The 220,467-nt window shown below is 67.4% G+C and carries 216 protein-coding genes and 1 pseudogene (2 of these 217 cut by a window edge); 119 read left to right on the top strand and 98 right to left on the bottom strand.

The annotated features are described in order from the left end of the window. Nucleotides 1–417 carry the 5' portion of a creatininase family protein gene (locus AC3WLC_RS18870; RefSeq protein ID WP_493685459.1) on the bottom strand. The gene continues 384 nt to the left of window position 1, outside the view, so 417 of the gene's 801 nt are visible here — the first part of the coding sequence; it begins with the start codon at nt 415–417; its stop codon lies beyond the left edge, outside the window. Nucleotides 418–702: 285 nt separating this feature from the next. Between AC3WLC_RS18870 and AC3WLC_RS18875 the strand changes: the two genes are divergently transcribed. The 3 genes from AC3WLC_RS18875 (at nt 703) to AC3WLC_RS18885 (ending at nt 3,525) form a co-directional block, all read left to right on the top strand. Further along, nucleotides 703–1,731: an ABC transporter substrate-binding protein gene (locus AC3WLC_RS18875; protein ID WP_493685460.1), complete on the top strand. Its 1,029-nt coding sequence runs from the start codon at nt 703–705 to the stop codon at nt 1,729–1,731. A gap of 109 nt (nt 1,732–1,840) precedes the next feature. Continuing rightward, nucleotides 1,841–2,647: an ABC transporter ATP-binding protein gene (locus AC3WLC_RS18880; RefSeq protein ID WP_493685461.1), complete on the top strand. Its 807-nt coding sequence runs from the start codon at nt 1,841–1,843 to the stop codon at nt 2,645–2,647. After that, complete coding sequence (locus AC3WLC_RS18885) at nt 2,644–3,525, top strand: ABC transporter permease (protein ID WP_493685462.1); 882 nt, start codon at nt 2,644–2,646, stop codon at nt 3,523–3,525. Before AC3WLC_RS18880 ends, AC3WLC_RS18885 begins: the two co-directional genes overlap by 4 nt. A gap of 126 nt (nt 3,526–3,651) precedes the next feature. Here the strand turns inward: AC3WLC_RS18885 and AC3WLC_RS18890 are convergent, their stop codons facing one another. After that, nucleotides 3,652–4,527: a hypothetical protein gene (locus AC3WLC_RS18890; RefSeq protein ID WP_493685463.1), complete on the bottom strand. Its 876-nt coding sequence runs from the start codon at nt 4,525–4,527 to the stop codon at nt 3,652–3,654. 96 nt (nt 4,528–4,623) lie between these two features. Between AC3WLC_RS18890 and AC3WLC_RS18895 the strand changes: the two genes are divergently transcribed. From AC3WLC_RS18895 to AC3WLC_RS18920, 6 genes are all read left to right on the top strand, one after another. After that, nucleotides 4,624–5,817 carry an MFS transporter gene (locus tag AC3WLC_RS18895; RefSeq protein ID WP_493685464.1) on the top strand — a complete coding sequence of 398 codons (1,194 nt, stop codon included), beginning with the start codon at nt 4,624–4,626 and terminating at the stop codon, nt 5,815–5,817. Nucleotides 5,818–5,840: 23 nt separating this feature from the next. Continuing rightward, nucleotides 5,841–6,986, top strand: coding sequence for an MlaE family lipid ABC transporter permease subunit (locus AC3WLC_RS18900; RefSeq protein WP_493685465.1), 1,146 nt, complete (start codon nt 5,841–5,843; stop codon nt 6,984–6,986). Nucleotides 6,987–7,114: 128 nt separating this feature from the next. Then, nucleotides 7,115–7,828, top strand: coding sequence for an ABC transporter ATP-binding protein (locus AC3WLC_RS18905; protein WP_493686085.1), 714 nt, complete (start codon nt 7,115–7,117; stop codon nt 7,826–7,828). A gap of 12 nt (nt 7,829–7,840) precedes the next feature. After that, nucleotides 7,841–8,974: an MlaD family protein gene (locus tag AC3WLC_RS18910; protein ID WP_493685466.1), complete on the top strand. Its 1,134-nt coding sequence runs from the start codon at nt 7,841–7,843 to the stop codon at nt 8,972–8,974. Between the two features lie 6 nt (nt 8,975–8,980). Further along, nucleotides 8,981–9,580, top strand: a complete 600-nt coding sequence (locus AC3WLC_RS18915; protein ID WP_493685467.1) for an ABC-type transport auxiliary lipoprotein family protein — start codon at nt 8,981–8,983, stop codon at nt 9,578–9,580. Between the two features lie 166 nt (nt 9,581–9,746). Continuing rightward, complete coding sequence (locus tag AC3WLC_RS18920; protein ID WP_493685468.1) at nt 9,747–10,274, top strand: hypothetical protein; 528 nt, start codon at nt 9,747–9,749, stop codon at nt 10,272–10,274. Between the two features lie 68 nt (nt 10,275–10,342). Here AC3WLC_RS18920 and AC3WLC_RS18925 read toward each other — a convergent pair whose 3' ends face one another. After that, a complete protein-coding gene (locus AC3WLC_RS18925) occupies nt 10,343–17,035 on the bottom strand; it encodes an apolipoprotein A-IV repeat region-like domain-containing protein (protein WP_493685469.1) in 6,693 nt (2,230 codons plus the stop codon). A gap of 262 nt (nt 17,036–17,297) precedes the next feature. Here AC3WLC_RS18925 and AC3WLC_RS18930 point away from each other — a divergent pair, with 262 nt between their 5' ends. From AC3WLC_RS18930 to AC3WLC_RS18940, 3 genes are all read left to right on the top strand, one after another. Then, nucleotides 17,298–17,633, top strand: a complete 336-nt coding sequence (locus AC3WLC_RS18930) for an Hpt domain-containing protein (RefSeq protein WP_493685470.1) — start codon at nt 17,298–17,300, stop codon at nt 17,631–17,633. A gap of 201 nt (nt 17,634–17,834) precedes the next feature. Continuing rightward, nucleotides 17,835–18,155, top strand: coding sequence for a 2Fe-2S iron-sulfur cluster-binding protein (locus AC3WLC_RS18935; RefSeq protein ID WP_137883279.1), 321 nt, complete (start codon nt 17,835–17,837; stop codon nt 18,153–18,155). 280 nt (nt 18,156–18,435) lie between these two features. Then, nucleotides 18,436–18,858: a universal stress protein gene (locus AC3WLC_RS18940; RefSeq protein WP_493685471.1), complete on the top strand. Its 423-nt coding sequence runs from the start codon at nt 18,436–18,438 to the stop codon at nt 18,856–18,858. 6 nt (nt 18,859–18,864) lie between these two features. On the opposite strand, the gene AC3WLC_RS18945 is transcribed toward AC3WLC_RS18940, so the two are convergent. Both AC3WLC_RS18945 and AC3WLC_RS18950 read right to left on the bottom strand, forming a co-directional pair. After that, nucleotides 18,865–19,461: a hypothetical protein gene (locus AC3WLC_RS18945; protein ID WP_493685472.1), complete on the bottom strand. Its 597-nt coding sequence runs from the start codon at nt 19,459–19,461 to the stop codon at nt 18,865–18,867. A gap of 47 nt (nt 19,462–19,508) precedes the next feature. After that, nucleotides 19,509–20,729 (bottom strand): NAD(P)/FAD-dependent oxidoreductase, encoded by a 1,221-nt coding sequence (locus tag AC3WLC_RS18950; RefSeq protein ID WP_493685473.1) that lies wholly within the window; start codon nt 20,727–20,729, stop codon nt 19,509–19,511. Between the two features lie 116 nt (nt 20,730–20,845). Here AC3WLC_RS18950 and AC3WLC_RS18955 point away from each other — a divergent pair, with 116 nt between their 5' ends. Continuing rightward, nucleotides 20,846–21,517 (top strand): GntR family transcriptional regulator, encoded by a 672-nt coding sequence (locus AC3WLC_RS18955; RefSeq protein ID WP_493685474.1) that lies wholly within the window; start codon nt 20,846–20,848, stop codon nt 21,515–21,517. Between the two features lie 6 nt (nt 21,518–21,523). Here AC3WLC_RS18955 and AC3WLC_RS18960 read toward each other — a convergent pair whose 3' ends face one another. Both AC3WLC_RS18960 and AC3WLC_RS18965 read right to left on the bottom strand, forming a co-directional pair. Continuing rightward, entirely contained in the window at nt 21,524–22,699 is a 1,176-nt protein-coding gene (locus AC3WLC_RS18960; protein WP_493685475.1) for a vWA domain-containing protein, read from the bottom strand. Nucleotides 22,700–22,834: 135 nt separating this feature from the next. Further along, nucleotides 22,835–23,107: an HU family DNA-binding protein gene (locus tag AC3WLC_RS18965; protein ID WP_066468590.1), complete on the bottom strand. Its 273-nt coding sequence runs from the start codon at nt 23,105–23,107 to the stop codon at nt 22,835–22,837. Between the two features lie 283 nt (nt 23,108–23,390). On the opposite strand from AC3WLC_RS18965, the gene AC3WLC_RS18970 reads away from it, so the two are divergent. Next, nucleotides 23,391–24,632, top strand: coding sequence for a flavin-dependent oxidoreductase (locus AC3WLC_RS18970; protein WP_493685476.1), 1,242 nt, complete (start codon nt 23,391–23,393; stop codon nt 24,630–24,632). Between the two features lie 33 nt (nt 24,633–24,665). On the opposite strand, the gene AC3WLC_RS18975 is transcribed toward AC3WLC_RS18970, so the two are convergent. The 16 genes from AC3WLC_RS18975 to xdhA form a co-directional block, all read right to left on the bottom strand. Further along, nucleotides 24,666–25,694, bottom strand: a complete 1,029-nt coding sequence (locus tag AC3WLC_RS18975; RefSeq protein WP_493685477.1) for a helix-turn-helix domain-containing protein — start codon at nt 25,692–25,694, stop codon at nt 24,666–24,668. A gap of 90 nt (nt 25,695–25,784) precedes the next feature. Then, nucleotides 25,785–26,765 (bottom strand): glycerophosphodiester phosphodiesterase family protein, encoded by a 981-nt coding sequence (locus AC3WLC_RS18980; RefSeq protein WP_493685478.1) that lies wholly within the window; start codon nt 26,763–26,765, stop codon nt 25,785–25,787. 62 nt (nt 26,766–26,827) lie between these two features. Beyond that, nucleotides 26,828–27,208, bottom strand: coding sequence for a PilZ domain-containing protein (locus AC3WLC_RS18985; RefSeq protein ID WP_493685479.1), 381 nt, complete (start codon nt 27,206–27,208; stop codon nt 26,828–26,830). Between the two features lie 99 nt (nt 27,209–27,307). After that, on the bottom strand, nt 27,308–27,766 hold the full coding sequence (locus AC3WLC_RS18990; RefSeq protein WP_152017222.1) for a cupin domain-containing protein: 459 nt from the start codon (nt 27,764–27,766) through the stop codon (nt 27,308–27,310). A 15-nt stretch (nt 27,767–27,781) separates the two neighbouring features. Further along, nucleotides 27,782–28,480: an ABC transporter ATP-binding protein gene (locus tag AC3WLC_RS18995; RefSeq protein WP_493685480.1), complete on the bottom strand. Its 699-nt coding sequence runs from the start codon at nt 28,478–28,480 to the stop codon at nt 27,782–27,784. Nucleotides 28,481–28,642: 162 nt separating this feature from the next. Further along, nucleotides 28,643–29,392, bottom strand: coding sequence for an ABC transporter ATP-binding protein (locus tag AC3WLC_RS19000; protein ID WP_493685481.1), 750 nt, complete (start codon nt 29,390–29,392; stop codon nt 28,643–28,645). Further along, nucleotides 29,385–30,377 carry a branched-chain amino acid ABC transporter permease gene (locus AC3WLC_RS19005; RefSeq protein WP_493685482.1) on the bottom strand — a complete coding sequence of 331 codons (993 nt, stop codon included), beginning with the start codon at nt 30,375–30,377 and terminating at the stop codon, nt 29,385–29,387. Before AC3WLC_RS19005 ends, AC3WLC_RS19000 begins: the two co-directional genes overlap by 8 nt. Continuing rightward, a complete protein-coding gene (locus AC3WLC_RS19010) occupies nt 30,374–31,300 on the bottom strand; it encodes a branched-chain amino acid ABC transporter permease (protein ID WP_346358616.1) in 927 nt (308 codons plus the stop codon). The genes AC3WLC_RS19005 and AC3WLC_RS19010 overlap by 4 nt, the downstream gene beginning before the upstream one ends. Nucleotides 31,301–31,398: 98 nt before the next feature. Continuing rightward, nucleotides 31,399–32,568 carry an ABC transporter substrate-binding protein gene (locus AC3WLC_RS19015; protein WP_493685483.1) on the bottom strand — a complete coding sequence of 390 codons (1,170 nt, stop codon included), beginning with the start codon at nt 32,566–32,568 and terminating at the stop codon, nt 31,399–31,401. A gap of 269 nt (nt 32,569–32,837) precedes the next feature. After that, complete coding sequence (locus AC3WLC_RS19020; protein ID WP_493685484.1) at nt 32,838–33,911, bottom strand: BMP family ABC transporter substrate-binding protein; 1,074 nt, start codon at nt 33,909–33,911, stop codon at nt 32,838–32,840. 30 nt (nt 33,912–33,941) lie between these two features. Beyond that, a complete protein-coding gene (locus AC3WLC_RS19025) occupies nt 33,942–34,865 on the bottom strand; it encodes an ABC transporter permease (RefSeq protein WP_493685485.1) in 924 nt (307 codons plus the stop codon). After that, a complete protein-coding gene (locus AC3WLC_RS19030; protein WP_493685486.1) occupies nt 34,862–35,938 on the bottom strand; it encodes an ABC transporter permease in 1,077 nt (358 codons plus the stop codon). Before AC3WLC_RS19030 ends, AC3WLC_RS19025 begins: the two co-directional genes overlap by 4 nt. Continuing rightward, nucleotides 35,931–37,490, bottom strand: coding sequence for an ABC transporter ATP-binding protein (locus AC3WLC_RS19035; RefSeq protein WP_493685487.1), 1,560 nt, complete (start codon nt 37,488–37,490; stop codon nt 35,931–35,933). The genes AC3WLC_RS19030 and AC3WLC_RS19035 overlap by 8 nt, the downstream gene beginning before the upstream one ends. Then, nucleotides 37,474–38,319 (bottom strand): xanthine dehydrogenase accessory protein XdhC, encoded by an 846-nt coding sequence (xdhC, locus tag AC3WLC_RS19040; protein WP_493685488.1) that lies wholly within the window; start codon nt 38,317–38,319, stop codon nt 37,474–37,476. Before xdhC ends, AC3WLC_RS19035 begins: the two co-directional genes overlap by 17 nt. Continuing rightward, nucleotides 38,316–40,634: a xanthine dehydrogenase molybdopterin binding subunit gene (gene xdhB / locus AC3WLC_RS19045; protein WP_493686086.1), complete on the bottom strand. Its 2,319-nt coding sequence runs from the start codon at nt 40,632–40,634 to the stop codon at nt 38,316–38,318. The genes xdhC and xdhB overlap by 4 nt, the downstream gene beginning before the upstream one ends. 22 nt (nt 40,635–40,656) lie before the next feature. Then, complete coding sequence (xdhA, locus tag AC3WLC_RS19050; RefSeq protein ID WP_493685489.1) at nt 40,657–42,147, bottom strand: xanthine dehydrogenase small subunit; 1,491 nt, start codon at nt 42,145–42,147, stop codon at nt 40,657–40,659. Nucleotides 42,148–42,264: 117 nt separating this feature from the next. Between xdhA and guaD the strand changes: the two genes are divergently transcribed. Together guaD and AC3WLC_RS19060 are read left to right on the top strand one after the other, a co-directional pair. Next, entirely contained in the window at nt 42,265–43,581 is a 1,317-nt protein-coding gene (gene guaD / locus AC3WLC_RS19055; RefSeq protein WP_493685490.1) for a guanine deaminase, read from the top strand. A 54-nt stretch (nt 43,582–43,635) separates the two neighbouring features. After that, the gene (locus tag AC3WLC_RS19060; RefSeq protein ID WP_493685491.1) at nt 43,636–44,658 is read left to right on the top strand and encodes a nucleotidyltransferase family protein; all 1,023 of its coding nucleotides are present in this window, start codon (nt 43,636–43,638) and stop codon (nt 44,656–44,658) included. 19 nt (nt 44,659–44,677) lie between these two features. On the opposite strand, the gene AC3WLC_RS19065 is transcribed toward AC3WLC_RS19060, so the two are convergent. After that, the gene (locus tag AC3WLC_RS19065) at nt 44,678–45,535 is read right to left on the bottom strand and encodes a D-amino-acid transaminase (protein WP_493685492.1); all 858 of its coding nucleotides are present in this window, start codon (nt 45,533–45,535) and stop codon (nt 44,678–44,680) included. Between the two features lie 104 nt (nt 45,536–45,639). Further along, nucleotides 45,640–46,287, bottom strand: coding sequence for a CGNR zinc finger domain-containing protein (locus AC3WLC_RS19070; RefSeq protein ID WP_493685493.1), 648 nt, complete (start codon nt 46,285–46,287; stop codon nt 45,640–45,642). A gap of 81 nt (nt 46,288–46,368) precedes the next feature. Between AC3WLC_RS19070 and AC3WLC_RS19075 the strand changes: the two genes are divergently transcribed. Then, a complete protein-coding gene (locus tag AC3WLC_RS19075) occupies nt 46,369–47,484 on the top strand; it encodes a branched-chain amino acid ABC transporter substrate-binding protein (RefSeq protein WP_493685494.1) in 1,116 nt (371 codons plus the stop codon). A gap of 232 nt (nt 47,485–47,716) precedes the next feature. On the opposite strand, the gene AC3WLC_RS19080 is transcribed toward AC3WLC_RS19075, so the two are convergent. The 10 genes from AC3WLC_RS19080 to AC3WLC_RS19125 form a co-directional block, all read right to left on the bottom strand. Continuing rightward, nucleotides 47,717–49,312 (bottom strand): ABC transporter ATP-binding protein, encoded by a 1,596-nt coding sequence (locus AC3WLC_RS19080; protein WP_493685495.1) that lies wholly within the window; start codon nt 49,310–49,312, stop codon nt 47,717–47,719. 1 nt (nt 49,313) lies between these two features. Further along, the gene (locus AC3WLC_RS19085; protein WP_493685496.1) at nt 49,314–50,435 is read right to left on the bottom strand and encodes an ABC transporter permease subunit; all 1,122 of its coding nucleotides are present in this window, start codon (nt 50,433–50,435) and stop codon (nt 49,314–49,316) included. 3 nt (nt 50,436–50,438) lie between these two features. After that, nucleotides 50,439–51,359 carry an ABC transporter permease subunit gene (locus tag AC3WLC_RS19090; RefSeq protein ID WP_493685497.1) on the bottom strand — a complete coding sequence of 307 codons (921 nt, stop codon included), beginning with the start codon at nt 51,357–51,359 and terminating at the stop codon, nt 50,439–50,441. Nucleotides 51,360–51,471: 112 nt separating this feature from the next. After that, complete coding sequence (locus AC3WLC_RS19095) at nt 51,472–53,103, bottom strand: peptide ABC transporter substrate-binding protein (protein ID WP_493685498.1); 1,632 nt, start codon at nt 53,101–53,103, stop codon at nt 51,472–51,474. A gap of 173 nt (nt 53,104–53,276) precedes the next feature. Continuing rightward, a complete protein-coding gene (locus AC3WLC_RS19100) occupies nt 53,277–55,571 on the bottom strand; it encodes an NADP-dependent malic enzyme (RefSeq protein ID WP_493685499.1) in 2,295 nt (764 codons plus the stop codon). Nucleotides 55,572–55,675: 104 nt separating this feature from the next. Further along, the gene (locus AC3WLC_RS19105) at nt 55,676–56,692 is read right to left on the bottom strand and encodes an ABC transporter ATP-binding protein (RefSeq protein WP_493685500.1); all 1,017 of its coding nucleotides are present in this window, start codon (nt 56,690–56,692) and stop codon (nt 55,676–55,678) included. After that, complete coding sequence (locus AC3WLC_RS19110; protein ID WP_493685501.1) at nt 56,689–57,672, bottom strand: ABC transporter ATP-binding protein; 984 nt, start codon at nt 57,670–57,672, stop codon at nt 56,689–56,691. Before AC3WLC_RS19110 ends, AC3WLC_RS19105 begins: the two co-directional genes overlap by 4 nt. Nucleotides 57,673–57,674: 2 nt before the next feature. Beyond that, on the bottom strand, nt 57,675–58,604 hold the full coding sequence (locus tag AC3WLC_RS19115) for an ABC transporter permease (protein WP_493685502.1): 930 nt from the start codon (nt 58,602–58,604) through the stop codon (nt 57,675–57,677). Then, complete coding sequence (locus AC3WLC_RS19120) at nt 58,601–59,578, bottom strand: ABC transporter permease (RefSeq protein WP_493685503.1); 978 nt, start codon at nt 59,576–59,578, stop codon at nt 58,601–58,603. The genes AC3WLC_RS19115 and AC3WLC_RS19120 overlap by 4 nt, the downstream gene beginning before the upstream one ends. Before the next feature lie 147 nt (nt 59,579–59,725). Beyond that, nucleotides 59,726–61,327: an ABC transporter substrate-binding protein gene (locus AC3WLC_RS19125; RefSeq protein WP_493685504.1), complete on the bottom strand. Its 1,602-nt coding sequence runs from the start codon at nt 61,325–61,327 to the stop codon at nt 59,726–59,728. Between the two features lie 203 nt (nt 61,328–61,530). Here AC3WLC_RS19125 and AC3WLC_RS19130 point away from each other — a divergent pair, with 203 nt between their 5' ends. Further along, nucleotides 61,531–62,487, top strand: a complete 957-nt coding sequence (locus AC3WLC_RS19130; RefSeq protein WP_493685505.1) for a LysR substrate-binding domain-containing protein — start codon at nt 61,531–61,533, stop codon at nt 62,485–62,487. 3 nt (nt 62,488–62,490) lie between these two features. Here AC3WLC_RS19130 and AC3WLC_RS19135 read toward each other — a convergent pair whose 3' ends face one another. Further along, nucleotides 62,491–62,727: an Lrp/AsnC ligand binding domain-containing protein gene (locus AC3WLC_RS19135; protein ID WP_061964496.1), complete on the bottom strand. Its 237-nt coding sequence runs from the start codon at nt 62,725–62,727 to the stop codon at nt 62,491–62,493. 50 nt (nt 62,728–62,777) lie between these two features. After that, complete coding sequence (locus AC3WLC_RS19140; RefSeq protein ID WP_493685506.1) at nt 62,778–63,602, bottom strand: alpha/beta hydrolase; 825 nt, start codon at nt 63,600–63,602, stop codon at nt 62,778–62,780. Between the two features lie 147 nt (nt 63,603–63,749). Here AC3WLC_RS19140 and AC3WLC_RS19145 point away from each other — a divergent pair, with 147 nt between their 5' ends. The 3 genes from AC3WLC_RS19145 (at nt 63,750) to AC3WLC_RS19155 (ending at nt 67,248) form a co-directional block, all read left to right on the top strand. After that, nucleotides 63,750–64,763, top strand: a complete 1,014-nt coding sequence (locus AC3WLC_RS19145; RefSeq protein ID WP_493685507.1) for an asparaginase — start codon at nt 63,750–63,752, stop codon at nt 64,761–64,763. A 194-nt stretch (nt 64,764–64,957) separates the two neighbouring features. Beyond that, nucleotides 64,958–66,634 (top strand): SulP family inorganic anion transporter, encoded by a 1,677-nt coding sequence (locus tag AC3WLC_RS19150; RefSeq protein ID WP_493685508.1) that lies wholly within the window; start codon nt 64,958–64,960, stop codon nt 66,632–66,634. Further along, on the top strand, nt 66,631–67,248 hold the full coding sequence (locus AC3WLC_RS19155) for a ParB-like protein (protein WP_493685509.1): 618 nt from the start codon (nt 66,631–66,633) through the stop codon (nt 67,246–67,248). The genes AC3WLC_RS19150 and AC3WLC_RS19155 overlap by 4 nt, the downstream gene beginning before the upstream one ends. Nucleotides 67,249–67,251: 3 nt before the next feature. On the opposite strand, the gene AC3WLC_RS19160 is transcribed toward AC3WLC_RS19155, so the two are convergent. Further along, complete coding sequence (locus AC3WLC_RS19160; RefSeq protein WP_493685510.1) at nt 67,252–68,628, bottom strand: TIGR03808 family TAT-translocated repetitive protein; 1,377 nt, start codon at nt 68,626–68,628, stop codon at nt 67,252–67,254. Nucleotides 68,629–68,693: 65 nt separating this feature from the next. Beyond that, nucleotides 68,694–69,668: a methylmalonyl Co-A mutase-associated GTPase MeaB gene (meaB, locus tag AC3WLC_RS19165; protein ID WP_493685511.1), complete on the bottom strand. Its 975-nt coding sequence runs from the start codon at nt 69,666–69,668 to the stop codon at nt 68,694–68,696. Between the two features lie 126 nt (nt 69,669–69,794). Between meaB and AC3WLC_RS19170 the strand changes: the two genes are divergently transcribed. Continuing rightward, entirely contained in the window at nt 69,795–70,901 is a 1,107-nt protein-coding gene (locus AC3WLC_RS19170; protein ID WP_493685512.1) for an alpha/beta hydrolase, read from the top strand. 82 nt (nt 70,902–70,983) lie between these two features. After that, complete coding sequence (locus AC3WLC_RS19175) at nt 70,984–71,985, top strand: alpha/beta hydrolase (protein WP_493685513.1); 1,002 nt, start codon at nt 70,984–70,986, stop codon at nt 71,983–71,985. A gap of 39 nt (nt 71,986–72,024) precedes the next feature. On the opposite strand, the gene AC3WLC_RS19180 is transcribed toward AC3WLC_RS19175, so the two are convergent. The 3 genes from AC3WLC_RS19180 to AC3WLC_RS19190 form a co-directional block, all read right to left on the bottom strand. Continuing rightward, a complete protein-coding gene (locus AC3WLC_RS19180; RefSeq protein WP_493685514.1) occupies nt 72,025–74,457 on the bottom strand; it encodes a penicillin acylase family protein in 2,433 nt (810 codons plus the stop codon). A gap of 146 nt (nt 74,458–74,603) precedes the next feature. Further along, nucleotides 74,604–75,194, bottom strand: coding sequence for a GNAT family N-acetyltransferase (locus AC3WLC_RS19185; RefSeq protein ID WP_493685515.1), 591 nt, complete (start codon nt 75,192–75,194; stop codon nt 74,604–74,606). Continuing rightward, on the bottom strand, nt 75,195–75,653 hold the full coding sequence (locus AC3WLC_RS19190) for an Lrp/AsnC family transcriptional regulator (protein WP_152017261.1): 459 nt from the start codon (nt 75,651–75,653) through the stop codon (nt 75,195–75,197). It lies immediately after the preceding gene. Nucleotides 75,654–75,792: 139 nt separating this feature from the next. Between AC3WLC_RS19190 and AC3WLC_RS19195 the strand changes: the two genes are divergently transcribed. Together AC3WLC_RS19195 and AC3WLC_RS19200 are read left to right on the top strand one after the other, a co-directional pair. After that, complete coding sequence (locus AC3WLC_RS19195) at nt 75,793–77,076, top strand: cystathionine gamma-synthase family protein (protein WP_476815486.1); 1,284 nt, start codon at nt 75,793–75,795, stop codon at nt 77,074–77,076. Then, a complete protein-coding gene (locus AC3WLC_RS19200) occupies nt 77,073–77,915 on the top strand; it encodes a lytic transglycosylase domain-containing protein (protein ID WP_493685516.1) in 843 nt (280 codons plus the stop codon). Before AC3WLC_RS19195 ends, AC3WLC_RS19200 begins: the two co-directional genes overlap by 4 nt. A 111-nt stretch (nt 77,916–78,026) precedes the next feature. Here the strand turns inward: AC3WLC_RS19200 and AC3WLC_RS19205 are convergent, their stop codons facing one another. Continuing rightward, nucleotides 78,027–78,758: a DUF3750 domain-containing protein gene (locus AC3WLC_RS19205; protein ID WP_493685517.1), complete on the bottom strand. Its 732-nt coding sequence runs from the start codon at nt 78,756–78,758 to the stop codon at nt 78,027–78,029. 153 nt (nt 78,759–78,911) lie between these two features. Here AC3WLC_RS19205 and AC3WLC_RS19210 point away from each other — a divergent pair, with 153 nt between their 5' ends. From AC3WLC_RS19210 to AC3WLC_RS19230, 5 genes are all read left to right on the top strand, one after another. Next, entirely contained in the window at nt 78,912–80,006 is a 1,095-nt protein-coding gene (locus tag AC3WLC_RS19210) for a polyamine ABC transporter substrate-binding protein (RefSeq protein ID WP_493685518.1), read from the top strand. Continuing rightward, on the top strand, nt 80,003–81,178 hold the full coding sequence (locus tag AC3WLC_RS19215; RefSeq protein WP_493685519.1) for an ABC transporter ATP-binding protein: 1,176 nt from the start codon (nt 80,003–80,005) through the stop codon (nt 81,176–81,178). Before AC3WLC_RS19210 ends, AC3WLC_RS19215 begins: the two co-directional genes overlap by 4 nt. Then, entirely contained in the window at nt 81,175–82,089 is a 915-nt protein-coding gene (locus tag AC3WLC_RS19220; RefSeq protein WP_493685520.1) for an ABC transporter permease, read from the top strand. The genes AC3WLC_RS19215 and AC3WLC_RS19220 overlap by 4 nt, the downstream gene beginning before the upstream one ends. Beyond that, on the top strand, nt 82,086–82,874 hold the full coding sequence (locus AC3WLC_RS19225) for an ABC transporter permease (RefSeq protein WP_493685521.1): 789 nt from the start codon (nt 82,086–82,088) through the stop codon (nt 82,872–82,874). The genes AC3WLC_RS19220 and AC3WLC_RS19225 overlap by 4 nt, the downstream gene beginning before the upstream one ends. Nucleotides 82,875–82,980: 106 nt before the next feature. Next, entirely contained in the window at nt 82,981–83,235 is a 255-nt protein-coding gene (locus AC3WLC_RS19230; protein ID WP_493685522.1) for a hypothetical protein, read from the top strand. Between the two features lie 28 nt (nt 83,236–83,263). Here AC3WLC_RS19230 and scpA read toward each other — a convergent pair whose 3' ends face one another. The 4 genes from scpA to AC3WLC_RS19250 form a co-directional block, all read right to left on the bottom strand. Then, nucleotides 83,264–85,429 (bottom strand): methylmalonyl-CoA mutase, encoded by a 2,166-nt coding sequence (scpA, locus tag AC3WLC_RS19235; protein ID WP_493685523.1) that lies wholly within the window; start codon nt 85,427–85,429, stop codon nt 83,264–83,266. Further along, nucleotides 85,426–86,253: a bifunctional hydroxymethylpyrimidine kinase/phosphomethylpyrimidine kinase gene (gene thiD, locus AC3WLC_RS19240; RefSeq protein ID WP_493686087.1), complete on the bottom strand. Its 828-nt coding sequence runs from the start codon at nt 86,251–86,253 to the stop codon at nt 85,426–85,428. Before thiD ends, scpA begins: the two co-directional genes overlap by 4 nt. Beyond that, entirely contained in the window at nt 86,250–88,175 is a 1,926-nt protein-coding gene (locus AC3WLC_RS19245) for a methylmalonyl-CoA mutase family protein (RefSeq protein WP_493685524.1), read from the bottom strand. Before AC3WLC_RS19245 ends, thiD begins: the two co-directional genes overlap by 4 nt. 246 nt (nt 88,176–88,421) lie before the next feature. Beyond that, entirely contained in the window at nt 88,422–88,808 is a 387-nt protein-coding gene (locus tag AC3WLC_RS19250) for a DUF2267 domain-containing protein (protein ID WP_493685525.1), read from the bottom strand. Nucleotides 88,809–88,958: 150 nt separating this feature from the next. Here AC3WLC_RS19250 and AC3WLC_RS19255 point away from each other — a divergent pair, with 150 nt between their 5' ends. The 10 genes and pseudogenes from AC3WLC_RS19255 to AC3WLC_RS19300 all read left to right on the top strand — a co-directional run bounded on the left by AC3WLC_RS19255 (nt 88,959) and on the right by AC3WLC_RS19300 (nt 97,976). Continuing rightward, a complete protein-coding gene (locus AC3WLC_RS19255; protein WP_493685526.1) occupies nt 88,959–90,494 on the top strand; it encodes a helicase HerA-like domain-containing protein in 1,536 nt (511 codons plus the stop codon). Nucleotides 90,495–90,582: 88 nt separating this feature from the next. Then, nucleotides 90,583–91,965: a dipeptidase gene (locus tag AC3WLC_RS19260; RefSeq protein ID WP_493685527.1), complete on the top strand. Its 1,383-nt coding sequence runs from the start codon at nt 90,583–90,585 to the stop codon at nt 91,963–91,965. After that, complete coding sequence (locus tag AC3WLC_RS19265; protein WP_493685528.1) at nt 91,962–92,543, top strand: LOG family protein; 582 nt, start codon at nt 91,962–91,964, stop codon at nt 92,541–92,543. Before AC3WLC_RS19260 ends, AC3WLC_RS19265 begins: the two co-directional genes overlap by 4 nt. Nucleotides 92,544–92,874: 331 nt before the next feature. After that, nucleotides 92,875–93,285 carry a hypothetical protein gene (locus AC3WLC_RS19270; protein ID WP_493685529.1) on the top strand — a complete coding sequence of 137 codons (411 nt, stop codon included), beginning with the start codon at nt 92,875–92,877 and terminating at the stop codon, nt 93,283–93,285. Then, entirely contained in the window at nt 93,179–94,522 is a 1,344-nt protein-coding gene (locus tag AC3WLC_RS19275; RefSeq protein WP_493685530.1) for a DNA-packaging protein, read from the top strand. Before AC3WLC_RS19270 ends, AC3WLC_RS19275 begins: the two co-directional genes overlap by 107 nt. 118 nt (nt 94,523–94,640) lie before the next feature. Next, the gene (locus AC3WLC_RS19280; protein WP_493685531.1) at nt 94,641–95,813 is read left to right on the top strand and encodes a phage portal protein; all 1,173 of its coding nucleotides are present in this window, start codon (nt 94,641–94,643) and stop codon (nt 95,811–95,813) included. Next, a complete protein-coding gene (locus AC3WLC_RS19285) occupies nt 95,810–96,010 on the top strand; it encodes a hypothetical protein (protein WP_186418980.1) in 201 nt (66 codons plus the stop codon). Before AC3WLC_RS19280 ends, AC3WLC_RS19285 begins: the two co-directional genes overlap by 4 nt. Further along, on the top strand, nt 96,007–96,177 hold the full coding sequence (locus tag AC3WLC_RS19290; protein WP_493685532.1) for a hypothetical protein: 171 nt from the start codon (nt 96,007–96,009) through the stop codon (nt 96,175–96,177). Before AC3WLC_RS19285 ends, AC3WLC_RS19290 begins: the two co-directional genes overlap by 4 nt. A gap of 8 nt (nt 96,178–96,185) precedes the next feature. Further along, nucleotides 96,186–96,697, top strand: a pseudogene (locus tag AC3WLC_RS19295) (HK97 family phage prohead protease). A gap of 37 nt (nt 96,698–96,734) precedes the next feature. Next, nucleotides 96,735–97,976, top strand: a complete 1,242-nt coding sequence (locus AC3WLC_RS19300) for a phage major capsid protein (protein WP_493685533.1) — start codon at nt 96,735–96,737, stop codon at nt 97,974–97,976. An 18-nt stretch (nt 97,977–97,994) separates the two neighbouring features. Here the strand turns inward: AC3WLC_RS19300 and AC3WLC_RS19305 are convergent, their stop codons facing one another. Further along, a complete protein-coding gene (locus tag AC3WLC_RS19305; protein WP_493685534.1) occupies nt 97,995–98,849 on the bottom strand; it encodes a S1 family peptidase in 855 nt (284 codons plus the stop codon). A gap of 79 nt (nt 98,850–98,928) precedes the next feature. Then, on the bottom strand, nt 98,929–99,699 hold the full coding sequence (locus AC3WLC_RS19310) for a S1 family peptidase (RefSeq protein ID WP_493685535.1): 771 nt from the start codon (nt 99,697–99,699) through the stop codon (nt 98,929–98,931). 75 nt (nt 99,700–99,774) lie between these two features. Here AC3WLC_RS19310 and AC3WLC_RS19315 point away from each other — a divergent pair, with 75 nt between their 5' ends. The 22 genes from AC3WLC_RS19315 (at nt 99,775) to AC3WLC_RS19420 (ending at nt 122,031) form a co-directional block, all read left to right on the top strand. Then, on the top strand, nt 99,775–100,344 hold the full coding sequence (locus AC3WLC_RS19315) for a head-tail connector protein (RefSeq protein ID WP_493685536.1): 570 nt from the start codon (nt 99,775–99,777) through the stop codon (nt 100,342–100,344). Beyond that, nucleotides 100,344–100,688: a phage head closure protein gene (locus AC3WLC_RS19320; RefSeq protein WP_493685537.1), complete on the top strand. Its 345-nt coding sequence runs from the start codon at nt 100,344–100,346 to the stop codon at nt 100,686–100,688. The genes AC3WLC_RS19315 and AC3WLC_RS19320 overlap by 1 nt, the downstream gene beginning before the upstream one ends. Further along, nucleotides 100,685–101,095, top strand: a complete 411-nt coding sequence (locus tag AC3WLC_RS19325) for a DUF3168 domain-containing protein (RefSeq protein ID WP_493685538.1) — start codon at nt 100,685–100,687, stop codon at nt 101,093–101,095. Before AC3WLC_RS19320 ends, AC3WLC_RS19325 begins: the two co-directional genes overlap by 4 nt. A gap of 19 nt (nt 101,096–101,114) precedes the next feature. Then, on the top strand, nt 101,115–101,525 hold the full coding sequence (locus AC3WLC_RS19330; protein WP_091831012.1) for a phage major tail protein, TP901-1 family: 411 nt from the start codon (nt 101,115–101,117) through the stop codon (nt 101,523–101,525). Nucleotides 101,526–101,536: 11 nt separating this feature from the next. Continuing rightward, on the top strand, nt 101,537–101,890 hold the full coding sequence (locus AC3WLC_RS19335; RefSeq protein WP_493685539.1) for a gene transfer agent family protein: 354 nt from the start codon (nt 101,537–101,539) through the stop codon (nt 101,888–101,890). After that, the gene (locus AC3WLC_RS19340; RefSeq protein ID WP_493685540.1) at nt 101,887–102,132 is read left to right on the top strand and encodes a phage tail assembly chaperone; all 246 of its coding nucleotides are present in this window, start codon (nt 101,887–101,889) and stop codon (nt 102,130–102,132) included. The genes AC3WLC_RS19335 and AC3WLC_RS19340 overlap by 4 nt, the downstream gene beginning before the upstream one ends. Beyond that, on the top strand, nt 102,125–102,724 hold the full coding sequence (locus AC3WLC_RS19345; protein ID WP_493685541.1) for a phage tail tape measure protein: 600 nt from the start codon (nt 102,125–102,127) through the stop codon (nt 102,722–102,724). The genes AC3WLC_RS19340 and AC3WLC_RS19345 overlap by 8 nt, the downstream gene beginning before the upstream one ends. A 33-nt stretch (nt 102,725–102,757) precedes the next feature. Beyond that, a complete protein-coding gene (locus AC3WLC_RS19350) occupies nt 102,758–103,399 on the top strand; it encodes a phage distal tail protein, Rcc01695 family (RefSeq protein WP_493685542.1) in 642 nt (213 codons plus the stop codon). Between the two features lie 9 nt (nt 103,400–103,408). Further along, a complete protein-coding gene (locus tag AC3WLC_RS19355; protein ID WP_493685543.1) occupies nt 103,409–104,299 on the top strand; it encodes a phage/gene transfer agent baseplate hub protein in 891 nt (296 codons plus the stop codon). Beyond that, entirely contained in the window at nt 104,296–104,742 is a 447-nt protein-coding gene (locus AC3WLC_RS19360) for an NlpC/P60 family protein (protein WP_493685544.1), read from the top strand. Before AC3WLC_RS19355 ends, AC3WLC_RS19360 begins: the two co-directional genes overlap by 4 nt. Continuing rightward, complete coding sequence (locus tag AC3WLC_RS19365; RefSeq protein WP_493685545.1) at nt 104,742–108,674, top strand: baseplate multidomain protein megatron; 3,933 nt, start codon at nt 104,742–104,744, stop codon at nt 108,672–108,674. The genes AC3WLC_RS19360 and AC3WLC_RS19365 overlap by 1 nt, the downstream gene beginning before the upstream one ends. A 52-nt stretch (nt 108,675–108,726) precedes the next feature. Next, the gene (locus AC3WLC_RS19370; protein WP_493685546.1) at nt 108,727–109,053 is read left to right on the top strand and encodes a PepSY domain-containing protein; all 327 of its coding nucleotides are present in this window, start codon (nt 108,727–108,729) and stop codon (nt 109,051–109,053) included. Nucleotides 109,054–109,099: 46 nt separating this feature from the next. After that, nucleotides 109,100–109,762 carry a response regulator transcription factor gene (locus AC3WLC_RS19375; protein ID WP_291673549.1) on the top strand — a complete coding sequence of 221 codons (663 nt, stop codon included), beginning with the start codon at nt 109,100–109,102 and terminating at the stop codon, nt 109,760–109,762. Between the two features lie 7 nt (nt 109,763–109,769). Then, entirely contained in the window at nt 109,770–111,146 is a 1,377-nt protein-coding gene (locus tag AC3WLC_RS19380) for a sensor histidine kinase (protein WP_493685547.1), read from the top strand. Nucleotides 111,147–111,222: 76 nt separating this feature from the next. After that, a complete protein-coding gene (gene ccmI / locus AC3WLC_RS19385) occupies nt 111,223–112,326 on the top strand; it encodes a c-type cytochrome biogenesis protein CcmI (RefSeq protein WP_493685548.1) in 1,104 nt (367 codons plus the stop codon). A gap of 41 nt (nt 112,327–112,367) precedes the next feature. Continuing rightward, nucleotides 112,368–112,841, top strand: coding sequence for a cytochrome c maturation protein CcmE (gene ccmE / locus AC3WLC_RS19390; protein WP_493686088.1), 474 nt, complete (start codon nt 112,368–112,370; stop codon nt 112,839–112,841). Nucleotides 112,842–112,851: 10 nt separating this feature from the next. Further along, nucleotides 112,852–114,834 (top strand): heme lyase CcmF/NrfE family subunit, encoded by a 1,983-nt coding sequence (locus AC3WLC_RS19395; RefSeq protein WP_493685549.1) that lies wholly within the window; start codon nt 112,852–112,854, stop codon nt 114,832–114,834. Between the two features lie 5 nt (nt 114,835–114,839). Beyond that, the gene (locus tag AC3WLC_RS19400) at nt 114,840–115,301 is read left to right on the top strand and encodes a cytochrome c-type biogenesis protein (RefSeq protein ID WP_493685550.1); all 462 of its coding nucleotides are present in this window, start codon (nt 114,840–114,842) and stop codon (nt 115,299–115,301) included. A gap of 117 nt (nt 115,302–115,418) precedes the next feature. Continuing rightward, nucleotides 115,419–116,654: a S1C family serine protease gene (locus AC3WLC_RS19405; RefSeq protein WP_493685551.1), complete on the top strand. Its 1,236-nt coding sequence runs from the start codon at nt 115,419–115,421 to the stop codon at nt 116,652–116,654. Between the two features lie 191 nt (nt 116,655–116,845). Continuing rightward, on the top strand, nt 116,846–117,529 hold the full coding sequence (locus tag AC3WLC_RS19410; RefSeq protein WP_346357969.1) for a winged helix-turn-helix domain-containing protein: 684 nt from the start codon (nt 116,846–116,848) through the stop codon (nt 117,527–117,529). Further along, the gene (locus AC3WLC_RS19415) at nt 117,513–119,030 is read left to right on the top strand and encodes a HAMP domain-containing sensor histidine kinase (RefSeq protein WP_493685552.1); all 1,518 of its coding nucleotides are present in this window, start codon (nt 117,513–117,515) and stop codon (nt 119,028–119,030) included. Before AC3WLC_RS19410 ends, AC3WLC_RS19415 begins: the two co-directional genes overlap by 17 nt. Before the next feature lie 43 nt (nt 119,031–119,073). Continuing rightward, nucleotides 119,074–122,031, top strand: coding sequence for a bifunctional [glutamine synthetase] adenylyltransferase/[glutamine synthetase]-adenylyl-L-tyrosine phosphorylase (locus AC3WLC_RS19420; RefSeq protein WP_493685553.1), 2,958 nt, complete (start codon nt 119,074–119,076; stop codon nt 122,029–122,031). 13 nt (nt 122,032–122,044) lie between these two features. Here the strand turns inward: AC3WLC_RS19420 and AC3WLC_RS19425 are convergent, their stop codons facing one another. The 4 genes from AC3WLC_RS19425 to AC3WLC_RS19440 form a co-directional block, all read right to left on the bottom strand. Beyond that, nucleotides 122,045–123,763, bottom strand: coding sequence for a GGDEF domain-containing protein (locus tag AC3WLC_RS19425; protein ID WP_493685554.1), 1,719 nt, complete (start codon nt 123,761–123,763; stop codon nt 122,045–122,047). A 170-nt stretch (nt 123,764–123,933) separates the two neighbouring features. Beyond that, nucleotides 123,934–126,204: a PAS domain-containing sensor histidine kinase gene (locus AC3WLC_RS19430; protein WP_493685555.1), complete on the bottom strand. Its 2,271-nt coding sequence runs from the start codon at nt 126,202–126,204 to the stop codon at nt 123,934–123,936. Between the two features lie 305 nt (nt 126,205–126,509). Beyond that, entirely contained in the window at nt 126,510–129,149 is a 2,640-nt protein-coding gene (gene pepN / locus AC3WLC_RS19435) for an aminopeptidase N (RefSeq protein WP_493685556.1), read from the bottom strand. Between the two features lie 61 nt (nt 129,150–129,210). Continuing rightward, nucleotides 129,211–130,668, bottom strand: a complete 1,458-nt coding sequence (locus AC3WLC_RS19440; RefSeq protein ID WP_493685558.1) for a cation diffusion facilitator family transporter — start codon at nt 130,666–130,668, stop codon at nt 129,211–129,213. A 79-nt stretch (nt 130,669–130,747) separates the two neighbouring features. Between AC3WLC_RS19440 and AC3WLC_RS19445 the strand changes: the two genes are divergently transcribed. The 10 genes from AC3WLC_RS19445 to AC3WLC_RS19490 all read left to right on the top strand — a co-directional run bounded on the left by AC3WLC_RS19445 (nt 130,748) and on the right by AC3WLC_RS19490 (nt 138,259). Next, nucleotides 130,748–131,197 (top strand): VOC family protein, encoded by a 450-nt coding sequence (locus AC3WLC_RS19445; RefSeq protein WP_493685559.1) that lies wholly within the window; start codon nt 130,748–130,750, stop codon nt 131,195–131,197. Nucleotides 131,198–131,258: 61 nt separating this feature from the next. Next, the gene (locus AC3WLC_RS19450; protein ID WP_129158230.1) at nt 131,259–131,504 is read left to right on the top strand and encodes a type II toxin-antitoxin system VapB family antitoxin; all 246 of its coding nucleotides are present in this window, start codon (nt 131,259–131,261) and stop codon (nt 131,502–131,504) included. After that, on the top strand, nt 131,504–131,914 hold the full coding sequence (locus tag AC3WLC_RS19455; protein WP_493685560.1) for a type II toxin-antitoxin system VapC family toxin: 411 nt from the start codon (nt 131,504–131,506) through the stop codon (nt 131,912–131,914). The genes AC3WLC_RS19450 and AC3WLC_RS19455 overlap by 1 nt, the downstream gene beginning before the upstream one ends. Nucleotides 131,915–131,938: 24 nt before the next feature. Continuing rightward, nucleotides 131,939–132,985, top strand: coding sequence for an aldose epimerase family protein (locus tag AC3WLC_RS19460; protein WP_493685561.1), 1,047 nt, complete (start codon nt 131,939–131,941; stop codon nt 132,983–132,985). 271 nt (nt 132,986–133,256) lie between these two features. Then, entirely contained in the window at nt 133,257–134,150 is an 894-nt protein-coding gene (locus AC3WLC_RS19465; protein ID WP_493685562.1) for a sugar kinase, read from the top strand. A gap of 121 nt (nt 134,151–134,271) precedes the next feature. Further along, nucleotides 134,272–134,604, top strand: coding sequence for a hypothetical protein (locus AC3WLC_RS19470; protein WP_493685563.1), 333 nt, complete (start codon nt 134,272–134,274; stop codon nt 134,602–134,604). A 233-nt stretch (nt 134,605–134,837) separates the two neighbouring features. Continuing rightward, complete coding sequence (locus tag AC3WLC_RS19475) at nt 134,838–135,662, top strand: DUF1003 domain-containing protein (protein ID WP_493685564.1); 825 nt, start codon at nt 134,838–134,840, stop codon at nt 135,660–135,662. Nucleotides 135,663–135,764: 102 nt separating this feature from the next. Then, complete coding sequence (locus tag AC3WLC_RS19480) at nt 135,765–136,793, top strand: ABC transporter substrate-binding protein (protein WP_493686089.1); 1,029 nt, start codon at nt 135,765–135,767, stop codon at nt 136,791–136,793. Between the two features lie 399 nt (nt 136,794–137,192). Next, on the top strand, nt 137,193–137,501 hold the full coding sequence (locus tag AC3WLC_RS19485; RefSeq protein ID WP_493685565.1) for a putative quinol monooxygenase: 309 nt from the start codon (nt 137,193–137,195) through the stop codon (nt 137,499–137,501). A 23-nt stretch (nt 137,502–137,524) separates the two neighbouring features. Then, nucleotides 137,525–138,259 (top strand): urease accessory protein UreE, encoded by a 735-nt coding sequence (locus tag AC3WLC_RS19490; protein ID WP_493685567.1) that lies wholly within the window; start codon nt 137,525–137,527, stop codon nt 138,257–138,259. Between the two features lie 19 nt (nt 138,260–138,278). Here the strand turns inward: AC3WLC_RS19490 and AC3WLC_RS19495 are convergent, their stop codons facing one another. Then, nucleotides 138,279–139,130 carry a LysR family transcriptional regulator gene (locus AC3WLC_RS19495; protein WP_493685568.1) on the bottom strand — a complete coding sequence of 284 codons (852 nt, stop codon included), beginning with the start codon at nt 139,128–139,130 and terminating at the stop codon, nt 138,279–138,281. Between the two features lie 98 nt (nt 139,131–139,228). On the opposite strand from AC3WLC_RS19495, the gene AC3WLC_RS19500 reads away from it, so the two are divergent. Continuing rightward, entirely contained in the window at nt 139,229–140,476 is a 1,248-nt protein-coding gene (locus AC3WLC_RS19500) for an MFS transporter (RefSeq protein WP_493685569.1), read from the top strand. 46 nt (nt 140,477–140,522) lie between these two features. Here the strand turns inward: AC3WLC_RS19500 and uxuA are convergent, their stop codons facing one another. Both uxuA and AC3WLC_RS19510 read right to left on the bottom strand, forming a co-directional pair. Further along, nucleotides 140,523–141,719 carry a mannonate dehydratase gene (gene uxuA / locus AC3WLC_RS19505; protein WP_493685570.1) on the bottom strand — a complete coding sequence of 399 codons (1,197 nt, stop codon included), beginning with the start codon at nt 141,717–141,719 and terminating at the stop codon, nt 140,523–140,525. Between the two features lie 140 nt (nt 141,720–141,859). After that, nucleotides 141,860–142,543, bottom strand: coding sequence for a GntR family transcriptional regulator (locus AC3WLC_RS19510; protein ID WP_493685571.1), 684 nt, complete (start codon nt 142,541–142,543; stop codon nt 141,860–141,862). 163 nt (nt 142,544–142,706) lie between these two features. Between AC3WLC_RS19510 and AC3WLC_RS19515 the strand changes: the two genes are divergently transcribed. The 8 genes from AC3WLC_RS19515 to AC3WLC_RS19550 all read left to right on the top strand — a co-directional run bounded on the left by AC3WLC_RS19515 (nt 142,707) and on the right by AC3WLC_RS19550 (nt 150,827). Continuing rightward, nucleotides 142,707–143,897, top strand: coding sequence for an extracellular solute-binding protein (locus AC3WLC_RS19515; protein ID WP_493685572.1), 1,191 nt, complete (start codon nt 142,707–142,709; stop codon nt 143,895–143,897). 99 nt (nt 143,898–143,996) lie between these two features. Beyond that, nucleotides 143,997–145,070 (top strand): ABC transporter ATP-binding protein, encoded by a 1,074-nt coding sequence (locus tag AC3WLC_RS19520; RefSeq protein ID WP_493685573.1) that lies wholly within the window; start codon nt 143,997–143,999, stop codon nt 145,068–145,070. Beyond that, complete coding sequence (locus AC3WLC_RS19525) at nt 145,067–145,966, top strand: ABC transporter permease (RefSeq protein WP_493685574.1); 900 nt, start codon at nt 145,067–145,069, stop codon at nt 145,964–145,966. The genes AC3WLC_RS19520 and AC3WLC_RS19525 overlap by 4 nt, the downstream gene beginning before the upstream one ends. Before the next feature lie 5 nt (nt 145,967–145,971). Further along, nucleotides 145,972–146,802 (top strand): ABC transporter permease, encoded by an 831-nt coding sequence (locus tag AC3WLC_RS19530; RefSeq protein ID WP_493685575.1) that lies wholly within the window; start codon nt 145,972–145,974, stop codon nt 146,800–146,802. A 155-nt stretch (nt 146,803–146,957) separates the two neighbouring features. After that, on the top strand, nt 146,958–147,980 hold the full coding sequence (locus AC3WLC_RS19535) for a DNA topoisomerase IB (protein ID WP_493685576.1): 1,023 nt from the start codon (nt 146,958–146,960) through the stop codon (nt 147,978–147,980). 101 nt (nt 147,981–148,081) lie between these two features. Further along, on the top strand, nt 148,082–149,227 hold the full coding sequence (locus tag AC3WLC_RS19540; protein ID WP_493685577.1) for an amidohydrolase: 1,146 nt from the start codon (nt 148,082–148,084) through the stop codon (nt 149,225–149,227). Nucleotides 149,228–149,280: 53 nt separating this feature from the next. Then, entirely contained in the window at nt 149,281–150,042 is a 762-nt protein-coding gene (gene cobF, locus AC3WLC_RS19545) for a precorrin-6A synthase (deacetylating) (protein WP_493685578.1), read from the top strand. A gap of 68 nt (nt 150,043–150,110) precedes the next feature. Further along, entirely contained in the window at nt 150,111–150,827 is a 717-nt protein-coding gene (locus AC3WLC_RS19550; protein WP_493685579.1) for a GntR family transcriptional regulator, read from the top strand. A 229-nt stretch (nt 150,828–151,056) separates the two neighbouring features. Here the strand turns inward: AC3WLC_RS19550 and AC3WLC_RS19555 are convergent, their stop codons facing one another. Next, nucleotides 151,057–152,397, bottom strand: coding sequence for an aminotransferase-like domain-containing protein (locus AC3WLC_RS19555; protein ID WP_493685580.1), 1,341 nt, complete (start codon nt 152,395–152,397; stop codon nt 151,057–151,059). Between the two features lie 114 nt (nt 152,398–152,511). On the opposite strand from AC3WLC_RS19555, the gene AC3WLC_RS19560 reads away from it, so the two are divergent. Genes AC3WLC_RS19560 through AC3WLC_RS19580 form a run of 5 tightly spaced genes read left to right on the top strand, consistent with a single transcriptional unit; the run spans nt 152,512 to nt 156,919 of the window. Further along, entirely contained in the window at nt 152,512–153,474 is a 963-nt protein-coding gene (locus AC3WLC_RS19560; RefSeq protein WP_493686090.1) for a substrate-binding domain-containing protein, read from the top strand. Continuing rightward, on the top strand, nt 153,474–154,265 hold the full coding sequence (locus AC3WLC_RS19565; RefSeq protein ID WP_493685581.1) for a deaminated glutathione amidase: 792 nt from the start codon (nt 153,474–153,476) through the stop codon (nt 154,263–154,265). Before AC3WLC_RS19560 ends, AC3WLC_RS19565 begins: the two co-directional genes overlap by 1 nt. 43 nt (nt 154,266–154,308) lie before the next feature. Next, nucleotides 154,309–155,205, top strand: a complete 897-nt coding sequence (locus AC3WLC_RS19570; RefSeq protein ID WP_493685582.1) for an ABC transporter substrate-binding protein — start codon at nt 154,309–154,311, stop codon at nt 155,203–155,205. An 11-nt stretch (nt 155,206–155,216) separates the two neighbouring features. Then, nucleotides 155,217–156,128, top strand: coding sequence for an amino acid ABC transporter permease (locus tag AC3WLC_RS19575; RefSeq protein ID WP_493685583.1), 912 nt, complete (start codon nt 155,217–155,219; stop codon nt 156,126–156,128). Next, nucleotides 156,125–156,919: an amino acid ABC transporter ATP-binding protein gene (locus tag AC3WLC_RS19580; RefSeq protein ID WP_493685584.1), complete on the top strand. Its 795-nt coding sequence runs from the start codon at nt 156,125–156,127 to the stop codon at nt 156,917–156,919. Before AC3WLC_RS19575 ends, AC3WLC_RS19580 begins: the two co-directional genes overlap by 4 nt. A 111-nt stretch (nt 156,920–157,030) precedes the next feature. Here AC3WLC_RS19580 and AC3WLC_RS19585 read toward each other — a convergent pair whose 3' ends face one another. Beyond that, entirely contained in the window at nt 157,031–159,091 is a 2,061-nt protein-coding gene (locus tag AC3WLC_RS19585; protein ID WP_493685585.1) for an ATP-dependent helicase, read from the bottom strand. Between the two features lie 145 nt (nt 159,092–159,236). Next, nucleotides 159,237–159,626, bottom strand: coding sequence for an iron chaperone (locus tag AC3WLC_RS19590; protein ID WP_493685586.1), 390 nt, complete (start codon nt 159,624–159,626; stop codon nt 159,237–159,239). Between the two features lie 224 nt (nt 159,627–159,850). Between AC3WLC_RS19590 and AC3WLC_RS19595 the strand changes: the two genes are divergently transcribed. Continuing rightward, nucleotides 159,851–160,240 (top strand): DoxX family protein, encoded by a 390-nt coding sequence (locus AC3WLC_RS19595; protein ID WP_493685587.1) that lies wholly within the window; start codon nt 159,851–159,853, stop codon nt 160,238–160,240. Between the two features lie 32 nt (nt 160,241–160,272). On the opposite strand, the gene AC3WLC_RS19600 is transcribed toward AC3WLC_RS19595, so the two are convergent. Beyond that, nucleotides 160,273–160,737 carry a MarR family winged helix-turn-helix transcriptional regulator gene (locus AC3WLC_RS19600; RefSeq protein ID WP_493685588.1) on the bottom strand — a complete coding sequence of 155 codons (465 nt, stop codon included), beginning with the start codon at nt 160,735–160,737 and terminating at the stop codon, nt 160,273–160,275. 48 nt (nt 160,738–160,785) lie between these two features. Here AC3WLC_RS19600 and AC3WLC_RS19605 point away from each other — a divergent pair, with 48 nt between their 5' ends. From AC3WLC_RS19605 to AC3WLC_RS19625, 5 genes are all read left to right on the top strand, one after another. Continuing rightward, the gene (locus tag AC3WLC_RS19605) at nt 160,786–161,241 is read left to right on the top strand and encodes a hypothetical protein (RefSeq protein WP_493685589.1); all 456 of its coding nucleotides are present in this window, start codon (nt 160,786–160,788) and stop codon (nt 161,239–161,241) included. A 139-nt stretch (nt 161,242–161,380) separates the two neighbouring features. Further along, nucleotides 161,381–161,878, top strand: a complete 498-nt coding sequence (locus tag AC3WLC_RS19610; RefSeq protein WP_493685590.1) for a tripartite tricarboxylate transporter TctB family protein — start codon at nt 161,381–161,383, stop codon at nt 161,876–161,878. Beyond that, nucleotides 161,875–163,377 carry a tripartite tricarboxylate transporter permease gene (locus AC3WLC_RS19615; RefSeq protein WP_493685591.1) on the top strand — a complete coding sequence of 501 codons (1,503 nt, stop codon included), beginning with the start codon at nt 161,875–161,877 and terminating at the stop codon, nt 163,375–163,377. The genes AC3WLC_RS19610 and AC3WLC_RS19615 overlap by 4 nt, the downstream gene beginning before the upstream one ends. A gap of 26 nt (nt 163,378–163,403) precedes the next feature. After that, nucleotides 163,404–164,387 carry a Bug family tripartite tricarboxylate transporter substrate binding protein gene (locus tag AC3WLC_RS19620; protein ID WP_493685592.1) on the top strand — a complete coding sequence of 328 codons (984 nt, stop codon included), beginning with the start codon at nt 163,404–163,406 and terminating at the stop codon, nt 164,385–164,387. A 45-nt stretch (nt 164,388–164,432) separates the two neighbouring features. Continuing rightward, a complete protein-coding gene (locus AC3WLC_RS19625; RefSeq protein ID WP_493685593.1) occupies nt 164,433–165,416 on the top strand; it encodes a Bug family tripartite tricarboxylate transporter substrate binding protein in 984 nt (327 codons plus the stop codon). Nucleotides 165,417–165,701: 285 nt separating this feature from the next. On the opposite strand, the gene AC3WLC_RS19630 is transcribed toward AC3WLC_RS19625, so the two are convergent. The 7 genes from AC3WLC_RS19630 to AC3WLC_RS19660 all read right to left on the bottom strand — a co-directional run bounded on the left by AC3WLC_RS19630 (nt 165,702) and on the right by AC3WLC_RS19660 (nt 171,326). After that, the gene (locus AC3WLC_RS19630) at nt 165,702–165,911 is read right to left on the bottom strand and encodes a cold-shock protein (RefSeq protein WP_493685594.1); all 210 of its coding nucleotides are present in this window, start codon (nt 165,909–165,911) and stop codon (nt 165,702–165,704) included. Nucleotides 165,912–166,134: 223 nt separating this feature from the next. Then, entirely contained in the window at nt 166,135–166,917 is a 783-nt protein-coding gene (locus tag AC3WLC_RS19635; protein ID WP_493685595.1) for an amino acid ABC transporter ATP-binding protein, read from the bottom strand. 76 nt (nt 166,918–166,993) lie between these two features. Further along, complete coding sequence (locus tag AC3WLC_RS19640) at nt 166,994–167,659, bottom strand: amino acid ABC transporter permease (RefSeq protein WP_493685596.1); 666 nt, start codon at nt 167,657–167,659, stop codon at nt 166,994–166,996. Between the two features lie 22 nt (nt 167,660–167,681). After that, on the bottom strand, nt 167,682–168,347 hold the full coding sequence (locus AC3WLC_RS19645) for an amino acid ABC transporter permease (protein WP_493686091.1): 666 nt from the start codon (nt 168,345–168,347) through the stop codon (nt 167,682–167,684). A gap of 82 nt (nt 168,348–168,429) precedes the next feature. Further along, a complete protein-coding gene (locus tag AC3WLC_RS19650; protein WP_493685597.1) occupies nt 168,430–169,365 on the bottom strand; it encodes a transporter substrate-binding domain-containing protein in 936 nt (311 codons plus the stop codon). A gap of 126 nt (nt 169,366–169,491) precedes the next feature. Next, nucleotides 169,492–170,634, bottom strand: a complete 1,143-nt coding sequence (thrC, locus tag AC3WLC_RS19655) for a threonine synthase (RefSeq protein ID WP_493685598.1) — start codon at nt 170,632–170,634, stop codon at nt 169,492–169,494. A 230-nt stretch (nt 170,635–170,864) separates the two neighbouring features. Next, entirely contained in the window at nt 170,865–171,326 is a 462-nt protein-coding gene (locus AC3WLC_RS19660) for a hypothetical protein (protein ID WP_493685599.1), read from the bottom strand. 61 nt (nt 171,327–171,387) lie between these two features. Here AC3WLC_RS19660 and dusA point away from each other — a divergent pair, with 61 nt between their 5' ends. The 8 genes from dusA (at nt 171,388) to AC3WLC_RS19700 (ending at nt 178,837) form a co-directional block, all read left to right on the top strand. After that, nucleotides 171,388–172,386, top strand: coding sequence for a tRNA dihydrouridine(20/20a) synthase DusA (dusA, locus tag AC3WLC_RS19665; RefSeq protein WP_493685600.1), 999 nt, complete (start codon nt 171,388–171,390; stop codon nt 172,384–172,386). A gap of 3 nt (nt 172,387–172,389) precedes the next feature. Beyond that, a complete protein-coding gene (locus tag AC3WLC_RS19670) occupies nt 172,390–172,842 on the top strand; it encodes a PaaI family thioesterase (RefSeq protein WP_493685602.1) in 453 nt (150 codons plus the stop codon). Between the two features lie 220 nt (nt 172,843–173,062). Beyond that, entirely contained in the window at nt 173,063–174,967 is a 1,905-nt protein-coding gene (locus AC3WLC_RS19675) for a coiled-coil domain-containing protein (RefSeq protein ID WP_493685603.1), read from the top strand. 47 nt (nt 174,968–175,014) lie between these two features. Continuing rightward, nucleotides 175,015–176,043, top strand: a complete 1,029-nt coding sequence (locus tag AC3WLC_RS19680) for a TAXI family TRAP transporter solute-binding subunit (protein WP_493686092.1) — start codon at nt 175,015–175,017, stop codon at nt 176,041–176,043. Continuing rightward, a complete protein-coding gene (locus AC3WLC_RS19685) occupies nt 176,040–176,669 on the top strand; it encodes a hypothetical protein (protein ID WP_493685604.1) in 630 nt (209 codons plus the stop codon). Before AC3WLC_RS19680 ends, AC3WLC_RS19685 begins: the two co-directional genes overlap by 4 nt. A gap of 27 nt (nt 176,670–176,696) precedes the next feature. After that, complete coding sequence (locus AC3WLC_RS19690; RefSeq protein WP_493685605.1) at nt 176,697–177,200, top strand: DsrE family protein; 504 nt, start codon at nt 176,697–176,699, stop codon at nt 177,198–177,200. Between the two features lie 324 nt (nt 177,201–177,524). After that, nucleotides 177,525–178,358 (top strand): sulfite exporter TauE/SafE family protein, encoded by an 834-nt coding sequence (locus AC3WLC_RS19695; protein WP_493686093.1) that lies wholly within the window; start codon nt 177,525–177,527, stop codon nt 178,356–178,358. 11 nt (nt 178,359–178,369) lie between these two features. Further along, complete coding sequence (locus AC3WLC_RS19700) at nt 178,370–178,837, top strand: GNAT family N-acetyltransferase (RefSeq protein ID WP_493685606.1); 468 nt, start codon at nt 178,370–178,372, stop codon at nt 178,835–178,837. Here AC3WLC_RS19700 and AC3WLC_RS19705 read toward each other — a convergent pair. After that, nucleotides 178,794–178,994: a DUF1289 domain-containing protein gene (locus AC3WLC_RS19705; RefSeq protein WP_493685607.1), complete on the bottom strand. Its 201-nt coding sequence runs from the start codon at nt 178,992–178,994 to the stop codon at nt 178,794–178,796. The two genes, AC3WLC_RS19700 and AC3WLC_RS19705, sit on opposite strands and share 44 nt — an antisense overlap. After that, a complete protein-coding gene (locus AC3WLC_RS19710; protein ID WP_493685608.1) occupies nt 178,991–179,839 on the bottom strand; it encodes an adenosylcobinamide-GDP ribazoletransferase in 849 nt (282 codons plus the stop codon). Before AC3WLC_RS19710 ends, AC3WLC_RS19705 begins: the two co-directional genes overlap by 4 nt. Before the next feature lie 115 nt (nt 179,840–179,954). On the opposite strand from AC3WLC_RS19710, the gene cobT reads away from it, so the two are divergent. After that, the gene (cobT, locus tag AC3WLC_RS19715; protein WP_493686094.1) at nt 179,955–180,977 is read left to right on the top strand and encodes a nicotinate-nucleotide--dimethylbenzimidazole phosphoribosyltransferase; all 1,023 of its coding nucleotides are present in this window, start codon (nt 179,955–179,957) and stop codon (nt 180,975–180,977) included. Nucleotides 180,978–180,984: 7 nt separating this feature from the next. On the opposite strand, the gene AC3WLC_RS19720 is transcribed toward cobT, so the two are convergent. The 3 genes from AC3WLC_RS19720 to AC3WLC_RS19730 form a co-directional block, all read right to left on the bottom strand. Beyond that, nucleotides 180,985–181,389, bottom strand: a complete 405-nt coding sequence (locus tag AC3WLC_RS19720) for a PIN domain-containing protein (RefSeq protein ID WP_493685609.1) — start codon at nt 181,387–181,389, stop codon at nt 180,985–180,987. Beyond that, on the bottom strand, nt 181,386–181,622 hold the full coding sequence (locus AC3WLC_RS19725) for an AbrB/MazE/SpoVT family DNA-binding domain-containing protein (protein ID WP_493685610.1): 237 nt from the start codon (nt 181,620–181,622) through the stop codon (nt 181,386–181,388). The genes AC3WLC_RS19720 and AC3WLC_RS19725 overlap by 4 nt, the downstream gene beginning before the upstream one ends. Before the next feature lie 101 nt (nt 181,623–181,723). Further along, complete coding sequence (locus AC3WLC_RS19730; RefSeq protein ID WP_493685611.1) at nt 181,724–182,428, bottom strand: glutathione S-transferase family protein; 705 nt, start codon at nt 182,426–182,428, stop codon at nt 181,724–181,726. A gap of 109 nt (nt 182,429–182,537) precedes the next feature. Between AC3WLC_RS19730 and AC3WLC_RS19735 the strand changes: the two genes are divergently transcribed. Next, nucleotides 182,538–182,885 carry a winged helix-turn-helix transcriptional regulator gene (locus tag AC3WLC_RS19735; RefSeq protein WP_493685612.1) on the top strand — a complete coding sequence of 116 codons (348 nt, stop codon included), beginning with the start codon at nt 182,538–182,540 and terminating at the stop codon, nt 182,883–182,885. Between the two features lie 71 nt (nt 182,886–182,956). Next, nucleotides 182,957–183,400 (top strand): GNAT family N-acetyltransferase, encoded by a 444-nt coding sequence (locus tag AC3WLC_RS19740; RefSeq protein ID WP_493685613.1) that lies wholly within the window; start codon nt 182,957–182,959, stop codon nt 183,398–183,400. Nucleotides 183,401–183,453: 53 nt separating this feature from the next. Here the strand turns inward: AC3WLC_RS19740 and AC3WLC_RS19745 are convergent, their stop codons facing one another. Together AC3WLC_RS19745 and AC3WLC_RS19750 are read right to left on the bottom strand one after the other, a co-directional pair. Then, entirely contained in the window at nt 183,454–184,428 is a 975-nt protein-coding gene (locus tag AC3WLC_RS19745; protein WP_493685614.1) for a Bug family tripartite tricarboxylate transporter substrate binding protein, read from the bottom strand. 151 nt (nt 184,429–184,579) lie between these two features. Beyond that, entirely contained in the window at nt 184,580–186,100 is a 1,521-nt protein-coding gene (locus AC3WLC_RS19750) for a sensor histidine kinase (protein WP_493685615.1), read from the bottom strand. An 87-nt stretch (nt 186,101–186,187) separates the two neighbouring features. Between AC3WLC_RS19750 and AC3WLC_RS19755 the strand changes: the two genes are divergently transcribed. From AC3WLC_RS19755 to AC3WLC_RS19785, 7 genes are all read left to right on the top strand, one after another. After that, nucleotides 186,188–186,739 carry a thermonuclease family protein gene (locus tag AC3WLC_RS19755; protein ID WP_493685616.1) on the top strand — a complete coding sequence of 184 codons (552 nt, stop codon included), beginning with the start codon at nt 186,188–186,190 and terminating at the stop codon, nt 186,737–186,739. A 164-nt stretch (nt 186,740–186,903) separates the two neighbouring features. Further along, the gene (locus tag AC3WLC_RS19760) at nt 186,904–187,824 is read left to right on the top strand and encodes an AEC family transporter (RefSeq protein WP_493685617.1); all 921 of its coding nucleotides are present in this window, start codon (nt 186,904–186,906) and stop codon (nt 187,822–187,824) included. Between the two features lie 308 nt (nt 187,825–188,132). Next, nucleotides 188,133–188,744, top strand: a complete 612-nt coding sequence (locus AC3WLC_RS19765; protein WP_493685618.1) for a glutathione S-transferase family protein — start codon at nt 188,133–188,135, stop codon at nt 188,742–188,744. Between the two features lie 2 nt (nt 188,745–188,746). Beyond that, complete coding sequence (locus AC3WLC_RS19770; RefSeq protein ID WP_493685619.1) at nt 188,747–189,211, top strand: hypothetical protein; 465 nt, start codon at nt 188,747–188,749, stop codon at nt 189,209–189,211. Nucleotides 189,212–189,231: 20 nt separating this feature from the next. Then, nucleotides 189,232–189,681: a hypothetical protein gene (locus tag AC3WLC_RS19775; protein WP_493685620.1), complete on the top strand. Its 450-nt coding sequence runs from the start codon at nt 189,232–189,234 to the stop codon at nt 189,679–189,681. After that, nucleotides 189,678–190,145: a hypothetical protein gene (locus AC3WLC_RS19780; RefSeq protein ID WP_493685621.1), complete on the top strand. Its 468-nt coding sequence runs from the start codon at nt 189,678–189,680 to the stop codon at nt 190,143–190,145. The genes AC3WLC_RS19775 and AC3WLC_RS19780 overlap by 4 nt, the downstream gene beginning before the upstream one ends. Beyond that, on the top strand, nt 190,142–190,786 hold the full coding sequence (locus tag AC3WLC_RS19785) for a uracil-DNA glycosylase family protein (RefSeq protein ID WP_493685622.1): 645 nt from the start codon (nt 190,142–190,144) through the stop codon (nt 190,784–190,786). Before AC3WLC_RS19780 ends, AC3WLC_RS19785 begins: the two co-directional genes overlap by 4 nt. 107 nt (nt 190,787–190,893) lie before the next feature. Here the strand turns inward: AC3WLC_RS19785 and AC3WLC_RS19790 are convergent, their stop codons facing one another. Further along, nucleotides 190,894–191,760, bottom strand: a complete 867-nt coding sequence (locus tag AC3WLC_RS19790; RefSeq protein WP_493685623.1) for an NAD(P)-dependent oxidoreductase — start codon at nt 191,758–191,760, stop codon at nt 190,894–190,896. Nucleotides 191,761–191,912: 152 nt separating this feature from the next. Between AC3WLC_RS19790 and map the strand changes: the two genes are divergently transcribed. Continuing rightward, nucleotides 191,913–192,665, top strand: a complete 753-nt coding sequence (map, locus tag AC3WLC_RS19795; protein ID WP_493685624.1) for a type I methionyl aminopeptidase — start codon at nt 191,913–191,915, stop codon at nt 192,663–192,665. 4 nt (nt 192,666–192,669) lie between these two features. Here the strand turns inward: map and AC3WLC_RS19800 are convergent, their stop codons facing one another. The 8 genes from AC3WLC_RS19800 to AC3WLC_RS19835 form a co-directional block, all read right to left on the bottom strand. Then, nucleotides 192,670–192,957 (bottom strand): type II toxin-antitoxin system RelE/ParE family toxin, encoded by a 288-nt coding sequence (locus tag AC3WLC_RS19800; protein WP_493685625.1) that lies wholly within the window; start codon nt 192,955–192,957, stop codon nt 192,670–192,672. Continuing rightward, nucleotides 192,957–193,211: a type II toxin-antitoxin system ParD family antitoxin gene (locus tag AC3WLC_RS19805; protein ID WP_493685626.1), complete on the bottom strand. Its 255-nt coding sequence runs from the start codon at nt 193,209–193,211 to the stop codon at nt 192,957–192,959. The genes AC3WLC_RS19800 and AC3WLC_RS19805 overlap by 1 nt, the downstream gene beginning before the upstream one ends. Nucleotides 193,212–193,274: 63 nt before the next feature. Continuing rightward, a complete protein-coding gene (locus AC3WLC_RS19810; RefSeq protein ID WP_493685627.1) occupies nt 193,275–193,991 on the bottom strand; it encodes an ABC transporter permease in 717 nt (238 codons plus the stop codon). Next, on the bottom strand, nt 193,988–194,698 hold the full coding sequence (locus AC3WLC_RS19815; RefSeq protein WP_346363417.1) for an ABC transporter permease: 711 nt from the start codon (nt 194,696–194,698) through the stop codon (nt 193,988–193,990). The genes AC3WLC_RS19810 and AC3WLC_RS19815 overlap by 4 nt, the downstream gene beginning before the upstream one ends. 178 nt (nt 194,699–194,876) lie before the next feature. Next, on the bottom strand, nt 194,877–195,650 hold the full coding sequence (locus AC3WLC_RS19820) for a transporter substrate-binding domain-containing protein (RefSeq protein WP_493685628.1): 774 nt from the start codon (nt 195,648–195,650) through the stop codon (nt 194,877–194,879). A gap of 235 nt (nt 195,651–195,885) precedes the next feature. Next, nucleotides 195,886–197,085 (bottom strand): ornithine--oxo-acid transaminase, encoded by a 1,200-nt coding sequence (gene rocD / locus AC3WLC_RS19825; RefSeq protein WP_493685629.1) that lies wholly within the window; start codon nt 197,083–197,085, stop codon nt 195,886–195,888. A 140-nt stretch (nt 197,086–197,225) separates the two neighbouring features. After that, nucleotides 197,226–197,924, bottom strand: coding sequence for a hypothetical protein (locus AC3WLC_RS19830; RefSeq protein ID WP_493685630.1), 699 nt, complete (start codon nt 197,922–197,924; stop codon nt 197,226–197,228). Further along, on the bottom strand, nt 197,924–198,160 hold the full coding sequence (locus tag AC3WLC_RS19835; RefSeq protein ID WP_493685631.1) for a hypothetical protein: 237 nt from the start codon (nt 198,158–198,160) through the stop codon (nt 197,924–197,926). Before AC3WLC_RS19835 ends, AC3WLC_RS19830 begins: the two co-directional genes overlap by 1 nt. Nucleotides 198,161–198,317: 157 nt before the next feature. Here AC3WLC_RS19835 and AC3WLC_RS19840 point away from each other — a divergent pair, with 157 nt between their 5' ends. Then, the gene (locus AC3WLC_RS19840) at nt 198,318–198,920 is read left to right on the top strand and encodes a TetR/AcrR family transcriptional regulator (RefSeq protein WP_493685632.1); all 603 of its coding nucleotides are present in this window, start codon (nt 198,318–198,320) and stop codon (nt 198,918–198,920) included. Between the two features lie 2 nt (nt 198,921–198,922). Here the strand turns inward: AC3WLC_RS19840 and AC3WLC_RS19845 are convergent, their stop codons facing one another. Both AC3WLC_RS19845 and AC3WLC_RS19850 read right to left on the bottom strand, forming a co-directional pair. Then, the gene (locus AC3WLC_RS19845) at nt 198,923–200,152 is read right to left on the bottom strand and encodes an MFS transporter (protein ID WP_493685633.1); all 1,230 of its coding nucleotides are present in this window, start codon (nt 200,150–200,152) and stop codon (nt 198,923–198,925) included. 164 nt (nt 200,153–200,316) lie between these two features. Then, the gene (locus tag AC3WLC_RS19850) at nt 200,317–201,309 is read right to left on the bottom strand and encodes an ornithine cyclodeaminase family protein (RefSeq protein WP_493685634.1); all 993 of its coding nucleotides are present in this window, start codon (nt 201,307–201,309) and stop codon (nt 200,317–200,319) included. 139 nt (nt 201,310–201,448) lie between these two features. Between AC3WLC_RS19850 and AC3WLC_RS19855 the strand changes: the two genes are divergently transcribed. Further along, nucleotides 201,449–201,910, top strand: coding sequence for an Lrp/AsnC family transcriptional regulator (locus tag AC3WLC_RS19855; RefSeq protein ID WP_110490538.1), 462 nt, complete (start codon nt 201,449–201,451; stop codon nt 201,908–201,910). Between the two features lie 12 nt (nt 201,911–201,922). Here AC3WLC_RS19855 and AC3WLC_RS19860 read toward each other — a convergent pair whose 3' ends face one another. Next, complete coding sequence (locus AC3WLC_RS19860) at nt 201,923–202,510, bottom strand: isochorismatase family protein (protein WP_493685635.1); 588 nt, start codon at nt 202,508–202,510, stop codon at nt 201,923–201,925. Between the two features lie 74 nt (nt 202,511–202,584). Between AC3WLC_RS19860 and AC3WLC_RS19865 the strand changes: the two genes are divergently transcribed. Next, on the top strand, nt 202,585–203,208 hold the full coding sequence (locus AC3WLC_RS19865; RefSeq protein ID WP_493685636.1) for a TetR/AcrR family transcriptional regulator: 624 nt from the start codon (nt 202,585–202,587) through the stop codon (nt 203,206–203,208). A 15-nt stretch (nt 203,209–203,223) separates the two neighbouring features. On the opposite strand, the gene AC3WLC_RS19870 is transcribed toward AC3WLC_RS19865, so the two are convergent. Genes AC3WLC_RS19870 through AC3WLC_RS19885 form a run of 4 tightly spaced genes read right to left on the bottom strand, consistent with a single transcriptional unit; the run spans nt 203,224 to nt 206,843 of the window. Continuing rightward, nucleotides 203,224–203,709, bottom strand: coding sequence for an Lrp/AsnC family transcriptional regulator (locus AC3WLC_RS19870; RefSeq protein ID WP_493685637.1), 486 nt, complete (start codon nt 203,707–203,709; stop codon nt 203,224–203,226). Beyond that, nucleotides 203,706–204,758: an agmatinase gene (gene speB, locus AC3WLC_RS19875; RefSeq protein ID WP_493685638.1), complete on the bottom strand. Its 1,053-nt coding sequence runs from the start codon at nt 204,756–204,758 to the stop codon at nt 203,706–203,708. Before speB ends, AC3WLC_RS19870 begins: the two co-directional genes overlap by 4 nt. After that, nucleotides 204,745–206,427 (bottom strand): saccharopine dehydrogenase family protein, encoded by a 1,683-nt coding sequence (locus AC3WLC_RS19880; RefSeq protein ID WP_493685639.1) that lies wholly within the window; start codon nt 206,425–206,427, stop codon nt 204,745–204,747. The genes speB and AC3WLC_RS19880 overlap by 14 nt, the downstream gene beginning before the upstream one ends. Continuing rightward, nucleotides 206,424–206,843 (bottom strand): thiol-disulfide oxidoreductase DCC family protein, encoded by a 420-nt coding sequence (locus tag AC3WLC_RS19885; RefSeq protein WP_493685640.1) that lies wholly within the window; start codon nt 206,841–206,843, stop codon nt 206,424–206,426. Before AC3WLC_RS19885 ends, AC3WLC_RS19880 begins: the two co-directional genes overlap by 4 nt. A gap of 312 nt (nt 206,844–207,155) precedes the next feature. Here AC3WLC_RS19885 and AC3WLC_RS19890 point away from each other — a divergent pair, with 312 nt between their 5' ends. Beyond that, entirely contained in the window at nt 207,156–208,241 is a 1,086-nt protein-coding gene (locus tag AC3WLC_RS19890) for a TRAP transporter substrate-binding protein (RefSeq protein WP_493685641.1), read from the top strand. 256 nt (nt 208,242–208,497) lie between these two features. Further along, nucleotides 208,498–209,592 (top strand): TRAP transporter substrate-binding protein, encoded by a 1,095-nt coding sequence (locus tag AC3WLC_RS19895; RefSeq protein WP_346363402.1) that lies wholly within the window; start codon nt 208,498–208,500, stop codon nt 209,590–209,592. A gap of 74 nt (nt 209,593–209,666) precedes the next feature. Here AC3WLC_RS19895 and AC3WLC_RS19900 read toward each other — a convergent pair whose 3' ends face one another. Next, nucleotides 209,667–209,978, bottom strand: coding sequence for a cupin domain-containing protein (locus AC3WLC_RS19900; RefSeq protein ID WP_493685642.1), 312 nt, complete (start codon nt 209,976–209,978; stop codon nt 209,667–209,669). A 110-nt stretch (nt 209,979–210,088) separates the two neighbouring features. On the opposite strand from AC3WLC_RS19900, the gene AC3WLC_RS19905 reads away from it, so the two are divergent. Both AC3WLC_RS19905 and AC3WLC_RS19910 read left to right on the top strand, forming a co-directional pair. Then, nucleotides 210,089–210,535 carry an Lrp/AsnC family transcriptional regulator gene (locus AC3WLC_RS19905; RefSeq protein ID WP_493685643.1) on the top strand — a complete coding sequence of 149 codons (447 nt, stop codon included), beginning with the start codon at nt 210,089–210,091 and terminating at the stop codon, nt 210,533–210,535. Between the two features lie 65 nt (nt 210,536–210,600). Further along, complete coding sequence (locus AC3WLC_RS19910; protein ID WP_493685644.1) at nt 210,601–210,990, top strand: porin; 390 nt, start codon at nt 210,601–210,603, stop codon at nt 210,988–210,990. Between the two features lie 277 nt (nt 210,991–211,267). Here the strand turns inward: AC3WLC_RS19910 and AC3WLC_RS19915 are convergent, their stop codons facing one another. From AC3WLC_RS19915 to solA, 5 genes are all read right to left on the bottom strand, one after another. After that, on the bottom strand, nt 211,268–212,932 hold the full coding sequence (locus tag AC3WLC_RS19915) for a TRAP transporter large permease (protein WP_493686095.1): 1,665 nt from the start codon (nt 212,930–212,932) through the stop codon (nt 211,268–211,270). Between the two features lie 143 nt (nt 212,933–213,075). Next, nucleotides 213,076–213,675 carry a TRAP transporter small permease subunit gene (locus AC3WLC_RS19920; RefSeq protein WP_493685645.1) on the bottom strand — a complete coding sequence of 200 codons (600 nt, stop codon included), beginning with the start codon at nt 213,673–213,675 and terminating at the stop codon, nt 213,076–213,078. A gap of 110 nt (nt 213,676–213,785) precedes the next feature. Further along, nucleotides 213,786–214,961 (bottom strand): multidrug effflux MFS transporter, encoded by a 1,176-nt coding sequence (locus AC3WLC_RS19925; RefSeq protein ID WP_493685646.1) that lies wholly within the window; start codon nt 214,959–214,961, stop codon nt 213,786–213,788. Continuing rightward, nucleotides 214,958–215,860: a DMT family transporter gene (locus tag AC3WLC_RS19930; protein WP_493685647.1), complete on the bottom strand. Its 903-nt coding sequence runs from the start codon at nt 215,858–215,860 to the stop codon at nt 214,958–214,960. The genes AC3WLC_RS19925 and AC3WLC_RS19930 overlap by 4 nt, the downstream gene beginning before the upstream one ends. 82 nt (nt 215,861–215,942) lie before the next feature. After that, nucleotides 215,943–217,082: an N-methyl-L-tryptophan oxidase gene (solA, locus tag AC3WLC_RS19935; RefSeq protein ID WP_493685648.1), complete on the bottom strand. Its 1,140-nt coding sequence runs from the start codon at nt 217,080–217,082 to the stop codon at nt 215,943–215,945. Between the two features lie 216 nt (nt 217,083–217,298). On the opposite strand from solA, the gene AC3WLC_RS19940 reads away from it, so the two are divergent. Then, on the top strand, nt 217,299–219,059 hold the full coding sequence (locus AC3WLC_RS19940; protein ID WP_493685649.1) for a methyl-accepting chemotaxis protein: 1,761 nt from the start codon (nt 217,299–217,301) through the stop codon (nt 219,057–219,059). A 164-nt stretch (nt 219,060–219,223) separates the two neighbouring features. Here the strand turns inward: AC3WLC_RS19940 and AC3WLC_RS19945 are convergent, their stop codons facing one another. Further along, the gene (locus tag AC3WLC_RS19945) at nt 219,224–220,228 is read right to left on the bottom strand and encodes a Gfo/Idh/MocA family protein (RefSeq protein WP_493685650.1); all 1,005 of its coding nucleotides are present in this window, start codon (nt 220,226–220,228) and stop codon (nt 219,224–219,226) included. Then, nucleotides 220,225–220,467, bottom strand: partial view of a Gfo/Idh/MocA family protein gene (locus tag AC3WLC_RS19950; protein ID WP_493685651.1) — the final stretch only. The gene runs 780 nt beyond the window's last position; the window shows 243 of its 1,023 coding nt (coding positions 781–1,023); its start codon lies off the right edge, out of view; the stop codon is at nt 220,225–220,227. Before AC3WLC_RS19950 ends, AC3WLC_RS19945 begins: the two co-directional genes overlap by 4 nt.

Here is a 220,467-nt window from a genome sequence, read left to right on the forward strand (position 1 = left end):
CGCGAACATGCCGTGGCTAACGCGCAATTCGCGCGCCACGACCTTCATCGGGTCGACATTACCGCCATGCGAGGTGACGAGCACGAGCTTGCGCAGGCCGGCGCGCTTCACGCTCTCGCCGATCTCGATCCAGCTGCGGATTGCGCTCTCCCAGGAGATCGTCAGCGTGCCCGGCGAATGCAGGTGCTCGTTCGACTTGCAGATCGCCAGTGTCGGCAGCACCAGCACGTCGAGTCCGGCCGGAACCTGCGGCATCGCCAGCGCCAGCATTGCGTTCATCACAGTGGTGTCGACCGAGACCGGCAGATGCGGCCCGTGCTGCTCGATCGCGGCCAGCGGCAGCACGGCGATGGTCGCCTCGGGGGGGAGCCCGGCGAAGTCGGTGGTCTTCAGGTCGCCCCAGAAGCGTGCGGTCATGATCTTCAGGTCTCGTCGGTCAAGCTGCGGGCCGGTCCCGCGATTCGCGTCTGCTGCCTCATGGCGACAGGACTGCCCAGCATAGTAGCGGCGGATGGCGAGGGAAGGGCTGATGGCACGCGCATGCCATGCGGGTTGGAGCCTCGCCGGCAAAGCCTGTCTGTGCGAAAGCCGGCCACGACGCATTTCCAGCGGCCCTCAGGCCGTGGCATACAAGCTGCCTGCCGGCCGTAAGGCTTGCGCGGTCCGGTGCCGGGTTCGCGACATGATGGAGGGGGTTAGGCCATGACGATGAAGTATCGCCTCGACCGGCGCGCTGCGCTCGGCCTGCTCGGTGGCTCGGCCGCCTCGGTGCTGATCCCGGTGCCCGGTGCGCGCGTCAATGCGCAGACCCTCGACAAGGTCAGCTACCAGACCAACTGGCGCGCCCAGACCGAGCATGGCGGCTTCTATCTCGCCGCCGCCAACGGCATCTACAAGAAGTACGGGCTCGACGTCGACATCCGCCCCGGTGGCCCGCAGCAGAACCCGACCCAGCTCCTGCTCGGCGGCCGTGTCGACATGATCATGGGCAATTCACTGGAGGCGCTGAGCTTCGCGCAGGAGAACCTGCCCTTCCTCTGCATCGCCTCGATCTTCCAGAAGGACCCGCAGGTCCTGATCTCGCATCCCGGCCAGGGCAACGACTCGCTCGCCGCCCTCAAGGACAAGCCGATCCTGATCGCGGCGCAGGCCCGCGTCGGCTTCTGGCCGTTCCTGAAGCTGAAATTCGGTTTCCGCGACGAGCAGATCCGGCCCTACACCTTCAACATGGCGCCGTTCCTGGCCGACAAGAAGCTCACCCAGCAGGGCTTTTTGTCATCCGAGCCCTTCGTCATCCGCAAGGCAGGCGTCGAGCCGGTCGTCCATCTCCTCGCCGATGCCGGCTTCGAAAACTACAACACCACCATCACGATCTCCCGCAAGATGGTGCAGGAGAAGAAGGAGGTCGTGCAGCGCTTCGTCGATGCGACCGCCGAAGGCTGGGCTGAATACATGAAGGGCGGGCCAAACATCGCCGCCGCCAATGCCCGGATCCTCAAAGACAATCCCGACATGGATCAGGAGAAGATCGACTACGCCCTCAAGGTGATGAACGACAACGGCATCGTCGTCTCCGGCGACGCGAAGACGCTCGGCATCGGCGCCATGACCGATGCGCGCTGGGCGAGCTTTGCCAAGACCATGACCGAAGCCGGCGTCATTCCGGCCGGGGTTGACGTCAAGAAGGCCTACAGCCTGGAGTTCATCAACAAGGGCGTCGGCAAGCCCTGACGAGCGTCATGCTCGGGCCTGGTCCGAGCATCTCTTGCCGAAGATTCTCGGGTCCGCGCTGCGCTCCGCCCGAGAATGACGGCCTTTCGTAAACTGGATCATCAGGCCTTTGGACACAGCCTATCTGAGCACACATCCGGCGGCAGGACAGAAGAGTGGTTCTCCGCTCGTCTCGATCCGCCGGGTCTCCAAGCAGTTCGCCAACGGCACCATCGCCGTGCGCGACGTCGATCTCGATCTCGGCACCGGCGAGTTCGTCAGCCTGCTCGGTCCTTCCGGCTGCGGCAAGTCGACCCTGCTGCGCATGATCGCCGGGCTGGGCAGCCCGTCTTCCGGCACGATCGCCTGGCCTGGTGCCGGAGAGGACAAGGCCGAGCGCGATCTCGGCTTCGTCTTCCAGGACCCGACGCTGATGCCCTGGGCGAATGCCCTCGCCAACGTCATGCTTCCGCTGACACTGAAGCATGTGCCGAAGCGGGAGGCGCAGGAGCGCGCCGCCGAGATGCTGGCGCTGGTCGGTCTCAAGGGCTTCGAGACGTCCTATCCGCGCGAGCTCTCCGGCGGCATGAAGATGCGCGTCTCGATCGCCCGCGCTCTGGTGATGCGGCCAAAAATCCTCCTGATGGACGAGCCCTTCGCCGCGCTCGACGAGATCACCCGCCATCGCCTCAACGACGACCTGCTGAACCTGTGGTGGCGCGAGCGCTTCACCGCCGTCTTCGTCACTCATTCGGTGTTCGAGTCGGTCTATCTCTCGCAGCGCATCGTGGTGATGGCGGCGCGGCCCGGCCGCGTCATGGCCGATCTCGACGTCTCCGCGCCCTATCCGCGCGACGAACTGTTCCGGACCTCGGCCGAATACGCCCATCTCTGCCGGCTCGCCTCCGGCAAACTCAAGGAGGCGATCGGCGCATGAGCTCTCCTTCCTCCGTGACCTCCGTGCCGCATGACGGCACCGATGCCGAAGCCCGTCCGCTCGCGCTCGCCGAGCCGACCATCCTCGGCCTGCCGGTTAGCTTCTGGCCGCGTATCCTCGCACCGATCGCCGTCGGCATCCTGGTGCTTGGGCTCTGGGAATTCGCGGTGCGCTGGAACGAGGTGCCGTCCTATGTGCTGCCCGGGCCGCTCCTGGTCGGCCAGACCCTGATCGCGGACTGGGGCACGCTCTCGGCCTCGCTCTGGATCACCTTGCGCATCACCTTCATGGCGCTGGCGGCGGCGGTGATCGTCGGCGTCGCGCTTGCCGTGCTGTTCACCCAGTCGAAATGGCTGGAGATGGCGCTTTTGCCCTATGCGGTGATCCTGCAGGTCACGCCGATCGTCGCGATCGCGCCGCTGATCATCATCTGGGCCGGCGACATCAACCTGTCGCTCTTGATCTGCGCCTGGATCGTCGCCTTCTTCCCGATCCTGTCGAACACGATCCTCGGACTGAACTCGGCCGATCACAACCTGATCAACTTCTTCCAGCTGCACGGCGCGACGCGCTGGCAGACGCTGCGCTATCTCAAGCTGCCGGCGGCGCTGCCCTATTTCCTCGCGGGGCTGAAGATCTCGGGCGGCCTGGCCCTGATCGGCGCCGTCGTCGCCGAGTTCGTGGCGGGGACGGGCGGCTCGGAATCGGGGCTGGCCTATCGCATCCTCGAAGCCGGCTATCAGCTCAAGATCCCGCGCGTCTTCGCGGCGTTGCTGATGATCTCGCTCTCGGGAATCGCCATTTTCCTGGCGACCAGCCTGCTCTCGCATCTCCTGCTGCGGCGCTGGCACGAGAGCGCGCTGAAGCGGGAGAATTGAGCGCGGATCGCCGGGGGCGTCATTGCGAGGAGTGTAGCGGCGAAGCAATCCAGGAGCGGCAGAGCTCTACGTCCCCCTGGACTGCTTCGCTTGCGCTCGCAATGACGGAGCGTCCGACCGAAAGCCTCAGCCGAAGAAGTGCAGCCGGTCCTCGACCGGCAGCGAGGCGATTGCCCGCAGGTCGGCCTCGGAATAGCTGAGTTCGACCCGCGCCGAGCTCACCGTGTCCGGCAGCATGATCGCCTCGGCCGGTGCACCGACATCGGCGAAGGCGATGTCGTCCTCGGCCACCTGGGTGCTGCTGCGTCGGCGATAGGGCTGCGTCTGCAGGCGCAGGCCGGTCTCGTTCAGAGGTGCGCGCTGCTGCGTGCCGGCATCGACCACGTCGATGTCGCCGGGGTCGGTCGCCAGATCCACGATGCTCGATCGCGGAGGTTCGGCCGCTGCGGCGGGCGCCGGTAGCGGCGCATCGGCCATGGCGGTTCCGTCGGCCGCCGCACGCAGGCTGGCATCGAGCATGGCGACGGTGTCGGCGACCTTCTCGATCTGGTTGGCGCCGGCCTCGATCACCGTGGTCGCGCCGTAGATCTCGGTCGCGCGCCGGTCGAGCCGGTCGCAGAGCTCGGGCTCCGCGCCGCCCTCGCGCAGGGTCCAGGCGATCTCCTGGATCGATTCGGCCGCTTCGATGATGCCGGCGGCGGTCTCCTGGATGCGGGCCGACAGGCGGGCCGAGGCGCCGCCGCGGTCGAGATCGTCGCGCAGTTCGGCGATGGCGCGGGCGGTCTCCGAGAGTTCCGGCCCCAACTCCGGCACGGCGACCTGCACCGTGCAAAGCCGCTCGAGGCGCGCGATCGCGGACAGCACGATCTCGGTGTCGGCTTGCCGGTTGCGCCTGGAATATTCGGCCAGGAACCAGCGGCCGCGCGCCGTTTCCATCACGGCGGCGGCGATCGCGTCATAGTCGGCCGCGCTCAGCGGAGATAGCGAACGCGCGTCGCTCATGGCCAGGCTGCACTCCGTGGGCTGGCCGAAACGCATTTCGCCGGCCGAAGATGCCCATCCGCAAAATTGCTGCTGATTCTTTAAGAAATCGCTGCCATGGGCCTGCCGCCGCCGATCCGGACCGGATTTTCGCGCCTTCTTGCGGTGCGCCTCTCGGTCATGCACGCGCTGAACTTCCTCGGCGTCGGCTTCTATCTGCCTTTCTTCCCAGTCTGGCTCGCCTCGACGGGGCTAGGCGATGTCGACATCGGCTATGTGCTGGCGATCCCGATCCTGGTGCGCGTCTTCGTGGCCTCGTCCGTGACGGGGCTGGGTGACCGCCTGCGCCCGAACATCCTGCTGGCATTGCTCAATGCCTTGGCAGCATTGATCTATTTCGCCCTGGCGCAGCAGACGCAATTCCTGCCGATCGCCATCCTGACGGCGCTCAGCGCCATCGCCCTGTCGGGCGTGGTGCCGCTCGCCGATGTCCTGACCACAGAGCAGGTGAAGGCCGGGGCGCTCAGGGATTATGGCCGCGTCAGGCTCTGGGGCTCGGTGACCTTCGTGCTCTCGAACCTCGCCGGCGGCTATTTGATCGCGCGGCACGGCGCCTGGCTGATCCCCTTCGTCCTCGCCGGCAGCAGTTCGCTCGCGGCGCTCGCTGCATTGCAGGCGCCGTCGCCGCCAGGAGGAGTCCCGCCAGCGGTCTCACAAGGAGCGTCTGCCGCCGGCTTTGGACTGCCGTTCTGGCTCGCGGTCGGGGCGGCGGCTTGCGTCAACGCCACGCATGCGGCGGTCTATGCCTTCAGCTCGCTGCACTGGCGCAGCATCGGCTTCAGCGGCGAGACGGTCGGCTGGCTCTGGGCGGTTGCCGTCCTCGCCGAGATCGCGGTCTTCCTCGTCGGAGGCAGCATCGCCGCCAGCGGCCTTGTCGGCCTGCGCTGGATCGCGATCGCGGCGATCGCGGCGGCGCTGCGCTTCGGCGTGATGAGCGCCGATCCCGGCCTTCCCGTCACCGTCCTGCTGCAGCTCCTGCACGGGATCACCTTCGGTTGCATGCATCTCGGCACGCTTGCGGCGCTGTCGGCGCTGTCCCCCGGGGCGCGTCGTGCGGCGGCGCAGGGGCGGCTCGTCGCAGTGAGCGCGCTGGCGATGGGGCTGGCGACCATTCTCTCCGGCTATCTCTATCGCCTGTTCGGACCGGGCGTATTCCTCGCCATGGTGCCGATTGCGTTGCTCGGGCTCATCCTGGCGGCCCTTGCCATCCTCAAGGCGCGCGGCAATACAGGTCGCGGGGGCCGAATCTAAGCGTGGGGAGCAGGCGAGCCGTCATGGCTGTCGTCGACGCCGTTGAGCCGCAAGCGGTCTATCGCGACGATGGCGGCGTTCTCGTCGTGTCGCTGGCCGGCCGCTGGAGCGTCGGACGGGCGCCGCGCCTCGAAGCCCTGACCAGCGAATTGTCCGAGCGTATCGGCAGCGTCAGTCAGGCGCGCCTCGACCTGTCGGCGATCGAGCGCCTCGACACGCTCGGCGCCTATCTGCTCGACCAGGTGAAGCAGGCAGGCGAGGCGAAGGGCGTCGCGATCGAGCTGACCAGCCGCCGCCCCGAGCATGCGGTGCTCCTGCGCGAGGTCGAGCGCAACGTCACCGACTACCAGCCGCCGGTCCATCCGATCGGGCTCGTCACGGTCCTCGTCGACATCGGCCAGGGCGTCACCCGCTTCGGCCGTGACCTTGCCGGCGGTGCCGTCTTCCTCGGCGAGGTGATGGCGGGCTGCGTCGGCGCCCTGTTCGGACCGCGACGCTTCCGCGGGCCCTCGCTGGTCAACCAGATCGAGCTGATCGCCTTCAACGGCGCGCCGATCATCATCCTGATCTCGTTCCTGGTCGGCTGCATCGTCGCGCAGCAGGGTATCTTCCAGCTCCAGCGCTTCGGCGCCACCGCCTTCGTCGTCAACCTGACCGGCATCCTCGTCCTGCGCGAACTCTCGGTGCTGCTCACCTCGATCATGGTCGCCGGCCGCTCGGGCTCCGCCTTCACCGCCGAGATCGGCTCGATGAAGATGCGCGAGGAGATCGATGCGCTCCGGGTGATGGGGCTCGATCCGATCGAGGTACTGGTGGTGCCGCGCATCCTGGCGCTGATCATCGCGCTGCCGATCCTGACCTTCATCTCGGCCATGTCCGGCCTGGTCGGCGCCGGCCTGGTGAGCTGGCTCTATGGCGGCATCGGCCTCGACACCTATCTCGACCGCCTGAAATCGGTGATCACCTGGCAGCATTTCGCCGTCGGCCTCATCAAGGCCCCGTTCATGGCGTTCGTGATCGGCCTGATCGCCTCGATCGAGGGCCTGGCGGTGAAGGGTTCGGCCGAATCGCTCGGCCATCAGGTGACGGCGTCGGTGGTGAAGGCGATCTTCATGGTGATCGTGGTCGACGGGCTGTTCGCCATGTTCTTCGCCTCGATCCGGATGTGAGGGGCGGCGCGATGCTCGACAAGCCCTCACAGACCGGTCCCCTCGGGCCTCAGGACGAGGCTGAATCCGCTCCCGACGCGGTGATTCGCGTTCGTGATCTCAAGGTCGCCTTCGGCGACAAGGTGATCATGGACGGGCTCGACCTCGACGTGATGCGTGGTGAGATTCTCGGCTTCGTCGGCGGCTCGGGCCAGGGCAAGTCGGTGCTGACCCGCACCATCCTCGGCTTGGTGCGCAAGCAGCGCGGCACGATCGAGGTCTTCGGCGAGAACGTCGATAAGCTCGATCCGAACGGCCGGCGGCGGCTCGAGCGCCGTTTCGGCGTGATGTTCCAGCAGGGCGCGCTGTTCTCGGCGCTGACCGTCAAGCAGAACATCCAGGTGCCGATGCGGGAATATCTCAAGCTCTCGCCCAAGCTGCTCGAAGAGCTCGCCATGCTCAAGGTCGAGATGGTGGGATTGAAGCCCGATGCGGCCGACAAGGTGCCCTCGGAACTCTCGGGCGGCATGATCAAGCGCGCCGCGCTCGCCCGCGCCCTGGCGCTCGATCCCGAGATCGTCTTCCTCGACGAGCCGACCTCGGGCCTCGACCCGATCGGCGCCGCCGAGTTCGACGAGCTGATCATGACGCTCAAGCAGACTTTGGGCCTGACGGTGTTCATGGTAACCCATGACCTCGATAGTCTTTACGTAGCTTGCGACAGGATTGCCGCCTTGGCGGACAAGCGTGTCATCGCGGTCGGTCCGCTCGCCACCATGCTGGCTTCCGATCATCCCTGGCTCAAGGCGTATTTCGGCGGTGAGCGCGCCCGCGCCCGCATGCCCGATCAAACGAGGACGTGACGGACGCCCGCGATGGAATCCCGTGCGAACTACGCCCTGGTAGGCCTTTTCACCCTCGCCGTGATCGCGGCGATGTTCGGCTTCGCCTATTGGTTCGGCAGCGGCGGCGGTGGCCGCAAGCAGGATGTCCGGGTCATCTTCACCGGCACGGTGACAGGCTTGGGGCGCGGCTCCAGCGTGCTTTTCAACGGCCTGCGCGTCGGCGAGGTCAAGCAGATTGGCCTGCAGCCTGACGATCCGCGCCGCATCTTCGGCGTGATCGAGGTCGACAACACCACTCCGCTGCGGGTCGACACCCGTGCCCGAATCGAGGCGCAGGGGCTTGCCGGTGTCGTCGCGCTGCAGCTGATCGGCGGCGAGCCCGACGCGGCGGTCCTTCAGGCCAAGCCCGGCGAGACGCTGCCGACGATCATCGCCGAGCGTTCCGAGATCCAGGACATCATCGAATCGGTCCGCAACGTCGCCCAGAAGGCCGACGAGGTGCTCGGCAATCTCGACGGGCTGATCAAGCAGAATTCCGGCTCGATCACCAACACGGTCCGCAACGTCGAAAAATTCTCGCAGGCACTCGGCGACAATTCCGGCAACATCGACAAGCTGATGTCGAGCTTCGGCCAGATCGCCGACACGATCGCGCCGCTCTCGCAGAAACTCGGCACGCTGAGCGAGGAACTCACCGGGGTGGTGCGCTCGGTCGACCGCGCCAAGGTCACCGGCATCATCGACAATTTCGACAAGTTCACCGCGGCGCTGGGCGGCTCGAGCGGCGACGTCTCCAAGGCGGTCAAGGACGTCGCCTCGATCACCGACAAGCTCAACCGCGCCGCCGATCAGGTCGAGGGCGTGCTGAAGGCGGCGCAGGCCTTCCTGAACACGCAGGACGGGCAGGGTGCCTTCGCCGAAGTCGCCAATGCCGCGAAATCGATTCGCGTGCTGGCCGACAATCTCGACAAGCGCACCGCCGAGATTACCGTCGGCATCAACCGTTTCACCGGCCCTGGCCTGCGCGATCTCGAGACGCTTGCTTCGGACGGCAAGCGTACCTTGGGGGACATCAACCGCGTGCTGCGCAATGTCGAGCGCAATCCCCAGCAGTTCATCTTCGGCGGTCGTCCGCCGCTTCCCCAATACAGCGGATCGCGCTAGCTCCTTATGACCATGCCGATTCTGCCCTTGCTGCTTCGTGGTCGTCTGCGCGCCCTGTCCCTGGCGACGGCAGGCTCGCTGCTGCTGGCCGGCTGCGGCGGCGGATCGGCGCCGACCACCTATGATCTCTCCGCGCCGCGCGATTTCGGCCGCATCGGCGGGGGCGGCGGCGTGCTGATCGTCGCCCAGCCGACGGCGGTGCAGGCGCTCGATTCCGACCGGCTGATCGTCAAGGATTCGAGCGGTGCGCTCTCCTTCCTCGGCGGGGCGCAATGGGCCGACCGCGTGCCCAATCTGGTGCAGACACGCCTGATCCAGACCTTCGAGAACGGCAGCCGCATCGCCGCTGTCGGCCGGCCGGGCGAGCGCATCGTCCCCGATTTTCAGCTCAACACCGATATCCGCGCCTTCAATATCGACGCCGCCAGCGGCCAGGCCGTGGTCGAGATCACCGCCAAGCTGATCGGTGACCGCACCGGCAAGGTCCAACGCGCCAAGCTGTTCTCGGCCCGCGTGCCGGCGGGCGCCGAGGGGGCGGGGGCGGCGCAGGCGCTCGACCAGGCGCTGTCGCAGGTGCTGATCCAGATCGCTCGCTGGGCGCGCTGAGAAGGACGGGATTGGCCCCCTGACGGGCGGGGACGTCTGCGATCGGGCGGAGAAAATGCCCAGCAATCATGATTTGGACGCGCTCGCTGAAGTGGCCAAAGCGGCGAATGTCCTGGGTTTGTCGCGGTATTGCCGCTTTCGAGCGAAGGGCCTCCGGAAGGAGGCCATGCGCGCTCTCGCAGATTTTCTCAATGACGCGACGAAGCTGCCATTCATAGACCGGCAGGCTCTCATTCTGGGACTGACGGAACATCGCAAGGCATTCTCGGACCCACGCCTACTCTGTCCGGAGCCGATTGTGGTGCGGCTGATTCTGCCAACGCTCAAGGAGTGGCTTCAAGCTGACCCGGGTTCGGCGACCGCTCATTTCTTGCTTGGAACATATCATTTCGGCACGGCCACAGCCGCTGCCGGAGAGACACCGATTGAGTGCTTCCGGAAGGCCATTGCCCTCGATCCGAAGCATCAGGGCGCGCGCACGGCCTTTGTCGCCCTCGTGTCAAATGGGGTCCGGTACGCTCAACACGAGCTGCCAGTCGTCTATATCGGCCCCGCCGAAGAGGATGTGATGGCGCTGCAGGAAGCTCTGTTCGTTCTGCGAGGTACCGATAAGACACCGCAACGCCTGGAGTTTGAGGGCGAGCTTCTCAGCATGCTCGGCCAAGCAGAGAGATGGCTCGCGTCTCGGGCTTGAGCAGGCGCAAAAGCAAAGAGGCCGCCCTTCCGGGCGGCCTCTTCTGATTTGAGCGAAAGGTCCGGTGCTTACTCGAACCGCCCGCTGGCATGAGCCAGCATGGTGTAGACCTTACCGGTCTCCGAGGTCAGGTAGGTCTTCGCCACCATCGAGTCGCGGTCGTCCTTGGCGGCTTCGCCGAGCAAGCGCTCGAACTCCTCGATGTAGCGGTCGACCGTCTCCTTGAACTCGGTGTCGCGGCGGTATTTGCGCCGGATCTCGTCGAAGGTCTGCTGGCCCTGCAGGGTGTAGAGCCGGCGGGTGAAGACGTTGCGCTCGCCGCGCTTGTAGCGCTCCCAGAGCTCGACAGCCGCGTCATGGTCGATCATCCGGGCGATGTCGACCGAGAGCGAATCGAGCTTCTCGATGCTGTGCGCCGTCGGCTTGGCGGCTTCCGGCGCCCGGTCGTCGCGCGAGGCGCGGCTGAGCAGGTCCGAGAGCCAGCCCGACTTCGCCGGGGCAGCTTGCTCGGCCGCGGGCCGGCGCGCCGGCTCGGGGGCAGGGGTGGGACGCACCGGCGCCGCTTGCACCTCGGCCCGGGCTGGTTCCGGCGTCGGGTCGATCGAGGCGCGCAGCGGCTCGGTCAGCACCGGGGCGCTCTGCACCGCCACGGAGGACGAGGCGCTGACGACCGGAGTCGGCTGCTGATAGCTCGTCGTCGTCCGCCGCTCGCCCTGCGGGCGCGCGACGTCGCTGCTACGGCCCGAGCGCGAGACGATCTCGGTCAGCTCGTTGAGCGCCTTGATCTGGTCGGCGACGACGCGGCGCATGGCGGCGGTCGATTCCTGTGTCTCGCGCGGCAGGTCGAGCACGCCCTTCTTGAGCTCGGTCCGGGTCGTCTCGAGCTCGCGATGGATCTCGGCCGACATCGAGCGCATGTCCTCGGCGGCGCTCTGGAAGCGCGCCGTGACCTTGCCGAGCTCGCCCGAGACCTCGTTCACCACCTCCTCATAGGCCGCGCGCAGGGCCTGCGCGGTCGCCTCGCGCTCCCGGCCGCTGGCGGCGCGGATCGAGTCGAACTGCTGGGCGATGGCGCTGCTGGTCGATTCGGCGGCGTCGCTGAGCACGGTGCTGAGCTGGCGGGTGCGCGTCTCGGCATTGCTGAGCGATTCGTCGAGCAGCGACGAGAACGAGCGGGTGATCTGCTCGATGTCGTCGGTGCGCGTGGCGATCAGCCCGTGCAGGTGCTCCAGCGATTCCTTGCGATCGGCCAGCACGTTGCCGACGCGGGCCTCGACCTGCTCCAGCCGCTGCGCGACGGCGTTGAGCGCCGCGGCATTGGTCTGCGAGGTCTCGGTCATCGACGAGCCCTGCGCATCGATCCGCGAGATCAGAGCCGCGGTGTCGCGCAGCGTGCCTTCCGAATAGCCCTTCAGCGTCGCGATCTGGTTCGCGACCTGCTCGGAGGTCCGGTTGGTCTCCTGCACCACCGTCGAGAGCACGGTCTGCAGCTCCTCGACGCGGCCCGACAGGCTGCCTTCGACCGCCGCGAGGTTCTTGTTCGCGCCGGTGACGATCTGCTGCATCAGCTTGTTGGCCTCGCCGAGGCGGCCCAGCATGCTGCCGAGCTCGCTGCGCAGCTGCTCATTGGTCTTGAGCAGCGCCTCGACCGAGTGGTTGGTGCCGCTCTCGATCGTCTCGCGCAGCGCGCCGGAAGCGAGCTCGAGCGCCTGGCTGATCTCGGTGCTGCGCTCGTGCAGGCCGGCGACCATGCTGTTGCCGCGGTTCTCGATATTGGCGACCAGGGCTTCGCCGAGGCTGGCGAACTGGTTGGCGAGGGTCACGCCCTTGCGGCCGATCGCCTCGACCACGCCGTTGCCGCGCTCGTCGAACAGAGCGCGCAGCTCCTCGGTGCGCGTGCTCAGCGCCGAGCTCATCCCGTCCGATTGCTCCGCCAGGGTCCGCGAGAGGTTGCGGCTGTGCTGGTCGAGCGTGTTCAGCATGTCGCCGCCACGCTCGTCGAACAGGGCGCGCAGCTCTTCGGTGCGGCCGGAGAGGGCGGTGGCGATGCCGTCAGAGCGCTCCTGCAGGATCTGGGCGATCTGGCTGCCGCGCTGGCCGAGCGCGTTGAGGATGCCGCCGCCGCGCTCGTCGAACACGGCGCGCAGCTCGTTCGAGCGGTCGGACAGCGTCGCAGCGATGCCGTCGGACTTCTCCTGCAGCGTCTGCGCGATCTGGTTGCCGTGCTGGTCGAGCAGGGTGATCAGGCCGGCGCCCTTGTCCTCGAACAAAGCGCGCAGCGCGTCGGTACGGGCGCCGAGCGAGCCGGCGATCGCGTCCGAGGTGCCCTGCAGCGTCCGGACGATCTGGTTGCCTTGCTGGTCGATCAGGGTGACCAGGCCGGAGCCCTTGTCCTCGAACAAGGCGCGCAACTCGTCGGTGCGTGCGCTGAGCGAGCCGGCGGCCGAGGCAGCGGCGCCTTGCAGGGTCTGCACCATCTCGTTGCCCTGCTGGTAGAGCAGGGTGATCAGGCCGGTGCCCTTGTCGTCGAACAAAGCGCGCAACTCGTCGGTGCGGGCGCTGAGCGAGCCGGCGATCGATTCCGAGGTGCCTTGCAAGGTCCGGACGATCTGGTTGCCGCGCTCGTCGAGCAAGGTGATCAGGCCGGCGCCCTTGCCGTCGAACAGGGCGCGCAGTTCCTCGGTGCGGCTGTCGAGCGCGCCGGCGACCGAATCCGCCGTGCCCTGCAGGGTCTGCGCGATCTGGCTGCTGCGCGCGTCGAGCGTGCCGGAGACGGTGTCGAGCCGGTTGACGACGCGCTCCTCGAAGCGCGCCACGCTCTGGTCGAGCGTATCGGCGATCTGCAGGGCGCGCCCGCCGAGCGTCGCATTGATGCTGTCGGCCTTCTCGGCGAGCGTCTGGGTCAGCGCCTCGCTCTTGCTGGTGACGATCTCGCCGATCTCATCCGCCTTGGCGGTGAGGGCGCGGGTGACCTCACGCCCGCCCTCGGCCATGACGCGGGCGATGTCGACCGTGCGCTCGACCAGCGCCTCGTTGAGCGCGCTGGCGCGCGAACCGAGATTGCCGTCGATGCGCGCGATCAGCCCATCGAGCGAGGTCGCGATCTCGGCGCTCTTGGCGCTGGAGCGCTCCTCGAAGGTCTTGATCTGCGTCTCCATGGCGGCGGCCGCTTCCTGGGTGCGGGCCATCATGGTCTCGGCGGCGTGCTGCGAGCGCTCGCCGATGCGCTCGGCCAGCGCCTGGCCTTCCTCGCCGAGCAGCTTCTCGACCTGGCCGAGGCGCAGCGTCACCTGGTCGGTGAAGGAGCGAGCGTCGTGGCCCAGCTTGGAAGCCAGCGTGCCGCCGCGGGTGACGATGATCTCCTCGAAGGCGCCGAGGCGGGCGCCGATCGTGGCCTCGATCTCGCGGCCCTGGACGTCGAACAGGCGGTTCAGCGCGTCATGCTTGCCGGCGAGCGACTCGTTGAGCGCCTGCGAGCGAGCATCCACCGAGCGCAGCAGCGACTCGGCATTGGCGGCGAGCGCCTGGTTGACGCGCCCGCCCTGCTGGGTGAGGGCGACGACCACGTCCTTGCCGGTCGCGGCGAGCAGGCTGCTGGCGCGCTCGGCTTCGGTGGTGAAGGTGCCGCGCAGCGCCGTCGCCGCGTCGCTGACGCGGTCGGCGATCTCGCGCCCGTCGACATTGATCGCGTCGGCGAGGGCCTTGGTCGCCTCGCCGAGGCGGCTGGCCAGACTCTGGCTCTGCTCGCCGATCAGGCCATGGACCTCGCGGCCGGTGGCGGTGAGGCCGGCGATGATCGCGTCGCGCTGGGTGCCGAGCAGGGCGCCGACCTCGTCCCCGGCCTGGCCGAGGCGGGCGATGAAGCCGCTGTGCTGGTCGTCGATGACCGACTTCGCCGTCTCGCTGGCGGCCAGGATCTTGGCGGCGAGCGCTTCGCCGGTCTCGTCGAGCTGGCGATGGGCGGTGCCGCTGGCATCGGCCAGCCGGTCGATCAGGGCGTTGCCACGCTCCGCCAGCAGGCCATGCACCGAACGGCCGACATCGGCGACACGGGTGACGAGCGCCTGGCTCTGGCCGGAGAGCAGTTCCTGTATGTCCTGGCCGGTCGCGATCACGCGACCGCTGAGTGCCTCGCCCTCCGCGATGAGCAGATTGCGCACGCCGGCGCCGGCGTCGGTGAGCTGCGACACCAGCGTCTCGCGCTGGCTGCCGATCGCGCTTTGAACCTCGCTGCCGACATGCGACAGGCGCGCCACCAGGCTGTCGCCGCGCTCGCCGATGGCGGAGTGGACCTCGGCGCTGACATCCGACAGGCGGGCGACGAGGCTGTCGCCGCGTTCGCCGATGGCGGTGTGGACCTCGGTGCCGACATCCGACAGGCGGGTGACGAGGCTGTCGCCGCGCTCGCCGATGGTGGCGTGGACCTCGCGGGCGACCTCGGAGAGGCGGGCGATCAGCCCGTCGCCGCGTTCCCCGATCGCCGATTCGACGTCGCGGCCGGCATGGGCCACGCGCGAGACGATGCCCTCTGCGCGGTCGCCGAGCGTCCGGTGGATCTCCTCGGTGGTCTCGGACAGCTTGGCGACAAGGCCGTCGCCGCGCTCGCCGATCACGCTCTCGATGCCGCGGCTGGCGTCGGCGATGCGGGCGACGATGCCGTCGGCGCGGCCGCCCAGCGTCCGCTCGATCTCATGCGTGGTCTCGGACAGGCGCGAGACCAGGCCATCGCCGCGCTCGCCGATCATGACCTCAACGCTGCGGCCGGCATCGGCGACGCGGTTGACGATGCTGTCGGCGCGCTCGCCGATCGCATGCTCGACGCCCTGGCCGATTTCGGCCATGCGCAGCACCAGCCCGTCGCCGCGCTCGCTGATCGCCTCCTGCAGGCGCTGGCCGGTCTCGGACAGCCGGCCGACCAGATGGTCGCCCTGCTCGCCGATCGTGCTGCGGACCTCGTGGCCGAGGTCGGAGAGGCGGGTGACGAGGCTGCTGGCCTCTTCCGAGAACAGGCTGTGCACGGTCGCGCCGACGGCGGAGATGCGCGCGGTCAGTTCCTCGCCGCGCTCGCCGATCAGCGAGTGCAGACCGCGGCCGGCCTCGTCGAAGCGTACCACGATCGAATCGGTCTTTTCGCGCAGCAGGCTGTCGACGGTCTGGACGGTGCCTTCGAGCTTCTCGACCAGCGTCTCGCCCTGGCTGGCGATCAGGCCGTGGACGGTGTCGCCGGCCTGCTGGATGCGGTTGACGACGAGTTCGTTCTGCTTGCCGAGCAGCATGTGCACGCCGCGGCCGACCTCGGCGAGGCGGGTGGTGACGCTCTCGCCTTCGCTGCTGATCGAGGTCCGCAGCGTCTCGCCGGTCTCCGTCAGGCGCTGGGTCAGGCTGTTGCTCTGCGTGTCGAACAGGTCGACCAGCGTGCGTCCGCTCTGCTCGAAGCGCTCGGCGACTGTGGCGCCGCGCTGGGTGATCTCCTGGGCGAGGTTGTCACCGGTCGAGCGCAGCGTCTCGTTTACCGTCTCGGCGCGGCTCGCCAGCGACTCGACGACCTGCGCGCCGGTCTCGCTGATGGCGCGGGTGACGTCGCGGGCGCCGGCAGTCAGGCCCTCGGTGAGGACGGAGCCGGTGCGCTCGATCGAGCCCGCGATCTCCTGGGCGCGATTGTCGAGCACGGCCGTCATCGACTGGCTCGCATTCGTCATGCGCTCGCTGACGTCGTGCGAGGTCGACTGCAGGCGCTCGACCAGGTCGTTGCCGCGGCCGCTGATCTCGTCGACCATGCGCTCGCCGGCATGGCCGAGCGCCAGTGTGATCTGGTCGCCCTTGTCGGTCAGGCGCGAGGTGACGCGCTCGCCGGCCTCGGCCACCGCCTCGGAGATCGAGCGGCTGGCGGTCTCCAGGTCCTTGGTGATGCTCTCATGCGCGCCCGAGATCGCGAACTTCACCCGCTCGGCATTGCCGACGACGGATTCGCGCTGGGTAACAAGCTCGTCGATCAGGGAGCGCAGACGGATTTCGTTGTCGGCATAGGCGCGTTCCAGCGTCGCGATCTCGCCGCGCACAATGGTCTCGAGCTCGCCGGCGCGCGCCACGGCGCGCTCGATGCCGTCGCCCATGGCGGCGACCTCGCGGCGGATGGTCTGGCTGAGCGACAGCACGGAATCCGCCGCGACCACCTCCGGCTCAGCCAGGCGCAGCGCGACTTCGGTCATGGCGCGCGAGACCAGGCGCATTTCCTGCGTCCGGCGATAGAGCGCCGCCAGCACGAAGAAGAACACCACCGGAGCGCCGGCGCCGAGCGCCAGCAGCGCCCATTGGCCCGGGCCCCAGGCGGCCATGCCGGCCGGCAGCCCTTCGGTGAAGGTGCCGTAGCGGCTGACGAGGGTGAAGCCGACACCGCCGGCCCAGGCGAGGGAGGCGAGAGCGGCGAGCCAATAGGGTCGGCCGGAGGGCCGGGCGGCGAAGGCCTGGACGAGCGAGGAGGAATCCCGGCGGTCGTCATTGGCGACGCGGCTGGTGTCCGGCGCGATGGCGGGGCGGGCAGGGGAGGGAAGCGGTTCGGATGCGGGCTCGGCGCTGGCCGGCGCGATCGGAGCGCTTTCGACGCGCGGCAGCTCGATCTTGAGCTCGTTCTCGCCCGTCGAGGGCAGCCTCGGTTCGGCGGAAGCCTGCCCCTCGGTCTTCGACGGATCGAGCCTCAGCGCCTCCTCGATCGCCGACATTGCCGCTTCGGTCGGATCCTGGAGCTTGTTCTGCCGGGTCATGAATGCCGCCTCGCTACGCTACTTGCGACGGGCGGTGATGTCCGCCGCAGAGCGGGAACCGGCAGCCTCCAGCCGGATCCTACAAGCGACACGACGCCCATCGTTTACTGTCTCGAAGGGTAGTTGAGGCAAGCAGGGATTGAAACCCGTTTGACCGTCTGATTCACAAACGTCGTTAACGCCTCATTCACCATAACGGCGCTTCATCAGGGGTCAGAAGGCTGCGCGAGTTCCGCAGCGCGAGAGAAAACCGAGTTCCCCCATGTCCCAGACTGCCATCGACCTCGTGCATCTCGCCCGCCAGACCGGCGGCGATGCCGAGCTGGAGCGCGAGCTGCTGATGCTGTTCGCCCAGCAATGCGCCCGTCAACTGCGCGCCATCCATGGCGGCGACGCCAGTGTCGGCCGCGACGCCGCCCATACCTTGAAGGGAGCTGCACGCGCCATCGGCGCCTGGCAGGTGGCCGAGGCCGCCGACCGGATCGAGCAGCAGCTCACCCAGGCCGGAGCCGCGCCGCGCGAGGATGCGCTGGACGCGCTGACGCTCGCCGCGGCCGAGGCGCGCGCCGTCATCTCGCGGCTCGACTGCGCGGCCTGACGCCGCAGGACGGGCGGGGCGGCACGGCCGAGATCGCCGTTTCGTCCGCTTTCGAAATCTTCTAGAGATGCGATGTCCGCGGGCTCCCCGTTCGCGGGCGATGTCCCTCTCGCGAACCTGCCCGTGGCCCGCCAGGACGCCCGGCCGGTTCCTCCCGATCGCGCCAGCCGCGCAGCCGCCGCCAGGCGGCCGGAGTTCACGATGCCGAAGATCACCTACATCGACGCCCAGGGCACCAGCCGCACGGTCGAGGGCGAGACGGGTTCGACCGTGATGGAGGTCGCGGTGCGCAACGGCGTGCCGGGCATCGAGGCCGAATGCGGCGGCGCCTGCGCCTGCGCCACCTGCCATGTCTATGTCGACGACGCCTGGACCGAAAAGACCGGCCATGCCGAGCCGATGGAGGAGGACATGCTCGACTTCGCCTTCGACGTCCGTCCGAATTCGCGACTGTCCTGCCAGATCAGGGTCCGCGACGATCTCGACGGCCTCGTGGTGCGCACGCCGGCCCGCCAGGGCTGAGTTTTCGGACCCTCGCCGTCATGCCGAGGCATCGCGCCGCGGTGAGCTCGAAACACGACAGGCTCTCTCCTCGTCCTGGGGGAGCGCCCGCGCCGGCCTGATTGATCGACCGCAAGGACGAACACGCATCTCTCCGCGATGATCGCGGCATTGGATGTCGGAGCGGCTCGCGACGACGCGACGCTCTTCCCTTGGGGGAATATGCTCCGACATAGTGTATAGGCGTCGGTTCCGATCGTTCGACCATGCGGCCGGGCGGGCCACGCCGGAGGAGGATGCGATGTACAAATCGATTCTGGTCCCGGTCGATCTCGCCGAGGCCGAGCTGGCAGGCCCGGCCATCACCGCGGCCGAGGGCTTCGCCAACCAGTCGGAAGGGTCCATCAGGCTGGTCTATGTCCGCTCGCTGGTACCGATTACCTACATGGAGTTCGTGCCGGCCGACTTCGACGCCGGCCAGCAATCCGAATCCGAAGCCAAGCTCGCCGAGATCGCCGCCAAGGTGAACCTGCCGGCCGAGCGCGTCTCGGCCAAGGTCCTGGTCGGCTCGGTCCATGGCGAGGTGCTGGCCGAGGCCGATGCCAGCGGCGCCGACCTCATCGTCATCGGCTCGCACGAGCCCGGCATGCTGGCCTATGTCATCGGCTCGAACGCCTCGACGATCGTGCGCCGGGCGAAGTGCTCGGTGCTGGTGGTGAGGTAGCAGGCTTCAGGCCGGCCGCCGGCCCGGGACGAGATCGTCGGGGACCTCGCCGCTCCCAAGATCCCGCGGCCGGTTGAGCCGGATCATCGGCCAGACCTGCCAGAACGAGGCTGCCGCGAGTACGAGCCCGAGCCCAGCGGCGGCGGTTGCGCCCTGCTGGAAGGCACGCAGGCTGAAGAAGGTCAGCATCAGCATGGCGCCGCCGCCGGCGATCGCCAAGGCCAGCCAGAGCAGATAGGGCTTGCCGGCGCGGAAGCGCGCCTTTGGATTGGCGCGCGTGATCGCGGCGGACAGCGCCGCGACGAAGGCGTGATAGCGCGTATCGTCCCGGTCGATGTCGGTGAGCGAGCGCCAGGACAGGTTGCCGAAGCTGATCGTCCGGCCATCGCTCAGGCGCAGCTGCGTCCGGAAGCCCTTCGACGAGACATTGCTCGGCGCATAGATGAAGCGCACCTGCTCGACGGCCGAGAGCCTGACCTGATCGACCTTGCGGGTCGAATCGATCTCCAGCACATCGCCCTTGAGCCGATAGGCGATCTCGAAGCCGATCGGCCGCGGCCGCTGGCGCCAGAAGGGCAGGGTTGTATCGTCGTCGGCTTGCATGGCTGCGACGCTTAGCGGGTCGGCATCTCCTCGGCTAGATGGAGGCGCTAGGCTCCCCAGCCGGGGAAGCGGTCCGGCCGGAGCCATTCCTGCTCGGGATTGCCGTCGCCCGACAGTACGGCCTCGACCAGCCAGCGCGCCGTCGCCGGTGCCGCGTGCATGCCGATCGATCCCAGCCCGCCGTGGACGAACAGGCCTTCGATCGCGGTCTTGCCCGCGACCGGCAGGCCGTCCGGGAGCATCGGTCGGTTGCCGGGGTAGACGTTCCTGACCGGCGGCGTCCCGAGGCCGGGCAGCATGCGCAGCGTCCGCTGCGCGATCCGGCTCGCCATGTCGGTATTGCGCAGCAGGTCGCGAAAGGCAGGTTGGAGCGAGGCGCCGAGACGGGCATCGCCGCCTTGCATCGGGTTCAGGCAGATCGCTTCCACCATTGGCCGGTCGTCGCGCTGGTCGGCGACGTCTGCGAGGCCGCCGAGATCCATTCTCCGGCCGAGTTCCTCCTGGCCCGGCCAGGTCAGCTCCTCGACGATCCAGGGCAGCTCGAAATCGAGCTTGCCGAGCTGGATCAGCCAGCCGCGCCCGGCGGTGAAGGGCAAGCCGGGAAGCGGCCCATCGCCCACGGTCCGTCGCAGCAGGTCCGACATCCACAAGCCGTTGGCGATGAAGACGAGATCGGCGGGAATGATGCCCTGGTCAGTGAGGACGCCCTGGACCTTCCCGCCGCGCGAATGGATCTGGGCGACGCGCAGGCCGGTCCTGATCGTGGCGCCGGCCTCGCGGGCGGCATGGGCGAAGGCGTGCGTCGCGCCCATCGGCTCCAATGTCCAGGCGCGGTCGACGGAATAGGCTCCCGCCACCTTGAAGCCGATCCGCGGATAGTCCCTCGCCAGCTCCGCGCCCGACAGCTTCTCCATCGCCACGCCGGCTGCACGGTAGCGCTCCGCGGCGGCCGCGGCCTGCTCGAAGCTGGCCTCGTCCTCGGAGATGAGCAGATGGCCGATGCGGCCGAATTCGAACGGTACCGGCCCGTCGGCGAGCTCAGCGTAGATCCCGGCACAGGCGTCGAGCAGGTCAACCACTGGCCTTTCCGGGCCGCTCAGCAGGGTTCCCGTGTTTCGGCCCGAGGACTCGGCGGCGATCATGCTCTGCTCGAGCACGACCGTTTTCACGCCTCTGGTCGCGAGCTCGTAGGCCAGCGTGCATCCGGCGATACCGCCGCCGATGACCACGGCGTCGATGGGTTTGGTAACGCTGCGCTGGTCCGACATGGGCAATCTCCTCCGACGTTCGCACACTGGTATCCTCGTATACGAGTATACTTATATCCGAAGCGGTGCGGCTCTGCTAGAGGTGCGGGTGAACCGGAGGACGTCGCTTGCTCGGATTGGCGGAAGCGCTGAAGCAGAAGCCCCAGACCGTGGCGGAGCAGGTCGCCGGCGTTCTGCGCGAAGCCATCGCGGATGGAAGCCTGGCGGCCGGCACCGTGCTTCGTCAGGACGATCTCGCGGAACAGTTCGGCTTCAGCCGGATGCCGGTGCGTGACGCCCTGCGCCAGCTGGAGGCGGAAGGCCTCGTCTCGATCCATCCGACCAAGGGCGCTCATGTCGCCGCGATGGACGGGGTCGAGATTGCTGAAATCTATGCGCTGCGCGAGCTGCTCGAATGTGAAGCGCTGCGCCTTTCGGTTGCCGCCATTGCAGAGGCGAAACTCGACGAGGCGGACGATGTGCTGCGGCGCATCGATGCCGAGCCGGATGTGGGCAGGTGGGGCGCCCTGAACAGGGCCTTCCATCTTGCCTTGTATAGCGCCTGTGGGAATGGCCGGCTGCTGACCCTGATCGACGCGCACCACAATGCCGCCGATCGTTATGTCCGCATCCTGCTGTCGAATTTCGACTATCGCAGCCGTTCCCAGACCGAGCACAGGGAGCTGCTTGGGGCGTGCCGGCAGCGCGACGCGGGCAGGGCGGTTCACGTCCTGCGTCAGCATCTGGTCGAGGGCAGCCAGACCCTCGTCGCAGCCATCGAAGGGCGCGCCCGGCCAGCCAGGCGCTGAGCGGCGCTACCGCGTCAGCGCTTTCATCGCTCCATCCAGGCCGTCGAGCGTCAGCGGAAACATCCGCCCGCCCATCAGCCCGGCGATCTGGCGGATCGACTGGGTGTAGCCCCACAGATTCTGCTGGATGGGATTGAGCCAGACCGATTTCGGGAAGCGCTCGGTCAGCCGGCGCATCCAGACCTCGCCGGCCTCCTCGTTCCAGTGCTCGACCGAGCCGCCCGGCATCGCGATCTCATAGGGGCTCATCGAGGCGTCGCCGACGAAGACGAGGCGATAATCGGCGGGGTAGGTCCGCAGCACGTCGAAGGTCGGGATCACCTGGTCGTGCCGGCGCCGGTTCTCCTTCCAGACCCGCTCATAGGGGCAGTTGTGGAAGTAGAAATGCTCGAAATGCTTGAACTCGGCCCGCGCTGCCGAGAACAGCTCCTCGGCCAGTTCGATATGCCAGTCCATCGAGCCGCCGACATCGAGGAAGAGCAGCACCTTCACGGCATTGTGCCGCTCGGGCCGGAGCTTGACGTCGAGATAGCCGTGCTTGGCGGTCTCGGTGATGGTCTGGTCGAGGTCGAGTTCCTCGGCCGCGCCGGTGCGGGCGAATTTGCGCAGGCGCCGCAGCGCGATCCGCAGGTTTCGCACGCCGAGCTCGCGCGTGTCGTCGAAGTCCTTGAACTCGCGCTTGTCCCAGACCTTCACCGCCCGGAAATTGCGGTTCTTGTCCTGGCCGATACGCACGCCTTCGGGATTGTAGCCATAGGCGCCATAGGGCGAGGTACCGGCGGTGCCGATCCATTTCGAGCCGCCCTGATGGCGGCCCTTCTGCTCGGCGAGGCGCTGCTTCAGCGTCTCCAGCAGCTTCTCCCAGCCGAGGGCATCGAGCTGGGCCTTCTCCTCGTCGGTCAGGAATTTCTCGGCGAGCTTGCGCAGCCACTCCTCGGGGATGCCGACCTGCTCGAAAGCTTCGCCTAAAGTCTCGACGCCCTTGAAGACTTCCGCAAAGACGCGGTCGAAGCGGTCGAGATGGCGCTCGTCCTTCACCAGGCAGGCGCGGGCGAGATAGTAGAACTCGTCGACGCGATACTCGGCGAGCTCGGCCTCGACGCCTTCCAGCAGCGCAAGATACTCGCGCAAGGTCACCGGGACCTTGGCTGCGCGCAAATCGGTGAAGAGGCGGAGGAACATCGCGCTACTGTGGCCAGCAACGCGTTTAGGTCAAGCTGCGGCGGCTCGCAGGCCGTTTAACCGATCAGCTTGCGTTGCAGGCTGATCGGTCAAGCGGCCTCCACCGGAGTGGGAGCCGCCGCTGTCCAACAAGGCTCAGGCGACGGCGTCGGCCAGATCCTTGGTGACCTTGAACTTCACGACCGTCTTGGCCGGGACCTTGATGGTCGCGCCGGTCGACGGGTTGCGAGCCTCGCGGGCTTCGCGCTTGGCCGCCGCCAGCTTGCCGATGCCGCCGAGCGTGACGTCGCCGCCCGACTTCAGCGTCTTGGCGACGACGCCGGCGAGCGAGCCGAGGATGGCCGAGACATCGGCCTTGGTCTTGCCCGTCTCGTCCGCGATCGCGGCGATCAGTTCGTTCTTGGTCATGAAAACCTCCTAGAGACCAATCATTGTTAAAGTTGACGCCGCGCCGGACCCCAGCGGACTCCGGCGCAACGCGGCGAATCGACGCGCTCTCGCGCACGAACCCGCCATTTGACATGCCCGCCGCCGAAACACGACGGCATCGGCCGTACATACGCACAGCAATCGGCTTCGTTCCTGTCAAAAGCCGCGAAATTGCGGCGGTTTTCACCAGCTTTGTGGAGCGATTGACAAAACACCCCGGATTATTTGAAGTTTGAAATAATTCAGGGGAGCGGAACGCGGCATGAAGGCCATCATCATCGGCGGCGGCATCGGGGGGCTGTCACTGGCCCTGATGCTGCACGCGCGCGGCATCGCCGCGACGGTCTACGAGCAGGCGAGCGAGATCCGCGAGGTCGGCGTCGGCATCAATACGCTGCCGCATGCGATCCGCGAGCTGGCCGAACTGGGGCTCCTGCCGGCGCTCGATGCGGTGGCGATCCGCACGCGCGAGCTGGTCTACATGAACCGCTTCGGCCAGACCGTCTGGCGCGAGCTGCGCGGCCTGCACGCCGGCGCACCCGTGCCGCAGTTTTCGATCCATCGCGGCCGGCTCCAGGGCGTGATTCGCGACGCCGTGATCGAGCGGCTGGGCGCCGATGCGATCCGCACCGGCCGGCGCCTGCAGGGTTTCCTGCAGGACGAGGGTGGCGTCACCGCGCATTTCGCCGATGCCAGGCTGGGTGAGGGCGGCCAGACGGCGCGAGCCGACATCCTGATCGGCGCCGACGGCATCCATTCGACGGTGCGGGCGCATTACTTCCCGAACCAGGGCGGGCCGCGCTGGAACGGCGTCCAGATGTGGCGCGGCGCCTGCGACTGGCCGGCCTTCCTCGACGGCGAGAGCATGATCATCGCCGGCGGCATGGCCGGCAAGCTCGTGCTCTATCCGATCGCCGAGGGCAAGAACCCGGGTACGCGCCTGACTAACTGGGTCGTCAACATCCGCACGGGCGACCCAACCAAGCCGCCACCGAAGGAGGCCTGGTCCAAGGCCGGCCGGCTGGAGGACGTTTTGCCCTTCGCCAAGCGCTTCACCGTGCCCGGACTGGACATCCTCGCCATGATCAAGGCGAGCGGCACCTTCTGGGAATACCCGATGTGCGACCGCGATCCGTTGCCGCGCTGGAGCCATGGCCGGGTGACGCTGCTCGGCGACGCCGCCCACCCGATGTATCCGGTCGGCTCCAATGGCGCCTCGCAGGCGATTCTCGATGCGCGCTGCCTCGCCGATCTCCTGGTCAAGGCCGAACATCCGCGCCATGCGCTCGCGGCCTATGAGGCCCTGCGCCTGCCGGCGACGGCCGAAATCGTCGCGATGAATCGGGCGGGCGGCCCGGAGCGCGTCATCGATGCGGTGGAGGCGCTTGCGCCGAACGGCTTCGACGATGTCGAGCGCGTCCTGCCCTATGGCAAGCGCGAGCAGATCGTGAAGGCCTATGCCGGCAAGACCGTGCTATCGGTCGCGCAACCGGCGAAAGGCTGAGGCTGCCTCAGCGCCTCCATCGGTGCTCCTTCCTCAAGCAGGCTGCATGCTCTGCAAGAGATCGCGCAAGGTCGGGTCTTGCAGAGCGGTTGCTCGTGCGCCCAGCATATGCGTGGACAAGCCCATCCGGGCTGCATCCCGGAACTCGCGGGGGGTCGTGCCGAACTCCTTCTTGAAGGACCGGCTGAAGCTCGACGGATCGTGAAAACCAAAGCGCATGGCGACCGCCCAAACGGAGCGGTCCTCACTCGCATGGGACAATTCGATGCAGCAGCGCTTCAGGCGCCGCCTCTGGATGAAATGTCCGACGCCACCTTCGCCCTCCAGAAGCCGGTAAAGCTGTGAACGCGACATTCCGGCCAATTGGCAGATCATGGCCGGGCCAAGGGCAGGGTCGTGAAGATGGGCATCCACGAGACGCGTCACCTTTTGCATCCGAATGACTGCGAGTGGTGCGGGGGTGAAGGGATCGGCCTCGACCTCCAATGACGGGATGATGCAAGCGCGAAGCAGGCCTCGCAAAGCGAGGCTGAGGTTGGGCATCTCGGCGCCGGTGACCGCGGACGCGCTCCGTGAGAGCAGCACCATGAAGTCGGCCAGAAGCGACCCCAAGGGGCCGTCGATCGGGCGGCCTTCGGCCTTTTCCAGGATCGTGCCAAGTTCTGGGAACGTATCTCGCGGAAGATAGAGCTGGAGTCGTTCGTCCGCCTCGCGGGCGCTCACGATGGTGCGACCAAGCGAAGCTATGAAAGGGAGCCCCGCGGGGATGTCCATCGACCGGCCGGCTGCGGCTTGCCCCACCGTTCGCACATTGCCGATGGTAAGGACCCAATGATCGACGGGATTGCGCCTGATCAGCTCAGGTGTCCGGACCGCCCGGAGCTTGGGGGCTCGCACGCGGCTCAGCCCGAAGCCACTGAAATTCCAGGTCTCGCTACTTGCGAGGAAGCCTTGCTCGAGGTCGGTGGCTTCGGCTTCGAACACAGGGTCGAACCAGGCGCGCCAAGCGTCCAGCTGCTTCGCCGGGTCGATGCCGGCCGTGGAAAAAGCGGTGGGCTGCATCGGGCCTCTCCGTCGCCAGTATCTTCGGCCTTCCTCCGATCCTCACGTAGCGTCAAGTTAATTCCGCCGGGGGCCGCGCCTTACGCCGTGTCAGCGCGGCTCGGCCTGCACCAGCGGCGCGATCCGGTCGATGCGGTTGGTCCAGATGCCGGGGAGGGGCCGCTTGAGGGCGGTCAGCTCCTCGGCCCGGTCGATTCCGGCGGAGCCATCGCCACCGACCAAGGGGCCGGCGACGATGATCTCGCTCCCGACGGCACGCATGCGGTTCGTGAATCGTGCCGGCCAGCCCCAGATCCAGCTGGCGTAGTTGGAAGGGATTAACAGCAGCTGCCGTTCGCAGGCTTCGGGCGTCAATCCGGCCCAGCCGAGCGCGAGATGGTGGATCAGGCAGCGCTTCTCCGCCTCCTTGGACATGGTGCGCAGGGTCGGGATGCGCGCACGCAGGACCGTGATCGGGCGATCGCCGCCATAGGCCATCAGCAGCGGAAGCTGTGCTGGAGGGAGCTTCAGCAGGCGCTCGGCCAGCGCCTCGCCCTCGCGCGGATCGTTGCTCTTGACGTTGATCAGCAGGCGGCGATCGGGAAAGCGCGCCAGCACCTCGTCCAAAGACGGCATCAGGCCGACGCCCTTGCCGCGGAACGGGTAGGTCTTGCCGCCATCGGCCGTATAGCCATGGCCGATGTCGAGCGCCTTGAGCTCGGTCAGCGTTCTCTCGCGGGTGACGCCCGTGCCGTTCGTCCGGCAGTCCAGCGTCCAGTCATGGATCACGGCGAATTGGCCGTCGGTGGTCGGGTGGATGTCGAATTCGACGATGTCCGCTCCCGCCGCGAAAGCCGCCTCCATCGAGGCCAGCGTATTCTCCAGATAGGGATGTTCCGGCGGGTTCATGCGGCTCGCCGTGCAGGTCGTGTCGGTGACGCCGCTTGATGGATAGGTCTGCGCCAGCCCGCGATGCGCCAGCAGAACAGGACGTTCCGTCGCCGCTGGCGCCAGCAGCGCGGTGTTCTGCACGAAGGCGGTGATGCCCAAAGCCGCGGCGACAATGCCTGTGGCGAGCCAGAATCGTTTCATCGCTACCCCCTCGAATCGGGGCGCGATGTCGGCGGCGCAAGCCGGCGAAATTCAGCCGGAAATCAGGCGCCCTCTGTCAGCTCGACGATGCGTGCCTTCAGCGCCGTGTTTTCCTGCTCGAGCTGGCGCAGGCGCCGCACGAGGTCGAGGGGGATCGGTGCTTCGTCCTGCCTTGTGGCGGCGGCGAAGGAGACGCCGATACGCTCGCCGTCACGCCAGCGGCTGCGCACCATGCGGCTCTCGCGCTTCAGCGGAAAGTAGAGCTCGAACAGTTCGGGCAGGACGACGCTGTTCGGGAAGACCAGCAGTGCGCCGTCCTCCGACAGATTCCTGACCGTGCAGTCCAGCGTCGACTGGCGCTGGTTGAAGATGGCCTTCCCGCCGATCAGGGTCCGGTTGCGGACTGAGCGGCGGCGTTCAAGGAAAGTGGTCGCGGCGGGCATGGGCCTGGCTCGTGTTCTAGCTCAGGTTGAGACCATGCCCGCTAATGCCTCTGGTTGCAGCAGTAAGTCTTTTTTAACCTTAACTGCGCCGCCGCTCGCTCATGCGCCGTCGGGCGGGGGCGGCAGGAAGTCGATCTCGTAGCGCGCCGACAGGGCGACGACCTCGGCCGGGTTCTGCTCCTTCATCGAATGGATTGCCCAGAACAGGTCGTAGAGGCGGCCGGTGGGCGCGACCCAGAACAGGCACTTCACCGGTGCATCGCTCTTGTTGAACAGCCCGTGCGGGATGTTGCGCGGCAGCTTGATCAGGTCGCCGGGCAGGGCATGCGATTCCTGGCCGTCGAGCACGAGGTCGAGCCGGCCCTCGAGCATGTAGATGAACTCGTCCTGGGTCGGATGGATGTGCGGCGGCACGAAGGTGCCGGGCGGGAAGGTGGCATGCCAGGAAAAGCTGTCCTCGCTCAGCATCTTCGGCACATAGGTCTGGCCGAGGATGTTCCAGGAGATCGCGTCGATCCCCTCATTGGCCTTGGTCACGCCAGCTGTGAGCGGTTTCATCCTCGGTCTCCTTCTTCAAAGATGCAGGAAGCGGTCCTTGACCGCGCTGTCGCTGCGCAAATCGTCGCTAGAGCCACGCCAGGCAACGCGGCCCTTCTCCAGCACGATATGCCGGTCGGCGATCCTGGCGAGCGCATCGACGTTCTTGTCGATGACGAGGATCGACTCGCCCTCGGCCTTGAGCGCCGACAGGCAGGACCAGATCTCCTGGCGGATGATCGGCGCCAGCCCCTCGGTCGCCTCGTCGAGGATGACGAGCTTGGGATTGGTCATCAGGGCGCGACCGATCGCCAGCATCTGCTGCTCGCCGCCGGAGAGCTGGTTGCCGCGATTGGCCTTGCGCTCCCTGAGCCGCGGCAGGAAGGCGTAGACACGCTCCAGCGTCCAGCGCGCAGGGCCGAAGCGGCTCGCGGCGGTGGCGATGAGGTTCTCCTCGACCGAGAGCGTCGGGAAGACCTGCCGCCCCTCGGGCACGAGGCCGATGCCGGCCTGCGCCAGCCGGAAAGGGGCGCTGCCGGTGAGGTCGACACCGCCGAAGCTGACGCGCCCGGCGCGCGGCCGGATCAGTCCCATGATGGCGCGCACCGTCGTGGTCTTGCCCATGCCGTTGCGGCCGAGAAGGGTCACGACCTCGCCGGCCCCGACCGCAAGGTCGACGCCGAACAGGATCTGCGCCTCGCCATAGCCGGCATCGAGGTTTTCGACGGTCAGCATGATGCGGGCTCGTTCTCTGTCATTCCGGGGCGCGCAGCGAACCCGGAACCCATGACCGGGCGAGCGCGATCGTTCATGGTCGTCATGGTCTCACCCGGTCGTGGGTTCCGGGTTCTTCGCTGCGCGAAGCCCCGGAATGACAAGGGGTGACGTCGTCGGTCATCACCCCTCCTCGCCGAGATAGGCTTCGCGCACGGCCGGGTCGGCCCTGACGAGGGCCGGGTCGCCCGAGGCGATGACACGGCCATAGACCAGCACGCTGACCGTGTCGGCGAGCGCGAACACCGCCTCCATGTCGTGCTCGACCAGCAGCATGGCGTAGCGCCCCTTCAGGCTCTTGAGCAAGGCGATCAGGCGCTCGCCTTCCTCCTTGCCGACGCCGGCGAGCGGCTCGTCGAGCAGGATCGCCGCCGGCTCCAGCGCCAGCGCCATGGCGATCTCCAGCGCCCGCTTTTCGCCATGCGAGAGACTGCCGGCGGGGACATGGGCGCGCTCGGAGAGGCCGACCGCCTCCAGTGCCGCACGGGCAGGGCGGTTGAGGCGCTCATCGCTGGCGGCGTTGCGGAAGAAGGAGAGCGGATGGCTCGCCTTGGCCTGCACGCCGAGCGCGACATTCTCCAGTGCCGAGAGCGAGGCGATGGTCGAGGTGATCTGGAAGGTTCGCGCCAGGCCATGGCGCGCACGCTTCTCGGCGTTGAATGCCGTGACGTCCTGGCCGCGGAAGCGGATCGTGCCGTCGTCCGGCGTCAGCATGCCGGAGATCTGGTGGACCAGCGTGGTCTTGCCGGCGCCGTTCGGGCCGATCAGCGCGTGCAATTCGCCGGGCGCGACGGCGAGGCTGACGCCGTCAGTGACCTTCAATGCGCCGAAGGACTTGCTCAACGCCTCGAGGACGAGGACCGGCTCAGCCATGACGCCCACCCAGCTTGCGCAGCAAGCCGACGATGCCGCCGCGGGTGAACAGCACGAACAGGATGATCATCGGCCCGAAGATGACGCGCCAGTGCTCGGTCAGGTGCGAGAGCGCGTCCTCGGCGATCAGATAGGCGATCGCGCCGATGATCGCGCCATGCAGAGAGCCGACGCCGCCGAGCACGGCCATGAAGATCAGCTCGCCCGAGCGCTGCCAGGACATGAAGGCCGGGCTGACGAACTCGGTGTGGTTGGCGAGGAAGAAGCCGGAAAGGCCGGCCAGCATGCCGCTGATCACATAGGCGACGAGGCGCACGCGGGTGACGTCGAAGCCGGTGACGCTGACGCGGGTCGGGTTCTCGCGCGCCGCCCGCAGCACCCGGCCGAAGCGCGAGGCGACGAGGCCGCGCACCAGCAGATAGGCGCCGCCGAGCGCGGTCAGCACGCTGTAATAAAAGGAGGTCCGGTTGGCGAACGGGTTGAAGCCGAGGAGGGTGCTCTTCTCGTAGAGCGTCAGCCCGTCATCGCCGCCATAGGCCGAGAGTGCCTGCGCCAGGAAATACACCATCTGGCCGAAGGCGAGGGTGATCATGATGAAGGCGACGCCGCGCGTGCGCAGGCAGACCGCCCCGGTTATCGCGCCGAACAGCGCGCAGACGGCGAGGATCACCGGCAGGATGACGAGCGCCTCGCTGCGGCCTTCGGTGATCATGATGCCGGTGACATAGGCGCCGATGCCGAGGAAGGCGGCGTGGCCGAAGGAGACGAGGCCGCCGACGCCGAGGATGAGGTCGAGCGAGAGCGCGGCGATAGCGAAGATCAGCGCCCGCGTCAGCAGAGCGAGCCAGCCGGCCGGCATCCCGAGTGAGACGGCGAGCGGCGCGAGAGCCAGCAGCAAGAACAGGATGGCCGGTAGCAGCACCTTGGCGCGCTCGCGCGGCGGCGCGACGCTGGCGATCTCGGCTGTTGTCGCCGGCGCGCTCATGTCCGGCCTCGCGCCGGCAGCAGGCCTTCCGGCCGCACGAACAGCACCACTGCCATCAGGAGGTAGATCAGCATCGAAGAGAGCGCCGCGCCGGTCGCCCGTGCCGAGGGCGCGCTCATGAACAGGCGCAGCAGGTCGTTCATGAAGGAGCGGCCGAGCGTGTCGACCAGGCCGACGATCAGCGCCGCGACGAAGGCGCCGCGGATCGAGCCGATGCCGCCGATGACGATGACGACGAAGGCGAGGATCAGCACGGTGTCGCCCATGCCGGGCTCGACCGAGAGGATCGGCGCCGCCATCGCGCCGGCGAAGCCCGCCAGCATCGTGCCGAAGGCGAAGACAATCATGAACAGCTTGCGGATATCGACGCCGAGCGCCGAGACCATCGGGGCGTTGGAGGCGCCGGCGCGCAGCAGCATGCCGGTGCGGGTCTTCTCGACGATGAACCAGAGCAGGGCGCCGACCGCCAGCCCCGAGCCGATCAGCGCGAAGCGATAGGTGGGGTAAAGGATGCCGTCCATCAGCGCGACATTGCCGGTCAGGAACGCCGGCAGCGGCACGGAAAGGGGAGCGGCGCCCCAGACCATTTTGACGCCCTGGTTGAGCAGGAGGATCAGCCCGAAGGTCGCCAGCACCTGGTCGAGATGATCGCGCTCATAGAGATGGCGGAAGACCAGGAATTCGAGCGCGAGGCCGAAGACCAGCGCGGCCGCCAGCGCGAGCACTAGGCCGAGCACGAAGGAGCCTGTCAGCGCGACGAAGGTCACGGCGAGATAGGCGCCGAGCATGTATTGCACGCCATGCGCCAGGTTGATGAAGTCCATCACGCCGAAGACCAGCGTCAGCCCTGCCGCCACCAAGAACAGCAGGATGCCGAACTGCAGCCCGTTCAGGATCTGGACGATGAGGAGGCCGGTGGTCATGGCAAAGCTATCCCGTCATGCTCGGGCTTGACCCGAGCATCTCGTGGAAGGAGATCCTCGGGTCGAAGCTGCGCTTCACCCGAGGATGACGCTTCGCGTCACTTCAGCGCGCAATCCTTCGCATGCGGGTCGGCATAGTCCTCGAACACCTTCTGGGCGATCTCGGTCTGGAACTTGCCGTCGGCCCGCTTGGCGACCTTGACCAGGTAGAAGTCCTGGATCGGGTAGCCATTGGTGTTGAACTTGAACTTGCCGCGCAGCGAGGTGAAGTCGGCCTTCTTGATCGCGGCGCGCAGCTTGTCCTTATCGGCGGTGCCGCCGGCGGCCTTGACCGCCGAGTCGATCAGGAGCGCTGCGTCATAGGCCTGCTGGGCATAGGAGCCGGGCACGATCTTGTAGGCGGCTTCATAGGCCGAGACGAACTTCTTCGTCTGCGGATTGTCCATGTTGGGCGCCCAGGTCATGCCGCCGAACATGCCGACCGCCGCGTCCTGCTGCGCCGGCAGGGTCGACTCGTCGACCGTGAAGGCGGAAAGGAAGGGCACCTTGCCGGTCAGGCCCGCCTGCGACCACTGCTTGACGAAATTGACGCCGAGGCCGCCGGGCAGGAAGGCGAAGACCACATCCGGCTTGGCCGAGGCGATCTTGGCGAGCTCGGCCGAGAAGTCGAGCGCGTTCAGCGGAACATAGACCTCGTCGAGGACCTCGCCCTTGAAGTAGCGCTTGAAGCCGGCGAGTGAGTCCTTACCGGCCTGGTAGTTCGGCGCGATGATGTAGGCCTTCTTGTAGTTCTGGTCCTGTGCGTACTTGCCCAGCACCTCATGGACCTGGTCGTTCTGGTACGAGGTCACGAAGAAGTTCTGGTGGCAGGCCTTGCCGGCCATGGTCGAGGGGCCGGCATTCGGGCTGATCAGAATCGCGCCGGAATCGAGCACCGGCTTGGCGATCGCGCCGAGGATGTTCGAGAACACCGGGCCGACGACGAAGTCGACCTTGCCGCCCTCGACGAAGCTGCGGACCTTGCCGACCGCGACGTCGGGCTTGAGCTCGTCGTCGATCACGGTGATCTGCACCGGCACGCCGCCGAGCTTGCCGCCGTTCTGGTCGACCGCGAGCTGGAAACCGTCGCGGACCTGTTGGCCGAGCGAGGCGGCAGGGCCGGTCAGCACGCTGACCACGCCGATCTTCAAGGGCTCCTGCGCCTGGGCGGTGGCGAGCCCGAGCGCGAGCACGCCGGCGCCGAGCGACAGGGTGAATTTGAGCGTCATGTCCGATGTCCTCCCGGGACGTGGCAGATGCGACCGCAGGCGGGGTTCCCCATCCCGTCCGAGCGGCGTCGGCAGCCATATTGTTTCAAGCTTAAAATATCTGCAAGGGGGTTCCTGCGGGTAATTTTCGTGCGTGGGCGGAGAGCGTATTCTCGGGCGAAGCGAAGCGCAGACCCGAGAATCTCATGACGAGGCGGCGCTGAGAGGAGCCTCCTCCGGCAGGAGATGCTCGGGACGAGCCCGAGCATGACGCTGCCTTGACTGCGGCCTTACGCCTGCACGCCGTCGACGTACCAGTCCATCTTCGACAGCATCTCGTCGGAGGCCGTCTCGCCAGCCTTGAGGCGCAGCACGCCCTTCTGGTCCTTGAGCTCGCCGGTGAAGGGGTGGAGCGTGCCGGCAGCGATACCCTTCTGCACTTCGTCCGCGGCGGCGCGCGCTGCGGGTGTGACGGCGTCGTTATAGGGCGCGAGCTTGACCATGCCTTCCTTGAGGCCGTGCCAGACGTCGCCGGTCTTCCAGGTGCCGTCCATCGCCTCCTTGACGCGCTTGATGTAGTAGCCCGACCAGTCGTCGACGATCGCCGAGAGATGCGCCTTGGGCGCGAAGGCCTTCATGTCCGAGGCCTGGCCGAAGGCGAAGACGCCGCGCTGCTCGGCCGCCTGCAACGGGGCGGCGGAATCGGTGTGCTGGGTGATCATGTCGGCGCCCTGGTCGATCAGCGCCTTGGCCGCATCGGCCTCCTTGGCTGGGTCGTACCAGGTCGAGCACCAGATCACCTTGGTCTTGAAGTTCGGGTTCACCTTCTTCGCCGCGAGATGGAAGGCGTTGATGCCCATCACGACCTCGGGGATCGGGAAGGAGGCGACATAGCCGGCCTGGCCGGTCTTCGACATGTGGCCGGCGATGGTGCCGATCGCGGCGCGGCCCTCATAGAAGCGGGCATTGTAGGTCGCGACGTTCTCGGCGCGCTGGTAGCCGGTGGCGTGCTCGAAGAAGATCTTCGGGAACTGCTTGGCGACCTGGATCGTCGGGTTCATGAAGCCGAACGAGGTGGTGAAGATCAGCTGGTTGCCGGCCTGGGCGAGCTGACGGATGGCGCGGGCGGCGTCGGGGCCCTCGGCGACGTTCTCGATGAAGCTGGTCTTGATCTTGTTGCCGTATTCCTTCTCCAGCGCGAGGCGCCCCTGGTCGTGGGTCCAGGTGTAGCCATGGTCGCCGATCGGGCCGACATAGACGAAGCCGACGCCGAATGGCGCCTGCGCGCGCGCGCCGACCAGCGGCAGGGCTGAGCTCGCGGCAGCGCCCGCAAGAAGGGTGCGGCGGGTGATGATGGTCGACATGATGATGCTCCCCGTTATCGGTTGCGGCGGCTACTGCGCCGGGAAAGGCTTGCCGAGGCAGGCGGGCGCATCGCGCCCGCCGGTCCGTCCTCCTAGCGACATCATGGTCAGAACCACAATCGTCGCAAGGTAGGGGGTCATCGCCAGCACCTCGGGCGCGATGAAGCTGAGGCCGGCCGCCTTGGCCTGCAATTCGAAGGTCGCGACCGCGCCGAAGAGATAGGCGCCGATCAGCAGCCGGCCTGGCTTCCAGGCGGAGAAGACGACGAGCGCGAGCGCGATCCAGCCGCGGCCGGCGGTCAACCGGTCGGCCCACATCGGCGTCAGCGCCAGCGAGAAATAGGCGCCGCCGAGCCCGGCCAGCGCGCCGCCGAAGGCGGTCGCGGCGGTGCGGATCGCCAGCACGCGATAGCCGATGGCATGGGCGGAATCGGCATTCTCGCCGACGGCGCGCAGGATCAGCCCGGCCTTGGTCCGGCGCAGGAACAGGCTCACAGTGAGGACGAGCGCGAGCGAGAGATAGACGATCGCGTCATGGCCGAAGACGAGGCGCAGCCAGGGATGGGCGGCATAGTCGGCCGGGAAGAGCGGACCGAGCCGCTCGATCGTGCGCCCGACGAAGCCCGCGCCGATCAGCGAGGAGGCGCCGATGCCGAAGATCGTCAGGGCGAGGCCGGTCGCGACCTGATTGGAGCCGAGCCCGAGCGTCAGCAGCGCGAAGATCATCGCAGCCGCGACGCCCGCCATTGTCGCAGCCAGCAGGCCGAGCGGGACGCTGCCGGTGGAGTAGGCGACGGCGAAGCCCGCGACCGCGCCGCACAGCATCATGCCTTCGACACCGAGATTGAGCACGCCGGCCTTCTCGGTGACGAGTTCGCCAAGGCCAGCGAGCAGAATCGGCGTCGCCGCGGCGGCGAGCGTCATGAAGATCGAGACGAGGATGGCGGCGGTCATGGCGCTACCTTCGCCGGGCGCGCCTTCCAGGCGAGCCGATAGCGCACCAGCACATCGGTCGCGAGCAGGAAGAACAGCAGCAGCGCCTGGAACATGCCGGTGGCGGCCGAGGGCAAGCGCACCGTGCTCTGGGCGATCTCGCCGCCGACATAGGTCACCGCCAGCACCAGCGCGCCGAAGACGATACCAACAGGCGAGAGGCGGCCGAGAAAGGCGACGATGATCGCGGTGAAGCCGTAGCCGACAGGAAACTGCGGGGTAAGCTGGCCGAAGGGACCCGCCGCCTCGAACAGGCCGGCGAGGCCGGCAAGCCCACCGCCAGCGAGCAGCGCCGCCCAGGTGACGCGATTGGCGTCGAAGCCGCCATGGCGGGCGGCGGCCGGGGCGCGCCCGACGACGCGGACGGCATAGCCGGCGATGGTCTTGCTCATCACGAACCAGGCGATCAGAGCGAGCAGGATCGCCAAGGGCACGCCGAGATGGACGAGCGAGCCTTCCGCGACCGCCGGCAGCGTCTGGCTGGCGCTGAACATCTTGGTCTGCGGGAAATTGAAGCCGTCCGGATCCTTCCACGGGCCGCGCACGAGGTAGTACAGGAACTGCACCGCGACATAGGTCAGCATCAGGCTGGTCAGGATCTCGCTGACCTGCAGCCTGACCTTGAGCAGGGCCGGGAGCGCAGCATAGGCGGCCCCGCCCGCGATGCCGGCGAGCGCCATAGCCGGCAGAATCCACCAGCCGGTCATGTCATGGGTCAACAGCGCGACGCCGGTGCCGGCGATCGCCCCCATGACGTATTGGCCTTCGGCGCCGATATTCCAGACATTGGCGCGAAAGCCGATGGCGAGGCCGAGCGCGATCATGATCAGCGGCGCCGCCTTGACGCCGAGATCGGCCCAGCGCTGCGGCTCGATCAGCGGCGTGATGAAGATCGCCGTGACCGCGCGCAGGCCGTCATAGCCGATTGCGCCGAAGACCAGCATGCCGGTCAGCATGGTGAGCCCGATCGCGATCAGCGGGCTGAGGTACAGCATCGCCTTGCTGGGTTCGCGCCGGCGCCGCCACTCAAGCATGCGTCGGCTCCGCTTCGTGGCTCTCGCCGTGGACGCCGCCCATCAGGAGGCCGATCTCTTCCAGCTTCAGCCCGGCGACGGGCCGCGCCTGCGACAGCCGGCCTTCGTTGATGACGCAGAGCCGGTCGGAGAGCTCGAGCAGTTCGTCGAGGTCCTGCGAGATCACCACGATGGCCGAGCCCTGCGCGGCAAGATCGACCAGCGCCTGCCGGATCGCGGCGGCGGCGCCGGCATCGACGCCCCAGGTCGGCTGCGCCACCACCAGCACGTCGGGGCGCTGCCCGATCTCGCGGCCCATGATGAATTTCTGCAGATTGCCGCCGGAGAGCGAGCCGGCCAGCGCCGCCGGGCCGGTGGTACGGACATCGAAGCGGGCGATGACCTCGCCGGCGTAGCGTTCGACCGGGCCCTGCCGGATCAGCCCGGAGGGCGCGAGCGGCAGGCGATGGCGCGCGGTCAGCACGACGTTCTCGGCGAGCGAGAAATCGGGCACGGCGGCATGGCCGTTGCGCTCCTCGGGCACGCAGGCGAGGCCGGCGGCGCGGCGGGCGCCGGCATCCGAAAAGCCGATCGGCCGGCCATCGAGCTTGATCGCATCGTTGTGGGTGGCGATGTGCTCGCCGGAGAGCGCCAGCAGCAATTCGGCCTGGCCATTGCCGGCGACGCCGGCGATGCCGAGGATCTCGCCGGCATGAGCAGAAAACGAGATTCCCTTCAGGCTGGTGCCGAAGGGGGGCTCGCCGGGCATGTCGAGCCTGTCCACGCTGAGCCGCGCTGCGCCTGCCTTGCCGTCGCCAGCTGGGCGATCGAGGTTCTTGAGCTCGGCGCCGATCATCAGCTCAGCCATGTGGCGGGTCGTCTCGGTTCGCGGATCGCAGGTCGCGACAACCTTGCCGCCGCGCAGGATCGTGGCGGCCTCGCAGAGCGCTTTGATCTCGTGCAGCTTGTGGCTGATATAGAGGATCGAACAGCCTTGGCTGGCAATCTGCCTCAGCGTCTCGAACAGGCGCTCGACCTCCTGCGGGGTCAGCACCGAGGTCGGCTCGTCCATGATCAGCAGCTTCGGCTTCTGCAGCAGGCAGCGCACGATCTCGATGCGCTGGCGCTCGCCGACAGAGAGCGTGTGCACCGCGCGGTCAGGGTCGAGCGGCAGCGAATAGCTGTCGAGGATCGCCTTGATCCGCGCCTTCAGCTCCTCGGCCGGCACGGTCTCATCCAGCCCGAGCGCGATGTTCTCCAGCACGGTCATGCCGTCGAACAGCGAGAAATGCTGGAAGACCATGCCGATGCCGAGCCTGCGCGCCGCCTTGGGCGAGGCGATCTCGACCGGGCGACCGTCGAAGCTGATTTGCCCCTCATCGGCCCTCTGCACCCCGTAGATGATCTTGACCAGGGTCGATTTGCCGGCGCCGTTCTCGCCGAGCAAAGCGTGGATCTCGCCGGGGCGGACGGAAAGGCTGATGTCCTGATTGGCCTTCACGCCCGGAAAGCTCTTCGAGACATGGGCGAGCGCCAGGCGCGAAGGTGCCGTCTGGTCAGGCGGCTGCGTCATGGCGGTTCCGTGCCCTCGCTCGTTTCGTCGCTCTCTCGCCAAGCAAGCAACGCACCAGCTCGGCACTCGTCAAGGCAGCGATCACCTCCGGACGCTTGTCATGCACATCCGATCCGCCGATCGGGCAAGTGAGCCCGGTCAAAGCCGCGCTGGTGGGGTGTCGGCGGCGAAAGCTCGCCTCGAAGCGGGCGCGCTTGGTTCCTGAACCGATCATCCCGACATAAGCGGCATCGCCGCGCAGCAGAGCCGCTTCGGCCAGGCGATAATCGAGCGCATGGCTATGGGTCAGCACGACGAAGGACGAGCCGGGCCGCGCTGCGGCCAGCGCAGCCTCGGGATCGTCGAGCTGCAGGCAGGAGACGGTTGCAGGCACCTCGTCGAACTGGCCCGGCCGATCGTCGATCAGGGTCCCGGCGAGCGGCAGCAGAGCGAGGCTGCGTGCCAGTGCCTTGCCGGTATGGCCGGCACCGAAGATCAGCACCTGCGGTCGCTCGGCCGCAGCTTTCGCCTCATCCTGTCTCAGCACTTCGAGATGCGCTGCGGTCGCCGGCTCCATCGCCACCCGGACGCGTCCGCCGCAGCATTGGCCCATTTGCGGGCCGAGCGGGATGTCGATCAGCTGCTGCGGGCCGCCGCTGTCGAGCAGGATGCGGGCGAGATCGATGCAATGGAATTCGAGCTGGCCGCCGCCGATCGTGCCGGCGCTGCCGCGGGCACTGACGATCATCGTCGCGCCGGCCTCGCGCGGAGTCGAGCCCTGCGCTTCCGCTATCCGGACGATGACGGCGCCTTCGGCAAGGCTTCTGGCGAGGAAGTCGGCGGGGGTCATCGTGCCGCCTCCGCCAGGGCCCGCACCCGCTCGACCGCATCGAGCACCCGCTCCGGCGTCGCCGGTGCGTCGAGCTGCGGGCAGAAGCGGTGATCGCCGACGCTCGCCACCGCATCCGACAGCGCGTGCAGCACGCTGATCGCCAGCATCAGCGGCGGCTCGCCCACCGCCTTGGAGCGATGGATGGTGTGCTCGCGATTGGGAGCCTTCTCCAGCAGCGCGACGTTGAAGATGCGCGGCCGGTCGGAGGCGACGGGAATCTTGTAGGTCGACGGCGCGTGGGTCTTGAGCCGCCCCTTCTCGTCCCAGACCAGCTCCTCGGTGGTGAGCCAGCCCATGCCCTGGATGAAGCCGCCCTCGATCTGGCCTTTGTCAATCGCTGGGTTCAGCGAGTTGCCGCAGTCGTGCAGGATGTCGACGCGTTCAACCTTGTACTCGCCGGTCAGCGTGTCGATCACGACCTCGGCCGCCGCCGCGCCATAGGCGAAATAGTAGAACGGGTGGCCGCGGCCGGCCTTACGATCCCAATGGATCTTCGGCGTCGCATAGAAGCCGGTGGCCGAGAGCTGGACGCGGGCCATATAGGCAGCCTTGACCAGCTCGACGAAGCCGATCTCGCGCGCGCCGACCTGCACCATGCCAGGCAGGAAAGCGATCGCCTCCGGCTTTTCCTGCCAGTGCTTGCAGGCGAAAGCGATGAGCCGCTGCTTGATCGTCTCGCAGGCGTCGAGCGCCGCCATGCCGTTGAGGTCGGAGCCGGAGGAGGCGGCCGTCGCCGAGGTGTTCGGCACCTTGCCGGTCGTCGTCGCGGTGATCTTGATCTGCTCCAGCCCGATGCCGAAGGCCTGCGCCACCATCTGCGCCACCTTCTGGTAGAGCCCCTGGCCCATTTCGGTGCCGCCATGGTTCAGCGCCACCGTGCCGTCGGTGTAGACATGGACCAGCGCGCCCGCCTGATTGTACCAGGTCGCGGTGAAGGATATCCCGAACTTGACCGGCGTCAGCGCCAGGCCGCGCTTGATCACCGGGCTCTCCCGGTTGAAGGCGCGGATCGCCTCCTGCCGGGCGCGGTAATCGCAGGAATGCGCGAGATCGTCGATCACCTCGCCAGCGATCATGTCCTCGACCCGCTGGTGATAGGGCGTGATCTCGCGGCCCTCGCCGCCATAGAGATTGCGCTTCCTGACCTCCAGCGGGTCGAGCCCGGTGGCGTAGGCGACCTCCTCGATGAAGCGCTCGGCCCCGACCATGCCCTGTGGCCCGCCGAAGCCGCGGAACGCAGTGTTCGAGACCGTATGCGTCTGCAGGGGCTCCGAACGGGCCCGCACCGCCGGGTAGAAATAGCAGTTGTCCATATGGAACAGCGCGCGGTCGGTGACCGGGCCGGACAGGTCTGCATTCCAGCCGCAGCGGGCGGCATAGATGGCATCGACTGCGTGGATGCGACCGTCATCGTCGAAGCCGATCTCATAGTCGACGACGAAGTCGTGGCGCTTGCCGGTGATGACCATGTCGTCGTCGCGATCGGGCCTGAGCTTGACCGGCCGCTTCAGCTTGCGGGCGGCAAGCGCCGCGACGCAGGCGAAGAGATTGGCCTGCGTCTCCTTGCCGCCGAAGCCGCCACCCATGCGCCGGACCTCGATCGTCACCGCATGCGCACCGACGCCGAGCACGTTCGCGACCATGTGCTGGACTTCGCTCGGATGCTGGGTCGAGCACAGCACCAGCATGTCTTGGTCCTCGCCGGGGATGGCGAGCGAGATCTGGCTTTCGAGGTAGAAATGATCCTGCCCGCCGATCGCCATCGAACCCTTGAGCCGGCGCGGGCTGGCGGCGAGAGCAGAGGCGACATCGCCGCGCTCGAGCTTGAGCGGCTCGGTGACGAGTTCGGAGCCGGCGGCGCGGGCGGCGGCGACGTCGAGCAGGGGAGGCGCTTCCTGATAGCTCGCCTCGGCCAGGAGTGCGGCGTGGCGAGCCTGCTCGCGCGTCTGCGCGACGACAGCGAAAAGCGGCTGGCCGTGATGCAGGATGTCCTGCGTCGCGAAGACCGGCTCGTCGTGTTTGTGCGTCGAGGAGATATCGTTCTCGCCGGGGATGTCGGCGGTAGTGAGGACCGTGAGCACACCCGGCGCCGCTTCGACGGCCGACAGGTCGAGCGACAGCAGCTTGCCATGCGCGATGGTGGAGAGACCGAGGCAGGCATGGGCGAGGCCGGCCGGCTCGGCGATGTCGTCGATATAGAGGGCCTCGCCGGCGACGTGCTTCTCGGCGGAATCATGCTTCAGCGGTGAGCCGACGATCGGCCGCGTCGCCATGGCGTCGAGCCGTTTGCGCGCGTCAGCCATGGGCGGCCTCCGCCAGCAGGCCGGCGACGCGGGTCGACGTCTCAGGCGTCGTCGTCTCGATCAGGAAACGCCGCAGCAGGTTGCCGGCGATCTTGAGTCGGTAGGCGGCCGAGGCGCGCATATCGGTCAGCGGGGTGAAATCCTGTGCGAGCGCGGCGATTGCGGCAGCGATCGCTGCCTCGTTCCAGGAGCGGCCAAGCAAGGCGGCTTCCGCAGCTTTCGCCCGCTTCGGGATGCCGGCCATGCCGCCATAGGCGAGCCGCGCCTCGCTGACGCGCCCGGCTTCATCCAGCGTCAGATGGAACGCCCCGCAGACAGCCGAGATGTCCTCGTCGAAGCGCTTGGAGATCTTAGAGGTATGGAAGAGGGCACCCGCAGGCAGCTTCGGCACCAGCACGGCCTCGACGAATTCGCCGGGCTGTCGATCCTGCTTGCGGTAGTCGAGGAAGAAGGCTTCGAGCGGGAGCTCGCGGCGCTCGCCATCTTTGCGCAAAACTAGCGTTGCGCCGAGCGCGATCAGCGCCGGTGGCAGATCGCCGATCGGCGAGCCATTGGCGATGTTGCCGCCGATCGTGCCGGCATTGCGGACCTGCTCGCCGCCGAAGCGGCGCATCATCTCGTCGAGCTGTGGCGAGATGGTTGCCAATGCCTCGCGAACCGCGATCTGGTTGGCCATCGCACTAAGGCGAAGGTGGTCACCTTCATCCGAGATCGCACGCAGTTCGTCGATCCGGCCGAGATAGACCACCGGGTCGAGCCGGCGCATGCCCTTGGTGACCCAGAGGCCGACATCGGTGGCGCCAGCCACGAGCGTCGCCTGCGGATGGGTGCTGACGAGCTCGGCGAGGGCCTCGATCGTGGCGGGAGCATAGAAATGGCGCTCGCCATCTCCGATCGAGATCGTCTCGCCGTCAGCGAGCGCCTTCAGCCGGTTGATGAGTGCGGGTATCCCCGCGACGAAGCGGTCCTTCCCGCGCTCAGCTGCATCCATGCGCTGCGCCGCCGCGATGATCGGCTCGTAGCCGGTGCAGCGGCAGAGATTGCCGGCGAGCGCATCCTCGATCCGCTGCACCGAAGGCGCGCGCTCGTTCAGCCAGAGCGCGAGCAGCGACATCACGAAACCGGGCGTGCAGAAGCCGCATTGCGAGCCATGGCAGTCGACCATCGCCTGCTGCACCGGATGGAGCGCCCCGTCAGGGCTTCTCAGATGCTCGACGGTCAGCACATGGCAGCCGTCCAGCGTCGGCAGGAAGCGGATGCAGGCGTTGATCGCCTCATAGCGCAGGCGGTCGCCGTCGAGCCGGCCGACCACGATGGTGCAGGCGCCGCAATCGCCCTCGGCGCAGCCCTCCTTGGTGCCGGTGCGGCGGCGGTCGAGCCTGAGCCAGTCGAGCACCGTGCGGGTCGGATCGCAGGATGCGATCTCGACCAGCTCGTCACCGAGCAGGAAACGCACGCTCTCACGCATGGCGGGTTGGTGCATGGCGGTCTTGCCGCTCGCAGATCGGATTCATGCCCCAAGATTAGGCACGTTCGCGGCTTGGCCGGAAGCTTTGATTTGGTGCAGATATGATCGCGATTTGAGCCGGAGCGGCGAGCCTTGAGCAAAGACGGTGCGACCTTAGCCCTGCGCGGCCGGCTTCTCTGGTTCGTCGCCGATCCGCACGAGATCGGCGAGGCCGCGCATCGCTATGTCGAGGACGGTCTGGTCGTCATCGAGAACGGTATAATCCGGGCTGCCGGCGCGGCGAGGGCGCTGCTGCCCACGCTGCCGGCTGGCGCCGCCATCACCGACCATCGCCCGCACCTGATCATGCCGGGCTTCATCGATGCCCACATCCATATGCCGCAAACCCAGGTGATCGCCTCCTATGGCGCGCAACTGATGGAGTGGCTGAACAGATACACCTTCGTCGAGGAGCAGAAGCTGGCGCAGCAGGGCCATGCGCAGAAGCTCTCCGCCTTCCTGCTCGACGAGTTGCTGGCGAGCGGCACCACCACTGCGGCGGTCTATTGCTCCGTGCACAAGCAGTCGGCCGAGGCCTTCTTCACAGAATCGCATCGGCGCAACACCCGCATGATCGCCGGCAAGGTGATGATGGACCGCAACGCTCCGCCGGCGCTGACCGATACGGCCGAGAGCGGCTATGTCGACAGCAAGGCGCTGATCGACCGCTGGCATGGCAAGGGCCGGCAGCTCTATGCGATCACGCCGCGCTTCGCCGTGACCTCGACGCCGGAGCAGATGGCGGCCTCGCAGCGGCTGGTGGAGGAGCATCCCGAGTGCTTCGTCCAGACCCATATCAACGAGAACCGCGCCGAGATCGCTTTCGCCAGGGAGCTTTATCCCGACGCCGCCGACTATGCCGGCATCTACGAGGATTACGGACTGCTGGGTAGGAAGAGCCTGCTCGGCCATTGCATCCACATGACCAAGCGCGAATGGCGCGCCTTCGCTGAAGCTGGCGCGATCGCCGTGTTCTGCCCGACCTCGAACCTCTTTCTCGGCTCCGGCCTGTTCGATTGGGCGCGAGCCCGACACGAGGGCGTCAAGGTCGCGGTCGCCACCGATATCGGCGGCGGCACCTCCTATTCGATGCTGTGCACCATGGCCGAGGCCTACAAGATCCTGCAGTTGCAGGGCCAGTCGCTCTCGGCCTTCGAGGCGCTACACGCGATCACGCTGGGCAATGCGGCGGCGCTTGGCCTCGACCATCTGATCGGCTCGTTCGAGCCGGGGCGCGAGGCCGATGTCGTCGTGCTCGACCCCGCCGCGACGCGAGCGATGGCGCACCGGCTGGAGACGGTGCGCGACCTCGCCGAGGAGCTCTTCGTGTTGGTCACGCTCGGCGACGAGCGCAATGTCGTCGCGACCTATGTGATGGGGCAGTTGGCCTCTGTGTGTTCAACGAATTGAATTTTCGTTGAACACACGCTAGTGTTCAACGAAATCTGCAATTGTTGAACACGGATGAGCCCCGCGACCTATCATTCTTCGCTTGCCCATGCGGCTTATCACGATCTGCTGCGCTCGCTGCTCGATGAGGCGGTGTCGGCGGTTCGCGGGACACCGACACGCGTCGAGCGGAACGGACGAGCTTATTGGTACAACAGCTATCGCGTCGGCTCCGAGGTCAAGAAGTCCTATATCGGAGAGGATAGCGAAGCGCTCCGGCAGCGTCTTGAGCAGATCCCGGTGCTTCGCGAGCAAGTTGCCGCCGCGCAAGCCAACCGGACCCGGTTGATCAGAATTCTGCGCGCCGAGGGTTTTCTTGGCGTCGATGCCGGGACAGGCAGCCTGCTGGCGGCAATGGCGAAGGCCGGCGTCTTCCGCCTGGGCGGCACGCTGGTCGGGACGGTGGCCTTTCGTCTTTATGAAGGCGAACTCGGCATCCGTTTCGGCCTCGATCAGGCGGCGCAGACCAATGACATCGACATAGCCAGCTTCGAGCGCTTGTCGCTTGCGCTCGATGACGTGGTCGAAGAAGCGCTTCCGCGGCTGCTGGCAGGGTTTTCGTTCGCGCCGGCACCGGTGCTCGATGAGCGCCGTGCCTGGCGCTGGAAGCAGAGCCGCAGCGAAACGCTGGTCGAGTTTCTCACGCCTGCTTTCACGGAGCGTGAGGAGCCGCGGCAGTTGCCGGCCCTCGGCATCCACGCGCAGTCCCTGCATTACCTCAACTACCTGATCGCCGAGCCGATCAAGGCCGCGGTCACCTATCGCGGCGGCGTGCTGGTCCAGATTCCGCGCCCCGAGCGATTCGCCATCCACAAGCTTATCGTCTCGGACCGTCGGCAAGGCGGGCCGGACAGCCTCAAGGCGGTGAAGGATCGCCGCCAGGCCGCCATGCTGATCGACATTCTGGCCCGCGATCGGCCTGACGAACTGCGGGAGGCCTATGAGGACGCGCAGGCACGCGGGCCGCGCTGGCGGGAACGCCTCACCGCGGCGATCGGGCGCATCGACGGCTTGGGCAAGCGGCTGGCGGCGCTGTGAACGCCGCCGGAGCAGTCCCTCAGCCGAGCACGCCGCCCTTGCGGGCGTGGTCGAGATAGATCTCGCGCAGGCGGATCGTCGCCGGGCCCGGCGCGCCATTGTGGATGCTGTGGCCGTCGATCGTCGTCACCGGCATCACCAGGCTGGTCGCCGAGGTGATGAAGGCCTCCTCGGCGTCGAGCGCTTCGTCCAGCGTGAACTCGCGCTCTTCGAAGGTGAAGCCGCTTTCCGCTAGGAAGGCGAGCACGGCCGTGCGGGTGATGCCCGGCAGCACCTTGTGCGAGAGCGGGCGCGAGATCAGCGTCTTGCCCTTGACGATCCAGGCGGTCGACGAGGCGCCCTCGGTCACGACGCCGTCTTCGATCATCCAGGCTTCCTGCGCGCCGTTCTCAGCGGCGAACTGCTTGGCCAGCACGGGAGCGAGCAGGTTGACGCTCTTGATGTCGCGCCGCGCCCAGCGCAGATCCGGCGTGCTGACGACCTTGATGCCGGTCTTGGCCAGCGGCGTATTGGCGAACTGACGCGCCTGCGTGAACAGGACCAGGGACGCCTTCACGCCCTTCGGAAACGGAAAGTCGCGATCGGAAGCGCCGCGCGAGACCTGCAGATAGATGCTGCCTTCGTCCAGGCTGTTGCGGGCCATCAGCTCCTGATGGATTGCGATCAGCTCGGCGCGCGAGCAGGGCAGCTCAAGCCCGATCTCGCCGGCTGAGCGCTCCAGCCGCGCCAGATGCGCCTCGCAATCGACCAGCTTGCCGCCGAGCACGGCCGAGACCTCGTAGATGCCGTCGCCGAAGATGAAGCCGCGGTCGAAGATCGAGATCGTCGCCTCTTCCTCGGGAAGATAGGCGCCATTGACGTAGACGGTGCGGCTCATGGGGAAGGGTCTCATGCGGGAAGGACGGACCTTCCTAGCCGAGCCGGGCGCGCGAGGCGAGATATCATGCCGGCTTGCCGACCGGCGTTCGATGCAGGGCTGCGCTAGCTGACGGTCTTCGCCTCGAAATGGCGCTGGCGGAAGGCGCGGACCTTGGCACGATTGCCGCAGACCGACATCTCGCACCAGCGCCGCAGCCGGTTCTTGGTGGTGTCGAAGAACAGCCAGCCGCAATGGTCGCCCTCGCATTGCTTGATGCGGGCAAGGTTCTGCTGGGTCAGGACGGTCAACGCCGACAGCGCGATCGGCCCGCGGATCGCCTCGCTCAGGGCTTGGCTGGCGTCCCAGCGCCAGACGAAGCCGTCGCCAAACGGCGAGAGCTTGGCGCAGGCGAGGCAATGCGCGTGGATGGCGGCCAGCTGCATCCGATCCTCTTCGCTCGGCGGCTGGCGACGAGAGAGGGCGGCGCCGATCCGGTAGATCGTGTCGCGCAGATCGAGTGCCTCGGCGAGTAGGCGTGCCGCCAGCCTGCCATCCGCCTCGACCGCGGCCAGCGCCGCGTCCCGGTCGCTGTCGCTGATCACCTTGGCGTGCCGCGCCCAGATCACGACGTCGCGCCCTTCGCGCAGATGCTCGAGCTCATTCGGCCCGCCGCGATCGGAGGTGGTGTTGGTGAAGTCGAAGGCGAGCTCGCTGGCGACGAGCGGCAAGGAACCGGCGCGGCTGGGGCCGCCTATGCGATCGACTGTCATGTAACCAGCTATCTCAGATTTACAGGTTAAAGCAAGCGACGTAGCGTCCGGCCACGGCTTGGACCGTGGAGGAGAACGGTGATGAGGACCAATCTGATCGCGATGCTCGCCGCAGGCGCGCTCGCGGTGTCGCAGGGCGCAGCGCAGGCGCAGGTGAAGCTCGGCGTCGTCGGTCCGATGACCGGCGCGAGCGCTGCCTTCGGCGCGCAATTGAAGAACGGGGTCGAGCAGGCGGTCGCCGACATCAATGCCGCCGGCGGCATTCTCGGCCAGACGATCGTGCTTTCAAGCGGCGACGATGTCGGCGATCCCAAGCAGGGCGTCTCGGTCGCCAACAAATTCGTCGGCGATGGAGTCAAGCTCGTCGTCGGCCATTTCAACTCCGGCGTCACCATGCCGGCGTCCGAAGTCTATGCCGAGAACGACATGCTGATGATCAGCCCGTCGGCGACCAATCCGAAGATCACCGAGCGCGGCCTCTGGAACGTCTTCCGCACCTGCGGCCGCGACGACCAGCAGGGCATCGTCGCCTCCGGCCATATCGCCAAGACCTTCAAGGGCAAGGTGATCGTCGTCGTCCATGACAAGACGACCTACGGCCAGGGCCTCGCCGACGAGACCCGCAAGGGCCTGCACGCCGCCGGCATCAAGGAGGCGCTCTATGAAGGCGTCAACACTGGCGAGAAGGATTTCTCCGCACTGGTCTCGAAGATCAAGGCAGCCAAGGCCGACCTGCTCTATTGGGGTGGGCTGCACACCGAGCTCGGCCTGATCGTCCGGCAGATGCGCGACCAGGGCCTGACCACGGTGGCGATGGGCGCCGACGGCATCACCTCCGACGAGTACGCCGTGATCGGCGGCCCGGGTACCGAAGGCACGCTGATGACCTTCCCGCCCGATCCGCGCCGGCGCCCCGCTGCCGCCGAGGTGGTCAAGCGCTTCGAGGCCAAGGGCATCAATCCCGAGGCCTACACACTCTACTCCTATGCCGCGGTCCAGATCATGAAGCAGGCGGCCGAGCAGGCGAAATCGCTCGATCCGAAGAAGATCGCCGCCGCGATGCACTCCGGCATGACCTTCAAGACCGTGCTCGGCGACATGTCCTATGACAAGAAGGGCGACCGCACCAATCTCGACTACACCGTCTACACCTGGAAGAAGGGGGCGGACGGCAAGATCAGCTATGTCGAGAACTAGAGCGTTTTTCGATCAGACTGGGTCGCGAGAATCGTCATTGCGAGGAGCGTAGCGACGAAGCAATCCAGGAGCGGCAGAGCACTACGTCTCCCTGGATCGCTTCGCTATGCTCGCAATGACGGCTCAGCTGGCCGAAATCGCTCTAACAGCTTGAGCTAGCCGGTGTCGGTGGCCTCCCCTGGCCGGACATCGATAGGGCGCCGCTTCGCACCAGCGAGGCGGCGTTTTCGTTTCAGCACTTCAGCGCGGCCGCGATCAGGCGCTGGGTGTAGTCCTGCTGCGGTGCCTCGAAGATCGCCTCGGTCGGCCCGCGCTCGACCACTCTGCCGTCCTTCATCACCATGACCTCGTCGGCCATGGCGCGGACCACGGCAAGGTCGTGGCTGATGAAGAGATAGGAGAGATCGTGCACCGCCTGCAGCTCCTTGAGCAGGGCGACGATGCTCTGCTGCACCGTCCGGTCGAGCGCCGAGGTCGGCTCGTCCAGCACGACCAGCGCCGGATGCAGGATCATGGCGCGGGCGATGGCGATGCGCTGGCGCTGGCCGCCGGAGAACTCATGCGGATAGCGATTGCGCAGGGCCGGGTCGAGGCAGACCTCGGTGAGCGCTGCCGCGGCCCGCCGCTCGCGCTCGGCGCGTGACAAAGCGGGTTCGTGCACCAGCAGGCCCTCGGTGATGATCTCGCCGACGGTGAGGCGCGGCGAGAGCGAGCCGAACGGGTCCTGGAACACGACCTGCAGGCTCCGGCGCAAGGGACGCATCGCGGCGCGGTCAAGCGGGGCAAGCGCCCGGTCCTCGAAGCGGACGATCCCTGACGAGGGCAGGAGCTTGAGCAAGGCGCGTCCGAGCGTCGACTTGCCCGAGCCGGATTCGCCGACGATGCCGATGGTCTGGCCGCGTTTCAACGTCAGGTCGACGCCGTCGACGGCGTGCAGCGTCACCTTCTCTCGCTTGAGGAAGCCGCGGGACAGGTCGAAAGAGACGCGCAGGTCGCGGGCTTCGAGCAGGATCGGAGCGCCGGGCGGCGGTGGCGCCTTGTGGCCATGTGGCTCGGCCGCGAGCAGTGCCCTGGTGTAAGGATGCCGTGGCGCCTCGAAGATCACCTGCGCCGGGCCGCTCTCGACGACCTCGCCAGCCTTCATCACATAGACGCGTTCGGCATATTTGCGGACCAGGCCGAGATCATGGCTGATCAGGATCACCGCCATGCCGAGCCGCTGCCTGAGCTCGGCGATCAACGCCAGAATCTCGGCCTCGATGGTGACGTCGAGCGCCGTGGTCGGCTCGTCGGCGATCAGGATGTCGGGATCGTTGGCGAGGGCCATCGCGATCATCACGCGCTGACGCTGCCCGCCGGAGAGCTCGTGCGGATAGGAATCGAGCCGGCGCTCCGGATGCGGGATGCGCACCAGCTTCAGCAGTTCCAGCGCCCGTGCCCGCGCCGCCTTGCGCGACAGGCCCTGATGCTTGCACAAGGGGGCCGCCATCTGCGTGCCGATCCGGAACAGAGGATCGAGCGAGGTCATTGGCTCCTGGAAGATCATCGCGAGCTTGCGGCCGCGATAGCTGTTCAGGACTGCAGGCGGCAGCTTCAGAAGATCGACCTCGCGATAGCGGATCGCGCCGGCGACCTCGCCATTGCTGGCGAGCAGGCCCATCGCCGCCATCACGCTCTGGCTCTTGCCGGAACCGGATTCGCCGACGACGGCGACGAACTCGCCGGGGCCGATATCGAGATCGATGCCGCGCACCGCCTCGCACGGGCCGTCATTGGTGCGGAAGCGGACCTTGAGGTCGCGGATGGCGAGGATCGGTTCGCCCGCCATCTCAGCGATCCCGCGGGTCGAGCGCGTCGCGCAGGCCGTCGCCGAGGAAGTTGAGCGAGAACAGCGTCGTCACCAGGAAGACGGCGGGGAAGATCAGCATCCACGGCGTCGCCTGGATGGCGCGGGCGCCGTCCGAGATCAGCACGCCCCAGCTCGTCATCGGCTCCTGCACGCCGAGGCCGAGGAAGGAGAGGAAGCTTTCGAGCAGGATCACTTTCGGCACCAAGAGGGTGACATAGACGACGACCGGCCCGAGCGTGTTGGGGATGACGTGGCGCCTGAGGATGCCGCCGGTCGAGACGCCGAGCGCCTCGGCCGCCAGCACATAGTCCTGCCGCCTGATCGAGAGCGCCTGGCCGCGGACGATGCGAGCCATATCGAGCCATTCGATCGCGCCGACGGCGAGGAACATCAGGATGAAGTTCCGGCCGAAGAAGACGACGAGCAGGATGACGAAGAAGATGAAGGGCAGGGAGTAGAGCACGTCGACGATGCGCATCATCACCATGTCGATGCGCCCGCCGAGATAGCCGGCGGTCGCGCCATAGGCGACGCCGATGATCAGCGCGACGCCGGTGGCGAGCAGGCCGATGGCGAGCGAGACGCGGCCGGCGATCAGCGTGCGGGTGAGGAGGTCGCGGCCGTTGGAGTCGGTGCCGAACAGGAAGTATTGCCGCTTGATCGGAACCTCCAGACTGAGCCGGCGGCCCTCCTGCTCATTGGCGCTGATCACCGGCGTGCCGAACTGATCGGAGCGATCGAAATAGACCAGCAGGCGCTGGTCGATCGGCCGCAGCGCGGTCAGCACCAGTTTGACGCGGGTTGCATCTGCCGCGATCTCGCTCGGCGTCGCCCTGACCCGCGCCGCGATGCGCTGCACCGCGGTGGGGATGGCCTCGGCTTTGGGATAAGCCGAAAGGCTGGCGGGGACGCGGACATAGTCCTGGTAGACCCGGTCGTAAGGATGGCCCGTCAGCGGTGGGCCGACGATGCAGGCCAGGGTCATCAGCGCGAGCACGATCAGGCTCGCCACCGCGGCGCGGTTGCGCAGCAGGCGGATGCGGGCGTCCTGCCAGAGCGAGCGGCCGATGGGCGGGGTGGGGCAGGCGGCAGTGTCGCTCATCGCTCACTCCAGCCTGACGCGCGGGTCGAGCAGCGCGTAGAGCACGTCGACCACGAGGTTGAAGAGCAGCACGAAGATCGCGACCACGACGACCGTGCCCATCACCAGCGTGTAGTCGCGATTGAGCGCGCCCTCGACGAAATAGCGCCCGATGCCGGGAATGCCGAAGATCGTCTCGACCACGACCGAGCCGGTGAGCAGGCTCGCTGCCGCCGGCCCGAGATAGGACACGACTGGCAGCGCCGCACCGCGTGCGGCATGCAGCGCGATAGTCGTGGTCGAGAGGCCCTGGGCTCTGAGCGTGCGGATATGGTTGGCGCGCAAGGTTTCGATCATCGCCGCGCGTGTCATCCTGGCGATGACGGCGATCTGGGGGAGGGCGAGCGTCACGACCGGCAGCACGCTGTTGCGGAAGGCGCCGCCGTTCCAGCCGCCGACCGGCAGCCAGGCGAGCGTGAGCCCGAACACGATCTGCAGCACCGGCGCGACGACGAAGTTGGGGATGGTGATGCCGGCGGTGGCGAAACCGATCACCGCGTGGTCGGCCGCGCCGTTCTGGCGGAAGGCGGCGAGCATGCCGAGCGGGCCGCCGATCACGAGCGCGAGCAGCAGGGCCGAGGCGCCGAGGCGCATCGAGACCGGCAGCCCCTGCGCGAACAATTCGCCGATCGAGAAGTCGCGGAAATAGAAGGACGGGCCGAAATCGCCGCGCAGCAGGGCGGCGAGATAGGTCAGGTATTGCTGGAACAGCGGCTGGTCGAGCTTGTAGATGCGCCGCAGGTTCTCCATCACCTTGGCTTCGAGCGGCTGTTCGAGATCGAACGGTCCGCCCGGCGCGACGCGCATCAGGAAGAATGAGATCGTCACGATCACGAACAGGGTCGGGATCGCGGCGGTGAGACGACGCAGGATGTAGGTGAGCACGGAGGCGGTTCCTACGTCATGCTTGGGCCGGGCCCGAGCATCTCATGATCGCTGGCGGTCGCCCGCTTCGGCCTGAGATGGCCGGGTCAAGCCCGGCCATGACGTGCATCAGTCACGGCTTCAGGCTCAGGAACCGCGTCGGCAGCGCGCCGCGCAGGTTCTGCTGGAAGCCTTGCACCTTCGGCGACACCAGGTTCTTCGAGGAATAGTAGAGCACCGGGATCCACGGCACGTCCGCGGCGAGGATCGCATCGGCCTCGCGAAGGATCGCGGCGCGCTTGGCGATGTCGATCTCCTCCGCACCCTGTTTCATCAGCGCATCGAATTTCGGGTTGTTGTACTTGCCGGAGTTGAAGCCGGTATTGTCGCTCTGGAACAGGAACAGGAAGTTCTGCGGGTCGGAATAGTCGCCGATCCAGCCATAGCGGGCGATGTCGAAATCGCCGCCATCGCGCAGCAGGGCGAAATGCGTCTTGCCGTCGGTGTTGATGAAGCTGGTCTCGACGCCGATTGCCTTCCACTGCTCGGCGATGGCGATGACGGTGCGGCGGTTGTTGTCGGTGGTATTGTAGCGCAGCTGGACCTTGAGCGGGACGCCTGGTCCGAAGCCCGCGGCGGCGAGCAGCTTCTTGGCCTCGTCTTCGCGGTCGAGCGGGGACGTACCCTTGAAGTCGGCTTCGGCCCGCTCGCCGTAATTGCCGATGTTCGGCGGGATCACGCCATAGGCCGGCAGCATGGTGCCGCCCCAGATCTCCTCGGCGATGAACTCGCGATCGATCACCAGCGACAGGGCGCGACGCACCCGGATGTCGTCGAACGGTTTCTTGGCGGTGTTGATGATCAGGAAATAGGTGCCGAGATAGGGCGAGATCCGGACCTGATCCTTGCCGAGCTTCTCGCGCAATTGCTGGACCTGGTCGGCCGGAATGTCCGATGTCATCTGCAGCTCGCCGGCCTGGAAGCGGCGGGCGGCGGCCGAGAAGTCGGGCGTCGGATAGTAGATGACCGTGTCGATCTTGACGTTCGCGGCGTCGTGGAAATTCTTGTTCTTCTCCAGCCGGATATGTGAGTTCGGCACGAACTCCTTCAGCGTGTAGGCGCCGTTCGAAACCCAGTTCTCCGGCTTGACGAAGTCCTTGCCGAATTTCTGGACGGACGGCACATGGACCGGCAGCCCGGTCTGGTGCGTCAGCAGCTCCAGGAAATAGGGCGTCGGCCGCTCCAGCGAAATCTCGAGCGTGCGCTCGTCGAGCGCCTTGACGCCGAGATCCTCGAGCCTGGCGCCTTCACTGGCCTTGTTGATCTTCTCGGCGTTGAGGATCGGGTAGAGGATGTTGGCGTATTTCGCCCCGGTCTCCGGATTGACCATGCGCCGGAACGAGAACACGAAATCATTCGCCGTGACCGGGTCGCCATTCGACCATTTGGCGTTGGCGCGCAGCTTGAAGCTGTAGCTCTTGCCGTCCGGCGCCATCGTCCAGCTCTCGGCGACGCCGGGGACGACCTCGCCGTTGATGTGGTGGATCACCAGCCCCTCGGAGAGATCGCGCAGGAGATGGGCTTCGCTGACCGTCGAGGTCTTGTGCGAATCGAGTGTCTCGGGGTCGCCGTCATTGCCGCGATGGAACACGACCTGCGCCATGGCGGCGCCGGCAAAGCCCGCGAGCGCAAGAAAAAGGCCGCTCGCCAGCGCGAGCGGCCGGATGGCGCGCCTGATTCCGGACTGACGGTGGATCTCACGCATGAGCGCTCTCCGAACGTTTCGCACGGGCCCCTTTCCCGCTCCTGAAACGAAGTATGAGCCTATCGCGCGCCGCCCGCCAAGAGCGAAAAGCCGGTATCAACCGCTGAGCTTAAGTCACTGGCCTGCTTTCGAAAGCTGGCTCAGAAACAACTTCAACAAGGCCTCCCCCAAGGTCAGCCGGCGGCTGCCCGCCCCTGCGCCTCCGCGACCGCGACCGCGGTCATGTTGACGACGCCGCGCGCCGTCACATTGCCGGTGAGGATGTGCACCGGCTTGGCGGCGCCGATCAGGATCGGACCGACTGGCAACGCGTCGCCTAGCACCTTGGCGAACTGGTAGGCGATGTTGGCCGCGTCGAGGTTGGGAAAGATCAGGACGTTGGCGACGCCTTTCAGCTTCGAGGACGGCAACACCCGGTCACGGATCGCCGCGACGAGGGCGGTGTCGGCTTCCATCTCGCCGTCGCATTCCAGTTCCGGCGCGCGCTCCTGGATCAGCTTGACCGCCTTGCGCATCTTGATTGAGCTCGGCGTGTCGGCCGCGCCGAAATCCGAATGCGACAGGAGAGCGATCTTCGGGGCGATGCCGAAGCGCTCGACATGGCCTGCGGCGAGGATCGTCATGTCGGCGATCTCTTCGGCGGTAGGATCGTACTTCACATGGGTATCGGCCAGGAAGAACGCGCCCTTGCTGGTGATGACCAAGGTCATCGCCGCGATGTCGCAGACGCCGGGCTCCAGCCCGATGATGTCGCGGATATGGCGCAGCCGCGAGAGGAAGCGCCCTTCCAGGCCAGTGATCATCGCATCGGCCTCGCCGCGAGCCACGGCGAGCGCCGCGATCACCGTGTTGTTGGTGCGGACCAGCGAACGCGCCGCCTCGGGCGTGATACCGCGCCGGCCGGCGATGTCGAGATAGGTCTGGACATAGTCGCGATAGCGCGGATCGTCCTCGGGATTGATCAGTTCGCAATCGATGCCGGGCCTGATCGTCAGGCCGAAGCGCTTGACGCGGGTCTCGATCACCGAAGGGCGGCCGATCAGGATCGGGATCGCCATGCCTTCCTCGATCGCGATCTGGGCGGCGCGCAGCACGCGCTCATCCTCGCCCTCGGCGTAGATCACTCGCTTCGGGTCGGCCTTGGCCTTGGCGAAGAGCGGCTTCATCAGGAAGCCGGAGCGGAAGACGAAGCGCGACAGGTCCTCGCGATAGGCCTCCAGGTCGATCAGCGGCTTCTTGGCGACGCCGGTCGCCATCGCCGCTTCCGCCACCGCCGGCGCGATGCGCAGGATCAGGCGCGGATCGAACGGGTTGGGGATCAGCGAGTTCGCGCCGAAGGTCGAGGCTTCGCCGCCATAGGCGCGCGCCGCCACGTCCGAGGTCGCCTCGCGGGCGAGTGCCGCGATGGCGCGGACGGCGGCGAGCTTCATCGGCTCATTGATCGTCGTCGCCTGCACATCGAGCGCGCCGCGGAAGATGTAGGGGAAGCACAGGACGTTGTTGACCTGGTTCGGATAGTCCGAGCGGCCGGTGCAGATCATCGCGTCCGGGCGGACGGCGAGGGCCTCCTCCGGCATGATCTCCGGATAGGGGTTGGCCAGCGCCAGGATGAGCGGCTTTTGCGCCATCTCCTTGGCCATCTCCGGCTTCAGCACGCCGGCGGCGGAAAGGCCGAGGAAGATGTCTGCGCCGGGAATGACTTCGGCGAGCGTGCGGGCTTCGGTCTCCTGGGCGTAGACCTCTTTCCAGCGGTCCATCAGGGTGTTGCGGCCCTTGTAGACCACGCCGTCGAGGTCGGTGACCCAGATGTTCTGCGTGCGGGCGCCCAGCGAGACGAGCAGGTTGAGGCAGGCCAGCGCGGCCGCGCCGGCGCCGGAGACGACGATCTTGACGTCGCCGATCTTCTTGCCGGCGAGGTCGAGCCCGTTCAGGACGGCGGCGCTGACGATGATCGCGGTGCCATGCTGGTCGTCATGGAAGACCGGGATGTTCATCCGGGCCTTGAGCTGCTCCTCGATCTCGAAGCATTCAGGGCCCTTGATGTCCTCGAGGTTAATGCCGCCGAAGGTCGGCTCCAGCGCCGCGACGACATCGACGAACTTCTCGATGTTCTTCTGCTCGACCTCGATGTCGAAGCAGTCGATCCCGGCGAATTTCTTGAAGAGGACGGCCTTGCCCTCCATCACCGGCTTGGAGGCGAGCGGACCGATATCGCCAAGGCCGAGCACGGCGGTGCCGTTGGTGATGACGGCCACGAGGTTCTGGCGCGAGGTCAGCTCGGCGGCCTCGCCCGGGTCCTCGACGATCGCCTCGCAGGCGGCGGCGACGCCAGGCGAATAGGCGAGCGCCAGGTCGCGCTGGTTGCCGAGCGGCTTGGTCGCCTGGATCTCTAGCTTACCCGGCTTGGGAAGGCGGTGGTAGACGAGCGCGCCCGAACGAAGGTCCGCCGACAAGGTGCTCTTAGCCATCCCACGCTTCCTCTGCGCTGCCGTTGTGAGATCAGGAGGTCGCGCGGAACACCTGCCCGCGTCAAGCGTCGCTGAAGCAATAATCTTGCTTCAGAACGGAGGCATCACGCCGCGAGCGCCCCGACGCCGCCATCGTGCAGATGGCACGCGGCGACATGGCCGGAGGCGATCTCCTTCAGCGCCGGGCGCTCGGCCTTGCAGCGCGGCCCCGCCTGCGGGCAGCGCGGGTGAAAATGGCAGCCGGAGGGCGGGTGCAGCGGCGAGGGGATCTCGCCCTTCAATGGGGCGAAGCGCTTCTTGCGGGCGCTGATCGTCGGGACATTGGCGAGCAGCGCCTGCGCGTAGGGGTGCTGCGGGCCCTTGAACAATTCGCTCGCCGGAGCCGCCTCGACGACGCGGCCGAGATACATGATCACGACCCGATCGGAGAGGTGGCGGACCACCGAGAGATCATGGCTAATGAAAAGATAAGTCAGGTTAAGTTCGTCGCGCAGCTTCATGAAAAGATTCAGGACTTGGGCCTGAATCGATACATCAAGTGCGGCCACGCTCTCATCGCAGACGAGAAACTGCGGCTTGACCGCCAGCGCCCGTGCAATGCCGATGCGGGCGCGCTGGCCGCCGGAGAACTGGTGCGGATAGCGGCGGCGATAGGTCGAGTCGAGCCCGACCCGGTCGAGCATCTCGGCGACATAGGCGTCCTGCTGCGCCTTCGGCACCAGCCCGTGCACGACCGGCGCCTCGCCGACGATGTCGGTGACGCGCAGGCGCGGATTGAGCGAGGACATCGGGTCCTGGAAGATCATCTGGATGGCGAGCGTCGCCGCCTTGCGCTCCTCCGACGACATCTCGTCGGTGTAGCGCCCGCGCCAGGAGACGCGGCCGGAGCTGGCATGGTGGACACCGGCGACGACGCGTCCGAGCGTCGACTTGCCGCAACCGGATTCGCCGACGAGGCCGACGACTTCGCCCTGGCGGATCGAGAGATCGACGCTGTCGACGGCGTGGACGGTCTGCTCGCTGTAGTTGGCGCCGAGCAGGTTGGCGAATTTCGAGGCGGCATCGAGCGGCTTGGTGAAGCGCTTCGAGACGCCTTCGAGGGTGAGGATCGGCGTGCTCATGCCGCGACTCCGGCGAGGTTCAGCGGGTGGTGGCAGCGCACGCCGCGCTCGCCCGGGAACGGGCTGACGTCAGGGGCGCTGGCTAGGCAATCGGCCTGCGCATAATCGCAGCGCGCCGCGAAGGCGCAGCCCTGCGGCAGGCGCGCCAGTGACGGCGTCGAGCCCCTGATCTGGCGCAAGGGCGCGCCGGGCTCGCCCTCGGCTGGCAGCGAGCCGAGCAGGCCGCTGGTGTAGGGGTGGAGCGGAGTGTCGAGCACCGGATCGACGGCGCCGGTCTCGACGATGCGGCCGGCATACATCACCGCGATGCGGTCGGCGAGGCCGGCGACGACGCCGAGATCATGGGTGATCCAGACCAGCGCCGTGCCGGTATCGGCGCAGAGCCCCTGCATCTCCGCCAGGATCTGGCTCTGGATGGTGACGTCGAGCGCCGTGGTCGGCTCGTCGCAGATGATCAGAGGCGGGCGGTGCAGCAGGGCGATCGCGATCGCGACGCGCTGGCGCATGCCGCCGGAGAACTGATGCGGATAGGCGTTGAGCCGCTCTTCGGGTGAGGGGATGCCGACCTTGGCGAGGGCGTCGCGGGCACGGTCACGGGCCGCCTTATGCGAGACCTTGTCATGGGCGGTGACGGCCTCGATCATCTGCGTATCGACGCGCAGGACCGGGTTCAGCGTCATCATCGGGTCCTGGAAGATCATCGCGACCTCGCGGCCGCGGACCTTGCGGAAACCCTCTTCGTCGAGCCCGACCAGCTCCTTGCCGTTGAGTTTGATCGAGCCCTCGACGATCTTCCCGGGCGGATCGATCAGGCCCATCACCGAGAAGCCGGTGACCGATTTGCCCGAGCCGGATTCGCCGACGAGGCCGAGCACCTCGCCGCGATCGACCCGGAAGGAGACGCCGTCGACCGACTTCACCGTGCCGGCGCGGGTGAAGAAATGGGTCTTGAGACCGCTGACTTCGAGAACGGGCGCCATGCTCACTTCTCCAGCCGCGGGTTGAGCACGTCGCGCAGGCGGTCGCCGACCAGGTTGATCGACACGATCGTCAGCAGCAGCGCAAAGCCGGGGAAGACGGAGATCCAGTAGCTGCCCGAGAGCATGTACTGGAAGCCGTTGGCGATCAGCACGCCGAGCGAGGGCTCGGTCTGCGGCAGGCCGACGCCGAGGAAGGACAGCGTCGCCTCCAGCGAGATCGCATGGGCCGTCTGCACGGTGACGATGACGATGACCGGCGCGAGGCAGTTCGGCAGGATGTGCCGGAAGACGGTGCGGGCATGGGAGAGGCCGAGCGACTGGGCCGCCTCGACATACTCCTTGCGCCGCTCGACCAGCGCCGAGCCGCGCACGGTGCGGGCGTAATAGGCCCATTGCACCATCACCAGCGCGATGATGATCTTGTCGACGCCCTTGCCGAGGCCCGCCACCAGGATCAGCGCAACCAGCACCGACGGCAGCGAGAGCTGCAGGTCGACGAGGCGCATGATCGCGGTCTCGGTGCGACCCCCGGCATAGGCGGCGACCAGGCCGATCGCTGCGCCGATGCTCGCCGCCAGGATGCCGGAGAAGGCGCCCACCATCAGCGAGATGCGCAGGCCGTAGAGGATGCCCGAGAGCAGGTCGCGGCCGACGCCATCCGAGCCGAGCCACATGGTGAAGCCTTCGCCCGAGACCGAGCCCGGCGGCTGGCGCGAATCCATCACGTCGACGCTGGCGAGGTCGTACGGGTTCTGCGGCGCGATCAGCGGCGCGGCGAGAGCGAGCAGGACGATCAGGATGAAGAGGGCGAGCCCGAACAGCGCCAGCCGGTCCTCGATGAAGGAGCGGACGAAGCGTTGGAACGGCGTCTCCTCCTTGGCAGGGGCGGTCGGCGGCGTGGCCGCGGTCTTGGGCAGGGTGGCGTCGCTCATGATGTCGCCTCCGTCAGGCGCACGCGTGGGTCGAGCGCCGAATAGACCAGGTCGACCAGGAGGTTGATGGTGACGAACAGCACGACGACGACCATGACATAAGCGACGATCACCGGCCGATCGAGCCGGGTGATCGCCTCCAGCAAAAGGCGGCCCATGCCCGGCCAGGCGAAGATCGTCTCGGTCACCACCGAGAAGGCGACGAGCGAGCCGAACTCCAGCCCGAGCACGGTGACGATCGGGATCATGATGTTCTTGAGGATGTGGACGCCGATGATCCGACTCTGCGACAGGCCCTTGGCCCGCGCGAACTTGACGTAGTCCATCAGCGCCGCCTCGCGTGCGCCGGCCCGCGCCAGGCGGATCACCAGCGAGATCTTGAGCAGCGCCAGGTTGAAGGCCGGCAGCGCGACATGCTTCCAGCCCTGGACCGAGAGCAGCGAGGTCTCGATGCCGAAGATCGAGACGGTGGGCCCGCGCCCGGTTGCCGGCAGCCAGCCGAGGCTGACCGCGAAGGTCAGGATCAGCATCAGGCCGACCCAGAAGGTCGGCAGCGAGAAGCCGAGGATCGAGACCGCCATGATGAAGCGCGAGAGCCGGCTCTCCGGCTTCAGGCCGGCATAGAGGCCGAGCGGCAGGCCGATCACGATCGCCAGCACCAGTGCGACGAAGGCGAGCTCCAGCGTCGCCGGCATGCGGCTGAGAATCAGCTTGATCGCGGATTCGCCGTGGACGAAGGAGCGGCCGAGATCGCCTTGGGCGGCGTTCTTCAGGAAGACCAGGAACTGTTCCCAGATCGGCCGGTCGAGCCCGAGCGCGCGGGCCGTCTCGGCGATCTGCTGCTGGTCCATCTCCGGCGAGATCAGCATGTAGATCGGATCGCCGACGACATTCACGCCGAAGAAGACGATCACGAGCATCGCCGCGATGACAAAGAAAGCTTGCGCCAGGCGGCGCAGGATGAATGCCAGCATGGTCCGGTGCCTTCCGGATCGGGAGTGCGGGAGACCGCCCCATCCGGCAGGGCCGGTGGGGTAGCTCTTCGCATTTCAACAAGGAAAGAGTGTCGCGCGGTCCGGACCGGGCTTCAAGCCGGTCCGGACCGGATCGACGGAGGCCGGTTATTCCTTACGGATGCCGGTCGCGAGCGTATATTCGTCGGTGCGGGCCTGGACCTTGACGCCCTTGCGCGAGGCCCAGGTATTCAGCTGGAAATGGGTCGGGATCAGACCGACATCCTGCATGCCGATGTCCATCGCCGCGGCCAAGGCGGCGTCACGCTTGGCGTCGTCGACCGTGCGCAGGGCCTCTTCGAGCTTGGCGTCGAAGGTCGGGTTGGAGTAGCGGCCGCGATTGGTCGCGCCCATGCCCTTGGCGGGGTCGAAGGTGGCGAGCAGCGCCTTCAGCGAGTCCGAGGATTCGCCGGTGCCGGCGCCCCAGCCGACCAGGATGAAGGAGAACTCCGGCACATTGCCCTGGCCGCCCTGCGAGGCGCGGGTGAAGAAGTTCGCTGACGGCAACGTCTCGACCTCGGTCTCGATGCCGAGGCGCGAGAACATCTGCGCGACAGCCTCGATGATCTTGGTGTCGTTGAGGTAGCGGTTGATCGGCCCGTGCAGCTTCATCTTGAAGCCGTTCGGGTAGCCGGCCTCGGCGAGCAGCTTCTTGGCGCCGTTGAGGTCGAAGGCGACCGGCTTCAGGTTCTTGGAGGTGCCGAAGAAGCCGTCGGGCAGGAGCTGGCCGGCGGGGATCGCCTCCTTCTCCATGATGCGCTCGACGATGCCCGGGCGGTTGATCGCCATCGACAGCGCCTGGCGGACCTTGAGGTTGCGCAGCGGGTTCTTGATCTCCGAGCCGTCCTTGCCCTTGATGAAGGGCGAGACCTCGCGGAAGTGATCCATGTGGAAATAGATCACCCGGTTCGAGACCGTGCTCGCGACGTTGAGCTTGGCATCGCCCTTGAGACGGGCGACGTCCGAGGTCGGCACGTTCTCGATCACGTCGAGATCGCCGGCGAGAAGCGCCGCGACGCGGGTCGGGGCCGAGGTGATCATCCGGAAGGTGACCTTCGACCAGGGCTCCTTGCCGCCCCAGTAGTTCTCGTTCGGGGTCAGCACGACGCGGTCGCCGGCGACGTATTCGGCCTGCTTATAGGCGCCGGTACCGCCGGTGGTGCACTTGCCGAGGTTGAAGTCCTCGGTGGTGGTGTCCTTGCACTTGGCCGGGATGATGCCGAAGGTCGAGAGGTCGGTCGGCACCAGCGGCGCCGGCGCCGCGGTCTTCACGCGCACGGTGAAGTCGTCGACCTTGGTGAACTCCTTGCCGCGGACATAGGCCGAGAAGCTCGACGGGCTCTTCGGCACGTTCGGGGCGCGCTGCATGGTGGCGATGACGTCGTCCGCCGTGAACGGCGTGCCGTCATGGAACTTGACGCCCTGGCGCAGCTTGAATTCCCAGGTCGTGTCGTCGATCGCCTTCCAGCTCTCGGCGAGCAGCGGCTTCAGCGCCTGCTTCTCGTCCTGGCCGACCAGCGGCTCGTAGATGTGCCGGGCCAGCATGTTGTTGGGCGAGACGTTGTGATAGTGCGGATCCATCGCGCTGAGCTCGGCCGACAGGCCGATCTTGAGCTCCTGGGCCGATGCCAGCCCGGCGATGGTCATGACAGGAGCCGCCAGAGCGGCGAGCTTGAGAGCTTTCAGCCCCTTGGCGCTGAGCGTTTTCATTCCGAACCTCCCGATGGCGTCGTGGCGCCATCTTTCACAACTGAGCCGCGCGTGGCGAGTCGCCGGATTGGCCGGTCTGCCCCTGTTCTCGCCCGGCCGGGTTTGTAGAACGATTTCGTATGTCTGTAAATTATATGGCTTGCTCTACAATATAACTTCATCACATAGGCTGATGCGGAGCGCGGATAGGGCGGGGGACTGCCATGGCGGACACGACAAGAGCCGAGCGCGCCCAGGGCCCGAGCGGCGGGCGCCGCCCCCCGAGCCTGCGCGAGCTCGAGGTGCTGCAGGCGATGATCGCGACCCGCAAGACGGTCGCGGCTGCCCAGAGGCTCGGGATTTCGCAGCCCGCCGTATCGCGGGCGCTCGCTGCGCTGGAAGCCCATGTCGGCCGTCCGCTCTTCGCGCGCGAAGGCGGCAGGCTTGTGCCTACTGCAGACGCCTTTGCGCTGGACGCGGAGGCGCAACCGATCTTCGCGGCGCTCGAAAGGCTGAACAGCTGGCCCGGGCAGACGGTTCAGGCCAGCGTGCTGCGCATCGCGACCCCGCCGACCCTGGCCCAGTTCGTGCTGCCGCCGGTCCTGGCGGAGTTCCGCCGGCAGGAGCCCGACGTCGTGGCGAATGTCGAGATCGACACCAGCTCGACCGTGATCACGCAGGTGGCCGATCGTGCGGTCGACCTAGGCTTGGTCGACATGTCGGCCTCGCATATCGGCATCCAGGGCGAGGCGATCCGGGAGGCCGTCGCGCATGTGCTCATGCCGGAGGAGCATCCGCTCGCCGATCGCGAGGTACTGACTCCGCAGGACCTGGCCGAAGAGCCGATCATCGCCCTGGCGCGGCGTTTTCCCGAGCGCATCAAGGTGGAGCAGGCCTTTGCCGATGCCGGCGTGGCGCTCCGCCTGGTCGGGGAGGGCACGGCAGCGGTTTTTGTCGCCGAGATGGTCCGGCAGCGCGTCGGTCTCGCTTTGCTGAATCCGTTTCCGCTGACGCTCGGCGGCTTGCGAGGGCTGGTGGCCCGCCGCTTCGCGCCAGCCATCGCCTATCGCACGATGCTGCTGTTTCCGTCCGCCGGCTCGGTCGCGCCGGCGGCACGCCGTTTTGCCGATCTGCTGATCGCGATGCAGCCGGAGGACGGCCTGACCATGCCGATCAGGTAGCGTTCAGAACGCCTTGAAGGTGATGATCGTGTGGGTGTCGGCGATCTCGGGGATCGACTGCACCTTCTGGGCGACGAAATGGCCGATATCGACATCGGCCGCGACATGGAACTTGGCCAGGATGTCGTAATTGCCGGCGGTCGAATAAATCTCCGAGGCGATCTCGCGGTCGGCGAGTTCGCTGGCGACCTCATAGGTCTTGCCGAGCCTGCATTTGATCTCGACGAAGAAGGTCTGCATCGCGCGCTCCGGAATCCTGTCGCCTCTGGATAGAGCCTGTTGCGGGCGGGTCAAGCGCCCGCGAGTTCGGCGATGCGGCGCGTCATCGCGCTTTCCGGATCGGGGATCGTCTCCAGTACGGTGAAATGGTTGGCGCCGTCGATCTCCTCATAGCGCGTGCGTACGCCCTCCAGGCCCCAGACATCGGTGAGGCGGCGGCTCTGCTTGTGATATTCGGCGCTCTCGGCCCCGCCGACGACCGCGTCCATGACCAGGCCTGAGGGAGCCGGCCAGAACAGCGGGCTTTCGCGCTCGGCGCCCTCCAATGTCAGTCCGAGCGCCTTGTTGAGGCTGGTCTCGGTCAGGGGCTTCAGATTGTAGAGACCGGAAATGCCATAGGCGGCGGGTACGACGTGTTCCGGCAGCTTGGCATCGACGTTGCTCCAGTCAGTCGCCAGCAGGCAGGCGGAGAGCTGGCCGCCGGCCGAGTGCCCGGCCGCGACCACCGGCAGGTTGTAGCGCCGCCAGATCGCCGCGGCGGCTTGCTGCAGTTCCCAGACGATGTGGCCGACTTCGACCTGCGGGCAGAGATCGTAGCCCGCGACCGCGACGGGGACGCCGCGCTGGTTCAGCCCGCGCGCCATATGCGAGAAGAAGCTCGGATCGAGCGCCTGCCAGTAGCCGCCGTGGATGAAGAGCACGATCGCCTGGCTCTTCACCGCCTCCGGCTTGAACAGGTCGTAGCTCTGGCGCGGGCCCTCGCCATAGCGGATGCCGAGCTCGCTGACGGCGGTCTCGCGATAGGCGGCCGCATCGCGAGCCCAGCCGGCGATGATGCCGGGATGCTCGGGAACGCGGGCGCGATTGTTGTATTCGGTCTCGTAGTCGACAGACATCGTGTCCTGATCTTGCTGCGCCGCGGCTGGAGCCGGCGGCTCGGTTCGGGGTCAGTCTGCGCCATGCGCACCCGGCCGGTCGAGGTCTTTTGACAGCGGCTGCAGCAAACGCGACAAGACGCAGCCTCGATCGCGCCGGAGTCTCTCATGGACAATCCCGTTCTCGCCGAAGTCACCCGTGGCAGCACGGTCGAATCGCGCCATCGCGGCGCGGCGATCGTCGTCGATGCGGACGGGGCCGTGGTACTCTCGCTGGGGGATGTCGAACGCCCGGTCTTCCCGCGCTCGGCGGTGAAGGCGCTGCAGGCCCTGCCGCTGCTGGAGAGCGGCGCCGCCGATCGCTATGGCCTGGTCCCGACTGAGATCGCGCTCGCGGTCTCCTCGCATTCCGGCGAGGAGCTTCATGCGGAGACGTCACTCGGCATGCTCAGGAAGGCTGGCCGCGATGCGGGCTGCCTTGAATGCGGTGCGCATTGGCCGATGGGCGAGGCGGCGGCGCGGGCGCTCGCCAAGGCCGGTCGCGAGCCGAGCGCGCTCAACAACAACTGCTCGGGCAAGCATGCCGGCTTCGTCTGCCTGTCCTGCGGCATCGACGAGGATCCGGCCGGCTATGTGAAGGCGGACCACAAGGTCCAGCAGGCGGTACGTGCCGCTCTGGAGGAGGTGACCGGCGCTGCGCACAAGACCGAGCTCTCCGGCACCGATGGCTGCTCGATCCCGACCTACGCCGTGCCGCTGAAGGCGCTGGCGCTCGGCTTCGCCCGCTTCGGCACCGGCAATGGCCTCGGCCCCAAGCGCGCCGAGGCGGCGCGGCGCATCCGCGAGGCGGTCGCGGCCAACCCCTTCATGGTCGCGGGAACCGGCCGCTTCGACACCCGGTTCATGGAGGTTTTTGGCGCCCGCGCCTTCATCAAGACCGGCGCCGAAGGTGTCTATTGCGGCACGCTGCCGGAGCTCGGCTACGGCATCGCGCTGAAATGCGATGACGGCGCCGGCCGCGCCACCGAGATCGCCATGGCCGCGCTGGTCGAGCGCTTCCTGCCGCGGCAGGGTGGTGACGAAGAGGCGTTCGCGCCCTTCCGCGAGACCGTCATGAAGAACTGGAACGGCATCGAGGTCGGCCGTGTCCGTGCGGCGGAGGCGCTGCGGCCGCGCGCTTGAGCGCTGATTCTCCCTTTCCCGTTGTGGGGAAGGGGTGGGGATGGGGGTGGTACCGCTTGGTGAGAGGCAAACGATGAAGCGCTCGCCAGGCGGAACCACCCCCACCTCTCTCTCCTCCCCACAAGGGGGAGGAGAAGCGTGCTTGCTTGCACGTTTGTCACGTCCGAGGGCGGTTGCCTTGGGGATCAGCCCAGATGTCTCACGCGTCTGCACCCGGTGAGAACCCCGCTGCGCCGGGTCGCACCGGCGCATTCGGCCGCGACCTGCTCGCCGGGCTGACGCTCGCGGCGATCACCATCCCCGAGCAGATGGCGACGGCCCGGCTCGCAGGCTTCGAGCCGCAGATCGGCTTCTACGCCTTCGTCGCGGCGACGCTCGGCTTCGTCCTCTTCGGCGCAAGCCGCCTGCTGACGGCCGGCGCCGATTCGACGATCACGCCGATCTTCGTCAGCGGCCTTGCGGCGCTGGCGGCGGGCGGTGCGATCCCGGCGGGCTCGGCAACCCTGCTGGCGCTCCTGATCGGGGTCGCGCTCGTCGTCGCCGGCCTGCTCAGGCTCGGCTGGATCGCCGACCTCTTGTCGGTCCCGGTCCTGACCGGCTTCCTCGCCGGCATCGCCGTCCATATCGCCGTCTCCCAATTGCCCGGCCTGCTCGGGATTCCCAGCGGCGGCCATCACATCGCCGAGCAGCTCTCAGCGCTTTGGCACGGGCTCGGTGGCATCAACCTGATCTCGCTGGCGATCGGGACCGCGACGTTCGCGATCGTGACCCTGTGCGAGCGCTTCGCGCCGCGCGTGCCGGGGGCGCTGCTGGCGCTCGTGGGGGCGACGGTCGCCGTCGTGCTCTTCAAGCTGGAGGCGCGCGGCGTCGCCGTGCTCGGCGCTTTGCCGTCCGGCTGGCCGAGCTTTGCACCGCCTGAGCTCGACTGGGCCGATATCCGCAGCCTCGTTCCGCTCGCGCTCGTCATCGCGCTGGTGGTGATGATGCAGACGGCGACGGTGAGCCGCTCCTTCCGCGATCCAGACGGCGCCGAGCCGAGGATCGACCGCGATTACATCGGCCTCGGCGCCGCGAACCTCTTTGCCGGGCTGGCCAGCACCTTTCCCGTCAATGCCAGCCCGCCAAGGACGGCGGTGGTGGCCGAAAGTGGCGGGCGTTCGCAGCTCGCCGCGGCGACGGCGGCGCTGATCGTGCTCGCGCTCGCCGTTGCCGGCGGCTCGCTGCTGGCGCAGGTGCCGGTGGCGGCGCTGGCCGGCGTGCTGCTCTTCGTGGCGCAGCGCATCGTCCGGGTCGAGGTCATTCGGCGGATCGCCGGCCAGTCGCGCTCCGAATTCGCGCTCGTCCTGCTCACTGCCGTCGCCATCATCTGGCTGCCGGTCGAGACCGGCGTCGCCGTCGGGATCGGGCTGTCGCTGCTGCACGGCGTCTGGATGACGACGCGCAGCGAGCCGATCGAGCAATTGCGCATCCCCGGCACGACGATCTGGTGGCCGCCCGAGCCGGGCCGCCAGGGCGAGCAGGTCGAGGGCGTACTGGTGATCGCCTTCCCGGCGCCGCTGCTCTTCGCCAATGCCGAAATATTCCGGCGCGGCGTGCTCGCGCTGCTTGCGGAACGCAGGCCAACCTTGCTCGTCCTCGATGCCGGCGGCGTCCCCGCCATCGATTACACGGCGGCGCAAGGCCTGCTCGCCGTGGCGCAGGCCTGCCGGCAACGGGGCGGCACCTTCGCAATCGCCCGGGCCGAGTCGGTACGGGCGCTCCAGGCCTTGCAGGATTTCCGCGTCATCGCCGAGATCGGTGCCGAGCACATCTTCCACAGCGTCGAGGAGGCGGTGAGGGCGCTCGCACCCACCGCGAAGGAGGCATCATGAGCTATACGGTCGAACCGCGCCTGCATCCGGTCGCCATCTCGGAGCTCAGGCCGACGCAGATCACCGTCGGCATGCGCGAAGTCGAGATGAAGCGCATCCATTGGCGGGCGGAGCGCGAGGATAAGGGCGCCGACTTCCTCGGTCGCCATGCCGTCCCGGTCGTCATCGGCCCGAAGCAGCGCCTCTACCTGATCGACCATCATCACCTCGCACTCGCCTTGCATCTGGAAGGCGAGCCGCAGGTCCTGACCACCGAGGTCGCCGACCTGTCGCGGCTCGGCAAGGACGAGTTCTGGAGCGTCCTTGACAACCGCTGCTGGATGCACCCCTTCGATGCCGAGGGCCGGCGGCGCGGCAAGGAGGAGATCCCGCGCAGGGTCTCCGGCCTCGTCGACGATCCCTATCGCTCGCTGGCCGGGGCGCTGCGGCTCGCCGGCGGCTATGCCAAGGCCGAGGCGCCGTTCAGCGAGTTCCTCTGGGCCGATTTCCTGCGCCGGCGCGTCAAGCCCGATCTCGTCGAGCGCTTCTTCCCCAAGGCGCTGCGCAAGGCGGTCGATCTGGCCCGGACACGCGAGGCCGAGCATCTGCCTGGCTGGTGCGGGCCCTCGGATTGAGCGTCAGCCGACGGAGTTGCCTTCGATCCGGATGCCGGCGGCGCGCTTGTCCTCGGCCCTCGTCAGGTCGCCGGTCACCGGCTTGCCGAATTCGGTGCCGACCACCGCGCCGAATTTGGCCTCGTTGATCACATTGTTGGCGATCAGCGCATTGCGCTCCTTCGGGACGAGCGAGACCGAGATGCCGATGCCGCTGCGCCGGACGACATTGCCGGTCGCGACGAGGTTGCGCATCGCCCAGGACCAGCCGAGCGAGATGCCGATCTCGCTGGCGTTCTCGATGACGTTGCCCGTCACCGCTGCTTCCGCCTCGACATGCACGCCGATACCGCCGACGAGCTCCTTGCCCTTCGGCGCCAGCCCCTTCTGCGCATTGCGGATGATGTTGTTGGCGAAGACCGAGAGCCGGCCGCCATGGTCGAGATTGGTGATGTTGGCGCCCTGGGCGCAATCCTCGACCAGATTGTTGGCGATCACAGCGCCTTCGAAAGCGAATTCCGAATAGAGCGCCGTCTCGCCGCAGCGCCGGCCCTGATTGCCGAGGATCTGCACGGCCGAGCCGGAATTGTTGCGGATGAAGGTCAGGGCGCAGTCACGCAAGGTGTTGCCTTCGATCACGACGCCGCCAGCCCGGTAGAGGCTGATGCCGTTGCCGTTCGGCCCGTCGCCGCCGGCATCGTTGCGGATGCGGTTGATGCGGTTGCCGCGGACGAGGCTTTGATCGTCGCCGGCCTGGCTGCGCCAGAGCTGGATGCCGTTGTTGCCGCAATCCTCGACCGTGTTGGCCTCGATCGAGAGCCCGCGCGAATCGAGCGAGAACAGCGCCGATTCCCGCATCGAGCGGAAGCGGTTGCGCTCGATGCGTCCCGCAGTGCGGTTGAGAGTCAAGCCGACTGAACCGGCATTGGCGAACTCGCAATCGGACAGCGCGAAGTCGAGCACCTCCTCGATATTGAGCAGGCCGCCGCGCTGGCCCAGCTTGATGTCGAGCCCGTCGAACACGATCCCGGAGATGGCGGCGCGCTTGATCCGTCGCGCCACCAGCAGCGGCCCGGCTTGCGCCGCGATGAACTGCGTTGCGCCCGGCACGCCGATCAGGCGGGCGTTCTCGGGCAGGACGACATTCCCGATGCGGTAGCGGCCGGGCGCGACGATCAGCGGCGCATCGCGCTTCACTGCCTCGACCAGCGCAGCCTGGAGATGGCGCGACTGGTCCTCGGACGAGCCGGGACGCAGGCCGAACTGTGTCGCCTCGAGCCCGAGCATGCCGAGCGGAGCCGGCGTGCTGGGGCGCGGCGCCTGTGCCAGAGCGGGACCGGCTGAGACCGCGACCGTGCCGAAAAGGGCCGTCCGCAGCCAATCGCGGCGCGAAAGCGTCATCGAAGCCTCCATCATGGCCGCAACGGTTCAAGAGATGTGCCGGAGGCAGGGCGCCGGCGCTGAGACTACAGCCCGAGCGCCCTGGCGATCTCGTCGGCGGCGGCGGTCGGGGCCATCTCGCCCGCGGCGACGGCCGCTTCCAGCTTCGGCGTGCGCGCCTTCAGCGCCGGATCATGCCGCAGCTTGGCCTGCAGCCGATCCTGCACCATCGCCCAGATCCATTTGACATCCTGCCGCCGGCGCTTCTCGGCGATCAGGCCCTTGGCCTCGAAGCGGGCGCGATGCTCCTTGATCTTGGCCCAGAGCGCGTCGAGGCCGGCGCCGGTCAGGCCGGAGATCGTAACCACCGGCGTCGACCACAGCGGCGAGGTCGGCGCCAGGATGTGCAGCGCCGCCTTGTACTGCGCGGCGGCGGCGCGTGCGGCGGTTGCGCCGTCGCCGTCGGCCTTGTTGACCGCGAGCATGTCCGCGAGCTCGATGATGCCCTTCTTGATGCCCTGCAATTCGTCGCCGGCATTAGGCAGCATCAGCACGAGGAAGAAATCGGTGAGATCGGCGACGGCCGTCTCCGACTGGCCGACGCCGACCGTCTCGACCAGGATCACGTCGAAGCCGGCGGCTTCGCAAAGCAGCATGGTCTCGCGCGTCTTGGCCGCGACGCCGCCGAGCGTGCCGGAGGAGGGCGAAGGCCGGATATAGGCGCGCGGGTCGACGGCAAGCTGCGCCATGCGGGTCTTGTCGCCGAGGATCGAGCCGCCGCTGCGCGTCGAGGACGGATCGACTGCGAGCACCGCGACCTTGTGGCCCTGGCTGGTCAGATAGCTGCCGAGCGCGTCGATCGTCGTCGACTTGCCGACGCCGGGCACGCCGGTGATGCCGACCCGGATCGCCTTGCCGGTGTGCGGAAGCAGGCGGGAGAGCAGGGCCTGCGCCTGTTCGCGATGGTCGGCGCGCCGGCTTTCCGCGAGCGTGATCGCCCGCGCCAGCGCCGCGCGCTCGCCCCTGAGAATCGCATCGCCGAGCGCTGTGAGGTCGACCATGCCTGCTGGTAGCAAGAGAGTGATCGCAGCGGAAGCGAGGCTTTTGGCGGCAGGGACATCATCCCCGCTCTTGCCAAGCGGCGAGGAGGATGAGACGAGTCGCGCGGGGTGAGGAGAGCCTGTCGCGTGTCCGGCTTGCGGTTTGTCGTTCTCGTCTCGCTGTTGTCGTTCGTGCTCGCTGCCTGCGGCGGCCCGCCGCGCCAGCTGGTCGTGTCGGCGGCGAGGCCCGAGGACACCGTCGGTACGGTCCGCATCTTCGTCGCGACGTCACGCGCCATGACGAAGCAGCCCGAATACTTCAGCGGCGAGCGCAGCCCCGCGGTCGCTTTCGCCCGGCTCGACATCAGCATACCGCGCGCTCATCAGGTCGGTCAGGTCGAGTTGCCGGGCAGCGTCACCAGCGCCGGCGATCCGGCCAGCCATTTCACCGTGAGCGCCGTCGAGCGGCTCACCGAGCCGGAAATGCTGAAACAAGTGAAGGCGGCAGTCGCCCAGCGCTCACAGGCTGAGCGCGAGGTGCTGGTCTTCGTCCACGGCTTCAACACCAATTTCGCCGACGCCGCCTTCCGCTTCGCTCAGATCGTCACCGATTCCGGCTTCAAGGGCGTGCCGGTGCTGTTCACTTGGCCGTCGCGCGCGCAGATCTTCGCCTACCCTTACGATCGCGACAGCGCCGACTTCTCGCGGGACGCGCTCGAAACCGGCCTGCGTGTGATCGCCCGCGATCTCGGCGCCAACCGCTTCGACATCCTCGCGCATTCGATGGGGACATTGCTGACGGTCGAGACCTTGCGCCAGGCGGCGATCCGCGGCGACGGCAGCTTCGGCGGCAAGCTGCGCAACGTCATGCTGGCGGCGCCGGACATCGATCTCGACGTGTTCAAGACCCAGCTCGCCGCGATCAAGCGGCCGGTGACCGTCTTCGTCTCCTCGGATGATCGCGCACTCGACTTCTCGCGCCAATTCGCCGGGGACAAGGCCAGGCTCGGGGCGATCTCGGAGAAGGACACCGAGGTCGTCGCCGACCTGCGCAAGGCCGGCGCGACGATCATCGATCTCTCGAAAGACCGTAGCAGCGACGAATACAATCACGGCAAGTTCGCGACCACGCCGCGGATCGTCGAGATGATCGGCAAGCGGCTCAGCGACGACGGCATCGATGGTGCCACGGCGGGTGGCATGCTCGGGCTCGACTCCAAGGCTTCTCCGTCCTTCGCCGCGCGCGATAAGTAACCGCCCCATTCTGGCCGCGTTGGTCTGGCCTTAAGGATTTGCGGCCAGAAGGTCCGCACGCCCCCAATCCTGGATCTCGCCAGTGACCTCGCCTTCGCGATACGCCGTTTCACGCCGCTCCTTCGTCAGCCTACTCGGGCTCGGGCTGGCCGGCTGCGCGCAGAGCGAAGCCTCGGTCTCGCCCTTCATCGGGCCGGCGGATTCGTCGAGCTTCGGCAAGGAGCCGCAGCTGCTGGTTGCGACCACGCGCAAGCCGATGGGCGATCGCCCACCTTATTTCGGCTCGGAGCGCGGCACCGGGCTGACCTTCGCCGAGGTCAGGCTGTCGGCGCCGGGCCGCGGCGTCGCTGCGCAGGTGAGTTCCGTCGTCAGTGGCGACTGGGCCGTGCTCGGCGTGACCCGGCGCAGTGCGAGCGATGCCGCCCGTGCCTTCTCGGACGCTGCGACCGGCCGCGACGTGCTGCTCTACGTGCACGGCTTCAACGAGACCTTCGAGTCGGCCGCGCGCAGCGCCGGCCAGCTCTCGCATGCGCTCGCCTTCGAGGGGCGCACCGCGCTGTTCACCTGGCCGTCCGGCGGCGGCCTGCTCGCCTATGCCTATGACCGCGAGAGCGCGCTCTGGTCGCGTGACGGCTTCGTCCAGACGCTGAAGGCGCTGGTCGCCAACCCGACGATCGGGCGGATCAACATCGTCGCGCATTCGATGGGCAGCTTCCTGACCTTGGAAGGCCTGCGCGAGTTGCGCGATTTCGAGGGGCTGTCCGACCGAATCGGCGCCGTGGTGCTGGCCTCGCCCGATGTCGACATCGACGCCTTCGAGCAGACCGTGCCGCGGCTCGGACCGATCGCTGGGCGGATGACCGTGATCATCGATCCCGGCGACAAGGCGCTGGCGGTCTCCTCCCGCATCGCCGGCGGCGTCGCCCGCGCCGGTGCCGCCGATCGCGAGCGGCTGGAGCAGCTCGGCGTGCGCGTCGCCGATACCGCCGGCCGCGGCTGGAGCCTGCTGCGCCACGACCTCTTCCTGTCGAACAGCGAGGTCACGCAGGTCGTGCGTCGCGCCATCGATCGGTCGCGCTCCTGAAAACGGAGGCCGGAGCCTCCGTTTTCCGTTCTTGCCAGGTCAGCCGGCCGGCTTGAGTGCGATGACCGAGCGCGCCGCCTTCTCGATCGCCTCGCGCGAATAGAGCAGCGGCGCATAGTCGCCGGCGGCCCAGAGCGGCGCGAGATCGCGATAATGCGGGCTGTAGGCGTCGCCCGACTGGCCGGGCGTGTTGATGAAGCGGCTGTCGTCCCAGTTGCCGACGTCCAGCACCATGCGGAACGAGGCGCCGGCAGTCACCTTGAAGTCGGAGATGCGATAGGAGGCTGCGCGCGGGCTGAAGGCCGAGCCGCCCATGGCGAGCCGGCCGCCATTGAGCTGCGCCCGGTCCGGTCCGCCGGCGAGCGGCGAGAGCGCATGGTCGAACTGGGCGTGATGGATCTTGCCCCAGTTCCATGTCGCCGTGTCCGGGCCGAGTGTCTGCCGCAACTCCTCCATCGCCGCTTTCAGCGTCTCGAGCAGCAGGGCATTGCGTGCGGCCTTCGGATCAGCGCCGAGCGCGCTGTCGGGCGCTTCGAGATAGGCGACGACCGCCGCGACATCGAGCGGGCCGATCACGCTGCGCGCCTTTTCCGGCACGGCCTTGGCCGTCAGGGCGCGGCCGAGATGCTTGCTCATCCAGACTTCGGACAAGGCTGCAGCGGCGCTGTCGACTGCGATCTCCTGGTTCCAGCTCTTGATCAGCTTCAGGCCCTCGGCCGTGACCGGATCGTCCGAGGACAGCGGCGCCAGCAAGGCGGCGAGCTTGCGGGCATTCTCCGAATTGTCGTCGTTCTGCAGGGCCATCGCATCGGCGAGCGTCACCTTGGTCTTGGTGCCGAGCACGGCCTTGATCCGGTTGATCCGCGAGGGGTCGGACCATTCATAGCCGATCCGCTTGGCGAGCAGCGGATGATCCTTGGGAATGTTCATCTCGTTGGCTGTGGCGAAGAAGCCTTCGGTCGGGTTGTAGACCTCGGGCAATTCGCCGGCCTTGAGGAAACCGGTCCATTCATAGCGGCCATCGCCGGGCACCGGCATCAGCCCGTCATGGTTCGGTCGCTGCGGTGCGCGTCCGCCGACGATCCAGCCGATATTGCCCTTGTTGTCGGCATAGACCTGGTTCTCGGACGGCGCGCCCCATTCGGCCATCGCCTTCTTGAAGCCGGCCCAGTCCTTCGCCGTCATGTATTCGGCCGAGTTGAAATAGGCCGAGGTTCCCGGCTCGAACCAGACCGTGCGGATCGCGAAGGCGCGCTTCTCCTCGGGCTCGGCCTTCATGATCGGGCCGTGGCGGGTGAATTTCAGGTCGATCTGGCGTGGCGCCTCGCCCTTGACCTCGATCGTCTCGCTGACGGTCTTCATCTCCTCCCAGCCGCTGCCATAGCGATACTGGTTCGGATTGGCCGGGTTGGTCTCGTAGACGTAGAGGTCCTCCTGATCGATCGCGAAGATCGTCAGGCCGAAGGCGATCTCGCCATTATGGCCGATCGAGATGCCGGGCAGGGCCGGCTCACCCGCGCCGATCACCGAGAGGCCGGGCGCGTTGAGGTGCACGACGTAGCGCAGCGACGGAACGCCATGGGCGCGGTGCGGATCGTTCGCCAGGATCGGACGGCCGGTCGCAGTGCGGCTTGCCGCGATCGTCCAGTTGTTCGAGCCGATGGTCGACACGCTGTCGCCCGCCGCAGCAAAGATGGCGTCGCGGTCGAGCGCCGCGCGCTTTTCGCCGGGGGCAGCGAAGGTGACGTCGCGGGTCGCGAGATTATAGTCGTCGAGGATGTCGGGCTTGATCGCGCAGGGATCGAGCCCGTCAGGTACCTTCGTTTTCACCGCCGGCTCCAGCACGCGCCGGAAGCGGTCGGCCTCGACGCCGGCGGCGCAGGCGACGCGGGCGCGCACCACCTCGGACATCACGTTGCGGGTCAGGCCATGGCTGCGGATGCGCACCACATCCTCGGCGCTCCAGCGATCCGGCAAGGTGCCGGAGACACGAAAGTCGAGCGGCAATGGCTGCTTGCCGGCGCGCACTTCGTCGACGCGGGCATTGATGCCGGCGACGAAGGCGTCGGTATAGGCCTTGGCGTCGGGGCCATAGGCGGCCCATTCCTTGTCCATCTCGCCGCGATAGAGGAAGAGCCGGGCGGCACGGTCCTGCGCGACATAGGACGGGCCGAAATCCTTGGCCAGCAGCCCGAGCCCGCGCTTGCGCCAGAGATCGATCTGCCAGAGCCGGTCGCGCGCCGCGTTGTAGCCCTGCAGAAACAGGGCATCGCGAGACGAGGCGGCGTAGATATGTGCCACGCCCCATTGATCGAGGATCAGTTCTGCCGGTCCCTGCAGGCCCGCGACCGTCTGCTCTGAACGCTTGACCGCGCTCGACAGTTCGGCCCGGGCGGGCAGGCATGCCGCGATCATGGCGGTGGCAATGGCAAACAGCGACGCTGCGCCGTTGGCGCGATCTGCTCTGCTCATGGTGTTCCTCCGTGCGGCTCGCCTTTTGCGGCGGGCCTTGCCGGGGGAGCTTAGGGGGAGAGCGGAGGCCGGCCACCGCATATGACCACATGGCGGCCCTGCCGAGCCGGCATGTGGCGCGGATCGTTTCTTGCCCGGTTGGGCGGTCAGTCCTCGCGATCCTGCCAGTCGCTGTGCTGCAAAGCCGTCACATGTTCGATCGTCAGCCGCCCGTCCGCCATGCAACTGCTGGCGACCTCGCCGGCAGGCCGATAGCCGAGCTTGCGCTGCATCGCCCAGGAGCTTTCATTGCCGTCGAAATAGCCGTTGACCAGCTTGGTCAGGCCCAGCTCGCGAAAGGCGAACCGGATCTTCGCCCCGAAGGCTTCGCGTCCATAGCCGCGGCCTTGATAACCGTTCGCGATCCAGATGCCGCCGCCACCAGTCCCGGCGGTCCGATCGACCTTGTTGAGACTGATCCCGCCGATCACGCGCTGCTCGGATCTGAGTTCGATCGCAAATTCGTAGGCAGTCGGAAGTGTGCTCGCACTCGCCATCTCCTGGCATCGCCTGACCCAATCCCTGGCGTGCGACGCCGAATAGGGATGGGGAACGAAGGCGAGCCATCTTGCGACCTCGAGATCGTTCAAGCCCAGCGCGAGCTGGTCGATGTCTGCCTCGCTCCAGGGGCGCAGAACGAGGCGCGAGGTTTCGATTCTGACGTCCACGGCGCTGCAGCCTTCTTTCCTCGAAACCACCTAGAGCGGCGGCAGGCCGACCCGCTTCTTGATCGTCGCCAGGGCGAAATTGGATTCGACCGACTGGACGCATTTCAGTCGCGTCATCTTCTGCTTCAGGAAGCGCTCATAGCCCTCAATGCCGTCGGTCAGCACGCGCAGCAGGTAATCCTGCGAGCCGGTCATCAGATAGCACTCGGCCACTTCGGGCCAGCTTTCGACTGCCTTCTCGAACTCGGCGATCTGCTCCGTGTTCTGCTGGGAGAGCCGGACCGAGACGAAGACGCTGAAGGGCAGGCCATAGGCCTTGGGGTCGACGATCGCCGAATAGCCCCTGATGACGCCCGTCTCCTCCAGCCGCTTGAGACGGCGCAGGCACGGCGTCGGCGACAGGCCGATCTTCTCCGACAGGTCCTGATTGGTGATGCGGCCATCCTCCTGCAGCAGGGTCAGCATGCGGCGGTCGATCGTATCGAGCATGATCTGCTCCGTCTGGCGCTCAGGTGAGCAGGAAGCTGCAAAATCTTGCTCTAGGGCACGGATGATCGTTCATGCAATGGCCTTAGGATCGTCCTAGGCTCGCGTCGCGGGGCCGCGCTGGCCGGCGAGGAGGTAAGTCATGAGCGACGACAACTACCACAAGGACCGGATCGCCAATCGCCGGCTCCATCCCGAGACCCTGATGATGGGCTATGGCTATTCGCCGGCCATGTCGGAAGGCGCGCTCAAGCCGCCGGTCTTCCTGACCTCGACCTTCGTTTTCGAGAACGCCCAGCAGGGCAAGGATTTCTTCGATCTGACCGCCGGCCGCCGCCAGCTCAAGCCGGGCGAGAAGTCGGGTCTGGTCTATTCGCGCTTCAACCACCCGAACATGGAGATCCTCGAGGATCGCCTGGCGATCTGGGACGAGGCCGAGGCCTGCGCCGTCTTCGCCAGCGGCATGGCGGCGATCGCGACGACCTGCTTTGCCTTCCTGCGTCCGGGCGACACCATCGTCCACAGCCGCCCGCTCTATGGCGGCACCGAGACGCTGCTGAAGAACCAGATGGGCGCCTTCGGCGTCACGCCCTTCGGCTTCACCGATGGTGTCGACGTCGCGCAGATGCGCAAGGTCGCGCAGGATGCCGCCGCCAAGGGCCGGGTCGCGATGATCCTGGTCGAGACCCCCGCCAACCCGACTAATGGCCTCGTCGACCTCGCCGCCTGCAAGGCGATCGCCGACGAGCTGGAAAAGAGCCAGGGCCATCGCCCGCCGGTCGTGGTCGACAACACCATGCTCGGGCCGATCTTCCAGAAGCCGCTGAAGCACGGCGCCGATCTCACCCTGCTGTCGCTGACCAAATATGTCGGCGGGCATAGCGATCTCGTCGGCGGCTCGATCAGCGGCTCCAAGGCGCTGGTGCGGCAGGTGAAGAGCTGGCGCGGCTCGCTCGGTACCCAGCTCGATCCGAACTCCTGCTGGATGCTGATGCGCTCGCTCGAGACACTCGACATCCGCATGCATCGCGCCAACGAGAACGGCCGCAAGGTCGCCGACTATCTGCGCAAGCACCCGAAGATCGCCAAGGTCCATTATCTCGGCGACCTCGCCGAGGGTGACCCGCGCAAGGCCGTGTTCGATCGGCAATGCGTCGAGCCCGGCTCGACCTTCGCCTTCGACGTCAAGGGCGGCGAGAAGGAGGCCTTCGCCGTCCTCGACAACCTCCAGATCATGAAGCTCGCGGTCAGCTTGGGGGGCACCGAGACGCTGGTCTCGCACCCCGCCGCGATGACCCATTCCGGCGTCGCCCGCGAACTGCGCGAGGAGATCGGCCTCACCGACGCGCTGATCCGCATCTCGGTCGGCATCGAGAACATCGAGGACCTGATCTCGGATCTCGCCCAGGCGCTCGACGCCGCGTGAGGGCAGGGCGGCGCCGCATTCTCGTCGCGGCGCTCGCCGCCACGTTCTTCGGCGGCCCGGCCTTGGCCGAGCCGCAGACCGAGAGCGTGGCCCAGACCATCTGCCGCCTGATCGAAGGCGCCGCGAAGACGCATGATCTGCCGGTCGCCTTCTTCACCCGCCTGATCTGGCGCGAGAGCAGCTTCCGGCCGAACGTCGTCAGCCCGGCCGGCGCGCAGGGCATCGCCCAGTTCATGCCGGGCACGGCGAATGAGCGCGGCCTTGCCGATCCGTTCGATCCGGAGGCGGCGATTCCGCATTCCGCCGCCTTCCTCGCGGCGCTGAAGAACCAGTTCGGCAATCTCGGCCTTGCCGCAGCCGCCTACAACGGCGGCCCGAACCGCGTCGCGCGCTGGGTCGAGCGCGGCGGCACGCTGCCTTACGAGACGCAGGCCTATGTCCGCTTCATCACCGGCCGCCCCGTCGAGGAATGGCGCCTCGGTGCGGGCGAGGCGCCGCCGCCGGCGACGCGCGAGAACACCGATTGTCTCGCCACGGTCGCCTCGATCCGCATCACCACGCCGGCCGTGCTGGTCGAGGGCGCCTATGGCCCGTTCGGCGTCCAGCTCGCCGGCAACACCTCGAAGGCGCGCGCCATCGCCTCCTATCAGCGCGTCGCGGCTCGTTTCGCTTCGCTGCTGGCGAGCAAGCCGACCATGATCCTGGGCTCGGCGGTGCCGGGGCGGGGCAGGGGGCGCTTCTACCGGGTCAGGCTGCCGGCGCAGAGCCTGCGCGAGGCGACATTGGCCTGCAATCGCCTGCGGCAGGCGGGTGGGGCGTGCCTGGTGCTGCGGAATTGAAGAGCGTCATTCTCGGGCGAAGCGCAGCGCAGACCCGAGAATCTCGTGACGAGAAGGCGCTATGGGAGCCTCCTCCGGCCTGAGATGCTCGGGTCAAGCCCGAGCATGACGTCAAATCCCAACCCGTCCCCAGCCCGGCAGCTTCAGCGCCGGCCGCTGCAGGTCGAAGCCCGCCACCAGCCCGAGCAGGTTGATCTCGACCCCTTCGACCCAGCCGAAGGTCACGCCGGCAAGCCCATAGAGCGAGGCCTGCAAGCCGGTGCGGCTCGGTGTGAAGCCGGCATAGAGGCCGCTCTCGCGCCAGTCCTTGCCGATCGCAGTCGGCGGCAGGGCGCGGCCGAGCTCCGGCACTTCGGAAAGGATGTGCTGGACGAAGCTGTTCGAGTTCGGCCCGGGCCAGGCAGCATAGGAGCCGTAATCGCTGTAGCCGTAGCTCTTCACGGCCTCGCGGATGCGCGGGATCAGCGCCTCGGCTGCCTGTCCCCTGATCTCGCCGACCAACTCCGGGACATTGCCGTACCAGCGCCCATCGGCGACGCGGACGTTCACGCGAACCGGATTGCCCCAGCCGACGACGTCGAAGCGGGTATAGGCCGAGGCGCCCTTTTCCTTCACCACCACCCAGGAGTGATGGGCGAACACGCCGCGCCAGCGCCCGACGCGGGCGGCGAAGATGTGGACCGTCGCGTCGGGCTCGATGGCAGGAGCCGGCAGCAGCTCCGCACTCGACCAGTCGGCGCGGGCCCAGTCGGAGGCCAGCGGCTGCAACTGCCACCAGGCGGCGTGAGTGCCGAGCGGCAGGAGGAAAACGAGCGCGAAGAACAGGAAAAAACGTCGGATCATTCTTCTGCGGAAAATAGGAGGCGAGGCGGGGCCGCAACAAGGCGCGACGGAGCGTCGCCGATCACGAAATCGAGGTTGAGGCTTGGCCGCAAGCTGCTAGCTTGCCCGCGCGAAATCTAAAGGAGGGGCAGATTGCGCACGTTGACGTCGGTTATGCATAGCTTGGCCGCTGCGGCGGCTCTCGGGCTCGCTCTTACGGCCGGCCCGGCTGGGGCGCAGGAAAACAAGGAACTGCGCATCTTCAACTGGTCGGACTACGTCAATCCGGAGGTGCTCGACGCCTTCAAGAAAGAGACCGGCATCACCGTCGTCTACGACACCTTCGACCAGATGGAGACGGTCGAGACCAAACTGCTCGCCGGCAAGACCGGCTACGACCTCGTCGTCGTCACCGCCTCCTTCCTGCCTCGGCACATCCCGATCGGGCTCTACACGCCGATCGACACCGCCAAGGTGCCGAACCTCAAGCACGCCTGGCCGGAGATCAAGCAGCGGCTGGCCAAATACGATCCCGGCAACAAATACGCCGTGAACTATATGTGGGGCACCACCGGGATCGGCTACAACACCGCCAAGATCAAGGAGCGGCTCGGCAACGATGCCGTGATCGACAGCTGGAGCATCGTCTTCGATCCGGAGAAGCTGAAGAAGCTCTCCAATTGCGGCGTGCACGTGCTTGACGCGGTCGAGGAGATGTTCCCGGCGGCGCTGCGCTATCTCGGGCTCGATCCCGATTCGAAGAAGGAAGCCGATCTCGACAAGGCCGGCGAATTGCTGCGCAAGATCCGCCCGCACATCCAGAAATTCCATTCGTCGGAATACATCAACGCGCTCGCCAACGGCGATATCTGCCTGGCGGTCGGCTATTCCGGCGACGTGCTCCAGGCGAAGAAGCGCGCCGTCGAGGCCAAGAACAAGGTCGAGATCAGCTATGTGATCCCGAAGGAAGGCGCGCTGATGTGGTTCGATTCCTTCGTGATCCCGAAGGATGCCGGCAACCAGGATGCGGCGCTGAAGTTCATCGACTTCGTCAATCGGCCGGAGATGGCGGCGAAGAACTCGGACTTCATCCAGTACGCCAACGGCAATCTCGCGGCGAAGCCTTTGCTCTCGGCCGAGGTCCGCGACAATCCCGGCATCTATCCGACCGATGCGGTGATGAGCCGGCTCTACACGATCACGCCCTACGACCAGAAGACGCAGCGGGTGGTCAACCGGCTGTGGACCCGCGTCAAGAGCGGCAGGTGAGCAAGGCGGAGGCGGGTGGAAGGCGCGCCTCGCCGGGCAGCGTCCGGCGCGACTTCCAGCCCTGGAACGACCCTGCGGCCAAGCCGCTGGTCGAGTTCCGCAATGTCACCAAGCGTTTCGGCGCGGTGACCGCGGTCGACCGGCTGTCGCTTGCGATCCATCAGCGCGAGTTCTTCGCGCTGCTCGGGCCATCCGGCTGCGGCAAGACCACGCTGATGCGCATGCTCGCCGGCTTCGAACAGCCCGACGAGGGCGAGATCCTGCTCGACGGCGTCGACATCACCGCCGTTCCGCCGCACAAGCGGCCGGTCAACATGATGTTCCAGTCCTATGCGCTGTTCCCGCATCTCAGCGTCGGCGACAACATCGCCTATGGGCTGAAGCGCGAGGGCCTGCCCAAGGCCGAGATCGCCGCGCGCGTCGAGGCCATGCTCGGGCGCGTCCGTCTGAAGGGCATGGAGAAGCGCCGGCCGGACCAGCTCTCCGGCGGCCAGCGCCAGCGCGTCGCGCTCGCTCGTGCCCTGGTCAAGCAGCCCAAGCTGCTGCTGCTCGACGAGCCGCTCGGCGCGCTCGACAAGAAGCTGCGCGAAGAGACGCAATACGAGCTGATGGACCTGCAGGCCGATCTCGGCCTGACCTTCATGGTCGTCACCCACGATCAGGACGAGGCCATGACCATGGCCGACCGCATGGCGGTGATGGATCACGGCCGGCTGCTTCAGATCGCGCCGCCCGACCTGATCTACGAGGCGCCGTCGAGCCGCTTCGTCGCCGAGTTCGTCGGTGACATCAACCTGATCGAGGGCAGGGTGACTGCCGTCGCGGGTGACCTCGTCACGCTGGAGAGCGGGCCGGTCGGCACGGTCGAGCTTGACGAGGATGCGCCGAGCTGCCGGCCGGGCGATGTGCTCACGATCGGCCTGCGGCCCGAGAAGATCGTGCTCAGCCATGAGGAGCCGGCGCAGGGCGTCAACAAGGTCGCCGGCGAGATTTGGGATATCGGCTATCTCGGCGACATGACCATGGTCCAGGTCATGGTCGGCGGCGACGAGGGCAAGCTCTTCAAGGTCTCGCTGACAAACCGAACACGGCGGATCGAGCGGCCCTTCGCCTGGGAAGACAAGGTCTGGCTCTCCTGGGACGTCGAGGCCGGCATGGTGTTGGCGTCGTGAGCACGCCGGTTCCCCGAGCCAGTGGAACGGGGCGCGGCCTGCTGGTCGCGGCCATTCCCTATCTCTGGCTCATCGCCTTCTTCCTGGCGCCCTTCGTCATCGTGCTGCGGATCGCGCTCTCGAATGCCGCGACCGATCAGCCGCCCTATGCACCGCATTTCCCCGGCATCAGCCAGCTCGGCGAATTCCTTGGCCAGCTCGACTTCGAGAATTTCCGCCTGCTCGGCGACGATCCGCTCTACTGGCAGAGCTATCTCTCCTCGCTACGCATTGCGGCGCTGACGACATTGATCGCGCTCGCGATCGGCTACCCGCTCGCCTATGCGATGGCGCTGGCGCCCAAGCGCTGGCAGGGCATCCTGCTCGTCCTCGTCATACTGCCGTTCTGGACCTCGTTCCTAATCCGCGTCTACGCCTGGATCGGTATCCTGCGGCCGGACGGGCTGCTCGACATGGCGCTGATGGGCATCGGGCTGACCAGCGAACCCCTGCGCCTGCTCAATACCGATACCGCCGTGCTGATCGGCATGGTCTATTCCTACCTGCCGTTCATGGTGCTGCCGCTGTTCGGGGCCCTGCAGAAGCTCGACGGCACCTTGCTGGAAGCGGCTTCCGATCTCGGCGCGACGCCGCTGACCACCTTCCTCACCGTGACCTTGCCGCTGTCCGTCCCCGGCGTCCTCGCCGGCTCGGCCCTGGTCTTCATCCCGGCGATCGGCGAATTCGTCATTCCCGATCTGCTGGGGGGCTCCGACACGCTGATGGTCGGCAAGGTGCTCTGGAACGAGTTCTTCTCCAATCGCGACTGGCCGCTCGCCTCGGCGGTGGCGATCGTGCTGCTCGTCGTCCTCGTCCTGCCGCTGATGCTGCTGCAGCGAGCGCGTGGAGCAGCATCAGGGGATGCGCGATGAGGCGCTTCGGAGCCTTGCATCTCGCCGCGCTCGTCGCCGGCTTCGCCTTCCTCTACCTGCCGATCGTTGCGCTGATCGCCTATTCCTTCAACGCCTCGCGGCTGGTGACGGTCTGGGGCGGCTTCTCGACGCATTGGTACGGCGCGCTGCTGCGCAACGAGCCCCTGCTCGACGCGGCCTGGCTGACGATCCGCGTCGCGCTGGTCTCGGCGACCCTCGCGACGGTGCTGGGGACGCTGGCGGCACTGGCGCTGGCGCGCTACCGGGTCTTTGTCGGACGCACGCTGTTCTCCGGCATGGTGATGGCGCCGCTGGTGATGCCGGAAGTGATCACCGGCCTGTCGCTGCTGCTGCTCTTCGTCGCCGGCGATGTCGAGCGCGGCTACTGGACCGTGGTGATCGCCCACGCGACCTTCAGCCTCGGCTTCGCCTGCATCGTCGTGCAGGCGCGCCTTGCCGGTTTCGACCGCTCGCTTGAGGAAGCCGCGCGCGATCTCGGCGCGACGCCAGTTGAAACCTTCCGAACGGTGACGCTGCCGCTGATCTGGCCGGCCGTCGCCGCCGCCTGGATGCTGGCCTTCACGCTCTCGCTCGACGATCTCGTCATCGCGAGTTTCACCACAGGACCCGGCGCGACGACGCTGCCGATGCGGCTCTATTCGGCGATCCGTCTCGGGGTGACGCCCGAGATCAACGCCGCCTGCACAATCATGATCGTGGCGGTGGCGGTCGCGGTGATCGGGGCCTCCCTGCTGATGAAGCGGAACGCGCTGGCGGGGCGCTGAGCTAAACGGACGCTGAACGCCCCGCTCAAAACCGGTTCAGCTCAATTACGCGATTGTGCGTGCCAGAGCGGGAAGCGTTTCCGCTCCGGCACAAGGAGACATCACGATGTTTCGCACTCTCGCTTCTGCCGGCCTCATCGCTGCCGCCGCGCTCGGGATCAGCGTGGCGTCGCCCAGCAAAGCCGAGGCCGGCGTCCTGATCCAGCAGGCTTACTACGACGGCCCCGGCTATGGCTGGCGCGCGCCGCCGGCCTATGGCTACTGGGGCGTGCCGCGCTGGCGCCGTCAATATGACGGCCCGCGCTTCTACGGCCCGCCGCCCCCGCCGCGCTATTATCACCGCTGGCGCGGCGGCTGGTGACCCCTAAGATCGAACGAGGCGCGGCGGATCACTCCGCCGCGCTCTTCTGCGTGTAGCCGAGGCGCTGGTTGAGCTCTTCCAGCAGCTTTTCGGCCGCATCGGCGATGACGGTGCCCGGCGGGAAGATCGCGCTGGCGCCAGCTGAGATCAGGGCATCGAAATCCTGCGGCGGGATCACGCCACCGACAACGATCATGATGTCCGGCCGGCCGGCTTTGGCGAGCGCTGCCTTCAGCTCCGGCACCAATGTCAGATGTCCGGCCGCCAGCGAGGAGACGCCGACGATGTGGACGTCGTTCTCGACCGCCTGGCGCGCCGCTTCGTCCGGGGTGGCGAAAAGCGGGCCGATATCGACGTCGAAGCCGAGATCGGCGAAGGCCGAGGCGATCACTTTCTGGCCGCGGTCATGCCCGTCCTGTCCCATCTTGGCGACGAGGATGCGCGGGCGGCGCCCATCGGCCTCCTCGAAGGCCTCGCACATCAACTGCACGCGCGTCACGGCAGGGTTCATCTCGCCGACCTCCCGCTTGTAGACGCCCGAGATCGCCTTGATCTCGGCGCGGTGGCGCCCGAACACCTTCTCCATCGCCAGCGAGATCTCGCCGACGGTCGCCTTCGCCCGCGCCGCCTTGACCGCGAGGTCGAGCAGATTGCCGCCACCCTGCGCGCCATTGGTGAGTGCGGTGAGGGCGGCTTGCGCCTCGGCCTCGTTGCGTTCGGCTTTGAGCCGCCGGAGCTTGTCAAGCTGCTGGGCACGGACCGAGGCGTTGTCGACCTTGAGCACGTCGATGGCCGCCTCGTTCTCGGGCTTGTAGATGTTGACGCCGATGATCGATTGCTGGCGGCCGTCGATGCGCGCCTGGGTCTTGGCGGCGGCCTCCTCGATCCGGAGCTTGGGGATGCCGGCTTCGATCGCCTTGGCCATGCCGCCGAGCTTCTCGACCTCCTGGATATGGCCCCAGGCTTTCGCCGCGAGTTCGGCGGTGAGCCGCTCGACATAATAGGAGCCGCCCCACGGATCGATGATCCGGTTGGTGCCGCTCTCCTGCTGCAGCACGATCTGGGTGTTGCGGGCGATGCGAGCCGAGAAATCGGTCGGCAGCGCCAGCGCCTCGTCGAGCGCGTTGGTGTGCAGCGACTGGGTGTGCCCCTGCGTCGCCGCCATCGCCTCGATCATGGTGCGCGGCACGTTGTTGAACACGTCCTGCGCCGTCAGCGACCAGCCCGAAGTCTGGCAATGGGTGCGCAAGGGGAGGGACTTCTCGTTCTGCGCACCGAAATCCTTGACCAGCTTGGCCCAGATCAATCGGGCAGCCCGAAGCTTCGCCACCTCCATGAAGAAGTTCATGCCGATGGCCCAGAAGAAGGAGAGCCGCGGCGCGAAGACATCGACGCCGAGGCCCGCCTGCTGGCCGGCGCGGATGTATTCGACGCCGTCGGCCAGCGTGTAGCCGAGCTCCAGGTCCTGCGTCGCTCCGGCCTCCTGCATATGGTAGCCGGAGATCGAGATCGAATTGAACTTCGGCATGTTCGCCGAGGTATAGGCGAAGATGTCGCCGATGATCCGCATCGAGGGCGACGGCGGGTAGATATAGGTGTTGCGGACCATGAACTCCTTGAGGATGTCGTTCTGGATGGTCCCCGAGAGCTTTGCCGCCGGCACGCCCTGTTCTTCCGCCGCGACGATATAGAGTGCCAGCACCGGCAACACGGCGCCGTTCATCGTCATCGACACGCTCATCTGGTCGAGCGGGATGCCGGAGAACAGCGTGCGCATGTCGTAGATCGAGTCGATCGCGACGCCGGCCATGCCGACATCGCCGCCGACGCGCGGGTGATCCGAGTCATAGCCGCGATGGGTGGCAAGATCGAAGGCGACCGAGAGACCCTTCTGGCCGGCGGCGAGGTTGCGCCGGTAGAAGGCGTTCGAATCCTCCGCCGTGGAGAAGCCGGCATATTGCCGGATCGTCCAGGGCTGGTTGACGTACATGGTCGGGTAGGGGCCGCGCAGGTAGGGCGCGATGCCCGGAAGCGTGTCGACGAAGGGCAGGCCGTCACGATCGGCCGCGGTGTAAAGCGGCTTGACCGGGATATCCTCTGGCGTTTGCCAGAGATCGCCAGTGCTCTGCGGAGTGGTCGCGGTCGCCGTCGTGTCGGCGAAGGCGAGCTTCGTGAAATCCGGGATCGCGGTCATGGCTTGCTCCCGTCTGGCCTGTCCCACCAATGGTGGAAATGATGCACCGGTCCGTGGCCGTGGCCAACCTTGACCGTGTCCGAGGCCGCGATCGCGGCCGAGATGTAGCGCTTGGCCAATGCCACCGCCTCGTTGAGGGCGATGCCGTGGGCTAGACCCGACGCGATCGCCGAGGACAGGGTACAGCCGGTGCCATGGGTGTTCTGCGTCGCGATGCGCGGTGCGACCAGACGCTCGCGACGGCCATCCCGGCCGATCAGGATGTCGACGCTGTCGTCGCCCGTGCCATGACCACCCTTGACCAGGACATTGGCGGCGCCGAGCGCGAGTAGTGCTTCGGCCTGCTCGGCTGCGGCGTCCTCGGTCTCCGCGGCAGCGGTGCCGAGCAGGGCGGCCGCCTCGGGCAGGTTCGGCGTGACGATAGTGCAGAGCGGCAGCAGGCGACGCTTCAGCGCCTGGATCGCGTCTTCGCGTAGCAAGCGTCCGCCGGAGGCCGCGATCATCACCGGGTCGAGCACGATGTTCTTGGCGTTATGGCGCTCGAGCCCGTCTGCGACGGTCTCGATCAGCTCTGCGGTGGCGAGCATGCCGATCTTGACCGCATCGACCGCAAGGTCGTCGAAGACAGCATCCATCTGTGCGGCGACGAAATCGGCCGGCACCGGGTGGATCGCTGTCACGGCGGTCGTGTTCTGCGCGGTCAGCGCGACGATGACACTGGCGCCATAGACCTGATGCGCGGCGAAGGTCTTGAGGTCGGCCTGGATGCCGGCGCCGCCGCTGGAGTCGGAGCCGGCGATGGTGAGGGCGATCGGCATGCTTATCCCTTGCTGGTGCTGACAGGGGATATGGCGAACGCCAGCGCATCCTGCAGCACGGCGATAGCGTCGCAGCCGGCGAAGATGAAGTTCGTCACCCCGGCATCGCGCAGCGCTGCCTCCTGGTCGCCCGGGCGGCCGGCGAGCCAGACGGTTGCGCCAGCCGCGGTCAGCGCTTTCGCAGCAGCGACTGCCTCGGCGGCATAGCTGTCATCCGAGCCGCACAGGCAGGCGAGCTTTGCACCGGAGGACCGGAAGGCCGCGACGAGCGTGCCGAGATCGGTCGCGCCGGCCTTGGCGAAGCCGTCGCCGGAGGGCGCGGCGATGCCGCCGGCCTCGAACAGGTTGCGGGCGAAGCCCGAGCGGGCGGTGAAGCCGGCGATCGGCCCCAGCGTGGCGAGGAAGGCCTTCGGCCGCTCGCCGGCGGCTTCTGCGATATCGGCGCTGGCCCGCAGCGCCTCGAATGGTTCGGCTAGGCGGATGCTCGGCAGCGCCTCAACCGTGATCGCGTCACCGGCCGCATCGCTGCTCGGCGCAACTGCCGGCAGTGACGCTAGAACCGACACCGACGCTTCCGACAGGTTCGGGAACTCGCTCGTGCCGGTGATCGGCTCGCGCCGGGTCGCGATCGCCTTGGCCCGGGCGTCGCGCTCCCGCGCCAGCCCCTTCTGGATATGGCCGTTGGCGAGTGCGCCGACGATACCGGTCAGGTCCCCGGAGCTTTCGGCTTCGAGGTCCTGGAACTTGCGCCAGCCCTGTTCGCATAGCGCCTGCGTCAGCGCCTCGAAGCCGCCGGCTCCCGCCGCCGGGTCGGCGACGCGCCAGAGATTGGCTTCTTCCAGCAGGATCAGTTGCGTATTCCGGGCTATCCGACGAGCGAAGCCATCGGGCAGGCCGAGCGCTGCGGTGAAGGGCTGCACGCCGATCGAGTCGGCGCCGCCGACGCCTGCCGAGAAGGCGGCGATCGTGCCGCGGAGCAGGTTCACCCAGGGATCGCGCCGGGTCAGCGAGCGCCAGGCCGTCTCGGCATGGATGAAGACCGGCTTGGGCTCTAGCCCGCAGGCGCGCTGTACCCGGTCCCAGAGCAGGCGCGCGGCCCGCAGCTTGGCGACAGTGACGAACTCGTCGGCATCGGCAACGAGGGTGAAGGAAATGGCATCGCGGGCTTCCGCGAGCGGGAGTCCTTCAGCTTCCAGCAGGCGCAGATAGGTCACCGCCGTGGCCAGCACAGCGCCGAGCTCCTGCGCCTCGGTTGCGCCGGCCTCATGCCAGATCCGGCCATCGGCGGCGAGGAAGGGACCGGCAAAGCCGCGCGCCTTCAGCGTAGCGATGGTCTCGGCAATGCGCTTGCCGAGCTCGGGCAATTGCACCGCGAGCGCGCCCGAGCTGGCGAGCACGCCGATCGGCTCCATGCCGAAATCGATCTGGAGGGAGAAGGGCGCGTGGCCGCGCTTCTCGACGAGCTCGGCCAGCAGCAATGCCTGCTTGCGCCCACCGGGCGCTGGATCGAGGCGCAGGCGGACGAGGTCGAGCATGACACCGTCAAGCGCCGTGTCGAGTGCATCCACGGAGGTCGTGGTCAGTCCGAAGCCGCGCGCTGCGGGCGCGCCGGCGAAGCTCAGGCTGAGGGAATCGGCACCGCCTTCCAGCTCGGCGAGGGCCAACCTTGCCGCCTCGCTGGTTTCCGGGTGATCGACCCGCGCCGCGACGCGCCAGCGTCCGGCCTCTGCGCGCAGGGGGCGTGCACCTTTTTCGGTTGCCGCCTCGTAGAGCGGTTCGATCCGGACACCATCCGCCGTCCGCCCGATCAGCTTCTTCTCGAAATCGGCGCCTTTCAGCACCTTGTCGACCGCGGCGCGCCATTGCGCTTCGCCCGGCGTGGCGAAGGCGTCCATGAAGGGCAGGTCGGCGAGGACTGTCGAGGTCATCAGCAACGAACTCCTTGCATGCGTTCCTCCCGCCGTTTCCATTCGGCGGTGGAGCACACGCCAGTTGGCGGCCCATTGTGCAACCGCGAAGTCCTGATTGCCATGGCTCGGCTCGAACGCAAATGCCCCCTTGGTCGGAAAGCCGTGCCGAAATGCCTATCTCCGCGACAGGGAACTCCTATGCCTGCAAATGAAAACGCCGCCCGGTAGGGCGGCGTTCCGGAAACTCGTGAGGGATACGTCGGCTCAGACGAACTGACCGAGGCCCGGGATCGCGCCGACGATCGCACCCATCGTGTCCTCGCCCGCCTGCTCGCGGCCGACGGCGAACATCTCCTTCGAGACGCTCTGAATCTGGCCCATCGACAGGCCCGCGCCCATCAGCTGGCCGCCGAGTGCCATCACGCCGCCGCCACCGCCCATCAGGCCGCCGATCGCACCCATCAGGCCGCCCTTGGCGCCGCCTTCGGCATCAGCCAGCTCCTGCGCGCCCGGCAGCGCCGCCATCAGCTGACCGATCTCAGCCGCGGGGCCTTCCTTCTGCAGGAACGCGAGGATGATGCCGATCGCCTTCTTGGCCAGCGACTCGTCGAGGCCGGAAGCGGCCATGATGCGGGAGATCAGTTCATCCATCGTGCGGTCCTCTGATGTTGAGCCTTCTGGTGCTCTGAAAATAGTTTACACATAAACTATCTGCGATGGAAGCGATCTTCATGCTTCCGCCCAACTTCTCGTTTCGCTACACCCGTTGCACGACCTTATGGCAACGGAACAGGCGCGACCATGGCGGATGACGGCACGATCCTGATCGGCAAGAGCGAGAAGCCGGAGGTGCTGCTGCTCAAGCTCGCCAACCGCCACGGCCTGGTCACCGGCGCGACCGGCACCGGCAAGACGGTGACGCTGCAGGTACTGGCGGAAGGTTTTGCGAAGCACGGCGTGCCGGTCTTCGCCGCCGATATCAAGGGCGATCTCTCCGGCATCGCCGCGCCCGGCAATTCCAAGCCGCCCTTCGTCAAGCGCGCCGAGGAGCTAGGGCTGAAATACGAGCCCGACCAGTTCAAGACGGTGTTCTGGGACGTGTTCGGCGAGCAGGGGCATCCGGTCCGCGCCACGATCTCGGAGATGGGGCCGCTGCTGCTGGCGCGCCTGCTCGACCTCAATGACACCCAGGAGGGCGTGCTCAACATCGCCTTCCGCATCGCCGACGAGCAGAAGCTGCTGCTGCTCGACCTCAAGGACCTGCGCGCGATCCTCGCCTTCATTGCCGAGAATGCGCAGGAGCTGACGACCAAATACGGCAACGTCACTTCTGCCTCGGTCGGAACCATCCAGCGCGCACTGCTCGTGCTGGAGAACCAGAAGGGCGACCTGTTCTTCGGCGAGCCGGCTCTCGACATCAACGACCTGATGAAGACCGACCGCGACGGCCGTGGCGTCATCAACATCATGGCCGCCGACAAGCTGATGGCCAATCCGCGGCTCTACGCCACCTTCCTGCTCTGGCTGCTCTCGGAACTGTTCGAGCAGCTGCCGGAGGTCGGCGACCTCGACAAGCCCAAGCTGGTCTTCTTCTTCGACGAGGCGCATCTGCTTTTCAACGGCGCGCCCAAGGCGCTGCTGACCGCGGTCGAGCAGGTCGTGCGGCTGATCCGCTCCAAGGGCGTCGGCGTCTATTTCGTCACGCAGAACCCGCTCGACATTCCCGACACCGTGCTGGCCCAGCTCGGCAACCGCGTCCAGCATGCCCTGCGCGCCTTCACCCCGCGCGACCAGAAGGCGGTCAGGGCCGCAGCCGAGACCTTCCGGCAGAACCCGAAGATCAACACCGAGCAGGCGATCACCCAGCTCGCCGTCGGCGAGGCGCTGGTCTCGACGCTGGAAGGCAAGGGCTCGCCGACCATGGTCGAGCGCTGCCTAATCGCGCCGCCGATGGCGCAGGTCGGTCCAATCACGCCGCAGGAGCGGGCGCAATGCATGCGCGACTCCGGCTTCACCGGGAAGTACGACACGATGGTCGACCGCGAGTCGGCCTATGAGGCGCTGATGAAGCGCAAAGGGATGAATGCCGACGGTTCGCCGGTCGAAGCCTCGACCGAAGGTGGCGGCGGCATCCTCGACACGATCGGCGGCTGGCTCGGCGGCCCGAAGGAGCGCCCGAAGACCGGGCCGGGTTCGCGCGGCGGGCCGCTGCCGCAGAGCATGGCCGAGAAGGTCATCACCTCGGCGGCGCGCTCGGCCGCGACCACGATCGGCCGGCAGGTCGGGCAGGCGATCCTGCGCGGCGTGCTCGGGAGTCTTACGGGCGGAAAGCGGTAATCGGTCTGCCGCCATGCGCGCGGACGACTGGTATCGTCCGCGCGACCGGGCATGATGGCGCCACCGGAATCAGCCTCCAGTGAGCGCCATGTCCCAGCTTCCTGCCATCCTCTCCCGCCTCGATGCCGATCTCGACGCTTCGCTGGCTCGCCTGTCGTCCTGGCTCGAAATCCCCTCGATCGGGACCGACCCGGCCTTCAATCCGCAGACGCGGCAGGCAGCCGAGTGGCTGCGTCGTGATCTGGAAGGCCTCGGCTTCAAGGCCGAGCTGCGCGAGACCGGCGGCCATCCGGTCGTGCTGGCGCATCTTCCGAAGCCCGGCGCGCCGCATGCGCTGTTCTACGGCCATTACGACGTCCAGCCGGTCGATCCGCTGGAGCTCTGGGACAACGATCCGTTCAAGCCGGTCGTGAAGGAGATCGAGCCGGGGCGGAAAGCGGTTTTCGCCCGCGGCGCCTGCGACGACAAGGGCCAGGTGATGACCTTCATCGAGGCGGTCCGGGCGACGCTCGCTGAGACCGGCGATTTGCCAATCGGCCTCACCATCCTGGTCGAGGGCGAGGAGGAATCCGGTTCGGTCAACCTGCCGGGCTTCATCAAGGCCAATACCGCCGAGCTGAAGGCCGATTTCGCGCTGGTCTGCGACACCGGCATGTGGGACCGCGTCACACCGCTGATCACCTCGACCCTGCGCGGCATGGTCTATCAGGAAGTGCGCCTGAGCGCGGCCGACCGCGACCTGCATTCCGGCCTGTTCGGCGGCGCGGCCGCCAACCCGATCCATGTCCTGACCAAGATCGTCGCCGAGATTCATGACGAGACCGGCCGGATCAATATCCCTGGCTTCTATGACGGCGTGCACGAGCCGACCAATGCCCAGAAGGCCGAATGGGCCGATCTCAACCTGACCGAGAAGGAATTCCTCGGCCAGGTCGGGCTGAAGCATTCGATCGGCGAGAAGGGCCGCATGCTGATCGAGCAGATCCAGTCGCGCCCGACCTGCGACGTCAACGGCATCTGGGGTGGCTATACCGGCGAAGGTTCGAAGACCGTCATCCCGGCCAAGGCCTCGGCCAAGGTCTCCTTCCGCCTCGTCGGCGACCAGGATCCGGAGAAGATCGCCGCGACCTTCCACCAATTCGTGCGCGAGCGCCTGCCGGAGGATGTCACCGCCGAGTTCATCAGCCATTCCGGCTCGCCGGCGCTGGCCGTGCCGGTCGATTCCCCCGTCCTGCAGAAGGCGCGCAAGGCGCTCGCCGAGGAATGGGGCGGCCGCGTCGTTTCGATCGGCAGCGGCGGCTCGATCCCCGTCGGCGGCGACTTCAAGCGCACGCTGGGGCTCGACACGCTTTTCGTCGGCTTCGGCCTCGATGACGATCGCGTCCACTCGCCGAACGAAAAGTACGACCTGTCCTCCTTCCACAAGGGCCAGCGCTCCTGGGCCCGCATCTTGCAAGCACTCGCCTCATGAAATCAGTCTGTGTCTTCTGCGGCTCGAGCCCGGGCCATGATCCCGTCCATGCCGAGGGCGCCCGCGCCATGGGCACCGCCATCGCCAAACGCGGCCTGACGCTGGTCTATGGCGGCGGCGCCGTCGGCCTGATGGGCATCGTCGCCAATGCCGCACTCGAAGCCGGCGGCGAGGTCCATGGCGTCATCCCGCGGGCGCTGCGCGAGAAGGAGGTCGGCCACAACAAGCTGACCCGGCTCGAGGTGGTCGAGACCATGCACATCCGCAAGGCGCGCATGGCCGAGCTCTCCGACGGCTTCATCGCCATGTCCGGCGGGATCGGCACCTTCGAGGAGATCTTCGAGATCTGGACCTGGAGCCAGCTCGGCATCCACGCAAAGCCGCTCGGCTTCCTCAACATCGCCGGTTTCTACGATCCGCTTGCGACGTTCCTCGACAACACGACCAAGGCCGGCTTCATGTGGCAGGCCCATCGCGACATGGCGATCATGGAGACCGATCCGGCGGCGCTGCTGGCGCGGATGGAGGCCTACCAGCCGCAGACCCAGATCAAATGGGTGGAGAAGACGGAGGTTTGATTACTCTCCGCAAGATAGGAATTTTATCCTTGACATCGTGACGCTGATCGGGTAGAGATCAGGAACGCTCACGAAATGTGCCTGAGACGGACGAAGCCGCCGCGCTGCCCAGCCGGCGGCTTTTGCGTGTCCGGGCGCAGTCATCCGCAACCATGCCCGTCATTCCGGGGCGACGCGAAGCGTCTAGCCCGGAATCCAGAACCGACAGACCATGGAAAGATGACGCGGTGCCGGCGCCGTCTTTTCCGGGTATGGCATCGGTTCTGGATTCCGGGCTCAAGCCTTCGGCCTGCCCCGGAAAGACGGCGCGGTTCGCGAACCGAGGTTTCCGATGACCGACGAAAGTGACGAGAGCGCCCCGGCACGGCCGGCGGCGAAGCGCAAGCCTGCACGGAGCGGCGGCCGCAAGGCCGTGATTAGCAAGCTCTGGAAGGCGGCGCAGACGCAGCTCGAAGCGCATGAGGCGCACCTGGCCGAGCTGCCGGCTGGTACTGCGGCGAGCGAGACCGACGCCAAGACGCTGGCGACGCTGGCGCGCACCGTGCGCGAGCTGGTCGCGCTGGATTCTGCCGCAGCGGGGGAGGGAGGAAAGTCCGAGGATGACCCCAGTCCAGCCGAAGGATTGCGCCGGGTCGATGAGCTGCGCCGAGAGCTGGCACGACGCATGGAACGCCTTATCGCCGATCACGCAGGTGAAGCTGTTCCTCAAGCTCCTGCCGGATCTGACGCCGGAGCTGGTTAGGCTCGTCGATCAGGAGTGGACTTACTACGGACGGCCCGACCAGAAGTCCCGCCGCCTGCCGCCTTGGTGGACCTGGCTCGTTCTTGGCGGCCGCGGCGCCGGCAAGACACGCTCCGGCGCCGAGTGGGTCAAAGGCATGGCATTGGGGCTAGCCCCGATAGCGCGCGAACCCGTCGGCCGCATTGCTCTTGTCGGCGAAACACAGGCGCAGGTTCGCGACGTGATGATCGAGGGCGTCTCGGGATTGCTCGCGATCCATCATCGCTGGGAGAAGCCGGTCTGGTCGCCGTCGCGGCGCCGGCTCGAATGGGGCAATGGCGCGATTGCGCAGGTGTTCACCGCGGAGGACCCGGAAGGGCTGCGCGGACCGCAATTCGGTGCCGCCTGGTCCGACGAACTGGCGAAATGGCCGAACCTTCAGGAGACCTGGGACATGCTGCAGCTCGGCTTGAGGCTCGGCGACCGGCCGCGCCAGGTCGTGACGACGACGCCGCGTCCGCTGCCGCTGATCAAGCGGCTGCTCGAGGATCCCAGGGTCGCGGTCAGCCGGGCGGCGACCCGCGCCAATCGCTTCAACCTGGCGCAGAGTTTTCTCGACAGCGTGCATCAGGCCTATGGCGGCACCCGGCTCGGCCGGCAGGAACTGGAAGGCGAGATCGTCGAGGAGAGTGCCGATGCGCTCTGGAGCCGGGCACTGATCGAGGACTGCCGCGAGCGCGAGGCGCCGCCGCTGGCGCGGATCGTCGTGGCGGTCGATCCGCCGGCTTCATCGTCGAAGCGGGCCGATTCCTGCGGGTTGGTGGCGGCCGGGATCGACCGCGACGGCATCGGCCATGTGCTGGCGGATGCGACCCTTGCCGGCGCCAAGCCGCATGAGTGGGCCGCCGCTGCTGTCGCGCTCTATCTCCGGCTGGAGGCCGATGCGCTGGTCGTCGAGGTCAACCAGGGCGGCGAGATGGCGACAAGCGTCATCCGCGAGGTCGACCCCGGCGTGCCGGTGACGCCGGTTCGGGCCTCGCGCGGAAAATTCCTGCGGGCCGAGCCGGTGGCGGCGCTCTATGCGCAAGGCCGGGTCCGCCATGCCGGTGCGTTTCCGGCGCTGGAAGACGAGATGTGCGATTTCGGCCCGACCGGGCTGAGCTCCGGCCGCTCGCCCGACCGGCTCGATGCGCTGGTCTGGGCGTTGACGCATCTGATGCTCGGGCCGAAGGGCCGGCCGCGGGTGAGGGGGCTTTGATCTGGCCGTCATTCCCGGGCGGAGCGTAGCGCAGACCCGGGAATCTCAGGACCAGCTCTCGGCACGAGATGCTCGGGTCAAGCCCGAGCATGACGCGCTTTTCAACAGCGAGAAACCCATGCTCAATTTCCTTCGCAGCCTGCGTGGCCTTGCCGCGCCGGAACAGAAGCGCTCGCGCGTCGGGCCGCTGATCGCCCTGCACGAGGCCGGCCGCCCGGTCTGGACGCCGCGCGATTATGGCGCCCTGGCGCGGGAGGGCTACCAGCGCAATCCGGTGGTGCATCGCTGCGTCCGGCTGATCGCCGAGGCGGCGGCGCAGACCCAGCTTATCGCCAAGGTCGGCGGGCGCGAGATGCCGGAGCACCCGGCATTGGCGCTGATCGAGCGGCCCAATCCGCGCCAGGGCGGCATCGCCTTCTGCGAGATGCTCTATGGCCACCTGCTCGTTGCCGGGAACGGCTATGTCGAGGCCGCCAGCATCGGTCGCGAGCCGCGCGAGCTCTATGCGCTGCGGCCCGACCGGATGCGGGTGGTGCCGGGCCGCGACGGCTGGCCGGAAGCCTATGACTACACGGTCGGTGCCCGGACGGTCCGCTTCCGCCAGGATGAGGGCGCGCTGCCGCCGATCCTGCATCTGTCACTGTTTCATCCAGTCGACGACCATTACGGGCTCTCGCCGGTCGAGGCGGCGGCCTGCTCGCTCGACGTCCACAATGCCGCCGGCGCCTGGCACAAGGCGCTGCTCGACAATGCGGCGCGGCCTTCCGGCGCGCTGGTCTATGACGGCCCGGAAGGCGGCACGCTGACCGAAGCCCAGTTCGAGCGGCTGAAGCAGGAGCTGGAGGACAGCTTCCAGGGCGCGCGCAATGCCGGGCGGCCGCTGCTGCTCGAAGGCGGGCTCGACTGGAAGCCGCTTTCGCTCACGCCGGCCGAGCTCGACTTCGTCGCCGCCAAGGGCGTCGCCGCCCGAGAGATCGCGCTCGCCTTCGGCGTGCCGCCTTTGCTGCTTGGCCTGCCCGGCGACAACACCCATGCCAATTTCGCCGAAGCCAATCGGGCCTTCTGGCGTCAGACGCTGATCCCGCTGGTCAGGCGCACGGCGCAGTCGCTGGCGCAATGGCTCGGCCCGGCCTTCGGCGATGCGCTTACGCTCGAGCCGGATCTCGATGCGGTCGAGGCGCTGGCGGAAGAGCGGGAATCGCTCTGGCGGCGGGTCTCTGCCGCCGGTTTCCTCAGCGAGGACGAGAAACGTGAGGCGGTCGGCTATGGCCGCCGGGAGGTGTCGTCATGAGCCCGTTCGATGAAGCCGCAGCAGGGATCGTCGCACGCGGCGATCTCGGCCATCTCGCGCTGCTGCTCTGGGCCTTCTGCGCCTCGGGGCTCGCGCTCTTCGCCTTACGCGAGCTGATCGCCGCTAACCGGCGCTTCGACGAGTTCGTGCGCGAATTCGCCCGCTTCAACGCTCGCTACGAAGGAGGGGATTCATGAGCAAGACCGGTGGCAAATCGCCGCCCAGGCCGGCTCCGGCAGCCGTCAGATCGGGTGTCAACGCGCCGCGCCCCGGCCGACAGCCGCGCGACGTGTTCGGCCGCTTCTTCGAGACGCTCGGGCAGCTCGACGCCAATGGCCGCGGCGGGCGGGGAGGGGCGCGATGAAAACAGCGATGCCCCGTTATCCCGCGCTCGCCCGCGAGGCCAAGTTCCTGGCGCAGGCGCTGGCCCGGATCGAGCCGGATGGCGCTTTCGAGGGCTATGCCAGCCTGTTCCGCATCGCCGATCTCGGCAAGGACGTGGTCGAGCCCGGTGCGTTCCGCGACAGCCTCGCCCGCCGCGGCGCCGGCGGCATCCGGATGCTCTGGCAGCATGACCGACCGAGCCGATCGGCCGCTGGCTCGAACTGCGCGAGGATTCGCGCGGCCTCTATGTCCGCGGCCGGCTCTCGCTCGCCGTGGCGCGGGCCCGCGAGCTGCACGCGCTGATGCGCGACGGCGCCGTCGACGGGCTCTCGATCGGCTTCCGCTCGCAGCGTGCCCGCAGCGAACCGCGCACAGGCCTGCGTCGGCTGGAGAAGGTCGACCTCTGGGAGATCTCGCTCGTCACCTTCCCGATGCTGCCGCAGGCAAGGGTCAGCGCCGTCAAGGCGCTGCGCCCGCCCTGCCGCGCTGCCTTCGCCTGAAAAAAACACCCGAAGCCGCAGAACCACAGGAGATTCCATGACTGCGCTGAACCAGGCTCCCGAGACCAAGGCGACCGGCGAGGCCGCCGCCATCTATGACGATCTGCGCTATACGCTGGAGGCCTATCGCGCCACCAATGACGAGCGCCTGGCCGAGCTCGAGACCCGCATGGGCGGCGACGTGCTGACCGGCGAGAAGCTCGCCCGCCTCGACGACGCGCTCGACGAGACCCGCCGCCGGCTCGACCGGCTGAGCCTCGACCGCAGCCGTCCGGCGCTCGGTGTGAGCGAGGAGCGCGATCCCGCCGTCGCCGAGCACAAGGCCGCCTTCGCGTCCTATGTCCGCCATGGCGAGGCGACCGGGCTGAAGCGGCTCGAAGCCAAGGCGCTCTCGGCCGGCTCCGGCCCGGATGGCGGCTACCTCGCGCCCTCGACCGTCGAGGGCGAGATCCTGCGCCGCCTGGCGACTGTGTCGCCGATCCGTTCCATCGCTACGGTGCGCACGATCTCCTCCGGCACCTACAAGAAGGCGTTCTCGACCACCGGTCCGGCTTCCGGCTGGGTGGCGGAGACGGCGGCGCGTCCGCAGACCGGCACGCCGACGCTGGCCGAGCTCTCCTTTCCGGCGATGGAGCTCTATGCCATGCCGGCAGCGACGCAGACCCTGCTCGACGACGCCATCGTCGACATCGACCAGTGGATCGCCGAGGAGGTCGAGAGCGCCTTCGCCGAGCAGGAGGGCGCCGCCTTCGTCACTGGCGACGGCGTCGACAAGCCCAAGGGCTTCCTGGCCTATCCGACCGTCGCTGATGCGAGCTGGAGCTGGGGCAATATCGGCACACTGAAGACCGGCGTCGCCGGCGCCTTCGCCGCCTCGAACCCGTCCGACATCCTGGTCGACCTCGTCTATGCCCTGAAGGCCGGCTATCGCCAGAACGCCAGCTTCGTGATGAATCGCAAGACGCAAGCGGCGGTGCGCAAGTTCAAGGACTCGACCGGCCAGTATCTCTGGCAGCCGCCGGCCGCGGCGGGCGCGCAGGCGACGCTGCTCGGCTTCCCGGTCGTCGAGGCCGAGGATATGCCGAACGTCGCGACGGATTCGGTCTCGATCGCCTTCGGCGACTTCCGGCGCGGTTATCTCGTAGTCGACCGAGCGGGCGTGCGCATCCTGCGCGATCCCTACTCCGCCAAGCCGCATGTGCTGTTCTACACGACCAAGCGGGTCGGCGGCGGCGTGCAGGATTTCGCCGCGATCAAGGGGCTGAAGTTCTCGGCCTGAGCGCTCGTTGCGGCCGCGTCAGCGGCCGAACCACCAGCTGTAGCTCGCGCTCGGGCGTGCATCCTCGCTCGCCTGGCGCGGCTCGTCGCCATAGTTGAGCAACCGCTCGCTCGCTTCGGCGATCCAGGCGCGATGCTCGCTGATCGGGGTGATGGCGGTGAAGCCGCCGCAGATCATCTTGACCCGCGAGCTCAGCGGCCCGCTCGACCAGGAGACGATGCCGACGAGATCGCGCGAGCCGGATGGGCCACGCAGCACCGGCCCGCCGGAATCGCCGCGGCAGGCGCCGGCGCCGAGGACCTCGCCACGGTTCTCAGTGTCGACCGCGACCTTGACCGTATTGGCGGTGGTGTAGTTGCCGGCGTTGACCAGGGTGACCTCGCGCAGGGTGCGCGCGGTCTTCTTGTTCGTCTCGGAGGCGAGGCCGAAGCCCGCCATGGTCACGGTCTCGCCCTGCCACAGGCCGCTGCCGAGCGTCAGCGGCTGGATGTCGGCCGGCAGCGGAGCCGCAAGGCGCAGGAGCGCGAGGTCCGCTCCCGGCTGGGTGCGCGGCGTCGTGCCGGGCACGAAGGTCGGATGCGGCAGAACGGCTGCGACGGCATGTGTGCGGTTGCGGAAGCGCTTGTCGAGGCTGATCACCCGCACCGAGCCGCCGGTCATCAGGCAATGCGCCGCCGTGAGCACGAGCTCGGAGGAGATGGCGGCGCCGGAGCAGAGCTCGCCGCGGCTGGTCTCGACCCGCAAGGTCGAGGCCCGCACGCCGTCGACGGCTCGCGATTGCACGCCGCCGATCACGGCTTGTGCCGGCGCCGTCATCTGCAGGCCGCTGCATAAAGCGATCGCGACGGTCGCTGCGCGTTTCGAAGTTATCATGGTCGAGGCCGTCGTTGCCATGGTGCCAGTCTAGGGTTTGCTGCAGCGCAGTCCAGTGCTCTTCGTAGCCACAGGCCGATCAGGGAGCGGTCGTCCAGTTAGCGCTCTCGCTCCAGCTCGACAGCGTCCGATCGATCCAGCCGCGCTGCGGCGCCACGAGTACGCCCTGGCTGAGCAGGCCGCATTGCTTGCCGGACGGCCCTGTCGACCAGCTCGATACGGCGACGACGCCGTCCGAGCCTGCGACGATCGGCCCACCGGAATCGCCCTGGCAGGCTCCGGCGCCGGGGCGCTTGCCGCCGGTCGCAGGGTCTGACGCCCAGAGCAGAATCTTGCCTGGCCCGTAAGGCTCGACCGTGGCGAGCGCGGCCGAGCGGTAGGTGCCGGTCGTCTTCGCCTCGCCTTCGCGGGCGACGCCGTAGCCTGACAGCGTGACCGACGATCCGGCCCGCGGCAGGCCGCCATCGACCAGCGTCGCGGGCGAGAACCGCGCCGGCAGCGGCGCGCTGAGCCTGATCAAGGCGAGGTCGATCGAGCGCTGCCGGTTCGTGACGGATTTGGCGTTGAACTCGGGGTGCAGCGCGATCGCCGCCGGCTCGACCAGCACCGGCTCGCCGCCTTCGCGCCAATGGATACGCAGGTCGATGCGGGAATCGGCGCAATGGGCAGCGGTGAGGATGGCGCGCTGCGACAGCACGATGCCGGTGCAGACGCCGCCGCGCGCATTGAGAACCATCACGGTCGCGCCGGCAAGAGGACCGCCCTCGCGCCCACCGACCACAGCCGAGGCCGGCCAGGGCGCGGCAAACGCCGCCAGGGCCATCAGTCCAATTGCCGTTCTGACACGCATCGAGCCGTCTCCGCTGTCGGGCCGGGCTCGATAGCGCATCGCCGGCGCCGTTCAAACCGGAAAAGAGGAGAGGCCATGACGCCGATCGCCCTGACGCCGCCGGCCATCGAGCCGGTCTCGCTGTCGGAAGCCAAGGATTTCCTGCGCATCCTCACGGACGACGAGGACGAATTGCTCGGCACCTTGATCACGGCGGCCAGGTTGATGATCGAGGCCGCCTCCGGCCGTCTGCTGATCGAGCAGAGCTGGCGTATCGTCCTCGATGCCTGGCCGTTGGGCGGCGAAATCCGCTTGCCGCTCTCACCGGTACGCAGCCTCACCGCGGCGCGGGTCTTTCCTGCGAGCGGGCCGGCTGAGGTCGTTGCCTCTTCGTCGCTGGCGCTGGTCGCCGGCTCCGATCCGCCGCTGATGGCGATCGTCGGTCCGGTTTCGTCGCTCGGCCGTGCGCGTGCCGCGATCGAGATCGACCTCGTCGCCGGCTTCGGCGCGACGCGCGACACTGTGCCGGCGCCGCTGCGCCAGGCCGTGCTCAGGCTGGCTTGCCGCTGGTTCGAGCATCGCGGCGACGTTGTCAGCCGTGATGCTGCCCGGCTGCCGGCCGAGATCGCCGCGCTCGTTGCCCCCTTTAGACGCGTGAGGCTGTGATGATCAGGGAGACCGGCAAGAGCCGGCCTGTCGGCACTCTGCGTCGCCGCCTGCTGCTGGAGGCGCCGGTTGAGACGCCCGACGGCGCCGGCGGGCAGTTCACCAGCTTCGAGACGGTCGCTGCGGTCTGGGCTCAGGTCGAGTGGCTTTCGGGTAACGAGCGCTGGCGTGGCGAGCGGCCCGAGCAGGCGGCGAGCCACCGCATCACCCTGCGCTGGCGGTCCGATGTCGATGCCGGCCGGCGCCTGCGCGATGGCGAGCAGGTTTTCGATATTCGCGCGGTCGGCGATCCCGATGGTGGCCGCCGGCGCCTCGTCTGCCTGGTCGAGGAGGTCAGCCGATGAGCGATGCCATCCTGCCGCTGCGGCGTGCTGTGCACGCGCATCTTTCCGCCGACGTCGGGCTGACGGCGCTGATCGGGTCCGGGCGCATCCATGACGAGCCGCCGCGGGCTGCGAGCGGGCTCTATGTCGTCCATGGCGAGGTCGCGGCCGCGGACTGGTCGACCGGCAGCGATCGCGGCTGCGAGCAGAAGCTCTCGCTCGTCGTCTGGGCCGGGGAGAGTACGTCCTCGCGCAAGGCGCTCGAGGCGGCGGCGCGCATCGTCGCGAGCCTGGAAAGCGCTGCGCTCGCGCCGGAAGGCCACCGGCTGGTCAATCTCGGCTGGCTGTCCTCGAAGCTCGCCCGCGATCCCAAGACCCATCTGCCGACGGTGACGCTGACCTTCCGGGCCGTCACCGAGGCGCTCTGACCACAGGAAAGGACCGCCCATGCCTGCCCAGAAAGGCAAGGACCTCTTGCTCAAGGCTGCCGATGCCGGAGGCAGCTTCGTTACCGTGGCGGGCCTGCGCGCTCGCCAGATCGCCTTCAATGCCGAGGCGGTCGACGTCACCCATGCCGAGTCGGCGGGGCGCTGGCGCGAATTGCTTGCGGGGGCTGGTATGCGCCGCGCCAGCATCAGCGGCGCCGGCATCTTCAAGGACGAGGCCTCGGATGCGCTGGTCCGCCAGATCTTCTTCGACGGCGCGATCCGCGACTGGCAGGTGATCGTGCCCGATTTCGGCGTGATCACCGGGCCGTTCCAGCTCTCGACCTTGGAGTATCGCGGCGATCATGCCGCCGAGGTCACGTTCGAGCTGTCGCTGGAATCGGCGGGCCAGCTTTCCTTCACGCTCGCCTGAGGGGAGGCCGCATGGTCAATCGCTACAGGGGCGAAGTCGCCCTGATGGTCGAGGGGCGGGCGCTGCCGATGCGGCTCACCCTCGGCGCGCTCGCCGAACTCGAGGACGCGTTTTCGGTCGAGAACCTGCCGGCATTGGGCGAGCGCTTCGCCGCCGGCCGGCTCTCGGCCCGCGACATTACTCGCATCCTGTCGGCGGGCCTGCGCGGCGCCGGGGGCGCGCTGGCCACGGACGAGGTCGCGGCGCTGCCTTTCGATGGTGGGCTCAACGGCGCCATCGCCGCGGCGATCGCTCTGCTCGATGCGACCTTCGCGCCGGCAGGCGAGGGGGCGGATGTCCGCCCTCTGTCGCCGCCGGTGGCTTGAGGGCTCCGGCGGCGGTTCCGTTTCCGTGGCGCGAGGTGATGGCCTTCGGGCTCGGGCGCTTGCGCTGGACGCCGGACGCCTTCTGGGCGGCGAGTCCGCGCGAGATCATCGCCGCGATCGACGCCCATCGGCCGCCCCAGGCGGGTGAACCGCCTTCGCGAATGACGCTGGATGAGCTGATGCGGGCTCATCCGGACCCCGTTTCCCATGACGACGATTGGAAAGGCCGCGCCGATGGCTGACGAAGACGATTCCTCCTCTTCCTCCTTCGATACCGGCGGCCTGCGTTCGTTGAACACGCTGACCCAGAGCCTGACGAAGTCGGCGCAGGCCTTCGGCAAGTCGATCACCACGGCTTTCGCCAGCGGGATCGTCGAGGGCAAGCGCTTCGAGGATGTGCTTCGCAGCATCGGCAGCTCGCTGAGCCAGAGCCTGCTGAAATCGGCACTGAAGCCGCTGCAGAACACGATCTCGAGCTGGCTCGGCTCCGGCATCAACAGCCTAGCCGGGCTCTTCACCGGAGGGATGGGCGGCGGTGGCGGCAGCGCGCCGGTCTCCTTCTTCGCCGATGGCGGTGTCGTTGCGGCTCCCTCCTATTTCGCCATGGGGCGAGGGCTCGGGCTGATGGGCGAACGCGGGGCGGAGGCGATCATGCCGCTGTCGCGCGGCCCCGACGGCAAGCTCGGCGTGCGGGCCGGCGGTGGCGGCGATCGGCGCCCGGTCAGCGTCACCGTCCAGGTCTCGACGCCCGATGCGGACAGCTTCCGCCGCTCGGAGGCGCAGGTCTCTGCAGCGATCGCGCGGGCCGTGGCGCGCGGCAATCGCGCTCTTTGAGGCACGGACCATGACTGGACAGGGAGAGGCGGCATGAGCGGCTTCCACGAGGTGCGCTTTCCCACGGGGATCGCGCGCGGCGCCCGCGGCGGGCCGGAGCGGCTGACCCAGGTCGTGACGCTGGCCTCGGGCCGGGAGGTCCGCAACAGCCGTTGGGCCCATTCGCGCCGGCGCTACGATGCCGGCTTCGGCATCCGCACGCTGGATGCGTTGGCCGAGGTCGTCGCCTTCTTCGAGGAGCGGCGCGGCCGGCTCTACGGCTTCCGCTGGCGCGACCGGCTCGACTGGAAGAGCTGCGCGCCCTCGGCGACGCCCGCGGCGAGCAACCAGCAGATCGGCGTCGGAGACGGCGCGACGCGGGTCTTCCAGCTCTGCAAGCTCTATGGCGGCCTGCACGCGCCCTATGTCCGCCGCATCACCAAGCCCGTCGCGGGGACGGTGCTGATCGCCGTAGACGGCGTCGTGAAGCCCCAGCCGGCGGCCGTCTCCTGCGATCATGCCAGCGGGCTGATCACCTTCGTCGTCGGACAGGCTCCGCCGGCCGGCTCCGTCGTCAGCGCCGGCTTTGCCTTCGACGTGCCGGTTCGCTTCGACACCGATGCGATCGAGGTCGACCTGTCGGCCTTCGAGGCCGGCGACATCCCCAAGATCCCGATCGTCGAGATCGCCGATTAGAGGCCTGCCATGCGGACATTATCCTCCGGACTCGCCGCGCATATCGCCGGCGAGGCGACCACGCTGTGCCGCTGCTGGAGCCTGACCCGCCGCGACGGCGTCGTGCTCGGCTTCACCGATCACGATCGCGATCTTTCCTTCGACGGCGTCCTGTTCCGCGCCAATGCCGGGCTGGAAGCCGCCGAATCCAGCTCCGAGCTCGGCTTCGCGACCGGCGGCGGCGAGGTGCTCGGAGCCCTGGCGGCGAGCGGGCTCCGGGAGGAGGATCTCTCGCGCGGCCTCTATGACGATGCCCGTGTCGCGCTCTGGCTGGTGAACTGGGCCGATCCCGGTCAGCGCACCCTGCTGGAGACCGGCTTCGTCGGCGAGGTGAAGCGCAGCGACAGCAATTTCACGGCCGAGGTCCGGGGACTGGGCAAGGCCTTCGACGAGGAGCGCGGCCGGCTCCATACCGCGGGCTGCTCCGCCGATCTCGGCGACGCCCGCTGCGGCGCATTGCTGCTCCAGGCCCCAGGCATGGTCGCTGCCACGGACGGCCGGCTCACGATCACGGCACCAGTCCTCGGCGGCTTCCAGGACGGGCATTTCAGCGGGGGGCGGCTGGCTTTCGAGGCGGGCCAGAATGTCGGCTTCGCGACCGAGATCCGCAGCCATCGCAATGCCGACGGCGCTATCGTGTTGCAGCTCTGGCAGGCGGCGCCACGCCCGATCGCGGTCGGCGATGTCTTCATGGCCTTTCCCGGCTGCGACAAGCGCTTCAAGACCTGTCGCGAAAAATTCGGCAACGGCGTCAATTTCCGCGGCTTCCCGCATCTGCCGGGCAACGACTTCATTATCGGCGGCACTGGTGCGGGCGATCCTGGCGCGGGGCCGTTCGACGGCGGGAGCCTATTCCGATGACCGGTGCCGATGCGACGCGGGCGCGCGTGGTCGCGGCGGCGCGCCGCTGGCTCGGCACGCCCTACCATCACCAGGCCTCGCTGCGCGGCGTCGGCTGCGATTGTCTCGGCCTGGTGCGTGGTGTCTGGCGCGAGCTTTACGGCGGTGAGCCCGAGCCGACGCCGCCTTACTCTCCTTATTGGGCGCAGCAGGGCGCGGGCGAGACGCTGGCTCTGGCTGCCGAACGTCATCTCGTCCCGATCGATCCCTTAGCCGCACGACCCGGCGACGTCCTGCTCTTCCGCTGGCGGACGCATCTGCCGGCGGCGCATTGCGCCGTCCTGACCGAGCCCGACCGTATCCTGCACGCCCATGACGGCGCGGCGGTCGGCGAGGTCGCCTTCACCGGCTGGTGGCGGCGCCATCTCAGCCATGCCTTCGCCTTTCCGGAGCTCGACGCCTGATGGCCACGCTTGTTCTGCAGGTTGCCGGTTCGGTGCTGGGTGCCGCCGTCGGCGGCCCGTTCGGCGCCATGATCGGCCGCTCGCTCGGCGCGATCGCCGGCGCGACCCTCGACCAGAGTCTTTTCGGCGGCAGCGGCGGTGGCACGCGCATCGTCGAGGGACCACGCCTCAAGGAGATTGATGGCCTCGCCTCGACGGAAGGCGCGCCGATCCCACGGGTCTACGGTCGGGCCAGGCTCGGCGGCCAGCTGATCTGGGCGACGCGCTTCGAAGAGGAGGTGACGACCACCGTAACCCGCACGAAAAGCGGCGGCAAAGGCGGCCAGAAGGCACAGAAGACTTATGAGACAACCTACAGCTACTACGCCAATCTTGCGGTCGCGATCTGCGAGGGCCCAATCGCCTTCGTGCGTCGCATCTGGGCCGACGGGCGAGAGGTCGATTTCACGACCGTACCGCTGCGCATCCATCGCGGCTTCGAGGACCAGGAACTCGATCCGCTGATCGCCGCCAAGGAGGCCGGCGCGGCGCCGGCCTATCGCGGCACGGCCTATGTCGTGTTCGAGCGCTTTCCGCTGGCCGACTACGGCAATCGCGTTCCGCAATTCTCCTTCGAGGTGGTGCGCGCGGTGCCGGGCCTCGGCCAGATGATCCGGGCGGTGACGTTGATCCCCGGCGCGAGCGAATTCATCTACCAGCCGACCCTGGTCAATCAGGAGCCTGAAGCCGGCGTCAGCATCGCCGAGAACCGGCATCAATTGCACAGCGCCACCGATATCGAGGGCGCGATCGGCCATCTGCTGGCGCTCTGCCCGAACCTGCGGCGCATCTCCCTCGTTGTCAGCTGGTTCGGCGACGATCTGCGCGCCGGCTCCTGCACTATCGCGCCGCGCGTCGAGATCGCCGACAAGAACACGCCCGACGCGCCTTGGTCTGTCGCCGGCCTCGACCGGGCGAGCGCGCGCGTCGTCAGCCAGTCGAGCGGCCTGCCGGCCTATGGCGGCACGCCTTCGGACGAGAGCGTGATCGCGCTGATCCGGCGGCTGCGCCATGTCTACGGTCTTGAAGTGGTGCTTTACCCCTTCGTGATGATGGACGTCCCCTACGCCAACAGCCTGCCCGATCCACACACCGGCAACGCCTCGCAGCCGCCTTATCCCTGGCGCGGCCGGATCACCTGCTCGCCGGCGCCGGGCCAAGCCGGATCGCCTGACGGCACACCGATCGCGACCGGGCAGATCGTGAGCTTCCTCGGCACGGCCACGGCTGCGGATTTCTCGCTCGACGGCGACAAGGTCATATGCGCGCGACCCGACGAGTGGAGCTTCCGTCGCGCCGTGCTGCATGCGGCGATGCTCGCCAAGGCGGCCGGCGGCGTCGAGGGCTTCATCATCGGCTCCGAACTGGTCGGCTTGACGCGGGTGCGCGGGGCGCCCGGATACTATCCGATGGTCGCTGGCCTCACCGCGCTCGCGGCCGAGGTCCGCGCCATCCTGCCGCCGCCGGTCAAGTTGACCTATGCTGCCGACTGGACCGAGTACGGCGCCCATGTCCGCGACGGCGGGCTGGAGGTGCGCTTTCCGCTCGATCCGCTCTGGGCGAGCGCGCATATCGATGCGATCGGCATCGACTATTATGCGCCGCTCTCCGATTGGCGCGACACGCCAGATCATGCCGACCTGTCGATCGCCCGCGGCCCAGCTGATGTCGATTATCTGCGCCATCGCCTAACCGCGGGTGAAGGCTATGACTGGTACTATTCTACCCTCTCCAGCCGCTATGCGCAGACGCGCCTGCCGATCACCGACGGCGCCTTCGGCAAGCCCTGGATCTTCCGGCCGAAGGACCTGCCGAACTGGTGGTCGAATTCGCATGTCGAGCGCTTCGCCGGCTTCGAGATCGGTGCGACCGGCTGGCTGCCCGGCTCGAAGCCGATCTGGTTGACTGAGGTCGGCCTGCCCGCCGTCGACAAGGGCGGCAATTCACCGAACGTCTTTCCCGATCCGAAATCGATCGATGGCGGCTATCCGCATTTCTCGACGAAGGCGCGCGATGACCTCGTCCAGGCGCGTGGGCTGGAGGCGATTCTCTCCGGTTTCGATCCGGCGCTGCCCGGCTTTGACCCCCTGCGCAATCCGACCTCTTCCTCGTTCGGCTCGCGCATGGTCGATCCCGCCAATGTTTTCGTCTGGACCTGGGATGCACGGCCGTTTCCGGCTTTTCCTGACCTGACCTCGGTCTGGGCGGACGCAGCGAATTACGAGACCGGCCACTGGATCAATGGCCGCCTCGAAGGCATGACGCTCGACCGGCTGGTCCGAGCGATCCTCGCCGATTACGGCCTGCCGGCACCGGATGAGCTTGCGATCGACGGTTTTGCCGATGGTTATGTCCTCGACCGGCCGATCTCGGCGCGGCAGGCGCTCGAGCCGCTTGCCCAAGCCTTCGGCTTCGACGCCGTCATTTCCTCCGGCAGACTCGCCTTCCGTGGTCGTGCCGCGACGATCGCGCGGGCGCTGTCAGTCGATGACCTTGTGCTCGATCGCGACGGCCAGCCCTTCGAACTGCGCCGTGCGCAGGAGAGCGAGCTGCCCCGCGAACTGCGCCTGGTCCATATCGACGGCAACAACGACTACCGTCAGGCGACGGCCCGTTCGCGCCGCCTCGCCGGTGCCGCACGGCGGGAGAATGCCGTCGAACTTCCCGTGGTCACGCGTCGGGCGGAAGGGCAACGGCTCGCCGATCAGCGGCTGCAGGAGGTCTGGGCGGGCCGCGAGACACTCGAACTGGAGCTGTCGCCACGTTGCATCGATCTCGAAGCGGGCGACGTGGTCTCGCTGGAGGTGGCCGGCCAGCCGCGCCTGTTCCGGTTGACGCGCATCGGCGATGGCCCGACCCGGCGTGCCGACGCGCGCTCAGTCGAGCCGGCGATCTATCGCAGCGCGGCCGCGGGAGCGGCAGAGCCGCGCCCGCCGAAGGTGACGCCGCGGATCGCGGGGCGGCCGGATGCGCTGATCCTCGACCTGCCGATCGTGCGGGAGACGCCGCCGCCCTTGCAGTCGCTCGCAGCCTTCGCCGATCCCTGGCCCGGCGGCCTGGCGATCTGGCGGGCCGCCGAGGGCATGCCCTTCGCCCTGGCCGGCGTCGCCTCGGCGCCGTCGGTCATGGGCGAAACCTTGACCACGCTTGCGTCGGGGCCGCTCTGGCGGACGGATCGGCGTGCTTCGGTCGATATCCGCCTTCGCGGCGGCGGTCTTGCCTCGGTCGCAGCGGAGGAGGCGCTCGCCGGCGGCAATGCGCTCGCCTTCATCGACCCGGCCGGAGAGGTCGAGATCGTGACGGCGGCGCGGGTTGAATTGATCGGCACGCGGACATTCCGGCTGTCGCAGATGGTGCGCGGGCTCGGTGGCTCGGAGCCGGCAGCGGCGCGGATATTGGCCGCAGGGGCGCGCGTCGTCGTTCTAGATGGTGCCGCGGTGTCGCTGACGACGAGCCTCGACGATGTTGGCCGGCATCTGCGCTACCGGGTCGGGCCGCCCAATGCCGATGTCGCGTCCGCATCGATGCGCGAACTTTCCGCGACGGTCGGCACCGCACCGCTACGGCCGCTTGCGCCTGTCCGCTTGCGGGCAAGGCGGTCGCCGTCTGGTATCGCCTTGAGCTGGGTCCGGCGCAGCCGTGTCGGCGGCGATTCCTGGGAAGCGGTCGAGGTGCCGCTCGGCGAGGAGATCGAACGCTACCGCGTGACGATCCGCGCCGGAGGCACGACCGTCAGGATCACGGAGGTCGGCACGCCGGCGATGCTCTATGAGACGGCGCAGGAACTCGCCGATTTCGGCAGTCCCCAGGCCACGTTGGACGTCGAACTGGCGCAACTCAACGTTGTTGCCGGTGTCGGCCTTTCCCGCCGTGGACACATTGCCGTGCGCTGAGCTAGCCTCGCACTGATGTTCATGGCGCATTCACGCGTACCGGGCTAGCCCAATGGCGATGATGCTGCTCGACCCCAACATCGCGATTCTCGCGCTGGTGACCGCGACCGCTTCGCCGGTGGAACCGGTCGACGCGGCGCCGCCGATCGCCTGCCTGTCGGCCCAGGAAACGCGAGAGGCGGTGTCGGACGGCAAGGTCATGCAGCCCGCAGCCGCCTCCCGCCATGCCCGCGAGGCCGCGCCTGGAGAAGTCCTGCGGATTCGGCTCTGCCGCCAGGGCGACGAGTTCGTCTATGTGGTGACGACGATGAAGCGGGACGGCCGCGTCGCCCGTGTCACGCTCGACGGTGCCTCGGGCAAGGTGGCGGATATCCGCTAGTTCGGCTATGCCGCGTTCCTGATCCGCCAATCGGAGAAAAGCCGCCGTGCGACTGCTCGTCGTCGAGGACGACAAGGACCTCAACCGCCAGATCGTCAATGCGCTGGAGAACGCCGGCTATGCCGTCGACAAGGCCTTCGACGGCGAGGAAGGCCTCTATCTCGGCGAGACCGAGCCTTATGACGCGGTGATCCTCGATCTCGGCTTGCCCAAGGTCGACGGCGTCGCCGTGCTGCAGGGCTGGCGCCGGGCCGGCAAGACCATGCCTGTACTGATCCTGACGGCGCGCGACCGCTGGAGCGACAAGGTCTCGGGCTTCGACGCCGGCGCCGACGACTATGTCGTCAAGCCTTTCCATGTCGAGGAACTGCTCGCCCGCGTCCGGGCGCTGCTGCGGCGTGCCGCTGGCCACGCGACCGCCGAGCTGATCTGCGGCCCGGTCCGCCTCGACACCCGCGCCAGCCGCGTCGTCGTCGACGGCAACCCGGTGAAGCTGACCTCGCACGAGTACCGGCTGCTTGCCTATCTGATGCATCATCAGGGCCGCGTGGTCTCGCGCACCGAGCTGGTCGAGCATCTCTACGATCAGGATTTCGATCGCGATTCCAACACGATCGAGGTCTTCGTCGGCCGCCTGCGCAAGAAGCTCGGGGTCGACGTCATCGAGACCGTGCGCGGCCTCGGCTACATCGCTGCCGCGAAACCCTGAGGCCGTCATGCCGGTCACGCGGCAGCGCTTCTCGCTCGGCGCCCGGCTTTTCATCTCGGCGGCGATCTGCTGCGCGCTGGTCCTGATCCTCGCGGGCTTCGGCCTCACCACCTTCTACCGCCGCTCTGCCGAGCGCGGCTTCGACGAGCGCCTCAGCGTCTACATCAAGGAACTCGTCGCCGACCTCGCGGCCCCGCCCGAGGCCGAGCGCCAGGCGATCGGCGACCTGGGCGAGCCGCGCTTCGACCTGCCGCTCTCGGGCTGGTACTGGCAGATCATCCGGCTCGACGGCGAGCGCCCGAGCGTGCGCACCTCGCGCTCCCTCGTCGGCGGGCAATTGCCGAAGCTGCTCGACCAGAACCTGCAGCCCAATGCGCGAGGCCTGCGCGAGAGCTATGTCTCCGGGCCGGACGAGCGGCGCCTGCGCGTGCTTGAGCGCGAGATCGATGTCGGCGAGGATGGCCGCTTCACCGTCGGCGTCGCTGCGCCCGCCGATGAGATCGAAGGCGATATCCGCGATTTCCGCTTCGCTCTGACGCTGACCTTCCTCTTCCTCGGCCTTGCCCTGGTTGCCTCGACCATTGCGCAAGTGCGCTTCGGCCTGCGCCCGCTGGCACGGCTGCGCGCCGCGGTCGGCACGGTGCGCACCGGCGAAAGCCACCGCATCGCGGGCCGCTATCCGCCTGATCTTGCTCCGCTCGCGGGTGAGCTCAACCAGCTCATCGACGCCAATCGCGAGATCCTGGAGCGCGCCCGCACCCAGGTCGGCAATCTCGCCCATGCTCTCAAGACGCCGCTCAGCGTGATGCAGAACGAGGCCGAGGCGAGCCAGGGCGTCCTCTCCCAGACGGTCCGCCACCAGACGGCGATCATGCGCGACCAGGTGCAATACTATCTCGACCGGGCCCGGGCCGCCGCGTTGTCCGGCGCGCTCGGCGGCATCTGCGAGCTCTCGCCGTCGCTCGACGCGCTGATCCGCACCTTCGAGAAGATCGCCCAGGGCAGGGCGATCGAGGGCAGCCATGGCGTTCCTGCCGGTATCCGCTTTCGCGGCGAGAAGCAGGATTTCGAGGAAATGCTCGGCAACCTGCTCGACAACGCCTTCAAATGGGCGCGCACCGAGGTGCAGGTCAGCCTGGCGCCGGCAGCGCAGACGCCGGAAGGGCGCCTCGTCCTGCTGATCGACGATGACGGGCCGGGCCTTCCGGATGACGCTATGGTCGAAGTCCTCAAGCGCGGCCGCAGGCTCGACGAGACCACGCCGGGCTCGGGGCTCGGTCTCTCGATCGTCGTCGATCTCGCCAAGCTCTATGGCGGCGGCCTCTCGCTGGAGCGTTCGCCGCTCGGCGGCCTGAGGGCGCGCCTGGTCTTGCCGGCGGTCTGACGCCGCATTGCCCGCGTGACCCTTTGTCGCCATCTTCGGACATGAACCGGCACCTTCGAACGGCTATGAACGGCGAATGCTGATCTGGATCATCTTCGCGGCCATGACGGGCGCAGCGGTCATGGCGGTGCTCTGGCCGCTCGGCCGTCGCGCGCCGGCGCTCTCCGCCGACACGGCCGGGGCGACCGCGCTCTACCGCGCCCAGCTCGCCGAGATCGACCGCGATCTCGGTCGAAAGCTGATCGGCGCCGCGGAAGCGGATGCGGCCAAGGCCGAAGCGGCCCGCAGGCTGCTGCGCGAAACCGCCTCGGAGACCGCTCCTGCCGGCGAGAGCGAGCCGGCCTTGCGTCGGCGCCGCGCCGCCTCTGCTATCGCGCTCTCCTGCGTGCCCCTGCTCGCGCTCCTGATTTATGGCGCCTATGGCTCGCCATCGGTTCCCGACCAACCGCTCGCCGCGCGAATGAAGGGCAATCCGGCACAGGATTTCGAACTGGCGATGGCGCGGATCGAGGCGCATCTCGCCGCGAATCCGACCGACGGCAAGGGCTGGCACGTGCTCGCACCCGTCTATCTGCGCCAGGGCCGCTTCGAAGATGCTGCGAAGGCCTTCGCCAACGCGGTGCGGTACGATGGTGCGACGACCGAGCGGCTTGGCGGCCAGGCCGAGGCGCAAATCCTCGCTGCCGGCGGCGTCGTCACGGCGGCGGCCCGCGAAAGCCTCGCCGAGGCGCTGAAGCTCGACGCGGCCAATCCGCGCGCCCGCTTCTTCGTGGCGATCGCGCAGGAGCAGGATGGGCAAGTGCCGGCGGCGATCGCTTCACTCAAGGCTCTGCTCGCCGATGCGCCGGCCAATGCGCCCTGGACGGCGACAGTCCGGGCGCGCCTCGAAGGGCTGGAACGCCCAGCAGCTCCGGCCGATGCGATCGCCAGCCTGCCCGAGGCCGAGCGCATGGGCGCGATCCGCGGCATGGTCGAGGGCCTCGCCGCGCGGCTTGCCGAAGGCGGGGGCAGCCTCGCCGACTGGTCGCGCCTGATCCGCTCGCAAGCTGTCCTCGGCGATCGCGACGCGGCGCAGAAGTCGCTCTCCACGGCCCGCCAGCGCCTGGCCTCCGAGCAGGCGGCCGCGTCCGCCCTCGACGGCCTGCGCAGCGAACTCGGCCTACAGGAGGCCGCTCCATGACCATCCAGGCCGGTATTCCCGCCACCCCGCCGCGCAAGCGCCTGACTCGCAAGCAGCGTCGCCTCGTCGTGATCGCCTCGGCCGGCGTCGTCCTCGGCCTCGCGGCCGGGCTGGTCGCCTATGCGCTGCGGGATTCGATCGTCTTCTTCTACGGCCCGACCGAGATCGTCGAGAAGGGCCTCGCGCCCGGCACGCGCCTGCGCCTCGGCGGCCTGGTCGAGACCGGCTCGGTCGAGCGCGGCGCCAACCAGCGCGTCAGCTTCGCCGTCACCGACGGCAAGACCCGGACCCTTGTCAGCTACACCGGCCTGCTGCCCGATCTTTTCCGTGAGGGGCAGGGCGTGGTCACCGAGGGCGTGCTCGAGGGACCAGGGCGGTTCCGCGCCGATTCCGTGCTTGCCAAGCATGACGAGACCTATATGCCGCGCGAGGTCGCCGACGCGCTGAAGAAGCAGGGCCATTGGCAGCCCGGCGAAACCAAGCCCGGCGCCCCCTCAGCGCCGGCCACGAAATAAGGCCGCGCCTGTGTTCGTCGAGATCGGTCATTTCGCTTTGGCGCTGGCTCTTGGGGTCGCGGTCGTGCAGACGATCGTGCCGCTCTGGGGCGTGGCCCGGAACGATCCGGCCCTGGCCTCGGTCGGCCCGGCGGCGGCGGTCGCCAATTTCCTGCTGGTCGCGGTCTCCTTCGGCTGCCTGATGGCGTCCTATGTGACGTCCGATTTCTCAGTCGAGAACGTCGCGGCCAACTCTCATTCGACGCAGCCGCTGATCTACAGGCTGACTTCGGTCTGGGGGAACCATGAGGGCTCGATGCTGCTCTGGGTCCTCATCCTCGTGCTGTTCGGCGCGCTGGTCGCGCTGTCGCGCCGCTCGCTGCCGGCGAAGCTGCGAGCCGGAGCGCTCGCTGCGCAAGGGAGCATCAGCGTCGCCTTCCTCGCCTTCACGCTGCTGACCTCCAACCCGTTCCGCCGGCTCGTCCCGGCGCCGGGCGAGGGGCAGGACCTCAACCCGATCCTGCAGGACCTCGGCCTCGCGATCCATCCGCCTCTGCTCTATGTCGGCTATGTCGGCTTCTCGATCACCTACGCCTTCGCCGTCGCGGCCTTGATCGAAGGCAAGATCGACGCCGTCTGGGCCCGCGCCGTCCGGCCCTGGACCCTGCTGGCCTGGACCTTCCTGACGCTGGGCATCGCCATGGGCTCCTACTGGGCCTATTACGAACTCGGCTGGGGCGGCTGGTGGTTCTGGGACCCGGTCGAGAACGCCTCGCTGATGCCCTGGCTCGCCGGCACGGCGCTGATCCACTCGACGGTGGTGATGGAGAAGCGCGACGCGCTCAAGGTCTGGACGATCCTGCTCGCGATCCTGACCTTCTCGCTTTCGCTCCTCGGCACCTTCATCGTCCGCTCGGGCGTGCTGACCTCGGTGCACTCCTTCGCCAGCGACCCGCAGCGCGGCCTCTTCATCCTCGGCATCCTGATCGCCTTCATCGGCGGCTCGCTGGCTCTGTTCGCCTGGCGCGCACCCCTCCTGAAGCAGGGCGGCCTGTTCGCGCCGATCTCGCGGGAGAGCGCGCTCGTCGTCAACAACCTCTTCCTGGCGACCGCCTGCGCCACGGTCTTCATCGGCACGCTCTATCCGCTCGTGCTGGAGATGGTCACCGGCGACAAGATCTCGGTCGGCCCGCCTTTCTTCAACGCCACCTTCGTGCCGCTGCTGGTGCCGCTGTTGCTGCTGCTGCCGATCGGCCAGACACTGGCCTGGAAGCGCGGCGACCTGCTGGGCGCCGCCCAGCGCTGCCAGGTCGCCTTCGGTCTCGGCGTCGTCACCACGCTGGTGATCTTCGCCTTCGTGCGCGGCGGCCCGGTGCTGGCGCCGCTCGGCATCGGTCTCGGCGTCTTCCTCGTCGTCGGGGCGTTCTGGGAGGTCGGCGAGCGCATCGTCGGCCGCGCCAGCGGGGCGTCGGCCATGCTGTCGCGGGCGAAGGGCCTGCCGCGCTCGGCCTGGGGCACGGCACTCGGCCATGCGGGCGTCGGCATCAGCGTCATCGGCATCGCCGCTGTCGCCTGGGGCACCGAGTCGATAGGCATGCTCAAGGTCGGCGAGAGCCTGAGCAGCGGCCGCTACACTGCGACGCTGGAGGCGGTTACGCCGCGCACCGGCCCGAATTATCGCGAGGACGCCGCCCGCTTCCGCATCGTAGCCGACGGCCGCGAGCTTAAGCCGGTCGAGGCAATGAAGCGCGTCTATACCGCCCGCAATATGCCGACGACCGAGGCCGGTATCCGCACGGTGGGGCTCGGGCAGGCCTATATCAGCCTGGGCGAGCCCGACGACAGCGGTGCGATCGCGGTCAAGCTGCACGACAAGCCGTTGATCCTGCTGATCTGGATCGGCGCGCTGGTGATGGCGGCGGGTGGCGCGCTCTCGCTGACCGATCGGCGCTTCCGATTGGCCGCGCCGCGGCGCACGGCTGTTCCGGCTGCACTCCCGCAGGCGGCCGAGTGAGCCTGATGCGTGTCTTTCCGTTTCTTCTCGCCGCGCTGCTGGCCTTCTCGGCGCCGGCCATGGCCGTGCAGCCGAACGAGGTGCTGAAGGACCAGGCCCTGGAGCAGCGCGCGCGGCAGATTTCCTCCGGCCTGCGCTGCCTGGTCTGCCAGAATCAGTCGATCGACGATTCCGATGCGCCACTCGCCAAGGATTTGCGCATCCTGGTGCGCGAACGGCTCACCGCAGGCGACAGCGACGGCGCGGTGATCGACTTCGTCGTGGCGCGCTATGGCGACTTCGTCCTGCTGCGCCCGCCGATGAATGCCCGCACGATCACGCTCTGGGCCGCGCCGTTCCTGATCGTGCTGTTCGGCGCCGTCTTCCTCTGGCGTCGGCGCAATCGCGCTGCGGCACCAGCCGGCGTCACGCTGACGGCCGAGGAGCAGCGCCGACTCGACGATCTCCTGCGCGATGAGCGCGGCTGACGGCGCGCCAACCTTACGAAACTGTCATCGTCGGGCGAAATCCGGGTAAGGCGTCGCCCGCCATGGTGCTCCTCACGAAGCAGGGAAGGCCCTGCCTCCCGCATCGAGGTGAGACCCATGACCACCCAAGACAATAATACTCCCGACACCACCACCCGCACGCCGGCCACCGCCCGCTCGATCCTGAAGCGCGGTGCGATCGTCGCCGGCGCGGCAACGCTGAGCATTGGCCTGATGGCCGGCCTTGCCGACAACTTCCTCAACACCCACGGCGCCGCCAACGCGCAGCCGGTCCAGCTCTCCGGCGTCCAGCAGACGCAGCTGCCGGCCTTCGCCGACGTCGTCGACCGGGTCAAGCCCGCCGTCGTCTCCGTCCGCGTCAAGGCCAAGGTCGTCGCCAGCGCCGATGAGGAGAGCGGTCCGGCCGGTATCGAGGGCCTGCCTCCCGGCCATCCGCTGGAGCGTTTCCTGCGCCGCTTCGGCGAGGAGGGCATGGGCCAGCGCGGCCAGCAGCAGCAGCCGAAGATCCAGCTCGCCCAGGGCTCGGGCTTCTTCATCAGCCAGGACGGCTATGTCGTCACCAACAACCACGTCGTCGCCAACGCGACCGAGGTCCAGCTCGTCACCGATAGCGGCAAGACGCTGTCGGCCAAGGTGATCGGCACCGATCCGCGCACCGATCTCGCTTTGCTCAAGGTGAATGAGTCCGGCAACTATCCGTTCGTGCAGCTCGCCTCGGGCAAGCCGCGCATCGGCGACTGGGTGCTGGCGGTCGGCAACCCGTTCGGCCTCGGCGGCACCGTGACCGCGGGCATCGTCTCGGCCCAGGGCCGCGATATCGGCTCCGGTCCCTATGACGACTTCCTGCAGATCGATGCGGCGGTGAACCGCGGCAATTCCGGCGGTCCGACCTTCAACCAGAAGGGCGAGGTCGTCGGCGTAAACACCGCGATCTACTCGCCCTCCGGCGGCAATGTCGGCATCGCCTTCGCGATCCCGGCTGCCACGGTCCAGAGCGTCGTCGAGCAGCTCAAGGAGCATGGCTCGGTCGCCCGCGGCTTCATCGGCGTGCAGATCCAGCCGGTCACCGCCGAGGTCGCCGACGCGATCGGCTTGAAGGATGCCAAGGGCGCCCTGATCGCCGAGGCGCAGGCCAACGGTCCCGCCGCCAAGGCCGGGCTGAAGCGCGGCGACACCATCATCGCGGTCAATGGCGAGAAGGTCGCCGATGCCCGTGACCTGTCGAAGAAGATCGCGACCTTCGCGCCCGGCGCCAAGACCAGCCTGACGATCTGGCGCGACGGCAAGGAGCGTGAGGTCACCTTCGAGGTCGGTCGCCAGCCGGCGGCCTGACCTGGGGCTTATCGAAGTCGGGGCATGCTCGGGCGCGTAGCGTCAGTCCACCTTGCAAGGGCATGTTCCGGGCGGATGGTTTCTCCCGGTTGTCACGTCGCCCCCTACCGGGAATACCAGCCGTCATGGCGGCAGGTCGGATCGTCACCTCCGGCCTGCCGCTTTCCGTTTGCTTGAGCTAGGTTGCAGCCATGCGACTCCTGATCGTTGAAGACGACGCCGAAGCGGCAGCCTATCTGGTCAAGGCCTTTCGCGAGGCCGGCCATGTCGCCGACCATGCCCCCGATGGGCTCGAGGGCTACGCCATGGCCCAGGGCGGCGGCTACGATGTGCTCGTCGTCGATCGCATGCTGCCGCGCATGGACGGGCTCTCGGTGATCCGCTCCCTGCGCGAGCAGGGCGAGACTACCCCAGCGCTGATCCTCTCGGCGCTCGCCCAGGTCGACGACCGGGTGAAGGGTCTGCGCGCCGGCGGCGACGACTATCTGCCCAAGCCCTATGCCTTCTCCGAATTGCTCGCCCGCGTCGAGGTGCTCTCGCGCCGCCGCGGCGCGCCGGCGTCCGAGCCGACCACCTATCGCGTCGGCGACCTCCTGCTCGACCGGCTGGCGCACCGCGTCACCCGCGCCGGCGAGGAGATCGTGCTGCAACCGCGCGAGTTCCGCCTGCTCGAGTATTTGATGAAGCATGCCGGGCAGGTGGTGACCCGCACCATGCTGCTCGAAAACGTCTGGGATTATCATTTCGACCCGCAGACCAACGTCATCGACGTCCACGTCTCCCGCCTGCGCGCCAAGGTCGACAAGGGCTTCGAGCACCCGATGATCCACACCATCCGCGGCGCGGGATACATGGTCCGTGACACAGCTCGCTGAGGGCCGAGCGGTGGAGGCGCAGCAGCCTTCCGGCCGCCTGCGCTTCCTGCCGCATCTCGTCCGCACCACCGCCTTCAAGCTGACGGCGATCTATCTCGTCGTCTTCGCGATCTTCGCCATCTTCGTGCTGGGCTATGTCGCCTGGAACGCCAAGAACCTGCTCGACGACCAGATCCGCTCGACCATCGACGCCGAGATCCAGGGGCTGGCCGAGCAGCAGCGCCTCGGCGGCATCAGGCGCCTCGTCCAGGTCATCGAGCGGCGCTCGCGCGGGCCGGGCGCCTCGCTCTATCTCGTCACCACGCCGCTGGGCGAGCGCATCGCCGGCAATATCGAGGCGCTGCCACCGGGCACGCTCGACCGTCAGGGCGAAAGCGAGATCGAATACGCCCGCTCCTCCGAGACGCTGGACCAGACCAACCACGCCATCGTCCGCGTCTTCATGCTGCCGGCGGGCTTTCGCCTGCTGGTCGGTCGCGATGTCGAGGAGCGCGAGCGCCTGCGCGTCGTGATCAAGCGTGCGGCCGGCTGGTCGGTCCTGCTCGTCGTCGTGCTCGGCTGCTTCGCCGGCTGGTTCGTGGCGCGGCGCGTGCTGAAACGCATCGACGGCATGAACGACACCGCCCGCTCGATCATGGCCGGCGACCTCCAGGGCCGGCTCGCCATCGCCGGTACCGGCGATGAGCTCGACCGGCTGGCCGGGAATCTCAACGCCATGCTCGACCGCATCGGCGAGCTGATGAGCGGCATGCAGCAGGTCACGGACAATATCGCCCATGACCTCAAGACGCCGCTGACCCGCCTGCGCAATCGTGCCGAGGAGGCGCTGCGCACGGCACAGTCTCCCGAGCAGTTGCGCGCGGCTCTCGATGGCTCGATCGAGGAGGCGGACGGGCTGATCCGCGTCTTCAACGCGCTCTTGATGATCGCCCGGTTGGAGACCCGCCAGATCACCGACAGCATGGCGCCGCTCGATCTCGCCGAGATCGTCGACGGGCTCTCCGAGCTCTACGAGCCGCTGGCGGAGGAGGTGGGGCTGACTTTGTCGGCTTCCGTCGAGCCCGGCCTGTCGCTTACCGGCAATCGCGAGCTGATCGGCCAGGCGCTGGCCAATCTGATCGACAACGCGCTGAAATACGGCAAGCCGGAAGGCGACGCGCCGGCGACCGTCGTGGTGACCGCCAGCCGCGTCGGCGACATGGTCGAGCTTGGCGTCGCCGATCACGGGGCGGGCATTCCCGAGGCGGATCGTGGCCGTGCGCTGGAGCGTTTCGTCCGGCTCGACCAGAGCAGGAGCAAGCCGGGCTTCGGGCTCGGCCTCGCCCTGGCTTCCGCCGTGGCGCATCTGCATGGCGGTTCGATCCGTCTGTCGGACAATGCACCGGGCCTCGCCATCGTGATGTCGCTGCCGATCGTGCCACCTCCTGTGGACAGGCCCGCTGCGGAGGCGCCTCAAGGCTCGACATCGCAGCCGGACGCGGCAGGGTTCCAGTCGGCTTGATGAAGGGCTAAGGCTCGCTCAGCCGATCGTCGCGGAGGTCAGTGTGGGCGAGCCCTTATGCGAATGCCTGAAGGCGGCGCCTGTCCTGCCGGCGCGCGGCAAGGTCGAGACGCTCTGGCGCGAGGAGCTGATCGAGCGCCTGTTCGATACCGAGGCCGGCGAGCGGCTCGTCTCCCACCTGAAAGGCCATGAGGCTTCGGCTGGGCTGGTCGCCGGCATCCTGGCGCACTCGCCCTTCCTCACACAGATCATGCGGCGCGATCCGGAGGGGCTGCTCGCCTCGCTGAGCACAGATCCGGGCGAGCGCCGCGACGCGCTGCTGGCCGGGATCGCCGCCTTCGCTACGCCGGAAACGGCGACCGCCGACCTGATGCGCGAGCTGCGCCGCTTCCGCCAGGCGATGGCGCTCTTGATTGCGCTCGCCGATATCGGCGGCGTCTGGCCGGTCGAGACGGTCACTGCCGCGCTCAGCGCGACCGCCGACATGGCGGTGAAGCTGGCGAGCGAGCACGCGCTGCACCAGGCTGCCGGCCTCGGCCGGATCGAGCTGCCCGACGCCGATGAACCCGGCAAAGGCTCCGGCCTCGTCGTGCTGGCGCTCGGCAAGCATGGTGCGGGCGAGCTGAACTACTCCTCCGACATCGACATCGTCGTCTTCTTCGATCCGGAGATGGCCGAGGCCGCCGGCGTCGGCGAGCCCACCAGCTTCTTCGTCAAGCTCACCCAGCAGATCGCCCGCATCATCCAGGAGCGGACGCCCGACGGCTATGTCTTCCGCGTCGACCTGCGCCTGCGGCCCGATCCCGGCTCGACCCATGTCGCCGTCGCCCTGCCGACGGCCTATGCCTATTACGAGACCGTCGGCCAGAACTGGGAACGCGCTGCGATGATCAAGGCGCGCCCGGTCGCCGGCGATATCGAGCTCGGCCGCCGCTTCATCGCCGATCTCGCCCCCTTCATCTGGCGCAAATATTTCGACTTCGCCGCCATCGCCGACATCCATGCGATGAAGCGCCAGATCCAGTCGGTGAAGGGCTTCGAGACGCTCAGCCTGCCCGGCCACAACGTCAAGCTCGGCCGCGGCGGCATCCGCGAGATCGAGTTCTTCGTCCAGACCCAGCAACTCGTCTTCGGCGGCCGGCGCCCGGCGCTGCGCGGGCCGCGCACGCTCGAGATGCTCGGTGAGCTGACGAAGGAAAACTGGATCAGTCCGCAGGCCCGCGACGAGCTGACGGAATCCTATTGCTGGCTGCGCACCATCGAGCACCGGCTGCAGATGCGCCATGACGAGCAGACGCAGACCCTGCCGACCGACGCCGCCGATCTCGACGCCTTCGCCCGCTTCTGCGGCTACCCCTCGGCCAAGGCCTTCGGCAAGGATCTGGAAGCGCATGCCAGATGCGTCGAAGGCCATTACGCCCTGCTGTTCGAGGATGCGCCCAGCCTCGCCAGCGAGGCCGGCTCGCTCTCCTTCACCGGCACCGAGAACGACCCTGAGACGCTGGCGACACTGGGCAAGCTCGGCTTCCGCCAGCCCGCGACCGCCGCGGAGACAGTACGCGGCTGGCATTTCGGCCGCCGCGCCGCCGTGACCAGCGCTCGCGCCCGCGAGGTGCTGACCGAGCTGACGCCGGCTCTGCTGGTCGCGCTTGGCCGCACCACCGATCCCGACGGCGCGCTCGCCCATCTCGACAACGCCTTCGTGCGCATGCCGGCGGCGGTCGAGCTTTTGACCCTGCTGCGCTCGCACGACGCCCTGCTGCAGCTCTTTGCCGAGATACTCGGCAGCGCGCCGCGCCTTGCCAAGGTGGCGGCGCTCTATCCGCATGTGCTCGACGCGGTGATCGATCCCGCTTTCAGCGCCCCGCGCCATGACGCCGAGCGGGTGGCGCAACGCGTGCGCGCCGTGGTCGGCACGCCGCCGCCCAGCGTCGAGGACGGGCTCGACCGCTTGCGCGACGCCACCCGGCAGGAGAACTTCCTGGTCGGCGCCCGGCTGCTCTCCGGCGTGATCAATGCCGAGCAGGCGGCACAGGGCTATGCCGCTGCGGCGGCTGCCAGCATCCGCGTCGCCTTCGAGGATACGCGCGCCGCCTTCGCCGCCGACCATGGCTTCGTAGAGGGTGCTGAAGCGGTCGTGCTCGGTATGGGCCGGCTAGGGGCAGGCGAGCTCACGCCATCGTCCGATCTCGATTTGATGCTGCTCTACGAGCGGCCGGAGGAGGCCGAAGCCAGCGATGGCGGGCGCCCGCTCGATCCGGTGACCTGGCATGTCCGCTTCACCCAGCGCCTCGTCGCGGCCCTGACCGTGCCGACGCGGCGCGGCACGCTCTACCAGGTCGACATGCGCCTGCGGCCGGCCGGCAACAAGAGCCCGGTGGCGACCCAGTTCGGCGGCTTCACCGCCTATCACCAGGGCGAGGCCGAGATCTGGGAGGAGATGGCGCTGACCCGCGCCCGCGTCGTCGCCGGCGATGCGACCTTGAGGGAGAAGGTCGAGACGGCGATCCGCGAGATCCTGCTGCGCAAGCGCGAGCCGGCCAAGGTCGCCGCCGCCGTCGCCGAGATGCGGGCGCTGATCGCCAAGGAGAAAGGCGAGGGCAATGCCTGGGATCTGAAGCTCGCCGCCGGCGGCCTGACCGATCTCGACTTCCTGGCGCAGTTCCTGGTGCTCGCCTATGGCCACGACCATCCGCAGCTGCTTGCCCGCACCACCTCCGGCGTCTTTGCCGCGGCGCGCGACACCGGCGTCATCGCGGTAGCGGACGCCGAGCGCCTTGCGAACGCTGCCCGCTTCATCGGCGACGTTCAGCTCTGGCAACGTTTTGCGGTGGAAGAGGATTTCGATGCCAAGGCGGTGCCGGAGCGCGTGCTGCGCCGGATCGCGACGGCGGTCGGCCTGCCGGATGCCAAGGTGCTGAAGGCTGAGCTCGACGAGACACGCAGCGCCGTGCGGGCGATCTTCCGGCGCATTCTGGGAACGGGGCGGGCGCCGTCCTAACCGGCGCTGCGCTCTATTCCGCCGCCAGGGAGCTGGCTGCGCCGCTTTGTTCCGTTCGCGCGCCCTTCTTTTGCGACGGCGCGCGCACGACCCGGTTCCTGCCCTCCTGCTTGGCGCGGTAGAGGGCCGCATCGGAGTTGGCCAGCAGGTCGCGGCTGGAACTCGAGGTCGCCGGGACGCAGGCCACGCCAAGAGAGGCCGAGACCTGGGCTCCGTTCGGTTCCGACAGCACTTCGATGCTGGCTCTGATCCGCTCGGCCTTTGCCGCCGCCATGTCGAGCCCGCAATTGGGCAGCACGACGATCAGCTCCTCGCCGCCATAGCGGCAGGCGATATCGGTCTCGCGCAGCTGGTTGATGATCGCCGCCGCGGAATCGCGCAGCACGGCGTCGCCCTTGGCATGGCCATATTGGTCGTTCAGGCGCTTGAAATGGTCGAGGTCGATCATGATCACCGAGACCTCGGTCCGCTCGCGCTCGGCCAGGCGCACCACCCGTTCCAGCGCGTCTTCCATGTAGCGGCGATTGTAGAGGCCGGTCAGCGGATCGCGCAGGGCCTGGCTGCGCAGCTTGTCGCGCAGGGCGATGTTCGAGAGCGCAAGCGACATCGCATCGGCGAGTGCGGCGCCGACGCTGGCTGCGGCCTCGAGCCTCGGGCCTGCCGCGGCGCCGCTGCAATAGAGCTGCAGCAGGCCGAGGATTTCGCCGCGGGCGATCATCGGGATTTCGAGGACGTGGTCGCCGACGGTGTGATGCTCGCAGCAGAGATTGTGCGAGCCGGGACGGTTCGTGTGCGGCTTGCCGCGTTTCAACGCCCAGCATTGCTGGAGCCCGATCGCGTCGGGCAGCGCCTCGAGATCCTCCCGTCCCCATGTCGTCGAAAGGGCCAGCCGGTCGCGGGAATTGTTGAAGACGTAGAGCGCGCCGCCGAGATCGGGGATGAGCTCGGCAGCGGTCGCGCGCAGGACGGCGTTGGCATCGCTGTGATCGAGCGCGCTCTGCAGCATCTCGGTCATGCCGAACAGGCGTGAAACCTGCTCGCGTGACGCGTTGGCATTGGCGACGGCGAGATCGCGCGCCCTGGCATCGCGCGCGCTGCTGCGCGAGGCGCCGACAAAGGCCAGGATGCAGAATGCGCCGGTCAGGATCTGAAGCCCGAGCACGACGCTCGTCGCACGCTCGATGTTGCGGTTGAAGGAGGCTTCGAGGGCTTCTCTCCGGGTCAGGTCCGCGAGGATTGCCCGCGTCAGGATAGTAAGGTTGCGCTCGATCCCGCGAGCGCCATAGAGCGACTGCGCGATCTCGGGTTGCTTCGCAGCGATGGCGGAGACGACATCGGCCCAGCCTGCCTTGAGCGCGGTGAGGATCGTGGGGGTCGGTACTTCATCGCTGCCGCGCAAGGCGGTCTCCGGGAAGCTGTCATCGGCGAAGGTGTTCAACCGGCTGAGTGTTTGCGCATATTTCAGCAGGTTGGGTTCGCTGTCGTGCCGGATCATCAGATCGGCGACTGCCGCACCGGCTTCCATCACGGCCTGGCGCGCCACGCGCAAGGTTCGGGTGGTCTGGCGCACCTCCTGCACCTTCGCTTCCTGGTGGCTGATGTAGACGAATCCCGAGATGACGAGTGCGATCATCGCGGACAGGAAGGCGATCGTGACGAGCGCCGAGCGTCCGAGCACCTTGCCGGCGTTTCGATAGGTGTGCGATCGGTCGCTGTCGAACTGGGCCTGCATCAATCCAAAACTCGAGGGAACGCTCCGGTTGGCCACCGATATGAACGTCGCAGATCGAGGCTTGCCGCAGGGCGGTTTAGGCTTCGTCAAGGGGCGCGGTTAAGCGGCGCCTAAGAAGGTCACGACGTTTTGTGCCTTCCTGATGGCGGCTGCAGCGCCGGGTGCCGGGTTCAGGCCGCCTGCTCCAGCTCCGCCCCTGCCGGGCTCTTCAGCGGCAGGTGGACCATCACGATCGTGCCCGAGCCCATGATCGAGCGGACCCGCAGCGAGCCGCCATGCAGCTCTGCCAGCGAGCGGGCGATGGCGAGACCGAGGCCCGAGCCGCCATGGCTGCGGGTGAGGTCGCCCTCGACCTGCTCGAACGGGCGCCCGATGCGGCCGAGCTTCTCGCGCGGGATGCCGATGCCGCTATCCTCGACATAGAGGTTGAGGGCGCCCGGCGCCGGCTTGACCCGGACTGCGATCCTGCCACCCTCGGGGGTGAACTTGACGGCGTTGTCGACGAGGTTGCCGACGATCTGGAAGAGGGCGTGCGCGTCGGCCTCGAGGCGCATGTCGCTGCCGAGCTCGCTGGTGAGGGAGAGCCGCTTGCCCGCGATCGCCTCGCGATGGCAGCTGATCGCCTCGCCGACCACGAGGTCGAGCGCGACATCGGCCTTTTCGAGCTCGATCCTGCCGGCCTCGATCCGGGCCATGTTCAGGATGTCGTTGATCACGGCGAGCAGGTAGCCGCCGCTGGAGCGGATGTCGCGGACGTACTCGACATAGCGCTCGGAGCCGAGTGGGCCGAACAGGCCATCATCCATGATCTCGGAGAAGCCGAGGATGGCGTTGAGCGGCGTGCGCAGCTCATGGCTCATATTGGCGAGGAACTCCGACTTAGCGCGGTTGGCGCTTTCGGCGGCGGCCTTCTGCTCCAGATAGAGCTCGGCGAGCTCGGCAAGCTGCTGCGCCTGCGCTTCGAGCTTCTGCCGCGAGGCCTTGAGGTCGGTGACGGTCTTGAGCAGCTCGTGTTCGGAGCGGGTCAGGCGCTCCTCCTGCTGCTTCAGCAGGGTGATGTCGGTGCCGACCGAGACCGAGCCGCCATCCTTGGTGCGGCGGCCGTTGATCTGCAGCCAGCGCCCGTCAGAGAGCTTCGCCTCATAGGAATGGCTGCCGGAGCCGGCGCGCACGCTGCGGACCGGCTCGCGGTCGATGCTCGGCTGGGCGCTGTGGCTCATGATCTGCTCGTAAGCCGTGCCTGTGCGGACCAGCTCGGGCGAGAGCATGTGCAGCTGCTGGTACTTGGCGTTGCAGAGCACGAGTTTCTGCTCGGCATCCCAGAGCACGAAGGCTTCCGAGATCGCCTCGACCGCGTCGCGCAGGCGGGCATCGGCGGTGGCGGTGCGGGCGGCCATGCGGCGCTGCTCGGAGATGTCGACGACGATGCCGACGAGGTGCTGGGCATGGGTCCGGCGATCAGTGACGAGCTCGGCCCGGGCCTTGAGCCAGACCCATTCGCCGGAGGCGTTGCGGACGCGGAATTCCTGGTCGAGATGGTCGGTCTCGCCGCGGCTGACCGCATCGGCCAGCGCGTAGAGATCGGCATCCTCGGGATGGATGAAGGCGTTGACCTCGCCGAAGGACATGAACTCGCCGGCGCGGTCGTAGCCGAGCATCGCGTACATCGAATCCGACCAGTACATCCGGCCCCGGGCCAGGTCCCAGTCCCACAGCCCGCAATGGCCGCGGCTCAGCGCCGTGTCGATGCGGTCGCGCACGCAGTCGCAATCCTCGTCGGCGGCGCGAGCCCGGCGCGATTGCAGCACGAAGGCGGCGGTAATGCCGGCGAGCACGATCGCCGCCGAGCCGAACAGGACGAGGATGGAGCGCCGGCGCTCGTCCCAGACCGAGAGCGCGCGCTTGACTGGATGCAGCACCGCGACCTGGCCGAGCGGAGCCGAGAGGTTGCGCACGGTGGCGAGCGCCTCGATCCCGCCCGGCAGCGTGATCGGCATCACGCCGGCGCGGTCGGCGAAGACGGTCAGCGCCTGGCCGGGGCCGAGCACGTCGACCAGGCTGCGCTCGCCCGAGCCGATAGCCGGTTCGCCTGCGACCACCCGGCCGCTGGCGTCGCTGACATAGGCGATGCGGCCGCGGCCGGCGATGTGCTTGGTCGACAGGGGGGTGAGGGCGCTGTCGGGGCGCTTGTCGTCCTTCGAGGCTAGATCGAGCTCGCGCACAAGCAACGCGGCGAGCGCTTCGAGGTCGATAGCGGCATCGTCGAGCGCATCGTCACGCAGTGCCGAGGTCTGGACGTAGGCGCCGAGGGCCAGGAGCAGGACGAAGCCCGCGACAAGCGCCGGAATGACTTTCCGGAAGGTCGGTTCCAGCTGCTCGAAGCGCTGATAGATCGGGTGCGTCAGGGATCGCGCTACGCCCAGAACTGAATTTGCGCGCACGTGTGCGCAAGCCGCGTCTGCACGCGTCATGCCCGTCCCCCTTCGGAAGCGATGTACCGACAGTAAGATCGAGAGACGTGCCGCATCCCCGAATCACAGTCAGTTGAATCCGCGAGAGTCCCTTTGTCTAGCGGAAACTACGTCCCTGGAGCTGTTTTGCGCGCGTTGGTTGTAGTGGCGAATCGGTTGAATCCTGCGCGCGCAGGACTTCGTTAACCTTTGCCGACGCAGCCGGTTAACGGGCGATTCTCCTGAGGGCATCTAGGCCTCGAAAGGAGGCGCAGAAGCCCTCTGAAACTACACGCTCAACCCAGCGACCGCGCCGCGATATCGGACACGTCGCGCGACAGGTTCGGCGTCGCCGCGACCATGCGCAGCGCCGCCTCCGCCTTGACCCTGCGCCCTGCCTCAAGCATGCGCCAGCTCTTGAACGAGCCGAGCAGGCGCGAGGCGACCTGCGGGTTGGTCCGGTCGAGCGCGATGACGATGTCGGCGACGAAGGCATAGCCCTCGCCATCGGCCCGGTTGAACTGGGTCAGGTTCGCCGCGAAGCCGCCGATCAGCCCGCGCACCCGGTTGGGATTGCCGAGCGAGAAGGCGGAGTGGTTCATCAGCCCCTTTACCCGGGCGAGCGTGCCGTCTTCGGCGATCAGCGCTTGCGCCATCAGCCATTTGTCGAGCACCAGCGGCTCGCGGGCATAGAGCTCGCCGAAGCGCGTGATCAGCTCCTCGCGCTCGGTGCCCGGGATCAGCGTCATCGCCGCCAGCGCCGCGAGCCGGTCGGTCAGGTTGTCGGCCTCGCCGAATTGCGCCAGCGAAAGCCGCGCGCCCTCGGCCGGAGCGCCGAGCGCGATCAGGCCGAGCGCTTCGTTGCGCAGTGCCCGGCGTCCGGCCGGCGCCGCGGCGGGCGAATAGGGCCCGCGTTCGACGAGGCTGTCGCGCAAGCTGGCCAGCTGCCCGGCGAGCGCGGCGCCGACCGCAGCCGACAGCCGCCGATGGGCGCCATGGACGACATCCGGGTCAACGTCGCGCCCGATCTCGCGGGCGATGTCAGCCGGGGCGGGCAGGCGCAGCACCTGCGCGCCGAAGGCAGGATCGGCCAGCGCCGGGCCGGCGAGGAAGCCTGCGAACGCTTCGGCGAGCGCCGTCGCGGTCGCATCCAGCGTAGACTGGTCGCCCTTGCCGGCGCGCACCAGCGCCCGCGTCGCCACCGTCTGCAGCGCCTGCCAGCGATTGAAGGAATCGCTGTCGGCGCTGAACAGCCGCAACAGCTCGCCGTCGCCGAGATCGAGCTCGAGCCGGACCGGTGCCGAGAAGCCGCGCAGCAGCGACGGCGTCGGCGCTTCCGGCAGGTCTGTGAAGGTCAGCGACAGGGAGGGCTGGTCGAGCACCACCACGCCGCCGCCCTTCAACGCCGGCGAGATGCTGGTGAGCGGCAGGTCGCCACCCTTGCCGACGAGGCCGAGCGCCACGGGGATGACCACCGGCTTCTTCTTGGGCTGGCCGGGCGTCGCCGGCGTCGATTGCGCCAGCTGCAGCGTATAGCTCTTCGCCTGCGCATCGTATTTGCCGGAGGCGACCACGGTCGGCGTGCCGGCCTGCTCGTACCATCCAGCGAAATGGGCCAGGTCCTGGCCGGAGGCCTCGACGAAGCAGTCGAGGAACTCCTCGATCGTCGCGGCGGTGCCGTCGCAGCGCTCGAAATAGAGGTCCATGCCACGGGCGAAGGCATCCTTGCCGATCAGCACCTTGAGCATGCGGATCAGCTCCGCGCCCTTTTCGTAGACCGTCGGCGTATAGAAGTTGTTGATCTCCTTGTAGGCGCGCGGCCTGACCGGATGGGCGAGGGGGCCGGCATCCTCGGAGAACTGCGTCGAGCGCAAGGTGCGGACATCGGCGATGCGCTTAACCGGGCGCGAGCGCTCGTCGGAGGAGAATTCCTGATCGCGGAAGACGGTGAGGCCTTCCTTCAGGCAGAGCTGGAACCAGTCGCGGCAGGTGATGCGGTTGCCGGTCCAGTTGTGGAAGTACTCATGCGCGATGATCGCCTCGATCGAGGCATAATCGCCGTCACTCGCCGTCAGCGGGTCGGCGAGGACATATTTATCATTGAAGATGTTGAGGCCCTTGTTCTCCATCGCCCCCATGTTGAAGTCGGACACGGCGACGACGTTGAACAAGTCGAGATCATAGTTGCGGCCGAAGACGCGCTCGTCCCAGCGCATGCAGCGCACGAGGCTGTCCAGCGCCCAGCCAGCGCGCCCGGCCTTGCCCGGCTCGACATAGACGGCGAGCTCGACCTTCTGGCCATCGGCGGTGGCATAGTCCTGCCGGACATGGTCGAGCTTGCCGCCGACCAGCGCGAACAGATAGGCCGGCTTGGGATGAGGATCGTGCCAGACGGCGAAATGGCGCTCGCCGCCGGGTAGCTCGGCCGCTGCGACGAGATTGCCGTTGGAGAGCAGCACCGGAGCCTGCGCCTTCGCCGCTTCGAGACGGACGGTGTAGACGCTCATCACGTCCGGCCGGTCGAGGAAATAGGTGATGCGGCGGAAGCCGTCGGCCTCGCATTGCGTGCAGTAGACGCCGCTGGAGCGGTAGAGCCCCATCAGCTTGGTGTTGGCGCTGGGGTCGAGCGTCGTCTCGATCCGGAGCGAGAACGCCCGCGCCGGCGGCGCCGGGATCGTCAGCCCCTGTGGCGAGAGCGAGTACAGGGAAGGATCGAGCGGGACGTCGTCGAGGAGAATAGAATCCGGCGTCAGCTCGTCGCCGTCGAGCATGAGCGGTGCACCGGCATGGCCGGCCGGGTTCGGGCGCAGCTGCAACTGCGAGCGGACCCTGGTTCGCGTCGGATCGAGGACGATGTCGAGATCGACGGTGTCGATCAGCCAGTCGGAGGGGCGATAATCCTCGAGGCGGATCAGCGGGGCGTCTTCGGCGCGCATGGCAGGCTCGCTTCCTTCAGTCGCTCTTAATCTATGGAGCCGGCGATGACGGCGAAAGCCGTCAGGGTAGGGCGTAGGGCTTGTCGGTCGTGATCGCCGGCTCGGCATGGCTGACCAGCCGGCAGACATCCGGCCGCGCCTCGCGAACCTTGCGCTCGATCTTGTCGACGGCGCGATGCACGGCGGCGACGTCGAGCGCGCCATCGGCGCGGCAGTGATAGTTGACCACGAGGCCGTTGCGGGTCTCGCGTACGCGGACGCTGTGGATGTCGCGGATCGGGCCGCCGGCCTCGGCCGCCTCCTGCGCGATTGCCTTGCCGATCGCCTCGACCACCTCCCATGGCGCATTGTGGCCGGAGGGCTGGCCGGTCTCCATCGGCTCGATATGGGTGTCGACCTCGGTCTCGCCGCCGAATTCGGCGCGGATCGCGTTCTCTAGCCGCGTCGCGATCTCGTGGGCTTCGCCGAGCGGCAGCAGCGCATCGACCTCCATGTCGAGCGAGACGGCGAGCCGCCCGCCGATCGTGTGGACGCTGACATGGTGCACCGGCACCTTCATCTTCAGCGCGATCAGCAGCACCCGCTCCAGCGCGGTCTCGTCATCGACCTGGACCGGGTTGGCGGTGACGGTCAGCGCCGAATCCGGCTCGACGGTCACCAGCGCCCGAAGCAGGTCGTCCTTGATCGCGGTGACGCGGTCGAGCGGCAAAGTGCGCGAGACCTGGATGCCGATCTCGCCCTGCACCACGCCGCCGGCGGGCCGCAGCCGCAGCCATTCGACATTGACGACGCCGGCAACGCCCTGCGCCGCCTCGCGCAAGCGCTCGGCGACGCCCTTCGGCGCCGCGTCGATCAGCGTATCGACGGTTCGCCGGCCGAGCTTCACGGCAGTGGCGATCATGAATACGGCGAGGGCCAGCGCCGTCGCGCTGTCGGCCATCGGCACGCCCATCCGGGTCAGGATCAGGCCGAGCAGCACCAGCGCCGTGCCGACGAAATCGGTAGCGAAATGCAGCGCCTCGGCCGCGAGCGCCTCGCTGCGGGTCTCCTTGGCGACCATGGTCAGCGTGCGCCAGCGCGTCGCGTCGACCATCAGCGAGAATAAGAGCACGCCGATCACCAGCGGCGTCACCGCGACATGTGGCTCGCTGCCGCTCCACAGCCGGTTGGTGGCTTCCCACAGGATCGCGCCCGAGAGACCGAACAGGATCGCGGTCTCCAGCAGCGCCGCCAATGCCTCGAACTTGCCGTGGCCGTAATGGTGCTCGTCATCGGCCGGCTTGTCGGCGGCGCGCACCGCGAACCAGGTGAACATGGTCGAGCCGATGTCGATCAGCCCCTGCAGCGCGTCGGTCATCAAAGCGAGCGAGCCGGAGAGGATCGCGGCGCCGAACTTGGCAAGCGTCAGCACGATGCTGGCGAGCACCGACAGCGTCGCCGCCTTCTGCTTGACCCGGGAGACCTCGGTGGGCGACACCGGGCCTGCCGGGTTCGGCGTGCGATCCTGCGTTTCGCTCATGATAGGTCCGCGCGAGCCCTCTTGGAATGGCGCCGGTTTGGCCCGATCCATCAACCAGATCAACCCCGGGAGCAAAACAGTGCGCTATCTCCACACCATGGTCCGCGTCACCGACCTCGATGCCGCCCTCGATTTCTACGTGACCAAGTTCGGCCTCATCGAAACCCGCCGGATCGAGAACGAGAAGGGCCGCTTCACCCTGGTCTTCCTCGCCGCGCCCGACGATGCTGCGAGCGTCAAGGAGCAGGGCAGCCGCGGCCGCCCGACGCTGGAGCTGACCTATAACTGGGATCCGGAGGTCTACACAGGCGGGCGCAATTTCGGCCACCTCGCCTATGAGGTCGACGACATCTATGCGACCTGCGACAGACTGATGAAGGCCGGCATCACCATCAACCGGCCCCCGCGCGACGGCAACATGGCCTTCGTCCGTTCGCCCGACAACATCTCGATCGAGATCCTGCAGAAGGGCGAGCCCAAGGCGCCGGCCGAGCCCTGGCTGAGCATGCCGAACACCGGGGCGTGGTGATCGCTGCGATTGCGGGCTGATATGCTTCCTGATATCATCAGATGATATCAGGGAGGCTCGCATGGGCATTCTGGTGCGCGACGAAAAAATCGACCGGCAGGTGCGTGAGCTGGCTCGTCAGGACGGGATTTCGCTTCAGGCTGCGATCGGCCTGGCGGTGGACAACGAGCTGAAGCAGCGTGCGGAACGGCGCGAGAGGATCGAAGCAGCCACGCGTCGGGCGCAGGAAAGGCTCGCCCAATATCCGACGGTCGATGACGGCCTGACTCACAAAGAGTTCTGGGATCGTGAGTACGGCGACGCCTGATGTTCCTCGACGCTTCGGTTATCGTCGCCAATCTGCTCGAAGAGCCCGAGGCAATCGCCTTCAGAGGGGCCCTCGCGCAGGCCTCCGAAAACGTGACCTCTCCCTTGGCGATATTTGAGGCCTCGACCAGAATCGCAGCGGTCAGGCGGGTCTCGATCGATAAAGCCTACGAGATCGTTCGCGACTTCACGGAAGAAACAGGGATTCGGATCGTCTCGATCGATGCAGCGATCGGTGCGGCCGCGCATGTCTGTGCGGCTCACTATCATTACCTTGCCGGCCATCGGGCCCGTCTTAATATGGGTGATTGTTTCGCTTATGCGGCGGCACGCGCCGCGGGCGTACCGCTCGCCTACAAGGGCAATGATTTCGTCCATACCGATATCGACGGCATCCGCTTCGGAGCCTGATCGTCCCAGCGGAGCTTTCGAACGTTGACCAAGATCCTCTTCGGCCATCTCGACGACGGCACGCCGATCCACGAGGCGGTGCTCCGCTCTCCCGCTGGCGCCGAGGCGCGGGTGATGGAATGGGGGGCGGTGCTGCGCGATCTCGTCGTGCCGCTGCCGAATGGCGGGCGCCAGCGCGTCGTTCTCGGCTTCCCCGACTTCGCCGACTACCCCATGCATTCCCCGCATATGGGCGCGATCGCCGGCCGCTTCGCCAACCGCATCGGCGGCGGCCGTTTCGCACTCGATGGCACCGAGTACCAGACCCCGCTCAACGAGCATGGCCGGAACTCGCTGCATGGCGGCGGGCAGGGCTTCGGCAAGCGGCCCTGGACGCTGGTGCATCATGACGAGGCGAGCGCGACATTGGCGCTGGTCTCTCCCGCCGACGATGCCGGTTATCCCGGCAGGCTCAATGTCCTCTGCCGCTACAGCCTCGTCGGGGCTGCGACCTTGCGGATCGAGCTCACTGCGACGACCGACGCGCCGACGATCGTCAACCTGGCGCATCACTCCTATTTCCGCCTCGACGACGGCCCGGATATCCTCGATCACGAGTTCGAGGTTCGCGCCAACCTGATCACGCCGGTCGATGCCGACCTGATCCCGGACGGCTCGGTCGCCCCGGTGGCGGGAACGCCCTTCGATTTCCGCAAGCCCCGGCCGATCCGCTTCGCCAATCCGGACGGCTCGCGCTTCTGGTACGATCACAACTACCTGCTTCGGCGTGACCATCGCGAGCCAGCGGCGGCGACGGGGCTCGAAATCGCCCATGCCGCGACCTTGCGCTCGCGCCACTCCGGCCTTGCCATGGAGATCTGGACGACCGAGCCGGCGCTGCAAGTCTATGACGGCTTCAAGCTGGATGCGCCGGTCGCCGGCCTCGGCGGTGCCCGCTACGGCGCCTGCGCCGGCATCGCGCTCGAGCCGCAGCATGTGCCGGACTCGCCCAATCTGCCGCATTTCCCGTCGACGGTGCTGCGCCCCGGCGAGGTCTATCGCCAGATCAGCGAATTCAGGTTCGGAGCGTAAGAGCTCCTAACAGAATCTGAGGGGGTCTCGATGGGCTTTGGAGGAGACGGATGCTAGGAGAAGCGCGCAGCCGATACCTTTTGGTATCGGCAAGTCGGTTCGACGCCGCAGGCGACCCTCCAAAGCCCACCTTCGGCGCCGGGAATTCGCCCGCCCGCGGCGTCGCGCCGCTTGCCGATACCAACGGTATCGGCTGCACGTCGCTCCTGGCGGATCGAGCGAATTGCCGGCGTCGAGACCCCCTCAGATTCTGTTAGGAGCTCTTAGTCGTATGGCCGGCGTCTTCTGTCTCGGTATCGCGACGCTCGACTATGTCTACAGCGTCGAGCGCGTGCCCAATCCCGGCGAAAAGGATCGGGCGCGCGATCTTGTCGTCACTGGCGGCGGCTGCGCCGGCAGCGGCTCGGCCGCGATCGGCCGGCTCGGCGGCAAGGCCTGGCTGGCGACCCGTCTGGGCGACGATGCGGTCGGCGACACCATCGTCGCGCAACTGCAGCAGGACGGTGTCGACACCTCGCTCTCGCCGCGCTTTCCTGGCCTGCGCTCTCCGGTCTCCTCGATCCTGATCGATGCCCAGGGCGAGCGCATGGTCGTCTCCTATACCGACCCGAAGACGCCGCTCTCGCCCGACTGGCTGCCTGAGACGCTACCTGATGGTTGCGACGGCGTGCTGGTCGACACGCGCTGGGGCGAGGGCTCGCTCGCGGCGCTGCAGCTCGCGCGCAAGGCCGGCGTGCCCGGCGTGATCGACGGCGACCGCCAGCCGACCCATCCGGAGATGGTCACCACCGCCAGCCATGTCGCCTTCAGCGAGAAGGCGCTGAGCGAGATGTCGGGCGGACAGGAACCGCGGGCGGCGCTGGAAGCGCTGGCGCGCAATGCCAGGAACTGGCTCGCGGTGACGCTCGGCCCGCGCGGCGTGCTGTTCATGGAGCATGGCGGCATTGCCCATCTGCCGGCCTTCCCGATCGAGGCAGTCGACACGCTCGGCGCCGGGGATGTCTGGCACGGCGCCTTTGCGCTGGCGCTGGCCGAGGGGCAGGGGGAACGCCAGGCCGTGCGCTTCGCCTCGGCGGTGGCTGCGATCAAATGCACCCGCTTCGGCGGCCGCGCCGGCACTCCGACGCGCGAGGAGGTCGAGCGCTTCCTGGCGGCGCATCCCTGAGGGGGCAACTTAATCGCCGGTGTCGTCGATGCGTCAGTGCCGCGTCGCGCCCTCGTCACGCTGCTCGGGCATGTGATCGGCCGTGCGCTGCCGCGCACCTGGTCAACGTGAGGAGAGTGTCATGCTGGCGATCCAGGGACTGAAATGCGTCTATGATACCGGCTCCCGCGGCTGGGCGATCGAGCTCGCGCTGAAGGGCGAGGGCGAGGACGCCGTGCGCCGCTTCGATGTCGACGGCCCCGAGGATGCCGAGATGCTGATCGAGGCCTTCGACGAGTCGACCGCAAGCAGCTTCGATCCGGCGACGGGCGAGATCGTCTTCGCCTATGAATACGCCACCCTCGACGACGAAGACGAGGATGAGGACGAGGCGGATGAGGACGAGGACGCCGAGACCGCCGAGGACGACGAAGACGAAGCTGCCGAAGACGAGGACAAGAAGGTCAAGGCCTGAGGCTGACGCTGCGCGAGATCAACGAGCGCGGCGCCAGGCCCAGTAGTTCCGAAGCCGCCGCGCGACCTCATGGGCGAGGGCGCGCGGCGGCGATGCGACCGGCAACACACGCTGGCCTGCAACGACGCATTTGCGACGCGATCCTGTTCCAGCGTAACGATGTGATGCCGCTGGCCCTCCATTCGTTGGCGCCGGCCGCCGTCACAGTCGAACGATCCTCAGGCCAGGCCGCGATGCAAGACGACGTTGTGTTCCCGTCTCTCCCGACGCTCGATACCGGCAAGCTCAAGCGCGGCGTCTGCGCCATCAGCGGCGTCGAGCTCAGCCGCAAGAACCTGATCGCGCTCGGGACATTGCGGCCCTCGCTGGTCGAGCATATCCGGCGCGACTTTCCCGATCTCGACGACAACAGCCTGATCAGCCTCAAGGAGCTGGCGCGCTACCGCACCCGCTATGTCGAGGAGATCCTGCGCGAGGAGCACGGCGAGTACACCGATCTCGATCGCGAGGTCGCCGAAAGCATCGCCCGGCAGGACACGATCGCTGAGAACGTCGAGGATGATTTCGAGGAGCACCGCACCCTCGGCGAGCGTCTCTCGGATGGGCTCGCCAGCTTCGGCGGCTCCTGGGCCTTCCTGATCAGCTTCGGCGTGGTGCTGATCGGCTGGATGCTGGTGAACATCGCGATGGCGGCCAGCGCCTTCGATCCCTATCCCTTCATCCTGCTCAATCTCGTGCTGTCCTGCATCGCCGCCATTCAGGCGCCCATCATCATGATGAGCCAGAAGCGGCAGGAGGCGAAGGACCGGCTGCGCTCCTTCAACGACTACCAGGTCAACCTCAAGGCCGAGCTCGAGGTCCGGCACCTGCACGAGAAGATCGACCATCTGATCACGCGGCAATGGCAACGCCTCGCCGAGATTCAGCAGGTCCAGCTCGAACTGCTGCAGGAGGCGCAACTGCCGCTCCGCAAGCCGAAGCGGCGCAAGAAGCCGGCGGCGAAGAAGAAGGTGGTGTCGGTCCCGGCGGAGCTACCGGAGCCGGACTCCGCGGCTTGAAGCCCGCTCGGAACCTGATCTCACAACAGAGGGAGGTTGACAGGTTGGGGCACGCTCTTTCTTGTGTCGGCTAACAAAAATGGCCGTCCCCGGGAGGTTGCCCTGTTCCGTCTGTCTCATGTCGCTCTGCTCGCCGGTACGGCTTTCGCCGCCCTCGCGACGCCCGCCGCCGCCCAGGGCCAGGTCACGGTCTACTGCTCGATCCTCGAGGAGCAGTGCCGCGAGGGCGCCTCGATCTTCGAAAAGGCGACCGGCATCAAGGTCCAGATGGTGCGGAAAAGCACTGGCGAGGTCTATGCCCAGGTTAAGGCCGAGGCGACCAATCCGCGCGGCGACGTCTGGTGGGGAGGGCCCGGCGAGCCGCATCTCCAGGCTGCCGACGAGGGCCTGCTCGACGAGTACAAGTCGCCGAAGCTGGCGGAACTGCACGACTGGGCGAGGCGCCATGCCGAGCAGTCGAAGTTCCGCACGTCAGGAATTTACCTCGGCGCGCTGGGCATCGGCTACAATCTCGAGACGCTGAAGAGCAAGAAGCTGGCCGAGCCGAAATGCTGGGCCGACTTGCTCGATCCCAAGTTCAAGGACGAGGTCCAGGTCGCCGATCCCAGCTCGTCGGGCACGGCCTATGTCTTCCTCGCCACCACCGTCCAGCGCCTGGGCGAGGACAAGGGCTTCGACTTCCTGAAGAGCCTGCACAAGAACATCAGCCAGTACACCAAGTCCGGCATCGCCCCGGTCAAGGCGACGGCGCTCGGCGAGACGGCCGTCGGCATCGCCTTCATGCACGACATGCTGACGCAGAAGCTGCAGGGCGCGCCGATCGGCATCGTCGCCCCCTGCGAGGGCACCGGCTATGAGACCGGCTCGGTCTCGGTGATCAAGGGCGGCAAGAACCCGGAAGCGGCGCGCAAGTTCGTCGATTTCACGCTCTCGCCGGAGGCGCAGGACATCAACGCCAAGCTCAAGATCAACTCGATCCCGTCGAACAAGAATTCCAAGCTCTCGCCCGATGCGCCGAAATTCGAGGAGATCAAGCTGATCGACTACGACACCCCGCGCTGGGGCAGTCCGGCCGAGCGCTCGCGCCTCCTGAAGAAGTTCGACGACGAAGTGAAGGCGCTGCCGCGCTGAGGACCTGAAGTCCCCATCCCGGGTTGGCGCTTCGCTCCGCCCGGGATGACGGCGCTCTGTACCGTCTGAGAGAGCGTTCCACGCGCCGGCGGCGCGCATCGCGGGCTGCCCGGCACCCACAGCTTGTTCATGCCGTGAGGCAGATTGAGCGGAGACTTGGTGTTGAGATGCGGCTGAAGCTCTCGCCGTCGCCGTAATTGCCCGTCGCCTGGACGATGTGCTTCACCAAGTCATGGCTGCGGCCGAGACGCCTGCCGAGCGTGCCCGCGGTACCGAGCGGGCGCTTGATCGATCCAACAGGTCCCGTGCTGGCCGGACCAAGGCTTATCAATCGGGCCTGCATCCAGCTGCGCGTCCGCTTCGTATCCAGGGCTGCGTAACCTTGGAGGCGCGCCCAGCATGTCCGATCCCGTCCTCGTCATCGCCCGCGCCAGGGTCATGCCCGCCGAGCGCGAGCGCTTCACTGCCGCGGCGCGCGACTGCATTGCGGCAACACGTCGCGAGCCGGGTTGCCTCGGCTATGACATCTGCGAAAGCCTCACCGCTCCCGGGCATTTCATCAGCGTCGAGAGCTGGGAGAAGCGTGCCGATGTCGACCGGCACATGCAGCAGGCCCATCTCCAGGCCTTCCTCGCCATCGCCGGGACTTGCGTCAGCGCCGCTCCGGTGATCGAAGTGGTGGAACCGCGATCGGTCGATCGCCTCTGATCCATCACGCCACGGGTTACGTCATGCAGCGCGCCATCTCCGTCGTCCGCAAGGCCGCGGTCAAGCTGGACCGGGTCGTCGAGACCCTCACCCTCGACCACCATGGCCGCAATGCGCGCCATGCCGCGCTCAAGGGCGATGGCGGGCAGGACATCCTGCTCGACCTCGACAAGCCGACCGCGCTGAACGACGGCGATGCCGTCAAGCTCGAGGACGGTTCGCTCGTCCTGATCAGGGCGGCGGCGCAGAAGCTGGTCGCGATCACCGCCGAGAACCCGCTGCGGCTGGCGCGTCTCGCCTGGCACCTGGGCGGCCGCCATGTCCCGGCCGAGGTCACCGCCGACGCGATCTATGTCGAGCAGAATCCCACGCTGGCCGAGCTCGTTCGCGGCCAGGGCTGTGCGATGAGCGAGGTCGAGCGGCCGTTCCAGCCCGAGCCCGAGGTCCATCACCACGACCATGGCGACGACTGCGGCTGTGGCCACGACCATGGCCATCACGACCACCATCACCACGGTCATGAGCACGGCCACGACCATGGCCATTCTCATTCTCATTCCGGTTCTCATGCCGGCCACAGCCATGAGCATGGCCATGATCATGCTCACGAGCATCACCATACGCATGAGCACGCCCATGGCGACGCTTGCGGCTGTGGCCATGATCACCATCACCACCATGACGATCACGGCCACAAGCACGACCATGGCCATCACGGCCACGAGCACGGCCACAAGGGTCACAAGCACGATCATTGAGCGTCGAGGCCGGTAGGCCTCAGGCGCGGAACGCTGCCGCGATCGCGCCGAGCGTCGCCGCGGCGCGGTTCTGGCTGACGCTCGAATGCAGGATGATCGGCCGGGGCGGCACGGCGGGCAGTGCCAAACGCGCGCCGACCTCGCTGAGTTCGGCCGGCGCGGCCTGACGGGCGAGCAGGGCGACACCGAGGCCCGCCATCGCGGCGGCGCCGACCGCAGCGGCGCCTTCGCCGGTGAAGGCTTCGCGCCAGGCAATGCCGGCCGCGTCCAGCGCCTCGACCGCCATCAGCCGCAATTTGCAGGGCTCGGGCTGGGCCGCCAGCGGCAGCGGCTGGTCTCGTGATATCGCGACGTTCGGAGCGCAGAACCAGCCAAACTGTGACTGGGTCAGCACCTCGCCGTCGCGGCGGCTCTCGTCGTAGCGCAGGGCGACGACCGCATCGATCTCGCCGGCGTCGTAGCGCTGGAGCAAGGTGCGCGTCGCGCCGATCCGCAGGTTCAAGGTCACGCCGCCATCGCGTTTGCTCGCCGCCTGAAGCAGGCGGGCGAGGTCGGGGCCGACGAGGTGATGGGTGATGCCGACCGAGAGGCGGACGCTGTCGCCAGAGAGGGCATCGGTCGCCCGGCGATGCGCCGCCAGGAATTCGCGCGCCGGAGCGAGGAAGCGCTCGCCGGCGGAGGTGAGGGTGACTCGCCGCGGCGTCCGTTCGAGCAGGCGCTGCCCCAGCCGCTCCTCCAGCCGGCGCAAGCGCAGCGAGGCTGCGGCCTGGGTCGTGTTCAGGATGCCAGCAGCGCGCGTGAAGGAGCGATGCTCCGCCACGAGGACGAAGGTCTCGACGGCTTCGGGGTCGAGCGTTAGTCGCACATCCATAACAGAATGATATCACTGAAACACGAACGGCGACAGTTTCGATCGCCTCCCGCCCGGTGTTCTCTGGCGGGAGCGCCCCTGAGAGAATCTAGTTGCCGATGTCGAAGACCAGCCCGAGCCTAGTTTCCGAAGCAGCTGCGAGCCGCGCCGGGACCGACCCTTACATCTGGACTGTGTTGACGGTCGCAGTCGCGACGCAGACGGCAGGGTCGTTCGTCTCGCAGGGTGTCTACATCCTCGTCCCGTTCTGGCGCGATGCGTTCGGCGTGTCGCTGGCCTCGGCAGCGCTTGCGGTCACCGCCATGAACGGCACGCAGATCCTGACGATGGTCTCGCTCGGCCGCGCGATCGATCGCCATGGCGAGCGGGTCGTCGTCGGAATCGCCATGGTCGGCATGGCGCTCGCGATGATCGCGGCAGCCTTCGCCAGCGAATTGATCGGACTGCTGATCTGCATGGTCGCCCTCGGCGGCACCTATGCGGCGGTACAGCCGGGCGGGACGCGGGCGATCATGCGCTGGTTTCCGCCGCAGCATCGCGGCCTCGCCACCGGCTTCCGCCAGGCGGCGGTGCCCTTGGGCACGATGATCGCCGCTGCGGTATTGCCGCTACTGGCAGTCCGCTTCGGCCTGGCTGCGGCTGCCTGGTCGAGCGCCGCGGTGTCGCTGCTCGGGGCGCTGCTGTTCCTGCTCTTCTACAGGGAAGGCGGCGCAGTGCAGGCCAGGCGCGAGGCGCCATTGCCCCTGCGCAAGCTGATCGGGACCGTCGGTGAGAATCCACGGTTCTGGCCGGTGCTCCGCCTCGGCATCGCCATGTCGGCCTTCCAGTTCACCTTCACCGCCCATGCGATCGGCTACATGGCCGATGCCCTTGCGCTCGATATGCTCGGCGCGGCGAGCCTGTTCGCCCTGACGCAGCTCGCCGGTATTCCCGGCCGCGTCCTGCTGCCCTGGCTCAGTGACAGGCTGAGACCCGGGCGGCGCTCGCAATCCTTCGCCGTGACCGCGCTCGTTGGCGCGGGCGCCGCCGTGGCACTCGCCGCGCTGCCGGCCGGCGTGCCCGCGCCGCTGCTGGCGGCCGTGCTGGTGGTCTTCGGGATCTTCGGGATCGGCTGGTTCCCGCTCTACCTGCTCGACATCGCCGAGATGGCGCCGCGGAGCTCGATTGCCTCGACCGTGAGCTTCGCCTCGACGCTTTGCCTGATCGTCATGGCGTTGGGGCCCTGGATATTCGGCCTGGCCGCCGACCGGTTCGGCTATGCCTGCGCCTGGACGCTACTGATCGCGCCGGTCGTCGCCCTGGCGCTGCCGCTGCTGGGGAGTGGAGATCGTGGGGGCAAGACTTGAGCGGATGGGCCAGCTTCAGCCAGCCCATCCGCGACGCCGGTCCGCCTCAGCTCGCATAGCCCTTCACGCTCGCCAGCGCCGTCATCACGCCGCGCAGCTCGGCTAGGCCACGCAGCCGGCCCACCGCCGGATAGCCCGGGAACGAGCCCTTCTTGGCGTCGTCGAGCAGTTCATGGCCGTGGTCCGGGCGCATCGGGATGCGCCAATGCGCCCAGCCAGCGGCCTTGCGGCGGGTCTGCTCGGCCATCAGCGCGTCGACCAGGGCGACCATGTCGGTGTCGCCGCCGAGATGATCGGCCTCCATGAAGGAGCCGTCCGGGTCCTTGGCGACATTGCGCAGATGCGCGAACCAGATCCGGTCGGCGAAGCGGCGGGCGATGGCCGGCACATCATTCTTCGGGTTGGCGCCGAGCGAGCCGGAGCAGAGGGTGAGGCCGTTCGACGGCGAGTCCACCGCGCCCAGGATGAAGGCGATGTCGTCCTCGGTCGAGCAGATGCGCGGCAGGCCGAAGAGCGGTCGCGGCGGGTCGTCCGGATGGATGCACATGCGGATGCCGACCTCTTCGGCGGTCGGAATCACCGCCTCGAGGAAGCGCTTCAAGTTGGCGCGCAAACCGTCATGGCTCGTGTCGGCATAGCGGGCGAGGATGCGCTTCAGCCCCGGCACGTCGTAGCGGTCATAGGCGCCGGGCAGGCCGGCCATGATGTTGGCCATCAGCCTGGCCCGGTCGGCCTCCGAGGAGCGCTCGAACCAGGCCTTGGCCCTGTCCATCACCTCGGCCGAATGGCCTTCGTCGGCGCCCGGCCGCTGCAGCATGAAATGGTCGACGACGACGTATTCGTGCAGGTTGAAGCGCAGCGCCGTGCCGCCGCCGGGAAGGGGCTGGGCGAGGTCGGTGCGGGTCCAGTCCAGCACCGGCATGAAATTGTAGCAGACCACCTCGATGCCGCAGGCGGCGAGATTGCGCAGCGACTGGCGGTAATTGGCGAAGATGCTCTCGAGGTCGCCTTCGCCGATCTTGACGTCCTCGTGGATGGGCAGGCTCTCGACCACCGCCCAGCGCAGGCCGAGGCTCTTGTCGGCCTCGATGATCGCCTTGCGCTTTTCGATCTCCGCGACCTCCCAGACCACGCCGTAGGGGATCTGGTGCAGCGCGTTGACGATGCCGCGCGCACCAGCCTGCCGGGCCTGGGCGAGCGTCACCACATCGTCCGGGCCGAACCAGCGCCAGGTCTGTTCCATCGTTGCAGTCCTTATTGAGGGCGCCGTCTGCTGCGGCTCTTTCAGGTGGGTTTGTTGAGGCCGCCACTAGAGCGGGATGCGAAAAAGTGGGAACCGGTTTTTCGCACGAATCCCGCTCCGACTATTGGAGTCGATCACGTTCATGAACGTGATCGATCGGCGAAGGCGTCGACATGGTCGCGCGCGATCGTCTCGATGGCGTCGAAGACGGTACGCAGATGCGCCCGCATGGTGCGTTCGGCCCGGGCCTCGTCGCCGGCGCTGACGGCCCGCGCGATCTCGCGATGCTCGCCCAGGATCATCTCGGACCAGCCGCCGGTGTCGAGCGACAGGCAGCGCACCCGGTCGAGCTGGGCCTTGACGCTCTCGATCAGGTTCCAGACCGACGGATGGCCGGAGAGCCGCGCCAGCTCGGCATGGAATTCTTCGTCGCTGCGGAAGAAACTGGCCCGGTCACCATCAGCGAGCGCCTGCTCCTGCCTGGCGATGAGCGCTGCGAGGGCCTCCCGCCCAGCCTCGTCGATGTTCTTCGCGGCCAGCGCCACGGTGCGGCATTCCAGGGTCTCGCGCACGAACTGGCTGTCATAGACCGCGGCGAGGTCGATCGGCGCGACGAAGGTGCCGACCTGCGGCACCACGACGAGGAAGCCGTCCTCGACCAGCCGCTTGAAGGATTCGCGCACGGGCGTGCGGCTGACGCCGAACTGCAGCGCCATGCGCGCTTCCGAGATCGACTCGCCCGGACGCAGTACCGCGTTCAGGATGTCGCCGCGCAACGCCCGGTAGATCTGGTCGGTGCTCTGTCTCGCTGCGGCGATGCCCATTGCCAAGCTCTTGTTCACTAGTATACTAGGATACCGGCCTATACGGAGGCGTCAACTCCGAAAGCCGCGATTTCAATAGAAGCCGGTGCTAAAAGTGCCGCAAGAGCCCGCTTTTCACGGGCTGGGGAAACAGCAGGCGGCGAGGCCGCCGGGAGGGGAGATCATGGCTCAGGACACCATCCATCGTCGGACATTCCTCAGTGGCGTCGCTGGCATGGCCGGTATCGCGGCTGCGCCAGGAGCCTTCGCTCAAACGCTCAAGCTGCCGGCATCCCCGCTCACGATCAGCGTCATCGACGTCGGCGGGGCGCTCGCGCTGGTCCAGACGCCGCTGGAGAACTACCCCAAGGCAAATCCAAAGGCCGTCTCGCGGATGGTCTTCACCAAGGCGCCCGCGCCCGAGCTGCCGGCCAAGCTGAAGGCGCAGCAGGATGCCGGCCGCCTCGACATCGATTTCGTGATCGGCGGCCTCGACGTGCTCTCGGCCGGCATCGACCAGAAGCTCTGGGTCGAATTGCTGCCGCGCTTCGCCGCCGAGCTGCCCAAGCCCGACGAGATCTACCTGAAGCCTGCGCTCGCCATGCACAATCTCGGGCGCGGCCAGGCCATGGCGATGGTCTATTACCCGTCCGGCCCGCTGCTCGAATACATGCCCGACAAGGTCAAGACTCCGCCGACCACGGCGCAGGAGCTGCTCGACTGGACGAAGCAGAACAAGAACCGCTTCCTCTACGCACGCCCGGCCAATTCCGGCCCAGGCCGCACCTTCATCATGGGCCTGCCCTATATCCTCGGCGACAGTGATCCGAAGGATCCGGCCAAGGGCTGGGACAAGACCTGGGCCTATCTGAAGGCCCTCGGCGAGAACATCGAGTACTACCCGGGCGGCACCGGCGCGACGATGAAGGAGCTCGGTGACGGCTCGCGCGACATCATCGTCTCGACAACCGGTTGGGACATCAATCCGCGCGTCCTCGGCGTGGTGCCGAAGGAGGCCAAGATCCAGGCGATCAAGGGCTTCCACTGGGTCACGGACGCCCAGTACATGATGATCCCGAAGGGGGTCTCCGACGAGAAGCTCGCCGTGCTGCTCGACCTGATCCGCCACATGCTGACGCCGCAGCAGCAGGCCTACACCTATGACGAGGGCTATTTCTATCCGGGCCCGGCGGTGAAGGACGTGCCGCTCTCGATGGCGCCGGCCTCAAGCCAGAAGGCCATCGCCGAGTTCGGTCGGCCGGAATACGACAAGCTGATCGCCGACAACCCGATGGAGACCCCGCTCGACCCCGAAAAGATGGTCGTCGCCTTCCGCATCTGGGACGAGCAGGTCGGCGGCGCCAAGCGCAAATAGCCCCTGCTGAAATCACCAAGCAGGCCGGTCCTTGACCGGCCTGCTGCTGTGCTGTCGCCTGTTGGCAGCCGCCCATCCGTTCGAACCCGATGGTCCTTCATGTCGATACACGCCGCGAATTTCCGCGAACTCAGGCTCGGCCGGCTCTGCCGCGACTTCGGCACGCATAACGCCGTCAAGGATGTCACGCTGACGATCAAGCAGGGCGAGTTCATCGCGCTGCTCGGTCCTTCCGGCTGCGGCAAGTCGACGACGCTGAACCTGATCGCCGGCCTTCTGCCTGCGACCGGCGGCGGCATCTGGCTCGACGAGAAACGCATCGACCCGCTGCGCCCCGAGGAACGCGGCTTTGGCATGGTTTTCCAGAGCTATGCGCTCTTCCCGCATATGAGCGTGAAGAAGAACATCGGCTTCGGCCTGAAGATGCGCGGCATGGCCAAGGCCGAGAGCGACCGCCGCGTCGCCGAAGCCGTCGCCATGGTCCGCCTGCAGGGCCAGGAAGAGAAGCTGCCCGGCCAGCTCTCCGGCGGCCAGCAGCAGCGCGTCGCCATCGCCCGCGCCATCGCGGTGCAGCCGCCTTTGGTGCTGATGGACGAGCCGCTTTCCAATCTCGACGCCAAGCTGCGCCTCGAGATGCGCGCCGAGATCAGGCGCATCCACAATACGCTCGGCGCCACCACCATCTACGTCACCCACGACCAGGAAGAGGCGCTCTCGCTCGCCGACCGCATCGTGGTGATGCGCGACGGCCAGATCCGCCAGGTCGGCGGGCCGGAGGACCTGTTCTCGCGGCCGGACCATCTCGACGTTGCCGAGTTCATGGGCTTCCGCAACAAGGTCGCCGGCCTCGTCGCCTCCGTCGCCGACGATCAGGCGACGGTTACTGTCGGCGAGGTCGGCGTCGCCGGGCGGGTGCGTTCGCCGGTCGTGGCGGGGCAGGGCGCGCATATCTCGATCCGCCCTGAGGACCTTCATCCGGTGGCGGACGGCGCTCCAGGGCTCAAGGCCAAGGTCGTCTCGACCGAGTTCCACGGCCGCGAATTCGTCGGCTTCGCCCGCATGGCCGACGACACGCCGCTGACCTTCCTGGCTGAAAGCCGCATCGCGCCCGGCACCGAGATCCGGCTGTCCGCTGCGCCCGATCGCGTCCTGGTCTTCGGAGGCGGGGCATGAGCACCGTTTCCGGCGCTACCGCCGACATCCCGCTCAAGCAGCGGCTCGCCGCGCGTGGGCTCGACGGGCTGACCTTGCTCGTCCTGCCGGCGGTGTTCTTCCTGCTGGCGCTGTTCATCAACCCGTTCCTGTACGGGCTCTTCCTCTCCTTCACCCCGAAGGCCGGCGGGGCGCTGGCCAACTACCAGCGCTTCTTCTCGGATTCCTTCCTCTACGGGACGATCGCGACCACGCTCTGGCTGGCGCTGCCGGTGACGATCGTGACGCTGCTGCTGGCGATCCCGATCGCCTTCCGCGTCCGGCTGATGAAGAACCAGCGCCTGCTCACCACCATTCTGGTGATCCCGATCACGCTCGGCACCGTGCTGGTCGCGCAGGGACTGCTGAACTATCTCGGCCCGCAGGGCTGGTTCAACCGGACGCTGATGACGATCGGCCTGATCTCCTCGCCGGTGAAGCTGCTGCACAATTACTGGGGCGTGATGCTCTCGCTGGTCATCACCGGCTTCCCCTTCACCTTCCTCCTGACCCTGTCCTACCTCACGGGCGTCGACCCGGCGTTGGAGCAGGCCGGCGCGACGCTCGGCGCCGGACCTTGGCAGCGCTTCAAGCACATCCTCTTCCCGCTGCTGCTGCCGGGCCTTGCCATCACCTTCTGCCTCTCCTTCGTCCAGGCCTTCTCGGTCTTTCCCTCGGCAGTGCTGCTGGGGGCGCCGGCGGGACCGACGCGCGTCATCTCGATCGCCGCCTACCAGGCCGCCTTCGAGGAATATGATTACTCGATGGCTTCGGCCGTCGCGATGATCATGGGCATGGTTCAGCTCGCCATCGTCGTCGCGGTGCTCGGCCTGCGCGGGATGCTCTATCGCGGCCCGGCCGGCGGCGGGAAGGGCTGAGCGCCATGGTGAAAGATACCCGCCTCACCACCAAGCTCTGGGCCGCGGCCAACTGGACGCTGATCGGCTTCTTCATCGTCAACCTGTTCGCCATGATCGCGGCGGTGGTGACGAGCTCGTTCTCGACGCGCTGGCTGCGCTCCTGGCTGCCGGACGGTTGGACGACGCGCTGGTACGGCGCCGCCTGGGCCGAGTTCCAACTCGGCGACGTGCTGACGGTCACCTTCCAGATTGTCTTCCTCGTCGTCTTCCTGTCGGGGCTGATCGGTGTGCCCGCCGCCTATGCCCTGGCGCGGCGCGATTTCCCCGGCAAGAAGCTGGTGATGCTGCTCTTCCTGCTGCCGCTGCTGGTGCCGCCGATCACCTTCGGCATCCCGCTGGCGACAGTTCTCTACCGCACCGGGCTCGCCGGCTCGATGTCGGGCGTGGTGCTCGCCAACCTCGTGCCGACCGTGCCCTTCGTCATCCTGGTGATGATCCCGTTCATCGAGCAGATCGACACGAAGATCGAGGCGGCGGCGCGCGTCTTCGGCGCCAGCACCTTCAAGCTCTTCATCCACGTCCTGCTGCCGCTGCTGATGCCCGGCATCCTCGCCGCGCTGCTGCTCGTGTTGGTCCGCACGATCGCGATGTTCGAGCTGACCTTCCTGACGGCCGGCCCGACCAGCCAGACGCTGGTGGTCGCGCTCTACTACGCCGTCTTCGCCGCCGGCGTGCGCGCCGTCCAGTCGATCGACGCCATGGCGGTGATCTACATGGTGACGACGCTGGTCTGGCTGGTGATCGCCCTGCGCTTCGTCAACCCGACACAGATCGTAGCAAGGGCGAAGCGATAGTCAGCTTTTCGTCATTGCGAGGAGCGTAGCGACGAAGCAATCCAGGGCGGCAGCGCTCTATGTCTCTGGATTGCTTCGCTGCGCTCGCAATGACGAGGGAACCTCGCGGCCCGTTCTGCATTCCTCCGCAGCCGGTCGAGCTGCGGAGGCGCTGAATGGTCACCAAGGGCAGGGAAGGCGCTAGGGCGAGCCAGGGCCGCCTGCGCCGCGTGACCATCGACGACCTCACCATCCGCCGCGTCAGGGTAGGCCGCAATTTCGGCTATCGCGACGCCGATGGCGGCAAGGTCACGGACGAGGAGACGCTGGCCCGTATCCGTTCGCTGGCGATCCCGCCGGCCTATGAAGATGTGCTGATCGCCAGTGATCCGCGCGCCCATCTCCAGGCGGCCGGCCGCGACGATGCCGGGCGCATCCAGCACCGCTATCACCCCGACTGGGAGAAGGTGCGCGAGCGGCGCAAGCTCAAGCGCCTCGGCCGCCTGATCGATGCCTTGCCGAAGCTGCGCGAACGCATCGCCACCGATCTCAAGAATCGCGTGCTGTCGCGCAGGAAAGCGCTCGCCTGCGCCGCCGCGATCATCGACCGCTGCCATATCCGCGTCGGCAACGAAGTCTATGCCCGCACCAATGGTAGCCATGGCGCCTCGACCCTGCTCAAGCGCCACGCCGATATCAGCGGCAAGCACCTCACGCTCGCCTTCCGCGGCAAGGGCGGCAAGGACATCGTCTGCGGCCGTGATGATGCTCCGCTGGCTCGTGCTTTGACACGGCTGAAGACCATCCCGGGCAAGCGCCTGTTCCAGTTCCGCGCTGAGGACGGCTCGGTCGCGGCGATCAACGCCGCCGACATCAACGCCTACCTGAAGGAGGCAGCTGGCTTGCCGATCTCAAGCAAGGATCTGCGCATGCTCGCCGCCAATGCCGCGGCCGCCGAACTCCTGCTCTCAACCGACATCGCCGCCAGCGAGCGCGGCCGCAAGCGCCAGCTCGCCGACATCATGCGCGCCATCGCCGAGCGGCTGGTCAACACCCCGGCCGTGGTGCGCAAGAGCTATGTCCACGCCATCGTCGTTGACGCGTATGCCAGCGGCCGCCTGATTCGTGCCTATCGCAAGGCGCGCGGCCGCGGCGGCTGCTCGCGCATCGAGCGGGCGCTGGGATTGCTGGCGGCGTGAGCGTGATGCATGGCCGCCTGCCCGGGCCGGGCGGCAGGAGGGGTTGAACCCGCCGCCGCGCTGGTGATGCTCGGAGCAAATCATCCGAGGAAGCGCCACGTATGTTTCTCACCAATTCCGACATGGTCGAGCTGATCGAGCTGCGCCACGCTCTCCACCGCGCGCCGGAGATCTCCGGCGAGGAGCGCGAGACGGCGAAGGCGATCGTCGACTTCCTCACGCCGAGCGCGCCCGATCGCATCGTCACCGAGCTCGGCGGCCATGGCGTCGCGGCGATCTATGACGGCGCCGAGCCGGGCCCGACCGTGCTGATCCGCTGTGAGCTAGACGCCCTGCCGATCGAGGACCTCTCAGGTGTGCCGCATTCGTCGCAGATGCCGGGCAAGGGCCATCTCTGCGGCCATGACGGCCATATGACCACGGTCGCGGCGCTCGCGCGCGGGCTCGGGCGGCAGCGGCCGCAGCGTGGGCGCGCCATCCTCCTCTTCCAGCCGGCGGAGGAGACCGGTGCCGGCGCCGCCGCGGTGATCGCCGATCCGAAATTCCCGGAGATCGCGCCGGACTTCGCCTTCTCGCTGCACAACAAGCCCGGCCTGCCGTTGGGCTCCGTCCGGATTTCGGAGGGGCCGGCCAATTGCGCCTCGCGCGGGCTCAAGATCGTGTTGACCGGCCACACTTCGCATGCCGCGACGCCGGAGCATGCGGTCTCGCCGATGAAGGCGCTCGCCCGGCTCATGCCCGAGCTGACCGCGCTTGGTCCCGGCGGCGCGCTTGAGGGCAATTACCGCCTCGTCACCATCACCCATGCCAGCATGGGCGAGCCGGCCTTCGGCATCACCCCCGGCCGCGCCGAACTCTGGGCGACCCTGCGGACGCTGAACGATTCCCTGATGGGCTCGCTCTGCGCCGAGGCGGAGGCGCTGGTGCGCGAAGCGGCCTCAACCGATGGCCTCTCGGTGGCGATGGATTATCTCGACGTCTTCCATCACTGCGAAAACCACCCCGAGGCGGTGGCGCATCTGCGCCAGGCCTGTGACGAGGAAGGCATCGCGCGTGGCGAGACGCCGCCCCAGCGCGGCTCGGAGGATTTCGGCCTGTTCGGCCGCTCCTCGAAATCGGCGATGTTCCTGCTCGGCTCCGGCGAGGACAGCCCGCCGCTGCACAATCCCGACTACGACTTCCCCGACGCAATCATCGCGCCAGGTGCCCGCGTCTTCATGCGCACGGTTCGTAATCTGCTGGGTTAGCCGTCGCCTGCTCCTGCGTGCTATGCGGCGCCTCGAACACAGCAGAGGTGCCCATGCGCAGGATCAGGATCATCGGCATCGGCGCCGGCAATCCCGAGCACGTAACGATCCAGGCGGTGCGGGCGCTCAACACAGTCGACGTCGTCTTCGTGCCGGACAAGGGTGCCGAGAAATCGGCCCTGCGCGAGCTGCGCGAGGAAATCTGCCGGCGCTATATCGAGCACGGCAACTGGCGCACTGTGCCGCTCACCGTGCCCAAGCGCGCCGAAGCGGGGAACGATTATCGCGGCAGTGTCGACGACTGGCATGCGGCGCTGGCCGAAAGCTATGAGCGCCTGTTCCGCCAGGAACTGGGCGAGGACCAGACCGGTGCGTTGCTGGTCTGGGGCGACCCCTCGCTCTACGACAGCACGCTGCGCATCATCGAGGCCGTGCGCGCCCGTGGGCTCGCCTTCGACTATGACGTCATCCCCGGCATCACCTCCGTCCAGGCACTGGCCGCAGCGCATAATCTGGTGCTGAACCGGATCGGCGAGCCCGTCACCATCACCACCGGCCGCAAGCTCGTCGAAGGCGGTTTTCGCGACGAGGACGGCAGCACGGTGGTCATGCTCGATGGCGAGCAGGCTTTCGCGAAGATCGATCCCGTCGGGCTCGACATCTGGTGGGGCGCCTATCTCGGAGCGCCGCAGGAGGTTCTGGCTTCCGGCCCACTCGCTGAAATCTCCGATGAGATTGTCCGCAGGCGCGAGGCGGCACGCGCCGAGAATGGCTGGATCATGGACACTTATCTGCTGAGGCGACACGAGGGCTGATCGGTGGCGTTTGCCGTTAGGCCACCATACCGGTATAATCCGCACCGGCTGGCCGAGGAGTTTGACTCATGGACATCTCGCTCCGGCTTCGCGATCCGATTGCGCCGCAGCTCGTAGCGGCCCTGCGCCAGGCGATCATCGCCAGCGAGCTCAGGCCCGGCGAGGCTCTGTCGGAAAAGGAGATCGCCGGGCGCTTCGGCGTCAGCCGCCAGCCGGTGCGCGAGGCCTTCATCAAGCTCTCCGAGGCCGGGCTGGTGCAGATCCTGCCGAGCCGCGGCACCTTCGTCATGAAGATCTCGATGCGCGAGGTCGCCAATGCCCGCTTCGTGCGCGAAGCGGTCGAATGCGCCCTGGCGCGGGCTGCAAGCCGGCTGATCACCCCTGACGGCGTCGCCCGCCTGCGCCGCCTCATCGCCGAGCAGGCCGCTGCCGCGGGGCGCAGCGATTATTCCGGCTTCACCGTGCTGGACGAGGCCTTTCACCAGGCGATCGCCGAGATCGTCGATTGCGACTATGCCGGCAAGGTGGTCGAGAGCGCCCGCGCCCAGACCGACCGGGTGCGCTATCTCTCGCTGCCCGGCACCTCGCCGATCCCGCTGCTGATCACTCAGCACAATGCCATCGTCGATGCGATCGAGACCGGCGATGCCGACACGGCCGCAACCGCGATGCGCATCCATCTGCGCGAGATCCTCAACGCGCTGCCGCGCATCGCCGCCGAGCACCCGGACCTGTTCGAGGACGAGGAGTTGCCGGCGCATACACGGGCGCCGCGTCAGCGTTAGAGGGGCGGAACCACCCCGTCATTCCGGGGCGCCGCGAAGCGGCGAGCCCGGAACCTATGAACATGACCCTCATCGTCATTGCGAGGAGCGAAGCGACGAAGCAATCCAGGAAGGCGTAGAGCGCTGCCGCCCTGGATTGCTTCGCTACGCTCGCAATGACGGAGGAACATTTCCCGCGCCGTGCTCATGGATTCCGGGCTCATGCCTGCGGCATGCCCCGGAAAGACGGCTATGGTCGGGCATCGCCCAGTTGCGCCGCCTTGATCAGCGCCTCGGCGACGCGTTCATAACCTTCCGCCAGGATCGCGGTCGCGACGCGGACATGCTCGGTTGGCCTCGCCGCGCACTTGCTGCCGGGCAGCACCGCGATGCCATGGGCCGCCAGCGTCACCAGCGCGAACTGCTCGGACGCGACGGGCACCCAGATGCACAGGCCGTCGCTCTCCGGCATGGCGAGGCCTCGTTCAGCGAGGCTGGTGACCAGCGCCTGCCGCCGCTCGGCGTAGATCGCACGTGCCTTGGCGACCTTCCGGCCCGTCTGGGTATCGGTGAGTAGCCAGGCGGTCGCGGCCTGCAGGAGCCGGCTAGTCCAGCCCGAGGAGAAGCTGCGATAGGACTGGATCTGCCGGATCACCATGGCCGGCGCCGACAGCACCGCGATGCGAAGATCCGGCCCAAGCGATTTCGAGAAGGACCGGATATGCACCACCCGTTCCGGCATCGTTGTACCCAGGCTGATCGGCGGATGGATCGAAACGTCGCCCACGCCGTCATCCTCGATCACCAGCGTGTCGCTGTCGGCGAGCACCTGGCCGAGCTCGGCGAGCCGTTTTGGGGTGACATGCTGGCCGGTGACCGAATGGGTACGCGGCTGGAAGATGAAGGTGGAGGGGCGCCGCTCCAGCGCGGCAGCGAGTTCCGAGGGCAGGGGACCTTCAGCATCGCGGCCGACCGGCAGGATCTCGGCGCCGAGATCCTCGATGATGTCGAGCAAACGCATCGCGGTCGGGTCTTCGATCGCGACGCAGGAGCCCGGCAGCACGGTCGCGTGCAGCACCGAATAGACGGCATTGTAGCCGCCATTGGTGGCGAGGAAGGCAGCCGGTTCGTAAGGCCAGTCGGGCGTCACCGCGTCGCGCAGGGCCGGCAGGATCGGCGTGCGCTCATAGCTGTTGAGGTTTTCCGCGCTCGCCGCTTGCGCCAGCGCCTCACGCAGCGGGGGCAGTAGTGCTGCGTCCGGGACCGCCAGCGAGAGATCGAGCGCATCCGGCCCGAAATCGGCGACGCTCGCCATTCGTGTCGGCCGCGGCGTCGCATTGTCGCCGCTGACCCAGGCGCCGCCGCGCCCGCGCCCCGAGACGATCTTCTGCCGCTTCAATTCGCTCCAGGCCTCCGAGACCGTGCCGGGGCTGACACCCAGCCGAAAAGCAAGGTCGCGAACCGTCGGCAGCTTCGTGCCGACTGGCAGCAGGCCGGAGCGGATCATCTGGCTGAGGTCGAGCGCGAGGCCGCGCGCCGTGCGCTGCGTCAGGCGGCTTGCCAGCCAGGAGGCGTCGGGTTCGTCGTTCATCGACTCAAAAAATGAATGTTCAGGAACGTAATAGCGATTGATCAGACAGATTGAACATTTATCGTGCCCCTCGCCCAAGGTTTTTATGTGCAGCGAGGCGATGGCTTGAAACCTGTGATCCGGCTGGCCCTGCGCGACTGGGACTTCATCACGCCGCTGTTGCTCGGCGACCTTGCTTCCGACCGTTTCGACTTGAAGATTGAGCGCCTTGCGTCGTTGCCGGACGACTTCGCCAGCGATCCGCGCTTCGACGCCAGCGAGATCTCGTTCAGCCGCTACACCACCGGCCGCGCCCGCGGCGAGACCGGCGTCGTTGGCATCCCGAATTTCATCATGCGCGGCTTCCGGCATCGCTGTGTTGTCGCCGCCGCCGACAGCAAGCTGACGAGCTTCGAAGAGCTTCGCGGCAAGCGCATCGGCATCGCCGGCTGGCAGGATTCCGGCAACACCTGGACGCGCGCCGCCATGGCCGAGGGCGGCCTTGCCATCGACGACGCTTTCTGGGCGGTGAGCCGCCTCGCCGCCGACCACCCGATCACCGACCGTGTCGGGCGCTATGCCCGTCCGGGCCGGATCGAGGCGCTGCCTGGCCAGCCGCCCTTGCTCGACCTGCTCGCCGCCGGCGAGATCGCGGCCGTGCTGATGCCGTTCATGCCGAAGGGCTTCTTCTCGAAGGGCTCGCGCTTCCGGGCGCTGCTCCCGGATGTCCGCGCGGCCGAGCGCGATTACTTCGCCAAGGTCGGCTACGTGCCCGGCATGCACATCATCGGCCTCAAGCCCGAGATCGCCGCCCGCGAGCCCTGGCTGGCGCAGGCGCTGAGCGATCTGCTCGACGAGAGCCAGCGGATCTGGCTGGAGAAGCGCCGCCGCTACGCTGACACCACGCCCTGGTTGATCGACGAGCTGGTGCGCAGCGGCCATGATCTGCCCGAGAGCTGGAACGAGAGCGGGCTTGCCGCGAACCGGGCGATGATCGCCGCGTTCATCGAGCAGCTGCGCATCCAGAATCTTGCCGAGACCGATCTGACGCCCGAGACCCTGTTCCCGGCCGTGCCTGAGCTGGAAGGAGCCAACTGATGAAAGCCGCGCTCGGACAATTCGCCGTCAGCCGCGAATGGCAGGAAAACCTCGCCACCTCCGTCCGCCTGATGGGTGAGGCCAAGGCCGCGGGCGCCGACCTGCTGCTGCTGCCGGAGGGCATCCTCGCCCGCGACATCACCGACCCCGACATCGTGCTGAAGACGGCGCAGCCGCTCGACGGCCCGTTCATGCAGGGCGTGCTGGAGGCGAGCACGGGCTCGGCGCTGACCACCCTGTTCTGCATCCATGTGCCGAACGGCAAGGGCCGCGTCTTCAACGTCCATGTCGCGGTCCGCGACGGTGCCATCGTCGCCGCCTATCGCAAGCTCCATCTCTACGACGCCTTCTCGGCGCTGGAATCGACCAATGTCGAGCCTGGCAGCGAAGTGCCGCCGCTGCTGGAGATCGCCGGCCTGAAATGCGGGCTGATGACCTGCTATGACGTGCGTTTTCCGGAGCTGGCTCGCCGCCTCGCGCTCGACGGTGCCGACGTGCTGCTGCTGCCGGCGGCCTGGGTCCGCGGCCTCGGCAAGGAGGCACATTGGGATGTGCTGGTTACCGCCCGCGCGCTGGAGAACACCTGCTACGTCGTCGCCACCGGCGAATGCGGCCCGCGCAATATCGGCGCCAGCATGGTGGTCGATCCGCTCGGCGTCGCCATCGCCCGCGCCGGCGAGGCCCCGGCGCTGATCTATGCGCAGATCGATCCCGCCCGCATCGCCGCGGCGCGCGCCGCGCTGCCAGTCCTCGTCAACCGCCGCTTCGCCGGTCCAGAGCTCGCCGCTTAGCGGCGGGCCAACCGAGACAAACGATAACAAGGGGAACGTCGCCATGACCATGATCGTGAAATTCGCCGGAGCTGCCGCGCTGGCTGCGGTACTCCTGCAAAGCCCGGCCTTCGCCCAGGACGCCAATATCAAGATCCCCGAGCAGAAGGTCGACGAGGCCCTGCGCGCCAAATTGCCGGAGGCGATCCGCACCGCCGGCAAGATGATCTCGGTCAACAACGGCTCGTTCCCGCCCTACGAGATCGTCACCGACGCCAAGACCATGACCGGCGCCAGCGCCGAGCTCTCCGACGCCATCGGCCAGCTGCTCGGCGTCAAGATCGAGCATGCGACGGTGAGCGGGCTCGCGGCGGCGCTGAGCGGCATCGCCGCGGGCCGCTTCCAGTTCGCCATGGGGCCGATCGGCGACTTCAAGTCGCGCCAGGAGGCCAACGACTTCGTCGACTATGTCCGCGAATACGTGATTTTCGCGGTCCAGAAGGGCAATCCGAAGGCGATCGCCAGCCTCGACGACACCTGCGGCAAGAAGATCGCGGTGATGTCGGCCGGCTCGGCCGAGAAGGTGATCAAGGCGCAGGCCGAGAAATGCGCCGCCGAGGGCAAGCCCACGCTGGAGGTGATGTCCTTCACCGACCAGCCGACCTCGATCCTCTCGGTCCGCTCCAAGCGCTCGGACGGCTTCTTCTCCTCGCAGGCGCCGCTGACCTATTTCGTCCAGCAGGCCAAGGGCGATCTCGAACTCGCCGCGGTCGGCAAGGCCAACGGCTTCCAGGACCTCTTCCAGGGCGCGGTGGTGCCGAAGGGTTCGCCGCTCGGCGAGGTGCTGGTCTCGGCGATCAAGGTGCTCAAGGCGAACGGCACCTATGAGGCGATCTTCAAGAAATGGGGCATCGAGAACAACATGATCGGCGAGGCCGGCATCAACCTCTCGAAGAACTGAGCGAGCGGGCCATGAGCAGCGCGGCTGAGCCGATGAACGACCGGCAGGCGGCGCTGCGCGACGTCGCCAACGCCCACCGCCCGGCCGAATGGGGGCGCTGGCTGCTCTGGGCCTTCGTGCTCGCAGTCGCCGCCAATTTCGCCTGGATCGTCGCCTGGAACCCGAATTTCGGCTGGCCGGTCGTGGCGCAATGGTTCACGGCCGAGTCGATCCTGAAGGGCCTTTACGTCACACTCGGGCTCACCGTGGTGGCGATGGTGATCGGTGTCGTCATCGGCCTCCTGCTCGCGATCGCGCGGCTCTCCGATGACCGGCTGTTCAGCGGTCTCGCCGGGCTCTTCATCTGGTTCTTCCGCGGCACGCCGCTGCTGGTCCAGCTGATCTTCTGGTATAATCTCTCGACGCTGTTCCCTGAGATCTCGATATCGATCCCGTTCGGGCCGACGCTGATCAGCTGGCACACCAACGACCTGATTACGCCGATGACGGCGGCGATCGCCGGCCTCTCGCTCAACGAGGCCGCCTATATGGCCGAGATTATCCGCGGCGGCCTGCTCTCGGTCGACAAGGGCCAGACCGAGGCGAGCGACGCCTTCGGCATGACGCGCGCGAGGGCGCTGCGCCGGGTCATCATCCCGCAGGCGATGCGCTCGATCGTGCCGCCGACCGGCAACCAGCTGATCAGCATGATCAAGGCGACCTCGCTGGTCAGCGTCATCGCCATGGCCGATCTGCTCTATTCGGTGCAGGCGGTCTACAACCGCACCTTCGAGGTCGTCCCGATGCTGATGGTCGCGGTGATCTGGTATCTCGTCATCACCACCGTCCTGAACATCGGCCAGGGCTTCATCGAGCGCTACTATGCCCGCGGCGAGCGCGGCGCGACGCAGGCAGCGCCGGTCATCGCGGAGGCGACGCCATGAGCCGGATCGCGAGCGAGGGGGCGCCGCTGGTCAGCGCCCGCAATGTCCACAAATCCTTCGGCCATAACGAAGTGCTGAAGGGCATCGATCTCGACGTCATGCCGGGCGAGGTCGTCGTCGTGCTCGGCCCGTCGGGCTCGGGCAAGTCGACTTTCCTGCGCTGCATCAACCATCTCGAAGCGATCGATCGCGGCTCGATCATGGTCGCCGGCGAGCAGATCGGCTACCGGCTCAATGGCGAGCGGCTGGTCAGACTGTCGCCTCGGGCGATCGCGGCGCAGCGCCGCCAGATCGGCATGGTCTTCCAGCAGTTCAATCTCTACCCGCACATGACGGCGCTGGAGAACATCATCGAGGCGCCGGTCGGCGTCCATGGTCACTCCCGCAAGGAGGCGACCGACTATGCCATGGAGCTGCTCGCCCGCATCGGGCTGACCGAGAAGGCAAACGCCTATCCGCGCCAGCTCTCCGGCGGCCAGCAGCAGCGCGTGGCCATCGCCCGGGCGCTGGCGATCCGGCCGAAGCTGATGCTGTTCGACGAGCCGACCTCGGCGCTCGATCCTGAGCTCGTCGGCGAGGTGCTTTCGACGATGCGCGATCTCGCCGGCCAAGGCCTGACCATGATCGTCGTCACGCATGAGATCGGCTTTGCCCGCGAGGCGGCCGACCGCGTCGTCTTCATGGATGGCGGCCTCGTCGTCGAGCAGGGGAGGCCGGAGGAGGTGCTCGCAAACCCGAGCCATCCGCGCACCCGCCTCTTCCTCAGCCGCTTCATCCGCGAAGCGGCCTGAGCCGGCGCCTATAGCATCGGACCGAAAAGTGGAATCCACTTTTCGGAACAATCCGATGCGATAACAATGTGATAGATCATCGTGACCGCGTCCGGTCGGACGCGCGATGATCTAGCGCCACATGCCGCGCATCTTGGCGCGCACGTCGATCTTCGGGCCGGAGGAGGCCGGGCGTGCGTCGGCCGGCGCCGCCAGCGGCCAGGCGCGCCGCTGGAAATGCTTCAGGAGGTTGTTCGGGATGAAGCGCGTGCGCGCCGCATAGACGTGCCGGTCGCCGGTCGATGACTGGCCATGCGTGAAGAAGCGCTGCGGCACCATCAGATGCAGGTCGTCCTTGGCGCGTGTCATCGCGACATAGAGCAGCCGGCGCTCCTCCTCGATCTCGTCCTTGGCGCCGGCGCCGAGATCGATCGGGATGCAGCCGTCGACGACGTTCATCACGAAGACCGATTTCCATTCCTGCCCCTTGGCCGAATGGATGGTCGAGAGGATCAGATAATCCTCGTCGAGATGCGGCACGCCGGCCTGGTCGCTGGTGGCGTCGGGCGGGTCGAGCGTCAATTCGGTCAGGAAGCGCTCGCGCGAGGGATAGCCGCCGGCGATCTGCTCGAGCTGGAGGAGGTCGGCCTGGCGCGTCGTCGCATCCTCATGGATGCGCTCCAGATGCGGTTCATACCAGAGCCTTGCCCGCTCGATCTCGGCCGGCCAGCCCGATCTGCCTGAGCGCAGCGCCTCGATCGCCTCGACGAAGGCGGCCCAGTCGTCTCCGGCGCGGGCCGGAGCGGGCGCATCGCGCAGGGCTTCCGCCCCGTCCGGCGCCTGCGCCAGATGCTCGATGACGCGCTGGGCCGAGGTCGGCCCGACGCCGGGCATGAGCTGCATGACGCGGAAGGCCGAGACCCGGTCGCGCGGGTTCTCGACGAAGCGCAGCAGCGCGAGCAGGTCCTTGACGTGGGCGGCGTCGAGGAATTTCAGCCCGCCGAACTTCACGAACGGGATGTTCCGGCGCGTCAGCTCGATTTCGAGTGGACCGCTATGGTGGGAGGCGCGGAAGAGCACGGCCTGCTGTTTCAGCGCCGCGCCGGCCTCGCGGTTCTCCAGCACCTTTTCGGCGATGAAGCGGGCCTGGTCGGCCTCGTCGCGGACATTGACCAGCTCGGGCGTGGCACCGGCGGCACGGTCGGTCCACAGGTTCTTGGTGAAGCGCTCGGCCGCAAGGTCGATCACCGCGTTGGCGGCGCCGAGGATGGCCTGCGTCGAGCGATAGTTCTGGTCGAGCGTGATCACTTCGGCCGGCGGAGAGAAGGCGAGCGGGAAGTCGAGGATGTTGCGGACGGTCGCGGCACGGAAGGAATAGATCGACTGCGCATCGTCGCCGACCACGGTCAGCCCACGGCCATCGGGCTTCAGCGCCAGCAGGATCGACGATTGCAGCCGGTTGGTGTCCTGGTATTCGTCGACCATGACATGGTCGAAGCGCGCCCCGACATCGGCGGCGAGATCGGCATCGGTCATTGCCTGCGCCCAGTAGAGCAGCAGATCGTCGTAATCGAGGACGTTCTGCTGCTGCTTGGCTTCGACGTAGGCCGCAAAGAGCTGCTTCAGCTCCTCGGCCCAGGCGATGCACCAGGGATAGGATAGGCGCAGGACATCCTCGATCGGCTGCTCGGCGTTGACGCAACGCGAATAGATCGAGAGGCAGGTGCCCTTGGTCGGAAAGCGCGCCTCGGTCTTCGAGAAGCCGAGCTCGTGCCGGACCAGATTCATCAGGTCGGCGGCATCCTCGCGATCATGGATGGTGAAGGCGGGATCGAGCCCGATCTGCTCGGCGAGGTCGCGTAGCAGCCGGGCGCCGACGCCGTGGAAAGTGCCGGCCCATTTCAGCGCATCGACGACGACCCCGGCGCCATCGCCCATCACCTTGCGGGCGATGCGCTCGACGCGGCGGATCATCTCGGAGGCGGCCCGGCGCGAGAAGGTCATCAGCAGGATGCGCCGCGGATCGGCGCCGCAGACGAGGAGGTGGGCGACGCGATGCGCCAGCGTGTTGGTCTTGCCCGAGCCGGCGCCGGCGATGATCAGCACCGGCGGGGCGGGGGCCGCATCGCCGCCATGCGATACCGCCCGCCGCTGCGCCGGGTTGAGACTGTCGAGATAAACGTGCGCGTTCATGCGTGATTCGACCTGTGCTCACGAACGGGAACATAACATGCACGTTCGAGGCAACGTCGAATGACTCCGGCAGAGCAAGAGGCAAGGAGACTGTCGTCGCCGAGGTCCCTCGCGCATTGCAGCGCGGTTGGCGATCAACGAGCCGTCACGCCTTCCCGCGCTTCTTCCCGGCCTGTTCGAGGTTATAGCGCGCGTGGAGCGTCGCCATTTTCTCGATGAGCGCGAGCGGCAGCTCCTCCTTCTTCGGCAGCTTCAGGGCCGATTTCGTCTTGGCGTAGCGCGCGAGCTCGTCCTTGAACGTCTCGAAGGACGGGATCGGCGGCGGGCAGGAGAGCGAGTAGTGGTCCTTGTGGGCCGAGACATAGAAGATCCAGCCGCCATTATGGCGAAAGGCCGGGATCTGGTAGCTGATCACGCCTTCCACCTCTGGAACAGCTCGTTTGATCGCGTCGCATATGGCTCGCACGCCGGCCTTGTTCTCGTCGCTGAGGCTGGCCAGGTAGTCGTCGATCGTCTTGAAGTCGGTCAGAGCCATCGGGTTCTCCTCGGTTCAGATGCGCTCGCGTCGCGGTTCTTGGCGGGCCGTTCGGTTCGGCCAGCAGCCACGGCGGGGTGGCGACGCGATCGAGCCTCGCACGACCGCTTCCATCACGCGTCAGTAAGAGTCTCGCGCTCGGAGAGGGGCGGGCCGCAGGATCATTCCTGTCATGCAATGGCGCCCGGTGAGCTTTGCTGGCCCTGATATCGAGGGAGCGTTTGATGAACACGACTGCCATGCTTTGGACGGGCCGCGTCCTGACCGGGCTTTTCGCCCTCTTCATGCTGGGCGCGTCGATCTCGCCCAAGCTGCTGCGCCTGCCGGTCGCCGAAGAAACGATGGCGCAGCTCGGCTGGCCGGCCGGCTATGCCTTCATGATCGGCCTGATCGAGCTGGCCTGCCTTGTGCTCTATCTCGTCCCGCGCACGGCGCTGCTGGGGGCGATCCTGATGATGGGGCTGCTGGGTGGCGCGATGGCGACGCAGATCCGGGTCGGAAGCCCGCTCTTCAGCCATGTGCTCTTCAGCCTCTATCTCGGCCTGTTCATGTGGGGCGGACTGTGGCTCCGCGACGGGCGGTTGCGGGCCCTGTTCCCGGTTGTCCGGATGTAGCGCGCATAGCGGGGCGGCTCGGAAACGCCCGGCTAGCCGCCTTCCAACTCGCTGGCGCGCTCCAGCGCGAGCGCGGTGCCTTTCTCGACGAAGCCTGCGATCAGCTCGAGCTCCTCGGCGCTGTATTGCCGCATCAGCGCAGCCGAACGCTCGCCCATTGGCGCGAAAAGCTCCTGAAGTGGCCTGATTGCCTCCGGCACGATCCGGACGATGACCTTGCGACGATCCTGCGGGTCCGCTGCCCGTTCGACATAACCCTTCCTGGCGAGGCGATCGATCAGGCCGGTCACGGCGCCGCTGGTCAGCTTCGTGTGCTCCATAATCTGCCCGGCCGTCACGGGACCGGCGAGCAGGATCATGTCGAGACATTCGAGATCGACCGAGGCGAGCCCGGCTCGTTTGGCGACTGCCTGGCTGTGCAGGGCGCTTGCCGCGCCCATGCGGCGCAGGACCGTCGTCAGGCGCGCGATCGCCTCGTCTTGACTTGAAGGTGCCATCTGTCTCATATCTTAGTTACTAAGATAATTAGTAAGTGAGGTAAAATCATGGATGCGATCGTCCTGTCTACGGCGTTGACGGCTCTCCTGGCCAATATCGGGCTGGGTGGTGGAATCTTCGAGCATAGCGTTGTCGACCGGGCCTGGCCGCGCAAGCCCGAGATCATCCAGCCAAGGAAGGGAGGGATCAGCCGCGCCTGGTTCTGGATCCCGGCTCACACCGCCTTCGAACTCGCCCTGCTCGTCACGCTCTACCTGGGTTGGAGCAATGCAGGGGTCCGCCAAGCCCTGCTCATGGCACTTGCCGCGCATGCGGCGCTGCGGCTCTGGTCGGCCTTCGACATGATCCCGAAAGCGATTGCCTTCGAGAAGGCGGAAACGGTCGATGAAGCCGCGGCCCGCGATTGGACGAAACGCAGCCTGATGCGATTGCCGCTGGCGCTGCTCACCAGCCTGGCCACGCTGGCGGCTTTCGGCGCCGCTTGCAGCCTGAATCTGGGCTGAGTCCACCAAGCTCCCAAACGTCGGCGCGCAGGTGCTGCAGATTGACAATGTTTTGCATATAAGACAGAAATTCATATACAAATTAAAAACGCGGCGCCCGGCTCCGATCCGAAGGCGCCCGTCGCGCCGGGGAGAAGCGATGAGCCCGCTGAACGACAGCGACGCGCGAGCCGCCGTGGCGCCGCCCGAGCCAGCGCCGGCATCGGGCGCGAACGATGTGCTCCTCGGCCTGCTCTTCGCCGCGATCGGGGCGGCCGCGCTCTTTATCGGCCGCGACTATGTCTTCGGCACCAGCCTGCGCATGGGGCCTGGCTTCCTGCCGCGCATCGTCGCCGGCGGCCTCGTCCTGCTCGGGCTCGTACTCGTCCTCCGCGGCATCCTCGCCGGCGGCTGGGCGCTTCCCGTCATCGGCTGGCGGCCGATCCTCCTGATCTCGCTCGCCGTGATCGTCTTCGCCGCGACGATCGACCGGCTCGGCCTCTTCGTCGCGAGCCTTCTCAGCGTGGCGATCGGCACCTGCGCGGCGCAGGAGATCCGCTGGAAGGAATTGCCCTTCGTCGCGCTCGGGCTCGCGGCCTTCTGCACCATCCTGTTCGGCTATCTCCTGAAGATCTCGATGCCGGTCTGGCCGCAATGAGCGAGATCGTCCAATCGCTGGCGCTCGGCTTCGGCGTCGCAGCTTCGCTGAGCAATCTCTGGTACTGCTTCCTCGGCGCGCTGATCGGCACGCTGATCGGCGTCCTGCCCGGCATCGGCCCGATCGCGACCATGGCGATGCTGCTGCCGCTGACCTATTACCTGCAGCCGACCGAAGCGTTGATCATGCTCGCCGGCATCTATTACGGCGCGCAATATGGCGGCTCGACCACCGCCGTGCTGATGCGCCTGCCGGGCGAATCCTCCTCCGTCGTCACCTGCCTCGACGGCTATGCCATGGCGCGCAAGGGCCGCGCCGGCACTGCGCTCGCGACCGCGGCGCTCGCCTCCTTCTTCGCCGGCACGGTCGTCACATTGCTGATCGCGGTCGCCAGCCCGGCGCTGACCGAGCTCGCGCAGAAATTCGGCCCGGCCGAATATTTCTCGCTGATGGCGCTCGGCCTCGTCGCCGCCGTCGTCTTCGCGCAGGGCTCGCCCTTGCGCGCGGTCGGTGCGATCTTCCTCGGCCTGCTGCTCGGTTTGATCGGCGCCGACGTCAACACCGGCTTCGACCGCTTCACCTTCGACCGGCCGGAATTGCGCGACGGCATCGGCGTCGTCGTTGTCTCGATGGGTCTGTTCGGCATCGCCGAGATCATGCTCAACCTCTCCGGCGGACCGGAGGACCAGGGCGAGCGCACCAGGCTGTCGCGGCTCTGGCTGACCAAGGAGGATTTCCGGGCGGCCTGGCCGGCGACCTTGCGCGGCACCGGGATTGGCGCGCTGCTCGGCATCCTGCCCGGCGGTGGCGCCATGCTTGGCTCCTTCGCCTCCTATGCCGTGGAGAAGCGGATCTCGGATACGCCGGAGCGCTTCGGCGAGGGCGCGATCGAGGGCGTCGCCGGGCCGGAAGCGGCCAACAATGCCGGCGCGCAATCCTCCTTCATCCCGATGCTGGCGCTCGGCATCCCCGGCAATTCGGTGATGGCGATGATGGCCGGCGCCATGCTGATCCATGGCATCGCGCCGAGCCCTAATCTCGCTTCGACCCAGCCGCAGCTGTTCTGGGGGCTGATCGCCAGCATGTGGTTCGGCAACCTGATGCTGCTCGTCATCAACCTTCCGCTGATCGGGCTGTGGGTGAAGCTGCTCGCCGCACCCTACCGCATGCTGTTCCCGGCGATCCTGCTGTTCTGCTGCATCGGCATCTACACGGTGAACAACAGCGCCTTCGAGGTCGGCCTCGTCGCGCTGTTCGGTCTGCTCGGCGTGGTGCTGGCCAAGCTCGAATGCCCGCTGGCGCCCCTCGTGCTCGCCTTCATCCTGGGGCCGATGATGGAGGAGAACCTGCGCCGCGCCATGCTGCTCTCGCGCGGCGACCCGGCGATCTTCCTGTCGCGACCGATCAGCCTGGGATTGCTGATCGCCTGCGCGCTGGTGATCGCCCTGCTGCTGATGCCGAATTTCCGCCGGGCCCGCGAGGCAGCGACGGAAGCCTGAGTTTATTGGGAAAGGGGAGGACGACGATGATGAAACCCAGTAGGCGCAGCGCGCTCGGCCTCATCGCCGCCGCCTCCCTCATGGCCCTGCCGCAGGTGGCCAGGGCTCAGGTCTATCCGACCAAGCCGGTGAAGATCATCGTGCCCTTCGCCGCCGGTGGGCGGGCCGACGCGCTGGCGCGCATGCTGGCGCAGGGCCTGCAGGAGCAGATGGGCCAGCCCTTCGTCGTCGAGAACCGCGGCGGCGCCAGCGGCAGCCTCGGCTCCGACCTTGTCGCCAAGGCGCCGCCCGACGGCTACACCCTGCTGCTCGCCTCGACCGGTACGCAGGCCATCCTGCCGAAGATCACCACCAAGCTGCCGTATGACGCCGATCGCGACTTCACGCCGATCGCGCTGATGGTCGAGAGCTACAGCTTCATCGGCGTGCATCCTGGTGTGAAGGCGAGCAACCTCAAGGAGTTCGTCGATCTCGCGCGCGCCAAGCCGGGCGAGTTCAACTATGCCAGCTCCGGCGTCGGCACCTACAACCACTTCGCCGGCGAGTTCTTCAACATCGCCGCCGGCTCGAAGATCACCCATATCGCCTATCGCGGCAGCGGCCCCTCGGTGAACGATCTCGTCGCCGGCCATGTCCAGATGATGATCGGCGGCGAGTTCATCGAGGTCGCGCAGGCCGGCAAGGTCCGCATCCTCGCGACGACCAATCCGCAGCGCTGGCCGGGCCTGCCGGATATCCCGACCATGAAAGAGGCCGGCCTAGCCGAGTTCTCGGCGCCGCCGCTCTGGTTCGGCCTGCTCGGGCCAGGCGGCATGCCGCGCGATCTGGTCGAGAAGCTCAACCAGGCCGCCAACAAGGCGATGAGCGACCCGAAGACCGTCGAGCGGGTCAAGGCGGCGGCGAGCATCGTGCGAACCGAGAGCGCCGACGCCTTCGCCAGCCTGATCAAGGCCGAGCAGAAGGCCTTCGGCGACGTCGCCAGGCAGACCAACATGAAGTTCGAGGAGTAACCGGACGGACGATCCGGAGGACTCGGCGAGACAGGGGAGGACGCGATGCTCAAGGGACAACTGACGCGCCGCATGGCGATGGTGCTCGCCGCTGCGGGAGCGCTCGGCGCGAGCGTGATCGAGGCGGCCGCGCAGGCCTATCCGGCCAAACCGGTGAAGATCATCGTGCCGTTCGCGCCGGGCGGGCGCGTCGAGGGCATCGCCCGCTTGCTCGCCAACAGCATGAGCATCGATCTTGGCCAACCCTTCGTCGTCGAGAGCCGCGCCGGTGCCGGCGGCGCGATCGGCTCCGACTTCGTCGCCAAGGCGGCACCCGACGGCTACACGCTTCTGCTGGTCTCGGCCGGCACCCACGCGATCCTGCCCAATGTCGACAAGAAGCTGCCCTATGACTCGGTGAAGGATTTCACACCGATCGCCAATCTCGTCGAGGGCTTCACCTTCCTCGGCGCGCATCCGTCGGTCGAAGCCAAGACGGTCGCCGAGCTCGTCGCGCTGGCGAAGGCCAACCCCGGCACGATCGGCTTCGCGACCTCCGGCATTGGCACCTACGGCCATTTCGCCGGCGAGCTGCTCAAGATCTCCTCCGGCGCCGACCTGATGCACGTGCCCTATCGCGGCAGCGGCCCGGCGCTCAACGACATCGCGGCCGGCCATGTCCCGCTGATGATGGCGGGCGAGCTGGTCGAGCTCGCCAAGGCCGGCAAGGTGCGCATCCTCGCGACCACCAATGAGCGGCGCTGGTTCGAACTGCCTGACGTCCCGACGATGAAGGAGAGCGGCTTCCCGCAATTCACCGCCCATTCCTGGATCGGGCTCGCAGGTCCCGCCGGCATGAACCCCGAGATCGTCGCCAAGCTCAACACGGCCGCAGGCAAGGCGCTGGCCGATCCGAAGGCGCAGGACCAGCTCAAGACGCTCGGCGTCCTGCCGAACTTCTCAAGCCCGGCCGAATTCGCTGCGCGCATCGCCGCCGATCGCGCTGTCTATGCCGAGATCGTCGCCAAGGCGAACCTCACGTTCCAGTAGGAGAGCGGCACCCTATATTGCTTCGACAAGTGCTTCGCCTGCTCCTGGCTGGCGCGTGCGAGGAGAGCCTCCAGCTCTGCGATTGCCGTTGGCGGTAGCCGCAGAGCAATTCGCTTCCGCCTCGGTTGCGAAGGTGATCACCGAGTTCAACATCGGGTCTGAACTGACCTCGATCGTCATTATCCCGACGATTGGAATCTCGATGATCTGCTTTTCCGCCATGCAGAGTGCCGATGTTCGTGGTCTTACGTCAGGCAGGCGAGGCTCTCTGCTGAGGCCCGCGGGTTATTCGACCTGCAAGTTATCCGCCGAAGACTTGCCCGAGCGTTTGTCTGCAACAATTTCATACGAAATCTTTTGGCCGTCGCGCAGCTCCCGCAGGCCAGCACGCTCGACCGCACTGATATGGACGAACACGTCCTGACCGCCGCCATCGGGTTGAATGAAGCCGTAGCCCTTTGTTGCGTTGAACCATTTCACAGTTCCGGTAGCCATCAACGCCCTCCTTGTTGGCGACACAAGAATGGCCGTCGTCAGCTCGCGAAGCAAGCCGGGCCGTGCGGATCAGGTTTGCCGACGATGCCGGGCTTCGCCTGATCCCCAAGCTCCCATCGAGGTTCCACCCGGCTCGTTCAAACCAAGGAGGGCCGCCTCCGGTTAACTCCTGAACGTCCGCATTGCGCGTCGCGTTCCAGCCACCGGCCCTGTTCAAACGGCCTCAGCGGCTAAAAATGCCATGGAAGCGGCCAAGGAAGCTGCGCAAGCGCTCGTTCTGCGGATTGTCGAAGACTTCGGAGGGCTTGCCCGCCTGCGCGACCCGGCCCTGGTCGAGGAACAGGACATGGTGCGAGACCTCGCGGACGAAGAGCATCTCATGGCTGACGAGCAGCATGGTCATGCCGGATTCGGCGAGCGTCTGCATGACGCCGAGCACCTCGGCCACCAGCTCCGGATCGAGCGCCGAGGTGACCTCGTCGAACAGCAGCAGGCGCGGCTGCATCGCGACCGCGCGCGCGATCGCGACGCGCTGCTGCTGGCCGCCCGAGAGCTGGTAGGGATAGTGGTCGCGACGCTCGGCGAGGCCAACGCGCCCGAGCCAATGGTCGGCGATCTCCTTTGCCTCGGCCGCGCCCTTGCCCTGCACCTTGGTCAGCCCGAGCATGACGTTCTGCCCGGCGGTCAGATGCGGGAACAGGTTGAACTGCTGGAAGACCATGCCAATACGGGCGCGCTGGGCCGAGATCTTCGTTTCGCTCAGGCGCTTTCGGGCCTCCCCTGCCATTCGGTAACCGATCGGGTCGCCGTCGAGCAGGATCTCGCCGCCATCGTGCTCCTCCAGCAGGTTGACGCAGCGCAGGAAGGTGGTCTTGCCCGAGCCGGAGGCGCCGATCAGCGAGACGACCTGCCCCTGCCTGACGGTGAGGTCGATGCCCTTCAGCACCTCGATCTTGCCGAAATGCTTGCGGACATTGGTGGCCTGAAGCAGGGCAGTCTCGGTCATCGGTAGTCGCTTCCCGTTCCAAGTTTTCAGAGCAACTCCGGACGCAAAACCGCTACGCACTTTTGCTGGAGCGGCTCTAGTACCGCAGATAGGAGGTCTTGCGTTCCAGCAGCGCGCCGAGCTGCGCCAGTGTGAAGTTGATGATCAGATAGAGAACCACTGTCAGCAGGTAGAACTCGATGATCATGTAGTTGCGCGCCATCTGCTGCTGGGCTGCCAGCAGCAATTCGACGACGCCGATGATCGAGAGCAGCGTCGTGCCCTTGACGATTTCAAGGCCGGTATTGACCCAGGGCGGCAGCATGCGGCGGAAAGCCTGCGGCAGGATCACGTAGTACAATCGCTTGCCGAAGGTCAGGCCGATGGCCTTGGCGGCCTCCATCTGCCCCGCCGGCACGGATTCGACGGCGCCGCGGAAATTCTCGGCGACATGGGCCGTGGCAAAGGCGCCGAGCGCGATCACGCCGGCCCAGAAGGCAGCGATGTTCACGCCGAACAGGGCAAGCCCGTAATAGGTGAACAGGATCAGCACGAGCACCGGTATGCCGCGCATCAGGTCGACATAGAGCCTAGCCAGCAGCCTCAGCCACCACCAGCCATAGGAGAGCGCGACCCCCATCAGGATGCCGCAGACCGTCGCCATGACGATGCTCAGCGCCGAGCTCAGCATGGTCACGCCGAGCCCGGAGAGCAGCGAGGCGCGGGCCTGCCAGGCCTCGAACCAGAAAGTGCCGGGAGCCATCGAGAAATCCATCGCGTGCCCCCTAGCGGATCGAGGCGTAGCGGCGCTCGACCAAGCGCAGCACGAAAGCGATGAGATAAGCGGTGACGAGATAGAGCGCGCTCGCGGTGAGCCAGACCTCCATCACCCGGAAGGTGTTGGCGTTGATCTGCCGGGCGACGAAGGTCAGTTCCGGCACGGCGATCGCGGCCGCGAGCGAGGTGTCCTTGAACAGCGAGATCAGGTTGTTGCTGACCGCCGGCAGGGTGATGCGGAACATCACTGGCAGCACGACATAGGCCTGGCGCTGCCAGGGCCGCAGGCCGATCGCCTTGGCCGCCTCGACATATTGCTTCGGGATCGAGGACAGGCCGGCGCGGAAGACCTCGGACATGTAGGCGCCGGCATAGAGCGAGAGCGAGAGCACGAAGCTCTGGGTCTTGTTCAGGAAGGTGACGTCGAATTCCGGCAGGCCGAAATAGAGGAAGAAGATCAGCAGCAGCAACGGCGTGCAGCGGATGAACTCGACATAGGCCCAGACCGGCACGGAGAGCCATTTCTTGCCGGAGAGCCGGGCATAGGCGGTCAGGATGCCGATGACACAGCCGATCGCCAGCGAGATCACCGCCAGCCAGAGGCCCAGGACAAGCGCGTCGACGAGCTTGTCCCAGTTCCGTGCGATGACGGGCCAGTCGAAATGATAGTCGATCATGTCTGTCGCGAAGATCCCGAAAGCGGCGGGCCGCAGAGGCGGCCCGCCATCGCCACGTTGCGATCAGGCAAATGCGGGATCAGGCGAATTCCTGCGGGAAACCGACCTTCGGGATCGGCAGCTCGATGCCGAACCACTTCTTGTAGGAGGCGGCGAAATAGTCGAAATCGACGCCCATCATCGCTTCCTTGTAAGCGGTGTTGACCCAGTTCAGCCAGGTCGGGTCGCCGGGCTTCACCGCCGAGGCATAGGAATTCGGCATCCAGCCGAAGCCGGAATCGACGAAGCGACCGGGCGCCTGCTGCATCAGCCAGCGCATCGCCGACTGATCCTGCATCGAGGCGTCGATGCGGCGGGCGTTCAGCGCTTGCATCGCCGAGTCCGGGCTGTCGAAGGCATCGACCTTGGCGCCCGGCAGCGCCTTGTGGATCCACTCCTCCAGGAAAACGTTCTGCATGCCGCCGACGGCGACCTCCTTGCCGGCCGCCTTCAGCTCGTCATAGTTCTTGTACTTGCCGCCGCGGGCCAGCATCAGCAGGCCGACGCCTTCGCGATAATAGGGAATGGTGAAGTCGACCTGCTGGGCCCGGCCGGGCGTGACCGTCATCCATTGCACGACGATGTCGACCTTGTCGGTGACGAGGCTCGGGATGCGAGCGTCGGAGCCCTGCAGCACGAACTCGACCTTCTCGTAATCGTCGAACAGGCCCTTGGCGAGCAGCCGGGCGAGGTCGATGTCCATGCCGACGAGCTTGCCGCTGGCGTCCTGGAAATGCCAGGGCGGATTGGTGCTGCCGGTGCCGACGATCAGCTTGCCGCGTTCCTTGACGGCGTAGAGCTTGCTCTTGGCCACCGTCTGGGCCTGGGCCGAGGCAGGGGTGAGCAGCCCGCTTGCTGCCGCGCCGATCGCAGCGCCGGCGAGGCCGAGGCCGAACAGGCTGCGGCGCTCCAGCGTCAGGCCCTCGTCCTTGGGGGGAGTGGCGCCGTCCAAAGTTCCGTCGTCATGAATGCCCATCACGAACTCCCCTCTTTGATCCACGTGCCCTGCAGCGTTCGGCCTGCAGCGAGACGAGCGTCGCAAGAAAAGTGCCGGATGCAAAGCCGGATAATTCGCGATGCCTCTACGGAACCGCAGAGGTCCTCAGGCGGTCGCCAGCGCCGCCTCGCAAAGCCCGGCGACCGCGGCGATGTCGGCCGGGTCCGCGACCTTGTGGGTGCGCACCGGCATCTCCTGATAGGCCTTGCTGTCCTTGAAGCCGTGCCCGGTCACCATGCAGACAACCCGGGCGTCCGGTGGCAAATGACCGTCGGCCCAGAGGCGCGGCAAAGCCGCGATCGGGCTGGCGCCGGTCGGTTCGGCATAGACGCCTTCGCTGCGGGCGAGCAGCCGCATCGCCTCGCGCAATTCGTCATCGCTGACCGCGATCGCCCGCCCGCCGCTCTCGCGGACGAGCTTCAGCGTGTAGGTGCCATCGCGCTCATAACCGATCAGTGGGTCGCTGATGCCCGAGGCGATGGTCTGCGGCGTGCCCCAGGCAGTCACGGCCCTGGCACCAGCCTCGAAGGCCTGCACGATCGGTGCGCAACCCTCTGCCTGCACGGCGATCAATCTGGTCGTGCCGCCGGCATCGGCGATGCCCTGCCAGACGCCCTTGACCAGGGGGCCGCTGCCGGTCGGCACCAGCACATGGCTCGGCGCGCCGCCGAGCTGCTGGGCCAGCTCGGTGCCGACCGCGGTGAGGCCAGCGACCGCATAGGGGTTGATGAAGGTGGTGGTCAGATTGGCGAAGCCGTGCTGCTCGGCCAGAGCGAGCGCGAGATCGTAGGAGCGGCTGTAATGTCCTTCGACCAGGAGAAGGATCGCGCCATAGGCGGCGATCTGCGTCACCTTGCCCAGCGGGGTATGGGCCGGCACGATGATGACGGCTGGGATGCCCGCCCGCGCCGCATAGGCGGCAGTCGCGGCCCCGGCATTGCCCGAGGAGGCGCAGACGACCTTCCCGATCCCGAGCGCGAGCGCCCGGCCCATGGCGGCGCCAACGAGGCGATCCTTGAACGAGCCGGACGGGTTGCGGGTCTCGTCCTTCAGCCAGATCTCGCCCGAGAAGCCGGGCAGCGCGGTCTCGATTCTTGCAGCTCGCAGGAGCGGGGTGGCGGTTTCCCCCAACGAAACTCGTGGCGTGCCATCATCGCCGATCGCCTCGAGAATGCCTCCGCACGATTGACAGCGATAGAGCAGCTCCAGCGGGTGAGCTTTCGCACAGTCGACGCAGCGGAGTTTCATCGCAAGCTTCCGGGGCAGGCCGTCGATTGAAAGGTAGCGGTACCATCCAACACGGCTACTCTCGCGTCAGCATAGCCCGGAAGCGACCTGCGCAGACCACGCCGTCGGCGAACGGTTCGACCTCCCGTTCGCTGACAACAACTCGTCCCGGGTCAAAAGCGGAAGAGCAAGCGAACAATCTCACCGAACCACCAGGCACGCAACGAGGGACCCAGGCGATCGACAATCCGTCATTCCAAGATGCGCGACCGATTGCTGACCCTTGCGCGGCGCCCGACATAAAGATCGCATGAAGCGCATCCGCCTTGAGATGCGTGTACCGTTTCAGCATCTTCCAATCCCTGTAGCCTGTGACGGGAGAGACCTGTTCGATCGTAAATCCAGCCTCGAACAGGCGGTTCGTCGCTTCCAAGTTGCCGCTTCAGCAATTCGAAAGTGGCGGCCTTGGAGCTCAAAGGAGCCTTGCCGACGTCGCACATGTCGTCGATATGGAGGTCGATGAGCTCTCCGGACGTTGTCAGCCGCGCGACGCGCGACTCGCTCGGAGCCTCGCCCCGATCAACCTGACGCCCGGCCTCGATGGCCCGGCGTCGCGCATTATCCCGACGCAGGAAGGTCTCGCTCGCGTGGCGCCCCTTGTACCGGGTCTGGACTCGCCAGGACCCGGAGGAGAGCTTCGTGAAGGTGGCCATTCTCGTGTGCGATCCGTGTGCACTCGGTACGACCTAACGATTTGATGCTACAGAAAAAACCATGAAAGCTCAGGATCTTATATTTTCCGTGGCGCCTATGATGGACTGGACCGACCGGCATTGCCGGATCGTCCATCGCCTGATGTCGCGCCGCGCCCGGCTCTACACCGAGATGGTGACGGCGCAGGCGGTGGTGCGCGGCGACCGGCAGCGGCTGATCGGCTTCGACGATGTCGAGCACCCGGTCGCGCTCCAGCTCGGCGGCAATGATCCGGCGCTGCTTGCCGAAGCGGCGAAGATTGGCGCCGATTTCGGCTATGACGAGATCAACCTGAACTGTGGTTGCCCCTCCGACCGCGTCCAGGGCGGAGCCTTCGGCGCCTGCCTGATGCGCGAGCCGGCGCTGGTCGGCAATTGCGTCGCGGCGATGAAGGCGGCTGTTTCGATCCCCGTCACGGTGAAATGCCGTATCGGCGTTGATGACCAGGACCCGGAAGCGGCGCTCGATGCGCTGACCGCCGCCGTGCGCGCGGCCGGCGTCGATGCCCTGGTCGTCCATGCCCGCAAGGCCTGGCTGCAGGGGCTCTCGCCCAAGGAGAACCGTGAGATCCCGCCGCTCGACTACGAGCGCGCCTATCGTCTCAAGGCAGCCAATTCCGACCTGATCGTCGCGCTCAACGGCGGCATCAGGCACCCCGACGAATGGCTGCCGCATCTGGCCCATCTCGACGGCGTCATGCTCGGCCGCGAGGCCTATCAGAACCCCGAGGTACTGCTCGCGGTCGACCCGCTGCTCTTCGGCGAGGATGCGCCGGTTCCGGACGCCTTCGCGATGCTGGAAGCGTTGGAGCCCTATATCGCGGCTCACCTCGAACGGGGCGGGCGCTTGCATGCCTTCACCCGCCATCTCGTCGGGCTGTTCCCGGGCCGGCGCGGCTCGCGCCTGTTTCGCCGCCATCTCGCCGAGCATTGCGTCGCGGCGGGGGCAGGCCTCGCCGATTTGCGCGCCGCGATCGCTCATGTCGAGCGTGAAGCCCCGGCCGCGATCGCTGCGGAATGACCAATGGCTGACCAGACGACCGATCCCGCCCTCGTTGCCCGCATCGAGGCGAGCTTCGCCAAGCAGGCGATGATGACCACGCTTGGCGCCCGGCTCGTGCGCGTCGCGCCGGGCGAGGTCGAGATCGCCATGCCGGCGTCGCCGCATCTCTCCCAGCAGCACGGCTTCGTCCATGCGGGGGCTGTCGCGACCATCGCCGACAGCGCCGCCGGCTATGCTGGCCTCACCACCATGCCGGCCGGCAACGGCATCCTCACCGCCGAGTTCAAGATCAACCTGCTGGCGCCCGCGACCGGCGACGAGCTCGTCGCCAAGGGCAGGGTGGTTAAGGCCGGCCGCACCCTGACGCTCGCCATGGCCGAGGTCTTCGCGGTGACGGACGGCAAGCCCAAGCTCTGCGCCATGCTGACGGCGACACTGATGGCGATCGTCGCGCGCGAGGGCGTTAGCGACTAGCGAGCGGGCTGCTCTCGGCAGAGTACCCCATTCGGGCAATCTGCTGCCCCTTTGCCCGTCTTCTGGACCTGTCCGTTCTGGGGTCAGCTCGATCGCAGCGAGGGTGTGGTCGACGCCTTCGCAGGCGTCGTCGCATAGATGCCGTGTTTGCATCGGCCGGAACGAAGTTGCTCGTGCCCGGTTCGCCAGGGCCATGCGCCGACCAAGAGGCGTCAGCCACATGCGCGACGCGATCGAAAGCGCATCGGGAGACGGGAAGGCCGTCGTCGCCAGGGATGACGCAGGCCTGACCGTCGATACCGCTCACTGGACGCTGACAGCTGCGTCGCCCGCCGGTCAGAACCGCAGCAAGACCTCCGACATCCGGCAGGACACGCCGGCGAAAGCCGATCGGCCTGGCCAAGTGCCGCAGCGGCGCCGGTTCATCCCCTTGGCGTGCGGGGTGGCGGTCGCGATCCTGCTTCTTTTCGTCCCTCGCAATGCGGATAGACCGGAGCTCGGTCGGCTGCGGGAGCCTGCGCCGGTCGCCCTGCCGGCCAGCGGGGCCTCGGACACCGGCGCCACGGCGCGGGAACTCGCCGGGGCTCGTGGCGTAATCGCTGCCCTGAAAACCCAATTGCAGGCCGATGCGAGCAGGAGCGACCAGTCCTTGCAGCAGGAGCAGGACAAGGCGACTGCCCAGGCGCAGGAGGCCACGACTGCGCGACAGGAGCTGGTTGCGACGGTGGCCCAGCATCGTCAGGCGCTCGATGGCGAACGTGCGCAACGCGCCGCACTGGCCGATCAGCTGGCGGCCTCGCAGCGCGAATTGCAGGCGCAGGCGGCGCAGCTGCGGAGCGCAAACGACGACATCGAACAGCTCAAGCAACTCGCGACCGCAACGAGTTCCCAGTCGCTCGAGCAGGAGCGGCAGAAGGTTGCCGCTCTCGCACAGGAGCTGTCGGCCGCGCAGCGCGAGATCGCAGGGCAGGCGGCACAGTTGCGTAAAGCCGGCGAGGAGGCAGGCCAGGTCAGGCAGGCGGACGCGGCGAAAGCCGCGCAAGCGCTCGAGCAGGAGCGGCAGAAGGCGGCCGCTCTCGCGCAGGACTTGTCGGCCGCGCAGCGCGAGACTGCGGCGCAGGCGGCGCAATTGCGCAAGGCCGGGGAGGAAGCGGGGCAGTTCAGGCAGGCTGACGCCGCGAGGGTCTCGCAATCCCAGGAGCAGGAGCGGCAGAAGACCGCCGCCATCGCCCAGGCCGCAGCCGCGCGGCAGGCGCTGACCACGACCGTGGCGCAACATCGCCAAGCCCTCGACGAGGAACGCGGACAACGTGCCGCGTTGGCGGCCGAGCTGGCGGCGTCGCGGCGCGAGATCGAGGCGCAGGCGGCACAATTGCGCAAGGCCGGCGAGGAGACAGGCCAGCTCCGGCAGGCGGAGGCGGCGAAGAGCGCGCAAGGGCTCGAACTTGAGCGGCAGAAGGCGGCCGCCATGGCACAGGTCGCGGCGCTGCGACAGGAGCAGGTGGCCGCTGCTGCGCAATATCGCCAGGCCATTGAGCAGGAGCGCGCCCAACGCGCCGCCCAGGCGAGCGAGCTGTCGGCGGCGCAGCGCGAAGTCGAAGCTCAGCTGGCGCAACTGCAAGGGGCACGCGGCGAGACCGAGAAGCTCAGGCAGGCGAACGAAAGCACGATCGCGGATCTGCGCCAGGCTCTCCAGCAGGAGCGCGAACGTGTTGCGACCGCGGCGGAGGAGTTGGCGTCGCTACGCGTGGCGACTGCGCCGCCCGTGGCCGCATCCAGAGAGGCTCCCAAACCTCCGCAAGCGAATCCCGTCGGCGCGCCACCTCCGCAAATCGTCGCGGAAGCACGGAACGGCCCCGAAGCGATGCGGCTGATCGCCAGGGCGAGCGCACTGCTCGCTCAAGGCGACATCGGCTCTGCTCGGGCCGTGCTCGAGCGCGCGGCCGACATGGGCAGTGCCCGGGCGAGCTTCATGCTCGCGGAGACCTATGACCCCCGCATCCTGTCCGCCTGGGGGACGTATGGCACGCGCGGCGAGATCGCGAGGGCGCGCGAGCTTTATGCACGGGCGCAGGTCGGAGGCATTCAGGAGGCGAAGGATCGTGTCGATGCGCTGCCGCGCTAGCGCTCGACCGCGCCGGAGCGCGTTCTAGGGGAGAGTTCGGGATGAGGATGCCTTCTGGACGGTGCTTGCTCCTGTTGGTCGGGCTGGCGGCGCTTGTGCCGATGCTCGCGTCGCCCGGCCTGGAGGCCCAGACCTTGCAGGCGAGCTCCGGCCAGCCGCGACGCATGGTCCGGCCGGCCGCAACGGAGCAGGACAAGGCCAATGCCTGGACGGTCGGTCTCGCAGCGGGGCTGCTGGAGGGCGCGCCACTTCGCCTGGGTGCCGAGATGGCCCGCGTCGTCGACGATGGGTACAACCTGCACGTACTCCCGATCGTCACCCGCGGGGCCACCGAGAACCTGAATTCGCTGCTCTATCTGCGTGGCATCGACACGGCGATCATCAACTCCGATGCGCTGGAGGAGTACAAGGCGCAGCTCCCGCAGATCCGGCGCAAGATCACCTATGTGCTCAATCTCTTTCCCTCGGAACTGCATGTCTTCGTGCGGCCCGAGATCCAGAGCCTGCAGGACCTCGCCGGCAAGAAGGTGAACTTCAACACGCTCGGCACCGCCGCCGCCTATTCGGGGCCGCTGATCTTCAGCCGCCTCGGCATCAATTCCGAAAACACCTTCATCCCGCATCAGGTCGCGCTGGAGCAGATGCGCAAGGGCGAGATGGCGGCTGTGGTCTTCATCACCTCGAAGCCCGTCGACGCCTTCGTCCGCGGGCGCTTCGAGCCCGGCTTCAAGTTCCTCCCGGTCGCCTACGACAGCAGGTTCGAGGACTATTACCTCCCGGCAGTGCTGGAGGCCGGCGAATATCCCGGGCTGATCAAGGCGGGCGAGCGGGTCTCGACGATCGCGGTGCCGACCGCCCTGGTCGCGTTCAACTGGGCGCCACAGACCAATCGCTACGAGCGCGTCGCCCGCTTCGTCGACCTCCTGTTCAGCCGTGTCGAGAAGCTGCAGGCGCCCGGCTTCGACCCGAAATGGAAGTCGATCAATCTCGCTGCGACCGTTCCCGGCCTCGACCGCTTTCCGGCTGCGCAGGACTGGCTGGATCGCAAGGCGCAGACGCAACGTGCGAGCCAATGAAGCTGATCATGCTCTCAGTCGCCTTCGAGATTGCCAGCCGGATCGCCTTCGCGCAGGGCGCGCCCGATCCGATGGCGCAGCTTCGCGCCTGCTCGCTGCTCGATCCGGCGGAGCGGCCTGCCTGCCTGAACAAGCTGCCGCAGCCTGTTACGGTGCCCCAGCGCCCGCCCGGCGGTGCCGATGGCTGGATCGTCAGCGAGACAACGTCGCCGGTCGACTATACGCCGATCGTCACCGCCACCACCTTTGCTGAAGGCGATGCCAGCGGCGCGCTGAGGCAGCTTTCGATTCACTGCCGCAGCGGCCGGACCGAGCTGGTCTTGGGCGGACCGGCCACGTCCGAGAGTGGCGCCGACTACGCGCTGTCCTATCGCCTCGATGACAACCAGCCTGTGCAGGTCGCGGCCGGGCGGCCGGCTTATGGGACCGGCGTCGCCTTCCGGGGAGATGTCGTCGGCCTGCTCCAGTCGCTTCCCAATGAGGGTGGCATCGCGATCCGTCTCGGCACACGCGCTGGTGCCGTCCATGACGCCCATTTCGGCCTCGCCGGCCTGAAGGCCGCGCGGGACAGGGTCGCAGCAGCCTGCAAATGGCCGCGCACCCTCGCCAGGCCACGTAGCGAATAGTCCTCGAACCATGGGTGAGATGCGATGATGATCAGGTTCAAAGATGCTCTCGGCACGGTCCTGCTGGCCGGATTGGCCTGCGCCATCGCCGCCCCGCCCGCGACGGCGCAGGCCACGAAGCACAGCGCCGTACAGGCGCCGAAGCCGCCCGTTCCCGACAGGAAGCCGCACCGGCTGATCCTGCAGGTGAACACGAACGATCCTGCGATGATGAATCTCGCGCTCAACAACGCGACCAATGTGGCGCAGTACTATCAGGACCTCGGCGAGAAGGTGGAGATCGAGGTCGTCACCTTCGGCCCTGGCCTGCACATGCTGCGCGACGATACCTCGCCGGTGAAGGCGCGGATCACGACGATCGCGATGAGCACGCCAGCCATTTCCTTCAAGGCCTGCGGCAACACCCAGGGCAATATGAGCAAGGCGGAGAACAAGGAGATCGCCCTGATCCCCGAAGCGACTGTGGTGAAGTCCGGTGTCGTCCGCGTGATGGAGCTGCAGGAGAAGGGCTGGACCTACGTCAAGCCCTGATCGGCCGCTGTTCCAGGGCGCATCGGGGTCGTTCCGAGAGCCCATGTGACAATTGTTCAGCCCTCATCTTGAGGAGCCGCGTCAGCGGCGTCTCGCAGGATGCTCCAGGGGGCTCCGGAACCAGCTGGAGCATCCTTCGAGACACGATCTGCGAGCGCTCCTCAGGATGAGGGCTGGGTTTTCGAGCAGACTCTGAGGTGCAGTCCGTCGCGACGCTGTGCGATGACGCGGCCGTGTCGGCGCATGCCTGCCCTGCCGCCCGAACCTTGCCCTTTCCGGCAGGAGGGCTAAGAGCAGCCCGATCTTTCCCAAACAGTGTGCATGATGATCGCAGGCATTCCCCTGAACGACCTGATTTTCCTTGCGGTGTCGCTGGTCGCGGCCGGTGCCGTTACCGGCCTGCTCGCAGGCCTGTTCGGCGTCGGTGGCGGCGCCGTCATCGTGCCGGTGCTCTACGAGGTCTTCCGGGTGATCGGCGTGCCGGAGGAAGTGCGCATGCCGCTCGTCGTCGGCACCTCGCTCGCTGTGATCATCCCGACCTCGATCCGCTCCTACCGCGCCCATCTCGCCAAGGGACTGGTCGACACCTCGATCATCAAGATCTGGGCCGTGCCGGTCGTGCTCGGCGTGCTCGGCGGCAGCTTCATCGCGCGCTATGCCCCGCCGGACGTGTTCAAGGCGGTCTTCGTCGCGGTCGCCTTCGCCAGCGCCATGCGCCTGCTTTTCGCCTCCGATCGCTGGAAGCTCGGCGACGATATGCCGGGCCCGTTCCTGATGCGGGTCTATGGCGTGATCATCGGCGTGCTCTCGTCGCTGATGGGCATTGGCGGCGGTCAGCTCTCCAGCCTGTTCATGACCTTCTATGGCCGGCCGATCCACCAGGCGGTCGCGACCTCCTCGGGCCTCGGTATCCTGATTTCGATACCCGGCGCACTGGGCTACATCTATGCCGGCTGGCCGAAGATGGACCTCTTGCCGCCGCTCTCGCTCGGCTATGTCTCCTTCATCGGCTTCCTGCTGTTCATCCCGACCTCGATCTGGACGGCGCCGATCGGCGCGCGCCTGGCGCACCGCCTGTCGAAACGCCGGCTGGAGGTCGCCTTCGGCATCTTCCTGCTGGTGGTCTGCGCCCGCTTCTTCTGGTCTTTGATCTCCTGAGCGAGGCGGGCATGGTTGCGATACGTGCGTGCGAGGAGGCCGATCATCCGGCGCTCGCCCGCCTGATGGGCGAGATGCAGGCGCACTACAAGGTGCCTTGCCCGTCTGACGACGACATCCGCGCCGGGCTCGCCAGCCGGCCGGCGGGAACCGAACTGCTCGTCGCCGAGCATGATGGCGCGCTCGTCGGCTTCGCCGCCTTCTCGGCGCTTTATCCGGGTCCAGGCCTCAGGCCCGGCTTCTTCCTCAAGGAGATCTATGTGGCGCAGGCCGCTCGCGGCCTCGGCGCCGGCAAGGCGCTGCTTGCCGAATTGGCCCGTCTTGCTTTGGCGCGCGGCTTCGGCCGGATCGACTGGACCGCGGCGCGCGACGACGAGCGCTTGCTGCGCTTCTACGAGGGTCTCGGCGCCAGGCAGCACCCGGAAAAGGTCTTCTTCAGGCTGACCGGCGAGGGGCTTGCCCGTCTCGCGGAAGACTGAGGCGCTCCTCCAGCGTCGCCATGATGGCGAGGCGTTCGGCCTCTGAGAGCCGCGACCATTGCGCGATCTCCTGCAAGGTCCGGCCGCAGCCCTGGCAGAGCTTGCTCGCCGGATCGATCACGCAGACCTGGATGCAGGGACTGGAGATCGCGTTCATCGCCCGCCCCAGCCGATGGCGATCGCGAGGCCGAGATAGATCGCGATTTCGCCAAGCTGCTGCGCTGCGCCGAGGATATCGCCGGTCTGCCCGCCGATCAGCCGGATGGCGGTGCGTGACAGCCAGAAGGTCGTCAGCGCCGACAAGGCGAGGCCGAGCACGATGCCGGCCAAGGGGAGGGCGCCGACTATGACCAGGAGCAGAGCCAAGACGCCGGATAGCCCATAGGCGATCGGCAGCACCGACCGGTCCGGCTGCCCGACCGCGGCAGAGGCGCCGCTGCTCCGGCTTGGCTCGACTGTCGCGAGGATGCGGACGCCCTCGACGCGCGACCAGGGCGCCGCCACGAGCACGGCCGCCGCCACAGCCCAGGCTCCGGCGCCTTGCAGGACGGCAGACAGCGCGCTCACCCGCAGCAGCAGCGACAGGCCGAGCGCCAGCGCGCCGAAGGTGCCGACGCGGCTGTCCTTCATGATCTCCAGCCGCCGCTCCGGCGTATGCCCGCCGAACAGCCCGTCGGCGCTGTCGGCGAGACCGTCCTCGTGGAAGGCACCGGTCGTCACGACGAGCGCCGTTACGGCGAGTGCCGCCGTCAGCAGTGCGTTGATGCCGGCAAGCCCGGCGAGCAGCGCGATCAATGCCGCAGGCGCGGCGATCACCAGTGCCGCGAAGGGCAAAGCGCGCGGCACCAGCCGGAAATCCGGCAGCGTGTGCGGGTTCTCGCCCGGTAGTGCCGGGATAGGCAGGCGCGAATAGAAGCGGATGCAGGTCGCGGTCGCGATCAGCCAGCCTGGCCAGATCGGCGCTGTCGCCTGCGTCGCATCATCGCTGTCGGCTTGCGTCACGCTGCCCTCGGATTGTCTTCGTCCGCTCCAGCCTATAGCAGCAGCGGCTGCGCGGCGGCGATCTCGCGCTGCCCGATTCCTCAGGTTTTCAAGATCGGCTCCTCAGATGTCTGCGATGCCCGCCTCCGGCCTGCCCTTCGACGATATCCGCAACCTCATCGCCAATATGCCCGGCCCGGATATGGCTGCCGCCAACACCGTGCGCGCCCGCGACAAGGAGTTGACCAAGCCGACCGGCAGCCTCGGCCGGCTGGAGGAGATCGCCGAATGGCTCGCTGCCTGGCAGGGCAAAGCGCCGCCGCGGGTCGACCGACCGCTGGTCTGCGTCTTCGCCGGCAATCACGGCGTCGTCGCCCAGGGCGTCTCGGCCTTCCCGCAGAGCGTGACGCGCCAGATGCTGGAGAACTTCGCTGCCGGCGGCGCGGCGATTAACCAGATCTGCGCGGCCTATGACCTCGGCTTCAAGGTCTTCGACCTCGCTCTCGACCTGCCGACAGGCGACTTCACTCAGGAAGACGCGCTCGACGAGCGCGCCTGCGTCGCCACCATGGCCTTCGGCATGGAGGCGCTCGCCGGCGGTGCCGATCTGCTCGCGCTCGGCGAGATGGGCATCGGCAACACGACGGCGGCCGCAGCGATCTTCGCGGCGCTCTATGGCGGTGGCGCAGGGCAGTGGTGCGGTCGCGGTACCGGCGTCGACGATGACGGCCTGAAGCGCAAGGTCGCCGCGGTCGAGGCCGGGCTGAAGCTGCACGCCAGTCACCTGAACGATCCGCTCGAAGTGCTGCGCCGCTTTGGTGGCCGCGAGATGGCGGCGATCTGCGGCGCGATCCTCGCTGCCCGTCTGCAGCGCATCCCGGTGGTCCTCGACGGCTATGTCGTCACCGCCGCCGCCGCGATCCTGCACGCGCTCGATTCCTCGGCGCTCGACCACTGCATCGCCGGCCATCTTTCGGCCGAGGGCGCTCATGCGCAGGCGCTGGTCAAGCTCGGCAAGCAGCCCTTGCTGGCGCTCGACATGCGCCTCGGGGAAGGGACGGGCGCCGCACTCGCCGCCGGCCTGGTCAAGGCGGCGGCCGGCGTCCATTCCGGCATGGCGACCTTCGCCCAGGCCCAGGTCTCGCAGAAGGGCGAATAGGGCTGGGCTATTCCGTCCGGAACGGATTCTCGATCCGGAGCTGTTCCTCCACGACGAGGCCGTGCTGCAGGTCTTCGCTATGGAGCACCGTGCAGCCGGCCCGCAAGGCACTGGCGACGATCAGCGCATCGTAGAAGCCGAATTTGTGCCACTCGGCCAGGCGCACGGCATCCTGGTGCGTAGCGAGATCGAGCGGATGGATGTTCCGGCTCAGCGTGGTGATCGCCTCGACAGCCTCGCTAATCTCCGGCCAGGAGAAGCCGAGCTTGCGCCGGGCAACATTGGCGAATTCGTTCAGGACCTGGACGCTGATCTCGCAGCCGCGGCCGAGCAGATCCTCCGCCACGGCATTCCGCGGATCGTTGCTGAAGGCATAGACGACGACATTGCTGTCGAGGAAGGCGCGCGTCACGGCGCGCGCTCATTCGCCTCGTCGCGATCAAAGCGCCAGCCGGGCGGAAGTGGCTTGCGCAGGCTGCGGATGCGGGCCAGCGCCTGCGGCTTGCGCTGGTCGCGGGCGATGAGGAAGGTGCGGTCATCGGCGATGCGGATCTCGACATCGTCGCCCTCCTTGAGGGCCAACGCCTCACTGACGGCGGTGGGTATCCGGATGGCGAGGCTGTTGCCCCAACGTGCGACCTGCATGGATAGCCTCCTGCTTGATATACAAAGAGCATGTATATCATGGTGGCTGCGATCCAGCATACAAGACGCGCCGGACATCGGCCCGGCGCGTCTTTCGCTCATCAGGCGCCGAAGCGCTCGATCACCTCGGCCAAAGGCATATGGCCCTTGAAAGCGCCCTTGCCTGCCGGTGTCTCGCCGTTTTCGAGTGCCGTGGCGAAGACCACCGCCGGATCGCTCTCGACCCGCTGGCGCAGGGCCCGCAGCTTCGGCCAGCGCGAGATGTCGGCAACCTCATGGTACTCCAGCCAGCGCGCCACGCCGGCGAGTAGCCCGTCGGCCAGGGTATGTTTGTCGCCGGCCAGCCAGTAGCTGCCGTCGAGCATCTCTTCCAGCCGGTCATGGCGCTCGATCACCCGCTCGCGACCGAAACGGCGCAGCGCCATCTCGAAGTCGGGATCGGGCTCGGGCAGCTCCAGCGCGACCCAGAGCGGCGTGAAGGCGCCAGTGAAGCCGGTGTTGAGGAAGCCCATCAGCTGGTGCATCCGGTCGGCTTCGGCCGAGAGCGGATCGAAGCTGATCCGCCGCTCTTTGTCGCGCGCTTCGAGCCAGGCGGCGATCGCCATGGTTTCGGTGAGCGGGCGGCCCTGATCGGTGATCAGCACCGGGGTCTCGACGCGTTTGTTGATCCGCTTGTAGGGCGGCTCGCGCATCTCGCCGAGCATGTCGACGCGACTGAGCTTGTAGGGCTGGCCAAGCCATTCGAGAGCCGCGACCAGGCCCATAGAGGTGCCGGACGGGTAGCCATAAACGAGGATCGGTTCCATCTTGCGTTTTCCATTCAGGTTGGGAAACGCTGCGCAGCGGGGTGGAACCTAGTCACTCGCCGCCCCATGTAAATTACGCACTTTTCTGTAACCAGGCGCGGAACAGATCATGAAGGACGTCGTGTCCGACTGCTCGATCGAGAGCGTCATGCGGGTGCTGAGCGGTCGCTGGCCGACCTTGCTGCTCTACTATCTCAAGGACGGCACCAAGCGCTTCAATGAGCTCCGGCGCGACAACCCGACGGTCTCGCACCGCATGCTGGCGCTGGAACTACGTAAGCTGGAAGCGGCTGGGATCGTCCGCCGGATCGACCATGACGGCTATCCGCGCCGGGTCGATTACGAACTGACCGCCGCGGGCCTGCGCCTCGTGCCGCTGATCGATGCGCTCGGCAACTGGTGGGAAGAGGTCGAGGCCGAGCGCAACAAGCCGACGATCCTGCCAAAGGTCGCCTGATGGCCGGCTAGGCTCGCTATCACCACTCCTGCGAACTGCGAGCGGAACGGATGACGGACCTTGCAAGCGGAGTGGCGATCCGGCCGCTCAAAGCCGATGATCGTGCCGGTTGGGAGCAATTGTGGATCGGCTATCATGCGCATGGCCCGTTCGGCGGCCCGCCACCGCCGGCGGCAGTGACTGACGCGACCTTCGCGCGCTTTCTGGGTGACGATGTGATGCGGGCTCTGGTCGCGGTCGAGGATGGCGCGCTCGTTGGTCTCATTCACGCGGTCTTTCACCCCGTGACGTCGTCGGACCAGCCGGTCTGTTTCCTCAATGACCTGTTCGTGGCCGGGACGGCCCGCCGGCGCGGGATTGGCCGGCGATTGATCGAGGCTCTCTACGATCTCGCCCGCGCCAAGGGCGCCTTGCGGGTCTACTGGCATATGCAGGTGGAGAACCATATGGCTGCCGAGCTCTACGACAAGGTCGCCAGCCGCTCGGGACATACGGTTTTCCGCAGGGCGCTCTGATCCGGCGCCGTCACCTGCGAAAGGAAGCTACTTTGCCGTGAGCAGGTTTCGGCTCATTTCGGGTCGAGCGAGATCTTGGCCGCCGTCGCGACCTCCTTCCAGCGCGCGATGTCGGCGGCGAGGAAGGTGCGGAACTCGGCCGGCGTGTTGCAGACGACGTCACCGCCCAGCACGGCAAGCTTCTTCTGGATCTCCTGGTCGGCACAGGCCTTGACCACCTCGGCATGCAGCCGGGTCACGATCTCGGCGGGCACGCCCGTGGGCACCAGCAGTCCGAACCAGGCGACCGTCTCGTAGCCGGGGAAACCGCTTTCCTCGACGGTCGGCACCTCCGGCAGCGCGGCGGCGCGCTTGCGGGTGGTCACGGCGAGCGGGGTCACCTGCCCGGACTGCGCCAGCCCGATCGCCGGCGGCAGGTTCACCGCCATGAACTCGATCTGGCCGGAGACGAGGTCGTTCAGTGCTGGCCCTGAGCCGCGATAGGGCACATGCGTCGCTTCGATGCCGGTCAGCACCTTGAGATATTCCGAATTCATATGCGCCGAGGAGCCGTTGCCGCCCGAGGCGAAGCTGAGCTTGCCCGGATTGGCCTTGGCATAGGCGACGAGTTCGGCCAGCGACTTCACCGGCAGCTTCTTGCTGGCGAGGAAGATGTTCGGCGCGCGATAGACCAGCGAGACCGGCGCGAAATCGCGCATCGCGTCGTAGGGCACGTCCTTGTAGGTCGCCGGGATGATGCCGTGCGAGCCGGCATTGCCCATGATCAGCGTGTAGCCGTCGGGCGCTGCCTTGGCGGCCGCCGCCGAGCCGACGACGCCGCCGGCGCCCATCCGGTTCTCGACCACGACGGGCTGCCCCAGCGCCGCCTGCAGTTTCTCGCCGATCAGTCTTGCCGCGATGTCGGAGCCGTCGCCGGGCGCGCTCGGCACGATCAGCGTCACCTGCCGCTCCGGCCATGGGCCGGCCTGGGCCGCCAGCAGTCCGAAGCCGAGCAAGGCGCCCATGCACGACGCGACGAACTTCCTCATGCTCATGTCTCCCAACCTGACGCGACCGGAGTGACGCTCATCGGTGTCCCGGCATGCAGCACTATGCGGCGCTTCGCGATCAAAGCAATCGACACGCGGGCTGGTCGGATATTCTAGGGACGAGGAGGCGTAAGGCCTTGTTCGGCAAGCCTTACGCCGCCGAGCGTTCGCCGGGCTGGGGCAGCGCCGGCAGCGTGTCCATCACGCGTTCGGCGGGCAGCGTGATCGTCACTTCCGTGCCGGCGCGCAGGCTCGACTTGAGGCGGAAGCCGCCGCCATGCAGGTCGATCAATCCCTTGACGATCGGCAGGCCGAGGCCGGAGCCCTGCTCGGCCGTCTTGATCGCCAGGGAGCCGCGCCCGAAGGTCTGCATCACCACCGGGATCTCGTCCTCGGGGATGCCGGGGCCGGTGTCGGTGATCGAGACGTACTGACCGCCGGTCGCGGTCCAGCCGACCTTGATCGAGATCTCGCCGCCCTGCGGGGTGAACTTGATCGCATTCGCCAGGATGTTCAGCACGGCCTGACGGATGGCGCGCTCGTCGGCCCAGATGCGCGGCAGCTCCGGCTCGGTCGCCTGGCGGATGGTCTGGCCCTTGGTCTTGGCGCGCAGGTTGAGCATGTGCGCGGCGTCGTCGGCGATGGCGGCGAGGCTGATCGCCTCCTCGTTGAGTTCGTATTTGCCGGCCTCGATGCGCGAGAGATCGAGGATCTCGTTGATCAGCGTCAGCAGGTGCTGGCCGGAGGAATGGATGTCGCCGGAATATTCCTTGTAGGAGGCGTTGGCGTGCGGGCCGAACACCTCGTTCTTCATCACCTCGGAGAAGCCGAGGATGGCGTTGAGCGGGGTACGCAGCTCATGGCTCATCGTCGCCAGGAAGCGCGACTTGGCGAGATTGGCTTCCTCCGCCTTGCGCCTTGCCTCGTCCGAATTGGCCTTGGCGGTCTCGAGCTCGGCGATCAGTGCATCCTTCTCGGCCCGGGATTCGATCGTCTCGACCGAGGTCGAGTAGAGCCGGTTGGTCAAGAAGATGAAGAAGAGCTGAGCGCAGGCCGCCATCAGCAGCATGGTGACGCTGTCGATGTCGCTGCGGCCGCTGAAGGACAGGACGATCGCGCCGACGATCGGCACCAGGCCCGAATAGACCGCGATCGGCATCGTCGCCGCGAGCGTGACGGTCAGGGCGCTGACGATCAGCAGCGCCGTCATCAGGAAGAAACGGGCGCCGGGCGCCTCGACGCCGATGAAGAGGCTGGCCAGCAGCGCCCAGGACAGGCCGTGCAGCAGTTCGGCTGCCGGCAGCAGCTTGCGCCAGAAGCCGACGCGCGCCGCGGCGGAAGGTTCGGCCAGGAAGCGCCGGCACAGGACGGCAGTGAAGCCGGCGGTCAGTACCACGAGGGTTAGCCAGCCCGAGACCGTGTAGAACGGCACCCAGACGCAGGCTGCCGCCGCGACCAGGAAGGCGAGCAGCAAGGTGCCGGCCGAGCCGTTCAGCCGGTATTGCGCGAAGACGCGGACGAGCTCGTAGTCGAAGGCGCGCTGCAGCCCCGTCGACGAGGTCAGCTTCTCGCGCGCCGACCGGACCTCGCGGTTGATCAGCTTGCGGCGCGCCAGGGCGGTCGGATCGGGTCCGCGGCCGCGCTGCACCTGTTCGGCTGTCAATTCCGGCATGATCCGAAGGCAAAGGCTCCCGTCCGGCGGCGCACCCGTCGCGCCCCGGCTCGCCATGATGAGTTGGAAATCGTTAAGCTTGTGCTGATGGCGCGCTTCGGATTCAGGACAGGCAGTTACGGACCCTTCGGCTGGCGCCGGGTCGGCCGCTCCGTCGATTTCGTCGTAGCCCTTGGATTCCTTCTGCTTTTGGCGATCGCCGGGGCCGTGCTGCAATACCGGCTGGGCGGCGGCCGCGACCTCGCCGGAGCGGCCGAGGCGATCGACGGCGATTCGCTGCGGTTGCTCGGCGAGGAGCTGCGGCTGGAAGGCATCGACGCGCCGGAGTACCGGCAGACCTGCCGCGATCGCAATGGCGGCGAAGTCGCCTGCGGCCGGCAGGCGCGGCGCGCGCTCGCCGCCATGCTGGCGCTCGGCAATGTCAGCTGTAGGGTCTCGCGGCCCGATCGCTATGGCCGCGGGCTGGCGCGCTGCCGGCAGGGTGACGCCGAGATCAACGCCGCCCTGGTCCGTCAGGGCCACGCGGTCTCCTATGGCGCCTACCAGGCCGAGGAGGCCGAGGCGAAGGCCGCCGGCCGCGGCATCTGGGCGACGAGCTTCGAGCGGCCGGAAGCGTGGCGCAGGAGCCATCCGCGTTGAAGCCCGGGCGGGCCATGCGGATTCCTCAATCCCGCTGACAGTTCAGGTGGTTTCGTCTCTGGTGAGGGCGACCTAAAGAAGGATCGTCTTCTTCCGCTCCCGCGCCGGATTCGCTGCCGCATGACATTGCTGCCCACCTGGCTGCCCGCTTGTGAGTTCACGGCATGATCGGCGCTATTCTGCTCGCTTTGGCGCCGATCGCCCTGCTGATCGCGCTCGGCCATGCCATGCGGCGCCTGCGTTTCCTGCCGGACGCGTTCTGGCCGCAGGCGGAGCGGCTGAGCTACTACGTGCTGCTGCCGGCCCTCTTCATGCACGCCCTGGCGATGGCTGATCTGAGGGGCCTGCCGGTCGCCGAACTGGCGTTGACGCTGATCGCGGCGATCGTCGCCGTCGCGGCGCTGCTCGTCCTGGCGAAGCCCTGGCTCGGCTATAGCGATGCCGCCTTCACCTCGGTCTTCCAGGGCGGCATCCGCTTCAACAACTATGTCGGTCTGAGCGCGGCCGGCAGCATGCTCGGTGCATCCGCCCTGCCGCTCGCTGCCGTGGCCAACGCGGCCATCGTGCCGACCGTCAATGTGCTCTGCGTCCTCGTCTTCGCCCGCTGGGGCTCGGCCCAGCCGACCCTGCGCGGCATCCTGCGGGGCCTTACCCTCAATCCGCTGCTGATGTCCTGCGTGCTCGGCATCGCCATCCAGCTCAGCGGCCTTGGCCTGCCGCCCGGTGTCGAGGGCTGCCTCAAGGCGCTCGGCCAGGCCTCGCTGCCGATTGGCCTGCTTTGCGTTGGTGCTGCGCTCGACTGGGGCGCGCTCGGCCGTGGCCTGAAGCCGGCGTTGGTCGCCTCCATCGCCAAGTTCGTGTTGATGCCGCTCGCGACCTATGCGGCGCTGAAGGGCTTCGGCCTCGGCGGCCAGGCGGCGACGCTCGCCATCCTGTTCCAGTCTCTGCCGACGGCCTCTTCGTCCTATGTGATGGCGCGCCAGCTCGGCGGCGATGCGCCGCTGATGGCCGGCATCTGCGCGCTGCAGACCGTAGTGGCAGCGGTCGCGGTGCCGCTCGCCCTGATCCTGCTCGTGCCGGGCTGATTGCTTACAAGGGCTCGCGCGGATCGTCCTTGCTCGGCCCGTCGAGACGTGCTGCGCCAGGCTGCCGCGAACGCGACCAGAAGGTTGCGAGCATCAACCCCGCCGGGATGGCAAGGATCACGATCCAAACGACGAAACTCCAATCCTGCGGCATGGCTGGCGCTGCCTCCCAGGTAACAATCTCGGCAGGGGCTCGCTTGTTCCAGTCTGGCGCGTCGTCTTACCGCCGTGTTTGCAGGCTGAACTCTTGACAGGGCAGCGGCAGCACCGTGAAACCGCCATGTCCAAGATGGCGAAAGGCTAGGGGCATGAAGCTCTATGACGGTGGGCGGGCGCCCAATCCACGGCGGGTCCGCATCTTCTTCGCCGAGAAGGGCGTGCCGCTGCCCGAGCTCATCCCGGTCGATATCGCCAAGAAGGAGCACCGGACGCCGGAATTCACCCGGATCAACCCGTCGCAGCGCCTGCCGGTGCTGCTGCTGGAGGACGGCACGGCGCTGGCCGAGACCATCGCGATCTGCCGCTATATCGAGAGCCTGCATCCAACGCCGCCGCTGTTCGGCGCCGCGCCCAGGGAAGCGGCCCTGATCGAGATGTGGAACCGCCGCATCGAACTCGGCCTGTTTACGGCGGTCGCGGCGGTGTTCCGCCACAGTCACCCGGCCATGGCCGAACTCGAGGACCAGGTGCCGGCATGGGCCGAGGCCAGCCGCGATCAGATCGACGATCATCTCGTGCTGCTCGACCTGCAGCTTGGCGCCAACCGCTTCGTCTGCGGCGACGAGCTGACGGTCGCCGACATCACCGCCGGCATCGCCATCGACTTCATGAAGCCCTCGCGCATCCCGCTGCCGGAGGACTTCGCCAATATCCGGCGCTGGCACGAGGAGCTCTCGGCCAGGCCGAGCTGGAAGGTCTGACCATGCGCCTGCTGGCGGTCCTGCTCGCTCTGATGGTCCCGGTCGCCGCCACGGCGATGGAGAAGCTGACGGGCGAGCAGATCAACCGCGCCTTCACCGGCAACACGGTCAGCGGCCGCTACACCGGCGGCGGCTTCTTCACTGAATACCACGACCCCGACGGCCGGGCGCTCGGCAATAACGGCTGGCAGGAAAACCGCGACGCCTGCTGGATCACCAAGGGCGACGCGGTCTGCTATTATTACGGCCCGCCGGAGGAGCGCACGACGCATTGCTTCACGGTCGAGCTGACGGACCGGCTCTACATCCTGCGCAATGTCGGCGATGGCCGGATCAATGCGATTGCGACCGTCGAGTCCGCCAATCCGCGCAACCATACCGATGGCGGCAAGCCCTGGTATTGCGACGGGCTGATCTCGCGCGGCCCGCAAGGTCCGCTGATGTCGCGGCGCGTGGCGGCCAGATGAGGCGGCTCGGAGCGGTCGCTGTGCTTCTGGGGCTGTGCGCTTCGGCCACCAGCGTGTTCGCAGTCGAGCGCCTGACCGGCCAACAGATCCGCCAGCTCTTCGACGGCAATACGGTCGCCGGCCGCTACAATAACGGCCTGCCGTTCAGCGAGTACCATCATCAGGACGGGCGCGCGACCGGGCATAACCGGCATGTGGAGAACACCGACGCCTGCTGGACCACGACGGATGATGCGGTCTGCTATTATTACGGCCCATTCGAATCCCGCCGGACCTATTGCTTCAACGTGGAGCGCAGTGGCTCGCTCTATGTGCTGAAGACCTATCGGACCGGCCGCATCAACGCCATCGCCACCATTCAGCCCGGCGACCCGGAGAAGCACGCGGAGAAGGCGCCGGCCTGGCATTGCGACGGCTTGATCTCGCAGGCGCAGCCGCCGGCGCTGTCGTCGCGGCTCGCTTCGCGATGAGGTTTTCGGCGCTGGCGCTGCTGCTCGGGCTTGCGGTCTCGGGAAGCGAGGCATTCGCCGTCGAGCGGCTGACCGGCGAGCAGATGCGCCAGCTCGTCGAGGGCAATACGGCGACCGGGCGCTACAGCAGCGGCGAGACCTTCAGCGAGTACCATCACCCTGACGGGCGGGTGAGCGGCTACAACCGCGATCGCGCGACGCCGAACCGGGATGCCTGCTGGACCACGACCGATGATGCGATCTGCTACTATTACGGCCCGATCGAGACCCGGCAGACCTACTGCTTCACCGTCGAGCGCAGCGGCTCGCTCTATGTGCCGCGCAGCGTCGCCAGTGGCGACATCATCGGCGCCTTCACCGTCCGGCCCGGCGATCCCGAGAAGCATGCCGACAGGGTGCCGGCCTGGTATTGCGACGGGCTGATCTCGCAGCGCCCTGGCCGGGGGCGGCTGGCCGGGCGATGAGCAGCGGGGAGGGGGCAGAAGCGCCGGAGACGCTCGACGACGTCCTCGCCGAGTTGCGCGCCTGCCGGATCTGCCGGGACGAGCCGGTCCGCCTGCCGCGCCTGCCGCATGAGCCGCGCCCGGTGATCCAGGCTGAGGCGAGCGCCCGCCTCTTGATCGCGAGCCAGGCGCCGGGCACGCGGGTCCACGCTAGCGGCAGGCCCTTCACCGATCGCTCGGGCGACCGACTGCGCGACTGGCTCGGCCTCGATCATGCCCGCTTCTACGATGCCTCGCGCGTCGCGATCGTGCCGATGGGCCATTGTTTTCCGGGACTCGACGGCAAGGGCGGCGACCTGCCGCCGCGTCGTGAATGCGCGCCGGCCTGGCGAAGCCGCGTGCTCGCGGGCCTGCCGAATATCGAGCTCGTGCTGGTGATCGGCCGCTATGCGCAAGCCTGGCATCTCGGGCCCAAGGCTGCAGCCGACCTGACGGCAACCGTCGCCGACTGGCGCAACATCTTCGCCGGGGAGCGCCGGCCGCGTGTCCTGCCTCTGCCGCACCCCTCCTGGCGCAACAATGGCTGGCTTCGCAAGAACCCCTGGTTCGAGGCGGAGCTGGTGCCGGTGCTGCGGGCGGAGGTGGCGCGGCTGGTCGGGTAGGCGGATCCGTCATTGCGAGGAGCGTGAGCGACGAAGCAATCCAGGGGTGGCAGAGCTCTACGTCCTCCTGGATTGCTTCGCTTCGCTCGCAATGACGGTGTCGGCGCCTACGGCTCCAGCCGCTTCAGCAGGCTCGACGTATCCCAGCGCCCACCGCCGAGCTTCTGCACATCGGCATAGAACTGGTCGACCAGCGCGGTGACGGGCAGGCGGGCATGGTTGCGGCGGGCTTCGTCGAGCACGATGCCCAGATCCTTGCGCATCCAGTCGACGGCGAAGCCGAAATCGAACTTGTCGGCGTTCATCGTCTTGCCGCGGTTCTCCATCTGCCAGGAGCCGGCGGCGCCCTTCGAGATCACCTCCAGCATGGCCTCGACATCGAGGCCGGCGCGCTTGGCGAAGTGGACGCCCTCGGACAGGCCCTGGACCAGGCCGGCGATGCAGATCTGGTTGACCATCTTGGTGAGCTGGCCGGAGCCGGCCGGGCCCATCAGCCGGCACATGCGGGCAAAGCTCGCGATCACCGGCTCGACCTTGGCATAGACTGCGGAGTCGCCGCCGCACATCACGGTCAGCACGCCGTTCTCGGCGCCGGCCTGTCCGCCGGAGACCGGTGCGTCGATGAAGCCGAAGCCGGCTGCGGTCGCTGCCGCGTCGAGCTCGCGCGCGACGTTGGCGGAAGCGGTGGTATGGTCGACAAAGACCGTACCCTTGCCCATCGCGGCGAAGGCGCCGTTCTCAGCCGTCGTCACCGAGCGCAGATCGTCGTCATTGCCGACGCAAGCGAACACGATCTCCTGGCCCTCGGCCGCCTGGGCCGGCGTCGGCGCGTAGACGCCGCCATGCTGGGCCACCCACTTCTGCGCCTTCTCCGGCGAGCGGTTATAGACGGTGACCTCGTGGCCCTTGGCCTTGAGATGGCCGGCCATGGGATAGCCCATCACGCCGAGACCGAGGAAAGCGACTTTGGCCATGGGACTGCTCCGTTCATGCTCAAGGAGGTTCGGTCGGGCTTTAGCGCGTGCCCGCCGGGCTGGGAAGCCGCGCCGGCGTGATAGCACCGATCCGGAAAGCGGATCGCCGGCAAGCGCTTGCCGCTTTCGCCGAAATCGGTCAGGAACCCGCCATGACCATCACCAATGATGACGAGCTCCAGGGCCTGCGCGAGATCGGCCGCATCGTCGCCGACACACTGGCGGCGATGGGCAAGGCGCTCGAACCGGGCATAACCACGGCCGAGCTCGATGCGATCGGCCGCGCCATGCTGGACAAGCACGGCGCGTTCTCGGCTCCCGAGACTGTCTACGGTTTCCCCGGCGCTACCTGCATCAGTATCAACGAGGAGGTCGCGCACGGCATCCCCGGCGAGCGCCGGATCATGGCGGGCGACCTCGTCAACATCGACGTCTCCGCCGAGAAGGCCGGCTATTTCTCCGATACGGGCGCGTCCTTCACGGTGCCGCCGGTCGATCGCCGCATCGAGAAGCTCTGCCGCGACGGCAAGCGTGCGCTCTGGGCCGGGCTCGGCCAGGTCGGCGCCGGCAAGCCGATCGCCGGGATTGGCGAGGCCGTCGGCCGCTTCGCCCAGAAGAACGGCTATACGCTGGTGCGCAACCTCGCCAGCCACGGCATCGGCCACTCGCTGCACGAAGAGCCGAAGGAGATCGCGACCTGGCCCGAGCGCTCCGAGCGCCGCGTCATGCAGAAAGGGCTGGTCTTCACCGTCGAGCCGTTCCTGTCACTCGGCGCCGACTGGGCCGAGCATGTCGAGGGCGACCGCTGGACCCTCTATTCGGAGCCGCGCGCGCCGACTGTGCAGTACGAGCACACCGTGGTCGCGACCGCCAACGGGCCGCTGGTTCTGACCTTGCCGGGGTGAGTGACTAGACTTCGGCCCAATCTTCATGCGCGTGGCGGATACGGGCGATCAGGACACTACCGTCTTGTTCGACACGATAGACCACGAGATGCGCCTTGAACGGGTAGATGCGCATCGGCGGCGATAGCTCCCTGCGCTCCCGTGCGATGCAGGGATAGGCGGCGATCATGTCGAAGATCGCGAACAGCTCGTCATGGTATCGTCGGGCCTGGGCCGGACCGAACAGGCGTATTCCCTGCTCGGCGATGCCGATGATGTCTTCTTTGGCTGCCAGCGACAGGCGAAAGCGCACTATCGATTGCCGGACGGAGTGGCCGCGCGCTGGAGGGCGGCGGCAAAGAGCGCGTCGCTTGAATCTGTACTGACCCCGCTGTTCAGGCCTTCGTCTACGAAACGCTGCATCGCAGCGACCTTGTCGTTGCGCTCCTGATCCCGGCGGATCAGGTCACGCACATAGTCGCTCGCATTGGCATAGCGCCCTGTTTTGGTCTGAGCCTCGACCCAGTCCTTCATCGAAGCCGGCAAGGACACGTTCATCGTCGCCATATCGATCTCCATAAAGGTCGATCTTGGCAATCTTTGGCAAGGATTGTCAAATTCTGTATCGTATCACCTCACCGCCATATGCCGCGTCAGCCTGATCTCGATCCGGTCCCAGACCCGCCGGATGATCTCGGTCAGCACGAGATAGATCAGCGCGGCATAGAGATAGATCGACAGGTCGAAGGAACGCGCGAAGGCAAGGCGCGTCGCGCCCATCAGGTCGAACAGCGTCACCAGCGAGGCGATGGCGCTCGCCTTGATCATCACGATCAGCTCGTTGCCGAGGGGGCGCAGCGCCAGGATCATAGCCTGCGGCAGGATCACCCGGCGCAGCGTCGCCCAGCGATGCAGGCCGAGCGCTAGCGCACCCTCGAACTGGCCGCGCGGGATCGACTGGATCGCGCCGCGCAGGATCTCGGCCTGATAGGCGGCGGTGTTGATCGTGAAAGTGAAGAGGGCGCAGTAGAACGGCTCGCGGAAGAACCACCAAAGGCCGATATCCTGCCAGAACAGCCGGAACTGGCCGAAGCCGTAATAGACCAGGAAGAGCTGGCAGAGCAGCGGCGTGCCGCGAAAGAAGGTGGTGTAGCCGTTGATCGCGATCTGCGCCCAGCGCGGCCCATAGAGCCTGGTGATGGCGAGGCCGATCGCCAGCACGAAGCCGAACGCGACCGAGAGCACCACCAGCTCGAAGGTGAGCCACAGGCCATTCGCCATGCGGCAGCCATAGTTCTGCAGGACCTCGCTGCCGATCAGATAGCCGGGATATTCGCACCAGTTCATCGCGTCGCTCCGCCGAAGGCGGCGAAGCCGCGATTGGTGCGTTGTTCGAGCTTGCCGATGCCCCAGGCCGAGACCAGCGAGAAGAAGAAGTAGAGCAGCATCGCCGTGCCGAAGAACAGAAACGGCTCCTTGGTCACGACATTGGCGCGCGTCGCGATGAACATGATGTCCTGCAGCGTGATCACCGAGATCAGCGAGGTCTCCTTCAGCAGCACCATCCAGTTGTTGCCGAGGCCGGGCAGGGCGACGCGGATCAATTGCGGGAAGACGACGAGCCGGAAGGCCTGCGCCTTCGACAGGCCGAGCGCCGAGGCCGCCTCGCGCTGGCCCTTCTGGATCGAGTTCAGCGCACCGACCCAGACCTCGCTGGAGAAGGCGGCGAGTACCATGCCGAGCGCGACCATGCCGGCGACGAAAGGCGGGATCGAGAAGCCGGTCCAGACCTTCTGCACCAGCACCTGGATGCCGAAATAGATGATGTAGAGCGTCAGCAGCTCGGGCACGCCACGGAAGACAGTAGTGTAGATCGTCGCCAGCGAGCGCAGCAGCATGCTGTCCGAGCGCTTCCACAGCGCGATGATCAGGCCGAGCGCCAGGCCGAAGGGCAGGGTCGCGAGCGCGACCGAGATGGTGTTGGCCGCGCCTTGCAGCAGGGCCCAGCCCCAGCCGCCGGGGCCGAAGCCGAGCAGAGCGAGTTTGTCGAACATGGGAGGGCCGGCGCGCGAGGGACTGGAGCGTTTCCAGGCTAAGTGGATACCGGTTCGCCGTCCGGAAACGCGACAATGCAAGGAGCTGGAGTAAATCCGCGGTTCGAAGAAGCGTGGATTTTTTTCCGGAACCCGCCGGCCTGGACCGGCCGGCGGGCGGGCGTCAGCGGAGGTCAGCTCACTCGTACTTGAACCACTTGGCCTCGAGCTTCTTCAGCGAACCGTCGGCGACGGTCTCGGCGATCGCCTTGTTGACGAGGTCCTTCAGCGCGGCGTCGGACTTGCGCACGGCGCCGGCGACGCCCGCGCCATGGATCGCGTCGTCGCGGGGCACTTCGGCGATCCGCTTGCAGCAATCCTTGCCCTGGCCCTTCAGGAAGTCGGCGAGGGCGAGCGCATCGGCGACGATGTAGTCGAGGCGGCCGTTGAGCAGGTCGAGATTGGCCTCTTCCTGGGTCGGATAGAGGCGCGCGGTCGAGTCCTTGTAGAACTTCTCGACATAGTTGGCGTGGATGGTCGAGCCCTGCGCGCCGATCGACTTGCCCTTCAGGGTGGCGGGCGAGATGTCGCTGGAGGCGGTGCTCTTGGGGCCGATCATCCAGATCGGCGTCTTGCTGTAGGGCGTGGTGAAGTCGACCTGCTTCTTGCGTTCCTCGGTGGCGTTCATGCCGGCGAGGATGATGTCGTACTTGTTCGCCTGCAGCGCCGGGATGATGCCGTCCCAATCCTGCACGACCCAGCTGCACTTCACCTTCAGCTTCTCACAGAGAAGGTTGCCGTAGTCGATCTCGAAGCCTTCCAGCTCCTTCTTGGCGTTGAGGTTGTTGTAGGGCGGATAGGCGCCCTCCGTGCCGATTCGGATTTCCTTCCATTCCTTCGCCTGGGCGAGTGCGCCCGTGGCGCCGGCGACCGTAAGCGCCGCGGCAGCAATGAATTTTGCGAAACCTTTCATGGGACCTCCCCTTGGATCTGGCCGATCGGGCGTTTCGAGTTCCCGCATCGGTTTGTGCGCGACAGCTTGTGCGATCATCGGGGCGGGCCGCAAGTAGGCTCTTGCAGCTTTTCCGAGCGTGCCCGCACAAGGATCGTGCAAGGCAAGGCGCTGTTCTTGTTGTTGAATCGGACCGCGGCGACGGCTTTTCCCGCCTGCTGGCCAGGGCCGCCGCACACGGATTTTGTTGCGACGCTCAGCGGGCGCGCTCGGCGAAGACGCTTTCGCAGCGTTCCAGCCCCCAATCCAGCTCGTCGCGGCTGATCGTCAGCGGCGGTGCGAAGCGGATGGTGCGCTCATGCGTCTCCTTGGTCAGCACGCCGGCATCGGCGAGACGTGCGACGATCTTTTTCGCATCGCCGGCGCCGGGCGCGATCTCGACGCCGACCCAGAGGCCACGTCCGCGCACCTCGCTGGCGAGTCCTATCGTCATCGCGACGAGCCGCTGCTTCATATAGGCGCCGAGCTCGGCCGAGCGTTCGACGAGCTTCTCCTCCTCGATGACGGACAGCGCTTCATGGCCGATCGCAGCGGCGAGTGCATTGCCGCCGAAGGTCGAGCCATGTGAGCCCGGCCCGAACAAGTGCATCACCGCGCGCGAAGCCAGGAAGGCCGAGACCGGATAGACCCCGCCGCCCAGCGCCTTGCCGACGATCAGTCCGTCCGGCTTCACCCCTTCATGCTGATGCGCGAACCAGTGGCCGGTGCGGCCGAGGCCGGACTGGATCTCGTCGAGGATCAAGAGGACGTTGTGGCGGTCGCAGAGCGTCCGAAGCGCCAGGAGATAGCCGTCCGGCGGCAGCACGATGCCGGCCTCGCCCTGGATCGGCTCGATCATGATCGCGGCTGTGTTCGGCGTGATCGCAGCCTCGGCTGCGGCCGCATCGCCGAAAGGCACGCTGGCGAAGCCCGGCGCGAACGGGCCGAAGCCGTCGCGGTAGCTCTCATCGGTCGAGAAGCCGACGATCGTGGTGGTGCGGCCGTGGAAATTGTTGTCGGCGACGATGATCTCAGCCTTGCCGTCGGCGATGCCCTTGACCTTGTGGCCCCAGCGCCGGGCGGCCTTGATCGCGGTCTCGACCGCTTCGGCGCCGGTGTTCATCGGCAGCGCCATCTCCTGGCCGGCGACGGCGCAGAGCTTGGCCAGGAACGGCCCGAGCGGCTCGGTATGGAAGGCGCGGCTGGTGACGGCGAGGCGTTTCGCCTGCTCGGTCAGCACCTTGAGGATGCGCGGATGGCCATGGCCGAGGCTGACGGCGGAATAGCCGCTCATCATGTCGAGGCGCCTGACGCCGGCGACGTCGGTGAGCCAGACCCCTTCGCCATGGGAGAGCATGATCGGCAAGGGCGCGTAGTTCTGGGCACAGACCTCGCGTTCGAGCACGATCGCATTCATGGCGGTTCTCCCTCGTTTCCCCGAGGGTAGGCCTGAGCAGGCGACGGAGCCGGCTGGAAGCGCCGGCTCCTGCAGCCGAATCTGTCGAGTTTGCGACAGATTCGGGTATCGGCGAGTGGTGCAGGGTATGCTGGGGCCGGTCAGGGCAGGTTGATGCCGTTCTCAGCGAGCCAGGCGTCGTGCAGCCATTTTTCGGTCTTGCGGTGGCCGGGGAACGTCACCCAGACGATGTCGCGCTCGAACACCATGACCTTGCGGTCGGTCCCGACGATGACCCACATCCAACGCCCATCGGCCTTGTTGCGCATCTTCACCTTCATGCCGGTGAGTGTGAGGTTTTCGGTTCTGCCGTTGCGCGCGGCGCGGAGCGGTTCATCATGCGGCTCGATCCAGCTGATCTCGAGCAGCGGCAGCAGCTCGGGCGCCGCCGTACGCAGGAAATCCAGGGCGATGGCCTGCGTTTCCTGCCGCGAGGGCAGCTGGCCGCCGACCAAATCGAGGTCCATGCGGGCAAAGCCCTTCAGGCGGCCGTCCTCCGCGATGACCATGCTGAAATGCTCGCCGCCGAGGGTCGCGTTGCGACCATCGCTCCGCCGATAGCGGACGAGCTCGGCCGGCTCGCCGTCGACCGCGACGCGGCGCCGGGCGAACTCGGCATAGCCGGTCGGCATGAAGGCGCCGGACGTCGCGGCGACGGGTTGAGGGACGAGCGTTGCAGTGGTCACGGCGTTCCCTCTTTCCCGGTTCGTGAAGGCAAGGGCGGTGCTGCTGGTGGCGGCGAGCTGGCTGCCAAGGAGCGCGATTGCGCCGGCCAGTGGGATTGCGAGGTGGCCGAACATCACGAGCGCACCTCAGTGCCGGAAGCGGCCGCACGGCGCGCCAACGGCATCACCAAATAGACCATGCCGAGCACCATGGGCGGGACGGCGAGGGCGGTGACGGACCAGATCGACCAGCCGGCCGTGACCGGCGCCAGCAGGGCCAGGATGGCGTTGATCAGCAGATAGGCGCCGAGCATCAGCGTTCCCAGGAAACGCAGGCGGGCGAGAATGGGGTTGCGGGCAAGGGCGGTCATGCTCATCTCCATAACGGAACGTTCCGTTTCGTTTATATTGATAGATACGGTCCGTTTCGATATCAAGTCGCTCTCTGCAAGATCGTGCTTGCAGAGAGCGTGCTTGCCAGGCGGGTGCGAAAGCGCTGTTGCCGGAACGAAGCGAAAGGGAGCGACCATGAAGGCCGCAAAAGCCGCAACTCCGGTTCGCCGCGCCTCGATCGGCGCGCGTCGTAACCCGGCCTCGCAGGCGGCGATCCTCGCTGCCGCCCGCGCCGTGCTGGCGGAGGAGGGTTATGCCGGCTTTTCGATCGACGCGGTCTCGCGCCGCGCGGGGGCCGGCAAGCCGACGATCTATCGCTGGTGGAAGAACCGCGCCGATCTGCTGATGGAGGTCTATGCGGCGGAGAAGGCCGGTATCCGCGCCGTGCCGAGCGGGAACCTTGCCCAGGATCTCATCGGCCATACGAGCGCGCTTTGGGGCTTCTGGTGCGGCACGCCCTCAGGGCGCACCTTCCGGGCGCTCCTCGCTGAAGCCCAGAGCGATCCCCAGGCACTCGCGGCGCTGCGCGAGAAGTTCCTGCCCGAGCGGCTGCAGGATGTGCGCGGCCTCTTCACCGCTGCGGCTGCGCGCGGCGACATTCCGGCCGATGAGGTCGAGGCCAGGCTCGCGCTCTATATCGGCTTCAACTGGTTCTACGTCCTGACCGACCAGCTCGAGGCCGGGCAAGCCTCGATCCCGGCGGCGATGCGCCTGATCGCGGCGCCGACGCCGCACTGAGATCAGGCGTCGGCAGCCGCCGCTCCGTTGCGCCCCCTCGCGTCCCACGCCGTCACCAGCCAGATCGCGAAACCGGCCAGCGCAAGGCCCGCGCCGACCCAGCCGGTCGAGGTCCAGCCATAGCCGGCGGCGATCGCCATGCCGCCGAGCCAGGGGCCGAGCGCATTGGCGGTGTTGAAGGCGCTGTGGTTCAGCGCTGCCGCCAGCGTCTGCGCATCCCGCGCGACATCCATCAGCCGGGTCTGCAGGGGCGTGCCGAGCCCGCCGCCGCAGCCGATCATGAAGGCGACGACCGAGATCGCCCAGATATTGCCGGCGGCCAGGGGGAAAAGCGCCAGCGAGCCGGCGGTCCAGAGCAGGATGATCGCGATCGAGGTCATCGGCATCCGGTCCGCCAACCAGGCCGCAGCCAAAGTTCCGAAAGTCAGGCCGAGGCCGAAGATCGCCAGCACCGCCGGCACCATCGTCGGCGCGACCTGCGTCACCTCGACCAGCGTCGAGGCGAGATAGGTGTAGACCGCGAACAGGCCACCGAAGCCGACCGCGCCGATCGCCAATGTCAGCCAGACCTGCCGATGGCGCAACGCGCCGAGCTCGCGCAGCGCGCTGGCGCCGGGCTGTGGCCGGTCCTTCGGCGCAAACAAGGCGATCAGGATGACGGTGGTCAGCGCCAGGGCTGTGACGACGCCAAAACCCCAGCGCCAGCCGAGCACCTGGCCGAGCCAGTTCGCCAGCGGCACGCCGAGAATGGTTGCGATCGTCAGCCCGAGCATCACCCGCGCCACGGCGAGCGCCCGCCGGTTCGCCGGAACCAGCGACGCTGCGACCAGCGCCGCGACGCCGAAATAGGCGCCGTGCGGCAGTCCGCTGAGAAAGCGAAACAGCAGCATCCAGCCATAGGTGGGGGCGAGGGCCGAGAGGCCATTGCCGAGCGCGAAGGCCGCCATCAGCGCGATCAAGAGCGTGCGGCGCGACAGCTTCGTCGCCAGCACCGCGATGATCGGGGCGCCGACCACCACGCCGGCGGCATAGACGCTGATCACATGCCCGGCCGTCGGCTCGTCGATCCCCAGCCCCACCGAGAAATAGGGCAGCAGGCTCATCACCGCGAACTCGGCCGTGCCGATGGCAAAGCCGCCCATCGCCAAGGCGAAGAGGACGAGGCCGACACGCGGCGCGGCAGTGGAGCGGGCAGGGCGCGCGAACGCGTCTCCCGTGCTCGAGAGGCTCATGACGATGGTCCGGAATGAATTTTTATGGCGCTGCGCGAGGATGCGCGCATTGCGCCGCAACATATGCTCGCGTCATGCGTGAATCGCAAGGGTTTGCTGATGTATCTGGGTGTAAACAGGAGAGGCATGCTGGTTATGCATGGCTCTCCCAAAGCTCCGTGACTCTACAGCGACAGGGTTCGGCCAATTCCCCGGCGCCTGGCCTCGCGGAACGCGAGGTCGGCCGCGACCATGTCCTCCATCGCGACGCCCATGGCCTTGTAGATGGTGATCTCGCGATCCGAGGTCCGGCCCGGCTGGCGCCCGAGCAACATGGCGCCAAGATCGGTGCCGGCCTCGGGATCGATGCCGGCGAGCTCGCAGCATCCCACCGGGGTCGGTGCGAAAGCCTCGCGCGCCTCGACGAACAGCTTTCCGCGGCCGATCAGGTCGATCGGCAGTTCGCCGCCGGGTGGCGCGACGCCGACCGAAGACACATGCGTTCCCGGTCGGACCCACTCCGCCGAGATCACTGGCGCGTAGGAATGCGTCGCAAGGCAGACGACGTCCGAGGAGCGAACTGCAGCTTCGAGGTCCTGCACCGCAGTGACGCCGGGATGGCGTGAAGCCAGCGCCTGTGCATCGGCGAAATCCTTCGAGAACACCCGGATCTGCTCGAAATCGCGCACCAGCGGCAGCAGGTTGAGGTGCTGGCTGGCCTGGACGCCGGCGCCCACCACGGTTGCGATCCTGGCATCGCGCCTGGAGAGTTCCCGGACCGAGAGGACGGCCGAGCCGGAGGTACGGACCGCCGTGATATAGGTCCCGTCCATGATGCAGACGGGCATTCCCGTCTCCGGATCGAACAGGTGGATCGTCGCGAGGTGGCTCGGGATGCCCTTGGCGATATTGCCTTCGAAGACGTTGACCAGCTTGACGGTCAGATGCATGCCGCGCGTCCAGCCCGGCATCGCCAGCGAATAACCCGCATTGGGAATATCGAGCTGCGGTCGCGCCGGATTGACGACCTTGCCGTCGGAAAGTGCCTTGAACCCGTTCGCGAGCGCGTCGAGCAGCTCGCGCAGGTCGATGCAGTGTCTGACGTCCGCTTCGCTCAGCGTAAGAATCCTGATCTCGCCTTTTGTGTGATTGCTCGATGCGGTTTGCCTGTTGTCCATGATGTCGATCGCCTTGGTTCCGTCCTGGCGTGAGTGCCTTTCAAACGGTATTGCGACGATCTGGTGTGATGAAATATACTGATTTCGGTTCATTTGCGTGATTGTCACGCAATGAAACCCTTTGAAACGTGAATCCAAAATGAGCGATCTGGATCGTATCGACCGCACGCTGCTCGGGCTGTTGCAGGAAGACGGCCGCCGCACCGTGCTCGATCTCGCGCAGCGTGTCGGCTTGTCGCCGACCGGGGCGTCGCAGCGGATCAAGCGCCTCTTCAGCGAGGGCTTCATTCGCGCCGTCAGGGCGGTGCTCGAGCCGTCGAAGATCGGGCGCGGCACGCTCGTCTTCATCGAGGTCAGGCTCGATCACACCGCCCCGCATGTCTTCGACCGCTTCGCCGAAGCGGTCGCGAAGGCGCCCGAGATCATCGAATGCCATATGGTGATCGGCGGGTTCGACTATCTGGTCAAAGCGCGGATCGCGGACATGGCGACGTTCCAGGAGTTCCTGCAGCGGGTCATCCTGCCGCTCCCGGGCGTCAGGGAGACCCATAGCTACGCATCGATCGGCGATGTGAAGCCCGATGCGCTCTTGCCGCTTTGACGGTCGTTGGCTCTACGCAGCCTGGGTGATGGCGCCGACGATCTCGGCAACGCGCCGGACCCGCGAGACGCGCGGCAGGGTCGAGGCAATGGCAAAGGCGTGCAATTCCGCGCCGACCGAGGTCGAGGCGTCCTCGGCGACGATCACGTCATAGCCGTGCTGCCAGGCATCGCGCGCCGTCGATTCGACGCCGAAATTGGTGGCGATGCCGCCGATCACCACCGTCTCGATCCGCCGCCGGCGGAGTTGCAGGTCGAGTTCGGTGCCGTAAAAGGCGCTCCAATGCCGCTTGGTGACGGAGACGGCTGCGGGCAGCGCGGCGATCTCGGGTGTGAGCTCCGACCAGTCGGCCGGAAAGCCGCCTTGCGGGAGCATCATCGGCTGGTCGATGGTCTGCGGCGGCAGGTCGGAGCGGTCCGGCGCGAACGCGACCCGGACCGTCGCGATCAGGCCGCCGACCCTGGCGAAGGCCTGCCCGAGTGCGGCCGTGTTGGCGATGAGCGTTGTCCGGTCATAGGGTGCGAGCGGGAAGGCGAGCGTTCCTTTCTGCATGTCGATGAGGACGAGGGCGGTTTTGCGAGGGTCGAGCTGGAGTGTCATCGGTATCTCCGTCGGGGAGCGCGGCCGAGATGGCCTTTATATGAGGGTATCCTCATGTTTGTAGATTTATGAGTATGGCCTCACAAAATTCAAGCCCCCCGGCGGAGAAAACCGCCAAGGAACCGAGTCGCAGCCGTGGCCTGAAGCGGGTCTCGGCGCTGCTCGATGGCGCCAGCGCCGTCTTTGCCGAAGTCGGATACGAGGCGGCGACGATGACTCAGATCGCTGCCCGTGCCGGCGCCTCGATCGGCTCGCTCTACCAGTTCTTCCCGACCAAGGAGCATGTCGCCGCAGCGCTGCATGCCCGCCATCTCGATGCGCTCGCCGGCATGCTCGATTTGCTCGCGCAAGAAGTGCGCGGGCAGCCGGTCGATGCGGCTGTGGATGCGCTCTTTGCCGGCTTCGTCGCCTATCTCGAAGACAATCCCGCCTTCCTTGCCGTCGGCGAGCGCCGCAGTCTCGATCCTGCCGTCAAGAAGGAGGCGCGCGCCCGTTTGCGCGGCCGCATCGCGGTGTTGCTTACGGCAGTCGAGCCGCCGATGGCCGAGGCGCGCGTCGCCTCGCTCGCTGCGGTAACCTTGCACCTGATCCGCGTCGCGGCACTGCTGCGGGCCGATGACGATGAGAGCGTGCGCGCCCCGGCAATCGCCGAATTGCGCGCCATGCTGAAGGGCCATCTCGCCGGGCAGGAAGTCTGAGGGCAGGGCGGCCCGCTACTCCTCCAGCAGCGGGTAGCCTTCGAAATCCTTCAGCGCCTTCAGCGCAAAGGTGGTCGCGATCCGGGCGATGCCGAGCTGGTTGTCGGCGAGCCAGGCGCCGGTCAGCTCCTCATAGGCGGCGAGCGAGTCCGCGACGATGCGGGCGAGGTAATCGGCCTCGCCGCTGATCACCAGCAGCTCGACGACATCAGGGCAGGCGCGCAACACCTTCTCGACCCGCTCGCGCCGGCCGACCGAATGGTCGCGCAGCGAGATCTGCGCGAAGGCGATGATGGCGTGGCCGGCGAGCTCGGGCGAGAGCCTTGCGCCATAGCCGGCGATCAGCCCGGAAGCTTCCAGCCGGCGCATCCGCTCCAGGCAGGGCCGGGCCGAGAGCCCGACCCGTTCCGAGAGGGCCTGGTTGGTGATCCGGCCCTCCGCCCGCAGGATCGCGACGATCTGGCGGTCGATCGCGTCGAGCTGGAGCGTCTTGCGCTTCACGGCCTGCCCTTGCCGGCGGCCCGGGCTTCGGCGATCAGGCAGAGTTCGAGGAAGAGCACCTGCGCCGCGCATTGCGCCGTGTTGCTGGTCGCGTCGTATTGCGGCGCGACCTCGACCACATCGGCGGCGACGATGTTCTGCCCCTTCAAGCCGCGCAGGATCGCGAGCGCCTCGCGCGGCGTCAGGCCGCCGACCTCGGGCGTGCCGGTGCCCGGCGCGAAGGCGGGATCGAGCGAATCGACGTCGAAGGAGACGTAAGTCGGCCCGTCGCCGATCACGGCGAGCGCCTTGGCGATGACGGCGTCGAGGCCTATGCGGTCGACCTCGTCGGCATGGATCACGGTCATGCCGGACTCGTAGGAGAACTCCCAGAGATATTCGGCGCCGCCGCGGATGCCGATCTGGATGACGCGCTCGGGATCGAGAACGCCGTCGAGCACCGCCTGCCGGAACGGCCCGCCATGGTGGAACTTCGAGCCCTCATAGGGCCCGGATGTGTCGCAATGGGCGTCGATATGGACCATGCCGACCGGCCGCTTTTCGCCGACCGCCTTCAGGATCGGATAGGTGATCGAATGGTCGCCGCCGACGCCGAGCGTCGAGACGCCGGCCTTCACGATCTGCTTGAAGGTCGCCTCGATGTCTTCATGGCAGCTTTCCAGCGAATAGCGCGAGCGGAACGGCACGTCGCCGATATCGGCCGCCTTGATCAGGTTGAACGGCGCGGTGCCGTTGACATGGTCCATCGGCCCCATGCGCTCGACGGCGCGCACCGCGCGCGGGCCGAGGCGCGTGCCGGCCCGGTTGGTGACGCCGAGATCCATCGGCAGGCCGATGATCGCGACGTCGAGCCCGCCGAGATCGGGCTTAGCTAGCGCGTCCGGTCGATAGGGCGCGTTGATGAAGGTCGCGACATCCGAGAACGGCCATTTGCGCCGGTCGCCCTGGAACTGGGCGGCCGCGACCTTGGCGAAGCGGGGATCATGGATATCGGCGCCGCTCGCCCCGGCATAGCGCGCCCTGAGTGTCGCGAGTTTATCCTGATCCATCGCTTGGTCCCCGAGGTTTGAGCCAGCCGCGATAATGCGCCAGCAGGCCGAAGAAGGGCAAAGAGAGCTTCACGTCGAAACGGAAGCGGCCATCGGCGTCAACCGTCTCGCGCGCCTCTGCCGAGGGCATCAGGAAGCGGGGCAAGGGCAGGCCGAAGACGCGCCAGTTCGCGATCGGCAGCGCAAGGCCCTCGCGGTCGCTCTGCGCGGCGAGCGTGAACCAGAACGGGCCGAAGGCTTCGCGCAGCTCGCCATTGCGATCGAGGCTCAGCCGCGAGTGGAAGCGCTGGCCGGCGAAGTTGCGGGTCCAGATTTCGCAGGTCTCGTCAAAGGAATCGCCTGTGCTGACGCTGACCGTCACCGGCAGCTCTGCTCCGGCCGCAGGCAGGCCAAAGAGCCGGCAGAGCAGGGCGACCACCGCTCCATTGCCGCGCTTGACCTCGGCCTGGCCTTGCCAGACCGGCTCGGCATCGTTGGCGTGGAAGGCCCGGATCTCCGCGGGCAGCATCGCGAAGGCCTGTGCGCCGAGCACTGTCTCGAACAGGGCAGGGCCGACAGCGCGCTCGTCCTGGCTGGTGCTGATCGCATAGCGCGTCATCTCGGCCTCGATCGCAGCGAGGTCGAGCACTTCGGCGGCCGAACGAGCACCGGGGACGATCGCGTCCGCGAGCAAGGCCCGCACTGCCGCAGCCGCCGCCAGCGTCGGCACTTGCGGGCCATCGTCGTTTTCGGCCAGCAGCGACCAATAGGCCCGGCGCGGCCGCCCCTTGCTGTCGATGCCGGCGATGGCGACACGCATGCCGCCGCGATCCGACGTCCAGAGCCTCGTGATCCGGCGCGCCTTGACGAGATAGGGCACCAGCGGTGCGAGATCGGCGACCCAGCCACGGCGGCGAAGCCAGGCGAGCAGCGCCAGGCCCCATTGTTCGATCCCGGCTTCCAGCCCGGCCGTGAATTTCACCCGCGACTGCACGGCGAGATCGGGGCCGAGCATCTCGGCGTCGACGGTCTCCACCGGCGCAACCCGCCGCAGACCCAGCCCCGGCATGTCGATGACCTCGCCGGCGCCCCAGCCGGGCGTCGTCTGCAACTCGCCTTCGCGCCAGATCGGCACCGGCCTGCCGGCATAGCTCAGGATCGCGGCGATGACCGACGGGCCGACTTCGCTGCGGCCGGCCGGCGTGATCGCGATGTGGATCGCATCGAGGCGCTCCCAGCCTTCGCTCAACTCGTACACGGCTGCGACGGAGAGCGCCGGTGTCGAGCTGGCGCCGGCGAGCGCCACGAGCCCGCGCTGCTTCGCGAGCTCGTCGAGCTGCGGGCCGTAGCCGGCGAGATAGCCGCGCGCATCGGCGAGGTCGACGACATGGGCGCCGAGCAGCAGCGCTGCGGTGGGGACTTCATAGCCCTGCTGCTGGAATGGTCCGGAAGCGTCGATCACCAGCCAGGGCTGCAGCGCGGCGAGCACGGCAACGAGGTCCTTGTCCCGGTCGAGGCCCGCGCCGCTGACCGGCACGCTCGCTTCCGTCGCCAGCTCCTGTGCCAGGGCCTGCGCCTTTTCGGCGCTGCGCGAGGTCAGCAGGAGGTCGATGCCATCCAGACGCGTGAGATGGCGCGCCAGCCGCCGGCCGAAGACGCCGGTCGCGCCGATCAGGACGACGCGCTTCATGGGCTGTCCGGCAAGGTGAAGCGATGGCGCGTCGCAGGATCCGGCATCTCGCAGGACGTCTTCTGGCCGAAGAGCCGATAGCGGTTGCGCGCGACGCGATCGTACAGCCAGTCGCGCCAGGCTTTCGGCAGCGCGCGTCCGAGCAGCAGCAGGCGCACCGGCCCGTTGAGATGGCGGGTCAGCGCCAGCACGCCGTCGGATTTCGGCAGCGCCAGGCCATTCTCGATGAAGAGGAAGCTGTCCGGCTCGTCCGGATCGATGCCGTGCGCCTGCGCCAGCGCGCGGCCTTCGTTCGACTGGATCGCGACGAAGCGGATGGCGTGGTCGCGCTCATGCCGCAAGGTGTAGCGCACGCCACCGGAGCAGAGCACGCAGACGCCGTCATAGAGCCAGATCGGGGCGGCAGGGCTGGTCATGAAGCCTCGTTACAGCCGACGGTTGACCGAGGACAGAAAAAGGTCCATGCGCGTCTCATGCAGCCGTGCCATGCTTCGAGTGCAATTGTCGAGCGCCTCGCGCTGGTTGACGATCCGGTCACGATTGGGGGAGTGCTGCGCAAATCCTGTGCAAGTATAGATTTGAAGCGAGCTGACTAACCGTGGGTCAACCCGGATTGCCGCTTCGGATCATCGCTGCATCACACCAAGGTCGCCCTACAAATGTCGCCTGTGCCGGTGCTATTGCTGCACGGGCGCGGCGAAGAACGTCGAAACGAGGAGATGTCCCATATGAAGCGTCGTCAGTTCATGCAGGTCGCCGGTGCCGGCGCGGCCGCCTCCGCCATCGCCATGCCGGCGATCGCGCAGTCCAGCCCCGAGATCAAATGGCGCCTGACCTCGAGCTTCCCGAAATCGCTCGACACGATCTATGGCGGCGGCGAGACTCTGGCCAAGGTGGTCTCCGAGCTGACCGACGGCAAGTTCCAGATTCAGGTCTTCGCCGCCGGCGAAATCGTCCCCGGCCTGCAGGCGCTTGACGCGGTCTCGAACAACACCGTCGAGATCGCCCACACCGTCGCCTATTACTATGTCGGCAAGGATCCGACCTTCGCCATTCCGTCCTCGGTGCCGTTCGGCCTGAACACCCGCATGCAGCAGGCCTGGCTGGCCCAGGGCGGCGGCGAGCAGCTGTTCAACGACTTCTTCAAGAAGTTCAACGTCGTCGGCATCCATTGCGGCAACACCGGTGCCCAGATGGGCGGCTGGTTCCGCAAGGAGATCAAGACCGTCGCCGACCTGCAGGGCCTGAAGATGCGCATCGCCGGCATCGCCGGCTCGGTGCTGCAGAAACTCGGCGTCGTGCCGCAGCAGCTCGCCGGCGGCGACATCTACCCGGCGCTCGAGAAGGGCACGATCGACGGAGCCGAGTGGGTCGGCCCCTATGACGACGAGAAGCTCGGCTTCGCCAAGGTCGCGCCCTATTACTACTATCCCGGCTTCTGGGAAGGCGGCCCGGCGGTCCACGCCTTCATCAACATCGAGAAGTGGGAGAGCCTGCCGAAGTCCTATCAGGCGGCGCTGCGCGCGGCTTCGGCCGTCGCCACCAACACGATGACGGCGAAGTACGACGTGCAGAACCCGGCGGCGCTGAAGCGTCTGGTCGCGGCCGGCGCGCAGCTGCGTCCGTTCCCGCAGGACATGATGGAAGCCTCGCTCAAGGCCGCCAACGAGGTCTATGCCGAGATTTCGGCCAAGAACCCGGACTTCAAGAAGGCGATCGATGCCATGGCCGCCTTCCGCGGCGACCAGTATCTCTGGTGGCAGGTGGCGGAGCTGACCTTCGACATCTTCCAGGTGCGCAACCGCGCCAAGTAAGTCATCGCGCAAGTCATCGCCGGTTCGCCGGCTTTGTCTGGAGCCCGGCCCTTGCGGCCGGGCTTTTCGTTTGGCCGAAGCGCGCCAGGGCGGTGCGCGGATGCCAAGGCGGATTAGACCAAATGCCTATGCGAAAATCGCATGGGGGCCATGTGCCATGCTTGCGCTTGTCCCGTAGATCGCATCTTCTGACGCCCTTGTGCGCGAACCGGAAAATACCGGCGCGCCTCGCATGCTCTGGGAGGAGCTCTTCACGATGAAGCGTCGTCAGTTTCTGAAGGTCGCCGGTGCCGGCGGCGCCGCCAGCGTCATTGCCGCTCCGGCGATTGCGCAATCCATGCCCGAGGTGAAATGGCGCGTCACCTCATCCTTCCCGAAATCGCTGGATACGATCTACGGCGCCTCGGAAGTGCTGTCGAAGGCCGTCTCGGAAGCGACCGACGGCAAGTTCCAGATCCAGGTCTTCGCGGCCGGCGAGATCGTGCCCGCCCTGCAGGCGGCCGATGCGGTGACCAACGGCACGGTCGAGATGTGCCACACCGCCTCCTATTATTATGTCGGCAAGGATCCGACCTTCGCCTTCGGCACGGCCGTGCCCTTCGGCCTCAATGCCCGCCAGCAGAACGCCTGGTTCTACCATGGCGGCGGCATGGACCTGCTCAACGAGTTCTACAAGAAGCACAACATCTACGCGGTGCCGGGCGGCAATACCGGCTGCCAGATGGGCGGCTGGTTCCGCAAGGAGATCAAGACGGTCGCCGATCTCCAGGGCCTGAAGATGCGCATCGGCGGCTTCGCCGGCCAGGTCGTCAGCAAGCTCGGCGTCGTGCCGCAGCAGATCGGCGGCGGCGACATCTATCCGGCGCTGGAGAAGGGCACGATCGACGCGGCCGAATGGGTCGGGCCGGCCGATGACGAGAAGCTCGGCTTCAACAAGGTCGCGCCCTATTACTACTATCCCGGCTGGTGGGAAGGCGGCGCCTCGCTGCACTTCTTCATCAACACGGCGAAGTGGGACGGCCTGCCGAAGATCTACAAGTCGATCCTGACGACGGCGGCCGGTCTCGCCAATATCGACATGCAGGCCAAGTACGACGCCCGCAACCCGGCGGCGCTGAAGCGCCTCGTCGGCGGCGGCGCGCAGCTGCGGCCGTTCTCGCAGGAGATCATGGAAGCCTGCCTCAAGGCGTCCAAGGAGGTCTATGCCGAGACCAATGCCAAGAACCCGGACTTCAAGAAGATCTACGAGGCGATGTCGGCCTTCCGGGGCGACGAATATCTCTGGTTCCAGATCGCCGAATACACCTACGACAACTTCCTGATCCGCGCCCGCGCGGGCAACCTGCTCTGAGAAGAGAGCGATCTGCCGGTTCGCCGGCCATCTTTCGAAGGGGCCCCCGGCCGTGAGGCCGGGGTTTTTTTGCCTCAGACGCTGCCGGCGCGCTCGATCACCAGCACGCGCGCCGGGCCGACTGGGTGGGCGACATGGGCGTCCCCGTCCTGCGCGTGGAAGATGTCGCCGCGCAGCAGCCGCTGCACGCTCTCGACGCCCTCGGTGCGGGTGTGCATGTCGACCTCGCCGTCGAGGACGACGAAGACCTCCGGACCATCGTTGACGTGCCATTTGTAGGGCTGGTCGGTCCAGTGCAGCCGGATCGTGGCGTCGTCGATGCGCTCGATGTTGAGCGCTTCCCAGGCGCGGCTGCCGGTGAAGTCCTGCGGCTTGATCGTCCTCATTCCCGTTCTCCATGGTGGAAGAGGCCCAAAATCTTCACCGGCGGCGGCGCCCATGCCATAGGCAAGACGCCGGTGATGCCTGCGATCGGCGGTTTCTGGAGGGATCTCGCTTGCGAAACGACGGTGAGCTCGATGCCATCGACCAGAAACTGCTCGCGCTGCTCCAGGCCGATGCGCGCGCCTCCTTCACCGCGCTGGCGCGCGATGCCGGGCTCTCGCGCACCGCGATCCAGGAGCGCATGGCGAAGCTCGAGCGCGACGGCGTCATTCTCGGCTATACGGTGCGGCTTGCCGACAGGCCGAAGGCGCCGGTGACCCGCGCCATACTCTCCCTGCGCATCCGCACGCGCCCCTGCGCCACCGTGCTCGATCGCTTCAGGCATTGGCCGGAGATCGTCGCCTGCTATTCGCTCGCCGGCCCCGTCGATGCGATGCTGATCGTCGAGACTTCAGATGCATCTGCCCTGTCGCGATTGGTCGACAAGCTGAGCGCCGTGCCCGGCGTCGGTGAGATCGAGACCGCGCCGATCCTGGCGGAGAGCGTCAGGGCCGGTTGACGGCTTGCCCTAGCCCGGCCTCGTTCGAAGCGCTATCCTGTCCATCATCGCAAATCGGGGCACTCATGAAGCTGCCAATCGCCATCATCCTCGCGACCCTCGGCCTGCCCGCGCTCGCCGCCGCTCAGTCGATCGGCGAGCCGCTTCCCGGTCGTGGGCCGGTCCAGACCAAGCCGGCCGCCGCTCGCCCGGCGCCAAGTCAGGCCGCGCGTCCCTGTCCGGAATACGGGCCGGGTTTCGTGCGTGTCGAGGGCTCCTCGGCCTGCGTCCGCGTCGGCGGCGGGGTCCGCGTCGAATTCGGCAAGAGCTCCAGCAATCGCGGCTATGGCTCCGCTGCGGATGCGATGGTCTATGGCGAGGCGCGCAGCCAGACCTCCGTCGGCGAGGTCCGCGCCGTCGTCAGTGGCCGCGGCCGGGTCGACAACAACCTGAATAATGGCTGGCAGCGCTGGTGAACCTGGCGTCATTCTCGGGCAAAGCGAAGCGCAGACCCGAGAATCCCATGACGAGAAGGCGCTGATCGGAGCCCCGTCCGGCCGGAGATGCTCGGGTCAAGCCCGAGCATGACGCGCTTGAAGAACAAAAGCCCCGGATCGCCGATCCGGGGCTTTTGTTCTGGCTTTAGATCATCGCGCGTCCGATCGGACGCGATCACGATGATCTATCGCTTTGTTATCGCATCGGATTCTTCCAAAAAGTGGATTCCACTTTTCGGTCCGATGCTATGGCGCCTCACTTGAGGTTCAGCGTCGGCGGGGCGTTGAGGTCGAGCCCGGGCAATCCGCCGGAGCCGCCGAGCCCAGGTATGCTGATGCTGTCGAGCTGCTTGTTGATCTGCTGCTGGTCGAGCTGCACGCCCGAGTTCTTGTAGTGCATCACCATCTGCGGGAAGAGCACGACGAGCGCGACCATGATGCACTGGATTACCACGAACGGCACGGCACCCCAGTAGATCTGCCCGGTCGTCACCGGCTCCATCATCTTGCCGGTGATCTTGTCCTTGTAGGCCTTCTTCGGCGCGACCGAGCGCAGGAAGAACAGGGCGAAGCCGAAGGGCGGGTGCATGAACGAGGTCTGCATGTTCACGCCGAGGATGACGCCGAACCAGATCAGGTCGATGCCGAGCTTGTCGGCCGCCGGGCCGAGCAGCGGCACGATGATGAAGGCGAGCTCGAAGAAGTCGAGGAAGAAGGCAAGCAGGAAGACCATCACGTTGACGACGATCAGGAAGCCCGTCGCTCCGCCGGGCAGCCCGACGAGCAGGTGCTCGACCCAGACATGGCCGTTGACGCCGTAGAAGGTCAGCGAGAACACGCGCGCGCCGACCAGGATGAACAGCACGAAGGCCGAGAGCTTGGCGGTCGATTCGGTCGCCTGCCGCAGCAGGTCGAAGGTCATGCGCTTCTTGCCGATGGCAAGCAGGATCGCGCCGGCCGCGCCCATGGCCCCGCCTTCGGTCGGCGTGGCGACGCCGATGAAGATCGTGCCGAGCACCAGGAAGATCAGCGCCAGCGGCGGCACCATCACGAAGATCACCTGCTCGGTCATGCGCGAGAGCAGGTTGAGCTTCAGGAACTTGTTGATCAGCGCGATCACGAAGGAGACCGCGACCGCGATCGACATCGTCAGGATGACGAAGTCCGCGCCGCCGCCAACCTTGGTGAAGGACTTCATGTAGCCAATGGCAATGGCGAAGGCGATGATCGTCACCACCAGCAGCGAGAAGCGCCTTGTCTTGCCGTCGGCATCGCGCAGCGTCTGCGCCTCCGGCGGCAGGCCGGGCGCGCGCTCCGGCTTCACCATCGTGACCAGGAAGACATAGCCGGCATAGAGGCCGGACAGCACGAGGCCGGGGATGAAGGCGCCCTCGTACATGTCGCCGACCGAACGGCCGAGCTGGTCGGCGAGCACGATCAGGACGAGCGAGGGCGGGATGATCTGCGCCAGCGTGCCGGACGCCGCGATCACGCCCGAGGCGAGGCGCCGGTCATAGCCATAGCGCAGCATGATCGGCAGCGAGATCAGGCCCATCGAGATGACGGAAGCCGCGACGACGCCGGTGGTGGCGGCAAGCAGCGCGCCGACGAAGATCACGGCATAGGCGAGGCCGCCGCGGACCGGCCCGAAGAGCTGGCCGATCGTGTCGAGCAAGTCCTCGGCCATTCCCGAGCGCTCAAGCACCAGGCCCATGAAGGTGAAGAACGGGATCGCCAGCAGCACGTCGTTGTTCATCGTGCCGTAGATGCGTTCCGGCAGCGCCTGCAGGAAGTTCTCCTGGAACAGGCCGAGCTCGATGCCGACCAGCGCGAAGAACAGCCCGTTGGCGGCGAGCGCGAAGGCGACGGGGTAGCCGAGCAGCAGGAAGAGCACGAGCGCGACGAACATCACCGGCGCCATGTTGACGCGCAGGAAATCGCCGATCCCGGCGGCGTGGGCGTCGCCGGTGTGCAGGCTGAGGAAGGCGGCTGCGGTGAGCGCGAGCAGCAGCGCGGCAGAGCGAAGGAAGGTCATGGAGCGGGTCCGGGAAGCTGCGTCTGGGCTCACGGGGCGAGGCCTTCGGCCTTGGCCTGGTCGATCAGGCGTTGGGCCTCGGCTTCCGCGGCGGCGGCATGGCCGCCGCCATGGGCGTCGTCGTCGAGCTTGCCGGTCATGATCGCGATCTGCTTGATCACTTCCGAGATGCCCTGCAGCAGCAGCAGGAAGAAGCCGATGATCACCAGGCCCTTGGCCGGCCATTGCGGCAGGCCGCCAGCCGAGAGCGACTGCTCGTTGACCTGGTAGGAGCGCATGAAGAACGGACCGGAGTGGTAGACCATCAGCGCGCAGAACGGCAGCAGGAACAGGAGATGGCCGATCAGGTCGATCCATTGCTGCACGCGCTTCGGCAGCAGGTTGTTCACGATGTCGATGCGGATGTGCTCCTTCACCTGCAGTGTCCAGGAGGCGCAGAGCAGGAACACCGCGCCGAACAGCACCCATTGCAATTCGAGCCAGGCGTTCGACGAGACGTTGAAGACCTTGCGGATGATCGCGTTGACGGCGGAGACGATGACGGCGACGAGGATCAGCCAGGCCACGGATCGGCCGATCTTGAGATTGAGCGTGTCGATCGCGCGGCTCAAAGCGAGGGGTGCGTCCACCTCAGTCCTCCCTGACCTCGTGGATTTTCGGCCGCATCATGCGGTTTGCGAAGGGCGGTTATACGATTGCTACATGCCGTACAACATTGCGCCGCGCAAGGCGCTGTGGATCAGTCCTTTCGCCTACGCGGCTCGCTGCGCAATGCGATGATCGCGACGATGAGCATCAGCCACATCATCGCCATCAGAGCCGGCGGCCAATGCGCCACCAGCGAGCTGATGACGACGGTCGCGAGCGCGCCGGAGCCGAGCTGGAGCGCGCCGGCGAGCCCTGCCGCCGAGCCTGCGAGCTCTGGCCGGGCCGAAAGCGCGGCGGCGGTCGCTCCCGGCAGGGTCAGGCCGTTGCCGATCGCGCTGATGGCGAGCGGCAGGAACAGGGTCAGCGGCGTCCACCATGGCGAGAGCGCGATCGCGAAGGCGGCCGTGATCGCCACGAACGAGATGATCAGGCCGATCCAGGCCATCTTTGCAGTGCCGTGCCGGAGCACCAATCGGGACATGGTGAAGTTGCCCACCATGTAGCCGAAGGCGTTGAGGATGAAATAGGCGCCGTAAGTGTCGGAGCCGCGCCCCATCGTCTCGACCACGATGAAGGGCGCCGCCGCGATGAAAGCGAAGAAGGCGGCCGAGGTCATCGCCAGCGCGACCACGTTCCTGATGAAGCTGCGGTCGCGCGCCAGCTCTGGAAAGGCCCGGAAGATGCCGGTGAGCGAGGTCCGCACCCCGACATTGGGCGCCGTCTCGGGCAGGCGCAGGCCGACCAGCACCAGCACGATCGCCGCGGTGGCGGCCATCGACCAGAAGATCATGCGCCAGCCGAGATTGGTCTCGATATGGCCGCCGAGATAGGGCGTGATCATCGGCGCGACCACCATGACCATGGTCACGGTCGCGATCTGCCGCGCCGCCTGGTCGCGGCCTGCCGTGTCGCGGATGATGGCGCGCGCCAGGGCGAAGGTCGTGCCGGAGCCGGCGCCTTCGAGCACGCGCGCGAACAGCAGGGTCCCGGCGCTGTCCGCCAGGGCGCCGAGCACGGAGCCTGCCGCGAACACGGCCGTGCCGGCGAGCACGCAGGGGCGGCGCCCGTAGCGGTCGGAGAGCGGACCGACGATGAGCTGCGTCAGCGCGACGGCGACCAGGAAGAGGGTCAGCGTCAGCTGGATCGTCGCATAGCTGGTGGCGAAGTTGCGGGCGAGCGCCGGGGTCGCCGGCGCCAGCATGTTGAGGGCGATCGGCTGCAGCGTCGAGATCGCGACGAGGACGGTGAGGGTGGGCTTCGCTGTCATAGCGGTTTGTCGCCCTCGGGCTTCAGCTGCGAATCGGGGCGGGCGCGCTGGCGGTGCAGGGTGTAGAGGCCGCTGCCGACGATCAGCGCGATCCCGGCATAGGCGATGCCGTCCGGCGTATCGCCCCAGACCAGCCAGCCGATCAGCACGGCGACGAGAACGACCGAGTAGCGATAGCCCGCGACGACGCCGACATCGGTGTTGCGGAAGGCGCTGATGATGCAGAAGCTGGCCGCCGTCACCAGCAGCGCGGCGAGGCCGAGATAGACCGTCTGGATCCGCCAGGGCGATTGCCAAGGCTCGACCAGGCCCATGCCGAGGCCCAGCATCCCGACGACGATCATCGCGGCCAGGGAGATTACCGTCGAGGGGATCTCGCTGCTGATGAAGCGGGTCGTGAGGTCGCGGATGGCGACGAGGCCCGTGCCGGCGAGCGCGACCAGGGCGGCCGCACTGAAGCCGTCGGCGCTCGGGCGCATCACGATCAGTACGCCGACGAAGCCGACCACCAGTGCCAGCATCCGGCGCCAGCCGACGGTTTCGATCCGCAGCACTGCGGCGAAGAGGACGATGAGCAAAGGCGAGGCCATCACGATCGCGGTGATGTTGGCGAGCGGCAGCAGCCCCAGCGCCCAGTTGAAGGTGAGTGCAGCCAGCGCTTCGACGCTGGCGCGTGCGAGCACCAGCGGCCTCAGTCCGAGAGGCAGCTTGCGCCAGTCGCCCATGAACACCACCAGCGCGACGCCGGCGAGGATGGCGAATGCGGTGCGCAGTGCCAGCGCCTGCCCGGCCGGGAAGGCTTCGCGGGCGAGCTTCACCAAAGCGTCGTTGCAGCAGAAGAGCGTCATCGCCGCCAGCATGGCGATGATTCCGCGACGGTTCTGGGCGGCGGTGGCCAAGGTGGTTCCTGTCAGGATTTGCGGGCTGTCCGCTCGGCCTTTTTGCAGGCCGAGCGGCAAGGCGCCGTGCCGGATCGACGGTTCAGGCGTCGAAGCGGGAGAGGGAGAAGGGCGAGAGGTCGAAGGCCGAGCGGCCGCTGGTGGCAAGGTCGGCGAGGATCTCGCCGATCGCGCTGGCGAATTTGAAGCCATGGCCGGAGCAGGCCGAGGCGAACACCGCCTGCGGCACGCCGGGCACGGCGTCGATGACGAAATCCTCGTCGGGCGAGACCGTGTAGACGCAGCCTTTCACCGTCAGCGGGTCGCCATTGGCATCGGGCAGGTAGCGCGCCAGGCATTCGCGGATCAGCCTGACCTGGTTCGCGCTCGGCGTGCGATCGGGCTGGCGCGGGTCCATCGGCTCGCGCGCGAAATGCGGTCCGCCGAGCTTGAAGCCGGGATGCTCGTAGAGCGGGAAGCCGTAGAAGGTGCCTTCCTCGGCGCTGAGCAGGAAGACGGGGAAGGCGTCCTCGCGGAACAGCTCCGGCCGGCGCGTGGTGAACCAGCCGATCGCCTGGCGCACCGTCGTCATCGAGCGCGCCAGTTGCGGTACCGCGTCCGCGATCCAGCCGCCGGAGGCGATCACCAGCCGCCCGGCCGAGTAGGTGGTTCGTTCGGTCCGGACGGTGACGCCGCCATCGGCGGTCGGCTGCCAGTCGAGCATCGGCTCGCCGGTGCGGATCTCGGCGCCTTTGGATTGCGCCAGCCCGACATGGGCGTAGATCGCCTTCTCTGAGGCGACGAAGCCGCCGCCCGGCTGCCACAGGCCGAGATGGCCCTCCGGCAGATGGAAGGCGGGGAAACGACGCATGACCTCGTCGCGGCCGAGCACCTCGTGCTCAAGATCGTGGTCGAGGCAGGATTGCAGCGAGGATTCGACCGGGCCGAGCCCTTCCGGCGCAAGGTCGAGCGAGCCGGTGACGTGCAGCAGCTTCAGCCCGGCCGCATCGCCGGTCTCCTGCCAGAGCTGATGGGCGCGCTTGACGATCGGCACATAGTGCGAGCCCTCGAAATAGGCGAGGCGGATGATCCGCGTCAGCCCGTGCGAGGAGCCCATGGCATGGCCGAGATCGAAGCGCTCGAGTCCGAGTACCCTGAGCCCGCGCTTGGCCAGGTGCCAGCAGGCGGCCGAACCCATCGCTCCGACGCCGGCGACGATCACGTCGTAATGCGATGAACTCATCGAACATCCCTAGGAGGAACAGGCCGTCTTTGCTGGCCAAATCTGCCTGCAATCTAGGCGGGCGGGCAGTGGCGGTCCATCCCGCCCGGTAGGCGGGCGCATCTGCGTGGCGGGCAGGGGTGGCAGCTGGGAAATCCTGCCTTGCGCGGGCGATAGCAGGGTTTTGTTAACCCTGTCGGCGCATGCTCTGGCATCCTGTCTCGCCCGGGAATGCCTATGCTTGCTCGCTCCGTCTGGCGCCTGTTGGGCCGCGCCGGCCCCGCTGCCGCGCCGGCTGCGCCGCAAGCCGTGCCGCAGACGCCTGCGCCGCCGCAGCCGCTCACCGAGACTTCGATCAGCGAGGCGATCAACGAGCTGGAGAGCGACGTCGTCGCGGCGATGCGCCGCCTCAATGACGGACTCGACCAGGCCGAGCACTGCTCCGAGCGTTCGGAAATCCGCTCCCGCGAGATCCGCGGCGGCATGGCTGAACTCCGCGAGGCGGCCCTGCAGGCGAGCGACAACTCCTCGGCGCTGGCGACGGCGACCTTGCAGGTCTCGGAAGCGGCCGAGCGGGTCGGCGCCGCAATGTCCGGCGCCCGCGACATGCTCGACAACGCCGCCGAGCGCGCCGCCGAGGCCACGGAGATGATCAACGGGCTCGCGGCCGCGACCAGCGAGATTCGCTCGATCGTCGACGCCATCGCCGAGATCGCCCGCCAGACCAATCTGCTCGCCCTCAACGCTACCATCGAGGCGGCGCGCGCCGGCGAGGCCGGCAAGGGCTTCGGCGTCGTCGCGCAGGAGGTGAAATCGCTTTCCCTGGGCGTGCGTGATGCGGTCGACCATATCCGCAACCAGGTCGACCGGCTGAACCAGACGGCGCAAGGCTCGGCCGCCGTCGTCACCGACGCCTTCCGTTTGGTCGGCGAGGTCAACCCGGTGATGGCGACCGTCGGCGAGGCCTCGCAGGAGCAGGCGGCCGCCGCGGCCGAGCTGTCGCGTAGCGCCGAGGCGACCGCCCGCTTCATTGAGACGGTGCGCGAGCGCGTCGGCGAGGTCGACCGCGTCGCGCTCGCCGCCGCGCAGGAGAACATCGATGCCAGGCGGGCACTGGCCGAAGGCGCGCGCCAGGCGGAGGGGCTGCTGGAGCGCTTCGTGCCAACGCTGCGCCACACTGTCTTCGCCGACCGGCGCCAGCACGATCGTTTCCCGGCCGAATGCGCGGCCAGGCTCACATTCGGCGAGCGCGTCGCCGCCGGGCAGACGATCGATCTCGGCTTCGGCGGCGCGCTTCTGTCGGTCGCCGATCCCGAGCTGAGGCCGCGGATGCGTGGCACGATCGCGATCGAGGGTGTGCCGCCGTTGCCGTGCAGGGTGATGGCGCGCAGCGATCTTGGCCTCCACATCGCCTTCGAGCGCGGCGAGGAGGAAGCACATGCGGCGCTGCACCGGCGGCTGGCGCAGATCGAGGAAGGCTATCGCCCACTGATCGAGCAGGCGCAGGAATTTGCGCATCGCGTCGCCGCCCTGCTCGAAGCGGCGCTGCGCACCGGCCGCCTTAGCGAGGAGGACCTGTTCGACACCGACTATGTGCCGGTGCCGGATTCAAATCCGCGCCAGTTCGCCAACCGGGCGCTGCCGGTACTGCAGGCGATCCTGCCGTCGGTGATGGAGCAGGCCAAGGCGAGCGATCCGCGCCTCGTCTTCACCTTGCCGATCGACCGCAACGGCTATGTCCCGGTGCATCACCCCGAATACTCGCGGCCGCAGCGTCCAGGCGATCCCGATTGGAACCCAGCCTATAGCCGCGACCGCCGCATCTTCGACGATCGCGCGGGCATCACCGCGGCACGCTCGGCGCGGCCCTTCATCATCCAGTCCTACCAGCGCGACATGGGCAGCGCCGGCATCCAGCTGATGCGCGAGGTCGATGCGCCGGTGCGCGTTGCCGGCCGCCATTGGGGCGGCGTGCGCATGGCGTACAGGATGGCGTGACAGGACGCAGCCGTCATTCCGGGGCAGGCCGCAGGCCTGAGCCCGGAACCCATGAACACCGGGCTTGTCGCAAGCGCGCTACGACTGCCGCACCTCCATGAAAGTCGTCGTGTTCATGGGTTCCGGGCCCGGCGCTGGCGCGCCGTCCCGGAAAGACGGTGTGATCAACCGCGCCCCGCCGCCAGGATTGCGTCGATCCAGCGCTGCGAGGTCAGGGCTTCCTCGCCCGTCACCACTGGATCGCGCCCGGCCTCGATCGCATCGAGGAAGTCGGCGATTACGGCGCGATGGGCGTCGTGCGGGAAGTCCATGATGTTGGCGCCGCTGCCGGTATTGCCCTCGGCCTCGACCACCTCCGAGCGGCCATCGACGAAGGAGAGCTGCAGTCGCCCGCCGACCAATGACGCATGGCCCTTGCTGCCGATGATCTCGATGCGCTCGGGATGGCCGGGATGGGCCGCGGTGGTGGTCACCAGCGTCACCGGGGCGCCGTTGCCGGCCTCCAGCAGGGCGCCGACATAGTCCTCGGTCTCCATTCGGTGCAGCGAGGTGGTGCGCACCTGCGCCGCGACGACCTTGGACACCCCGACCAGCGAGCGGAGCAGGTCGAAGGAGTGGATCGCCTGCGTCAGCAGCACGCCGCCGCCATCGCGGGCCATCGTGCCGCGGCCGGGCTCGTCATAGTAGCTCTGCGGCCGCCACCACGGCACCTGCAGCAGGCCGGCCTCGACGCTGCCGAGCTCGCCGCCGTCCAGCGCCGCCTTGAGCCTGAGGCTCGCCGGGCGGAAGCGGTGCTGCAGCACGACGCCGAAGGCCTTGCCGGCTCGGCGCGCCGCCGCTACCAGCTCCTCGCCGCGCGCCACCGTCAGCTCCAGCGGCTTTTCGACCAGCACATGCTTGCCGGCGGCCAGGCAGCGCGCCCCGACATCGCGATGGCTCGCCGGCGGCGTCAGCACGATCACCGCCTCGACGCTTTCATCGGCGAGGACCGCGTTGATGTCGGTGGTGCCGGGGAAGGGGAACTGCCGCTGATAGGCGTCGAGCCGCGCCTGCGAGCGACTGGCGACATGGCGGACGTCGACCCTGTCGGCCAGATCGATGAGACTGCGCGAATGGGGCAGGGCGGCGGGCCCGAGCCCGATGACGGCGATGCCGAGCTTGCGTGTCACTTCGCGTCGGTTCCTCTGACGGGCAGGCGTACGGCCCGGTCCTGCGCATGCAAGGCAAGCCGGCAGACCGTGAACATGTGCCGCTGCGTCGCCGCTGTTTCGCTACGGGTTTCGATGTCGGCGATCAGGTTGCGGAAATAGGTCAAGGGCTCGCCCGACGCGTCGATATGGCGGGTGCCGGCCCTGTCGACCAGGAAGACATGGTCGGTGCCGGGTCGGCCGGCGATGTCGACATATTT

This window comes from Allobosea sp. GW821-FHT03A12 (genome assembly GCF_058986765.1).

What these genes read in the sequence shown, in the direction of transcription:
- AC3WLC_RS19080 (WP_493685495.1), bottom strand. Translation starts at nt 49,312, where the DNA reads ATGGCGGGCGAACCGATCCTCGCCATCCGCGACCTCAAGGTCCGCTTC.
- AC3WLC_RS19860 (WP_493685635.1), bottom strand. Translation starts at nt 202,510, where the DNA reads ATGACACTCCAGCTCGACCCTCGCAAAACCGCCCTCGTCCTCATCGAC.
- AC3WLC_RS18945 (WP_493685472.1), bottom strand. Translation starts at nt 19,461, where the DNA reads ATGCAAGCCGACGACGATACAACCCTGCCCTTCTGGCGCCAGCGGCCG.
- AC3WLC_RS19160 (WP_493685510.1), bottom strand. Translation starts at nt 68,628, where the DNA reads ATGACGCTTTCGCGCCGCGATTGGCTGCGGACGGCCCTTTTCGGCACG.
- map (WP_493685624.1), top strand. Translation starts at nt 191,913, where the DNA reads ATGACCATCACCAATGATGACGAGCTCCAGGGCCTGCGCGAGATCGGC.
- AC3WLC_RS19285 (WP_186418980.1), top strand. Translation starts at nt 95,810, where the DNA reads ATGAGCCCGTTCGATGAAGCCGCAGCAGGGATCGTCGCACGCGGCGAT.
- solA (WP_493685648.1), bottom strand. Translation starts at nt 217,082, where the DNA reads ATGAGTTCATCGCATTACGACGTGATCGTCGCCGGCGTCGGAGCGATG.
- AC3WLC_RS18915 (WP_493685467.1), top strand. Translation starts at nt 8,981, where the DNA reads ATGACCATGCCGATTCTGCCCTTGCTGCTTCGTGGTCGTCTGCGCGCC.
- AC3WLC_RS18960 (WP_493685475.1), bottom strand. Translation starts at nt 22,699, where the DNA reads ATGTTCCTCCGCCTCTTCACCGATTTGCGCGCAGCCAAGGTCCCGGTG.
- AC3WLC_RS19335 (WP_493685539.1), top strand. Translation starts at nt 101,537, where the DNA reads ATGGTCAATCGCTACAGGGGCGAAGTCGCCCTGATGGTCGAGGGGCGG.
- AC3WLC_RS19210 (WP_493685518.1), top strand. Translation starts at nt 78,912, where the DNA reads ATGCATAGCTTGGCCGCTGCGGCGGCTCTCGGGCTCGCTCTTACGGCC.
- AC3WLC_RS19230 (WP_493685522.1), top strand. Translation starts at nt 82,981, where the DNA reads ATGTTTCGCACTCTCGCTTCTGCCGGCCTCATCGCTGCCGCCGCGCTC.
- AC3WLC_RS19590 (WP_493685586.1), bottom strand. Translation starts at nt 159,626, where the DNA reads ATGGCTCTGACCGACTTCAAGACGATCGACGACTACCTGGCCAGCCTC.
- rocD (WP_493685629.1), bottom strand. Translation starts at nt 197,085, where the DNA reads ATGAATGCGATCGTGCTCGAACGCGAGGTCTGTGCCCAGAACTACGCG.
- meaB (WP_493685511.1), bottom strand. Translation starts at nt 69,668, where the DNA reads ATGGTCGACCTCACAGCGCTCGGCGATGCGATTCTCAGGGGCGAGCGC.
- AC3WLC_RS19520 (WP_493685573.1), top strand. Translation starts at nt 143,997, where the DNA reads ATGTCGATACACGCCGCGAATTTCCGCGAACTCAGGCTCGGCCGGCTC.
- AC3WLC_RS19315 (WP_493685536.1), top strand. Translation starts at nt 99,775, where the DNA reads ATGACGCCGATCGCCCTGACGCCGCCGGCCATCGAGCCGGTCTCGCTG.
- ccmI (WP_493685548.1), top strand. Translation starts at nt 111,223, where the DNA reads ATGCTGATCTGGATCATCTTCGCGGCCATGACGGGCGCAGCGGTCATG.
- AC3WLC_RS19605 (WP_493685589.1), top strand. Translation starts at nt 160,786, where the DNA reads ATGGATGCGATCGTCCTGTCTACGGCGTTGACGGCTCTCCTGGCCAAT.
- AC3WLC_RS19540 (WP_493685577.1), top strand. Translation starts at nt 148,082, where the DNA reads ATGTTTCTCACCAATTCCGACATGGTCGAGCTGATCGAGCTGCGCCAC.
- AC3WLC_RS18995 (WP_493685480.1), bottom strand. Translation starts at nt 28,480, where the DNA reads ATGCTGACCGTCGAAAACCTCGATGCCGGCTATGGCGAGGCGCAGATC.
- AC3WLC_RS19470 (WP_493685563.1), top strand. Translation starts at nt 134,272, where the DNA reads ATGCTGGCGATCCAGGGACTGAAATGCGTCTATGATACCGGCTCCCGC.
- AC3WLC_RS19840 (WP_493685632.1), top strand. Translation starts at nt 198,318, where the DNA reads ATGAAGGCCGCAAAAGCCGCAACTCCGGTTCGCCGCGCCTCGATCGGC.
- pepN (WP_493685556.1), bottom strand. Translation starts at nt 129,149, where the DNA reads ATGCGCGCCGAAGACGCCCCGCTGATCCGCCTCGAGGATTATCGCCCC.
- AC3WLC_RS19380 (WP_493685547.1), top strand. Translation starts at nt 109,770, where the DNA reads ATGCCGGTCACGCGGCAGCGCTTCTCGCTCGGCGCCCGGCTTTTCATC.
- AC3WLC_RS19115 (WP_493685502.1), bottom strand. Translation starts at nt 58,604, where the DNA reads ATGAGCGACGCCACCCTGCCCAAGACCGCGGCCACGCCGCCGACCGCC.
- AC3WLC_RS19280 (WP_493685531.1), top strand. Translation starts at nt 94,641, where the DNA reads ATGCTCAATTTCCTTCGCAGCCTGCGTGGCCTTGCCGCGCCGGAACAG.
- AC3WLC_RS19025 (WP_493685485.1), bottom strand. Translation starts at nt 34,865, where the DNA reads ATGACCGCCGCCATCCTCGTCTCGATCTTCATGACGCTCGCCGCCGCG.
- AC3WLC_RS19020 (WP_493685484.1), bottom strand. Translation starts at nt 33,911, where the DNA reads ATGTCGACCATCATCACCCGCCGCACCCTTCTTGCGGGCGCTGCCGCG.
- AC3WLC_RS19820 (WP_493685628.1), bottom strand. Translation starts at nt 195,650, where the DNA reads ATGAAAGGTTTCGCAAAATTCATTGCTGCCGCGGCGCTTACGGTCGCC.
- AC3WLC_RS19350 (WP_493685542.1), top strand. Translation starts at nt 102,758, where the DNA reads ATGAGCGGCTTCCACGAGGTGCGCTTTCCCACGGGGATCGCGCGCGGC.
- AC3WLC_RS19585 (WP_493685585.1), bottom strand. Translation starts at nt 159,091, where the DNA reads ATGAACGCGCACGTTTATCTCGACAGTCTCAACCCGGCGCAGCGGCGG.
- AC3WLC_RS18990 (WP_152017222.1), bottom strand. Translation starts at nt 27,766, where the DNA reads ATGAAACCGCTCACAGCTGGCGTGACCAAGGCCAATGAGGGGATCGAC.
- AC3WLC_RS19260 (WP_493685527.1), top strand. Translation starts at nt 90,583, where the DNA reads ATGTCCCAGCTTCCTGCCATCCTCTCCCGCCTCGATGCCGATCTCGAC.
- AC3WLC_RS19105 (WP_493685500.1), bottom strand. Translation starts at nt 56,692, where the DNA reads ATGAGCACGCCGATCCTCACCCTCGAAGGCGTCTCGAAGCGCTTCACC.
- AC3WLC_RS19515 (WP_493685572.1), top strand. Translation starts at nt 142,707, where the DNA reads ATGGCTCAGGACACCATCCATCGTCGGACATTCCTCAGTGGCGTCGCT.
- AC3WLC_RS19575 (WP_493685583.1), top strand. Translation starts at nt 155,217, where the DNA reads ATGAGCAGCGCGGCTGAGCCGATGAACGACCGGCAGGCGGCGCTGCGC.
- AC3WLC_RS19365 (WP_493685545.1), top strand. Translation starts at nt 104,742, where the DNA reads ATGGCCACGCTTGTTCTGCAGGTTGCCGGTTCGGTGCTGGGTGCCGCC.
- AC3WLC_RS19485 (WP_493685565.1), top strand. Translation starts at nt 137,193, where the DNA reads ATGTCCGATCCCGTCCTCGTCATCGCCCGCGCCAGGGTCATGCCCGCC.
- AC3WLC_RS19595 (WP_493685587.1), top strand. Translation starts at nt 159,851, where the DNA reads ATGAACACGACTGCCATGCTTTGGACGGGCCGCGTCCTGACCGGGCTT.
- AC3WLC_RS19885 (WP_493685640.1), bottom strand. Translation starts at nt 206,843, where the DNA reads ATGACCAGCCCTGCCGCCCCGATCTGGCTCTATGACGGCGTCTGCGTG.
- AC3WLC_RS19915 (WP_493686095.1), bottom strand. Translation starts at nt 212,932, where the DNA reads ATGGCGCCGGTGATGTTCGTCGCGCTCGTGCTCTTCCTGCTGCTCGGC.
- AC3WLC_RS19155 (WP_493685509.1), top strand. Translation starts at nt 66,631, where the DNA reads ATGAGCTATACGGTCGAACCGCGCCTGCATCCGGTCGCCATCTCGGAG.
- AC3WLC_RS19075 (WP_493685494.1), top strand. Translation starts at nt 46,369, where the DNA reads ATGAGGACCAATCTGATCGCGATGCTCGCCGCAGGCGCGCTCGCGGTG.
- AC3WLC_RS19060 (WP_493685491.1), top strand. Translation starts at nt 43,636, where the DNA reads ATGAGCCCCGCGACCTATCATTCTTCGCTTGCCCATGCGGCTTATCAC.
- AC3WLC_RS18900 (WP_493685465.1), top strand. Translation starts at nt 5,841, where the DNA reads ATGGCTGTCGTCGACGCCGTTGAGCCGCAAGCGGTCTATCGCGACGAT.
- scpA (WP_493685523.1), bottom strand. Translation starts at nt 85,429, where the DNA reads ATGACCGCGATCCCGGATTTCACGAAGCTCGCCTTCGCCGACACGACG.
- AC3WLC_RS19675 (WP_493685603.1), top strand. Translation starts at nt 173,063, where the DNA reads ATGCGCGACGCGATCGAAAGCGCATCGGGAGACGGGAAGGCCGTCGTC.
- AC3WLC_RS18930 (WP_493685470.1), top strand. Translation starts at nt 17,298, where the DNA reads ATGTCCCAGACTGCCATCGACCTCGTGCATCTCGCCCGCCAGACCGGC.
- AC3WLC_RS19855 (WP_110490538.1), top strand. Translation starts at nt 201,449, where the DNA reads ATGAGCGATCTGGATCGTATCGACCGCACGCTGCTCGGGCTGTTGCAG.
- AC3WLC_RS19635 (WP_493685595.1), bottom strand. Translation starts at nt 166,917, where the DNA reads ATGACCGAGACTGCCCTGCTTCAGGCCACCAATGTCCGCAAGCATTTC.
- AC3WLC_RS19790 (WP_493685623.1), bottom strand. Translation starts at nt 191,760, where the DNA reads ATGGCCAAAGTCGCTTTCCTCGGTCTCGGCGTGATGGGCTATCCCATG.
- AC3WLC_RS19035 (WP_493685487.1), bottom strand. Translation starts at nt 37,490, where the DNA reads ATGACGCAGCCGCCTGACCAGACGGCACCTTCGCGCCTGGCGCTCGCC.
- AC3WLC_RS19660 (WP_493685599.1), bottom strand. Translation starts at nt 171,326, where the DNA reads ATGGCCACCTTCACGAAGCTCTCCTCCGGGTCCTGGCGAGTCCAGACC.
- AC3WLC_RS19455 (WP_493685560.1), top strand. Translation starts at nt 131,504, where the DNA reads ATGTTCCTCGACGCTTCGGTTATCGTCGCCAATCTGCTCGAAGAGCCC.
- AC3WLC_RS19625 (WP_493685593.1), top strand. Translation starts at nt 164,433, where the DNA reads ATGCTCAAGGGACAACTGACGCGCCGCATGGCGATGGTGCTCGCCGCT.
- AC3WLC_RS19725 (WP_493685610.1), bottom strand. Translation starts at nt 181,622, where the DNA reads ATGCAGGTCGCACGTTGGGGCAACAGCCTCGCCATCCGGATACCCACC.
- AC3WLC_RS18965 (WP_066468590.1), bottom strand. Translation starts at nt 23,107, where the DNA reads ATGACCAAGAACGAACTGATCGCCGCGATCGCGGACGAGACGGGCAAG.
- AC3WLC_RS19705 (WP_493685607.1), bottom strand. Translation starts at nt 178,994, where the DNA reads ATGAACGCGATCTCCAGTCCCTGCATCCAGGTCTGCGTGATCGATCCG.
- cobT (WP_493686094.1), top strand. Translation starts at nt 179,955, where the DNA reads ATGCCCGCCTCCGGCCTGCCCTTCGACGATATCCGCAACCTCATCGCC.
- AC3WLC_RS18985 (WP_493685479.1), bottom strand. Translation starts at nt 27,208, where the DNA reads ATGCCCGCCGCGACCACTTTCCTTGAACGCCGCCGCTCAGTCCGCAAC.
- AC3WLC_RS19360 (WP_493685544.1), top strand. Translation starts at nt 104,296, where the DNA reads ATGACCGGTGCCGATGCGACGCGGGCGCGCGTGGTCGCGGCGGCGCGC.
- AC3WLC_RS19910 (WP_493685644.1), top strand. Translation starts at nt 210,601, where the DNA reads ATGAAGCTGCCAATCGCCATCATCCTCGCGACCCTCGGCCTGCCCGCG.
- AC3WLC_RS19005 (WP_493685482.1), bottom strand. Translation starts at nt 30,377, where the DNA reads ATGAGCGCGCCGGCGACAACAGCCGAGATCGCCAGCGTCGCGCCGCCG.
- AC3WLC_RS19150 (WP_493685508.1), top strand. Translation starts at nt 64,958, where the DNA reads ATGTCTCACGCGTCTGCACCCGGTGAGAACCCCGCTGCGCCGGGTCGC.
- AC3WLC_RS19815 (WP_346363417.1), bottom strand. Translation starts at nt 194,698, where the DNA reads ATGTTCGACAAACTCGCTCTGCTCGGCTTCGGCCCCGGCGGCTGGGGC.
- AC3WLC_RS19225 (WP_493685521.1), top strand. Translation starts at nt 82,086, where the DNA reads ATGAGGCGCTTCGGAGCCTTGCATCTCGCCGCGCTCGTCGCCGGCTTC.
- AC3WLC_RS19670 (WP_493685602.1), top strand. Translation starts at nt 172,390, where the DNA reads ATGGCTGACCAGACGACCGATCCCGCCCTCGTTGCCCGCATCGAGGCG.
- AC3WLC_RS19685 (WP_493685604.1), top strand. Translation starts at nt 176,040, where the DNA reads ATGAAGCTGATCATGCTCTCAGTCGCCTTCGAGATTGCCAGCCGGATC.
- AC3WLC_RS19770 (WP_493685619.1), top strand. Translation starts at nt 188,747, where the DNA reads ATGCGCCTGCTGGCGGTCCTGCTCGCTCTGATGGTCCCGGTCGCCGCC.
- AC3WLC_RS19700 (WP_493685606.1), top strand. Translation starts at nt 178,370, where the DNA reads ATGGTTGCGATACGTGCGTGCGAGGAGGCCGATCATCCGGCGCTCGCC.
- AC3WLC_RS19890 (WP_493685641.1), top strand. Translation starts at nt 207,156, where the DNA reads ATGAAGCGTCGTCAGTTCATGCAGGTCGCCGGTGCCGGCGCGGCCGCC.
- xdhA (WP_493685489.1), bottom strand. Translation starts at nt 42,147, where the DNA reads ATGCACCAACCCGCCATGCGTGAGAGCGTGCGTTTCCTGCTCGGTGAC.
- AC3WLC_RS19650 (WP_493685597.1), bottom strand. Translation starts at nt 169,365, where the DNA reads ATGGGCATTCATGACGACGGAACTTTGGACGGCGCCACTCCCCCCAAG.
- AC3WLC_RS18895 (WP_493685464.1), top strand. Translation starts at nt 4,624, where the DNA reads ATGGGCCTGCCGCCGCCGATCCGGACCGGATTTTCGCGCCTTCTTGCG.
- AC3WLC_RS18975 (WP_493685477.1), bottom strand. Translation starts at nt 25,694, where the DNA reads ATGCAGCCCACCGCTTTTTCCACGGCCGGCATCGACCCGGCGAAGCAG.
- AC3WLC_RS19405 (WP_493685551.1), top strand. Translation starts at nt 115,419, where the DNA reads ATGACCACCCAAGACAATAATACTCCCGACACCACCACCCGCACGCCG.
- AC3WLC_RS18980 (WP_493685478.1), bottom strand. Translation starts at nt 26,765, where the DNA reads ATGAAACGATTCTGGCTCGCCACAGGCATTGTCGCCGCGGCTTTGGGC.
- xdhC (WP_493685488.1), bottom strand. Translation starts at nt 38,319, where the DNA reads ATGACCCCCGCCGACTTCCTCGCCAGAAGCCTTGCCGAAGGCGCCGTC.
- AC3WLC_RS19265 (WP_493685528.1), top strand. Translation starts at nt 91,962, where the DNA reads ATGAAATCAGTCTGTGTCTTCTGCGGCTCGAGCCCGGGCCATGATCCC.
- AC3WLC_RS19095 (WP_493685498.1), bottom strand. Translation starts at nt 53,103, where the DNA reads ATGCGTGAGATCCACCGTCAGTCCGGAATCAGGCGCGCCATCCGGCCG.
- AC3WLC_RS19120 (WP_493685503.1), bottom strand. Translation starts at nt 59,578, where the DNA reads ATGCTGGCATTCATCCTGCGCCGCCTGGCGCAAGCTTTCTTTGTCATC.
- thrC (WP_493685598.1), bottom strand. Translation starts at nt 170,634, where the DNA reads ATGAAACTCCGCTGCGTCGACTGTGCGAAAGCTCACCCGCTGGAGCTG.
- AC3WLC_RS19785 (WP_493685622.1), top strand. Translation starts at nt 190,142, where the DNA reads ATGAGCAGCGGGGAGGGGGCAGAAGCGCCGGAGACGCTCGACGACGTC.
- AC3WLC_RS19065 (WP_493685492.1), bottom strand. Translation starts at nt 45,535, where the DNA reads ATGAGCCGCACCGTCTACGTCAATGGCGCCTATCTTCCCGAGGAAGAG.
- AC3WLC_RS19600 (WP_493685588.1), bottom strand. Translation starts at nt 160,737, where the DNA reads ATGGCACCTTCAAGTCAAGACGAGGCGATCGCGCGCCTGACGACGGTC.
- AC3WLC_RS19755 (WP_493685616.1), top strand. Translation starts at nt 186,188, where the DNA reads ATGGCGCGCTTCGGATTCAGGACAGGCAGTTACGGACCCTTCGGCTGG.
- AC3WLC_RS19145 (WP_493685507.1), top strand. Translation starts at nt 63,750, where the DNA reads ATGGACAATCCCGTTCTCGCCGAAGTCACCCGTGGCAGCACGGTCGAA.
- uxuA (WP_493685570.1), bottom strand. Translation starts at nt 141,719, where the DNA reads ATGGAACAGACCTGGCGCTGGTTCGGCCCGGACGATGTGGTGACGCTC.
- AC3WLC_RS19760 (WP_493685617.1), top strand. Translation starts at nt 186,904, where the DNA reads ATGATCGGCGCTATTCTGCTCGCTTTGGCGCCGATCGCCCTGCTGATC.
- AC3WLC_RS19880 (WP_493685639.1), bottom strand. Translation starts at nt 206,427, where the DNA reads ATGAAGCGCGTCGTCCTGATCGGCGCGACCGGCGTCTTCGGCCGGCGG.
- xdhB (WP_493686086.1), bottom strand. Translation starts at nt 40,634, where the DNA reads ATGGCGACGCGGCCGATCGTCGGCTCACCGCTGAAGCATGATTCCGCC.
- AC3WLC_RS19030 (WP_493685486.1), bottom strand. Translation starts at nt 35,938, where the DNA reads ATGCTTGAGTGGCGGCGCCGGCGCGAACCCAGCAAGGCGATGCTGTAC.
- AC3WLC_RS19555 (WP_493685580.1), bottom strand. Translation starts at nt 152,397, where the DNA reads ATGAACGACGAACCCGACGCCTCCTGGCTGGCAAGCCGCCTGACGCAG.
- AC3WLC_RS19400 (WP_493685550.1), top strand. Translation starts at nt 114,840, where the DNA reads ATGCGTGTCTTTCCGTTTCTTCTCGCCGCGCTGCTGGCCTTCTCGGCG.
- AC3WLC_RS19735 (WP_493685612.1), top strand. Translation starts at nt 182,538, where the DNA reads ATGAAGGACGTCGTGTCCGACTGCTCGATCGAGAGCGTCATGCGGGTG.
- AC3WLC_RS19810 (WP_493685627.1), bottom strand. Translation starts at nt 193,991, where the DNA reads ATGAACTGGTGCGAATATCCCGGCTATCTGATCGGCAGCGAGGTCCTG.
- AC3WLC_RS19305 (WP_493685534.1), bottom strand. Translation starts at nt 98,849, where the DNA reads ATGATAACTTCGAAACGCGCAGCGACCGTCGCGATCGCTTTATGCAGC.
- AC3WLC_RS19680 (WP_493686092.1), top strand. Translation starts at nt 175,015, where the DNA reads ATGCCTTCTGGACGGTGCTTGCTCCTGTTGGTCGGGCTGGCGGCGCTT.
- AC3WLC_RS18950 (WP_493685473.1), bottom strand. Translation starts at nt 20,729, where the DNA reads ATGTCGGACCAGCGCAGCGTTACCAAACCCATCGACGCCGTGGTCATC.
- AC3WLC_RS19495 (WP_493685568.1), bottom strand. Translation starts at nt 139,130, where the DNA reads ATGGATGTGCGACTAACGCTCGACCCCGAAGCCGTCGAGACCTTCGTC.
- AC3WLC_RS19330 (WP_091831012.1), top strand. Translation starts at nt 101,115, where the DNA reads ATGCCTGCCCAGAAAGGCAAGGACCTCTTGCTCAAGGCTGCCGATGCC.
- AC3WLC_RS19275 (WP_493685530.1), top strand. Translation starts at nt 93,179, where the DNA reads ATGAGCTGCGCCGAGAGCTGGCACGACGCATGGAACGCCTTATCGCCG.
- AC3WLC_RS19250 (WP_493685525.1), bottom strand. Translation starts at nt 88,808, where the DNA reads ATGGATGAACTGATCTCCCGCATCATGGCCGCTTCCGGCCTCGACGAG.
- AC3WLC_RS19070 (WP_493685493.1), bottom strand. Translation starts at nt 46,287, where the DNA reads ATGACAGTCGATCGCATAGGCGGCCCCAGCCGCGCCGGTTCCTTGCCG.
- AC3WLC_RS19845 (WP_493685633.1), bottom strand. Translation starts at nt 200,152, where the DNA reads ATGAGCCTCTCGAGCACGGGAGACGCGTTCGCGCGCCCTGCCCGCTCC.
- AC3WLC_RS19370 (WP_493685546.1), top strand. Translation starts at nt 108,727, where the DNA reads ATGGCGATGATGCTGCTCGACCCCAACATCGCGATTCTCGCGCTGGTG.
- AC3WLC_RS19695 (WP_493686093.1), top strand. Translation starts at nt 177,525, where the DNA reads ATGATCGCAGGCATTCCCCTGAACGACCTGATTTTCCTTGCGGTGTCG.
- AC3WLC_RS19850 (WP_493685634.1), bottom strand. Translation starts at nt 201,309, where the DNA reads ATGGACAACAGGCAAACCGCATCGAGCAATCACACAAAAGGCGAGATC.
- AC3WLC_RS18940 (WP_493685471.1), top strand. Translation starts at nt 18,436, where the DNA reads ATGTACAAATCGATTCTGGTCCCGGTCGATCTCGCCGAGGCCGAGCTG.
- AC3WLC_RS19940 (WP_493685649.1), top strand. Translation starts at nt 217,299, where the DNA reads ATGCTTGCTCGCTCCGTCTGGCGCCTGTTGGGCCGCGCCGGCCCCGCT.
- AC3WLC_RS19750 (WP_493685615.1), bottom strand. Translation starts at nt 186,100, where the DNA reads ATGCCGGAATTGACAGCCGAACAGGTGCAGCGCGGCCGCGGACCCGAT.
- AC3WLC_RS19465 (WP_493685562.1), top strand. Translation starts at nt 133,257, where the DNA reads ATGGCCGGCGTCTTCTGTCTCGGTATCGCGACGCTCGACTATGTCTAC.
- AC3WLC_RS19550 (WP_493685579.1), top strand. Translation starts at nt 150,111, where the DNA reads ATGGACATCTCGCTCCGGCTTCGCGATCCGATTGCGCCGCAGCTCGTA.
- dusA (WP_493685600.1), top strand. Translation starts at nt 171,388, where the DNA reads ATGAAAGCTCAGGATCTTATATTTTCCGTGGCGCCTATGATGGACTGG.
- AC3WLC_RS19450 (WP_129158230.1), top strand. Translation starts at nt 131,259, where the DNA reads ATGGGCATTCTGGTGCGCGACGAAAAAATCGACCGGCAGGTGCGTGAG.
- AC3WLC_RS18910 (WP_493685466.1), top strand. Translation starts at nt 7,841, where the DNA reads ATGGAATCCCGTGCGAACTACGCCCTGGTAGGCCTTTTCACCCTCGCC.
- AC3WLC_RS19320 (WP_493685537.1), top strand. Translation starts at nt 100,344, where the DNA reads ATGATCAGGGAGACCGGCAAGAGCCGGCCTGTCGGCACTCTGCGTCGC.
- AC3WLC_RS19110 (WP_493685501.1), bottom strand. Translation starts at nt 57,672, where the DNA reads ATGGCGCCCGTTCTCGAAGTCAGCGGTCTCAAGACCCATTTCTTCACC.
- AC3WLC_RS19345 (WP_493685541.1), top strand. Translation starts at nt 102,125, where the DNA reads ATGGCTGACGAAGACGATTCCTCCTCTTCCTCCTTCGATACCGGCGGC.
- AC3WLC_RS18890 (WP_493685463.1), bottom strand. Translation starts at nt 4,527, where the DNA reads ATGAGCGACGCGCGTTCGCTATCTCCGCTGAGCGCGGCCGACTATGAC.
- AC3WLC_RS19620 (WP_493685592.1), top strand. Translation starts at nt 163,404, where the DNA reads ATGATGAAACCCAGTAGGCGCAGCGCGCTCGGCCTCATCGCCGCCGCC.
- AC3WLC_RS19135 (WP_061964496.1), bottom strand. Translation starts at nt 62,727, where the DNA reads ATGCAGACCTTCTTCGTCGAGATCAAATGCAGGCTCGGCAAGACCTAT.
- AC3WLC_RS19830 (WP_493685630.1), bottom strand. Translation starts at nt 197,924, where the DNA reads ATGTTCGGCCACCTCGCAATCCCACTGGCCGGCGCAATCGCGCTCCTT.
- AC3WLC_RS19180 (WP_493685514.1), bottom strand. Translation starts at nt 74,457, where the DNA reads ATGAGCAGAGCAGATCGCGCCAACGGCGCAGCGTCGCTGTTTGCCATT.
- AC3WLC_RS19730 (WP_493685611.1), bottom strand. Translation starts at nt 182,428, where the DNA reads ATGGAACCGATCCTCGTTTATGGCTACCCGTCCGGCACCTCTATGGGC.
- AC3WLC_RS19610 (WP_493685590.1), top strand. Translation starts at nt 161,381, where the DNA reads ATGAGCCCGCTGAACGACAGCGACGCGCGAGCCGCCGTGGCGCCGCCC.
- AC3WLC_RS19895 (WP_346363402.1), top strand. Translation starts at nt 208,498, where the DNA reads ATGAAGCGTCGTCAGTTTCTGAAGGTCGCCGGTGCCGGCGGCGCCGCC.
- AC3WLC_RS18970 (WP_493685476.1), top strand. Translation starts at nt 23,391, where the DNA reads ATGAAGGCCATCATCATCGGCGGCGGCATCGGGGGGCTGTCACTGGCC.
- AC3WLC_RS19130 (WP_493685505.1), top strand. Translation starts at nt 61,531, where the DNA reads ATGGCGGACACGACAAGAGCCGAGCGCGCCCAGGGCCCGAGCGGCGGG.
- AC3WLC_RS19205 (WP_493685517.1), bottom strand. Translation starts at nt 78,758, where the DNA reads ATGATCCGACGTTTTTTCCTGTTCTTCGCGCTCGTTTTCCTCCTGCCG.
- AC3WLC_RS19900 (WP_493685642.1), bottom strand. Translation starts at nt 209,978, where the DNA reads ATGAGGACGATCAAGCCGCAGGACTTCACCGGCAGCCGCGCCTGGGAA.
- AC3WLC_RS19000 (WP_493685481.1), bottom strand. Translation starts at nt 29,392, where the DNA reads ATGGCTGAGCCGGTCCTCGTCCTCGAGGCGTTGAGCAAGTCCTTCGGC.
- AC3WLC_RS18885 (WP_493685462.1), top strand. Translation starts at nt 2,644, where the DNA reads ATGAGCTCTCCTTCCTCCGTGACCTCCGTGCCGCATGACGGCACCGAT.
- AC3WLC_RS19410 (WP_346357969.1), top strand. Translation starts at nt 116,846, where the DNA reads ATGCGACTCCTGATCGTTGAAGACGACGCCGAAGCGGCAGCCTATCTG.
- AC3WLC_RS19530 (WP_493685575.1), top strand. Translation starts at nt 145,972, where the DNA reads ATGGTGAAAGATACCCGCCTCACCACCAAGCTCTGGGCCGCGGCCAAC.
- AC3WLC_RS19570 (WP_493685582.1), top strand. Translation starts at nt 154,309, where the DNA reads ATGACCATGATCGTGAAATTCGCCGGAGCTGCCGCGCTGGCTGCGGTA.
- cobF (WP_493685578.1), top strand. Translation starts at nt 149,281, where the DNA reads ATGCGCAGGATCAGGATCATCGGCATCGGCGCCGGCAATCCCGAGCAC.
- AC3WLC_RS19745 (WP_493685614.1), bottom strand. Translation starts at nt 184,428, where the DNA reads ATGAGGAAGTTCGTCGCGTCGTGCATGGGCGCCTTGCTCGGCTTCGGA.
- AC3WLC_RS19425 (WP_493685554.1), bottom strand. Translation starts at nt 123,763, where the DNA reads ATGCAGGCCCAGTTCGACAGCGACCGATCGCACACCTATCGAAACGCC.
- AC3WLC_RS19125 (WP_493685504.1), bottom strand. Translation starts at nt 61,327, where the DNA reads ATGAAAACGCTCAGCGCCAAGGGGCTGAAAGCTCTCAAGCTCGCCGCT.
- AC3WLC_RS19100 (WP_493685499.1), bottom strand. Translation starts at nt 55,571, where the DNA reads ATGGCTAAGAGCACCTTGTCGGCGGACCTTCGTTCGGGCGCGCTCGTC.
- AC3WLC_RS19255 (WP_493685526.1), top strand. Translation starts at nt 88,959, where the DNA reads ATGGCGGATGACGGCACGATCCTGATCGGCAAGAGCGAGAAGCCGGAG.
- AC3WLC_RS19630 (WP_493685594.1), bottom strand. Translation starts at nt 165,911, where the DNA reads ATGGCTACCGGAACTGTGAAATGGTTCAACGCAACAAAGGGCTACGGC.
- AC3WLC_RS19640 (WP_493685596.1), bottom strand. Translation starts at nt 167,659, where the DNA reads ATGGCTCCCGGCACTTTCTGGTTCGAGGCCTGGCAGGCCCGCGCCTCG.
- AC3WLC_RS19325 (WP_493685538.1), top strand. Translation starts at nt 100,685, where the DNA reads ATGAGCGATGCCATCCTGCCGCTGCGGCGTGCTGTGCACGCGCATCTT.
- AC3WLC_RS19300 (WP_493685533.1), top strand. Translation starts at nt 96,735, where the DNA reads ATGACTGCGCTGAACCAGGCTCCCGAGACCAAGGCGACCGGCGAGGCC.
- AC3WLC_RS19440 (WP_493685558.1), bottom strand. Translation starts at nt 130,668, where the DNA reads ATGAGCGAAACGCAGGATCGCACGCCGAACCCGGCAGGCCCGGTGTCG.
- AC3WLC_RS19355 (WP_493685543.1), top strand. Translation starts at nt 103,409, where the DNA reads ATGCGGACATTATCCTCCGGACTCGCCGCGCATATCGCCGGCGAGGCG.
- AC3WLC_RS19290 (WP_493685532.1), top strand. Translation starts at nt 96,007, where the DNA reads ATGAGCAAGACCGGTGGCAAATCGCCGCCCAGGCCGGCTCCGGCAGCC.
- AC3WLC_RS19475 (WP_493685564.1), top strand. Translation starts at nt 134,838, where the DNA reads ATGCAAGACGACGTTGTGTTCCCGTCTCTCCCGACGCTCGATACCGGC.
- AC3WLC_RS19765 (WP_493685618.1), top strand. Translation starts at nt 188,133, where the DNA reads ATGAAGCTCTATGACGGTGGGCGGGCGCCCAATCCACGGCGGGTCCGC.
- AC3WLC_RS19805 (WP_493685626.1), bottom strand. Translation starts at nt 193,211, where the DNA reads ATGGCGACGATGAACGTGTCCTTGCCGGCTTCGATGAAGGACTGGGTC.
- AC3WLC_RS19490 (WP_493685567.1), top strand. Translation starts at nt 137,525, where the DNA reads ATGCAGCGCGCCATCTCCGTCGTCCGCAAGGCCGCGGTCAAGCTGGAC.
- AC3WLC_RS18935 (WP_137883279.1), top strand. Translation starts at nt 17,835, where the DNA reads ATGCCGAAGATCACCTACATCGACGCCCAGGGCACCAGCCGCACGGTC.
- AC3WLC_RS18875 (WP_493685460.1), top strand. Translation starts at nt 703, where the DNA reads ATGACGATGAAGTATCGCCTCGACCGGCGCGCTGCGCTCGGCCTGCTC.
- AC3WLC_RS19085 (WP_493685496.1), bottom strand. Translation starts at nt 50,435, where the DNA reads ATGAGCGACACTGCCGCCTGCCCCACCCCGCCCATCGGCCGCTCGCTC.
- AC3WLC_RS19535 (WP_493685576.1), top strand. Translation starts at nt 146,958, where the DNA reads ATGGTCACCAAGGGCAGGGAAGGCGCTAGGGCGAGCCAGGGCCGCCTG.
- AC3WLC_RS19190 (WP_152017261.1), bottom strand. Translation starts at nt 75,653, where the DNA reads ATGCTCGATACGATCGACCGCCGCATGCTGACCCTGCTGCAGGAGGAT.
- AC3WLC_RS19140 (WP_493685506.1), bottom strand. Translation starts at nt 63,602, where the DNA reads ATGTCTGTCGACTACGAGACCGAATACAACAATCGCGCCCGCGTTCCC.
- AC3WLC_RS19615 (WP_493685591.1), top strand. Translation starts at nt 161,875, where the DNA reads ATGAGCGAGATCGTCCAATCGCTGGCGCTCGGCTTCGGCGTCGCAGCT.
- speB (WP_493685638.1), bottom strand. Translation starts at nt 204,758, where the DNA reads ATGGATCAGGATAAACTCGCGACACTCAGGGCGCGCTATGCCGGGGCG.
- AC3WLC_RS18905 (WP_493686085.1), top strand. Translation starts at nt 7,115, where the DNA reads ATGGACGGGCTCGACCTCGACGTGATGCGTGGTGAGATTCTCGGCTTC.
- AC3WLC_RS19245 (WP_493685524.1), bottom strand. Translation starts at nt 88,175, where the DNA reads ATGACCTCGACAGTCCTCGCCGACCTGCCCTTCATGGACGCCTTCGCC.
- AC3WLC_RS19310 (WP_493685535.1), bottom strand. Translation starts at nt 99,699, where the DNA reads ATGCGTGTCAGAACGGCAATTGGACTGATGGCCCTGGCGGCGTTTGCC.
- AC3WLC_RS19510 (WP_493685571.1), bottom strand. Translation starts at nt 142,543, where the DNA reads ATGGGCATCGCCGCAGCGAGACAGAGCACCGACCAGATCTACCGGGCG.
- AC3WLC_RS18925 (WP_493685469.1), bottom strand. Translation starts at nt 17,035, where the DNA reads ATGACCCGGCAGAACAAGCTCCAGGATCCGACCGAAGCGGCAATGTCG.
- AC3WLC_RS18920 (WP_493685468.1), top strand. Translation starts at nt 9,747, where the DNA reads ATGCGCGCTCTCGCAGATTTTCTCAATGACGCGACGAAGCTGCCATTC.
- AC3WLC_RS19010 (WP_346358616.1), bottom strand. Translation starts at nt 31,300, where the DNA reads ATGACCACCGGCCTCCTCATCGTCCAGATCCTGAACGGGCTGCAGTTC.
- AC3WLC_RS19270 (WP_493685529.1), top strand. Translation starts at nt 92,875, where the DNA reads ATGACCGACGAAAGTGACGAGAGCGCCCCGGCACGGCCGGCGGCGAAG.
- AC3WLC_RS19195 (WP_476815486.1), top strand. Translation starts at nt 75,793, where the DNA reads ATGAGCGACGACAACTACCACAAGGACCGGATCGCCAATCGCCGGCTC.
- AC3WLC_RS19780 (WP_493685621.1), top strand. Translation starts at nt 189,678, where the DNA reads ATGAGGTTTTCGGCGCTGGCGCTGCTGCTCGGGCTTGCGGTCTCGGGA.
- AC3WLC_RS19580 (WP_493685584.1), top strand. Translation starts at nt 156,125, where the DNA reads ATGAGCCGGATCGCGAGCGAGGGGGCGCCGCTGGTCAGCGCCCGCAAT.
- AC3WLC_RS19500 (WP_493685569.1), top strand. Translation starts at nt 139,229, where the DNA reads ATGTCGAAGACCAGCCCGAGCCTAGTTTCCGAAGCAGCTGCGAGCCGC.
- AC3WLC_RS19865 (WP_493685636.1), top strand. Translation starts at nt 202,585, where the DNA reads ATGGCCTCACAAAATTCAAGCCCCCCGGCGGAGAAAACCGCCAAGGAA.
- AC3WLC_RS19690 (WP_493685605.1), top strand. Translation starts at nt 176,697, where the DNA reads ATGATCAGGTTCAAAGATGCTCTCGGCACGGTCCTGCTGGCCGGATTG.
- AC3WLC_RS19565 (WP_493685581.1), top strand. Translation starts at nt 153,474, where the DNA reads ATGAAAGCCGCGCTCGGACAATTCGCCGTCAGCCGCGAATGGCAGGAA.
- AC3WLC_RS19925 (WP_493685646.1), bottom strand. Translation starts at nt 214,961, where the DNA reads ATGACAGCGAAGCCCACCCTCACCGTCCTCGTCGCGATCTCGACGCTG.
- AC3WLC_RS19835 (WP_493685631.1), bottom strand. Translation starts at nt 198,160, where the DNA reads ATGACCGCCCTTGCCCGCAACCCCATTCTCGCCCGCCTGCGTTTCCTG.
- AC3WLC_RS19525 (WP_493685574.1), top strand. Translation starts at nt 145,067, where the DNA reads ATGAGCACCGTTTCCGGCGCTACCGCCGACATCCCGCTCAAGCAGCGG.
- AC3WLC_RS19015 (WP_493685483.1), bottom strand. Translation starts at nt 32,568, where the DNA reads ATGACGCTCAAATTCACCCTGTCGCTCGGCGCCGGCGTGCTCGCGCTC.